Source organism: Bifidobacterium hominis, from assembly GCF_040095915.1.
Lineage (GTDB): Bacteria > Actinomycetota > Actinomycetes > Actinomycetales > Bifidobacteriaceae > Bifidobacterium > Bifidobacterium hominis.
This window is the reverse complement of the sequence record NZ_JBBMFR010000005.1, coordinates 1-163,476: the sequence shown is the minus strand read 5'-3', so window position 1 is coordinate 163,476 and position 163,476 is coordinate 1. Positions and strand designations below refer to the sequence as shown.

Here is a 163,476-nt window from a genome sequence, read left to right as displayed (position 1 = left end):
GCCGTGAAGAGCAGTATGTTATTTCAGCATTTTTCTCCCGTCTGGACTCCCTCATCACCCTTCATCAGCGTAAGTATTGTGGTGTTGCTTCTTGGATGTTAGGGGTTGCGCTCGTAAGATTGGGCTCAGAAAGTGACGGTGCATTCGGGGAGATGAAACATGTTCTACAATAAAGAATCGGATTTCGAAGACGATCTGGTCTCGGTACTGAAGCGCCATGGATGGACCGATGGCGTGTTGGAATATCCAACTGAACAGGACCTTATCAGCAATTGGGCCAACATCCTGTTCGACAATAACAAAGGCATCGATCGATTGAATGGGCAGCGCCTTACCAAAGGTGAGATGGCGCAGATCCTCGAACAGATCGAAACATTGCGTACACCATTGGCGCTGAATTCCTTCATTAACGGTAAAACCGTATCCATTAGACGTGATAATCCCAAGGATGAGGCTCATTACGGTAAGGAAATCAGCCTGAAGATCTACGATCGGCAGGAAATAGCAGCGGGGCAAAGCCGGTACCAAATCGCAAGACAGCCTATTTATCCAGCTAAAAATAAGATGTTGAACGATCGCAGGGGAGACGTTTGCCTGCTTATCAACGGAATGCCGGTCATCCATATCGAACTGAAGAAAAGCGGCATTCCCGTAAGTCAGGCCACCAATCAAATCGCCAAATACGCGCATGAAGGCGTGTTCACCGGACTGTTCAGACTCGTACAGGTCTTCGTGGCGATGAACCCGGACGATGCCGTGTACTTCGCCAATCCCGGTGAAGGCGATTTCAACGACGATTATTTCTTCCATTGGGCTGACTACAACAATGAGCCCATAGCGGCGAACAAGCATGTCGGGCAGGATGAGTGGAAACGGTTCGCGTCGGACCTGTTGTCCATTCCCATGGCTCATCAGCTCATCGGTTTCTACACGGTCGCGGATTCCGCGGACGGATGCCTCAAAGTGCTGCGCAGCTACCAATACCAAGCGGTGAACGCCATTTTCGACCGTGTCCGCACCTGCAAATGGGACGAGCCTGTGCCGAGCGGCACTCCGGGCCGACCGGGCGGTTATGTGTGGCACACTACCGGTTCGGGCAAAACCATGACCAGTTTCAAAGCGGCGCAGCTTGTCGCCGATTCGAAGGATGCCGACAAGGTTGTCTTCCTCATGGACCGTATCGAGCTGGGCACGCAGTCATTGCTCGAATACCGTTCGTTCGCCGATGATGTCGACGATGTGCAAGGTACGGAAAATACGGATGTGCTCAAGGCGAAGCTGGCAAGCATCGACCCGAAGGACACGCTTATCGTCACGTCCATTCAGAAAATGAGTAACATCAAGGCCGGCGAAGGGCATATCACCGAAAAAGAGGTGAAAAAACTCGCAGACAAGCGCATCGTGTTCATCATCGACGAATGCCATCGCTCCACATTCGGCGAGATGCTGCAGGACATTCGCCATTCCTTCCCGAACGCGTTGTATTTCGGTTTCACAGGCACTCCGATCCATGAGGAGAACCGCAAGAAGGGCTCGACCACATCAATGGTATTCGGCGATTGCCTCCACCGGTACAGCATCGCTGATGGTATCCGCGATGGCAATGTACTCGGATTCGACCCGTACATGGTGTTGACCTACCGAGACAAGGATGTTCGCCAGGCTGTCGCGTTGCAGAAGGCGAAAGCGGCGACGGTTGAGGAAGCCCAAGCGGATCCGGCGAAAGCCGAAGTGTTCTACCATTACATGGATCTGAATCAAATGCCGATGGGTCCTATGGAAACGCAGGCCGGAGAACGTATCAAGGGCATTGAGGATTACCTGACTTCGGCGCAGTACGCGCAGGGCACCCCGCATGAGGGCAAGGTTGTGGAGGATATCCTCGACCAATTCCCATTGCTGAGCAGGGGCAACAAATTCCATGCGATGCTGGTCACGAGTTCCATTCCCGAGGCGATCAGCTATTATCGCTTGTTCAAGGAGCGTGCGCCGCAGATGCATGTGACCGCGCTGTTCGACCCCAATGTCGATAACTCCAACGGCGCAATTCTCAAAGGGGACGCGCTTCAGGAGATCATCGGCGATTACAACGAACTATTCGGCAAGGATTTCATCATCCCCACATGGCCGAAGATGAAGAAGGACATCACTGCGCGGCTTTCCCATAAGCGGCCATATCTGACGGTCGATCAGCATCGCGAGGAACGGCTGGATCTGCTGATCGTGGTCGACCAGATGCTGACGGGCTTCGATTCCAAGTGGGTCAACACGCTGTATCTCGACAAGATCATCGACTACGAGAACATTATCCAGGCGTTTAGCCGCACGAACCGACTGTTCGGGTCTGACAAGCCCTTCGGAACGATACGCTACTATCGCAAGCCGCATACCATGAAAGGGTATATCGAAGCGGCGGTGAAACTGTATTCCGGAGATAAGCCGCTTGATCTGTTTGTGCAGAAGCTGCCGGAAAACGTGCGTTTGATGGATGCACGTTTCGAAGAGATCACTTCCGTGTTTCGCGCCGAAGGCGTGGAGGATTTCATGAAGCTGCCGGAGTCCGTGGAAGCATGCCGGAAGTTCGCGAAGCTGTTCTCGGAACTCAATGATTTTCTTGAAGCCGCCAAAGTACAAGGATTTACATGGCAGCAGCGGGAATACTCCGTCACCCATGACGATGGTTCGGTGGAGGTTGTGCGGCCGGAACTCGACGAACGCACATATCTGATTCTCGTTCAGCGATACAAGGAGTTGTTTGCTGGAGATGGCGAAGGCCATAGTGAGGGTCCTGAGGCTCCATACGATCTTGATGGGCATATCACCGAAATCGACACGGGATTGATTGATACGGATTACATGAACGCCAACTTCACTAAATGGCTCAAGGCGCTTGGCGGAGGAGATACAGCCCTGTTGGCATCCGCCGAGGAGGAGCTGCATAAGTCATTCGCTTCGCTCAGTCAGGAGGAGCAACGGTACGCTGAACTGTTCATGCATGATGTGGAGCGTGGCGAGATTGAGTTGGAGGAGGGCAAAACGCTGCGCGACTACATTACGTATTATGCTAACAAAGCCAAGAACAGCCAAGTGGAGAAGATCACCAAGGCGTTTGGCGTGGATGGAGCTTTGCTCAACGAGATGATGCGGCTTGATCTTACCGAAGCGACGCTGAATGAATTTGGTCGGTTCGACCGGTTGAAAGCGTCCATCAACAAGCCTTTGGCAAAGACGTTTTTCAGCAAGCCGGATAGCTTTGTCACCCAATTCACTGCGAATCTTCTCGCCACCAAGTTGCTGAAAAGCTTTATCCTTGAAGGAGGATTCGATCTGGACGATCGTAAATAGCGGACGGTAGTAAAACAGGGGGAGAAGCATGGCGGTTGTTGACGAAGCAAAACTGGGGTATCTGGACTTTCTTTCGCGTGAGGATCGGGTACGCCACCATCGCTACGTTGAGGAAATGAAACAGTATGACATGATGCGCGCCGGCGACGTCAATGCCATTTCGGAAAGCTCGAAATTGTGGGATTCCGGACTATACGGCCATCTGTCGGACGATCCACTCAAAAACGCGAAATACCGTTTCGTTACCACCATTACCTTGGCCACGCGTTTCGCCATCGAAGGTGGCATGGACGAGGAAGACGCCTACAACGCTTCCGATCTGTACATTCAGGATCTTGACAATTGCAAGACTCCGGAAGACGTGCGCCGACTGCACGCCGACATGATGACCTTCTTTACTTGGGCCATGGCCGACATGCAGAAAACCGACACCCATTCCAAAGCCGTCAACGAATGCATGGACTACATCCACTACCATCTGCATGAGAAAATCACTGTCGCAATCCTGGCGCAGCACGTGCATTTGAATCCCACATACCTATCGGAACTATTCGCACGCGAAACGGGAACGTCATTGTCGCAATACATTACCGACAAACGTATGGAAGCCGCCGAAAACATGCTGAAATATTCGGAATACAGCTTCAATGAAATCTCGCAGATCCTCGCATACCGGTCGCAAAGCCATTTCACGAAAGTCTTCAAAAAACATAGCGGCATGACGCCGGGGGAGTATCGCAAGAAATACTCGCAAACCGGCATTTGGCCGGAATAAACTTGCGGACGGTCGCGTTTTTGCATCGTTGCAAGTGGTCCAAGTGAATCGCAAGTAACCTGTACGCGAATTTCCGTGCACAAATCGCATAAATCAGCGTACTTTGATGTGTGAAATCCCTGCAAATCAGCTACGGTGGAAACAATTCGATGACGATACGCGCGGATAACGAGTAGCGAAGCGCGTGAAGTAAGTAGGAAAAGGAAAGAAATACTATGGGAATGCCCCTTGATCTGTATGTGATTCGACACGGCGAATCCGAAGCGAACGTGATTATCAGCGCCGGCGAACAGGGCGACAATTCGTTGTACACGCAAGACAATGTGACCGTGCCGGATCGTTCGTGGAGACTCACCGCGATCGGCCGCAAGCAGGCGGACTGCATTGGACGTTGGCTGGTTTCGCAGCAGCAGCTGTTCGACCGTTATCTGGTTTCGCCGTACGTGCGAACGCGCGAGACTGCCGCCACCATGGCGTTGCCGAAAGCGAAATGGGAGGAAACTCGCGTGCTTCGTGAACGCTCTTGGGGTGAGATCAGTACCGTCACCAAAGACGATTTCAAAAACAATTATGAACGCAATTGGCTGTTCAAAAACACGGATCCGCTGTATTGGCGTCCGCCGGCAGGCGAGTCGATTGCGGATGTTGCGGAAAACCGCGTGCATAATCTGCTCACCTCGCTCAACCGCAAGTCGGATGCGGAATCCGTGGTGATGGTCAGCCATGGCGATCTCATGCTGGCATTGATGCTGACGTTGGAAGACCTTTCCGACGAGGAATTCATGCACCGTGCGGCGTCCGACGAATGGAAGATCACTAATTGTACGTGCTTCCATTATTCGCGTCGCGATCCGGCCACCGGGCGTACGTATAAGCGGTTCCGTTGGGAACAGACCGCCCGTCCGGTGTTCGACGGTGCGGAAGGTCGTTGGGTGGTGAAGGTCGAAGATTGGCGTGAATTCAAGCGTCCAGTGCTGTCGAATGGCGATTTGGTGGACGTTGTTCATGCGGTTGACCGTCACCTGTGATGTGTGTCGGTCTGTTGACTGCATGATCGGATTGGCCGATATCGACGATTGATGCCCCCATCTTGCGTACGAAACGCGCCCGTGTCCACGCCCCACTACAATGGCTATGACACGCGGCGCGTTTTTGCTTGCCGCGCAAGAGAGTTAAGGAGACAATCGCATGTCCAATCTGTTCACGTGGCAGGTCCACGGTGACGGCAAGACGCTGAAGCCGGGCGAAGTCGTTGAGCCTGACGAGCGCCTGACGTGGCCGCGCACCGCCGAAATCGGTGCGCAGCACGTCATCGCCATGTTCGGTGCCACGTTCCTGGTGCCGATTCTGACTGGTTTCGACCCGTCCACCACCCTGTTCTTTACGGCCATGTCGACCGCACTGTTCCTGCTGATCAACAAGAACGTGCTGCCGAGCTACTTGGGTTCGTCCTTCGGCTTCATCGCCCCGATCACCGCCGTCACCACGGCGAACAAGGGCATTGCCGTCGCATCCTTCGGCATTCTCGTCACCGGTTTGCTGCTGGCTCTGATCGGTGTGCTCGTGCACTTCGCGGGCGCCAAGTGGATCGACATCATCATGCCGCCGGTGGTCAACGGTGCAATCGTGGCCATCATCGGTTTCAATCTGGCTCCGAGCGTGTGGAACAACTTCCAGGTCGCTCCCGATACCGCTATCGTGACTTTGGCGGCCGTGCTGCTGGTTGCGGTGCTGTTCAAGGGTCTGCTTGGTCGACTCAACATTCTCATCGGTGTGATCATCGGTTACGCATACGCTTGCATTCGTGGTCAGGTTGACTTCTCCGCCATCGGCGATGCCGCTTGGGTTGGTCTGCCGACTTTCCACCTGCCGCAGGTTGACTTCACGATTCTGCCGATGTTCGTTCCGGTGGTGCTCGTGCTCGTCGCCGAAAACGTCGGCCACGTCAAGTCCGTTTCCCAGATGACCGGCCGCGATTATGACGACCAGATCGGCACCGCCCTGTTCGCCGACGGTCTTGGCACCACCATCGCCGGTTTCGGCGGCGGTTCCGGCACCACCACGTACGGTGAGAACATTGGTGTGATGGCAGCCACCAAGGTGTATTCCACCGCAGCCTACTGGTGCGCGGCTGGTTTCGCACTGCTGCTGAGCCTGTGTCCGAAGTTCGGTGCCATCATCAACACGATTCCGGCTGGCGTGCTCGGTGGCGTGACCACTCTGCTGTACGGCATGATCGGCATGGTTGGTATCCGTATTTGGGTTGAGAACAAGGTCAACTTCGACAAGCCGCTGAACATCATGGTGGCCGCAATCACCATGATCATCGCCATCGGCCAGTTCGCGTTCGCCTTCAATGGCATTTCCTTCAACGGCATCGCCATCGGCACCATCGTGATCCTCGTCTCCTACCACGGCTTGAAGGCCATCGGCAAGGCCACCGGCACGATCGACAAGAACGACCCTGACATCCTGTGATGCAATAATCATTTGCATCGTTCTGAAGGCCCTTCCCAAACGTTCCCTGTTCCGGAAGGGCCTTTTGCGTACGCCTGTGTAGCTTTCGCGTGTGCAAGGCATTAGAGATGCGATGAGGATATGACGATTATTGAGAAGTTTCAAGATGAAAGCATACGTCGGAGTCTTCATCGATAGGGCATCTCTGAAATTTGGTTGTACGGGTCTATGGCTCATGGGGATACGAAATATGTGGACTCGCTGAAAACGGTGTTGAATGTGTTACGTCAATCGTTTGACTTCATGTGGGGTTGAATGGGTATGATGATGCAAAAGGGGTTGTGTCCATTTTTGAATGAAGGAGTTCATCATATGAGTACCGCAGACGGAAAGAAAATCGCCATCGTCACCGGTTCCGCGCTTGGATTGGGATATGAGCTGGCTCGACAGCTGATCGCCAAGGGATGGTTCGTTGCCGGTATTGATTTCAATGGCGTACGTCAGGCGGAGTTGTCGAAGACTTTTGCTGCCGACGAATACAGAGCTTTTGTGGGCGATATTTCCGACGAATCGTTCGTGAAGAACTCCGTTGCCGCAATCTCGAAAATCGGTCATATCGATTTGCTGATCAACAATGCAGGCCAGCCTTCGTTCAAAGTCCCGACCGCATACGAGGCGGCCGACGTGGACAAGTGCCTGAAGGGTCTGAAAGGCATGGTGCTGTGGAGCGTGGAAACCCTGAAGGCGGACGGCGAGCGGGATCTCAAAATCGCCAACGTCATGTCTACCGCGGCGACGCGAGGCAACCCCAACGAATCCGTGTACTGCGCCACCAAGTGGGGCGAGAAGGGCTACACCAAGAGTTTGCAGGCCGCATACAAGGGAACAAGTGTGAAAATCGTGGGTGTCTATCCAGGTGGCATCGACACCTCATTCTACCGTGACAGCCATGACTACGTTTCGGAAGAAAAGCAGCATACCTTCATGCGTGCCGACCAACTGGCCGAAGTGATTCTGTTCAATCTGGTCAACGAAGCGAATTTGACCGTCACCGACATCGAAATCAACCGCAATCCGGCGTGAATATAACGGATATGAAGGATTGAAGGAACGTAAGCAAAAGTATTGGGCATAGGCTACAGTTATCAGGTTTGCGCAACGTGCGTAATATTTGACATGAAAGGCCATTGTGCCCGATACCGTTTTTGATGAAGATACCCTCGCAGCCGCTTCCGAAGCGATGGGCGAGGAAGAGGAACGTCCGTTGACGTTCGCCGAACTCGGCGTTCCTGGTCCGCTGGTCCGCGTGCTTGCGGCCGATGACAAGAAAACCGCTTTCCCGATTCAGGCCGACACGCTTCCCGATTCGTTGGCTGGGCGAGACATTCTTGGCCGTGGTCGCACTGGATCCGGCAAGACGCTGGCATTTTCGATTCCGCTGGTCGCTCGCTTGGGCGAAGTGGATGCCGGCGAGTATGAGAACATGAGCCAGTTCCGCCACGAGGTCAATCGTGTGAAGCAGGCCCATGCCGAGGAACGTCGTGCCGACGATTTCGTGCCGCATCCACGTGGTCTGGTGCTTGCTCCGACCCGTGAGCTCGCCAACCAGATCAACGATGTGCTCATGCCGCTCGCCCAGATCTACGGCATCAACACCACCACCGTGTACGGCGGTGTGCGTTATGCCCGCCAGATCCGTGACCTTCAGGCCGGTGCCGATATTGTGGTGGCCTGCCCGGGTCGTCTTGAGGATTTGATCGAACAGGGCGCGCTCACCTTGGACAAGGTTGAGGTAGCGGTTATTGATGAGGCCGACGAAATGGCCGATATGGGCTTCCTCCCGCCAGTCAAGCGACTGCTCGGCCAGATTTCGTTCGACGCGCAGATCATGCTGTTCTCCGCCACGCTCGACCATGGCGTGGACGAAGTGGTGGAAACCTTCCTGTCTGATCCGAAGGTGCATAGCGTCGATTCCGCGACGGCGACCGTTGACGAGATGACCCACCATGTGTTCAAAACCACGCAGGGCAACCGTCACGAGCTGGTGCGCACCCTCGCTTCCGGCAAGGGCCGTCGCATTCTGTTCACCCGTACCAAATTCCAGACGCAGAAGCTTGCCAAGGATTTAACGCAGAACGGCATTCCTGCGGCCGAATTGCACGGCAATCTGAGCCAGAACCAGCGTGACCGCAATCTGGCCGCCTTCAACTCCGGCGATGTGAACGTTATGGTGGCCACCGATGTGGCCGCGCGAGGCATCGACGTTTCCGGTGTGGAACTCGTGGTGCAGGTCGAACCGCCGGAAGATCCGAAATCCTTCCTGCATCGTTCCGGACGAACCGCGCGAGCCGGCCATTCCGGTGACGTGGTGACCATCATTCTGCCGAACCAGCGCCGCAGGACCCGTCGCATGATGCGTGAGGCCGGACTGACGGTCGAACCGATCGATGTGACCCCTGATTCGCCGGAAGTGTTGGAACTCGTAGGCGAAGTGGCCGAGCCGGTGTTCGGCTGGACGCTTGAGCAGTCGCAGCCGGCAGGAAATCCGCGCCGTAGGAAGAACGGCAAGGGGAGTGCCGACGGCGAACGTTCCGGCAGATCAAACCGTTCCGGCGGGCGTAACAAGGATCGCGGCAAAGACAAGGGCGGTAAGCCGTTTAAGTCCGAACGTAAGGATCGTCGCGATCGCGACCAGCGTGAGGAGCGTAACGACAGCGCGAAGAAGTTCGAGCCGAAGAAGAACCGTGCGGAACGCCGTGCCGCCAAGTTCGAAGGTCGTGACAATCGTGAATTCGAAGCGCGTGAACATCGTTGGGAACATCCTGAAATTCAAGAGGAACGCCGCGAACAGCACGAGGAAAAGCGCAACAGCAAGCGTCGTGAAAAGTATGCGCGCCTGCATGAGCAGCAGCGCAGCGACAACGAGCAGCGCGAAACGACGAACAAGCGTAGGAACGACGGCGATTACGGCAATACCGACAATCGCAGGAAACTGGGAAAGAAGAAGTCCGGACAGCTTGCGAAAAAGCAGGGTGCGCCAAGCAAGAAGCAGCGCAAGTCTGAAGCCCGTGCCGAACGTCAGTATGACGATAATCGTCGGTCCAAAGGCAAGAAGCATGACGAACGTTCCTCGGATGCGAAACGCTATGACCGTCATACGGAAGTCAAGCGTGGCGGCCGTGGCGAACGTCACGACAAGCATGCAGGGCAGTCACGCCATCGCCATGCGAACATCAGGAAAGCGCCATTCCGCACGCGTTGATCGCTGAAAAGCAAAATCAAAGCTCGCGTAGCTGGTAAACAATAGAAAACGGTGTCCGCCATGGTATATGAACACGTGGCGAACGCCGTTTTCTGTTAAATCTGATTGTCTATTAATTGCTTGGCTATATGAAAAGTTGTTCAGCCTGCGATCGGATTGTATTGATCGTCTGCAGTGAAGCACTTACGGTATGCCATCACCATAATGAGACTGTCGGCCAGAAGCGTTAACGCGGCGATGGCCGCAAGAATCAGGAACTGGTATTTCGCCGCGTCGATAGGATTGCCGCCGGCGATGATCTGACCGGCCATCATGCCAGGCACCGTCACAATGCCGCTGGAAGCCAGCGAGGCGGTAGTCGGCAGCAAACCCAAACGAATCGACGAGACGATGGACGGGCGTGCGGCCTCCCAAGCGGTCGCGCCCAACGCCAGCAGCGTATCCACTTCGTCACGGCGTTCCTTCATGCTTTCGAAGAACCGGCTCAACCCAACCGCCAAAGCGGACACGGTATTGCCGAGCAGCATGCCGGTCAACGGTACCACCAATTGCGGTGCATACCATGGTTGCGGGCGAATGATCAATTCGGTGACCAACGAAATCATAATGAGCATGGTGATGACCAAGCTCAAAAACACGGGACCGGCCAGGCCTTTCGGCACACCTTTGGCACGAGACAGGGTGATTTGCACGGCCGCGATCAGCATGAACATCACCAGCAACAGCACCAGCCATGGATTGTTCGACTTGATGACGAACTCCATAATGAAACCCATGGCGCACAATTGCAGCAACGCACGGCACGCCGACCATAGCAGTGTCTTGCCAATGCCCATGCGCATCGCTTCGGAAATGCCTGCGGCCACGGCGACCATAACCAATGCGATAAGCAGACCCCAAATATCAATGGAATAGTAATTGCCGCTCATGCCTGCACTCCTTGCACCGAATCGGACTGTGCCGCGAAATCATTGGAATCATTGGTTGCTGCGGTGTGCGGAGCATTCGCACTCTGCAATACGCCATTGGCCAGTGTGAGAATGCGTGTGGCACGCCCATCCGGCGGGCGATGGCGAATACGAATCACCGCCATGCCCCGCTCTGCGGCCTGAGCCATGATGGATGCCACCTTATCGGCGTTCTCATCATCCAAACCGGCATCAACCTCATCGGCAAGCAGCACTTTCGGCGAAGTAAGCAAGGTGCGCGCCAAACTCACACGGGCGGCCTGGCCTCCAGACAAGTCATGCGGAGCACGCCCCAAATCAATATCCGCGCAGCCAATGGCGTCAAGCGTGGCTCGAATGCGAGCATCCGGCAGTAGATCTGTGGGTTTGAGAGACTTACCGGCCGACCATTTCCTGCCGAATCCTTGCTTGCCTTCGCCCGCACGGATAGCCAATGTGAACGGTAAACGAATCGCCTCGGCCACACTCGAACCGATCAATACCGGCTTCTGCGGCAAATACGCCACCTGACTACGCCACTGCTGCGGTGTGAATTCGCTGGCAGGGCGCCCTTCAAGCTGAAAATTGCCGTTCGCATTCGGATTCAATCGTGCAAAAGCGGTAAGCAGACTACTCTTGCCCGATCCGGAAGGGCCGACCAAATCCATAATCTCACCATGCTTCACATCAACGGATAATCCGCTGAAAATCGTGCGTTTCTCACCGTCGACCGGCACGACACAGGAAACATTCGACGCCGAAAAAACATACTGCATAGTCCAACACCATACCGCTTGACTGCCGGTCGGGAGCATTGGATGTGTTTCTTAGAGTATTCTAAGCTGGAATCATATTATTTGACCAAACCATTGGAACGTGCGTTCGAGGCATGATCGGCAAAGGCAAGAACGCTGCCTAAGAGCATCATCCATTCAGCTTGCTCACAGTATTTTTCGTCGGTATTCCAAGGAAAATCAGCCTCAAGGATGAGGTCGTGCCAACGTTTCATGGACTACAACTGGCACATTGGAAATGAAGAATATGAAAGCAAGAAGTGAGCATGCGTGCATGGTTGATGAACATAAGCTTGGTGGATGGCTGGTTTCCGGCAACGTTGTTTTCGATAACCGCGGTGCTGGCGGCGATACTGTTGGGTATTGCAATATGGGAGACGGTTGGCGGAAGCCGTGGCGGCGGTAAACGTGCAATTGCCGTAGTTGCACGTCCGATGGTGATTGCGGTTATTGCCGGCATTGTCGGATTGGTGATTGCCTGGTTGCTGTCGGACGTGTTTGTGGTGTTCGGTGTTGAGCTGGGTCCGCGTGTGATCGCATGGTCTGGTTGCGGTTGCGCGATCATCGGATTCGCGGTCAGTCATGCGATGCTGCATAGGGGAGCGTTGCGTGCCGTCGCCGTAATATTGGTGGCATGCGCAGTGCTTTCCGCCGCCACCGGCATCGATCAGGCATATGGAGAATATGCCACCATCGGATCACTGTTCGGCCAAGACACCTATCACGAAGCCGACCTGACGGGAATGGCGAAACGCAGCGATTTGATTAGCGTCACGCAATGGAAGCAGGAAAAAGCAGACGGTAGCGTCAGCAATATTCCCGCACATGGCGAAGTCAGTAAAGTAAATATTCCAGCCACGACATCGCATTTCGAAGCGCGAAAGGCGCTGGTATATCTGCCGCCTGCAGCGCTTGCCACAGCCAAACACAAGCCGGCGTTGCCGGTCATACTGATGATGAGCGGCCAGCCGGGCTCTCCGGGACGCGTGTTTGCCGCGGGCGGCATTCAAACCATGATGGACGATTACGCGCAGCATCATGGCGGACTCGCACCCATTGTTATTGCGGCCGACCAGTTGGGAGACGATTCACATAACACCCTATGCGTGGATTCGCCGGTGTACGGCAATGCGTTGACCTACTTGACGAAAGACGTGGTCAACTGGGTGAAAGCCAATCTTCCGGCGGCACAGCAAGCGCAGGATTGGGCAATCGCAGGTTTTTCACAGGGGGCCACATGTTCGCTGCAGATCGGTGCGAACCATCCGAATCTGTTCGGTACCATCATTCCCACCGATAGCGAACTCAAACCGACCAATGGCAGTGAAAGCAGTATGATCAGCCGATTCTTCCAAGGTGATCGTGCCGCGTATGAAAACCAGATTCCCGTCAACGCCATTCGCAACCATGCGCCTTCAACCCAGACGCTTGTTATCGGCGCGGGGGAGCGTGACCGCGAGTCCGTGCGCAATGTCGAACGCATCGTACCGGTTGCTCAACAGGCGGGCATGCATGTTACGGCAGTCGAATCGCTTGGCAATGCGCATGACTGGCATGCCGTGCAAGACACGCTGTGGTACGGACTTGCCGTATTCGGCTACAACACGGGACTGAGCGATGCCAAGCCGAAATTGGTCGACTATCCGAATCTCAAACGCATTTCAATCTGAATCATCGAACGGAAGTACTGTATTATGACGCAATCGCAGGAATCAACAGTGAAACCATTATTTGGCTTTCGTGCGCTTATGGCCGATCTTGCCGCCTGGATTCGTGAGCATCGCATGACCTTGGGGTTTGTGCTGTTCATCACGCTGTTCAATGTCGGCATGCAGCTCGTATGCGGCATCAGACATACGCAATTTCCGCCGCAATTGTCGCGCGTGAGTTTTGACGCGCTCGCGCATGGGCGCTGGTATACCGCGCCGATTTCACTGCTGTCGGTGCCTCAGTTGGGGCGTCTGCTGATCGACATTCCACTGATACTCATCGCATTCGGCTTATGCGAAACGGTGATTGGAAAGGCGAAGACGGCATGGGTGTCGCTGATCACCACGCTTGGCGGCATAGCGCTCGGCATGGGGGTATGTTCGCTGTTCGCAGGCAAAAGTCCGCAATGGCATGCGATTTCGCATGATGGTGCGATTTTGGGGCCGCTGGTTGTAGTGGTGGGCACGCTGATGTGTGCCAGCGCGTTCACCGCCATGCTGTGGCGTCGGCGTATTCGTGTGATCGGCTATAGCGTGGTGCTGATCCTGTTCCTGTACCGTGGCGAAGCCGGCGATTATTGTTTGCTGGCTGCCGCGCTGATCGGTCATGTGCTTGGTTATTTGATGGCGTCCGAGAGTCAAGGTGATGTGTATAGGCATGGTGCCTTGTACGAGATGCGCAGGCTGATTGGTATGGCTGCCGGCGTACAGGCGGTCGGTTCGCTGGTGGCTGTTTCCTCAAGGCAGTCATTCGGTTTGCTGTCCATGTTCGGCCTGTTGACGGGCTCCACGGAATTCGATACGGAACAGGTGTTGGATTGCCTCAACGGTTCCTCACATGCCAACTGTTTCGCGCAATATCGCATGATGCGATTCACCATGCCCGGAAACTGGCTGGTGTCGTTGATGCCGACGCTGATGCTGCTGTTGATCGCATGGGGTCTGTACCGCGGACGCCGCATTGCCGCCGTGTTAAGCGTGCTGTTCAACGCGTGCACGGTGGTATTTGCGATGCTGTTCTATGTGATGCTTCCGCTGCGAAATGTTGGCGATTCGCAGGCTGATGCGTTGCCTGCGTTGGTTCGTCACGGTGCGTTTCACGCAATGTTTTCCACTATGGCATTGCCATTGATTTTTATCGTTATCGTCATTGCGTTCCGTCAGTGTTTTATGATTCGCACCAGAAGTGAGATTATGTTGCGCGCTGCGGCAGGTGCATTGTCGGCTTTTCTGTTGTTGGGATTGATGTATGTCGGGTATGGGCTTGCCTCTCCCGAGGATTTCAACGAAAGTCCGCAATTGATTGCATTGCTTGCCGATTATGTGCAACGATTGTTGCCGATCGGACTGCTGAGTGCGATCGAACCTGAGTTTGTACCCGTCGGGCAAATCTCCGTGCTGGTATATCAGTGCGTCGGTCCGGTGTTTTGGGTTATCGCCCTGCTGTGTGTTTGGGATTGTTTGCGGGATCGTTCCATGGTGAATGACGCTTCGCGCCATCATGTTGACGCGATTATTCCGCTTGGCGGCGAATCCATGTCATTCATGGCAACTTGGGAAGGCAATGATTATTGGTTTTCTGCAACCGGACGTTCCGCAATCGCCTATCGAGTGTCGTATGGCATCGCATTGACGGTGACAGGACCATTCGGAGATCCACACGAATATGCGGAAGATCTCACTGATTTCGCAACATTCTGCGCGCAGCATTCCTGGACGCCCGTATTTTACAGCGTACACGAGTCGCAGCGAGCCGAACTCGCCAAAGCCGGATGGGATTCACTTGACGTCGGCACGGAAATGATCGTCAATCCCAACGAATGGCAGACCCGAGGCAAGAAATGGCAGGACGTGCGCACCGCCATCAACAAAGCCAAACGAGACGGCATCACCGACGTGCTCACCACTTTCAAGGAAGCACCCTTCTCAGTGCAAACGCAAATTCGTGAGATTTCCGCACAGTGGGCCGGCAAAAAGGCTCTGCCGGAAATGGGATTCACCCTGGGCGGCGTCGACGAACTGATCGACTCCCGGGTGCGCCTGCTCTACGCGGTCGACGGCAACGGCAAAGTCCTTGGCGTAACCAGCTGGCTGCCCACCTATCGTGACGGCACAATCATCGGTTGGACGCTTGACTTCATGAGGCACCGTACCGACAGCGTCAACGGCATCATGGAATTCCTGATTGCACGCATGGCTGAACGACTACGTGACGAAGACAACGTGGAATTCATGAGCCTATCGGCGGCGCCACTAGCCGGCATGGGATCCAGCGAAAGCGAACACGAGGAAAGCGAAGTGTTGCGTCATGCACTGCAAATGGTCGCAGACATCATGGAACCAGCATACGGATTCCACTCACTGTTCCGTTTCAAACTGAAATTCCACCCCGACGAAGAGAAAGTGTATATCTGCTATCCCGATGCGGCCAAACTGCCGCAAATATCGCTTGCTGTGGCGCAGGCCTACGTGCCATCACTCACACCTGCCGAAGCTATGCGTTTTGTGCGCACCATCACGCCACATGATTGACGATACGTCAGATTTGGCATGGTATCAGCTTTGACAGGATGTCAGACTTGAGACGGTCCATGGTTCTGGGGTAGCTCGGGTCTACACTAAAGAACGGTTCATAAAGTACTACTTTTCCTGATGGAAGGGGTCAGCATGTCAGCTGAAGCAAACGTCGGCGTAGTCGGTCTTGCCGCAATGGGCGGTAGCCTCGCGCGTAACCTCGCACACCACGGCAACAAAGTGGCCGTGTTCAACCGCTCCTACGGTCGTACCGAAAAGCTCATGAACGAACACGGCAGCGAAGGCGAATTCTTCCCGGCAAAAACCCTCGAAGAGTTCGTGGACAGCCTCGTCAAGCCGCGTACCGCCATCATCATGGTCAAGGCCGGAGAGCCGACCGACGCCATGATCAACGCGCTCGCCGACCTGATGGAACCGGGCGACATCATCGTCGACGCAGGCAACGCCTACTTCCCGGACACCATTCGTCGCGAGAAGGAAATCAGCGCTCGCGGCTTGCATTTCGTCGGATGCGGCGTGTCCGGTGGTGAGGAAGGCGCTCTGCTTGGACCTTCCATGATGCCGGGCGGCTCCGAAGAATCCTGGAAGACGCTGAAGCCGATTTTCGAATCCATCGCAGCAAAGGCCGAAGGTGATCCGTGCGTCACACATATCGGACTTAACGGTGCCGGCCACTTCGTCAAGATGGTGCACAATGGCATCGAATACTCCGATATGCAGCTCATCGCCGAAAGCTACGATCTGATGCGTCGCGGCCTTGGCATGACCCCGGCTGAGATCGGTGACGTGTTCGAAGAGTGGAACAAGACCGAACTTGACTCCTACCTGATCGAAATCACCGCCGAAGTGCTGCATCAGGTCGACAAGAAGACCGGCAAGCCGCTGGTTGATCTGATCGTCGATCATGCTGGCATGAAGGGCACTGGCACGTGGACCGTGCAGACCGCACTGTCTCTGGCCGTTCCGGTCACCGGCATTGCCGAGGCCGTGTTCGCCCGTGGTCTTTCCTCCGAAGCTGATCTGCGTGAGGAAGCCGCCAAGCAGGGCTTCAATGGCCCTGACGGCAAGCTGAACCTCACCGACGATGAGAAGAAGGCCTTCATCGAAGACATCCGTCAGGCACTCTACGCTTCCAAGATTGTCGCCTACGCCCAGGGCTTCAACGAGATCACTACTGCCGCCGAAGAATATGGATGGGATATCGATCTGGCTGCCGTGTCACGCATCTGGCGTGGCGGCTGCATCATCCGTGCGAAGTTCCTCAACCGTATTTCCGAAGCGTTCGAATCCGGTGAGGCTAACGTGTCGCTGCTGTTTGCCCCGTACTTCAAGAACGCCATCGAAACCGCCGAAAACTCGTGGCGCAACGTGGTGGCCGAAGCCGCGCGCAATGGCTTGCCGACTCCGGCTTTCGCATCGTCCCTGTCGTACTTCGACGGCTTGCGTTCCCCGCGCCTGCCTGCCGCTCTGATTCAGGGTCAGCGCGACTATTTCGGCGCTCACACCTACCAGCGTGTGGATCAGCCGGGCGCATTCCACACCCTGTGGGCTGAGCCGGGTCGCGAAGAAATCGAAGCCTGATAGCGATTTCGTAACGAAACCAATACGCTGATGAACGTAACGAGCCGCACGCTTTATGAAAAAGTGTGCGGCTCGTTACATGAAGGCGGGTCTGTCCAGGCGTGAAGGCTCCATTGAGTTGCCTGGCGAATCATCAGCGATGTTGGTTGTGCGGATCGCCCCCGTTCATGACTGCGGCGACCCGTCGAGTCAGGGCGCGGGGGAGCAGCCGTTCCGCGGTCGCTCCGGCTTTGGTGAGATAGCCATGGTAGGCAAGCGTGCGCTCCTGCTTCATCTTTCGATAAGCATAGACGGCAAGCTGGTAGGCGGTGGCCGGTTTGGTCAGTGTAAAGAAATTCATGCCACGCATGTTCGCAGCCTTGGCGAACCCCGTGGATGTTGGCCCCGGGCATACGCAGGTCACACTCACTCCGGTATCGTGCAGCTCATACGCCACCGCTTCGGAAAGAGAGCGCACGAACGCCTTCGACGCGAAATACATCGCCATATACGGGCCTGCCATCATCGAAGCTACAGAGGAAATATTCAAGATTCTGCCGTGTCCGTGTGCCCGCATGTCACGACCATAACGGTACGTAAGCTCAGCCAACGCGGCCATATTGAGCTGCATCATCTCATGCTGACGAAGCCAGTCGGCGTCAAGAAAACCCGTCCAATCCGCAAAACCGGCGTTATTGACGAGATGATCCACCTCAAAATCCTGCGAAACCGTGTAATCGTGCAACTTTTGCGGTGCGTCAGACTCGCTTAAATCAAGTGCGACCGTTTCCACATGCACGCCATAGCGATGTTCCAGCGTGCGTTTCACTTCATCGAGCTTGCTTTGCCTGCGTGCCGTGATGATGAGATCATGCCCGTCGGCCGCAAACAATGCCGCCATTTCGCGTCCAATACCACTCGAAGCCCCCGTTATCAACGCATATGCCATAAGACCACCTTCCTTAAGTATTGATGTTCATGGTAGTCAATGCGCATGCAGTAACGCCATTTGCAACGCAACGGTCCGGAACTTTTCGACTGGGCTGACTGATTGACAGTTTTCATGCACTTCTCGCATAGAAAGCAATACATCATTTACATTGGTTATTTTGGTTTGGTTCGTTCACAATGGGTGCGTCAGCATGAACGCGAAAGAACCGGCATGGAATGTCCGAAAGGCCATGTTTTTGAACTTATGCAACAGGGCGGCCTGACCGACAAAGTCATTAAAATGCATGTTGTGAAACCATGATCATTCACAGCTTACATTTGACTTCGTCCACTTGAAGTCCTTAAGTTTGATGGCATGACTTACGATTTCGACACTCCCATAGACCGCTCCGGAACATATTCGCTCAAGTGGGAAGAGGCGGGGGACGCGCTGCCCATGTGGGTGGCGGATATGGAATTTCAAACCGCTCCACAGATCCGAGTCGCATTGCAACAGCGTCTTGACCACGGTATTTTCGGATATTCGATTGTTCCTCCTGAATGGAATCAGGCATATGTTAACTGGTGGCGCCGTAGGCACAATCTTGATATCGACCCGGAATCGTTGGTATTTTGCACCGGCGTGGTGCCGGCAATCTCCAGTATGGTACGAAAACTCACCACTGCCAACGAGAATGTGCTTATCCAAACTCCGGTCTACAACATTTTCTTCAATTCGATTATCAATAATGGATGCCGAGTGCTTGAATCGCCATTGGAATATGACGGTTCCGGACATTACTCCATCAACTGGGCCGATCTGGAATCCAAGTTGGCTGATCCGCAAACCACGCTGATGATTCTGTGCAATCCGCACAATCCCGTAGGCCGAATCTGGGATCGCGACACCCTCGCACACATAGGCGAGCTCTGCTGGAACAATCATGTGACCGTAATCAGCGACGAAATTCATTGTGATCTTACCGATCCGGGATATGATTACGTGCCCTTTGCCTCGGTGAGTGAGCGGTGCGCAATGAACTCCGTGACCTGCATGGCACCGACCAAAACGTTCAATATCGCCGGTCTTAACACGGCTGCCGTAATGATCCCGAATCCCGTGCTGAGGCATAAAGTATGGCGTGCGCTCAATACCGATGAAGTGGCCGAGCCGAACGCTTTCGCCATGACCGCCACGCTCACCGCCTTCAACGAAAGCGCGCCATGGCTTGAGGAATTGCGCGCATATCTGGCCGACAACAAAGCCGAAGCGCGAGCCATGATCGACGAATACAACGATTCCGCCGCACCGGAACGACGCATCACCTTGATCGAAAGCCATGCCACCTACCTGCTGTGGGTCGATTGTTCGAAACTGACGCACGATACCGCTCTGTTGTGCGAACATCTCAAACGCAATCACCGGGTGATGTTCTCCGAAGGTGCCGAATATGGCGGCAATGGGCGTGATTTCATCCGCATCAATGTGGCTTGCCCGCGAAGCACCATGCGAGAAGGATTCAGCCGTCTGTTCGCCGGATTATGTGATTTTTCTGCGGATTAATATAGCGGCTATCGATTGTGACATTACTCACAGCTGCCAAGGAACGGCTGGTTTTGTGGGTTTTCACAAAATATGGAAAGGACGTTTTTCGGATGGTCACTGCCGTCCGTGACGTGTTGGCGATACTATGAAGCACATGACTGAAACTGTTTCATCCGTACTTGGCACGCCTGAAGAGTGGACGAATCCGCTGCGCGATCCGCGCGATCTTCGACTTCCGCGCATTGCAGGCCCGTGCAGTATTGTGATTTTCGGCGTGACCGGCGATTTGTCACGCAAGAAGCTGCTTCCTGCCATTTATGATCTGGCTAATCGTGGCCTGTTGCCGCCGAGCTTTGGTTTGACGGGTTTTGCACGTCGTGATTGGACCGAGGATCATTTCAAGGATTTCGTGAAGGAAAACGTGCAAGCGCACTGCCGTACTCCATTCAAGGAGGCGACATGGAAACAGCTCGCCGACGGCATTCGTTTCGTGCAAGGCACGTTCGACGATCCGAAGGCGTTCGAACGACTGTCGAACACCGTCGCCGAGCTCGACCGCGATCGTGGCACGCGAGGCAACCATGCGTTCTACATGTCGGTGCCGCCGCGCGCGTTCCCGCAGGTATCGCGCCAGTTGGCGGATTGCGGTTTGGCGAAGTCCGACAAGGGTGCTTGGCGTCGTGTGATCATCGAAAAGCCGTTCGGTCACGATTTGGCAAGCGCGAAAGAGCTTGACCGTGTGGTTTCCGAGGTGTTCGACCCGTCCAGCGTGTTCCGTATCGATCATTATCTCGGTAAGGAGACGGTGCAGAATATTCTGGCGCTTCGTTTCGCGAACGCGATGTATGAGCCGATCTGGAACAACAATTACGTCGACCACGTGCAGATCACGCATGCCGAGGATATCGGCGTGGCGGGTCGTGCCGGCTATTACGACGGTATCGGCGCGGCGCGTGACATCATCCAGAACCATTTGCTGCAGCTTATGGCGTTGACGGCGATGGAGGAGCCTGTTTCGTTCTCCGCTTCCGATCTGACGGCGGAGAAGACGAAGGTGCTGTCCGCAGTGCGCTTGCCGAAGGATCTGGCGGCGCATACGGCGCGTGGCCAGTATGCGGCCGGTTGGCAGGGTTCGCATGAGGTCGTGGGGTATTTGGATGAGAAGGGCATCGATCCGGAGTCGACGACCGAGACGTATGCGGCGATCCGTTTGGATGTCGATACGCGCCGTTGGGCCGGCGTGCCGTTCTATCTGCGTACGGGCAAACGTCTAGGTAAGCGTGTCACGGAGATTGCCGTGGTGTTCAAGCGCGCCCCGCATCTGCCGTTCGAGTCGACCGCAACGAAGGAGCTCGGCAAGAATGCGGTCGTGATCCGCGTGCAGCCCGATGAAGGTGTGACCATGCGGTTCGGCGCGAAGGTGCCGGGTGGCACGTCGATGGAGGTCCGTGACGTGTCGATGGACTTCGGTTACGGCCGTTCGTTCACCGAATCGTCTCCGGAAGCCTATGAACGTCTGATTCTTGACGTATTGCTGGGCGACCCGCCACTGTTCCCAACCACGCGTGAAGTGGAATTGAGCTGGCAGATCCTCGATCCGATCGAAGAGTTCTGGTCTACGCTTGGCCAGCCGCAACCGTACCGTTCCGGAACATGGGGCCCTCAGGAAGCCGTTGAAATGCTGGCCCGCGATGGACACCGTTGGAGGATGCCGTGATCATTACCATGAAGAACACCGAAACCCGTGAGATTTCGGCGAAAATCGATGAATTACACGAGGAACGTGGCGAAGCGGCTTTGGGGCGCGTGCTCACACTGCTGATCTCCACGAATGAGACGTCGCTGGAGCATGATCTCGCCGTGGCGAACAACGCCAGCCGTGAGCATCCCTGCCGTGTGATCGCCATTGCACCGAACTCGCGCAAGGCTGACATGAATGCGGAAGATGGTAAGAAGCGCACCTTCCTCGATGCTGAAGTGCGTTTCGGATCCGATGCCGGTGCGGGCGAAATCATTGTGTTGCGTCCGCTTGGCGGGCTGGTGCACCACCCTGACACGTTGGTGATTCCGCTGTTGGTGCCGGATGCTCCGGTGGTGGCCTGGTGGCCGAATGAGGCTCCGGCGAACCTGTCCACCGACCTGTTGGGATCAATGGCTCGCAGCCGCATCACCGATGCCATGCATTCCTCGAATCCGATGCGCACGATGGATGATTTGCGTCGTAACTGGTCGTCGAAGAACGTGGATATGTCGTGGACCAGGCTCACCGTATGGCGTGCCATGCTGGCTTCGATGCTCGACCAGCCTCCGCATCTGCCGGTAAGCGGTGTACGCGTGACCGGCAAGAAGGATTATCTGCCGATGGATCTGCTGGCCGCATGGCTTCGTCTTCGTTTGAACGTGCCTGTTGTGGTGGAAGACGATCCGAACGCAACTGCGGTGACCGGCGTGTATCTGACCCGTTCCGATGGCGTGCTGAGCCTGGAACGTCCTTCCACCGATGATGGCATTGCAGTGCAGAACGTGCCCGGTCAATCGCCTCAGACCATCAGCGTACCCGCGCGTACGCTTGAGGAATGTCTGAGCGAGGAGCTGGGGCGTCTCTATCCGGACGAGATCTATGCCGAAGTGGTGACTCAAGGCTGGGATCTTATCAATCCGAAGCACTGAATCGATTCCCCCCAAACAATAAAGGAACAATGCAGGAAGAGCATATGGCAGAACGTACCACCATTGTATATCCTAATCCTCAGATTCTGGCTGAAGCCGTGGCCGCACGCACGCTGCTGACCATCACCGATTATCTGTCGGAACCGAATCGCACGCGCGTTGACATTGCCGTGACCGGTGGAACCGACGGCAACCGAGTGTTCGACGCCATGAACGCGAGCCCATTGAACGATGCCGTGGACTGGAGCCGCGTGCACGTATGGTGGGGCGACGAACGATTCGTGGCAGCCGACAGTGACGACCGCAACGCCAAGCAGGCGCGTGAGGCATGGTATGGCAAACTGGTTGACGACGGCCGTATGCCGGCAGGCAACATTCATGCGATGCCGTCCGATGAGCGTAACTTGGAAAGCGTCGCGGCAGCATCGCCCGAACAGACTGATGCGGTACTGGCTGAAGCCGCCGCGCAATACCAGCGTGAACTCATTGAACAGTTGGGTGAGAATCCAGCTTTGGACATCGCCATGTTCGGTATGGGACCGGACGCGCATTTCGCATCCCTGTTCCCCGATCACGGCGAATCGGAGATCGACGATCCGCATGTGCTTGTTGCCGGTGTACGAGATTCACCTAAGCCGCCGCCACTGCGCCTGACGCTGACCGTGCCGATGATCGCACGATCGAAGCACACGTGGGTGTTCACATCTGAAGCGCGCAAGGCGGACGCGGTTGCTGCAGCATTCGCGCAACGCAACAACCCGCATGCGCCAAGCTCCTACGCCGATGGTGAGGAACTGCTCTGGCTCATCGACGAGGGTGCCGCCTCCAGATTGTGATGCAGGAACCGGGACCATGGAATCCCGATAGCCGGGTTCCGTTGGCTCCGTGACGGGCGCGTCACCTAAATCTATGTCTGACATGGATTACTTCCATGGCTAAACATCAAGGCTGAATCGTCTGGATGAGTGAGCGCGCAACGCCATGCGTAGTGGTATGGCGGCAGTCAAACATGCCAGACCCTGCATTATGACTAGGAGAGGAAACGTCATCATGGAACAGCCATCTAAGTTCCAACATCAGCTTCAGCCCGATAAGCCATCGTCTTCCACGATGTCTCCGTCACCTCATCCGGAACAAACTCCGCCATGGGGCGCGCTATGGGTGTTGGCTTTGGGACTGGCCAAGGCGGTCAGTAGCTCGGCTGGCGGTGTAATTGGCTCGTTCCGCAGCGGAGATGGACCGGCGGCCCAATTCGGTGACGAAGCGCCGAAAATCGCCGATGCGATGACTTCCGGGTTCATCGAGGGCAACCGTTGGACACTTTTGGTGGCAGGCTGCATGCTGCTCATCGGTTTGCTGGCTTCGGTCGCTGTGCGACGCGCGGCATCGACGCATAGCACACACTGACAAACATGAGGCAGGGACGATCTGCTGAATGGTTTTGGTGGACCAGCAGCTCAACGGCGAAAAGCTCTACTGAAGCCGGCCGATACCAAGGCGAAACTGATCGCGCGGTAAGGTGGGTTTTATGAAAGTAGTAGTGCAACGAGTGAGCCAAGCCAGTGTTGACGTTGTCAACGAACTTGGCACCATTGACCCCACCTTCGAACCTCAGCAGATCGGACCCGGATTCATGTTGCTCGTAAGCGTAACCGATGAGGATGGTGAGGAGCAGATTTCTTGGCTTACCCACAAAATCCTCAACCTGCGTGTTTTCGAAGACGAGCAAGGCAAAATGAACCGTTCCATCAAAGACATCGGCGGTGAAATCCTGTCCATTTCACAGTTCACGTTGTTTGCCGACGCGAGGAAAGGCAACCGCCCAAGCTTCGTCAAAGCGGGCAAGCCGGAACATGCCAACATTACTTGGATCAAATTCAACGAAGCGCTGCGATCCGGCGGTGTGCCAGTACGCGAAGGCCGCTTCGGAGCGCACATGCGCGTTGGACTGATCAATGATGGTCCGGTCACCATTGTTATTGACACGGACAATCTGTGACCAATAGTAAAGCGACGATTGCTTGGTGACATAAAAAATATTTGAGGAGCTGTAGTATAATTTGCAGCTCCTCAAATATTGTTTTTTGATTGACAATGATGTTTACCTGTTGTCGGTAATTATCGTCACCTTGTTCGGATCGATCTTCGTTGGGTCAAGTGTCAATTCCTTGATGGCATCCGCACGAATCGTGCCAGACGAAGGATTGAACACACTGTCGACGGTGCTGTGAATATCAGCGTCCACATTCGAATATTCAAAAGCAAGCGTCGTATTGATCAAACGACAATTACGCAACACGAGATTGTCCACATAGCACAAGCCCTGCAGACTTTCGATCGTACAATTCTCAAACGTGACATTACGAGAGTTCCAAGCCAAATACTCGCCGGCAATAAACGAATCGCGCACAGTCACATTCTCGCAATTCCAGAAGCAATCCTTGGAAATCAATCGAGAATTCGAAATCTCAATATTGCGTGCGCCATCAAACGGATAATTACCAACCAAACGCAGATTATCAGCCTTGAAATCAGAACAATTCATTGCTAGATAATCACCGCGCGCACTCACATTATTCAGTGAAACATTTGAACAATCCCACAATGTTTCCTCGGCATTGACGAAATCAACGTTCCTCAACGTAACATCATGGCAACGGCGGAAATTCTTCGGCGCTTCAAATGTGCAATCCTCGACGCGAATGTTGTCTGTGTACCACACGCCTGCGCGTGCCATCTCGAACCACGTGCAATTCTTCGCCGAAATATCCGAGCAATACCACAGCGGATACTTCCATTTGAATGAACTCGACTCAAGCTCAATAGCATGCGCATGCTTCAACGGCGACTCGCCATCGTCGAAAATCGTGTCAATATACCGTTTGTCTGATGCTTGAAATTCGGCGCGTTCGCCGGTCAGCAATGCCTGACGGACCTCTTGCATGTCGCTCATTGATAACTCTCCTTGGAAAAACGCTCTGTTGCCAAGATAGAAACCTCGAGTACTCGAAGTCAAACGCATGGCCATGTTTCGCAGGAGGCGGAATAGGTCGAGAGGATTAAGCGCGTTATAAGCAATGCCGATATGCAAGCGGGTGTTTGCGAAACATGAATGTCGGTACCATAAATTGGGCGATTGAACAATTAAGCAATCGCAAGGTATTGCAGTCATATATGAAACTTGCCGTGTAAGGCAGAGAGGAATGCGGATGAGCCAGCAGCGTGGGGGAGTGAGGACGCATGCGCTCAAAGCCGCGTTCCCCAAAGTGCTGCCGATTTGCGTCAGCTTCTTCTTTCTGGCCATGTCGTACGGCGTGCTTATGGGCGCGCGTGGTTTTTCGTTCCTATGGTCGCTGTGCATGAGCGCGTTCATCTATACCGGTTCCATGGAATTCGTTACAGTGAATCTGCTGGTTTCCGCATTCAATCCGTTCGCCACGCTTATGCTGGCGATGATGATGGGAACGAGGCACCTGTTTTACGGTCTGTCCATGTTGGAGCGTTTCAAAAACATGGGGGCGAAAAAACCGTACTTGATCTACGCCATGTGCGACGAGACATTCGCAGTCAACAATAGCGCGCAGATACCGGCAGGCGTCGACCGCGGCTGGTTTTATTTCTTCGTGTCGCTGCTGAATCAGGTTTCATGGGTGGCTGGGGCGACGTTCGGCGGCATTGTCGGCGGGCGATTGACGTTCGACATGACCGGTTTGGACTTTGTGATGACCGCGCTGTTCGTGGTCATTTTCGTAGATCAATGGCTGACTACGAAACTCAAAAGCCATATGGCGGCATTGACGGGCATTATGGTGCCGGTGATCTGCCTGGCACTGTTTGGCGCTGATAATTTCATGATTCCGTCGTTGATCGCCATGCTGGTGATGTTCATTGTGTTGCGTCCGTATTTGGATGATCTGAAACATGATGATGCCGATGGTGAGGTCGGATTTGCTGCGGACCGAAACGAAGTGGGGGAGGCACGTTCATGATCATGACCACATGGCAGGGCATTGTTACCGTACTGATGGCGGTACTTGGCACCATCATCACCCGTTTTCTGCCGTTCATGCTTTTCCCGGAATCAAAGAAGCCGCCGCGTATCGTCGACTATCTCGGCAACGTGCTTCCGTACGCCATGACCGGACTGCTGGTGGTGTATTCGCTTAAAAACGTCAATCCTTTTGCCGGAAGCCATGGCATTCCCGAAGCGATCGCCATCGCCGTAATCGTCATACTGCACATATGGAAACGCAGCATGCTGCTCTCCATCGCCGGCGGCACCGCCATATATATGGCATTGCTTCAGCTTGTTTTTGTTTGATTATCCATTTTGCAGGATTCCTCAAAATTGAAGTGCGTTTTATAGGGATTTTCCACAGTTGTTATTGCTGATATCCCATATCGTGAGAAGAAATGCGTTGATGCGATTGACGAGCCTACTCTTTTTCTTTAGCCGATAAGGAGCTGTGTTGAGCGGCTCTGGCTGTATCGAAGAGTTATATCTAACGAGAGAGAACAATATGACTAGTGCAGCAAGCACTGCCAATGCCGCGGTTCCAGCGCCCGGCAAACTGGAGTTCAAGGATGATTACACGCCTGAGGAGGCGGAACGCGTCATCCGCAATTCGAAGGGGCTCCCTGTCGGTGTGAAGCCGAAGATGGTGTGGACGTGGCCGAAGGCCCTGCTGTGGGCCGCCATCGCCATTGTGTGCGCTATTGGTTGGGCTATTCTGGCGGTTTCCCGTGGCGAGCAGATCAGCGCCATCTGGTTCGTGGTTGTGGCATTGTGCTCCTACGCGATCGCTTACCGTTTCTACGCGTATTATATTCAGATCAAGATCATGCGTACCGACGATGCGAACGCGACGCCGGCCGAGCGCGTGCATGACGGCGCCAACTTCGAACGTGCCGACCGTCGCGTGCTGTTCGGCCAGCATTTCGCCGGCATTTCCGGTGCGGGCCCGCTTGTTGGTCCTATTCTGGCCGCCCAAATGGGTTATCTGCCGTCCGTGATGTGGATCATTCTCGGTGTGATTTTCGCCGGCGCCGTGCAGGATATGCTCATGCTGTGGATCTCCGCCAAGCGTCGCGGCCGTTCCTTCGGCCAGATGGCAACCGACGAAATGGGCAAGTTCGGCGGCACTATCCTATCGATCTTCCTGATCGTGATGACCGCCATCGCCATGGCATTCCTTGCGCTCGTGGCCATCAAGGCCATGGCTTCCTCGCCGTGGGCCGTGTTCTCTATTGGTATGACCATTCCGATCGCCTTGATCATGGGCTGCTTCCAGCGTTTCCTGCATCGTAGCGTTATCGAAACCACGGTGCTCGGCTTCGTGCTGCTCGTGATCGACATCATCGCTGGCGGTTGGATCTCCAGCGTTCCGGCAATCGCCGACGTGTTCACGTTGAACGCCAAGGAACTGGTTATCGCACTGGTGATCTACTCCTTCGCCGCCGCCGCGTTGCCGCACTGGCTGCTCGTCACCCCGCGTGACTACCTGTCCACGCTGATGAAGATCGGCACGCTTGTGCTGCTCGTGCTCGGCATTCTCATCGCCAATCCGTCCGTGCAGATGCCGGCTCTGACTGAATTCGCGTCCACCTCCACGGGACCGACCTTTGCAGGCGACCTGTTCCCGTTCCTGTTCATCACCATCGCGTGCGGCGCTCTTTCCGGCTTCCACGGCGCAGTGAGCTCCGGCCTGACCCCGAAGGCTGTGGAGAAGGAAAACCAGATCCGCATGATCGGCTACGGCTCCATGCTGGTTGAATCCTTCACCGCCGTGATCGCACTGATTGCAGCCATCACCATTTCCCAGGGCGTCTACTTCTCCACGAACATGTCCGCCTCGCAGATCTCCACCGCTTCCGGCGTGACCCTGACCGCCACTTCCACTCCTGACGAGCAGGCTGAGGCCGCGGTCAAGGCCGTGGATTCGATGAAGGTTTCCGACATTGAAGGCAGCCAGATGAAGGTCACTTGGGATTCTGTCGACGAGAACGGCAATGCCAAGACCTATGAAGGTGCCGACGCTTTGAAGCAGGCCGCTTCCGACATTGGCGAGAACACCATCGTTTCCCGCACCGGCGGCGCCACCACGTTCGCTATGGGTATGGCCAACTTCCTCAAGTCCTACCTCGGCGGTCATGACTCCATGGCCTTCTGGTACCACTTCGCCATCATGTTCGAAGCGTTGTTCATCCTCACCACCGTTGACAACGGCACCCGCGTGGCCCGTTATCAGATTGGTGAGTTGCTGGGCAACGTGCGCAAGCTGAAGAAGTTCGCTGATCCGACATGGAAACCGGGCAACATCATCACCACGCTGATCGCAACCGCCCTGTGGGGTGGCCTGCTGTGGGTCGGCGTGTGCGATACGAATGGTGGTATCAACGCCATGATGCCTATTTTCGGTATTTCCAACCAGCTGCTTGCCGCCGCATGCTTCATGCTGGTCACCGTTTGCGTGGCCAAGCTTGGCTATAAGAAGTACCTGTGGATTCCTGTTGTTCCTCTCGTTTGGGATGTGGCCGTGACCTTCACCGCCGACTTCCAGAAGATCGTCGGACCGATCAGTTACTTCGCCACCGCTTCCAAGTACCAGGCGCTGATCGATGGCGGCACTTTGGAAGGCGAAGCGTTGGTCAACGCCAAGGCCGCACTCTCCAATGCGTACCTTGACGGCGTGCTCTCCGTGTTCTTCATGGTCATGATGGGAGTCTTCCTGGTCATCGGTATCTACCAGACCGTGAAGATTCTTGCCAAGGGCAAGTTCGGTGTGGAAACCACGTCCGAGGAGCCGTTCGTGGAATCCGAATGGTTCGCACCGTCCAGCCTGATCGCCACCAAGCTCGAAAAGAAGGTGCAGCGCGAATACGCCGCCAAGAGCTACGAGCTGGCGCAGAAGGAACAGGCCGCAGCCTGATGCAGGGACTCACCACCATGGTCAGACGAATCTGGTCCGCCTTATTGAAAGCCAAGGCCGGATTCGTCTGGTATGTGCGCGAATTCAGTGGAGAAGCGAAATACGACCACTATCTGGAGCATTTCGCAAGCGAACATCCCGGCGAAACCCCGCTGACCGAACGTGAATATTGGCGCATGCGAGAGGAATACGATCGCAAGCATCCCAACACCAGTTGCTGTTGCTGAAATTAACGGCCATACATAAACAATCCCCGTCTTTCATTTCGGAAGACGGGGATTGTTTTTCTTATATTTATGTTGCTTGCTTGCGATTATTCCTATACTGAAGATATTCGATTGCATGTTCCGCAATCAATATTTCGCAATCAAGAAGCGAGTCCCATGCTGTATTTCAATATCATCACACGAATCGCGGACTGCGTTACTTTGTCTGCAAAAGCGGAATCGGCCGCGGCTTTTGCATTCAGCCCATCCAAAATCGGTTGAACATAATCGGAAGCGCCAATGCAGGCAAGATCACCTCCGGCATCGACCAATCGCACCCCCAAATCACTTGGCTGAATGCCGCCCAACGCAGTGGCGGACAAAGAATCCGAAGTGATGACACCTTGGAATCCGACCGTATTGCGCAAATAATCCGTTACCAAAGCGCTGGAGAACACGGCAGGATTATTCGGATCAATGGACTGATAGGTGGCAAGCGACATCATCACCATGGAAGGATTCGCTTCCAGCGTACTATTGAACGCGCCGATTTCCGCACCATCCAAGGTGGTGGTGGTATCAAGAATGCCGTCGGCGGTGAAATCGGTGTTGCCCGTCACCGAACCCAAACCAGGATAGTGTTTGATGGCGCTGCCTACACCCGAATCCGCCATGCCCTGAATGAACGCCTTGGCATGGTCGGCATTGCCGTCCGCATCAAGACCAAAATCACGATACAGTGCGCCGATCGGGTCATTGGAAGCCCTATCTACCGTTACCGTGCCCACCACCGGCGCCAAATCGACATTGATGCCAGCCGACTTAAGCTGGGAACCCCATACGGCCGCCGACTGACGAAGCTGATCGGTCGACATCGTTCCCTGATAAGTGGCGGAAGGAATCTGGTCGAAACCAGAACCCTGAAGATGCTGCACCAAACCACCTTCCTGATCGGTGGTCATCAACAGCTGATTATTGTCCGGCGCATACGATTGCAATGCGGATGTGGCTGCGGCGACACCGGCCGTCCCCGAATTCCAGTTGCCGATGATCAGCACCGAACCGACATGCTGGTTCACGATGAGATCCTGCAATGAGGAAGGATCAGATCCCGCGTAGAGGGGTGCCATGACAAGCTGACCGACGCGCTCTGCAAGACTCATGGCCTTGACTGCAGCTACGGCTTTGCCATGCGGAGAGTCGTCCACCACGCTCGGCACACTGGATTTGTCAAGCGAATCATGCGATGCGTCGGATCGCTGCGAATTCGATTGCTCGGATTGACTGGAACCAACACTCGAATCCGTGTTGGATGAACATCCGGCGAACGATAGCGGCAGTGCTATGGCGCACAGTGCGACAGCAAAACGAGCGAAATGAACGTGGACCCTTTTCATGGTGTCATTATCACATGCCGGTGATGACGAATCCTCTCGCATGGGGAAATGCAGGCGGATTCGTGTTCGTGGATTGCGTAAACGTTAGGCTGGCGGCGTAAAGCCGTTCCGTGCCTATCGATAGGCTATTAGCATGTCTTTCTTTGATATGTTTGGTCCCATGTTTGACCCGGGAAGCGGCCCGAACCGTCCTCAAGGGCAGCGTGCCAATAAATCCGGTAACGATGATCCCATCATTCTCAATGTCGAAACCGATGGCGACAACACCGCCCGGTCTTCGGCGAACATGCCTCCAAGAGGCCCGTCCGGTCCGCGCATCACACGCAAGCCGAACCGCCCACGAAAACCGTCGAATGGCAGCAAAATTCTGATCGGAGTGGTGCTGGCGCTCGCCATTATCGTCGGACTGTTCTTCGGTCTGGCGCAGTTCATCACCGACGTTATGTGGTATGCGCAGCTTGGCTTCCAAAGCGTCATTTGGACGCAGCTGGGCACTAGGGTAGGCCTGTGGGTGGCATATGCGCTGTTGATCGCCGCGGTCGGATTCCTTTCTGCGTCGCTTGCGATCTGGGCCCGCCCTGACGCTGCAGACGGCTCCACCATTCGCATTAACGGCGACACCATCGAAGTAGGCAAAGGCGTAAGTTCGAAGAGCGCACGTCGTGTGGCAGTGGTGATTTCACTGATCGTCGGTCTGATGTTCGGATCGCAGTTCAATGCGAACTGGTCTGAGATCCTGCTGATGTTCAATGCCCAGAGCTTCGGCACCACCGATCCGCAATTCGGCATCGACAACGGTTTCTACGTATTCGTATTGCCTGGCTTGAAGTTGATTATGTCGGCGGTGTCGTTGCTGCTGCTGGCAGGTATCATCTTCTCCATCGTCACGCATGTGATGATGGGCGGCATCCGTATCACCATGCCAGTGCATGGCCGTGGACTGTTCCACATCACCAAGCGCGCCCGTAGGCAGATCGGCATCTGGCTGATGCTCAACATGTTCGCTTGGGCCGCGAATCAGGTGCTCGGCGTGTTCTCCCACCTCACGCAGGAGGGTAGCCGCATTACCGGCGCCACCTACACCACGGTCAACGCCACGATTCCCGTTACCTTCATCATGGCCGCCATCACCGCCATATTGGGTGTGATTCTCGGCGTGTGGATCATGAAATCGCATGCTCTGGAAGGTCAGGCCCCGATTGCGGCACGCGCTTCCGAAGCGTTCAAGGCGTGGAAAGTGCCGACCGTGGCCATCGCATCCGCCATTGTAGTGAGCTTGGTGCTTACCGTGGCATGGCCGATGCTACTGCAGCGTTTCCGAGTGAACCCGAATGCGCAGGAGATGGAATCAACCTATATCCAACGCAATATCGACGCCACGCGTGAAGCTTACGGTTTGAACAATGTGAAGACGGAACAATACCAAGCCACCACCGAAGGCGAGGAAGGCGCGCTGGCCGATTCCGCGGAATCGACCGCGCAGATCCGACTGCTCGATCCGCAGATAGTTTCCCCAACGTTCAAGCAGTTGCAGCAATCCAAGCAGTACTACACGTTTGCCGACACTCTTGCCGTCGACAAATATGAGGTCGATGGCGTGAGCCAAGACACGGTGATCGCGGCACGCGAACTTGACCTTGCCGGTCTTGACAATCGCAACTGGGTCAACGACCATACCGTGTATACGCACGGCTATGGTGTGGTGGCCGCCTACGGCAACAAGGTGACCGCTGACGGCCAGCCGAAGTTCTTTGAGGCGGGCATCCCAACCCAAGGCAAGCTCACCGAATCCGAACAGTATGAGCCACGCATCTACTTCTCGCCGAACGCTTCCGAATATTCGATTGTGGGCGCTCCGGAAGGCACGCAGTCGTGGGAGTTCGATTACCCGACCGGTTCCGAAGGAGCCACGAACACCTTCGACGGCGACGGCGGTCCAAAGATCGGCAATGTCTTCTCCCGACTGCTGTATGCCATCCGTTTCGGCTCCGACCAGATTCTGTTCTCCAACCGTGTGAACTCCGAATCGCAAATCCTCTACGATCGTTCCCCGAAGGAGCGTGTGGCCAAGGTCGCACCATACCTGACGCTTGACGGTCGTGTGTACCCGGCGGTTGTGGATGGCCGCGTCAAGTGGATCGTCGACGGCTACACCACTTCCGACGCCTACCCGTATTCGCAGATGACCGATCTGGGCGAAGCCTCTAAGGATTCCACCACGGAATCTTCTGCCACCGTGAGCGAGTTGGCTTCGAAGAACGCCAACTATATTCGCAACTCCGTGAAAGCCACCGTCGATGCATATGACGGTTCCGTGGACCTGTATGTGTGGGACGAATCCGATCCGGTGATTAAGGCATGGCAGAAGATCTTCCCCGGCCAGTACCACCAGCTGTCGGAGATTTCCGGCGATCTGATGAGCCACCTGCGTTACCCGGAAAGCCTGTTCAAGGTGCAGCGCGAACTGTTGACCAAATATCATGTGTCGAGCGCCAACCAGTTCTTCTCTGGTGAGGATTTCTGGCAGACCCCGGTCGATCCGACCGAATCCCAGCAGGCGCAGGAACGTGACATTTTGCAACCGCCCTACTATTTGACGCTGCAGACCGGCGGCTCCAACGAGCCGGTGTTCTCATTGACGTCGTCGTATATTCCCGCAGGTACGTCAACCCGAGAGATTTTGACGGGATTCCTGTCTGTCGATTCCGATGCGGGCAACGAAAAAGGCAAGATCGGCGCGAACTATGGCACTCTTCGATTGCAGGAGTTGCCGAAGGATTCCAATGTGCCAGGCCCCGGTCAGGCACAGAACAACTTCAATGCGTCGGCCGACGTATCGAAGGAACTTAACCTGCTCGAATCCGGCTCCACCAATGTGCAGCGAGGCAATCTGCTCACACTGCCGCTCGGTGGTGGACTGGTGTACGTGCAGCCGGTGTATGTCAAGTCCTCCGGTTCCACCAGCTTCCCGCTGCTGAAGAAGGTATTGGTGGCCTTCGGCGACCAGGTCGGATTCGCCAACACGCTGGACGAAGCGCTTGATCAGGTGTTCGGCGGCAACTCCGGCGCGTCCGCGGGCGACGCCGAAAACGTCAACGGTTCCACCAGCAGCAAGACCGACACGAGCGATACCAGTGACGGTTCTTCCGGAACGGACGGCACTGACTCGTCATCTGGATCGAATTCCGGCGATGGCGGCAGTTCCGACAGCACTGGCGGTTCCAGCACGATGAGCAACGATCTGAAGAGTGCCCTCAACGACGCTTCCCAGGCTATGAAGGATTCCGACGCGGCCATGAAGAAGGGCGATTGGTCCGCTTATGGCGAAGCGCAGAAGAAACTTCAGGAAGCGTTGAACAAGGCGCTCGAACTCGAACAGTAGTTTTCGTACGATTTCCGAACGAGCGCTGTTTGCATAAGGCGGAAGGACTGTTCCTCATATGGAACCGTCCTTCCGCCTTATGCGCATGCCCGGTATGCTCAAATGCATGACCGAGTATTCCTATCGCGTCGCAACGCAAGACGACATTCAAGCAATCACCGACATTTACAATGCGGCAGTCATACGAGGGGGATCATCAGCCGATACAACCCCACGCACATACGAACAGCGCAAAGCATGGGTTGAATCGCATCATGATCCGTACGCGGTGTTCGTCACGGAAACGGTAGATGATGACGGAAAGAAGCAGATCATTGGATTCAGCGCGCTTTCCGTTTTCTATGATCGCGCGGGATATGACGGCGTTACCGATCTTGCCTACTACATCGACCCGCAATGGCAGGGCAGGGGAGTCGGTACGTATACGCTCACCAAACTGCTCGAAGAATGCTGGAAACGTAATATGCGTAAGGCATGCGGCATTATTTTCGCAGACAATGCCGGTTCGATCGCGCTCATGAAACGGTTCGGTTTTACACAGTTTGGACTCATGCCAACCGCCGCCACCGATTCCACCGGCACCATGCGTGACATGAGTTACTGGTATCTCGACCTGTAAGTACAATCTTTGCGGTTATCAAGACGAGACAACGTGGCGCAATATGAATGCGCGCAATCGTATGTATGAATGAATGGAACGATTTCAATGGCATCTGATTTCTGGCTGATTGCAGGACTCGGCAATCCGGGCTCCAAATATGAAGGCACCCGTCACAATATGGGATTTATGGCAGCTGATCTGCTTGCCGAACGTTGGTCGGTCAACTTTTCCGACCATAAAGGGCTTGCCATGCTCGGCAAGGGTGTGATGAACCTGTCTGGTCGTAACGTCAAATTCTTCCTGGCCAAGCCGCTCACCTACATGAACGAGTCAGGCAATGCATTGGCTTCCATCAGCGCCTACTACCAGATTGAACCGGACCATATCGTGGTGATTCACGATGACATGGATCTTGATTTCGGACGTATCAAAGTCAAGGCAGGCGGCTCCGCAGGCGGCCATAATGGCATCAAGTCGATTGATCGCGCCTTGGGAACTCCGAAGTATGCCCGTGTGCGCATGGGCGTTGGCCACGCGCAGCGAGGTGCCCACGCCCACGACAACACCGTGAACTGGGTGCTGGGCGGATTCGGGCCGGATCAGCGCAAGCAGCTTCCGGAATTCCTCGCCGATGGCGCTGATGCCGCTGAAACCATCATCTTCAGTGGCCTCACCAAGGCTCAGGAGCAGTTCAATGGCCGCTGAACCGGTGCAGTTGCCGACTTCAGGTTCTCTGGCTGGCATTCTTGACGTACTCGAAACCGACGAGGATTTTCGTGCACTGATTTCCGGTGAGATCGAGGTGCCGGAATCCGACATAGACCCCAGCATTACCGTTGGCATTCCCGAAGGATTGCGCCCGGCACTGGCCGCTGGAGCATCGGGAACGCGGCCGGTTGTGCTTGTGGTGGCCTCTGGCCGCGAAGCCGAGGAAACGGTCGAGGCGATTCGTTCGTGGTATTCCGGCGATCCAAACGACGTGGCACAGCTTGAAGCATGGGAAACTTTGCCGCATGAACGCCTTTCGCCACGTGCCGATACCGTGGCAAGCCGCATGGCGGTGTTCCGCAGGCTAAAGCACCCTCAAGAGGGAAGCAAGCTGTTCGGACCCATCCGCATTCTCGTCATGCCGGTGCGATCCCTGATCCAGCCAGTGGTTGCAGGTTTGGCCGACGTGGAGCCTTTGGTGTTCTCTCAAGGCGAGGAATTGGCGCTCGAAGAGGCGTCGAGTCGACTGGTGGAAAACGCCTATACTCGAGTCGACTTGGTGATGGATCGTGGTGAATTCGCGGTGCGAGGCGGCATTATCGACGTGTTTCCGCCGACATTGCCGCATCCGGTGCGTATTGAGTTCTTCGGTGATGAGATCGATATCATCAGGGAGTTCCACGCTTCGGATCAGCGCACATATGGTGAGGACGTTCCTGTGGTTTGGGCCACGCCATGCCGTGAACTGCAATTGACCGACAAGGTGCGCAAGCGTGCGAAATCCCTGATTGGATCCATTCCCAATGCCGAAGACATGCTAGAGTCCATTGCCAACGCCATTCCGGTCGAAGGTATGGAATCGTTGCTTCCCGCATTGGTCGATGACATGGAGCCGGTGCAGGGCATGTTGCCCAAGCATGCGCTGGTCATGCTATCCGATCCGGAAAAATTGCGTCGTTCGGCTGACGATCTCGCAAAAACCGCCAATGAGTTTCTTGCTGCCAGCTGGCATGTCGCAGCATCCGGTCATGGTGCCGGCGCTCCGATTACGTTCGATCAGGCGAATTTCTACGATTTTGAAGAAACGATTTCATCGCTGGTTTTCTCAAGGCACGACGTATGGAAGCTTACGAGTTTCGGTGTGGATCCAAGCAGGGAAGGGCACATTCAGCTCGACGCTTCCAATCCCGGCGAATATCGCGGGGATGAAGCCAAAGCCGCATCCGGTATCGAAGGTCTTCTCGATGCCGGCTATGCCGTCACCGTCACTGCAGGAGCGAAAGGCACTCTTGTCCGACTCAAGCGTGCCATCAACGAAACGGGAATCGCCAACTTCGACTGCATCAGATCGCGTGCCATCGACGGATTCGTTGACAACGCGGCGAAAGTCGCGTTGCTTACCGAGCGCGACCTGACCGGACGCACATCGGCTGCGGGGCAGACAAAAACACCGAAACGCCGCCGTAAGGCCATCGACCTAATGGAGCTCAAGGCCGGCGATTACGTGGTGCACGAGCAGCATGGCATCGGCCGGTTCCTCGAAATGCGCCAGCGCACCATCGGAGCGGGCGCCAACCAGACCACACGCGAATATCTGGTCATCGAATACGCATCCAGCAAACGCGGCGCCCCTGCCGACAAACTGTTCATCCCCACCGATCAGCTTGACCAAGTCAGCAAATACATCGGTGCCGACGCTCCAAAACTCAACAAACTGGGCGGATCCGACTGGGCTGCTACCAAGGCGAAAGCACGTAAGCATGTGCACGAAATCGCCGAAGATCTGGTCAAACTGTATTCGGCACGTCAACGCATGCAGGGGTATGCCTTCAGCAAAGACACCCCTTGGCAGAAAGAATTGGAAGACGCTTTCCCATACCAAGAAACCGCCGATCAGCTGACTACCATCGACGAAGTCAAATCCGATATGGAAAAGTCCGTGCCGATGGATCGCCTGATTTGCGGCGACGTGGGATTCGGCAAAACCGAAATCGCCGTACGTGCCGCATTCAAGGCGGTGCAGGATTCCAAACAGGTGGCTGTGCTGGTGCCGACCACATTGCTGGTGCAACAGCATTTCGAGACGTTCACCGAACGTTTTGAAGGATTCCCGGTGGAAGTAAGGGCGATGAGCCGTTTCCAAACCACCAAGGAGATCAACGACACCATCAAGGGACTTGAAGACGGTTCCGTCGATGTGGTGATCGGTACGCACAAACTGCTTGGGCCGAAGGTCAAATTCAAGGATCTGGGACTGGTCATCATCGATGAGGAGCAGCGTTTCGGTGTCGAACACAAAGAGACGTTGAAGGCGCTGCGTACCAATGTGGATGTGCTGAGTCTGTCGGCAACGCCGATTCCGCGTACGCTGGAGATGGCCGTTACGGGCATTCGTGAAATGTCCACGTTGGCCACGCCTCCGGAAGACCGCTTGCCGGTGCTTACTTACGTTGGCGCGTATGAGGATGCTCAGGTCACTGCTGCGGTCAGGCGTGAGCTGTTGCGCGGTGGCCAGGTGTTCTACGTGCATAACCGAGTGCAAGACATCGCTTCGGTTGCCGCGAAGATTCACGAGCTGGTGCCGGAATCGCATGTCGGCATCGCCCATGGCAAGATGGGGGAGAAGCAGCTCGACGGTGTGATCCGAGACTTCTGGCATCGCGACATTGACGTGCTCGTGTGTACCACCATCATCGAAACCGGTCTTGATATTTCCAATGCGAATACGTTGATCGTCGATCATGCCGACCGTTTCGGCCTAAGCCAGCTGCACCAGCTGCGTGGCCGTGTCGGGCGAGGCCGTGAACGTGCCTACGCGTACTTCCTGTACGATCCGACCAAGCCGATGACCCAGCAATCGCATGACCGACTGGCCACCATCGCGCAGAACACTGCGCTTGGTTCAGGTTTTGACGTGGCGATGAAGGATCTCGAGCTGCGTGGCACCGGCAATCTGCTGGGCGACGAGCAGAGCGGGCATATCGAGGGCGTTGGCTTCGATCTGTATGTGCGCATGGTTTCCGAAGCTGTCGAACAGTACAAGGAGCCGGAACGTACGGAATCGGTTGCTGTCACAATCGATCTGCCGATCGAAGCGTCCATTCCCGTCAGCTACATCGATTCCGACAAGTTGCGATTGGAAGCCTACCGCAAGCTGGCAGGGGCACGTACGGAAGCCGATCTCGACGAGTTGCGCGATGAGCTTACGGATCGTTACGGCAAGCCCCCGGTCGATTTCGAAGCATTGTTCGATGTGGCGAGATTGCGATTCAAAGCAAGAAAGCTTGGCATTACGGAGATCATCGGTCAAGGGCGTAACATTCGCGTGTCCAAATTCCAGCCACGTGAATCCGTGCAGATGCGCATGGCACGAATCTACAAAGGCATCCAGTACAGGCCAGTCACCCAAACGTATGTGATCCCCACCCCGTTTGCGGGTTCGCTTGGATCCGGGCCAATGAGTTCCGATGAGGTCGTTGGATGGACGAACCAGCTTCTCGACGATCTTGACTGGAAGCCGACGCCAGGGAAATAACAGGTGAAGTTCCGGACGCATCCGACACGATTTACGTGAGCGTTCACATAAATCGTGTCGGATAAGTTTGCCATACGTCCACAAAACGCACTATTCTAGGCAATGTCATCACAACCTAACGTTTATAAGGAGTAGTTGTGGCAGTAATTGAAAGCGTTTACGCGCGTCAGATTCTCGATTCCCGCGGCAACCCGACCGTTGAGGTCGTCCTCGACACCGAAGACGGTGCCCAGGGTCTGGGTCTCGTTCCGTCCGGTGCTTCCACCGGCGAAGCTGAGGCTTGGGAGCGTCGCGATGGCGACAAGTCCGTGTACCAGGGCAAGGGTGTTCTCAACGCCGTTAAGGCCGTGAATGAAGAGATCGCTCCGAAGGTCATCGGCATGGACGCTTCCGACCAGCGCGCTCTCGATGAGGTCATGATCGAGCTCGACGGCACCCCGAACAAGGGTCGTCTGGGCGCCAACGCCATCCTCGGCGTGTCCCTGGCTGCTCTGTACGCCTCCGCTGAGTCCGCAGGCCAGCCGCTGTACCGCTACATCGGCGGCACCAACGGCCACATCCTGCCGGTTCCGAACATGAACATCATGAACGGTGGCGCTCACGCTGACTTCGCCACCGACATTCAGGAGTACATGATCTCCCCGTACGGCTTCGACACCTACAGCGAGGCTCTGCGTGCAGGCGTTGAGGTCTACCACACCCTGAAGAACGTCCTGAAGAAGGAAGGCCTGGCCACCGGCCTCGGCGACGAGGGCGGCTTCGCTCCGAAGATGAAGTCCAACAAGGACTCCCTGAACTACATCATGGACGCCATCTCCGCCGCCGGCTACGAGCCGGGCAAGCAGATCGGCATCTCCCTTGACGTGGCTTCCTCCGAGTTCTACAACAAGGAGACCGGCAGGTACCACTTCGAAGGTGATGATCGTGAAGCCGGCTACATGCTCGACTTCTACGAGAACCTCATCAACGAGTACCCGATCGTTTCCATCGAGGATCCGTTCCAGGAAGAAGGCTGGGAAGACTGGGCTGCCATCACCTCCAAGCTCGGCGATCGCCTGCAGTTCGTCGGCGACGACCTGCTGGTCACCAACCCGGCACGTCTGGCTAAGGGCATCGAGCTCGGCGCCGCCAACTCCCTGCTGGTCAAGCTGAACCAGATCGGTACCGTTACCGAGACCCTCGACGCCATCGAGCTGGCCACCAAGAACGGCTTCACCTCCATGGTTTCCCACCGTTCCGGCGAGACCCCGGATACCACCATCTCCGACCTGGCTGTGGCAAAGAACACCGGCCAGATCAAGACCGGTGCTCCGGCTCGTGGCGAGCGTATCGCCAAGTACAACCGCCTGCTCGAGATCGAGGAGGAGCTTGGCTCCACCGCTCAGTATGCTGGCTACAGCGCTTTCAAGGCTTGCAAGAAGTACATCGCCAAGTGAGCGTAAGCGCATTGAATATGCGCTGATATAGAATGCCCGTCGTGTTCCTCGTCGAATGCGACGGGTATTTTCGTTGCTATGAGTTCAAAGTCACGCAAGAAAGCATCCAAAAAAGGCAGCGCTGGTCCCATCGCGTTCTTTGTGGCGTTATTTATCGTGGCTTTAGGGATCATCCAGTTGGCGTCGACCTTCCATGTCTATGCGTTGAATATGGCTGAATTGAATGGCTTGAAGAAGCAGGAAGCCTCATTGATAGCGCAAAAGCAGGAATTGGAAAACGACATCGCGCGTTGGGATGATAAAGCCTACGTCACGGCGCAGGCGAGGGATCGTCTGGGATTCGTATTTCCGGGAGAACAGGCTATTCGTGTGGAACATCCCGAAGCGGTAACCGGCGAAACCACAGAAGATAAGAAGACGACGGACGAATCGCAGAAAACCGTACTGCCTTGGTACAAGGAGATGGCGTATTCGTTCAAACAAGCCGACCAGTCGGATGAAGCGAAGTCGATGGAAACGTCCGGAAGTCCGTCAGCCGGCGAATCGGATGCGAATGGAACAGGCCAGGAATCTGGTGACCAGCAGCAAACTTCACAAGACAATAACCAACAGCAATCAGGAGATCAGCAGGAGTGACACAGGGTATGACAATCAGCGAACGGGCCAAAATCTTGGCGAAGAAGGTTCTCGACCAGCCTGCTACCGAGCATGATATTGCTGTGGTCGAGCGTCAGTTGGGTCGTTACCCGCGTGGCATGGTGGCTGTCGGAGCACGTTGCGTGTGCGGCAGGCCTTTGGCTGTGGTCACGCGTCCGCTGCTGCCGGGAGACGTGCCTTTCCCGACCACTTGCTATTTGACTGGTCCGGAAGCGGTGAAAGCCATCTCCCACATCGAAGCCGAAGGCAAGATGAAGGAGTACAACGATCTTTTGGCTGAAGATGACGATCTGAAAGCCGCCTACGAGCGTGCGCACGAACTGTATTTGGCCTTTCGGCATGAAATCGCCGTTGCCATGGGAGACAGTGAGGAGCATATCGAAGGCACCAGCGCTGGCGGCATGCCTGTGCGCGTCAAGTGTCTGCATGCCCTGTTGGCGCAAACTCTGGTGATGGGCGAGGGCGCTAATCCGATCGGAGACATGGCATTGGAAGCGATTCGTCATGAATTCGACCCCAGTGTATGTCGTTGCACGGTGGAAAACGAAGACTGAACCATATTCAGACAGAAAGAAGAAGCAATGAAATCCGTTACTGTTGCCGGCATTGATTGTGGTACGAACTCGATTCGTCTGAAGGTCTCCCGTGTCAGTGAAGACGGCGTTGAAGATATTGTTCCGCGTATTCTTCGTGTGATTCGTCTTGGTCAGGATGTTGATAAGACGCATCGTTTCGCCGATGAGGCATTGGAACGTGCTTACGCCGCTGCCCGCGAATTCGCCGAGGTGCTGAAAGAGCATCCGGTGGACGGCATTCGTTTCGTTGCCACTTCGGCCACTCGTGATGCTGAGAACCGTGAGGAATTCGAAGACAATATCGAGCAGATCCTCGGCGTGCGTCCGGAAGTCATCCCCGGTACGGAAGAGGCTGATCTAAGCTTCCTTGGTGCCACGAGCGTGGTTCGTCGCGACGTCGAGGCCCCGTATCTGGTGGTTGATCTGGGTGGTGGCTCTACGGAACTGGTGCTTGGCGGCGACGGTGTAAGCCATCCGAACACGCAGGTGCAGGCCGCGTTCTCCATGAACATTGGCTCTGTGCGCATGACCGAACGTCACTTGAAGAACGATCCGCCTACCGAGGCGCAGATCCAAGAGGCTATTGCCGACATCGACGAGCATATCGATGAAGCGTTCAAAACGGTTCCTGCAGGCAAAACCCGCACTATCATCGGCGTGTCCGGCACAGTGACCACCATGACCGCTCTGGCCATGGGATTGACCGAATATGACCATTCCGCGGTAGATGGTGCCAGCTGCTCGCTGGAAGACGCTTATGCGGTCGATAACAAGTTCCTTAAGATGCCGCGCGAAGAGCGCTTGACTTACAAAACCATTCATCCGGGTCGTGTTGACGTGGTTGGCGGCGGTGCCTTGGTGTGGAATCGTGTGCTCGCCAAAGTCAGCGAAGCGGCCTATGCCGACCATGGTCAGCGTATCGACTCCTTCATGGCCAGCGAACACGGTTTGCTTGATGGCATTGTGTTGGATTACGGCACGCGATTGCTTGCCGAACGTTAACGTGGCATAATAACTTGGGTGTCGGCTTGTTCGACGCCTTGCCGCCATGGCGAAACTGGTATACGCAACCGACTTAAAATCGGTCTCTTCGGATTGCGGGTTCGATTCCCGCTGGCGGCACCGAATAACGCTGTGAATGCGTTGCTGGATAGCATGTACGAAACAATCCGTTATTACACTGGCGGCATTGATAACCCCGAGTAGCCGACCGGAACGGAAAAGTATGACGTCGAAAGATATCAAGCCAGTAATCGAACAGCCCGATACGGAAATTCCGCTGATGCTCTCTCAAGCGATTATCGTCGCAGGAGTTTTGGCTGTGGGCGAACTGGCTTGCTCCCCGCTGTATTTCTCGTTGTTGAAGGCGTCTTTGGCATTGATTCCATGGGCTATGGAAGCGGTGTTCATGGCAGTGGCGTTCACGTTCGTTGTGGGCTTTGCGTTGCTGTGGTGCGCCGAATCGTTCACGCTCAAGATGCGTGAGCGGTTCCGCCCGTTCGCGTATGCGATTGTTGGACTTATCGGTTACGGTGTATGGAGCCTGCTGGTGTTCTCCGCCACCATCAATTCCGTGCTTGCCATGGTGGGGGAAAGTGTGCTCACCAATGGCCAGATTAGTGCGATTGCGCTGAATGGCGCAGCTCTTGGCTTCGTCGCCTTCCTGTTCGCCAAGTTGCTTGACGTTAAACTCGGCAATCGTAAAACCACGGCCATCATCATGCTGGTGGTGGAAGTTGCGGCTGCCATCATTGGTTTGATTATTATGATTCTCATGTTCCGTGCATTGTATGCAGCCTGAGCAAGGCACCTGAGAAGCAAGGCGGCGATTGGCGTGTTCAGTATTCTCGAAATGTTCAAGATAGGCGTTGGGCCAAGTTCCTCACATACTGTTGGTCCGATGGTGGCGGCATGCAAATTTGTCGAATCACTTGACCATGCGGGAACGCTTGGCCGTGTGAGCCGCGTGCGTACGGTACTGTATGGCTCTCTTGCGTTGACGGGCTTGGGGCATGGTACCGATCGTGCGACTGTGGCAGGGCTGGAAGGCAACATGCCGCAAGCCGTCGATACAGACCATGTGAACATCATTCGTCATGAATGCGAGGCGAGTGGGGAACTGTTGCTGGCGGGTAAACATCGCATCGATTTCGACTATGCGCATGATGTGGTGATGGACGTGTGGCATCGCATGGCCGCACACCCTAATGGCATGCGTTTCCAAGCATTTGACCAGCAGAACAATCTTGTTGATGAACAGGTCTGGTATTCCATCGGTGGAGGCTTCGTACGGCAAGGCAATGCCGATGATCTGATGATCGGCATTCATGAGCGTCCGCCGGTCGGAATGTCTTTCGCCGATCAGCAGAGTGATTCCTCACTTGATGACGGTTCGGATGTGCCATATCCATTCACGTCATGTGACGAACTCATTGCGCTATGCGAGAAGCACCATATGAGTATTGCCGACATTGTGTGGGCCAACGAAACGTCCATGCAGTCGGCGGTGCAGGTTCGCAGCGAACTGGATAACGTGTGGCGGGTGATGCGTCGTTGCGTACAGCGCGGATGTCATACGTCGCAGACCGTGCTGCCCGGCGGTTTGGATGTGCCCCGCAGGGCACCGAAAATGTATGCAAGGCTTGCCTCCAACAGTGATGTGCTTGCGCGAGACAAGAAACGCGTGGATGCGGTGCTCGAATCGTCGGATGCGGCATGGGTGGATTTGTTCGCTTTGGCGGTGTCGGAGGAAAACGCCGGCGGTGGGCGAATCGTCACCGCGCCGACCAACGGTGCTGCAGGAATCATTCCGGCAGTGCTTCACTATTACTGGCATTTCGTTGACCATGCGAACGAAGAGGGCGTTATTACCTTTCTGCTCACTGCAGGTGCGGTAGGGTACCTGTTTAAACGCAATGCCTCCATTTCCGGTGCGGAAGTCGGATGCCAGGGGGAGGTCGGTACGGCATGTTCGATGGCTGCGGCCGGGTTGTGCGCGGTGATGGGTGGCTCTCCGCAGCAAGTGGAGAACGCTGCGGAAATCAGCATCGAACATAATCTGGGACTGACCTGTGATCCCGTGGGAGGTTTAGTGCAGATTCCTTGCATCGAACGCAACGCCATGGCGGCGAACACTGCCATCAATGCGGTTCGTATGGCCATGCTGGGAGATGGAACGCATATCGTGACCCTCGATCAGGCCATCAAAACCATGAAAGACACGGGCGAAGACATGATGGCCAAGTATAAAGAAACTTCAAAAGGTGGTTTGGCGGTCAATGTCGTTGAATGCTAGCGGTGGTTGGTGCTAGTCTAGGTGGCATTGTGCTTTTCAAGGAGGTTCACCATGGCATCTCAAATGCCCGTTGTCAATGTTGAGTTCGGCGATCGCCCGACCATCGAATTCCCGTCCGAGACCGCTCCGGCAGGTCTGAAGGTTGTGGAACTGTTCGAGGGCAATGGCCCGATGGTTCGCCGCGGCGACACCGTCACCGTTAATTATCACGGTGTGGTCTGGGGCAAAGACACTCCGTTCGATTCCAGCTTCGACCGTCACCAGCCGGCCAGCTTCGGCATCGGTGTTGGCCAGGTCATCAAGGGTTGGGATCAGACCGTTCCAGGTCACAACGTCGGTTCCCGCTTGGTGGTGTCCATTCCGCCGGAGTATGGCTATGGTTCCCGTGGCGTTCCGCAGGCCGGCATCGGCGGCGAAGACACCCTGGTGTTTGTGATCGACATCATCTCCACTCGCTGAAACTAAGCGGTATAGAGTAATTTCCAAGGTCAAGGAGGCAACATGGCCGAAGAAAAAACGCTTCTGCTGACGCAGGAAGCTTATGACAAGATGAAGGAAGAGCTCGCTTGGCGCGAAGGCGAGTATCGCGACGAGATCCTTTCCAAGGTTTCCGCGGCTCGCGCCGAGGGCGATTTGAGCGAAAACGGCGGCTATCAGGCCGCGCGTGAGGCTCAGCGAGTAAATCAGGGCCGCATCGAGGAACTGACCGTCAAGCTGCGCAATGCAAAGATTCTGACCGCGCCCAAGGCCGGCGAAGTCGGCGATGGTTCTTTGGTGACGTTGGATGTCAACGGCCGTGAAATGGTCTATGTGCTTGGCACGCGTGACCTGTCCATCGCCACGGATTACAGCATCATCAGCCCGGAATCTCCGATCGGCGCAGCCATCAACGGCGCTCACGAGGGAGACACGGTGTCGTACACGGCTCCGAACGGACGTGAGATTTCCGTGACCATCAAGGAAGCCAAGCCGCTCGCCTGAGTGATGTTCGTCATAAGCTGAATCTGGTATTCCAGCGACATAAAGCGACATAACAAGGCTGGTTCATCGAATACAACTGATGAACCAGCCTTTTCGTATATTTCGTCAAACTGCAGTCAGATATGACCTGAACTTACGGCCATAGCTGCACGATCACCATGTAGATCGCCACCATATGGCATGCGTAACCAGCGACAGTGCCGCAATGGAAAATCTCATGGAAGCCGAACACCTTCGGCCATGGATCAGGCTTGCGTAGCGCGTATACGATGGCTCCGGCGATGTAGCAGGCGCCGCCTGCGGCCAACAGCACCACAACAGCCGGACCGGCGTACGGTGAAATCCAGAACAATCCCATGAATGCCACGCCAGAAACACCGAAAATAATATACACAATCACGTAAAGCCAGCGTGGGGCGCTGATCCAGATGACGTGAATGATGAGCGCCACGGTAGTGCAGATCCACATGCCTGCGATGATTGAATTGCGCCAGAACGGTTCGAGCGCAAAGGAGACCGGCGTATAAGTTCCTGCGATCAGCAGGAAGATATTCATGTGGTCGATGCGTCGTAGCACATCGGTAACGCGAGGCGACCAATCGCCCAAATGGTAGCAGGCGGAATTGCCGAACAACACCAGCGAACACGTCATGAACACGGCACACGCCCACTTCAAACCGGTACCGTGAGCCAGACAGATCAGTACGATGCCGGCCGCCAATGCTAGGGGGGCGGCCACGGCATGAATCCAGCCGCGCATCGCCGGTTTGGGCCGACCGTGCACGTCAAGGCGAATCTTCCGTTCGATTTCCGTCGGAGTGATGCCTTCTATTTTTGCGGCACGAGCTTCACCCTTGGCAATGGCCATTTTCGCCTTGCCATCGGCCTTCTTGCGAATGTTCTCGGCCTTGTTGCGTGCCTTCACGCGAATTATATCGGCCTTGGCTTGAAGCGCCTGTTCGCGCGCTTCTGCGATGATCGCGCGTTTTTCCTCGATCTGAGCGTCTGTGGGTTTCGCCATCTGCGTGCCTCCACTGTAAGTTACGGAACCGTAACCTACGTTACCGTAACTCATGGATATGTCAATTTCTCTTCCCAATGATATTCGGCTAATATGTGCACGTGTCGTGCAAAACCTCTGGCGTAATGCGTATGATGGACTGCATGGCTGATTTCTCACATATCTTGACGACCCGTCCCGATTTCGATGACGAAGATCGTGAATGGCTGCATCATTTGGTCGCCGACTGGCAGGTGATTGCCGACCTGAGTTTTGCCGACCTACTGCTCATTTTGCAAAATGGCGAGGGCAAATACATCATCGCCGAGCAGTGTCGTCCATCCACGGTGATGAGCCTTATAACCGATGACGTCGTTGGCGACGTTGTTGAGGAGGGGATGCGCGCTGAATTGGATGCTGCGATGGCCTCCGAGTCGGTGTTCCGTTCCACGGTGCTTCGCACGGTGGGTGGGTCCACGGTATGCAACGTATATGCGCCGGTACGCCACAACGGCAAGACTCTGGGTTTGGTGGTACGTGAAACCAACTTGGCCACCCGAGAGTCGAATGGACGTTACGAATCCGAAAGTATCAGCGCGGGCAAGCAGCTGTATGAGATGATTCCGCGCGACCAGTTCCCGTACCGCAACCCGATCATGAACCAGCGTCATAATGCGCGTGTGGCGGACGGCTTCATCGTACTCACCGTCGACGGCATCGTGCGATATGCTTCGCCGAACGCCATCAGCTGCTTCCGACGTTTGGGGTCGGTCAGCACCATACAGGGGGAGTACCTGAGCGAAATCGGCACTAAACTGCTACGTGAGAACGATCCCGTGCTGGAAACCCTCCCTCTGGTGCTCAGTGGCAAGGCTGCCGTCGACTCTGAACTTGACGCCAACAAGTCTGCAGTGTCCATGCGTTCGCTGCCGTTGATGGAGGCCAATGGCCGTGTTGGCGCTGTCGTGCTATGCCGAGATGTGACCGAGCTTCGTCGCCGTGAAAAGGAATTGCAGACTAAGAATGCGACGATTTCCGAAATTCACCATCGCGTCAAGAACAATCTGCAGGCGGTTTCCGCATTGCTGCGACTGCAGGCACGTAAAACCAAGTCCGAAGAAGTCAAGAAAGAGCTGAAAGAGGCGCAGCGCCGTGTGCAGACCATCGCCATGGTTCATGAAGGCTTGAGTCAGACCGCCGATGAGATCGTCGACTACGACAAGGTCATTTCCAGTCTGTTGAAGATGGCTGTGGATTTGGCTACCATGCGCGATCAGCACATCGACATTGATTTCATCGGACGATTCGGCATGATGCCGGCGCAGGATGCCACGCCGCTGTCTCTGGTGCTGACCGAGCTGATCACCAATTCCGTGGAACATGGTTTTGAAGGCCGAAAAGACGGGCACATCACGATTTGCGTGGGTCGTGGCGGCAACAACCTCAATGTCATGGTTGAAGATGATGGCATCGGTTTGGCCAATGAGGAGCATGACGGCATGGCGCGTTCCTCCGGGTCCGGTCTGGGCACGCAGATCATCAGCACGTTCGTCAAGAACGATTTCGGCGGTACGGTCCGTTGGGAACCTCGCCGTGGCGGCGGCACCCGAGTGGTGCTTGACATGAAGCTGCGTGCGGCGCAGGACTGATGAACGCGAAAGCGATTCGGAAGGCATAAAAAAGTCCGGTTGGCTGTTAGGAGTCAACCGGACCTTTTTGTAAGTTGCTATTCGCAGAGCGTATGCGAATGACGGATCTTCGAAAAACCTTTAGATTTGCATCTGCATAGCCTGGGAACGACGGGCGCGCATGGCACGACGCTTAAGCGCGCGACGCTCGTCTTCGCTCAGACCGCCCCAAACACCGTAATCCTGATTGGTGTCGAGAGCGCATTTCAGACACGCGTCAATCACCTTGCAGGTGCGGCAAACGGCCTTGGCCTCTTCGATCTGCTGGTAGGCGGCGCCTGTGTTGCCGACCGGGAAAAACAGCTCCGGATCCTTGTCTCGACATGCGGCCTTGGCGCGCCAGTCAAAAGCACTGCTCATATAATTAATCGCCTTCCTCTTGCCATGTAAGGCATGTAAGTCCGTTACTCAGATAACCACGAATCGTGCGACTTTTCAAGAGTTTCCACGAAAAGAATCCCACGAATCGTCAAAAACCTTGAAATTCTACACACTGAATAGGGCAGGCTTTGGCCTGCTGAATAAGCACGCCACGACCGTGGAGGGTATAGTCATCCGCTGAGAATCCGTCCAGAATCGCGCCGGGAATGCCCAACATCAGATCGTTGGAACGTTCTCCGCTGGGAAAAGCCACACGGGTGGGGCATCGGTCCAACAGTGCGGAAGTGGGTTTTTCCGTAGCTGCGATCACGGTGATATTGGGATTTGCCAATGCCTCCCGCAGTTCGTTCGCTTCAGGCGAAGTGGAAAAAGGATTGAGCGGATCGTCCGCATCATCCACAATCCAGATGCTGCGTTCATACAAAGACGAGGGCCTTCCGTCATCCGTCACCATGCCATGTTCGCTTTTGCGTGTGAAACGAATATTGGCACGACCTGTGTCGTACAGCCAACGTGCGCAATGCAGCAGCAGATTGGTTTTACCGCTGCCATAAGCGCCGATAATGGCGATGTTTTGTTGGCTCACGTCAAGAACGGCGGTATGTACAAGCACGCCATCGTCAGCAAGAGCGAAAGGAATTTCGTGCCATGGCCGGTTCGTTGTGGTCGACAGATCGGATTGCGTCGCATGCCGGGCGAGCGGATCGGAAAACAAGAGATCGGGGTGTTTGCAAGCATGGAATCGTGCGGCTGTGTCGATGTTGCGGATAAGTCGGTTGACATCTCGAACCGCGCTGCACAAGAAGGGCGTGGTGCGCTGTCCGTCATTGCAATAGGCGGCGCCAGGCATATGGGGAGGAATCAACGCCGCGTCTCGTATGCCGATCAATTCGTTCGACTGCATCTGGTCCGTAACCCTTAAGCATATGCTTAGCGACATGTTGGCCTTCATATCGGCATGAACCTGGCCCATGGGATTTTGCGTGCAGACAATCAAATGCATGCCGAGGGAACGGCCGAGCGATGCAAGACGGTTCAACCGTTGCATATAGTCGGGCAGACGGTCGCGAAGTGCGTGGAACTCGTCGATGACCACGACCAGTCTTGCCGGAGGATTGGCCAGCTGGTCGAAACGGGAGACACGTTCGGCGCTCACCAAAGTCTCACGCCGAATCAGTTCCTGTTCGATGGCGTTCAGTGCACGGACCGCATGGGACAGGTCAAGATCGCAAACATTTCCAACCGTGTGCGGAAGCTGTTCCAAGGCATTGAACGTCGATCCGCCCTTGAAATCCAGAAACACGAAATGCAGATCGTCCGGGCTGTGCTGCATGGCGAGCGATAGACACCAACTGATGAGCAGTTCCGATTTTCCCGATCCTGTGGTGCCTGCAACCATCGCGTGCGGGCCTGATCGTTGCAAATCCGTATGGAACAAGCCACGTTGCGTGATTCCTAAGGGGCAGGAGGATGTGGGGGAGAGCCACGTTCGGGCGATGGTACGCCACGGCAGCATGTCGTCATCCAAACCGTAGAGGCGTTCGAAACATACACGGGGCATCGCGGCGAATGGTGATCGGTCAATGGCCCGCTCTAGCGTTTCCGCAACCTTCGACGGCGCCGGGTCCGTAGGTTCGTCATGCTGCTGTTTCTGACGAAACCGCAATGCCATGGATATCAACGACATTGCGCTGCCGACAAGCCCCGGAGCAAGCATAGCCACGTACAGCCATTGTCGTTGCGCGACCATCGCGACAAGCATGGCGAACTGCGCCAGCACAGGCGCGGCCCAGCTGATGAGCATCAGTCGGTTTTCATTGAATCCATCGGTATGCTTGCGTTTGTTCTTGCCATTCATACCCGCCATAGTGGGCAATGCGGATAAGTGGGTGCAAGCTGAAACCAGGGTTGTGGTCGGAGGATGAGTTATCCACATCCTCCGACTGGAATGTCAGCCCTGCTGTTCGGCAAGCGTGCCTACAGTGCCTGCCTCGTGGGTGCCTTTGGCCAGCTCGGAGAACAATTCGAGATTCTTCTGCTCATCCAACAACACGCTGGAGCCAACGCCATCAACGTAATAGTCGGGGTCGGTCCAGTAGACGCTTCCCGAAATGCCTTGGTCTCCGGAAGCGCTTTTGAAGGCCAAGGCCATGTGCAGCAGCGATGAGGTCGAAGCCTTCTCATCCACGGTCACGGAGCTTAACGCCGCTTCCGCTACTTTCTTGACCTTACCGAAGTTCAGAAGCGTATTCTTGGATGCGCCCTTTTTCACTATGGCGTTGATGACCTGGCGCTGACGGGCCGCACGTCCGAAATCACCTTGCGCGTCGGCATAACGCATACGAGAGAACGCAAGCGCGGTGTTGCCGTCGGCAGTATGGCAACCGGCAGTCCAGTGCAGTTGGGAGTACGGGTCATCCACGTCTTGGTCGTAGCACAATTCAACACCGCCAAGGGCGTCGACCACTTTGACAAGGCCGCCGAACTGCACCATGGTAACATGGTCGATTTTCTGCCCTGTGATGTCTTCAACCTCGTTGACCAGCTGTTTTCCGCTATACAGTTGCGCGACCGCATTGATTTTCATATAGTTTTGGTCGATTTCCACCAAGGAATCACGCGGAATGGAAATCAGTGAGGACGAGCCGGATTTCGGCTTGGTGAGTACGAGAATGGTATCCGTTCTGAAACCGGTCACGTCTCCCGCGTCGCCAATGGTGCCTTCGCGCTCGTCAGAACCGAGAATCAGCCAGCTTTCGCCGGCGGTATCGGCTTTGCCGGTCAGCCAGGACTGTTTGTTGAGCTGCCCGTCCACCCAATTCCATGCGGAGAATGTCGACAATCCCAAAGAGAGGATTATGGCAAGGAAGATGATCAGAATGGTTCTTCCCACATGGCGCTTTCCGTGCGGTCGAACGGATTTTTTTGCGACGGATTGCAATGCCGATGCGCCGGAGCCGGCCATGTTTTGTCTTGAGGTGCCTTGGTTGGTCATTCGTGGTGTGCTTGCTGGTCTGGAGGAGGAGCCTCGTACCTGTTGTACCGTACGTTTCGGATTATGCGATGCTGAAACAGGTGCGAATGAGGCGGGAGAGGACGTGGCCGGTTTGCGTGTTCCGCTGGCGGAACGTGCGGCAGGGCGGAAGCTTTGCGGTGTGCCCGACGCAGCTGCGGATGGCGCTGCGGAAGCCGATTGCGTGGATCGTCTGGCCGAATGCGAAGCGCTAGAACGGGCCTGTTGCGAGGCAGGAGAAAAGCTCGGAATCGATTGGGAGCCGGATTTCGGAGGAACCGGGGATTTATGAGGTTGTGGTTCCGTCTTCTTCCGCCCTGCGGACGGGATGAAGCTCGGTGGTACGGACATGGGATCCTTGCCGCCGTTCTCTTCACTCATACAAATATCCTCCAAAAAGAAATCCGTTCCTACACCATTTACACCGTGTAGGAACGGATTCGGTGAAAGCGGTCTAGTTCTTTGCGGGAACGGCACAAACCGTCGCATTGAGGTAACGGTCGGCAAGTCCGATGTACTGTCCGGTAAGAGCGTCATGGATGGAACCATCTTCAGGGTCGACCGTGCCGCCGGTGTTCGGATCGATCAGCGTGCCATCGGCTTGCGTGATCAGACCAGTAACTGGATCGGGCGTGGGTGCTGCTTCCTGGGAACCCGCATTGTCGGTGCTTTCAGCCGAAGTATCGGTGGAATCGCCGGAATTGTCTGCGCTGCCGTCATTAGTGTTCGCCTCGGACTCATCGGAACCATAAATCGGCTTGTCCGCGCGCATCTTTTCCCAAAGCGTCTCCGCCTCATCGGCCCAGACCGAACGGTTCGGATCCGACGGCGCGGACACTACCGGAACGGTCTGCGAATACAGGTTGGACAGATTGAAGTCCTTGAGACTCATGGCGAGACCTGCAAGTGCGGCGGTGTCGGCCATGCCTTGCGAAATATACAGTGATTGCAACGCCGATTTCGCCAGCTGATATAGCTGTGCGGTATCGGTGAGAAGATTCTTGCTGAGTGCCTCGTTCATCAACTGTTTGATGAGGTACTGTTGCCTGGTCGTGCGCGACGTGTCGGAACCATCTCCCAAACCATGGCGGGTTCGCGCGTACTGCGTCGCCTGATATCCATTCAGATGGTGCAGTCCCTTGGTGAGCTGCAGGCTGGTGTAGGGATCGTCGACATCCTGCGGGATGCACAGGTCGACGCCTCCCACGGCGTCGACCATCTTGACCAAACCTGCGAAATCCACGACGATGAAGTTCTGAATGTTCAATCCGGTGAGACTGTTCACTGCATTCAACGTGCAGCTTGCGGCCGAGGCGAGATCGCCGCCGGTCTGATATGCGTTCGCGAAAATTGAATTGAACATCACGTTGTATTGCGCGGGAATCGTGCCATTGGTCGTCTCGCACTGAGGCACATCCACCAAGGAATCGCGCGGAATGGAAACCAGGTTGATTTTGGTGCGGTCCGCGGAAATCTGCGCCACCATCGTGGTGTCAGCCTGATGGTTGCCTACCACATCGTCGAAATCGCCTCCGACGGACTGGTTTTCCTTGCCATCGCGGGAATCCTGCCCGATGAGTACGAATTCGATAGGCTTGCCGGAATTTGGGTCGATGATCGCCGTGTTGGCATCAAGTGAACCTTGACCGATAATTTCCACTGAATGGTTTTTGATGATGCCATTCACATCCAACCATGTCGCGGCTGCCGCGGTTCCCGAGAACACTAGCATCGCCGCGATGACCGAAGCGACTATCGTCCTCGTGCGATGCTGCACTCGATATCCAAGGCTGTGTCGCGGCTGTGCATCTCGCAGTCCATTGACGTTAGGAAGCTTATCGCCGGCTGGTGATGTGGTCACGGTATCGCCTTCCTGTTTATACAAAAGATCACGCCATATCTCAACGCGTTCTAGAACATACCACTACTCTGTTATGGGATTATAGAGATGTTCCCCGATTTTCACTGATTTTGCTTCAGACCCCCATCGTCCCGGTCGTTCCATATACCACATTTTTCTTGAATCAAGGTTATTGACACGGCGGAAAACTTGACAAAAAGAAATTGCATGTGTGTAATTTAACACGACTGAAGTGTGCATATGTATAGATATGGGGAGGACGCATGTGGGGCGTGATCGATGAGTCCTCCGACAATCCGCTTGCGGAGTTGTGGGGTTTGTTCAAGCGCGATGACGATGTTTCTTGGCAGCATAGGGCCTTATGTTCCCAAACCGACCCGGAGGCGTTCTTTCCTGAAAAGGGCGGTTCCACTAGGGATGCCAAACGCGTGTGCGCCCAGTGTGAGGTCCGCGAACAGTGCCTGAAATGGGCCATCGAACACGATGAGCGATTCGGCATTTGGGGTGGTTTGAGCGAACGCGAGCGTCGTCGTTACAAGAAGGAACACAAGGAACAAGCATGACGTACGGCATGCCCCGTGCGTACACTGGAAATTATGAATTCTAATGCCAGCAGCGATATTCAGGGAATCGTGACCGATATGCTTAACAGCAGGCCGTACTCCCACCGGCAGGATGCCGATCCGTCCGTGGCTGCGGTGATTACCGCGCAAAGCGATTTACGCTTTTTCCCTTCCACCTTTGCGGCGGTGCTCGCACAGCGTGTGCTTCCGGGTACCATCATCGTTGCAGATTGCACTAATCAGGTAGAACAGCCCATGCAGATGACGTTTGACGTCATTCCGTCGCCGGCTGGCGTGCTTACGGAAGTTCCTGAAAGCAAAACCGTACGTGTTGTTCTGGTAGGGGTGAAAGGCGCGACGTCATTCACGAACGCCGTGTCTCGCGCGATACGGCAGATCGATCTTGACGCCCAGGTCAGCGCACTGTGGACTTTGCACGACGATTCCAGGCCGGCCGACGAGCTATGCCTCGAAGCATTGCTTGATGCTTGGAGAAACACGCCGACGGCGTCTTTGCTCGGCGCGAAACAGTTGGATTGGCAAGCGAAAAACCTGCATAACGTCGGTCTGTATGCGGGACACCACAATCTTGTGTCTTTGGTGGTGGATGGGGAACCCGATCAGGAACAGTATGATGGCCGGCAGGATGTGCTGGCAGTTTCGCTTTCCGGCGCGTTGGTTCCATTGGCTGCCTTGCGAACGTGGAAGGGCGCTGATTCCTGGTTTGGCACCTTCGCCGAATCCATGGATCTATGCCGGCGCATCTGCCTGGGTGGAGGTCGTGTGGTGGTGGTGCCACAGGCTCGGATTGCCCATAGAAGAGCACGGTTCGACGGCGTACGCTCCAAAAGTGGCCAGCCGGTCGAAGACGAGGATGGCCGCGTCGATCCATATCTTGCGAAGCGTGAGGCGAACACGAAATATGCGTACACGGATGTGCATCGTTCCTGGTGGCCTTTGCTGTGGATCTGGTCGATTATCAAGGCGCTGGGCTTGGCCGTGCTCTGCCTCACCCGTAAGCAGCCGTACCATGCCTGTTGCGAGCTGGCTTTGCCGTGGCGTTCACTGCTCTACCTGCCGGGCGCATGGCGCGCTCGCGCCAGGCTGCGCGAGCAAAGCAAGGTTTCTCTGAAATCACTGTCAGCATTGCAGGCGAGCCGTCAGCAAATCAAACAATGGAACGATCGCAGGCGGGCTTTCCTCGACCAGCATGGCACGGTGATTCTTAGCCCCCTCGCCAAAGCGCATCTGCGCAAAAGGCTGATGCGCAGGTGGGGATTTGCCCTCACTTCTGCGTTGATCGCGTTCGCTTGGATCGTCTTCCTGTATTGGAATGTGTTCCGTAGCGTGTGCTCCGGTGCATCGATGTATTCGCATACATTGCTGCCGACCGACGCAAGCTTTGTCCAGCTGGTCCGCGCCGCCACCACGTCGTGGGCGTATACCGCGGGAACCGGCGTCAGCGCGCCGAGTGCGCCATGGCTGTTGACGCTCATGGTGGTTTCCGTGTTCACTGCGGGGCATGTGGCGACCGCCGTCGCTGTGGTGTTTTTCCTGTCAGCGCCGTTGATGGTGCTGTCGTTCTGGGCTTTGGCTGGAATCTTCACCCGCTCTGACACGGTACGCTGCGTGACCGCATTGGCATGGTTCGCCATATCGTTGTCAATGAGCGTATATAACGATGCCGATGTGGCGATGATGACGGTTATGGTGTTCCTCCCCGGGGCTTTCGCGTTCTCTTTCCGAGCTGTGGGCATGTATCGAACGGAGGATTTGCTCAAGCCTCAGGCTTCCGTGCAGGCCGCCGCTCTTGCCGCGTTATGCTTCATTCCCGTTGTAGCCGCCGAACCGCAATTGTTGCTGCCGTTGATGTTGTCGTTCCTTGTGTTCCTTATGCTTGTGCGCTCCCATAGAACGACCCTGCTGTTGATTCCGCTGCCGGCTGCGTTCGTATGTGCGCCGACGTTGGTCAATGCGGTACGTTACGCGGGAGCTGGCACCTGGCGTCAGATTTTCGGTAGCGTGATGTTGCCGTCGTCGGCGCATGATGGGCGTCCGATGATCGCCAATCTTTCGGATATTGTTTCCCGCGCGTTCGGCGTTACCCTATCAGGCGAGGCATGGCAGTATGCGACTGTGGCGATATTGGCCTTGATTGTGCTTCTCGCCGCGGTGTCGCTGTTCCTGCCGTTTGTACTTCGTGCGTCGCGCATGATGTGGGTTGTGTCGATAGCAGGCTTGGCTACTTCGCTGCTTTCCGCTGCGGTTGTGGTTGCGGTCGACTCCGACGGAGCCGTGGCCGGTTCCGTGCTTCCAGGTGTTTCGTTCACGATGATGGGGTTGCTGTCTTGCGTGTGCATGGTCGCCGGCAGTGCGGTGCAAAGATTCGTCATGCTGTGGCAGCGGCCCGCCGGTAATGTTGAGATTGAAGGGCATGAATCCTCTGAGGGCATTATTGCCGGTCGTACCGTGCGAATCGTACTGGTTGTCTTGATCGCCGCATCTGTTGTGGCGAGTGCCGGTTTCGATTTCATCATGCGAGATCATGACACGGTCGCTGCCAGCGATTCGGGACTGCCTATCGTCGCTTCCGACTACCTTGCGCAGGATGAGGCGAGACGTGTGCTTGCCGTACGTGCGGATAGCACAGGTTCCATCAGCTACAGTGTGATGCGCACCCGTCGAGGTGATTTGATTGACGGTTCTCCGGCGCAGCGCGTCGAAGTGGCTTTCGGACGTTCCGATGATGCGAGCAAGGCGATTGCGAAGGATTGTGCTCAGCTATTGTCGAATGCTGATTCCGATGCCGTTGCCGATTTGAGTGAATTGGGATTCGGCGGCATATATGTGGTGCGTTCCGGTGATGACAAGGCGCAAAAGCAGATATTCGACCAGTTGAATTCTAATATCAGCGCTTCGGATGGTACGCAGAACGTTGTGAGCACCGATGCGGGGACGTACTATCGTCTTACCCTTCAAGACACAGCCAAGCAACATATCGACCGCAAGGGGTATCGCCAGGCGGAGTCGAGCGTTTGGCGCCAGGCATGGCTGTGGTGCATGGGGGTTGTTATTGCTGCGTACTGCTTGGTTGCGCTTCCGCGCATGAGGCGTCAGGGTCAGGAGGAAGCATGAGTAAGCATTCCCGTTCCAAAACGGTTTGGCGTGTGGTGCTGGCGGTTGCGTCGGTGCTGGTCATCGTCGCATTGGTGGCTGTGGCTGCGGTATATCGTCCGACATGGATTCATGCCGATTCGCCGGCGACGCAACGCTCGTCCGTGTCTCGTACGGTCAGCCCCCGCCAGCTGGAAACGTATTGCCCTGCACGAATGACGATTGCCGATACCGGTGCGTATGGTGACAGTGAATATCAGGCGTCCAACGGCAATATCGCATCGTCGGCGCGTTACACGGCATTCGGTGCGGTGTTCCGTTCCTCCGTAGGACTTTTTGGCGCTGATGAGACCACTTCGGCGTTGGTACTGAACAAGGATGATGAGGGATCGGACGATGATGTTTTTATTGCGTCCGGTACCGTCGATGACGGTTCCCAGTTGCAGGACACCCGTTTGTTGTCGGCTTCCGATGGAACGGGAGCGGCTTCCTCGATGATGTCTTGGGCCACTGATGGAGATTTGAAAGGCGTTTCCGCGGCTTCCTGCGTCACACCGGCTTTGAACCAGTCGTTGATGGTGCCGGGCACCAAAACAGGCATGACCCAGCAGCTGGTTGTGGCCAATCCTTCAGCCAAAGCCACGTCGGTGAACATCAAGGTCTGGGGATCCGACAAAGCCGGTGCCTTGGCGTTGTCTACAGGTTCGACGTTGATGGTGGGAGCGGGCAAGGAATCCATATTGAACCTTGCCGCGGCGGCTTCCGAACAGGACGCCCTGTATGTCACCGTGTCCAGTGCGGATACTCCGGTCGCTGCCGTGGTCCGCACGATCGCAATGGACGGTCTGACTTCGAAAGGTTCGGATTATGCGGTCCCCAACAATGCTTCAGCGAAGGCGCTGGCGATTAACGGATTGTCGGAAGGCGACGCCGTCAATCTGTATGTGTATCCGTCCCGGCAGTCCGACGTCACGGTATCTTGGACGGACGGAAAAGGAATGAAGAACACCAATCGGCAGACGCTTGAGGCGAATCGCGTTTCGGTCATCGACTTGGGTTCCGTTCCCAAATCGGCGACCGGTCTCACCATCAGCGCCACTGAGCCGGTAATGGCTGCTGCAAAAGTCACCAATGATGGAGATAGCGATCAGGCTGATTTCGCTTTGGTCAATGCTTCGGTGCCAATGAATGTCTCCGCCATGGCCGTCCCCGACCATGCCACGGCGCAAGTGAGCGTCACCAACACATCGGACGACGATCGCACGGCTACATTGACGTCATATAACGAGGCCGGCGGTATCGTGGATCAGAGTGACATCACCATCCAAGCCGGCGCCTCAACCACGGTCGAATTGGCGGATGTCAATGATGGAGACGTGGCCGCGGTCCGTCTCACCGATCCGAATCAATCCATGGTGTGGAACATCCGCGTAAGCCAGAAGGACGTTTCGGATGCAAAGCTGGCCGGAGTGTCCATTATCGGTGCAACTGATCTGAAGGAAGCCCGCGAACAGGTGTGGTCCAATCAGAACATGACCATCGTGCGCTGATCACATACCCCAATCCGGGTCGATCTCCTCAGGACGGCGCCCATACAGTTCCGCAAGACGCAGCACCACTTCGTCTCGAATCGCGAGCTGAAGATCCATGCGGCTGCGCGCATGCGACTGCAAAGGCATACGGTACAGCACTATGCGCGGCGGTATGCCATGCTCGGCAGGAAACGACTGCGACCCCAAATGTGGGGTGGCCTCCCAAGGCGCCGGGTCGGATGGTGGCACATCCTCGACAGCAAACTGCACCGGCGCCACCAGTTCCGGCCACGCATTGTTGAGCCTGCGAATCTGCGCAACCAGCATATCGTCGAACATGCCGCTTCGTGTGCGGTACCGTGGAAGTCTCGTGCCGAACATCGGCGTTCTCGTTCCACGACCATGACGATTCCTATACACGGTTGATTCCCAAGGCAATTGATACATGACCTCTACCATATCAGGGCTTTGCGTGAATATGCGATACCATATTGTTCATTGCACCGACATAGGAGGAACGATCATGACGGATATTTCCGTGCCCTGTTGGAATGACGTGAATATCGATGATCTGTGCGCTGGGGTACGACTTATCGCCTTCGATCTTGACAATACACTGGCAAGGTCAAAAAAACCGATGAAGGACGATATGGCCGAATGCTTCTCCGCATTGACGTCACTGATCGATGTCGCGGTGATCACCGGAGGCAAGTATGCGTTGCTGAAAAGCCAGGTGGTGGAACGGCTGACAGGGCAGGCAAACCGGGCGAATCTGCATCTTATGCCGACCAGCGGCACGCGATACTATCGTTGGGATGGTGCGAATTGGATGCAGGTCTTCGCTCACGACCTCAGTGAAGAGGATCGTGCGAAAGCCTACGAATCGTTGGAACGTAATGCACGCGAGCAGAACATATGGCTCACCCATGTTTGGGGAGAGCGCATCGAAAACCGCGGCAGTCAGATCACGTTCTCCGCATTGGGGCAGCTTGCACCCATCGAGGCTAAGGAGGCATGGGATCCGACCAATGAGAAGAAAAATCGTTTGGCGCGGGCCGTTGCTGCCGATTTGCCGTATCTTGAGGTGCGTCCGGGTGGAGCCAGCAGTGTTGATATTTCCGCAAAAAACGTCGACAAGTCGTTTGCGGTCCGGGAATTGGCCGATATTCTTGGCATTGAAGTGGACCAGATCGTATTCGTAGGGGATCGTATGGATCCCGATGGCAATGATTACCCTGCGGCGCGGGCCGGTGCCAGGGCGGTGAAGGTCACCTGCCCAAACGATACCGTGAAGCTGTGCGGTGGAATCATCGCCAGTCTGTCACGGTAGAACCGGATGGAAGTCCGCGCATGGACTCAATGACGAGGGCATGTTCGCAGGTTATCGATCTGCTGTTTCCCAGAGGTTGTGCCGGCTGTGATAAGCCGGACGACGTGTTGTGCGAAGACTGCATGGCGTTGTTCTCTCATTCTTCCGCTCAGATCTTCGATGGCGTTGCGATGGGAAGCTGGTTTGCATGCGGATGGTACCGCGGCACCGTCAGAAAAGCGGTTCTCGCATGGAAGGACCATGGGGATGAGGAATGCGACCGGCCGTTTTCTGAAGCCATATGCAGACTTGCTGAAATATCTGGCGTCATTGATTTCATTCGTGGCAGGCAAAACTCCTACCGTGCCGTTTTCGTGGTTCCGGCACCGTCGTCGCGCGCTTCGATGCGGCGTCGAGGACGAAGGCACATGATGCCGATCGTCAAACGGCTGGCAAGTTTTCTTCAACGGCAAACAGATTGCAAGGTGACGGTATGCGACGCCTTGGAAAACAAGGGCATCAAAGGAAAATCAGTGCAGACCAAGGGTGCGGCGCAGCGTTCGCAGCGCTTGAAAGGGCATGTTTCGGTGCGTTCTTCGGTTTCATTGCAGAATACGATGGTGATTTTGGTGGATGATATCGTTACGACCGGCGCGACCATGCGCAGTTGTGTCGAGACGATGCGGAAGAACGGTGCCACGGTTATTACCGTGCTCGCACTGGCGCACACTCCGGCGGGAAAGTGAGTGGACGAGTCAATGCAAGCACAGTATTGATCGCGAAAATATTTATTCGTCATCCGAAGTATGATATTTCGGAAGAATGATTTCGAAATCGGCGCCGCGCGGATCGTCGACGACCATCACCGAGCCGCCATGCAATTGGGCGGCCCAACGTGCGATTGACAGTCCAAGGCCGGTTCCTCCCGATTCGGTGCCCGGTCCTGTTTTTCCCTTGACGAAACGACGGAAGATATCGGAACGGTCCTCTTGCGGAATCTGGGAGCCGAAATTGACGACATTCGTGACGATGGTGCCGAAATCCTTGTTTTCATGCGCTTCGATAAGCACTTTGGTGTTGTCTGCGGAATGTTTGAGCGCGTTTGCGATGATATTGGTGAACAGTTGGCGCAAGCGGTCTTTGTCGCCTTCCATTTCGATATCGTCGGGCACATGCATTTCAATGTCGTGCGCATGCCCTGCGTCGGCGATTTCCAAAGGTTCCACGGTTTCATCGAGAAAATCCGCGAAATTGAACATTTCGATCCGCAGGCTTGCCGCACCGGCTTCCATGCGCGAAAGATCAAGCAGAAACGCGATCAGGTCGGATAGACGATGCGTTTGGTTGAGGATGCTTTCCAGATTCGAGGGAGTGGGCTCGACCACGCCATCCGCCATGTTCTCGACCATGGCCTGCAGTGCCGATACCGGCGTGCGTAATTCGTGGCTTACATTGGCCACCATATCTCGGCGCATCTGATCGGCATGCTGGAGTTCTTCCGCCATTTCGTTGAAGGTGAGGGCAAGCTGCCCGACTTCGTCGCGACTATTGGAATCGACATGCACGCGCACGGTGTAGTCGCCGTCGGCCATCGCTTCGGCCGCGTCGCGCATTTGGCGCAGGGGAGAGGTGAGACCTCTGGAGAAGAAGTAGGTGATGCCCAAAGCTACGGCAAGGGTAATTGGCATGGCAATCCATACGCTCAGGCCGACTTTGAGCAGAAACCACGCCATGATGAATGCGATGGCGGTGGAGATGGTGATAAGAACGCTCAATTCGACTTTGAGCGATGAAAACAAACCAATAGGACGTTCGGTTTCCAATGGATTGACCGAACGCCCTGATTTCGTATCGGTAGCACGCATACTACCGAATCTTAGCGCAATAGTTCCTCAAGCATTAGTCCTGGGGTTCCGGCGGTTCGAATGCGTAGCCGACGCCATGCACGGTGCGAATGGTCTTCGAGCCGAGCTTGTGGCGGAGCGCCTTGACATGCGAGTCGACCGTGCGGGTGCCGGAGGCATCCACCCAATCCCACACCTCTTCGAGTAGTTTCTCGCGGGTGAGCACGGACTTTGGCTTGCGAGCCAGCGTGGCCAGCAGATCGAATTCCGTAGGAGTCAGATGCACCTGCTTGCCGTCGACGGTGACGATGCGTTGCGCCGGATCGATGACCAAGGAACCGAAATCGAGGAGCTTCTCGTTTTCGGAATTCTTGGCGATGACCTTGGCGCGATCCACACGGCGCAGCAGCGCCTTGCAGCGGGCGATGAGCTCGCGCATGGAGAACGGCTTGGTCATGTAATCATCGGCTCCGGCACCGAGGCCGATGACCTTATCGGCCTCGTCGTCTCGTGCCGTCAGGATCAGCACTGGCACAGGACGTTCCGCCACAATGCGTTTCGTGGCCTCAAGCCCGTCCATCACAGGCAACATGATGTCCATGATGACCAGATCAGGACGCAGGGTCGTGGCGGCCTGAACCGCGCTGGCACCGTCAGATGCCACACGTGCCGTCCAGCCTTCCGCTGTGATGCGTTGCGCAATGGCAGTGGCCAGTGTCGGCTCGTCTTCGACCACCAGAACGGTGCGTGGAGTCGCTGTGGGTTGTGCTGATGAGTTGAGCATAGCTTTCCGCCTTTCTCAGAGTTCCGGCTTCAAGAATACTGCGCCCAGTGCCGGAACGGTGATCTTTGCGGACCAATCTCGTGAATGATACTCGCCTTCGACTGCTTCGACCGTGCCATTATGAATGCCGGAGCCGCCGTAGATCTCGTCGTCTGTGGTCAGCACTTCCGTCCACTTTCCGCCCTTGGTGAGCGGCACCTGATAGTCGGACCAGGCTTCGCCGGAGAAGTTCACGATGGCGACCATCTGCTCGCCATCCTTGCCGATACGCACGAAGCTGAGCGTGTTGTGGTCGGCGTCATCGCTGGTGAGCCACTGGAAGCCTGCAGGATCGAAATCCTGGCTCCACAATGCCGGCGATGTCTTGTACAGCTCATTCAAGTCGGCGACAAGCTTCTGCACGCCTTGATGATCGGGCCATTCAAGGGCATCCCAGTCGATGGAGCCGTCGTGGTCCCACTCGCCATACTGGGCGATTTCATTGCCCATGAAGGTGAGGTTCTTGCCCGGATGCGCCCACTGGTAGGCGAACAGCGCACGGACGCCGGCATACTTCTGCCAATCGTTGCCTGGCATCTTGCCAAACACGGAACCCTTGCCGTACACAACCTCATCATGGCTGATCGGCAACACATAGTGTTCCGAATAGGCATACACCATGGAGAAGGTGATCTCGTTGTGGTGCCATTTGCGGTTGATCGGCTCCTCATGCAGGTACTGCAGGGTGTCGTGCATCCAGCCCATGTTCCACTTGAGGCCGAATCCCAAGCCGCCTGCGTCGGTCGGTGCGGTAATGCCCGGGTATGCCGTGGATTCCTCGGCGATCATCATGATGCCCGGATTGTTCTTGTATGCCGTGGCGTTGGCTTCTTTGAGGAAGTCGATGGCCTCGAGATTCTCGCGGCCTCCGTAGATGTTCGGATGCCACTGGCCGGCCTCGCGGCTGTAATCCAAGTACAGCATGGAGGAGACCGCGTCCACGCGGAGAGCGTCGATATGGAATTCATCCAGCCAGAAGCAGGCGTTGGCCACTAGGAAGTTGCGCACCTCGCGGCGCCCGAAATTGAACACGTACGTACCCCAATCCGGGTGCTCTCCACGCGTCGGATCCGGATCCTCGTACAGCGGCGTGCCATCGAAGCGACCCAGTGCGAACGCATCCTTCGGGAAGTGGGCCGGAACCCAGTCCATAATCACACCGATGCCGGCTTCGTGCAGTTTCTCAACGAGATACTTGAAGTCGTCCGGACCTCCCAAACGTGAATCAATCGCGTAGTAGCCGGTCACCTGATAGCCCCAGGAGCCAGAGAACGGATGCTCCGCCAACGGCATGAACTCCACGTGCGTGAAGCCTTCCTTCTGCACGTAGGGGACCAGCTTGTCGGCGAGCTCGCGGTAGTCGTTCACGTCCTTGCGCCAGCTGGAGGCATTTACCTCGTAGATGCTGACGGGGCCGTTATGCGGGTCTTTGGCCGCGCGCTCGGCCAGCCAATCGGCGTCATTCCACTCATGGGTGGACTCGACCACGATGGATCCGGTACGTGGCGGAATCTCATGGGAGCGTTCCATCGGATCGGCCTTCATGGTCCACTCATTGTTGGCGTTGAGGATCTCATACTTATAGATCTCGCCAGCGCTGATGCCCGGGATGAACAGTTCCCAGATACCAGAGGATCCGAGTTCACGCATGGCGTGGGCACGGCCATTCCAGCCGTTGAAGTCGCCGACCACACGCACTGCGTGGGCGTTCGGTGCCCACACGGTGAACGCGGTGCCGACCACCTGCTCGTTCTTTACGCCCTCGGAGGAACCCATCGGGTCATCGTAGCGGAGCACGTGCGCGCCAAGCGCATCCCACAGGCGCTCGTGGCGTCCTTCGCCAAACAGATACATGTCCATCTCGCCGATAGTCGGCAGATAACGATAGGGATCGTCGGAAACAACAACGGAACCGTCTTCATATTCAGTGCGGATGCGGTAATCCGGTACGCCGTAGCCATCATCGGTGGCGACAGCGGGAACGAGTGCCATGAAGACGCCGTTGTATTCATGGATTGCGAGTGTTTGACCTTGTTCAGTGAGGATCGTCACGGATTTTGCCAACGGACGCAAGGCGCGGATCGTGACGACATCCGTGTGCTTGCCGGAGCCGAGGTGCCCACCGAGCACCTCGTGGGGATTGTAGAACGTACCGTTGCTTACTGCATCCAGTGTGCCCTGGGAAACAGGAACAGCAACGACATCTTCATTGATCTTGGATTCTGTAGCCATGGCAAAAGTGTAAGCATGAAATGCAAGAAAAGTGGCCCGTGTCGCGCCTATTTTTTGTTTTTTCAAGCGTTTTTGGTCAAGTCCACCCCTGATGGCACAATAATTTGGGTTTTGTGTAAGCTTTTCACGGAGGATTCATGGGTTACAAGGTCGGCGACATGGTCGTCTATCCGCGTCACGGCGCTGCGAAGGTGGAGGGCATCACCGAACGGACAGTCAAGGGAGTCACCCGCGAATATCTGCAGCTGTCGGTGCTTTCGTCTGACGGTCTGGTCATCAACGTTCCGGTCGACAATGCTAGGAAAGTTGGCGTGCGAGACATCGTTGACGCCAACGAAGTGGCCAAGGTATTCGAGATTCTGCGTACTCCGATCATTGAGAAGGAGATGAACTGGTCTCGTCGCTACAAGCTGAACGTCGAGAAGATCGCCACTGGCGACGTCAATAAGATCGCCGAAGTGGTGCGCGATCTTGCCCAACGTGATGTCGACGAGCATGGTCTGTCCGCAGGTGAGAAGCGCATGCTTACCAAGGCCCGCAACATTCTGACCTCGGAGATTTCCCTGTCTGAAAAGCTTGATGAAGTCGAAGCCCAGCGTCTGCTGGATGTGAATCTCGGATATGAGCCCGCTCAGCCTGGCGATGAGAAGCATCATACCGAGGCTCCTGAGGAAGCTGCTATGGATACGTTGGCTCGAGTTGAAGCCGAAGGCAAGAAGTCCAAGAAGAAGTAAGGCGTTTTCATGCGTATCGGTCAGGGTTTTGACGCGCATCGATTCGCATCCCGTGATGCAGGCAAGCCGTTGTGGCTTGCCTGTTTGCGTTGGGATGGCGATGGCATCGAGGGTGATTCGGATGGCGACGTTGCGGCACATGCGTTGATTGACGCATTGCTTTCCGCAGCACGCCTTGGCGATATCGGCACTTTGTTCGGTGTCGGCTCGCAGTCCGACGGCGCAGGCAAACATGGTGCCGAGATGCTGCGAACCACGGTCGACTATCTGAACGAACATGGCATGAGGCCGTCGAGCGCCAGTGTGGTCGTGATCGCCAATCGGCCGAAAATCGGCAAACGTAGGGAAGAGGCCGAGAGGGCGTTGTCCGAGGCTGTGGGCTGCGACGTGTCGTTAACCGCCACCACTACGGATGGTATGGGATTCACTGGTTCCGGCGAAGGCATCGCCGCGATCGCCAATGCTTTGGTGGAACCGGTCGAGCCGGTAAGGCAGGAAGCCTGATGCCTTTTCCTTACGGCTGTTTCGTTATTTCCTTCTGAAGGATTCAACCGCTTTCGCAATCGCCCAGAACAGCGTTGAAATCGTTACGATAATGAAGCTTGGGGGAGCCGGGAACATGGCGGAAAGCACCAGTCCTCCCCAAATCGAAATCAGGCAGATTACCGTGGCGACGACCATCGCCTTGAATGGCGAGCGGGCAATGATGTTGGCGGTGGCGGCGGGAGTGATCACCAACGCGAAAATCAGCAATGTGCCAACTGCTGGAACTGCAATCGTGATGACGCCGGCCATAATCGCCATAAAACAGATATTCATAAAACCGACGGGCACGCCTTTCGCCTGCGCCACTTGCTCATCAAGCGAACTGAATAACAGTGGACGATAGATAACGGCCAGAACCGCCAACAGCAACACATCGAAAATCGCAAAGCCAATGATCTGACCGTCGGTAATCGTCAGAATCGATCCGAACAAAATCGACTGCATCTGCTGCGAGGCCGAACTTGACATGCGTGCGAAAAACAAGCCAAGGCCGGTGGCGAAGGCGAGCACGGTTCCAGTGGCGATCTCACGCTGCGATGCTTTCTTGCCAAGCGCGCCGATCACCAGCGCTCCGCCGAGGGCGAACACGCCAAGACCTGCGGAGACAGGCAGACCGAGCAATACGGCTCCGGTGGCACCTGGCAGTCCGATATGCGCCAAGGCGTGGGCTGCGAATGTGGAATGTCTGGCGATGGTGAAATAACCCATCATGCCGGCCGCCAATGCGATGCACAGGCCGGCGATAAACGCGTTCGTCATGAATGGGGCGCTGAGCGTGGAAACCCAATCCGGGTCGAAAGCGAATACGGTGCCGTCCATGTTCAGTCCTCCTGCGTGGTGTGGCTGTGATGGTGGAATTGCGCGATTTCTTCTGGAGCATGCATATCGATGTTCGTGTTTTCAGGCTCGTCCTCGCTTGGTGTCACGAACATATCTCCTTGCGGAGTGGTGACCACCTGTACGGTCGTGCCGTACAAATGCGTGAGCAGATGGGAATCCAGCACCTCGTTCATGCCTGCATAGTGCGGATGCCCGTCAAGCAGATAGACGGCTCCGGTAAGGATCGGCAGCAACATGTTGAGATCGTGCGCCACCACCTGAATGGTCATGCCGAGCTCGCGGTTGAGTTTGGCGAGCACGTGCACGGTGGCGCGTTGGCTTGCCAGATCGAGATTGGCGAGGGGCTCGTCGAGCATCAGCAGTTTTGGATCGTCCACGAGCGCCTGCGCGATGGCGACCCTTTGGCGTAGTCCGCCCGAAAGCTCGGACAGGCGGTAGTTTGCTTTGTCTTGCAGGCCGACGAAGTCCATGGCCTTGCGGGCCTTGTCTCGGAGTGCTTTGGTGACGGGATGGATGCCGAATTTGGTTCCCGTCAGGCCAAGGAGCACCGACTGTTCCGCGGTGATATTCGATTCGATGTCGGAAGCGTAGCTCTGCGGCACATAGCCGATGCGGCGGTTTGCGGAACCTGCAGGCTGACCGAGCACCCTGATGCTGCCGTGCGCGGTCGGAATCAGCCCCAGTTCGGCCTTCATCATCGTGGTCTTGCCGGCCCCGTTGGTGCCGACGATTGCGGTTACCGAGCCTTGCGGAATGCTGAACGTGCCATGTTGCCAGATGATGCGACCGCCTCGTTTGACGCAGGCGTCGTCGAATTCGATGCAGGCAGGTGTCTCGTCGTGCATGGCTTCTCCTTGGTTTGAACGCACGTACATACTCGCAAATGGTGTTGACAATCATTCTCAATAAGGGAGACGTGGGCCGGCATTCAAAGTGACTCGTTGAAGGAATCCCAAGACGGCGCCAGAAGCCTTCGTAAGCAAGAAAAAAAGACCGTCTCACGTTCGATCGAACGGTGAAACGGTCTTTGAAGACGATATTGAAAGGAAGACGATATTAAAAGGTTATTTGCTTGGATTCGGCTGCGGGGCGTCGCTTGATTCACCATCCGATTCATTCGCCATTTGTGGATCGTCGGCAGCGGAGGAATCCGCAGGATCCTTCGAATCCGTGTTTTCCGAATCGTCGTTGGAACTGGTGTCGGAGTCGGATTGCTCGTCGAACATGTCGTTCAGTGAGAGGATGAGTGAGCTGATCCATGATGTCAGGCTTTTGCAGTCGGAAGGCATTTGTTCGCTGATGTCAAGTACGGGAACATCCGATTTATAAGCGGTGCCGGTCAGCGTGTTCGTGGCGTCGCTTGTGGATTGCGTATTGTTGATAAGTACGTCGACCTTATGTTTTTCCAGCAATTCCTGGAATTCCCGAAGATCGTCAGGGGCTGGTTCAGAGCCTGTGCTTGCCGATTGCAGGTATCCTTCCGGCGTGTTGTCGGTGAACCCCATGTCGCTGAGTAGATAGTAGGCGACGGGTTCGGTGGCGGCATAGGAGGCGTCCTTATGCGTGTCACTGAACGCCTTCATGTCTTTCTCTATTTTCTTTTCTCGTCTGTTCCACGCGGCGAGCTTGTTATTGAAATACTTCTTTTGCGTGGGCATGATACGGCTGTACGTGTCGGCCAATTCCTTGGCCATGGCGTTGCGGGCGTCGCTGGAGAACCACAGATGCGGATTGTCGCCCTCGATGGCGCCGACCATCTGTGCCGCGGAAACAGAAACGGTGTCTTTGCTGAGATTCTTGGTGGCCCAAGCGTCGTAGCCCGCGCCATTGGCCACCGCGACCTGCGCCTGTTGAAGCTTGCCGATGTCGTCGGTCTTCGGCTCGAAATCATGCGCGTCAACATCGGTCGAAGACAGGATCGACGTGACTTTCACGTGAACGCCGCCTATCTGCTCGGCGAGAGATCCCCACTGGTTGACCGAGGCAACCACCTCGATCGGCGTGATCTGTTCGGTCTGCGCATCGGAATCGACGGAAGCATCATCCTTCTGCGAAGAGGATCTTCCAAAGCATGCTGTCGTGCCGAACGTCATGCAAAGCGCGAGTCCCGCGGCAAAAGCGCGTAACAAAGAACGTCTGTGCAAGCGCATATCGGTTGCCCTCTTCCTGAACCGCCTTAATCGTGTTCATCTCATAAATACGTGTGCGACTTACGACTGAAACCAAGATAGCCTATGATACATGCAAATGCCAATACAACAGCAATCCAATAAAAAGGGGAGTGGCCAGCATGGCAGTGAAAATCGATGGAAAGATGGTGTCCGCACGGATTAAAGCGAATCTCGCCGAACGCGTCGCGTCGTTGAAAGAGCGGGGGGTTGACCCCGGTCTTGGCACCATTCTGGTTGGTTCCGATCCCGGCTCCGTCAAATATGTTGCTGGAAAACATGCCGATTGCGCTGAAATCGGTGTGAACTCCATTAAGAAGGAGTTGCCCGCCGACGCAACGTTCGAACAGATCGCTGAAGCCGTGCAGGAACTTAACGCTGATCCTGCCTGCACGGGCTATATCGTGCAGCTGCCTTTGCCGAAAGGTATTGACGAAAACGCCATCATTGATCTGATCGACCCCAAGAAGGATGCGGATGGCATGCATCCGTACAATCTTGGCGAACTTGTGCTGCACGCGCGAGGAGACATTACCACGCCGCTGCCGTGTACTCCGCGAGGCGTGATCGAACTGCTGAATGCCTATGACATCGATTTGGACGGCAAAGAGGTCTGCGTGCTCGGTCGAGGCATCACCATCGGGCGTACGGTTGGTCTGATGCTGACACGCAAGGCGGTGAACTCCACGGTTACGCTGTGCCACACAGGCACCAAGGATGTGCGCAAGCATATGCTCGAGGCCGACGTCATTATTGCGGCCATGGGTTCCGCTGGCTTTGTTAAGCCGGAAGACATCAAGGAAGGTGCGGTGCTGGTCGATGTCGGCGTTTCCCGTGTGTTTGACGAGGAAGCCGGCCGCTATCGCGTGAAGGGCGATGTTGACAAAGCCTGCTACGAGAAGGTTTCGGCATATACGCCGAACCCGGGTGGTGTCGGACCTATGACCCGTGCCATGTTGTTGGAGAATGTGGTAGAGATGGCCGAGCGTCAGCTGTAATTGCGCTTTATGCACGATGCAAGCTGATTTCGGGCGTGTCGCGTGTTGTAGCACGTCTTTTTTGTGCATGGTCCCATGTAAACTTGCGCCTTGCATGTGTTATATCGCATGCATATAACTGAAGACCGATTTTATCCACCCACTATTTGTAAGAAACCAAATTAATGGCAGAGAACAATAACGAAGTCGCCAAGGTCGCCATCAACGACATCGGCACCGAAGAGGACTTCATCAAGGCAGTCGATTCCACCATCAAGAACTTCGGTGATGGTGATCTGGTCGAAGGTACCGTCGTCAAGGTCGATCACGACGAGGTCCTGCTCGACATCGGCTACAAGACTGAGGGCGTCATTCCCTCCCGTGAGCTTTCCATCAAGAAGGACGTTGATCCGGACGAAGTCGTCGAGGTCGGCGACACCATTGAGGCTCTTGTCGTCACCAAGGAAGACAAGGAAGGCCGTCTGATTCTGTCCAAGAAGCGTGCACAGTACGAGCGCGCTTGGGGCGACATCGAGAAGATCAAAGAAGCCGATGGCGTTGTCGAAGGCACCGTTATCGAAGCTGTCAAGGGTGGTCTCATCGTCGACATCGGTCTGCGTGGCTTCCTGCCGGCATCCCTGGTCGAAATGCGTCGCGTCCGCGACCTGTCCCCGTACATTGGCCAGACCATCAAGGCCAAGATCCTCGAGCTCGACAAGAACCGCAACAATGTGGTGCTCTCCCGTCGCCAGTACCTCGAGGAGACCCAGTCCGAAGTGCGTGAGACCTTCCTGTCCCAGCTTAAGAAGGGCCAGATTCGCGAAGGTGTCGTGTCCTCCATCGTCAACTTCGGTGCATTCGTTGATCTGGGCGGTGTTGACGGCCTGATCCACGTTTCCGAGTTGTCTTGGAAGCACATTGACCATCCGTCCGAGGTCGTCAAGGTCGGCGACAAGGTCACCGTCGAGGTGCTCGACGTTGATCTTGATCGTGAACGCATCTCCCTGTCCCTCAAGGCCACCCAGGAAGATCCGTGGCAGCGCTTCGCTCGCACCCACGTTCCTGGTCAGATTGTCAAGGGCAAGGTCACCAAGATCGTTCAGTTCGGTGTCTTCATCTCCGTCGAAGACGGCATCGAAGGCCTCGTGCACATCTCCGAGCTGGCCAACCGCCACGTGGAGAACCCGGAGACCGTCGTCAAGCCGGGCGAAGAAGTGTTCGTCAAGGTGATTGACGTTGATCTCGATCGTCGCCGCATCTCCCTGTCCCTCAAGCAGGCTAACGACTCCGTCGATCCGGCTTCCGAGGACTTCGATCCGGCTCTGTACGGCATGCCGGCAGAGTACGACGAGCAGGGCAACTACAAGTATCCGGAAGGCTTCGACCCGGCAACCAACGAGTGGATCGCTGGTTACGAGAAGCAGCGTGAGGAGTGGGAGTCCCAGTACGCCGCCGCTCACGATCTGTGGGAGCAGCACAAGGAATTTGTGGCCAAGGAGCTCGAGAACGCTGAAGCTTCCGCCGCTGAAGATGGCCAGGCTCCGAAGGAAGAGAAGGTCGAAGAGGTGTCTTCCAACTACTCCTCCGAGAACACTTCCGCCGGCACCCTCGCCGACTCCGACCAGCTCGCCGCTCTGCGCGACCAGCTGCTCGGCAAGTGATTGTATGCTGAGCTAGAATCCAATCCAGCTCAGGCTAGATCCTAGAAAAGACCCCGTTCCTGATTCAGGTTCGGGGTCTTTTCGTATGTGCATGTCAAGCGTGCATGTGAAGCGCATTAGAATGGCGGTTGTGGTGATTCGAATAGGATTGACCGGCGGCATAGCGGCTGGCAAAAGCACGGTGTCCGCAAGACTGCGTGAGCTTGGTGCGGTACTTGTCGATTATGATCTGCTTGCGCGTCGAGTGGTGGAACCCGGCAGCGTTGGCCTTCAGCGCATAGCGAAATGTTTCGGCTCCGATGCTTTGACCGATCGAGGTGAGCTCAATCGAGCGTGGATGTCGGAGCATGTGTTTTCCGGCTCCGATGCGGAACGGAAGCGCAAGATGCTGGACGGAATCGAGCATCCACTGATTTATGAGCTTGCAGTACAGCTCGAACATGAGGCTGTTGAAGCTGATTGTCAAGCCGTAGTGGTGCATGACATACCGTTACTCGCCGAAGTAATCGACAGCATCCCTTTTGAATTCGACCATATCGTAACTGTTGAAGCGCCCGAACAGGTAAGGGTAAGCAGAATGATGGCAACGCGAGGCATGAGCGAAAGCCAGGCATGGAATCGTGTGAACCATCAATCCAGCGCGGAACAGCGTCTTGCCATTGCCGATGAGATCATCGATTCCACACAGCCATTGGAACAAATGTTCGATCATATTGATATGCTGATGAAACAATGGCGCACGGAAGCGAGGTAGGCATGGGATTCAATATTGAACGCACGAACAAGCCGTTTGTGGTCAAATCGCCGTATAAGCCGAGCGGCGACCAGCCTAAGGCGATTGAAGAGCTTGCGGAACGCATTGAAAACGGTGAAAGCGATGTGGTGCTCATGGGTGCCACTGGAACTGGCAAAACCGCCACCACAGCATGGCTTATTGAACGTCTGCAACGCCCGACGTTGATTATCGAACCGAATAAAACGTTGGCAGCGCAGCTGTGCGCCGAGTTCCGTGAGCTCATGCCAGACAATGCGGTGAGCTATTTCGTTTCGTATTACGACTACTACCAGCCGGAAGCCTATATTCCGCAAACCGATACGTATATCGAAAAGGATTCCAACATCAATGACGATGTGGAACGACTTCGCCATGCGGCCACGGCGAACCTGCTGACGCGTCGTGATTGCGTGGTCGTGGCAACGGTTTCCTGCATTTACGGACTCGGTACGCCGGAAGAATATGCCGGTCGCATGCTTTTCTTGGAAGAAGGGCAGGAGCTTGACCGAGACGAGCTGCTGCGTACTTTCGTTGCAATGCAGTACAAGCGCAACGATATCGCCTTCACCAGAGGTACTTTCCGTGTGCGTGGCGATACTGTCGAAATCATTCCCGTATATGAGGAACTGGCCATCCGCATCGAGTTCTTCGGTGATGAAATCGACCGTATTTCAACCCTGCATCCACTTACCGGAGATGTGATTGGGCATCAATCGCAAGTCCATATTTTCCCTGCATCGCACTATGTGGCAGGGCCGCAACGTATGGAGCGAGCATTGTCTACCATTCAGCAGGAACTTGACCAACGTACCGCCGAACTGCGCAAACAAGGCAAGGAACTTGAGGCGCAGCGTCTTTCCATGCGTACCACATACGATTTGGAGATGCTCTCTCAAGTTGGCGTCTGCTCTGGAGTGGAGAATTATTCGAGGCATTTCGACGGTCGAGAGCCGGGAAGTCCTCCGCACACGCTGCTTGACTTTTTCCCCGACGATTTTCTGCTGGTCATCGATGAATCGCATGTTACCGTGCCTCAGATTGGCGCCATGTATGAGGGTGACGCCAGCCGTAAGCGCACGCTGGTGGAACACGGGTTCCGTTTGCCTTCGGCAATGGACAATCGTCCACTCAAATGGCCGGAATTCCTTGAACGCGTCGGCCAGACGGTTTATCTTTCCGCCACACCGGGCGATTATGAACTTGGTCTGAGTGATGGTGTGGTCGAACAGATCATCCGACCGACGGGATTGGTTGATCCGCAGATCGATGTGCGTCCGGTTGACGGGCAGATCGATGATTTGTTTGCTGAAATCAAGGATCGTGTGGCTCGTAATGAACGTGCGTTGGTGACTACGTTGACCAAGAAGATGGCCGAAGATCTTACCGATTATCTGCTGGAACGTGGCATCAAAGTCGAATACCTGCACTCCGATGTGGACACTTTGCGGCGTGTCGAATTGTTGCGCGAACTGCGAGAAGGCAAGATCGACGTCATTGTCGGCATCAACCTGTTGCGTGAGGGTCTTGATTTGCCGGAAGTGTCGTTGGTCGCGATTCTTGACGCCGATAAGGAAGGTTTCCTGCGTTCCTACCGTTCCCTCATCCAGACGATTGGTCGCGCCGCGAGAAATGTGTCCGGAACCGTCATCATGTATGCCGACGACATCACCGACGCCATGCACAAGGCCATCGACGAGACCAATCGCCGCCGTGACATCCAGATCGCCTACAACAAGGAACATGGCATCGATCCGAAGCCGCTCATCAAGAAGATCTCCGATGTCAACGACATGCTTGCCAAGGAGGACGTTGACACCCAGACATTGCTTGGTACCGGATACCGCAACGCGGACAAAGCCGGCAATTCGCATCTTGGCGTGCCTGCTACCAGCAAGGAGGAATCCGATAGACGGCACGAGGAGATTCTCAAGGCTGGATTGCCCGCGCAGGATCTGGCAGATCTGATTCGCCAGCTTTCCGAGCAGATGCATACCGCTGCCGAACAACTGCAATTCGAGCTTGCGGCTCGTCTGCGTGACGAGATACGTGACCTGAAAAAGGAACTTCGGCAGATGACGGAGGCGAGCAAATAGTTCTCGACCGGTCATACGGCATCCGTACCATAGTGGATTATGGCTGAAACACCACTTGTTTTTGAAATCGCCACGTTCGCGGTTCTTGCCGTCTTTTTCGTGGTCGACTTGTTTATCATCGGACGTAAGCCCCATGTGCCCTCCACCAAGGAATGCGTGCAACATATCGCGTTCTTTGTGGTCATGGCGTTGATCTTCGGCGGACTTATGTGGTTCTTCGCGGGATCGAAGCCGGCCATCGAATTTTATTCGGGCTGGCTTACGGAATATTCGCTGAGTATTGATAATCTATTCGTCTTCGTCATCATCATGTCGAATTTTGCGGTGCCAAAACAGCTGCAGAAATTCGTGCTGTCCATCGGCATCACCATCGCATTGGTGTTGCGCGGCGTGTTCATCCTCATCGGCGCGGCCATTATCGCCCGCTTCACCTGGGTGTTCTTCCTGTTCGGCGCGTTCCTCATCGTCACCGCCATCAAGTTGGTCACCGGGGGAGACGAAGATGAGGAATATCATGAGAATGGCTTGATCCGCACATTGCGCAAGGTCATCAAGATCACCGATGAGTATGACGGAGAAAAGTTGCGTACCGTCAAAAACGGTGCCAAGTATTGGACTCCGATGCTGATCGTCTTTCTGACCATCGGAACCACCGACGTGATGTTTGCTTTTGACTCCATTCCTGCGATTTTCGGTTTGACGAAGGATCCATTCATTGTGTTCACATCCAATGTGTTCGCGTTGCTCGGTTTGCAACAGCTGTACTTCCTGCTTGGCGAGCTGCTCGACAAACTTGTCTACCTGCCGTTGGGTTTGTCCGTGGTGCTCGGCTTTATCGGCGTCAAGCTCATCATGGAGGCATTGCACGGCAATTCGCTGCCGTTCCTCAATGGTGGGCAGCCGATTTCCTGGGTGCCGGAAGTTCCCACATGGCTATCTCTTGCCGTTATCGTCCTTGCGATTGGTGGCGCGGCTTTGGCAAGTGTTCTTAAGATGCGCACCATGAAAGCGAACGAAAAGTGACAGTCCGGCAAACGTTGGGAGAATAGAGCTTTTCTATTCTCCTACGGAATTGTGAGCGCTCACAACACGCCTCGTTTTGAGGTGGAAGTGGGCGCTTTTTGCTAGTAGACTATGCCACTGGAAACAGGGTCGTCAGATCCCAAATCAATATCAACAAGAATAGGCAGGCATTCATGCGTAAAGCCAAGATCGTAGATACCATCGGTCCAGCTACCGAGTCCCTGGAAGGCATCACCAGCCTTGTCGAAGCAGGTATGGACGTCGCTCGTCTGAACCGCTCCCATGGCACTCCGGAAGACCACCTCAAGGTCTACAACAACCTCCGCGCCGCCGCCAAGGCCACCGGCCGCAACGTCGCAGCCCTGGTTGATCTGCAGGGTCCGAAGATCCGTTGCGGTTGGTTCAAGAAGAACGCCGACGGCGAAGACAAGGTCCAGCTGACCGAAGGCCAGGAGTTCGTCATCACCACCGACGATATCGAGGGCGACGAGCATATCACCTCCACCACCTTCAAGGGCCTGCCGGGCGATTGCCATGCTGGCGACCCGATCCTCATCGATGACGGCAAGGTTCGCCTCGAGGTCACCAAGGTCGAAGGCAACAACGTGTACACCAAGGTTGTCGTGGCCGGACCGGTTTCCAGCCACAAGGGCATCAACCTGCCGGGTGTCGCGGTGTCCCTGCCGGCTCTGACCGAGAAGGATGAAGCCGATCTGCGTTGGGCTATCCGCACCGGCGCCGACATCATCGCCATGTCCTTCGTGCGTTTCGCCACCGACATCGACCGCGCCCACGAGATCATGGACGAGGAAGGCCGTCGCATCCCGGTCGTTGCCAAGATCGAGAAGCCGCAGGCTCTTGAGAACCTTGAAGAGATCGTCAAGGCCTTCGACGGCATCATGGTTGCCCGTGGCGACATGGCCGTCGAGTGCCCGCTGGAAGAGGTCCCGCTGGCTACCAAGCGTTGCATCGAGCTGGCTCGTCAGTACGCCAAGCCGGTCATCGTGGCTACCGAAGTCCTCGGCTCCATGGTCAATTCCCCGGTTCCGACCCGTGCAGAGGCATCTGACTGCGCTAACGCCGTCCTCGACGGTGCCGACGCGACCATGACTTCCAACGAGACCGCCGTCGGCAAGTACCCGGCAGTCACCGTGAACACCATGAGCCGCATCTCCTCCTTCGCCACCGAGCACGGTTTCGACCGTATCCCGGAGCTGAAGAACCTGGATATGTCTTCCACCGGCGCCGTGTCTTCCGCAGCTGTGGATCTGGCTGACAAGCTGAACGCCAAGGCCATCGTTGCCTACACCCAGACCGGTTCCACCGTGCACCGCGTGTCCCGCGAACGCCCGGCCACCCCGATCTATGGCATCACCAACAACGAGCACACCTATCACTGGCTGGCTCTGTCTTGGGGCACCGAGTCCTTCCTGCTCGATGAGGATTACCACGACAAGTCCCGCAAGGACCTGATGATCTTCACCGATAAGATCCTGAAGGATGCCGGCAAGGTCACCGATGGTGACAAGATCGTTGTGCTGAGCTCTGCCCAGGGCGAGCATCAGCCGGGTCGCACCGATTCCATCTACGTCCACACCGTTGGTGCTTGCGACTGAAATGCGTTTCGGTCAGTGACTGACTGATTAGCGAATAGGAGGGCTTTCGTCCGTTTGGATGGAAGCCCTCCTATTGTTTTCGGATGATGTTGGTTTGTGGCCGATTTATAGATTGCGATAGGTTGTGATCAAGGTGTCGAGTATGGTGCGAAACGCCGACCACTCAAGGACTTTGCGAAATCTTTTTTTCGTGTTAGAATAATTAAGTTGTGCGAAAGCCCCTGTATCCCAATTGGTAGAGGAGACAGCCTCAAAATCTGTACAGTGTGGGTTCGAGTCCCACCGGGGGCACCGGATTGATGAACAGCCGCGGACGGGTATCACCCGCCGCGGCTTTCTTGTTATCTGACAACATGTGCAGTTACGTGGTAGCTCAGTGCCTTGCCGTTGCTGCCATATTCCCCTTTCGGCAGTGATGATCCTATCGCGCTGGATTCGTGAGAGTGGCGCCTTATCTCGAAACGATGCCCGTTGGACTCGTGTATGGGAGAATATGTGCGCCATATGTAAATGTGCAGATTTTGTGATTGCGGTCACTATTGCGGTCAAGTGGATGTTTTCTTGTCCGCGATTTTGTCCGCAATCATGGGTGGAAAGAGGTCGAATGATGGTTCGTGACATAGATGAGATGCTCGAGCAGGGAGAGGGACTGTCCGTCGAGTTCAAGAGATGCGGTGCCGTGCCGGAGAAAGACACTTTCGAAACCGTGTGCTCATTTGCCAACCGCTAGGGCGGCCACATCCTTATCGACGTCAACGACGACGGCAACATCGAGGGTGTGGGCGAGAAGTCGGTGGTCGGCATCGAACGGAACATCGTGAACGAGACCAGAAACCCCACCCTGTTCAACACCGCGCCGGGTGGAGATCACGCACGTCACCGTCCAAGGCAGGTGCGTTCCAGAAGGTCGCGGTCGGATATGATCTCCTCGGGAGTCGGGTTGTCATCCGGCACATAATCGCCGCGCGTCCCCTCGCCGTCAGGCAGAGGGTCGTCGAGGGAGACCTCGTTGCGCGTGTGGAACTCGCAGTCAACGCAGTCGCCGTCGCACAGCCACCACTTGCCTCGCGGGCAGAAGCAGCGCCCCCAGTACTGCTCGCGCTTGCGCAGATTCGTGCGCCACCTGTCGAATTCCCGGTACTGGTCCTCCGGCACCTCATACCAGGTGCGGGTTGCCTTGTCATAGATGCGTTGACTCTGATTGCCGTTGTTTTTCATGTGCGATACCTCTGTTTGCTTCTCCCGAACCGGAGGCACCGCGCAAAAAAGGAGCGTGGCCAGCCATCCAGAACGGGAAATCTGTTCTGAAAGGCCAGCCACGCTCGTAAGCTGGTTGTTATTGACTTATGTCACCTTCACGGAGGCTCGAGCCGCCCAGTGCGCACTGGGCGAACGACCGTCAAGGCGGGGCGGTTTATCGACATGCCCAGGTCGATGAGAATCAGTCGTCGTTGATCATCAGCTCGAGGTCGCCGAAGACCTCCTCGTAGCATGCAGGGCTGAGATCGTCGAAGCACGTAGCGCCATGGCGGCGGAAGACGGACTCGGCTGTCTCGCTCCCATACATGGAGCACACCATGTCCGTATCGTTCTCGATGTTGATCCGCCACATCTCTTTGTCATCTGTTGTCACTGTTGACCTCCAGTCTTGATGCGGCGTTCCAGCCCATAGGCACGCCTTGTATGGTTTGCACATGCACGCCATCGTGTGGGCCACTGGTGATCGGCCAGTGCACGAGTGACGTGTGATTGGTTGGGAAGTCGAAAGATATTTCGCGTTCGCAAAAATAAATAGACGTTTGCGTGGGCACGTGATAAAATATCCTTGTGTTCCCATTCATGAGAGGAAGGCCGCGGCCGCTTGCCTTTCAATCACTAAGGTGAGTGTAAGAAATCGGACCTTTTGCAACAGATACATGCGCGGACATTTGAGGACATAATTTGTCCACTCAGGAGGGAGGTGGAAGCGCCTTGAGATTTTGTGAGTTCGCCAAATGCATGCATGAGAATTACGAGGCGAATGCGAATGACAGTGAATTCGTATCTATATTGATTGATGCCATCCTCGATGAATCCGCATTGGAGAAGGAGGGAAACCCGAATCCGATTTATGGGCTCAGCGCGAATACGAGACTCGCTTATTACAGCGGCAAGCGCCAGATTTCACAAAGGAAAGCCGCGCAGATTGTTCCAAATCTGTCCGAGGAATCTTTCGACAACTTTGTGAGCCACTATTCAATGGATGCCCTCGATCACATGCGTGACAAACTGGGTGAGTACGGGTTCGACGTCGAACCGTATGAAGTCGGCAAGGCATGCGCGAACATCCTCGCTCAGATCATCAAACGCCGGTCCGAAGGACTATCGGACGATGTGACCAAGCTTGACTACAAGCGACTGGAAAAGGGACAGAGATTAAAAAACATCGCCCCCGCGTCGATTGAACGCAGAGGCAACAAGCTGGAAATCGCAGGAGAGATCATCACCATCAACCAGGCTCTAGTGCCGGACAACATCGCGGAACAGGAACTTGAATACATACACGCCCTGTATGAGGTCTTCGCCGAGAAACTCAATCGGGAGAATTTCACCAAGGATGACATGCCGTTGTTGAACAGGGGCATGCGCGAAAACTTCCGTGAACAACGGGAAGCGTATTACAGTGCCGTGAGCGTCGAACGCTCCGTGCGGGACATGTTCACCGACGGGGAGAACGAATTCCAAATACTGAAGGACGACGCATGGCGCGGTATCGACACTACATACTGGAAGGACTACCCGGACGGCTACGCCCGTCTGAATGCTGTGCTGGAAAAGGTGACGAGCACATCGCTTGACCGCTCCATCCTCAGCCAGATGCGCAACCTGATCGGGAATCTTGAAAAGAAAGGCATCTGCCACATCCTGGTGAATGACGGGACAATCGAATCGTGGGTGCATGTCAATGACTGACAGGATTTTCAACACTCCGTTTGAGATGTCGCTGCACGTCGTACTGCTCCTGGGGGTCATTCATGAAAGAGCGACCCTTGACAGGATCGCGGAATACGATTTCATCACCGTGCGCGCCGGGGAATTCGGACTTGATGACGGATCCCTGAACGGTGACAGCATTTTCGCGTTTGGTGAGCTCGCCGCAAAGCGGGAACTGGTGAGAGAAGCCCTGAAGGGCCTTGTTATGGATGGCGTGGTAGATGTCACTGACGGCAATGAGGGAATCACCTATTCCCTGACCGATTCAGGGCGCGCATTGGACGAAGGGCTCGTGTCTGAATATGCGAGCCGATATCGGACGGTGATGAAAAAGGTGAACAGAAGATACAGGAACAAATCGGATGTCGAATTGGCCGGGATCATAAATCGGCAGTCCACGAAGATTTCAAAGAGGTAGCGCTATGCCTGGGTTCTATATAAAGAAGGTCACTGCGAACAGTGCGAAAAAAGGCGACGCCAGCGTCACCTTCGGAAAAGGTCTGAACATCATCCAAGGGCGATCCGACAGTGGAAAGACCTGTGTGGCGAACTGCATAGATTTCATCTACGGCGGCCAGACCAGTAAGCCGTTCAAGGACTCCGCGCAATACGACGGTGTCACCATGATCGTGGCGGCAAATGATGAGCCGGGAGATGTCACGCTGCGGCGTTCCGTTGGCAAGAACCAGGTGGAGGTTGACAGCACGGTCGCTGGGATTGAAAGCGGTATCTATGATGTCTCGCTGAGGAAGAACGCCAAAAACCCACCGTTGAATGAAGTATGGCTCAGGCTTATAGGTACCGACCCTGATGTAAGGATCGTGACGAACTCCGGATTCGAAACTAAAAGGCTCACATGGAAGAATCTTCTGAGGGTCTTCTACCTTGACGAAGGGCGCGTGGATGACGCGGAATCCATTGTCGAGCCGAGCCATCGCTACATGGAGAACACCCTCTTTCTTTCCGCGCTTCTTTATTTGTTTACAGGACGAACGTTCACGGAAACGGATGCTCAGGAAAAGAGCGAAATCAAAAAGGCCCGTCGCAAGGCTGTGAAGGATTACGTGAACAGGAAGATACAGGACGCCGCAGCCAGGAAGGCGGAGCTAGAAGAGAAGCTGCATCTTTTCGACGGAATCGACATAGACGCCCAGATCGAAGAAGCGACAAACGCGCTTGACGAGACACGACGGAAAATCGACCGGGCACTGGAAGAGAGCCAACGGATACTCTCGTCCATATCATCCGAAGAGCAGCGGATCGCCGAATGCAATGTGCTGCTGAACAGATACAACCGGCTATCCGATCAATACAAGGCAGATATCCAGAGACTATCGCTCATAGCGGAGGGCGAGGAATCATACGAAGGCATAAACCCGCCCCTGCTCTGCCCATACTGCGATAATCCGATCACTCCCCGCAAGAGACAGACATACATGGAGTCCGCTCGCGTCACCATGGAAAGGACAATGGATCAGCTCAACGGACTCGTTGATACCGAAAAGGATGTGGAAGAGCAAAAGAAGGAATCGGAAAACAACCTGGAGAAACTGAAATCCGAACGGGATTCCTTGGAAGCCAAAATCAAGATGGAGCTAAGGCCGCAGGAATCGAAGCAGATAGACATCGTGCGCTCCTACAAAGCTTATCTGCAAGTCACGGCGGAGATTGGCGTCATCGAGTCGTATTCCGCCGACTTCGGCCGGGACCTCGATGATATTGAGAACGAGCAAAAGAACGACAAACCCGCTGAGTACCATCCGAAAGAGTACTTTCCGGATGACTTCGTCCCAGCAATGTCCGGATACGCTCAGGAGATTCTCGAGGAGTGCCATTACTCAGGGTTGCTCAAGGCGAACTTCGATCTTACAAAATTCGATATCGTGGTCAACGGTGAAGACAAGGGAACAAGCCATGGCAAGGGTTATCGGTCCTATCTGAATACCGTTATGATTCTGATGCTAAGGAAGTACCTGGCGAATCACGCGAAGTTCAATCCAGGGTCATTCATAATTGATACCCCTCTTCACGGCTTTGATGACGGCGTGGGCGAAGACATTCCGGACAGCATGCGCGCCGGACTCTATCGGTATTTCATGGCTCACCAAGACGAGGGGCAACTCATAATCATCGAGAACCTAGACCACATCCCGCACCTCGACTATGAGGCCAGTGATGCGACGGTCACCACGTTTGAAAAAACAAACGAACCTGGCAAACGATACGGATTCCTGAACGGTGTTAAATAAGAAACACATGCGAATAAAGGCACGGAGGCCTGCAAATGCACTTCAGTTACAACAAGCTGTTCAAGCTTATGATCGACCGCAACATCAAGAAAAAAGAGCTGAGCAAGATGAGCGATGTCAGCGCCACTTCGATAGCGAAACTGGGCAAAGGCGGAAACGTGAACACGGGCGTTCTGCTTCGCATATGCAACGCCTTGAACTGTGATGTCGGTGACATCATGGAGTTCGTACCCGATAAGAAGCAAGAGTCGGTAGCTGATGACGGGAAGACATCAGCTACCTCCCAATAATGAGAAAGCCATGATATGAATGTGTATATGGAAAGCAAAGGAGGGACGCCTCTCAAGTGGAAAAGCTAATAGATATAGGAAGCGATCCCGTGACATCCCTTCTGGATCTGCTACTCGCCGATAAGTCGACGAAAAGGAACATTATATGGGCGACGGATACCTACGAGGAACTTGGCCACGGTTTCACGGACAAGGAGCAAATCGATGCAAAGCTGCTTCTGCAACACGCCGACATCATCAAGCCGAGAATCCAGAAATCGCAGGAGGAGCAAGTCGCCCGAACCCGCAAGAAAGCCGAGGTCTTCACTCCGGCATGGCTCTGCAATCTCATGAACAATTACTGCGATGAGGATTGGTTCGGCAGGAAAAATGTTTTTAACACAGAAAACGACGATCATACCTGGACGGTGACAGAAGCTCAAATTGAGTTTCCGAAACGAAAGACGTGGAAACATTACGTTTTATTGGTGTTATGTACTTTGCGCCGATATTCATCGAGTCCGGACGATCGACATGACGCCGATTAGCGTAGTCTGGGAAAGATTGTCGATGAATAAACTGCCGGCTCGATGGACATTGGAAACCATGCTTGATGTTCATCGAACCGGCAGTTTCTATTTACTTTCAGTGCTTTACCGACAGTGTTTGCTGCAAGGTATGTGAGTCGTGTGGAGGCACGACGACCGCGCAATCGCGATTGTTGACGGCTTCCACGCAGACGAAGCCGCGCCATTCGCCCTCATCCAAATCGCCGATGGCGTTTCCGGCTTGTTCTCCCGGATTCCACACCACGGTCTGCGCCGCACCCTGTTTGGAAACAACGACGGTGCGTTTCAGCACAGGATCGCGCAGCTCAAGCGTGTTAGCCGAATAGTAGATGCGGTCAACCATGCCTTGGAAGGTCACAGGTTCATCACCTTGGCTGCAACGCGGATCGCCATCCAATACGGTATCGAGATAGTCCGCGCCCTCAAGCCCGCACACCTGCGACTGTTCGGCGTCGCCAACCTGCAGATACGTATGCAGTGCCTCTTCGTAAGACAATGGCTCGTCGCCATCGTTACATACGGTAAGCGACATCGTCAACTCTCGACCGACTTCAATGGTGTAAACGGCATGAAATTGAGGATTCGGGCCAGAAACAAACTGGGAAAGTATGTCTGCGTCGATCTCACTCGAATCCAACGTGTAGCGCAAACGAGCTCCGGTGGACCCTTCCTCGTCATAATGCCAGAAACTGTTGCGGGCAAAACCATGCTTAGGTGTCTTCGAAGCCACATGGCCGCCTTCAAAACCGGAATTGAACCAAGGGAAAATAATGGGAACGCCGCCACGGATGGCAGTGCCTTCCTTAAGGTAAATCGCCTTGGGGCGCCAGACAACAGGCTGTTCGCCGACGGGTGCCCAGGAAAGCACATGCGCACCGTAATCGCTGACTGATGCCGTTGCGTTTTCGTTGACAATATCTCTGATAGTGAAAGTGCTACTCATACGCCCAGTATAAACAAGGTGACATTGAAACATGATTCCCGGAAAGATACTTTGCAAGATTGTGATATTTCCTGAATTTTCCAGCTTGATATGCAAGGCAGAAATGAGGATTGCGACAACACGCGCTTGTAGGCTTCTGCTAGTATCATCCATGAAAGTACAAGGAAGATAGCCGGTTCGTTTCAACTTGCGTTATGGAAGGTGAATTAAGGCTGTGAAAAGCTGAGAATTCCCAGAATCTGAACGATTGCAAGTAACTGCATCGAATCATTCCGGAAGCGAGTTGGGGCGTGCAAGGCCGGCTTTGGGTGTGACAGTGGAAAGAGACCGACATGTCTGCAGAAAAGACCACGGAACCGGACGAAGTGCTCACCGACGATGAACTTCAGGCTGCCGCAGCGCCTGAGCGACCCCTCGAAGAGGAGAAGCCTCGCAAGCGTACCGTCGTCGTGGCCGAAGACGAATCCGTGAACCGTATGGATTTGGTTGCCATGCTGGAAGATAACGGCTACGAGGTTGTAGGCGAAGCCGCTAACGGTGAAGAGGCAGTTGATCTGACTCGCAAGTTCCGTCCGAGTGTAGTGTGCATGGACGTCAAGATGCCTCGTATGGACGGCATCGAAGCGGCCGGCATCATCTGCGACGAGAACATCGCCCCGGTTGTTATGCTTACGGCATTCTCCCAGTCCGATCTGGTGAAGAAGGCCACCGGCGCCGGTGCCATGGCGTATGTTACCAAGCCGTATGAGGAGTCCAAGCTGCTGCCGGCTTTGGAAGTGGCCATGGGCCGTTTCGCCGAGATCAACGATCTGCTCGACAATGTGGAGCGCAGCGAATCCAAACTGCATGAAGCCGAAGAGCGGCTTAAGAAGGCGGAAGAGCAGCTGAAGAAGGCTGAGGAAACCCTCGAGGAGCGTAAGCTCGTCGACCGTGCCAAGGGTCTGCTTATGGACAAGGCCGATTTCTCCGAGCAAGGCGCATTCCGTTGGATTCAGAAGACCTCCATGGACCAGCGTATTCCGAAGAAACGCTTGGCCATGGCCATCATTGCCAAGTATGGTGATCAGAAGTCGGAAGCAGAGGATGAGCGCTAACACAGCAACTGTGGAAGGCACTTCACGCGGGACGCTATTGGTCGTTGACGGCCATTCCTTGGCGTTCCGCGCTTTTTTTGCCTTGCCCGTAGAGAATTTCAGTACATCCGCAGGTCAGGCAACCAATGCCGTCTGGGGTTTCGCTACCATGCTGTCGCAAGTGATCGATGCCGAGCATCCCGATCATCTTGCCGTCGCTTTCGACGTCAAAGGCGGCACGTTCCGCAATACGATGCTGCCGCAGTATAAAGGCACGCGAGATGCGGCTCCGGAAGATCTGCTCACGCAGTTGCCTCTGATTCAACAGATGCTTGATGCGTTGGGCGTCACGTTCATCGAAAAACCCGGATATGAGGGTGATGACGTGATCGGCACGTTGGCGAGCATGGGAGACGAAGCTGGCTATCGCACGCTGGTATTGTCTGGTGACCGTGACGCGTTCCAGCTCATCAACAACAACATCACCGTGCTGTATCCGGGGCATCATTTCAAAGACCTGAAACACATGACTCCCGATGCGGTGGTGGAGAAATACCATGTCACCCCGGAACAGTACCCGGATTTGGCGGCGCTCCGCGGCGAAACCGCTGACAACATTCCAGGCGTTCCAGGCGTGGGCGATGGCTTTGCAGCCAAGTGGATCAACCTGTATGGCGGGCTTGACCAAATCATCGAGCACGCCGACGAGATCGGCGGCAAAAAAGGCGAGGCACTGCGGGCCAACATCGACCAGGTCAAGCTGAACCGTTCCGTGAACGCCCTGGTGCGTGACCTTGACCTTGGCGTGTCCATCGAAGACCTGACCTTCGGTCAGGTGGATGCCAACCAGTTGAACGAACTGTTCACCAAGCTTGAATTCGGAATTCGCACCAAAAACCGTGTGCTAAGAACATTCAATGCAGGCAAGCCTACGAACAATCTCGTGCCTCAAGACGAGTCCAGCAAACTGGAAATACCCGAATACGAAACGATTGATTCGCCGGAAGCGCTGGAATCATGGGCGCAATCCAATCTGCAGGCGACGAACAAGCATCTGCATGATGAGCGAGAAATCGCGCCGAAAACCACTCCTTCCGGTTTCGCCATTGATCATACGAAGAAATGCGCGCAATCCGTGGCCCGTTCATGGGTGTTGCAGGTGGAAGGCGAAAGCAAGCCGGGGAACGCGGACTATTCGTCGCTGATGATCGCATCGCAAGGCAAAGCGATTCGCATCAATCATATTGATCGCGATATGGCGTCACAACTGCAAACGCTACTTGACGAATACCACCAATCCATGGTGGTGCATGGCTATAAGGAACAGTCCCATCTGTTGGGAAGCACCGGCGTGAAACTGCCGGAACCGCTGTTCGATACCAAACTTGCCGGGTATCTGGTCCATCCCGATTTTCATGCAGACACTTTGGAACAGGCGGCGGCTCATTTTTTGGATCTGCATATCGAGGAGCAGTCCGAAAGCGCGACGCAAGGAACGCTTGATTTCGACGAGCCTGAAGAATCCGTGCAGCAGAAAGACGACCAGCTTCCGCGCCATACGGCGATTGTGGGGTTGTTGGCACGAAATCTGGCGAATTCGCTGGATCAGCGTGAACAGTTCGCCTTGTTGGAATCCGTGGAGATTCCAGTATCTCGTGTGCTTTATGGCATGGAGCATGCCGGCGCGCAAGTCGACATGAACAGGCTAATGAACATGCGCGAACAGCTTGCCTCCGATGCGAATCATGCGCAGGAAACGGCATGGCAGTATGCGGGCGAACGTGTGAATCTGCAAAGTCCTAAACAGTTGCAGAAAATTCTGTTTGAAAATATGGGTTTGAAACCCACGAAGAAGACCAAAACCGGTTCGTATACCACGAATGCGGCGGCTTTGCAGGCGTTGCGCGATCGTTCGTATGAGAATGACAGCGCATGCCAGTTCCTTGACGCATTGTTGCTGCATCGCGAGAAGAACAAGCTCAAGCAGATCGTGCAGACGTTGATCGATGCGACCAACGGGTCTGACGGACGCATTCATACGACGTTTGAGCAGACTGTGGCTGCGACCGGTCGATTAAGCTCGGTCGATCCGAATTTGCAGAACATCCCGAATCGTGATCCGGCTGGACGTGAGATTCGTTCGGCTTTTGTGCCCGGTGAGGGTTTTGAATCGTTGCTGAGTTCGGATTATTCTCAGGTCGAGTTACGTATTATGGCCGACCTTTCCGGCGATGAGGCGTTGATTGAGGCATTCCGTTCCGGCAGGGACTTCCATAAGTATGTGGCGAGCTTGGTGTATGGCGTCCCTGTTGACGAGATTACGTCTGGTCAGCGCAGTCATGTTAAGGCGATGAGCTATGGCTTGGCTTATGGATTGAGCACGTATGGGCTTTCGCAGCAGCTTGGCATTAAGCCGGGTGAGGCCGAGTCATTGAAGCAGCAATATTTTGCGACGTTCGGCAAGGTCCATGAGTATTTGGAGTCGTTGGTTTCCACGGCCCGTGAAAAGGGGTATACGGAGACGATTTATGGTCGTCGTAGGTATTTCCCGGGGTTGAAGTCGTCGAATCGTGCGGTACGTGACGCTGCTGAGCGTGCTGCGCTGAATGCGCCTATTCAGGGTTCCGCCGCGGACATTATGAAGATTGCCATGATTCGGGCTGATGATGCGTTGCGTGAGGCTGGTCTTGCCAGCCGGATCATTCTGCAGATTCATGACGAACTTGTGGTGGAGATTGCGCCGGGCGAGGCACAGCAGGCCACCGCGTTGGTGAAGGATTCCATGGAGCATGCGGTTGACATGGCGGTTCCGTTGGATGTTTCCACGGGTATTGGTTCAGATTGGCAGCTTGCCGCGCACTGATACGGTACTGGGTTTCGTGTGTGCTGTGGATGTGCGTGATGCGAGCAATGGCATAAGGAGGAACGATGGCAACGCTGAAGCAAGTTGTGGATGTGCTGGAAACGCTGTATCCGCTTCGCTATGCGGAACAGTGGGATGAGCCTGGTCTCATCGTGGGTGATTTGCGTCGGCCTGTGCGCAGTATCGCTTTTGCGGCTGATCCTTCCATGGCGGTGGTTGATCAGGCGATTGCCGTGGGCATTGATTTGCTGGTTTGCCATCATCCGTTGTTCTTCCGTTCCGTTCATGCGGTATCGGGATTGGGTTTCCGCGGTGAGATCGTGCGCAAGCTCAATCGTGCCGGATGCGCGCTGTGGGTGGGGCATACGAATGCCGATGCGGCATATCGTGGTGTCGGTATGGCTGCGGCTGACATGTTTGGTCTGGTGGACCAGCGTCCGCTCGTACCCATCGACGATCCGAACGCCGAGCATCCGGTCGGCCTAGGACGTGTCGGGCGGCTTGCCGAACCTGTGATGCTGCGTGAATTCGCCCGCCGTGTGGCCGACGTGCTGCCGTATACCGAACTTGGCGTGCAGGTTTGCGGTGATCTGGACGCTCCCATCAATACGGTGGCGATATTGCCGGGATCCGGTGATTCGCTGTTCGATGAGGTGCGTGCGACCGGAGCTGACGTATATGTGACCAGCGATCTGAGGCATCATCCCGTAACGGACGCCATTGAACAGGCCCGCTATGAGGCTACCATGCGCGCTTCCGGCATCGCCCTGGGTCATGGCGATGAACATGTGCGTCCTGCGTTCATCAACACTCCGCATAGCGCCATCGAATCCATGTGGTTCCAGTATGCGATGAAAGACGTTCCTCGGGCGGTTGCGTCCGTGACCGACGACACCCCCGACGTGCGTTGGATTTCCATGAACACCGATCCATGGAACATGGTGATTCCCTCAAGCGGACAGGAACGATGACACGTCATGAATAACGAAGCGGCAGACGAAACCCAAGTTGATGCATTGCTGGACGAGTCCAGCGACGGAGTGGACATGTCCGGCACGGTAACGGTGCTTGACAGCAAGCACGTGTACCAAGGCGCTATCTTCGGTGTCGACGACATGCGGATCGCATTGCCGATGCGTGGTGGCGGGCGAACGGTGATTCGTCGGCAGGTGATGCGCCACGCGCCTTGCGTGGTCATGCTGGTGCATGATTGCGCGAACGACCGGTACCTGATCGAACGCGAATATCGTATCGGTTGCGACGCTTTCGCCTACGGTCTGCCGGCCGGACTCATCGACGGGGGAGAGGACGTTGAAGAGGCCGCGCTGCGCGAACTTCGCGAGGAGACCGGTGTGGAACCCACCGGGCATGACGGCATTGAATTCGACCATGTGGGGCAGTTCTACTCGTCCGAAGGCATGACCGATGAGCTCGCCAACATCATGGTGCTTCACCTGCGCGCGTGGCATCCCGTCGAACGTCACTTCGACGGCGATGAGCATGTCGAATCGGCGTGGATTTCCTGGCAGCGGCTACGCGACACTCGCATCACCGCATCCAATTCCATGATCGCCATTCTTCACGAGCAAATTCGGAGAAACCGGCAAAATACAGCCAAAAGTTCTTTCGAATCGTAAAAATAATCGCCGAACAACACGAAATTACGATTTGGGGGCTAAAACGTGAGATACTTGAATCATGCAAATCAGACCCGGATCGATGTATCCGCTCGGCGCAAGCTATGACGGCGCCGGCGTGAATTTTGCCCTCTTTTCCCAAGTGGCACAAAAGGTCGAGCTTTGTCTTTTCGATGAGGAAGACAACGAAACTCGAATCGAAATGACCGAGCAGAACTCGTATGTCTGGCACAACTATCTGCCCGGAATCCAACCGGGGCAGCGTTACGGCTACCGTGTGTACGGCCCGTACGACCCGATGCAGGGCTTGCGCTGCAACCCGAACAAGCTGCTGCTTGACCCCTACGCGAAAGCCATCGAAGGCAACATCGACGGCGATGAAAGCCTCTACTCGTATTGGTTCAAAAGCCCTGACGATGTTACCAGCATGAACACGCTCGACTCGGCCCCACACACCATGAAAGCAGCCGTGGTGAACCCCTATTTCGACTGGGGCAACGACCAGCATCCGAACATCTCATACCACGATTCGGTAATTTACGAAGCCCACGTACGCGGCATGACCAACCTCAACATGGACGTGCCGCCGGACATTCGCGGAACCTACGCGGGACTGGCCTACCCCTCCGTAATCGAATACCTGAAGAAACTGGGCGTCACGGCCATCGAACTCATGCCTATTCACCAGTTCGTCAACGACAGCTTCCTGCAGGAAAAAGGCTTAAGCAACTACTGGGGATACAACACTATCGGCTTCTTCGCCCCGCACAACGCCTACTCCAGCTCCGGGCAGCGCGGCGAACAGGTCAACGAGTTCAAATCCATGGTCAAGGCATACCATCGTGCCGGCATGGAAGTCATCCTCGACGTGGTATACAACCATACTGCCGAAGGCAACAACCTCGGACCGACCCTCAGCTTCAGAGGCATCGACAACGGCGCCTACTACCGTCTGGTAGACAACGACCGCAGGCACTATTTCGACACCACAGGCACCGGAAACTCGCTGCTCATGCGCTCGCCGCACGCGTTGCAGCTCATTACCGACAGCCTGCGCTATTGGGTCACTGAAATGCACATCGACGGATTCCGATTCGATCTTGCGGCCACATTGGCGCGTCAGTTCCAGGAAGTCGACAAACTGTCGGCATTCTTCGATATCGTCGAGCAGGATCCGGTCATCTCTCGCGTCAAGCTGATCGCCGAGCCATGGGATTTGGGTTCCGGCGGATACCAGGTGGGCGGCTTCCCATCCAGCTGGTCCGAATGGAATGGCCGCTATCGTGATTGTGTGCGCGACTTCTGGCGTTCGCAGCCGTCTACCTTGCCGGAATTCGCCAGCCGACTTATGGGCAGTTCCGACTTGTATCAGGTCAACGGCCGCCGACCGGTCGCATCCGTGAACTTCATCACTGCGCATGACGGCTTCACCATGAACGATCTGGTGAGCTACAACGAGAAGCATAATGAGGCCAACGGCGAAGGCAATCGCGATGGCGAAAGCAACAACCGTTCTTGGAACTGCGGTGTCGAAGGTCCTACGACCATCAAGGATGTTAACGAGCTTCGTCAACAGCAGATGCGCAACATGTTCGCCACACTGCTGCTTAGTCAAGGCATTCCGATGATTTGCGGCGGCGACGAAGTGGCGCGCACCCAGCAGGGCAATAACAACGCCTACTGCCAGGACAATGCGATCTCCTGGACGAACTGGGATTTGGACGAGGATCAGAAGGACCTGCTCGAATTCGTATCGAAGCTGATTCATTTGAGGCTTGAGCATCCTGTGCTGCATCGCCGCCGCTTCTTCTCCGGTCGCGAGCAGGGAGACGACAGCACTGCGATTCCGCAGGTCGAATGGATGGATCACACCGGCTCCATTATGGATATGGACGACTGGTCGAACACACACGCTTTCACCGTGATGATCTATCTGAACGGTTCCGATATTCCGGAAACCGACTGGTACGGCAATCAGATGGTCGACAATGATTTCATTCTGATTTTCAACGCGCATTACGAGCCGATCATGTTCACCCTGCCCGATGAGCAATATGGCAAGAAATGGCGTCTAATTGTCGACACGCATAATCCAAAGGGGCCAGAACTCAATTATGAGGCCGGTTTTGCGATTACTGCGCAATCAAGAAGCTTCCTGCTGTTGATGAGCGACAAGAAGCCGTCCAACGGACATTACAATTTCTGATTGTTTTTCCGACACTGTTTTCCAGCTACGTTTTTTAGACTTCCGAAGCAAGCCGGGAAACAGTGTCGGGAACAGTTTCGCTGACTTCCGCAAGATCCTCGACGGAGTGGGGTCTCTCGGATTGCGCCAGTATCAGCTGCGTCTGCACGCGATCCGCTTCGATGGCGGCAATCTGACGCGAGAAAATGATGAACCAGCCAAGGAACATCATGCCGGCCAACGCCTCCACGTTCGTCAGCGTGTTATGCCCGCTCAGCCATTGGAATCCGGCATAAGCGCCAATCACAATCGCAAGATCGGAAACCACGTATACGATCTTTGAAAGTTGCGGGGCAAGCCAAGGCAGGGCAATCATCAGCATGCTCATCAAACATGGCAGGCCGCGGGCGAACACGTTGTGCAAAATCGGATGCGGCGTGTAACGGAACATGCCGATGCCTATGAAGGCGATGCCGGCCAACGCCAACATGATCGACAGCAGCAGAATCCTCGTACGGAAATGCTTCGGCGTTTCATTGGTGGAGTTGGAATCCAGATACTGCAATTGCAGACGATACGTGGTGATGAGCTCGGAAACGGCGAAATAGCTGATGATCACAATGCAGATGCCCGCGAGCATCAGCGTCGAATTGAACATACGTGCGGCGAACGTCGTACGGTCACCCAGTTGGGAGAAATTATTGTTGTACCAGTATGGATCGTCGGACGTCAATCCTGCGATGCTCACGCCAGACACCACGAAAAACGGCAGTAGGGAAGCGATCGTTTTGGCGTTCATAAGTTCCGCCTGTACGAAAGTTATATAGCCTACAACGCCTGCGATGGCCGCGCATAGGATTGGCAGATAGCCTTTCAGCGTGCGGATACCCATCATGTTGTTGATGATGGACAACATCATGAACGACATGACGAAAATGGTCGAGGCATACACCACGGAAAGCGCGAGAATCTCGAAAATACGACGGACAGGAATAGCCCAACCATGTTTGAGCGTCAGCGATCGTGATTTTCGTGCATAACCCAGACTGAATGATATAACGCCGCATCCTGCCACGATTCCCGAGCAGACGGTGAACAGTCGTTGCGTGACACGCCAGATGGCGGGAGCGAACTGCGTGTAAGCGTTCATAACAAACCAAGCGATGATGGCGCATATTACAAAGGAGATAATGCCCGATGATTCAGCCTGCTGATGACGTCCCATGCCACTCTCCCTTCCGAAACGCTATTGTAAGCCTGTCGTTGTCCAACCATACGCTATAATAGAAACTCGTGTTCACATGATGCGATTCCGCGACGCGGGTTCGCTGAAAGCGAGCAGGAACGGGCTGTAGCGCAGTTTGGTAGCGCGTCTGCTTTGGGAGCAGAATGTCGCAGGTTCAAATCCTGTCAGCCCGACGAAAATCGTTGGAAACAAAGGCGTTTCAGACGGTTTGAAAAACCTTTTCCAGTTTCGGTACAAAACGGTATAAACATGGCAACGCAGAAAAACCTCGTGACCTTTTGCGATGTTCACATGGTTTCGTCCGTCTGGGTTTTCAAACGGAAATGGTATGGACGGAGTCCAATTGCCGAGATCGAGCAAGATACGCACGCTACATGGCGAGATTGAAGCGTTGTTTGCCACGGGTTTTGGATACGATAAACCCTATGAACGCATCTCAAGAGAATCTTTGGCCGGCGCCGTTTGCCAGCAAGTCGCTTGACGCCACCGTTGTGGTGCCGGGCAGCAAATCCCTGTCGAACCGTTATCTCATTCTTGCGGCTCTCGGGCATCGTCCTGTGCGATTGGTCGGGCTGTTGCGCTCGCGTGATACCGAGCTGATGATGGACGCGCTGCGTTCGTTGGGAGTGCGCTGCGAAATCGATGAGCAGGTTGACACCACGGTGACGGTGGTGCCGCCGTCCGACGGCCGGTTCCACGGTGGTACGAAGGTGCTCTGCGGTCTTGCGGGAACGGTGATGCGCTTCGTGCCCGGTCTTGCCATGTTCGCGGACGGTCCTGTGGATTTCGACGGTGACGAGCAGGCGTACGCACGTCCGATGAAGCCCGTGTTGGACGGTCTTGAACAGTTGGGGGCATGTATCGAATACCACGGCGAGGAAGGTCGCCTGCCATTTACAATCACTCCACCTCAAACGGTGAGCCAGTGCGTCAAGCCGAGTGTGGTCAGCATTGATTCTTCGGGATCATCGCAGTTCATTTCAGGACTATTGCTCATCGGCTCTCGAGTGCCAGGCGGTTTGGAACTGCATCACACGGGGGAGAAGACGCCGAGTTTGCCTCATATTCGCATGACCGTGGCCGATCTGCATGGTTCCGGTGTGCGTGCCAACGCAGACGAACACGCCCGCGTGTGGACCGTGCAGCCGGGAGCCGTGCAGTTGCCCGAAACCGTGACGGTCGAGCCTGACCTGTCGAATGCCGCCCCGTTCCTCGGCGCCGCACTGATCGCCGGCGGAACCGTTCGCGTGCCTCACTGGCCGGAATCCACCACCCAGCCGGGCGGCCTGCTTCCCGGATACTTGGAACATATGGGCGCTGAAATCAGCTTCCCCGTGATCGACGGCGTCCGGTACTGCGAAGTGACCGGCAGCAGCCATATCAACGGCTTGGGTGATTTCGACCTGACTGCGGCCGGCGAGATTGCGCCATCGCTGGCCGCAATCCTGGTCTTCGCCGACAAGCCTACGCGCATGCTGGGCATCGGCCACTTGCGCGGCCACGAGACGAACCGTCTGGAAGCATTGGTCAACGAAATCACCAGAGTCGGGGGAGATGCCCGTGAGCTTCCCGACGGGCTGGAGATCGCGCCAGTGCCGGCAATGAATCTCAAGCCGGCTGAAATGGAAACCTATGCGGACCATCGCATGGCGACGTTCGCTGCGATGCTGGGGCTGAAAATCAACGGCATCCTAATCAAGAACATCGCCACCACTGCAAAAACGCTTCCCGATTTCGTAAACATGTGGACCAACATGCTGGCCTAGCAAGGATTGTCAGAGATAATCCGCAAATAATCCACGATATTGAAAACGGTATGAAAATGTCCTTCCTCCGCAAAAACGGAGGAAGGACATTTTACATTTGCACAGGGTCGTAATCATTCTGCGGATGCCGCTATGTCAAGCCACGATGGTTCTTAGCTTTCTTCCTGACACGGCCTGGGCCTTGTCAGGCCCCAACACGGCAAAGGTAGTGGCGCTCGCAAACGTCATAATGCCTACGAAAAACACGGAACCAATGGAAACCTGACACCGTACGTAAAGAGGTAAGCGGCGACGAGGCGTCCGACACCTTGAGAGGTGTTATCTGGCTCGAGCCTAGAAGGCGGAAAGCATGATGAAGCCCCCGGAAGTTTCGCACTTTCGGGGGCCTCATCATATTGATTGTGATTTTGCGTTCAGCAACGAATCAGCTTGGAATCACTCCCACTCGATGGTTGCCGGCGGCTTGGAAGTGCAGTCGAGCACCACACGGTTGATCTGACGGCATTCGTTGGTGATACGCGTCGAAATCGTGGCAAGCACATCGTACGGAATGCGAGACCAGTCCGCGGTCATGGCATCTTCGGAGGAAACCGGACGCAACACGATCGGCGAACCATACGTGCGCTCATCGCCCTGTACGCCCACGGAATGCACGTCGGCCAGCAGCACCACCGGGCACTGCCAGATATCGCGGTCAAGACCAGCCTTGGAAAGCTCCTCGCGAGCGATGGCATCGGCCTCACGAAGCAGATCCAGACGTTCCTTGGTGATCTCGCCGATGATGCGAATGCCGAGGCCCGGGCCAGGGAACGGCTGACGCCATACGATTTCGTCCGGCAATCCAAGCTCGGTACCGATGGCACGAACCTCATCCTTGAACAGGGTGCGCAGTGGCTCGACGAGCTGGAACTTGATGTCGTCAGGCAGACCGCCCACATTGTGGTGCGACTTGATGTTGGCCGCGCCGTCGCCGCCGCCGGATTCCACGACATCCGGGTAGAGGGTGCCCTGAACGAGGAACTTGACTTCCTTGCCGGAAGCGCCCGCCTCTTCGATGACCTGACGCTGGGCCTTCTCGAACGTGCGAATGAACTTTTCGCCGATGATCTTGCGCTTCTTCTCCGGTTCGCTCACACCCTTCAGAGCGGTGAGGAAGTCTTCGGAGGCGTCCACGGCGATGAGCTTGATGCCGGTCGCCTCAACGAAATCATGCTTGACCTGCTCGGCCTCGCCCTTGCGCAGCAGACCGTGGTCCACGAACACGCAGGTGAGCTGGTCGCCGATGGCCTTGTGCACGAGAGCTGCCGCTACTGCGGAATCAACGCCGCCGGACAGGCCGCAGATCACCTGTGCGTCACCGACCTTCTCGCGGATCTTCGCAACCTGATCCTCGATGATGCTGGAGGCATCCCAGTTGTTGCCAAGACCTGCACACTTGTGCAGGAACGTCTCGATAAGCTGCTGGCCCATCGGGGTGTGCTTGACTTCAGGATGCCACTGCACGCCATACAGCTTGCGGGATTCATCCTGCATGGCGGCAACGGGGGCGCCCTCGGTGTGTGCCAGCACTTCGAAGCCTTCCGGCGCGGTCTTAACGGCCACGCCATGGCTCATCCACGTGTTCTGATCGGCGGGGGAGCCTTCGAGCAGACCCTTCGACTCGTCGATGAAGGTCTCGGTCTTGCCGTACTCGCCAAGAGCGGCCTTGTCGACATCCGCACCCAAGGCATAGGCCATGGCCTGGAAGCCGTAGCAGATGCCCAACACGGGAACTCCGGCCTCGAACAGTTTCTTATCCACGCGCGGCGCGCCCGGTTCAAACACCGAAGCCGGACCACCGGAAAGGATGATGGCCTGCGGATCCTTGGCCAGCATCTCGTCGACCGGCATGGAATGCGGCACAAGCTCCGAATAAACATTGGCTTCACGCACGCGACGTGCGATCAGCTGGGCGTACTGGGCTCCGAAATCAACAACGAGCACAGGACCTGCGGCCATAACACTCTCCCTTTTGATATGAGGTATGAAGAAGCAACAATATTAACTGTTCTATTGTGGCGACGCTAGCAGACATTGGAAACGCTGTGAACAGGAAGTGAACAAACCTCACAATTGCTTACTACGCATGGTTCAACACGCCGCATGCAAGTATTGCAAAACGAACGTGAAAAAGGTGCGAGGATGGCTTGAAATCGTTGATATTGAGCCGTTTATCAATCTTTTTGATAGCATGTGAAGTATTCACAAATCTCCCGATAAAAGCTCTCATTTTCTAACAGAAACGACACACTTACGCACACAGTCGCAAAAAAACAGCAAAAAGTCGCACCTCGCTCGTAATATGCTCAAGTGATTGGGAATGAATCGTTCCGCGGAACCGCAAGGTTTTGCAAGATTCAGGACCGAATGAAAATAAACAATCGCACAACACAGTGCAGGAGTACAGGAGTACACATGACGAGTCCTGTTATTGGCACCCCTTGGAAGAAGCTGAACGCTCCGGTTTCCGAGGAAGCTATCGAAGGCGTGGATAAGTACTGGCGTGCAGCCAACTACCTCTCCATCGGCCAGATCTATCTGCGTAGCAACCCGCTGATGAAGGAGCCTTTCACCCGCGAAGACGTCAAGCACCGTCTGGTCGGTCACTGGGGCACCACCCCGGGCCTGAACTTCCTCATCGGCCACATCAACCGTCTCATCGCTGATCACAAGCAGAACACTGTGATCATCATGGGCCCGGGCCACGGCGGCCCGGCTGGTACCGCTCAGTCCTACTTGGACGGCACCTACACTGAGACCTTCCCGAAGATCACCAAGGACGAAGCTGGTCTGCAGAAGTTCTTCCGCCAGTTCTCCTACCCGGGCGGCATCCCGTCTCACTACGCTCCGGAGACTCCGGGCTCCATCCACGAAGGTGGTGAGCTGGGTTACGCCCTGTCCCACGCCTACGGCGCTGTGATGAACAACCCGAGCCTGTTCGTTCCGGCCATCGTCGGCGACGGCGAAGCTGAGACCGGCCCGCTGGCTACCGGCTGGCAGTCCAACAAGCTCATCAACCCGCGCACCGACGGTATCGTGCTGCCGATCCTGCACCTCAACGGCTACAAGATCGCCAACCCGACCATCCTGTCCCGCATCTCCGACGAAGAGCTCCACGAGTTCTTCCACGGCATGGGCTATGAGCCGTACGAGTTCGTCGCTGGCTTCGACAACGAGGATCACCTGTCGATCCATCGTCGTTTCGCCGAGCTGTTCGAGACCGTCTTCGACGAGATCTGCGACATCAAGGCCGCAGCTCAGACCGACGACATGACTCGTCCGTTCTACCCGATGATCATCTTCCGCACCCCGAAGGGCTGGACCTGCCCGAAGTTCATCGACGGCAAGAAGACCGAAGGCTCCTGGCGTTCTCACCAGGTCCCGCTGGCTTCCGCCCGCGATACCGAGGCTCACTTCGAAGTCCTCAAGAACTGGCTCGAGTCCTACAACCCGGAAGAGCTGTTCGACGAGAACGGTGCTGTGAAGCCGGAAGTCACCGCCTTCATGCCGACTGGCGAACTGCGCATCGGTGCTAACCCGAACGCTAACGGTGGTGTGATCCGCGAAGAGCTGAACCTGCCGGCCCTCGAAGACTACGAGGTCAAGGAAGTCGCCGAGTACGGCCACGGCTGGGGCCAGCTCGAGGCAACCCGTCGTCTGGGCGTCTACACCCGCGACATCATCAAGAACAACCCGGACTCCTTCCGCATCTTCGGACCGGACGAGACCGCTTCCAACCGTCTGCAGGCCGCTTACGACGTCACCAACAAGCAGTGGGATGCCGGCTACCTGTCCTCCCAGGTTGACGAGCACATGGCTGTCACCGGCCAGGTCACCGAGCAGCTCTCCGAGCACCAGATGGAAGGCTTCCTCGAGGCCTACCTGCTCACCGGCCGTCACGGCATCTGGAGCTCCTACGAGTCCTTCGTGCACGTGATCGACTCCATGCTGAACCAGCACGCCAAGTGGCTCGAGGCTACCGTCCGCGAGATCCCGTGGCGCAAGCCGATCTCCTCCATGAACCTGCTCGTCTCCTCCCACGTGTGGCGTCAGGATCACAACGGCTTCTCCCACCAGGATCCGGGTGTCACCTCCGTCCTGCTGAACAAGTGCTTCAACAACGATCACGTGATCGGCATCTACTTCCCGGTGGATTCCAACATGCTGCTCGCTGTGGCTGAGAAGTGCTACAAGTCCACCAACATGATCAACGCGATCATCGCTGGTAAGCAGCCGGCCGCTACCTGGCTGACTCTGGACGAAGCTCGCGCTGAGCTCGAGAAGGGTGCTGCTGAGTGGGAGTGGGCTTCCACCGCCAAGTCCAACGACGAAGCCCAGATCGTTCTCGCCTCCGCTGGCGACGTTCCGGCTCAGGAGATCATGGCTGCTGCCGACAAGCTCAACGAGCTCGGCATCAAGTTCAAGGTCGTCAACGTTGTGGATCTGGTCAAGCTGCAGTCCACCAAGGAGAACGATCAGGCTATCTCCGACGCTGACTTCGCTGACCTGTTCACCGAAGACAAGCCGGTCCTGTTCGCTTACCACTCCTACGCCCGCGACGTGCGTGGTCTGATCTACGATCGCCCGAACCACGACAACTTCAACGTCCACGGCTACGAGGAGCAGGGCTCCACCACCACCCCGTACGACATGGTTCGCGTGAACAACATCGACCGCTACGAGCTCGTTGCCGAAGCTCTGCGCATGATCGATGCTGACAAGTACGCCGACAAGATCAACGAGCTCGAAGCCTTCCGTCAGGAAGCCTTCCAGTTCGCAGTCGACAACGGCTACGATCACCCGGATTACACCGACTGGGTCTACTCCGGCGTCAACACCACCAAGCAGGGTGCTGTCTCCGCTACCGCCGCAACCGCTGGCGATAACGAGTGAGTCTAGCCTTTATAGGCTGATTGCTTGAAGAAAACCCCAGAGGATTCGTCCTCTGGGGTTTTTCTGTCTTCTCTTCACCGTCTGTCCGCAACACCGTTTCTGAAATGCGTGTCTGTTACTGCTTACGCATTAGAATTGCACGTGGTGCGAAACAACGCAGTCACACACCTGAACAACGAATAGGAGCAGACATCGTGAGTCTAACCAGCGTCACCATCATCAGCCCTGAAGCCGCAAACGGCCGCAACGTCGTGGCCCTTGGCGTCACCAAGGCATTCTCGGCTGCCAAGAAAACGGCCGTGTTCCGCCCGGCGGTTTGCCGAAAGGAAACCTTCACCGACGTTCTTCTTGAAGCAAGCAACGCGGGGCTGGGGCGTGAACAATCCGTAGGTGTTTGCCCGAAGCGCGCACGCACCGACAAGGAAGGTGCCCGGGCCGATATCGTGGCCGCCTACACAGAAGCCATCGAAACCGCCCAGCCCGAAGCCGTGGTTATTGTCGGAACGGACAAATCCGCCATCAACGACCCGTCCATCTTTGCGTTCAACGCTGACGTAGCTGCAGATCTTAAGTCCGTCGTGCTTCTTGCCGTATGCACCATCAACCGCACTCCGGAACAGGTCCTGGGCACCGTCGAGGCGTCGAAGGCCATCATTGAGAATGCAGGAAGCACGGTCGCCGGTGTGTTCGTCACCGGATGCAAAGATGAGCAGGTGGAACCCCTCAAGGAGGAGTTCGCAAGTTACGAGGTGCCGGTGTGGACACTACCCGCCGTTGATTTCGACGAGGAAGACGCCGTGGCCAAGGCCACGAAAGCATTCGAGGCGAATGTCAACGCAGAAGAGCTTATTTCCGCTGTCGAGGCTCCGTTCGCGGCTCCGACCACGCCATACGCATTCCAGTACAGCCTGCTGGGCAAGGCCAAGGCAGACAAGAGAACCATCGTGCTTCCGGAAGGAACCGAAGACCGCATCATCAAGGCAGCCGACTATCTGCTCGAGCGTGATATCGTCGATCTGATCATCGTCGGAGACAAGGAAAGCATTCTCGCCCGCGGTGAGGAGCTTGGACTCAAATCCCTTGAAAAGGCGCAGTTCCAGGCCAAGGATGACGAGGAAGTACTCGCTCCGATGGTCGCCAAACTGTGCGAGCTGCGTGCCAAGAAGGGCATGACCGAGGAACAGGCACGCAAGCAGCTCACCGATGACAGCTACTTTGGCACCATGCTCGTGGTGCTCGGTAAAGCAGACGGTCTCGTTTCCGGATCCATCAACTCCACGGCCAACACCGTACGTCCGGCATTGCAGGTCATCAAGACCAAGCCGGGATCTTCCCTCGTGTCCGGCGCGTTCCTCATGTGCTTCAAGGATCATGTCGCCGTATTCTCGGATTGCGCCATCAATCTGAACCCGTCCGCGGAACAGCTGGCGGAAATCGCCATCCAGTCCGCCGAAACGGCGAAGGCGTTCGGCCTCGATCCGAAGGTCGGCATGTTGTCGTATTCCACGCTGGGATCCGGCAAGGGACCGGATGTCGACCTCGTGGAAGCAGCAACCGCACTCGTGAAGGAGAAGGCTCCGGATCTCGCGGTTGTCGGCTCCATCCAGTTCGACGCGGCTTGGTCGCCGACCGTCGCAGCCACCAAGGCCAAGGGCAACGATGTGGCGGGCCACGTCAACGTGTTCGTGTTCCCGGATCTGTGCGCGGGCAACATCGGGTACAAGGCCGTCCAGCGTTCCTCCGGCGCAGTGGCCGTCGGTCCGGTACTGCAGGGCCTGAACCGACCGGTCAACGACCTGAGCCGAGGCGCGACCGTGCAAGACATCATCAACACTGTTGCCCTGACCGCCATCGAAGCCCAGTAAAACGCTATTTTGTAGCAAGCAAAGAGTAATCTAAAGTTTGGAAAGTCGCGCAAGCGGCACATCGATTAACACATGGAGGATGCACACAATGGCGAAAACCGTCCTTGTCATCAATTCCGGTTCTAGCTCTATCAAGTATCAGCTGGTTGATCTTGAAACCGGTGAAGGTATTGCTTCCGGCCTGGTCGAGAAGATCGGCGAGCCGGTTGACGGCCACTACAAGCATGAGTTCAACGGCGAAAAGCATGAGCTTGAAGAGCCGATTCACGACCACGAGCAGGGTCTGAAGCGCGTGCTCGGCTTCTTCAACGAGTTCGGCCCGAAGCTGGACGAAGCCGGCATCGTGGCAGTCGGCCACCGCGTGGTGCAGGGCGGTTCCATCTTCCCGAACCCGGCTCTGGTTACCGACAAGACCATCAACCAGGTCAAGGATCTCGCCGTGCTCGCTCCGCTGCACAACGGCCCGGAAGCCAAGGGCGCCGAAGTCATGCGTGCGCTCCTGTCGGATGTTCCGCAGATCTTCGTGTTCGATTCCTCCTTCTTCTTCCAGCTGCCGAAGGCCGCCAGCACCTACGCGCTGAACAAGGAAATCGCCGACCAGTACCACATCCGCCGTTACGGCGCCCACGGCACCTCCCACGAGTTCATCTCCTCCGTGGTGCCGAGCGTCATCGGCAAGCCGGCCGAAGGTCTCAAGCAGATCGTGCTGCACATCGGTAACGGCGCTTCCGCTTCCGCCGAGGTTTCCGGCAAGCCGGTCGAGACCTCCATGGGTCTGACCCCGCTCGAAGGCCTCATGATGGGTGGTCGTACCGGCGATATCGATCCGGCAGTCGTCTTCCACCTGATTCGCAACGCCCACATGAACGTGGACGAGCTCGACGCTCTGTTCAACAAGCGTTCCGGCATGATGGGCATGACCGGCTTCGGCGATCTCCGTGAGGTTCACCGTCTGGTCGCCGAAGGCAACGAGGACGCCAAGCTGGCTCTCGACGTCTACGTGCACCGTATCGTCGGCTACATCGGCAACTACACCGCTCAGATGGGTGGCGTAGACGTGATTACCTTCACCGCAGGTGTTGGCGAGAACGATGACGTGGTCCGCAAGATGGTTTGCGACAAGCTCGCACCGTTCGGCGTCAAGCTGGATGAAGAGAAGAACGCGACCCGTTCCAAGGAACCGCGCATCATCTCCACTCCGGACTCGAAGATCACCATCTGCGTCATTCCGACCAACGAGGAGCTGGCAATCGCCCGCAAGTCCGCGGCAATCGCAGAAGCAGGCGAAGACACCTACGGCAACGTCTTCTCCAAGTGATGCTGAGGTCTCGCAGTCATGCTGACTGACGGGACAGCGTAAAAGGGACCGCATGTCCATTGGTATCGGCATTGATACCGATGGACATGCGGTCTTTTCCGTCTGAATATTTCTTTCGCCGTTTCCGAGGTTTCGTCGTCCATCAAACGGATTCCACCCATTCCAGACAACAGCGTTCCATGCCTGTTCATAATCCGCATAATGGGGGAGGGGCTGGTAGTACGATACGAGACGTTGTGACTATTACGCGCATACGTCGCATGTTAAGAGAAGCGGTTGGTTGTTGTGGTAAGACGTCGTTTTGTCGGTCTGAACGGTCTCAAAGGCATTGCCTTGATCGCAATAGTGTTGTATCACTGCGACCAGGGCGCATTGCGGGGCGGATTCCTAGGTGTTGACATATTCTTCACCATTTCCGGTTTCCTGATTTTCTCGTCGTTGCTGAACCATATTGATTCCGGTAAGGGAATAGGTTTCAAGGAATACTGCCTCAAGCGTCTGCGCAGAATATATCCGGCGTTGATTCTGATGGTTCCCGTCACCGTATCGTTGGCATGGTTTATCAACCAAGACATGTTGGTGGGCATTAAAAACCAGATAGTGACGGCCATGTTGGGCTGTTACAACTGGTATGCCATCGGCAGCGGCGACAGCTATTTCTCGCAGATGAATCCAGACATGTTCCGTCATCTGTGGTTCATGTCAGTGCTGATGCAGTTCTATCTGCTGGCTCCTCTGCTGATCTACCTGCTTCGGAAAATTCTGGTACGTTGGGTGCCGGTGGCGGTACTTGCTGGACTTGCCTTGTGCAGTGCGCTTTCCATGGGATTGCAGTATCACCCGGGAACAGATCCAACCAGAGTGTATTTCGGTTCGGATACGCATGCCATGGGACTTTGGCTAGGTGCCATGCTGGCATGGCTGCTGATGATCATACGGCGTAGCAACGGTCGTTCGGAAGAAACTGCGATCATGGAATGCGTTCGTCTGGTCTGGAGAAAGATTGGCCCTACGGCGGCTTTTGTGGCATTGCTGATTCTGTTATGGATGATGCATCACGTTGAGCAGGGGCCTGTTGCCTTCCGTGGAGGGATTTTCGCGGCTTCGCTGCTTTCAGTGGTTCTGGTCGCCGGTTCCATTCCTTTCGGATCTTGGATGCAGGATCTGCTGGTGTTCAAACCATTTGATGTGGTCGGCCGGCATTCATACGGCATTTATCTGTGGCATTGGCCTTTGTGGTTGTTCACCAAGGCGATGTTTCCACAGTGGGGTGCGCGGCATTTGGGATGGATGCTGCTAATCACATTCGCTCTTACCGCATGTTGTACCGCCATGTCGTGGAAGTTGGTGGAACAGCCTGTTGCGCGAGGCGGATTCATCGCCATGATTCGTCCTCTTCCGGAAAACGGCATGTGGGATGCTGCCAGATGCTGGATAACGATCGTAGTGGTGCTGAGCACATGCATGATGTCTGGGTACGCTGTGACTCATGCCCCGCAGCAGACCAGTGTGGAACGCGTATTGTCTGAAAACGCCCGAATACTGAAAGAACAGCAGAAACAGCAAGTGCGGCAGGAGAGCCATGCCGATATCAGCAGAAACGAGGCACCCAAGCCCAGAAAGCCAATTCATACCATGCCTGATGGCGGGCAGATGGTCGCGTTCGGTGATTCGGTGATGTTGGCTTCCAGCCAAGGTCTACAGTCGGTGTTTCCCGGAATCACCGTCGATGCGGAGACCTCACGTTCGATGGTCAAGGCTTTGGGCTTGGTGAATCAGGCCAAAACCCAGCGGGGTGGATTGCGCCAGTGGGTGCTGGTCGGTCTTGCCACAAACTCCACGGTGACCGATGAACAGCTGAATGATTTGCTGAACAGTGTGGGACCGAATCATGTGCTGGTGCTGGTTAACGCGCATGCACCGGTATCGTGGGTTCCGGGAACGAACGACGCGTTGCAAAGGTTTGCGGACGCTCATGCCGACAATGTGGTGCTGGTAGATTGGGATACGGTGATTTCCGCACATCCTGACGAACTTGCAGGTGACGGTATTCATCCGGGAATGACGAATACCCTATATGCACAGGCCGTCAAAGACGCTATTGCCAATTGGATCAAGCGGGGGCACTGAAAGAAAAAACAGTCCTTTCCGCAAGACATCGATTATGAAAAATCCCCCTGACTCGTTTGAGCAGGGGGATTTCATGTCACTTTAAGACTGAATAGTCTCAGTTTTCCTGATGCTGCGGAGCCGACAGGAAATGCTCTTCACTCGGCAGCAACGCATTCAACAGCACAGCCACAACGAACGACACAGCGATGCAGTTGGATGCGAAGATGGACTGGAACAGCGACGGGAAGTTGACGAAAATGTCACCGACCTGCGTGAAACCGATGCCGATGGTGAGGCTCAACGCTGCAATGGTGATGTTGCGCTGCGTGTAGCCGGCCTCGGAAATCATCTGGAAGCCAGACAGGATGATGTTACCGAACATCATGATGGTGCAACCGCCAAGCACGGCCTGCGGCAGGGAATTGAACACTTCCGCCACGGCAGGAACGAAGCTTGCGATCACCAGAATCAGACCACCGGAAAGAATCACCTTACGGTTGACGACCTTGGTCATGGCGACCAAGCCGATATTCTGTGCGAACGACGTCAACGGAAGGCAGCCGAACAGACCGGAGACGGAGGAGATGAGACCGTCGCCTGCGATGGCGCCCGCAGTCTCCTTATCGGTAGGCTGACGGTCGAGACCAACCTTGGTGAGCGCCGCGGTATCGCCGAGCACCTCTACGGAAGACACGACGTACAGCAAGGCGAAGGAGATAATCGCACCCGGATCGAATTCAAGCTGGAAAGGCATGAAATGCGGCACGGACACGACCTGCAGATTCGAGAATCCAGAGAAATCAACCTTGCCCATGAAAATCGCGACAATATAGCCGACAACCAAGCCGAACAGCACGGAAAGCTGCTTGGCGGTACCCTTCATCAGCAGCTGGAAAGCCAGGCAGGCGACCAGCGAAATCAGACCGAGCGTGAGATTCTGCCAGCTTCCGAAATCCTTAGCACCGGAACCGCCGCCGAAACTGGTGGCACCAACGGAAAGCAGTGAAAAGCCAATCGACGTAACCACGATCGCGGATACGATCGGCGGCACGAAGCGACGCCAATACTTGGCGGTCAAACCAAGCACTACCTCCAACAGACCGCCAAGCACGACCGCGCCGGCAACCGCGCCATAGCCTTGATTCTGGGAGATCGACATGGCGGCGGCCACATATGTGAAGGAAATGCCCGTGACCATTGGCAGTCGGGAGCCGATCAGCCACACGCCGTACAGCTGCAGGCAGGTGCCCAGACCTGCCACCAGCAGACCGGCCTGAATGATCGTGGCAGACTGTTCGGCACTCATGTTGGCGGCGGAAGCCACTAGGAAAATCGGAGCCAGATTGGCCACGAACATCGCCATGACATGCTGCAGACCGAACGGGATGCCCTTCCAGAACGAAACAGGTGCGTCCAAGCTGCTTAGCGCTTCAAAGGAAACGCCCTTCTTTTCGTTCGTATTGTCTTTCTTCTCTTCGCTCACAATGAATCCTCTCTTATTCATACTGTGATGAGCAACAGGTTGTAATGGTTTCTGATGCGCGTCCGTGAGATGCGACAATCAGGAGCGGAACTCGATGGTACCGGTTTCCGGATCCATCGACTCCACGATTGCCAGGGAATCAACGTCGTAGCCCGCTGCACGCAGCTCATCGCCGCCGCCCTGGAAACCCTTTTCCACCGCGATGCCGATGCCTTCGACCGTTGCTCCGGCATCATGGCACAGATCGATCAGGCCCTTCAGAGCCTTGCCGTTGGCCAGGAAGTCATCAAGCAGCAGCACATGGTCGCCTTCGTTGAGATACCTCTTGGACACGATGACGGGGAATTCTTTCTGCTTGGTGAAGGAGTAGACGGTGGTGGTGTACTGGTCGCCATCGAGATTGATGGACTGCGCCTTCTTGGCGAACACCACAGGTGCATTGCCGAAATGACGCGCGGCAACACAGGCAATACCAATGCCGGAAGCTTCAATGGTCAGGATCTTATTGATGGTCTTACCGGCAAAATGCTCCGCCCAAGCGGCACCCATGTGGTCGAACAATTCGACATCGCACTGATGGTTAAGGAAAGCGTCCACTTTCAGCACATTACCCGGCTTGACGGTACCCTGCAGGCGAATGCGCTCTTCGAGCTCCTTCATGAATCCCCTTAGATTGTTGGCCGCATAAGGCGGCGTTGATGTTGACATACGGCGAACCGCATATAAACGTTCAGCATACGCGCGTCAATTGACCATGCGAGTGTTGCGCTGACCTGCATGTGTGATAGACATGAACTTCGCAATAATCGACTTCGAATCTTCATGGAAAGAGGAACCGTTGGAGCAGAATATGGAGCCAGGCCTGTGCGATCCGCAAAATCTGATCAAGGACCTCAATCCGCAACAGATGGAAGCGGTGAAGTACTACGGCCAGGCCCTGCTCATCGGCGCCGGCGCCGGATCCGGCAAGACCCGCGTACTCACCAGACGCATCGCATGGCTGCTGGCACACGGTTTTTGGGCGAGCAGCATTCTCGCCATCACCTTCACCAACAAGGCCGCGGCGGAAATGCGTGAACGCCTTACAGCCCTCGTAGGGCCCGAAGCCGAACATATGTGGATCTCCACCTTCCATTCCGCATGCGTGCGCATCCTCCGACGCGACGGCAAGGAAATCGGTCTTACCTCAGGATTCTCCATTTACGACACGGCTGATTGCGAACGTTTGATCAAGCTCATCAGCGGCGATCTGAACATCGATACGAAGCGGTATACGCCGCGCATGCTGCTCGGCAAAATCTCCGACTGCAAGAACTCATTGACTTCATGGCAGGATCAGTTGAAAAGCGTGAACTGCGACTACAAGCCAGGCCAGCGCGGATATCAGGTCTCGGCCGGCGACGTCGACGAGCTGGTCGCCGTGGTATATGCGGAATACCAGCATCGTCTGGCCATGGCGAATGCCGTGGATTTTGACGATCTGATCATGCGCACCGTCGAATTGTTCCAGAGTTGCCCACAGGTAAGCGAATACTATCGGCATAAGTTCCGTTATATTTTCGTGGACGAGTATCAGGACACCAACCATGCGCAATATGTGCTCGTACGCGAGCTTTCCGGCATTGACTCGGGAGAAGAGCCCGATCAACATATGCGTGGCGCGGGCCGTGTCGGACCATCTTGGATTACGGTGGTAGGCGATTCCGACCAGTCGATTTACGCGTTCCGAGGTGCGGACATTCGCAATATTCAGGATTTCGAGCAAGATTTCCCTAACGCGAAAACCATCATGCTCGAACAGAATTATCGTTCGACGCAGACCATTCTCGACGCCGCCAATGCGGTGATTGCAAGAAATGAAAATCGCAAGCCGAAAAAACTGTGGACGGCACTTGGCGAAGGCGACAAGATCGTCGGATACGCGGCCGACAACGCACAACAGGAAGCAGGATGGATCGCCAACGAAATCGCGCAAATCCACGAAGAGGAAGGTGTTGCATACCGCGACATCGCCATCATGTACCGTGCCAACGCGCAATCACGTTCGCTTGAAGAGGCCATGATCAACGCCAATCTTCCATATCAGCTGGTCGGTGGCACCAAATTCTACGAGCGTAGGGAAATCAAGGATGCGCTCGCATATCTGCAGGCCATTGTGAATCCCGCGGACAATGTGAACGTCCGCCGTATTCTCAACGTGCCGAAGCGTGGATTGGGCGTTCGTGCCGAAGGCCTCATTGCCTCGTATGCGGATGCTCACGACACTACGTTCTTTGGTGCGATTGAGCATATGGAGCAGATTGAAGGTATGTCCGCGCGTACGTCGAAGCCGTTGGGTGTGTTCCGCGACATGATGCATGGGCTTGCGGATTTCGCGAAGGAACATGATACGAAACCATCCGAAGTGGTTGCCGAAGTGCTTTCCAAGAGTGGGATTTTGGAGGAGTTGCAGCGTTCCGAGGACCCGCAGGACGCTTCCCGCGTCGACAATCTTTCCCAGCTGCAGTCGGTGGCTGCGGAATTCGAGCAGAACACGCCTGATGCCACGTTGGCGGGATTCTTGGAAACCACGGCTTTGGTGGCCGATTCCGACCAGTTGCCGGGGGAGAACGAGGACTCCGGCAAAGTGACGATGATGACCCTGCATACGGCTAAGGGTCTGGAATATCCGTACGTGTTCCTGACCGGCATGGAGCAGGGAACATTCCCGCACCAGCGGGCCATGGAGGACACCAGCGAGCTTGCAGAGGAGCGTCGCCTTGCCTATGTGGGCATCACCCGCGCGAAGCGTCGCCTGTATGTGACGCGTGCGGCCGTGCGCGCGCAATGGGGGCAAGCCAACGATATGATGCCCAGCCAGTTCCTTGACGAGATTCCCGACGAGCTGATCGATTGGAAAAGACGTGAGGCCGGAGTCGAACGCATGCGTGCCAGCTGGCGGAATGATGACGACGAGTTCGGCGGCTGGGACGATGACGACGATTTCGGATCAGTGACGTTCGGTGGTTCCTCATATGGAAAGACGAGTTACGGTGGTTCCCCATATGGTTCCAGCACGTATGGATCGCGGTCCTCGTACGGGTCGTCCTCGTACGGGTCGTCCTCGTACGGGTCGTCCTCGTACGGGTCGTCTTCGTATGGGTCGGGGCGTGCGCAATACGGTGGCTCGTCCACGCGCGGCGCATCATCCTCACACGGCTCCAGCTCGCGGCGTTCGTATGCAGGATCGGGATCGAGCTCCTCATACGGTTCTTCATACAGCTCATACGGCTCCGGCAAGTCCAGCGGAAAATCCGGCAAGGTCACTACTAGGCGTGTCAAGCCGAAAACCAAACCCGTGGACCTGACTAAATCCTCACAGGCAAGCCAAACCGACAATCGGAGCGGCCTGAGCATCTCGGACGTGCATGTCGGAGACAGGATCACGCATGACCATTTCGGCATGGGCACGGTCATCGAAACACAGGACAAAGGCGCTAATTCGGTCATTACCGTTGATTTCGGCAACGGTGAGGTCAAACGTCTGCTGCTGCGTATTGCACCCATCGAAATGCTGTGATGAAGCCGGAAAGCGGACGAAGCCTTTCCTCATAGCACGAAGTTGAAGAAAAAACAAGGCTTTCTTTTTCAAAAGGACCCTGCGATAATCGGCGATGTTGTCTTTTTTGAGAGGAAGATCATGAATAAGAAACTGTATGCCGGTATTTCGCAGATTCTGCTTGGTGCTTTGGTGGCCGTCGCGCCACAGACCTTCGCCCACGTGTGCGCGGTCAAAGAAATGCCGATGGCATGCCATTACACGGCTCAGGCTGCGCTCGGCATCGGCATTGTGATTGCGGTGCTTGGCGTCGCAGGGCTGTTCGTTTCCGATCAGACCCGTGCCGGCCTTGACATTGCCAATGCCGTGCTTGGCGTGCTGACCATCACTGTGCCGACCGTGCTTATCGGCGTGTGCAAGGGTGCCATGATGCACTGCCATATGGTCACCTTGCCGACGCTGATAGTGCTTGGCGTGCTGTTGGCCGTGCTCGCGGCAATCGCTGCGTATCTTGATCTCAAGCCGGCAAAGCGCGCCTGATCCTACGATGCCGAATCACATCACCCTCGCCGGTTTGCCGCTGGTCAACCTCAAGCGCAAACCGTTCCGCACGGCAGCGCTTGCCATCGTCGTCACCATGCTTACCGTGGCCTTTTATGGAGGTTCGCTGCTGTCCATGAACCTCGAAGCTGGTTTGAACAGCATGCAGGAACGTATGGGCGCCGATCTTATGGTCACGCCGCAAAATACCAAAAACGAGGCCGAGGCGTTGCTGACCAATGGATCAGCAAGCACGTTCTACTTCACCAAAGACATCACCGATGAAGTGGCGAAAGCCGACGGCATCGACGAAATCACGGAACAAACCTATATCTCATCGCTGGCCGCCGCATGCTGCGACGAAAAAGTGCAGATCATCGGATTCAATCCCGATACCGACTTCGTGATCACCCCTTGGATCGCATCGCAGTTCGACGGCACGCTCCAGCGCGGTCAGATCGTTGCCGGATCCAGCATCAGCGTGTCGGGCAATAACACGGTCAAACTGTACGGGCACGAATTCCCAGTGGCGGCGCAACTTGCCAACACGGGTACGTCACTCGACAATTCCGTATTCGTGAACATGCAGACCGTTCCCGACGTGGTCGGCTATTCCGCCAAGGTGGGTCATGCCGCCATTCCGGAAGAATACGCCGACAAAGCCGTTTCCGCAGTGCTCATCAAGGTCAAAGACGGTTATTCCGCTCAGCAGGTCGCTTCGAGCATTACCAAAACGACCGGAATCAAAAGCCTCGGATACGTGTATCCGGGCGGTATTACGGCTACCACGAAATCCAATCTGAACGTGATTATTCGCTACGTGACCCTTTTCGTCGCGGTGTTCTGGATCATGGGTCTGATTGTGCTGCTTGCGGTGTTCTCGTCCGCCATGAACGAACGTAAGCGTGAATTCGCCGCGTATCGCATTCTTGGCGCCAATCGTTCCACTTTGGTCGGCATCATTGTGAAGGAATCGGCCATGATTGGAGCTTTGGGCGGAGTCGTTGGCATTGCGGTCGCATCGCTTGCGATTTTCCCGTTCAGCACGCTTATCGGACAGCAGTTGCAGTTGCCGTATCTGCAAACCAACATATGGAATGTGTTGGCATTGATCGCAGTGAGTTTCGTGTTCGCAGTGCTTACCGGACTACTCGCCTCCGCGGCGACGGCGGTGAAACTCTCCGCTCCCGAAACCTATCTGACTTTGAGAGAAGGTGAATGATGACGGAAAACACGGTTCTCGAAGTAAAAGAGCTCACTCGCGAGTTCACACGTCGCGGCAAACCGTTCGCGGCTGTGGATCATGTCGATTTCACCTTAAGTCAAGGCGAATTCGTAGCGATCGTCGGACGTTCCGGCAATGGTAAAAGCACATTGCTGAATCTTATAACCGGCCTGCTCAAACCCACGTCCGGATCCATCGATTTGGACGGTAACGACGTGACGCGGCTGAATGACAGGCAAATGTCGATCGTGCGCAATCGCACCATCGGTTTCGTCACGCAAAGCCAGACGCTGCTGCAGAATCTTACGGCACTTGACAATGTGATTCTTCCTTCCGTACTGCAGAACGGCAAAACAGAGCAGTGCGATACCCGGATGCTTGCAGATCCTCACTATTTACAAGTGACGGAAGAGAACGCTTCTGATTCGTCTTCCGAACAGACGGTCGATGACGGACTCCCGGATGTCATTGCGGCAGTTCCGGCGGCAAAAGCGCAAAACAATCTCGTTCAGGATCATGCCGTGGAACGTGCGCACGCGTTGTTGCGCCGGCTACAGGTCGATGACTTGGCGGAATGCTATCCGAAAGAACTTTCCGGTGGCGAAATGAGACGTGTCAGCATAGCACGAGCTTTGATGAACGGTCCGAAACTATTGATTGCCGATGAGCCCACCGGCGATTTGGACGCCGAAAGCACCGCCATCGTTATGAGGCTACTGCAGAAAGTTGCCAAAGACGGTACGGCCGTACTCATGGTCACCCATGATCCGGACGCACTCGCATACGTGGATCGAACTTACCGCATGGACAGGGGCGTACTGGTCGAAGCATAGCGTCGCAATGGCGGCGTGACATGCCGAAGAGGGCGGAACGGCAAGCTCGTCCCGCCCTCATGTGTATTATTAACGATTGGTGTGCGCCCACAAGGGAACATGCCGTCTGGAGTCTTAGCCCATCAGTGGGTCGGCGGCCGATACGAGCTGTACTACGGCACGTGTTCAAGCCGTTCGTGTTCTGCACGAAGAAGCACTGGAGAGGCTGGCTCAGCGCATATCGGGAAACCGGTTTGCGTTCCGTTCAGACAACGACAGAACAAACAAAGGATTAAACCAATGACGAACGTTCAGCGTTCTCGCCGCCAGGTGCGTCTTTCCCGCGCCCTCGGCATCGCACTGACCCCTAAGGCTCAGCGCATTTTCGAAAAGCGTCCGTATGCTCCGGGTGAGCACGGTCGCACCCGCCGTCGCACTGAGTCCGATTACGCAGTGCGTCTGCGCGAAAAGCAGCGTCTTCGCGCTCAGTATGGCATCTCCGAGAAGCAGCTTCGCGCCGCTTACGAGAAGGGCACCCACACCGCCGGCCAGACCGGTAACGCCATGCTGACCGACCTCGAGACCCGTCTTGACGCTCTGGTTCTGCGTGCAGGCTTCGCCCGCACCACCGCCCAGGCTCGTCAGTTCGTGGTCCACCGCCACATCCTCGTTGACGGCAACATCGTCGACCGCCCGTCCTACCGCGTCAAGCCTGGCCAGACCATTCAGGTCAAGGCCAAGAGCCAGACCATGGTTCCGTTCCAGACCGCTGCCGAAGGCGTGCACCGCGATGTGCTGCCGGCGGTTCCGGGCTACCTGGACGTCAACCTGCCTTCTCTGAAGGCCACCCTGACTCGCAAGCCTGAAGCCGAGGAGATCCCGGTGCAGGTCAACATCCAGTACGTGGTCGAATTCTACGCCCGCTGATCTGGATCTACATACTGTAAGAACATACAGTATAAGGACATACAGCAAGAGCCTCGCAATCCTGACGATTGCGAGGCTCTTCGCTATCTAGTGAACGTAACTGTCAACACCTAGTCGCCGATGATGCCGCCTACAATGCCACTGACAATCGTCATGACAAGAGAGCCGAGTACAGACCATACGAATCCGTCAATAGTGACGCCCACAGAGAAGAACGACAGCGCCAACCATGATGCGAGCTGCATGAACAGCCAGTTGATCACCAATGCGACCAATCCGAACGAAACGATCGACAACGGCAATGCGATGATATGGATGATCGGCTTGATGGAAGCGTTGATCAGCGCCATGAACAAAGCGAACGCAGCAATGCCAAGCACAGGAGGCTCTCCGATGGCATGCATGCCGGGGAGAACCGCGACCATAATGCCTGCCGCGACGGTAAGAATTAGCCAACGAGAAATAAAACGACCCATAACAACATCGTATAGCACGAATTTGCTCAAACCGTGAGGGTAACATGGAGCCTATGTTGCTTCATCTTCATCTCGTCCGACATGGGCAGACGTTTTTCAACCGATATAACAGGCTGCAGGGTTGGTCGAATTCTCCATTGACGAAATCCGGCATCGCCGACGCAGACAAAGCCGCAAACAAATTGAAGGATTTCGATTTTGCCGCGGCATATTGCTCCGACACCACGCGTGCGCAGATGACTGCCCAGCGTATTCTCGATGTGAACGAAGCGTCCGGCCACGTTCGCCCTCAATTGATGAGCGACATGCATTTCCGTGAACAGTTCTACGGCTATTTCGAAGGGCAGGATATGGGCGTGGCGTGGACCGCCGCTGGAGGCCCTCACGGTGCGAAGAACTACAATGACATCGTTGAAAAGTACGGCCTTGGTGCGACGCGTGACTTCCTCAAAGAGGCTGATCCGTTCCACGACGCCGAATCCGATGCCGAGTATTGGGCGAGGGTCGAAGACGGTTTTGCTTTGATCGCCTCCAATCCCATGCTGAAGGACGGCGATGATGTGCTGCAGATCTCCCACGGCAATACGCTGCTGAGCCTTATGCACCGTTTTGCTCCGGAAGGATACGATTTGAGTGAACGTCCGGCCAATGGATCGGTGACCGTTCTTGACTTCGACACGACGAAACCCATCGAAGAAGCGGTAAGCGTCGTTTCATACAACCAGTGAACATAACTTGCCTTAGGTCGGGGCTTTTTACTACTGTTATGCGGGTATTGTGTTCGCGGGCAACCGTGGGACTGAAAAGAGGTTCAAGATGGGTGTTGGAGAAATAGCCGGTCTGATTGCGGCAATCGCTTTTGCGATTCTTGCCGGTTTCATGATCTACCCGTTGATTCGTCTCGGTAAGCTGTTCGACCAGATCGCCAAGACCGTCAAAGATACGGGGGATCATGCGATTCCTGCGCTTGACGAAAGTGTGACCACCGTCCAACAAGTCAACAAATCGTTGGAAGACGTCAACAAAATCTCCGCCGCGGCTTCCACGACGGCCAATAATGTCGGTGCGCTGACCGATCTGTATGGATCGTTCCTCGGCAAGCCGGTCATCAAGATCGCTTCTGCGGTATATGCCCTGAAAACCACTGCGCAGTCCTTCGTGAACAAGAAGAACATCAACAGTGCAGCAAGCAACAAGGGGGAGTGATGTTCAAGCGTCTCTTCTGGATTTCCATCGGTGTGGGCATTGGTGCTGTGGCCGTGACCAAGGCGCAGGCATATGTTAAGGCCAACACTCCTGACGCGGCCAGGCAGTTCCTGTTTGGGCCAGACCAAGATCATGTGGCCGTACGTACCCTTGAAGCCTTGTTCAATGAGTTCGACGAAGCACGCCGAGCCCGCGAAGCTGAACTTAACACCAAATATGCGAGCAAGATCAGCTGATTCTTCAGCGTGATACAAGTTCAGACAACAATCACGAATTCTTTGGAAGGCATTAGGCCTTCCAGCAAAAAAGGAGCTCAATCTCAAATGCGCACTTCTGAAATCGCGAAGCGCTATCTTGATTATTTCGAAAAGCACGGTCATCTTATCGTGCCTTCGGCGTCGCTGATCTCTCCGAACCCGACCACCCTGTTCACCATTGCAGGCATGGTCCCGTTCATTCCTTACCTCATGGGCGAGCAGACTCCGCCGAAGAGCCGCATGGCTTCCAATCAGAAGTGCGTGCGTACTTTGGATATCGACGAGGTCGGCAAAACCACCCGCCACGGTACCTTCTTCCAGATGCTGGGCAATTTCTCCTTTGGCGATTACTTCAAGGAAGAAGCCATCCACTATGCGTATGAGTTGCTGACCACCCCGCAAGACAAGGGCGGCTACGGTTTCGATCCGGAGAAACTGTGGATGACCACCTTCACCGACGATGAGGAAGCCCGCTCGATGTGGAAGAACGAGGGTGTTGACCCCGAACACATCCAGATCATGGGCATGGAAGACAACTTCTGGACGACCGGTGGCCCTGGCCCCGGCGGCCCGTGCTCCGAAATCTACGTGGACCGTGGGCCGGAATACGGTGTGGAAGGCGGCCCGATCGCCGACGAGAACCGCTACATTGAAATTTGGGATCTCGTGTTCGAAAACTACGAGGTCGATAATGTCAAATCCAAAACCGACCTGCATATCGTGGGCGAACTTGAGAACAAGAATATCGATACCGGCGCTGGTCTGGAACGTCTTGCCTATCTGATGCAGGGCAAGCAGAACATTTATGAGACCGACGAGGTCTTCCCGGTCATTGAAGCAGCCCAGAAGCTGTCTGGCCGTACGTATGGCGATGACGAAGCCATGGACGTGCGCTTCCGCATCGTGGCCGACCACGTGCGCTCCGCCTTGATGATCATGTCTGACGGCGTGCGCCCATCCAACAACGGTCGTGGCTATGTGCTGCGCCGACTGCTGCGCCGTACCGTCAAGGCCATGCGCGAACTCGGTGTGACCGGTCCGGTCATGCCGACCCTGTTGCCGACTTCCAAGGCGGCTATGGAGCCGAGCTATCCGGAACTTAATAACACTTTCCACGATGTGTCCGAGGCGGCTTACGGCGAGGAGGATGCTTTCCGCCGCACGTTGGAATCCGGTACCGAAATCTTTGATCTCGCTGTGGCAAAGGCCAAGGAATCCGGATCCGACGCCGTTTCCGGCGAAGATGCGTTCAAGCTGCACGACACCTATGGCTTCCCGATCGAGATCACCCTCGAAATGGCCGCAGATCAGGGCGTCAAGGTCGATGAGGCCAAGTTCCGCGAGCTTATGGCCGAGCAGAAGAGCCGCGCACGTGCCGATGCTCTTAAGAAGCGCCACAACGTGGATCTTTCCGTCTACGACGATTTCAAGAAGACGCTGGTTCAGCCCATCGACTTCCTCGGTTACACCGACATGTCCGCGCGCGCCAAGGTGCTGGGCATCATGCAGGAAGGCAAGGGCTCCGTTCCCGCAGTCACCGGTCCGGCCAATGTCGAAGTCATTCTCGACCGTACCCCGTTCTACGCGCAGGCCGGTGGCCAGCTCGCCGATCAGGGTGAGATTCTCTCCGATGATGGCGCTGTGCTCGAGGTCGACGACGTGCAGAAGCCGATCAAGGATCTCATCGTGCACCAGTGCCGTCTGACCGAAGGCACGCTGGTTGTCGGTGCCGAGGTCAACGCCAACATCGATCTTGATCGCCGTGGTGCCATCGCCCGCTCGCATACCGCCACCCACATGGTGCACAAGGCGCTGCGTGAAGAGCTTGGCCCTCAGGCCACCCAGCGCGGTTCCGAAGATGCGCCGAACCGTCTGCGCTTCGACTTCCAGTGGTCCAGCGCTCCGAGCAAGGATGCGATGAACTCCGTGGAAGCTCGTGTCAACGAGAAGCTGCGCGAAAACCTCGCCGTCACCACTCAGGAAATGAAGTTCGATGATGCCATCGCCCTGGGTGCCATGCACCTGTTCGGAGAGAAGTATGGCGACGTCGTGCGTGTGGTTTCCATTGGCGAAGATGGCTGGAGCCGTGAGCTCTGCGGCGGTACCCACGTTGATCATGTAGGTAAGATCGGCGCGGTCAACATCATGTCCGAAGCTTCCATCGGTTCCGGAGTGCGCCGTGTCGATGCGGTCGTAGGCGAAAGCGCTTACGAGTTCAACGCTCGCGAGCATGCGTTGGTGTCACAGCTTTCCGACATGGTTAACGCCCGTCCGGATGAGCTGGCAGACCGCGTGAACGCGTTGCTTGCCAAGCTTAAGGAATCCGATCGTCGTCTTGCAGCTATGTATGAATCCCAGCTTTCGGCTTCCGTTCCGGCTCTGGTTGCTGAGGCCAAGGCTTCTCAGACTCCGGTCAAGGTGGCCGCGAAGAACGTCGAGCATTTCGGTTCCTTCGATGCGCTGCGCAAGACCGTGCTTGACGTCCGTGGCCAGCTCGGTGAGGAAACCCCGGTCGTGGTGGCCCTCGCCGGCGTGAATGAGGAAGGCAAGCCTATGGTTGCCGTGGCCACCAATGAGGCCGCACGCAAGCAGGGTATCAAGGCGGGAGATCTCGTTCGAGGCGCATCCAAGATTCTCGGCGGCGGTGGCGGCGGCAAGCCGGACTTCGCTCAGGGTGGCGGCGCGGACGCCACCAAGATTGACGAGGCTCTCGAAGCTTTGGCCCACCAGGCCATGAAGGGCTGAGCCACCAAGCATGGTTTGGCTTGGCATTGATTTGGGTGATGCTAGGGTCGGACTCGCATTGTCTGACCCCGGCATCACCCTCGCACACCCTGCAGGCAACATTCAAGTCTACGGGGATTCATTTCGCGCATTGGATGAGGTCGTTGACGTCATCGAAGACGAATCAGTCGACCATGTGGTAGTCGGGTTGCCGTTGCTGCTAAGCGGAGAAGAAGGCAGAAGCGCGAAGAAGGCACGTCGGTGGACTGTTAACCTTGAGAGAAGACTGCGCGCCGCGGTGGAGGATGATGAATACTCGTTGACGCAAGTTCCAACTATCGAATTGGTTGACGAGCGACTGACCACGGTGACTGCGCATCATCAGCTGTTCGATGCGCAAATCGGTGGACGTGGGCATCGTCCGATGGTCGATCAACAGTCAGCGGTGGTGATACTGCAGACAGCAATCGATAGAAGAGAGAGGCAAGAGGAGAGAGACCTGTGACCGATAATCTCGATGATTTTTTCTCCGATAACGCGCAATGGGTGGATTCGTCGGATAGCACATCCTTCAACTCGGCAATGCCTCCGCAGCCGCCGAAATCGCGTAGGGACATGCGTCGTCGCAGAAAACAAAAGCGTCGTCGTCTGTACCTCACGATTATTGCCTCACTTGTGGTAGTTGTTCTGATCGGTGTCGGCGTATTCTTCGGAGTACGTGCGTTGAAACATTGGAAGGCCGCGAACGAAGCGAATTCGCAGAGCCAAATCGAGGATTACACGGGATCAGGCGATAAGGAAGTGACCTTTACCGTAGAATCCGGCCAAGGCCCCGCTGAAATCGCTGAGAACCTTGTCAAAGCGAAGATCGTCAAGTCCGCTGCCGCGTTTACTTCTGCGGTAAGCGGGGCCTCGGCCACGTTGTATCCGGGATCGTACGCTTTGAAGACACATATGAAGGCATCCGACGTGGTCAAGATTTTGTCTGACCAAAGCAAGGCCGGAGGCTTCGCCGAAGTCAAGGCCGGTGAGCGCGTGTCTGATGTCATCGCGAATGCGGCACAGGCATCGGGCATAGATGTTTCGGAATTCCAAGCCATCATAGATGGTGGGGGATCGGGAATCCTTCCTGAAGAAGCCGGTGGCAAATTCGAAGGCTGGCTTGAGCCTGGCGCCTACAATGCGCAGAACAAGTCCGCTAAGGATATTATCAAGAGCATGGTCGATGCGCGCATCGCCAAGTTGGATGATTTGGGTGTGCCAACCGGCAGCGAACGTGAAAGCATTTTGATCATCGCGTCCATTGCTGAATCTGAAGTGGGCAGTGACAGATACTACGGGCAGGTCGCAAGGGTTATTCTCAACCGTATCGACAGTGACATGGCACTCGGTATGGACACGACTGTCGCCTATGGTCTAGGCATTTCCGCGAGCCGTCTTACCGATGACCAGCTGAACGATGACAGCAATCCGTACAATACCCGCATTCACAAGGGGCTGACGCCTACGCCAATCAGCAATCCGGGAGACGACGCCATCAAGGCATCCATCAATCCTCCGGAAGGCAAGTGGATGTATTTCGTCACCACCAATCTGCAAACCGGCGAAACAAAATTCGTCGAAACGGAAGACGAGTTCTGGAAGATTCGCGACGAGTATAAGAACAACAACGAAAACGCGAACTGATCAGAACATAACGCCAACTGCAATGCCTATCGCCCCGGTCGCCACAATCGCCGGGGCGAATGGCGTTCTACCGGCGTAAGAAGTATGCTTTTGCGGATCAAAACGTGTCCATAGGGCAATCCAGCACAAGCCGACCACGCCGACGGCAAGCCACCAAGACACTACGGCGAACAGACCGAACATGCCGACGGCCAAACCCATAAGCAACGTGGTCGTGACGTCGCCAAATCCCAACGAGCCGGGTTTCACTAAAGCAAGAGCGCATTGCAGCGCCGCCGACAGCGCGGCGAAGAGCAGTGCCTGCAGCGCCAAGAATAGTGCGTTGGCATAGAGCGCGTATATGAGGTTTACGATAATCTGCACTACGCATCCTGCGGCGACCCATGTGCGCGGGATGCGACGTGAACGGATGTCTTCAACGCTGACGGCTAGTCCACAGAGCAGACTCGGCAGGCAAATCATGTACCACATACCGTTAAGATAGTCCACTAGTTGCATTCGGAAGAAAAGGAGTTGGCATGTTGCGCTGGCAGACAGCAGGTGAATCGCACGGCGAGGCGCTTGTCGCCATGATCGAGGGGCTGCCTGCGGGCGTCCACGTCACTACGGAGGATATTGTCGGCGCGTTGGCGCGTCGTCGTCTTGGATATGGCCGTGGCGCACGTATGAAGTTCGAGCAGGACAAGGTTCGTATGCTTACCGGCGTGCGTTTCGGTGAGACCATCGGCTCTCCGGTGGCCATTGAGATCGCCAACACCGAGTGGCCGAAGTGGACCGAAGTGATGAGCGCCGATCCGCTTGATCATGAGATTGCTCGTGAGGGGCGCAATGCCCCGCTGTCCCGCCCGCGCCCGGGGCATGCTGACCTGACTGGCATGCGCAAATACGGTTTTGATGACGCTCGTCCGGTGCTGGAACGTTCTTCCGCACGCGAGACGGCTTCTCGTGTGGCGCTGGGCGAGGTTGCCAAGCAGTTCCTGGAGCAGACATTCGGCATCCGCACCGTTTCACATGTGCTCTCCATCGGCGGCGCGGGCATTACCGATCCGCAGCAGGTCACGCTTCCTAAGCCGGAGGACCTTGAAGCATTGGATGCCTCTCCGGTACGTACGCTTGACAAGGAAGCGGAAAAGCAGATGATCGCCCGCATCGATGAGGCGAAAGAGAACGCCGACACGTTGGGCGGTGTGATTGAGGTCGTGGTGTACGGCGTTCCTGCGGGCGTCGGTACCTATGTCGAGTCGGATCGCCGTCTTGATGCGGCTTTGGCAAGCGCCGTGATGGGCATTCAGGCCATCAAGGGTGTGGAAATCGGTGACGGTTTCCTTGAAGCCATGCGTCCTGGTTCTCAGGCCCATGATGAGATGGTGGTGGGCGAGGACGGTCGTATCTCCCGTCTGAGTAACCGTGCCGGTGGTATCGAGGGTGGCATGTCGAATGGCCAGCCGATCGTGGTGCGTGCGGCCATGAAGCCAATTCCGTCCATTCCGAAGGCGTTGCGAACCGTTGATGTGACTACAGGCGAACCGGCGCAGGCCATCAACCAGCGTTCCGACAACACCGCGGTTCCGGCGGCCGCGGTTGTGGCCGAGGCAATGGTGCGTCTGACCATCGCGCAGTATGTGCTTGAGAAGTTCGGCGGCGACTGCGTTGCCGAGACCAAGCGCAATGCCGAACAGTACATTGCCTCCTGGCCTGAGCATATGAGGTGATTCGTTTCATGGCTGGTATGCGCAGGCCTGTCGCCGTGATCATCGGCATGATGGGCGCGGGCAAAACACGTGTCGGCAAGGAAGTGGCGCGGATGATGAATCTGCCGTTTGCCGATGCCGATAATGAGATCGAACATGATGCGGGAATGCGAATCCCCGAATATTTCGAAAAGTACGGCGAGCCGGAATTTCGTGAGCTGGAAAGCGATGTTGTGCTTGACATGCTTGAGGATTTCGATGGCATCTTTTCCTTGGGCGGGGGCGCGCCGATGACACCTTCCATCCAGGAGGGATTGGCGAGATACGTTGCGTCTGGTGGCAAGGTCGTGTATTTGATGGCTGATCCGGAAGAGGCCATGGAGCGCGCGAATCGTGGTGGAGGTCGTCCGATGCTCAACGGCGATGCCAATATGCGTTGGAAGAAACTTTATAAGGAACGTGATCCGGTGTTCAGGCGCGTGGCGAACGTGCATGTGGGCACACGCGGCCAGTCTCCGCAGGCGGCTGCGAGAAAGCTGATGGAAATGATTGATCAACGTATAGTACATGTCACCGGTTCCACCATCGAACCGTACGATGTTCGTATCGGCGAGGGTGTGATGGGACAGCTTGCACAGGTTTTGGGCAGCAAGCCCGTCAAGGTGGCGCTTATCCACACACAGCCGGTGCAGCGTCATTCGGATCGTGCGCGCACGCTGCTTCGGCAGGCGGGCTATGATGCGTACGACATTATCATTCCCGATGCGGAGGCTGGAAAGACCATCGAGGTAGCCAACGGTATTTGGCAGCGTTTGGGCGATGAGGGTTTCACCCGTTCCGATGCGATCGTCGGCCTTGGCGGTGGAGCGGCAACCGATTTGGCTGGTTTTGTGGCAGCCACATGGATGCGTGGCATTCGCTATGTGAACTGCCCGACATCGCTGCTTGCCATGGTTGACGCTTCGACCGGTGGCAAAACTGGCATCAATACGCCGCAGGGAAAGAATCTGGTCGGTTCGTTCTACACTCCGGCCGGAGTGCTCGCCGACCTGAAGTCGCTCACATCGTTGCCGAACGACATTTTCATCGAGGGTTTGGGTGAGGTCGTCAAGTCCGGTTTCATCATGGATCCGGAAATTCTGCAGATTCTCGAGGATTATGCCGATGAACTGCGTGCCTTCGACGGGTCGACGTTCCTGGATTCCGATTTGAAGGATGTGGTCGCGGAGCTGATCGAACATACCGTGAGCGTGAAGGCCTACCATGTGTCCGCCGATCTTAAGGAGGCGGGACTGCGAGAATTCCTGAACTATGGGCATACTCTCGGCCATGCCATCGAAAAGCTTGAGCATTTCCGTTGGCGTCATGGCAACGCGGTGGCGGTCGGATGCGTGTATGCGGCCGAACTGTCGCATCTTCTGGGATACATCGATCAGGATCTTGTGGACTACCATCGTTCGCTGCTGGGCTCGCTGGGCTTGCCCACGTCTTGGAACAACGGTACGTGGGACGATGTGCTCGCTTTAATGCATCGAGACAAGAAGGCCCGCGGCAACAAACTTCGTTTTGTGGTGCTTGACAGGATTGGGCATCCGATTCATCTTGAGGATCCACCCGCGGATGCCGTCGAAGAGGCGTTCCGCCGCATTCAGCAGTAATAACAGGGGAGTTTGAACATGACTAAAGTAGTAGTCGTCAATGGACCGAATCTCGGTCGTCTTGGCGTGCGACAGCCCGACGTGTACGGCAAGCAGGATCTTGAGACCCTGCGCGAGTTGTGCACGCAGTGGGGTTCGGAACTCGGGCTTGACGTGGAGGTCCGCCAGAGCGATGACGAGGCCGAGATGATCGGCTGGATGCATCAGGCCGCCGACGAGAAGACGCCCATCGTGATGAACCCCGCCGCATTCACCCATTACTCCTACGGTCTTGCGGACGCCGCCCACATGGTGATTGACGAGGGTCTGCCGCTGATGGAGGTGCATATATCCAATCCGTCCGCGCGCGACGAGTTTCGCAAACGCTCCGTGATTTCACCGGTCGCCACCGGCACTATCACTGGCATGGGCTTCTACGGATACAAGCTCGCTTTGGACGCCGTCGCGCACCTGCTGGAAGCTAAGTAACGTTTTTCGAGTTCTGATTGGGACTGCCCAAGCAACGCAATACATGCCGGATGCTTTCCGGTAGGCATCCGGCATCCACCGGGGCCACCGATCCGTCCGATCCTGATGCGAACCAGAAAGATGACGAGACACTACCGGATGATAGAAGCGTCACCATCTACTGCAAGCCTGCCGACTCCAGCTGGAAGAGCCCGAAGACAGGTCCGCCATCACGGGTTTCGTATTGGCCACGGTGACTTTTGACATAGCATTCGCATTCGCGGCTTCCCACAGAAAGAAGAACTGAATCTGATTGACTGACTGTATTTCCTACTTTTGCTAGGCGGGATCATCGAAGAGACGATGGTCCCGCATTTTCGCATTGAAGAAACACGCCGCGTCTTATGCCGCTGATAGACTGAAGTTCCATGGTTAGAAGAACACATGGCAATTCTCAAGAGCACGTTACCAAGCATATTTTTGTCACCGGTGGCGTTGTTTCCTCTCTCGGCAAAGGCCTGACCGCATCCTCCCTTGGTCGCCTACTTCGTAGCCGTGGCATCAAGGTTTTGCAGCAGAAGCTCGATCCGTACATCAACGTTGATCCGGGCACTATGAATCCGTTCCAGCATGGTGAAGTCTATGTCACCGAGGACGGCGCCGAAACCGATCTCGACATCGGCCACTATGAGCGTTTCCTTGACGTGTATCTGAGCCAAAAGGCGAACGTCACCACCGGCCAGATCTACCAGGAAGTGCTGCGCAAGGAACGCGCCGGCGAATACCTTGGACAGTGCGTGCAGGTCATCCCGCACATCACCAACGAAATCAAGTCCCGCATGCGTGCGCAGGCGTCCGATGACGTCGACGTGATCATCACCGAAATCGGTGGCACCGTCGGCGACATCGAATCCCAGCCGTTCCTGGAGGCCGCGCGTGAGGTCCGCCGCGATCTGGGCGCCGAAAACTGCATGTTCGTGCACGTCTCCTTGGTGCCGTACATTGCTGCTGCCCATGAGCTCAAGACCAAGCCGACCCAGCACTCCGTCATGATGCTGCGTCAGCTCGGCATCTCCCCGGATGCCCTGGTGTTGCGTTCCGACCGTCCGCTGAACCAGTCCATCAAGGACAAGATCTCCCTGATGTGCGACGTGGATTCCGAAGGCGTGGTCAACTGTGTGGACGCCCCGAGCATCTACGACGTGCCGAAGACCCTGTTCGACGAAGGCCTCGATGCCTATGTCGTGCGCGAACTCGGCCTGCCGTTCCACGATGTCGATTGGGACGAGTGGGAGGACCTGCTGGAGCGTGTGCACCACCCGAAGCATGAGGTGAACATCGCCATCGTCGGCAAGTACATCGATCTGCCGGATGCCTACCTGTCTGTTACCGAAGCCATCAAGGCCGGTGGTTTCGCCAACTATGCCAAGGTGAACGTCAAGTGGGTCGCCGCCGATAAGTGCGAGACCGAGGAGGGTGCGGCCGCCGCGCTCGACCAAGTCGACGGCATTGTCGTTCCCGGAGGCTTCGGCATCCGCGGCATCGACGGCAAGATCGGCGCCCTGAAGTTCGCCCGTGAGAACAAGCTGCCGGCTCTCGGCCTGTGCCTCGGCCTGCAGTCCATGGTCATCGAATACGCCCGCCACGTCCTCGGCTTGGAGGACGCGAACTCCACCGAGTTCGAGCCCGATTGTGCGACCCCGGTCATCGCAACCATGGAGGAGCAGAAAGACATCGTCGCTGGCAATGGTGACATGGGACACACCATGCGTCTTGGCTCCTATCCTGCTGAGCTTGAAGAAGGTTCCATCGTTGCGGAACTGTACGGCACCACGCATGTCACTGAGCGCCATCGTCACCGTTACGAAGTGAACGTGGCATATAAGGACCGTCTGCGTGAAGCGGGTCTGCGCATTTCCGGCCAGAGCCCGGACGGCGAACTCACCGAGTTCGTCGAACTTCCTCGCGAAGTGCACCCGTTCTATGTGGCCACTCAGGCTCATCCTGAGTTCAAGTCCCGCCCGACCAAGCCGCACCCGCTGTTCGCAGGTCTAGTCAAGGCTGCTCTGGACCACCAGCAGGAGCGCTAAATCGACGAATTGTGATTAACGTCGGATAACCCGATATGCAACATGGTCATGAGTCCAAAGGAGTTCATGACCATGTTGCATAATAGGGGCCTGGCCTTGAATTACCAACAAGACGTATTCGTAATGAAAAACCTTTACGAGGGAGCATGAGCTTGAACGATATGGATTCTCCGGAAAGCGGCAACGGTAAGTTCGCCTTCCCAAACATGGGCGATGACCCAAAAGTCATCTCGCAGGTGAGCTTGGATTCGTTTGCCGAAACGGCCGATCCCATTGATGATGGCGCAGCGTTGACTGTGAATGCCAGCAAGAAGCGCCACCTGTTGTGGCTGTGGATTGTTCTCGCGGTGATGCTTCTTCTCGGTGTCGTGTCCGGCGGCGGATACTGGTTCTTCCAGTCACATGCGTTGCCAGGTGTCACGCTCTGGGGCAAGTCCATGACAGGACAATCCCGAGATCATATCATCCAAGAGATTTCCGATACGGCGGAATCATTGACGGTTCCCGTTTCCTATGAGGGAACGAGTAAGAAAGTCACGTTGAAGGATCTTGGCGTCGCCATTGACGCGGAGTCCATCGCCGAAAATGTGATGAACGCGAAACGTAACGATTCCTTTTTCCAGAAGTATGCATTCTGGACCCGTGAGGATGTCGACGTCGAGTCTTTCGACGATTCTCGAGTCAGTGCCCAGACGGTAGGTGACATGTTGGGAGTGCAGTCCGTGTCCGCCACCAACCCGTCGCTACAGCTCAACGCGGATGGTACCGCCTTCGATGTGACGCCAGGCCAACAGGGGACTGGTATCGATGTGACGGATATCGTCAAAGAAGCCAAGAACGTGCTTGAGTCCTTCGGCAAGCAGACCGCTCAAATGGTGACTCTTAAAAATAAGGTTACTGATCCCGTCATCACGGATGACCAAGCCAACGAGGCCAAGGCTTCTGCTGACGCGTGGATAGCGAAGCCGGTGGCTATCAAAATCGGCGACCATAAAGTGGCGGAATTCGGCGCGCAGTCCATCGCATCGGCCATCACGCTTGGACCGGATAGTGAGAAGCTCGGCAATAATCAAACCCGAAATGGCTCTTTGATCATCGACGGGGACAAATTGCAGCAATACTATAATGATTCCATCAAATCGAACTTCCATGCGGATCGAGTTGACGGTGATGTCATCGTTAATAGTGTCGGTGATGTGCTGCAAACCAATGTAGCTGGGCATGATGGCATAACTGTTTCTGATGGTGGTGACACCAATGTTGGCCGTGATGCCGCTGAGGCGTTTGCCAAAGGCTCTGATTCAGTAAATATCCAAGGCACTTGCGACCCACAGAATGAGAAAAAAACCACACGTACCGTGGTGGTCAGCTTGTCTTCGCATACCGTTACAGCCATTGAAAATGGGCAGACCGTCCGTGTCATGCATATGTCTGCCGGTCAGGGCAACGATTATCAGACGGGCCAGTGCCAGCCGAGCGGCGACTTGTGTACGCCAACCTACTGCGATCCGAACTCCTACGACAACTGTACGCCTGACGGCGACTTCAAAGTGTGGCTCAAATACCAATCTCAGAACATGAGTGGCTCGCTTACCCTATCGAACGGAAGCACCGAGAAGTGGGATGTCAAGGATGTTGGATTCGTCAACTACTTCTCAAAGACCGGATGTGCGATTCACCGCATCGCCACCCAGAGCGCGTTCAACGACAGCAGCATTCAAGCTATGGGGAAGAACACATCCCATGGTTGCGTCGGCGTCGGCTGGGATCAGGCCGAATGGTTCTACAATTGGTGCCTAATGGGAACGACGGTTCACGTTCAGGCCTGATTCGCGGGCTATCGACAGAAAGACGCAAAGGCGGAAGACTGATGTTCGGCTTCCGCCTTTGCGCTATGTAAGATAAATCACGACAAATCATTGCCGAATAGCGAAAGGGGTGCTAGTGTTTCACCCCACGTTCTGTTAGGTTGTCATAAGTACAAACGAGTGATTGGAGGCAGCGTACGGTGGCAGAGAACCAAGCGCCCAATGCCGCAGCTGACGTGGAGATGAGCCAATATGTGGCTGATCGCACGCGAGTGAACGAAGATAAAATCAAGCAGGATGACGAAATCATCCAGCAGTTCGGCGACTATACGTACGGATGGCATGACACGGATTTCGCCGGAGAAGCGGCAAAAAAAGGCATTGACGAGAACGTCGTGCGCGCCATTTCCGCAGATAAGAACGAGCCGGAATGGATGCTGGAAAAGCGATTGGAAGGCTATCGCGATTTCATCAACCGTCCGATGCCTCAATGGGGTGTCGATCTGAAGGATTTTGACGCCGACGATTTCAAGTATTACGTCAAGCCGATCGACAAGCAGGCCACGACCTGGGAGGAATTGCCTGATGAGATCCGCACGACGTATGACAAGCTTGGCATTCCGGAAGCGGAAAAAAGCCGTCTTGTCTCCGGCGTCGCGGCACAGTATGAATCCGAAGTCATCTACAACTCGATCCAGAAGGATCTCGAAGACCAAGGCGTGATTTTCGTCGACACCGACACTGCGGTGCAGAAATATCCGGAAATCGTCAAGAAGTATTTCGGCAAGTGCATTCCAAGCAACGACAACAAATTCTCGGCATTGAACACCGCCGCATGGTCCGGTGGATCGTTCGTCTACGTGCCGAAAGGTGTGCATGTCGATATTCCGCTGCAGGCATACTTCCGTATCAACACGCCGAACATGGGTCAGTTCGAACGCACGTTGATTATTGCCGATGAGGGATCGTACGTGCATTATGTGGAAGGCTGCACCGCGCCGATCTACTCGACCGATTCGCTGCATTCCGGCGTAGTGGAGATTTTCGTTGAGCCACATGCCCGCGTGCGCTACACCACCGTGCAGAACTGGTCGAACAACGTCTACAATCTGGTGACGCAGCGTGCCTACGTGCGTGAAGGCGGCACTATGGAATGGGTCGATGGCAACATTGGTTCTAAGGCAACCATGAAGTATCCGGCCTGCATTCTTGCCGAGCCGTATGCGAAGGCCAGCACCATGTCGCTTGGCTTCGCAGGTAAGGGCCAGTATCAGGATACCGGTGCGAAGATGATCCACCTTGCACCGCACACCAGCTCCACCATTGTGGCGAAGTCGATTTCCCGCGGCGGTGGACGTTCCGCGTATCGTGGTCTCGTCAAAATCGTCAAGGGTGCCGAAGGATCGTCCAACTCGACGGTATGCGATGCACTGCTTGTCGATGAGTTCAGTCGCTCCGACACCTACCCGCATGTGGACGTGCGCGAAGACGATGTTTCCATGGCACATGAGGCTACGGTTTCCAAGGTTTCCGAAGACCAGCTGTTCTACCTGATGAGCCGCGGTCTTTCCGAAGACGAGGCCATGGGCATGATCGTGCGAGGCTTCGTGGAGCCTATCAGCCGTGAGCTGCCGATGGAATACGCGCTTGAACTGAACCGACTGGTTGAACTGCAGATGGAAGGATCGGTGGGCTGATTACCATGGCACAAACTCAGGAAATCAACATTCCCGTCGCGGATCCGAACGATCCGTATGCGAATCCGGCAGCCATGCCATCTTCGGCGGATCGCTCGCCGCGTTCATTCGATGTGGACGCATTCGAAGTGCCCGACCGCAAGCAGGATGATTGGCGTTATACCCCTGTGGAACGCGTCGAAGAGTTCTTTGAACCGTTTACGCCGTCGAACGAAACCCAGATTGCCGTCACTATGATCGACGGCACGGCTCTCACTGAAGGCGTGACCTATAGCGAAGGCAAGCCGGGAGACGCCGATACAGGCATTGTTTCCAAGCCTTGCGATCGCGTGTCCGCGGTGCAATGGAATTCCACATCCCGTGCTGGAATTCTGCGCATTGAGGGTGAAATCGAGCAACCAGTACTTGTCAAGGTGCATGGTGCCGGAACCGACTTGGATGCTTTCCATTTGGTGATCATCGCAGCTGACCGCGCCCACGCTGATGTTGTTGTGGAGCATGACGGCGATGCACGTATCGCCGAAGGCGTGGAGATCCTCACAGGTAAGGACTCCCATGTGTCCACCACATTCATTCAGGAGTGGAACAAGGGATCCAAGCATGTGGGCAACCAGCGCATCCACATGGGAGAGGGCGCGTCCCTGCGTCATTCCGTGGTCACGCTCGGCGGCGACGTTGTTCGAATCCGTATGGATCAGGATTTCGGCGGCGGCCAAGGCGATCTCAATATGCTGGGTATCTACTTCGTGGATCCGGGCGAGCATATCGAACATCGCACCATGGTTGTGCACAACTATCCCGAATGTAAGAGTCGTGTGGTATATAAAGGCGCTCTTGACGGCAAGGACGCGCACTCCACATGGGTCGGCAACGCGCTGATCGCTCCGACCGCGCCGGGTACTGACTCGTATGAGCTCAACCGCAATCTGGTACTTACTCCGGGCGCGATCGCCGATTCCGAACCGAATCTAGAAATCGAAAACGGCAACATCATCGGAGCTGGACATGCCTCTTCCGTCGGTCGTTTCGACGATGAGGAGCTGTTCTATCTGCAGTCCCGTGGCATTCCGGAAACCGAAGCCCGCAAACTTGTGGTGCGAGGCTTCTTCGGCGAACTCGTCGAGGAAATCGGCATTCCCGCAATCAGCGAACATCTCATGAACGTTATCGATATGCGCCTGGCACGCGGCGAGAATGACGCAATCGCCCAGGTGTTGGAAGAGAAGTAGAACGTAGGAGCGAAAACCATGTCAACTCTTGAAATCAAAGATCTGTACGCCCACGTCGAAACCAAGGACGGCATCAAGCCGATCCTCAAAGGCGTGAACCTGACCGTCAACTCCGGCGAAACCCATGCCATCATGGGACCGAACGGATCCGGCAAATCCACGCTGGCATACACGCTGGCGGGCCATCCCAAGTACGTGGTCGATTCCGGACAGGTGCTGCTCGACGGCGAAGACATCCTCAAGATGACTCCGGACGAGCGAGCCAAGGCGGGTATCTTTCTGGCCATGCAGTATCCGGTCGAAGTGCCGGGTGTGTCGATGACCAACTTCCTGCGCACCGCAAAAACCGAAGTCGACGGCAAGGCTCCAGCCATCCGTACCTGGACCAAGGAACTGTCTGAAGCGATGAAACGCCTGAAGATGGATCCGAAGTTCGCCACCCGTTCCGTGAACGAGGGTTTCTCCGGCGGTGAGAAGAAGCGTGCCGAAGTGCTGCAGCTCGAGCTTCTCAAGCCGAAGTTCGCCATCCTTGACGAAACCGACTCCGGTCTGGATGTCGACGCGTTGCGTATCGTCTCCGAGGGTGTGAACCGCGCCAAGGAAGCCAGCCAGTTCGGCATCCTCATGGTCACGCATTACACCCGAATCCTCAAGTACATCAAGCCGGATATCGTGCATGTGTTTGCGGCCGGCCACTTCGTCAAGACTGGTGGTCCTGAACTGGCCGACGAGCTTGAGGAATCCGGCTATGACGCATACCTGCCGGAAGGTGCCGATTCCGAAAGCGCGCTGGCATGACCGGTTTCGCGGCGATCCGTAGGGAATTTCCGATTCTCAATCAGAAGATTCACGGCCATCAGCTCGTTTATTTGGATTCCGCGGCGACTTCTCAGAAGCCGCAATGCGTGATCGACGCCGAAAGCGATTTCTATCGCACCATCAACGCCGGTGTGCATCGTGGAGCGCATGAACTTGCCGCACGCAGCACCATGGCGTTCGAGGAGGCGCGTGCCAAGGTGGCGCGTCTTGTCGGTGCCAATGCGGTTGAAGGCGAGGAGGAAATCGTCGTCACTTCCGGCGCCACGGCAGGATTGAATCTGTTGGCGACCGCCTTCGGTAACGCATCCCAGGGGCGTGGGGGAGAAGCGGCACGACGTTTCGCTGTGAAGCCGGGAGACGAGATCGTCGTATCCAAAGCTGAACATCATTCTGTGTTGCTGCCATTCCAGGAACTTGCCGCACGTACCGGAGCGACATTGAAATGGTTTGATCTGGACGATGAGGGACGAATCCTTGCCAACACCGCAGATGAGGTAATCACCGAGCGCACGAAGATCGTGGCCGTCACCCATGTAGGCAACACCACTGGTGCCATCACCGATATTGCGCCGATTGTGAAGCGTGCGCACGAGGTGGGCGCAGTGGTTGTGCTTGACGCATGTCAGTCCGTGCCGCACCTGAAGATCGATTTGCACGCATTGGACGTGGATTTCGCCGCATGGAGCGCGCATAAGATGTACGGTCCAACGGGCGTCGGCTTCCTATATGGCAAGCGTGAGATGCTCGAAGCGTTGCCTCCGGCGAATTTCGGCGGATCCATGGTGGAACTTGCCTGGATGGATCAGGAAGCGCAATACATGGCACCCCCGGCACGTTTCGAGGCGGGCACACAGCCAGTTGCCCAAGTCGTCGCAGCAGGCGTTGCAGCCGAGTGGCTAATGAACATTGGCATGGAAAACCTTGAAGCCCACGAACGCGTTATCGCAGGAGAACTGCTCAAGATGGGGCAGATCGAGGGTGTACGCATTCTTGGACCGCATGCCAACGAGCAACGTATCGGTACGGTTGCTTTCGAAATCGAAGGCGTTCACCCGCATGACGTCGGCCAGTTCATCGATGCGCAAGGCATCGCCATCCGTGTCGGTCACCATTGTGCGCAGCCGGTGCACCGCCATTTCGGTGTATATGCGTCCAACCGTGCATCCAGTGGCATCTACAACTGCGTCGAAGACGCACAGGCGTTGGTTGAGGCGTTGAAGAAGGTCCGTCCGTTCTTTGGAGTTAAGTAGCACATATGAGTGATTTTGCATTGTCTGGCGACGATCTCGAGCAGATGTATCAGGAGGTCATTCTCGAAGCCTCAAAGAATCCGCATGGCAGGGAGCATTTCGCTCCGGATCTGGCTTCTGAACATGCTTCCCAATCGGGAAACGCTACGGTTCAGGCGGTTCACGAGTATTGCACTCCTGGCGAGTCCCATCAGTTCAATCCGACCTGTGGAGACGAGGCCACCGTGCACGTGGAGGTTTCCGACCAGGAGCCGCATGTTATCGAACGATTGGTGTGGGACGGTCATGGTTGTTCCATTTCACAAGCCAGCCTTTCGGTGATGGTCGACCTTGTGGAAGGCAAAACCGTGGATGAGGCCATGAACTTGGCTAATACCTTCCATAAGCTCATGGAATCGCGTGGCAAGGGACTGGATGATGAATCCGCGGAAGAATCCCTTGAGGACGGCATCGTTTTCCAAGGAGTTTCCAAGTATCCGATGCGTATCAAATGCGCATTGCTTGGTTGGGAAGGCATGAAGGATTCCGTGGCTAAGGCGTTGTCTGCGAAGGCGTGACAAGCATCTTTCCGCAAGTGGATCGGTGTTTCGTGCATTGTGCCTACAGTGAACGAAACACCGTCGACAAACTCCAGCCAACACGATAGGCTACTCAACAGGATATACTCAAATCAAATATGGAGCGACAATGAGCGATACCTTGGTCCCAGAACCGCAGGCCTCGATTTTCGATTCCGTTGCCAAGGCATTGGGCAATGATGAAGCCGCTGCGCGTCGCGTCATGCTTAACCCTAATCTCGCCAAAGGATTCAAGGACGGCAAACCAGTGGAAATCGAACACGAGAACATCAAGCAGGATGCTTGTGGCTGTGGCAATCAGGCCGGAGCATGCGGCTGTTCCGAGGAGCAGGATGACGGCATCGCATTGAAGGCCGTCGATGATATCGGACGTGCGACCGCCGCTGATGTGAAGGAAGCACTACATCAGGTCATTGATCCGGAACTCGGCATTGACGTGATTGATTTGGGCTTAGTATACGGCATTGAAATCGATGAGCTTGGCCGTGTCATCATTACGATGACGCTGACCACTCCGGCATGCCCGCTGACCGATTTGATTGAAGACGAGTGCGCAAGCACCCTTGCAGGCCTCGTTGAGGAATTCCGTATCGATTGGACATGGCAGCCGCGTTGGAGCATGGAAAAGATTACTCCGGAAGGACGCGAACAGTTGGCTGCGCTTGGCTTCAACTTCGATAATCTTCCGAAATACTGACAGTATAGCGACATAAAAACGACATAAAAAAGCGTGCTCCCGACGCTGGGAAGCACGCTTTTGTTCTGTGTGCGGCAGAACGTCAGTCGTCGACCACAGTACCCTTCGGCACCACAGTGATGCCTTCCGGCGTGACGGTGAAGCCACGAGCCAGATCATGTTCGGTATCGATACCGACGGTCGAATTCTCGGTAAGCACAACATTCTTGTCGAGAATCGCCTTGTAGACGCGTGCTCGACGATTGATGGTCACGCCGTCGAACAGAATCGAATCGACGACCTGCGACCACGAGTGGATACGTACGTTCGGTGAAAGCACGGAATGGTGCACTTCGCCGCCCGACACGATGACGCCGGGGGAGACGATCGAATCGGTGGCGTGTCCAAGACGGTCACGCCCGGCATGCACGAACTTTGCAGGCGGCAGATTGCCGGACAGTGTGTAGATCGGCCATTCGGTGTTATACAGGTTGAACTCCGGCACATAGGAGATCAGATCCATATGTGCATCGTAGAACTGCTTCAGAGTACCCACGTCGCGCCAGTAGGCATGATCGGTCGGCGTCGCTCCCGGAATCTCGTTGGAATTGAAGTCGTAGACGCCGGCCTCATTGCGAGCCGCGAAGTACGGAGCGATGTCGCCACCCATATCATGCTTGGTGTCTTCGGCCTTTTCGTCGAGCGCCAGAGCCTCGAACAGGGCGTCCGTGTTGGCAACGTAATTACCCATGGAAGCGAGGATGGAGTTCGGATCATCCGGCAGACCAGTCGTGGTCTGCGGCTTCTCCTGGAAGCTTTTGATCATGCTCGGGTGTTCCGGATCAACCTCGATCACGCCAAACTGGTTGGACTGGCTGATCGGCTGGCGAATACCCGCCACCGTGAACTCCGCGCCGGATGCGATGTGCTGCTGCACCATCTGCTGGAAGTCCATACGGTAAACGTGGTCGGCGCCGACGATCACCACAATATCCGGCTGCACGTCTTCGATGATGTTGATGGTCTGATAGACGGCGTCGGCGGAACCGAGATACCAGTGCTTGCCGAGACGCTGCTGGGCGGGAACAGGGGAGACATAGTTGCCGAGCAACGGCGAGAAACGCCACACTGTGGAAATATGGCGATCAAGCGAATGGGACTTGTACTGGGTGAGCACCACGGTCTGCATGTAGCCGGAATTGACCAGATTGCTCAACGGGAAGTCAATCAGTCGGAACACGCCGCCGAATGGAACAGCCGGCTTTGCTCGGTCCCTAGTCAAAGGCATCAGACGGGTGCCTTCACCACCTGCAAGCACGATGGAAAGAATTTTCGGATTCTTCGCCATGAGAACTCCTCTCCTAGAGCGTCGTTATGACACCGCACACATTGGTGGTCTGCATCATCGCAAACCGCTTACGCACTCAATAATTGCATATTTTTTGCAACATGCAAGGAGTTTGCACCGCGAGTCTTGAAAATTTGCGGATTGTTTTAGCGAACAGCAGTTGAATAGAAGGCTACGGCGCTCGAAGCGGCAACGTTAAGACTGTCCACTCCGTGGCTCATGGGAATCTTCACCGTCAGGTCGGCACGGGAGATGGTGTGATGCGACAGGCCATCGCCTTCAGTGCCGAAAATCAGCGCCAACTTATCGATATGGTCTTTTTCGTCGTCGGCATTGTTCAAGCGGCGAACGAGTTCTTCCAACGAAATGGAGTCGTCCTCAAGAGCCATCGCAACGGTCGTGAATCCAAGATCGTGCAATTCCTGCATGCCGGCGAACGGCCAGTAATGCTTATCATCTCCGCCGATGCGTGTCCACGGAATCTGAAACACCGTGCCCATCGACACGCGGGCGGCGCGCCGATACAGCGGATCGCCGCAAGAAGGCGTTACCAACACGGCATCGACATCCAACGCGGCCGCGGAGCGCATAAGCGCGCCGACATTGGTGTGGTCAACGATATTCTCCATGACCGCGACGCGGCGTGCCCCTTGGCAAACTTCTTCGACGCTGGGCAAAGGCCAACGTTTCATCGCAGCCAACGCGCCTCGGTGCAGACGATAGCCGGTCAGCTGCTTGAGCTGTTCGGGGGAGGCCACGTACACGGGAATGTCGGTGCCCCATCGGTTGTCGATGAGCGCGAAGGTTCCGGCCATGCCTTCAATCCACGGTTCTTCGACCAGCAGCGATATCGGCTCTCGGTTGGCGGCAAGCGCCCTGTCAATGACTTTCGGCGATTCCGCGATGAACAGGCCTTTGCTGGGTTCAAGCTTGTTGCGAAGCTGGATTTCCGTGAGATTTGTGTATGCCGCCACGCGCTCGTCGTCAATGGAATCAAGATGGATGAACTGCATGTGACCGATCTTTCACCGAATAGCTTTTCAGATACAAGAAAACCCCTTGTCTCCAAGGGGTTTTGCTGGTGTCCGGAGCGGGACTTGAACCCGCACGCCTGTATAAATAGGCACTAGCACCTCAAGCTAGCGCGTCTACCATTCCGCCACCCGGACAGGTGCGTTGCTCAACGGCAACGAAAGAAAACTATAGCAGATGCTTGGCGTGATGCAAGTCTCGGCGTGTCGCGCGGAATTCCGCCATTGGTATCCGAGGTGCTGGTAGTCTCTGAAACTATGACTGATGCCCTTTTTCTGCTTGATACGGAACATGATGATGTGCCTGTGAACAGCGATGAGCTGAACGCCGGATGGAAATTGACGTTGCCTCAATCGGTGCGTCGCCACGCCATTCAGGCCATGCGCCTGAAAGACGGTGATGAGCTGCAACTTTCCGATGGTAGGGGATTGCGCATCCATGCAGTGCTGTGCGACGCGCAGCAGGGAATCGCGCAAGTGTCGAGCTTCGGCAAGGAACCGCAACCCATCACCAAACTCGCTTTGATTCAGGCGTTGGCCAAAACAGGGCATGATGAACAGGCCATCGACACGGCAACGCAGATCGGTGTGGACGAGGTAATTCCATGGCAGGCCGATCGTTCCATCGCCAAATGGAAGGTGGGGCGTACCGACAAGAAGTGGAGGCAAGTGCTTGAGGCGGCCACCGAACAATCGCGACGTTCCTGGACGCCTGAATTGGGTGAGTGCGTGACCAGCAAGCAGCTGGTCGCCATATGCAAACGTGCCTGCGTGCACGGCGATATGGTAATCGTGCTGCACCAGGATGCCACCAAGACCTGGAGCCAGTTGGAGGAGTCGATCGCGGCGCTTTCCGACAAGTGTCTGCAAGACGGGCGCCAGCGTACCGTGTACGTGGTGGTCGGGCCGGAAGGCGGTATCGGCGATGCGGGAATTGAGTCTTTCACCAACGCCGGAGCCGAAGTATGCGTGCTCGGAAGCAACATTCTGCGGGCGTCCACGGCCGGTCCGGTCGCATTATCGTTGCTCGCACGGGCGTTGGGACGTTTCGTTTGATGCCACACGTCGGCGATTTGCCGTGGATTATCCCGGTTGCGCAATAGCATGGTCATGGAGGTTTCCCAGCATTAAGGAGCATTATGAGCGACAAGGATTGCCTGTTCTGCAAGATCATCACAGGAGAGATTCCAAGCGAAAAGGTGTATGAGGACGATACCACCTACGCGTTCAAGGACATCAATCCGAAGGCCAAAGTCCACGTGCTTGTGGTGCCTCGCGAGCATTATGCGAACGTGGCCGAGCTTGCGGCGGCCGATCCGCAGCAGCTTGCCCACATGGCTCAAGTTGCGCAGAACATCGCCGATAAGGAATTCCATGGCGCCTTCCGGCTGATCTTCAACACCGGGATTGATGCGGGGCAAACCGTATTCCATGTGCATGCTCATGTGCTGACCGGTGAAAAACTCGACGAGTAACTTTCTTTTCCCCATATATCAACGTTAGAAGAGGTTTTGTGGCCACCACTACACGTACCATCGCGATTCCCCAACAGCTTGATCCGGTAACCGTGCTTGGTCCGGTCGACGAGGTTCTCCGGGAAGTGGAACGAGCGTTCCCTGACCTGACCATCATCGTCAGAGGCAACCGTATCGCGATCATGTCACATTCCAACAAATCCGAATCCCAAGCCGCGCAGGCCGAACATGTGATTGAAAACATCATTCAAGCCGCATATACGGCTCCGATGGATGCCGACACGGTGCGACGCATGCTCGACCAGAATGTGTTGAAAAACCCCGTTCGCGCCGCGCGCCCGGGGCATGGGCGTGTAGTGGAGGGACTACGTTTGGCTGATAGGCAGCAGGGGCGTGCCGCACAACGTGAGCATGCCGCAGACCGCCGCAAGCCGCATGTGCCGGGAGTGATCACCTTTGCGCTTGGCAAGCCGGTCCGCGCGAAAACCGCTGGTCAGGTCGCCTATGTCAATGCCATCGAGTCACATACCATCACGTTTGCCATCGGCCCCGCCGGTACAGGCAAGACGTATCTTGCAGTAGCCAAGGCGGTTCGCGCCTTCCAAGATCGGCAGGTGCGCCGCATCATTCTGACCAGACCTGCAGTGGAGGCCGGAGAGAACCTCGGTTTCCTGCCGGGCACACTGAACGAAAAAGTCGATCCGTATCTTCGCCCGCTGTACGATGCGCTTTCCGACATGCTCGGAGCGGACCAGCTCAAACGTTACATGGACGACGGCACCATTGAAGTCGCGCCGCTTGCGTACATGCGTGGACGCACGCTCAACGACGCGTTCGTGATTCTCGACGAAGCGCAGAATACCACCGAACAGCAGATGAAGATGTTCCTGACGCGACTGGGTTTCAACACGAAAATGATCATCACGGGTGACGTGACGCAGGTCGATCTGACAGTGCCGAAATCCGGCCTTGCCACCATCGAACGCATCCTTGACGGCATCGACGACATAGCATTCGCCCACCTCAAGCCGGAAGACGTGGTGCGACACGCGCTGGTCGGCAAAATCGTCGCGGCCTATGATCGACACGCGGCCATCGCCGGCGACCATAGCCGTCGCGTCGCAAGCAGAATCACATCTAGGAAAACGGACGAGCAAATCGAAAGGAACGCTGAATGAGCGTCGAGGTAACCAACGAAACCGTCTGGCAGATCGACGGCAAGGTGTTCTCCGATCTCGGCATATGGGTGATGGACCAGATGCGCGTCAGCACGCAATCCGACCTGACCATCATGTTTGTCGACCCCGATCCGATCGCCCAATTGCACATGCGTTGGATGAATCTTGAAGGACCGACTGACGTAATGAGCTTCCCCATGGACGAGTTACGCCCAGGAGACGGCAGAACCGTGATGGAAGGCGTGCTTGGGGACATCGTGATCTGCCCATGGGTGGCCGCCCAGCAGGCGCTTGCGGCCGGACACAGCACCATGGAGGAAATGATGCTTCTGACAATCCACGGCATTCTCCACCTGCTTGGATACGATCATGCGACACCGGAACAGGAGCGCCAGATGTTCGGTCTGCAGCGTCAACTGCTGCTCACTTTCTTTGCTCTCCGCCAAGGATCGGGAGCGCAGGCGATTCTTCCGTCAGGAGCGCCGGATGCGCTTGCCGAATGGGATCGGGAGCATGGTACCGGGCGACAGATCGCCAAATAGTGATTACGTTGCCGGCAACATATCGTCCGGCATGATGGGGGCTGAATTATGGTGCAGGAGACAATGATTGCGGTGGTCGCGGTACTTGCCGTGGTAGCGTTGCTGCTGGTCTGGCTGTCTCTTTCGATGGCTGCCACCGAAGGCGCTGTGGGACGTGTGACCCGGGCGAGCCTGAACAACCTGATTCTTGAAGTTCAGACGGATGCGGAACTTTCGCAGTTCATTCGCGACAAGAAGATCAAGCGTATCCATAAGGTCCAGCGGCTGGTGGCCGACCGGTATGCCACCGCAGGATCGTGCGCGTTCTTCCGTATTTGCTGCAATGTGCTTGACGGTGTGCTTGTAACTGTGATCGCAGGCATGCTGGACGCTCCACTATGGGCCGAATTGCTTGCCGGATTTGTTTTTGCCATCGTCGTGGCGGTGATTTCGCTGCTGGTGCGTCCGCGTAGTGCTGGAGCATCCAAGCCCGTCGACATCATGCTGCAGCATGCGGATACCGTCTCCATTGCGGTGCTGTTGACCCCATTCGCGAAAATCGGCGGACAAAAGGGCACGAAGCGTCGTGGCAACGATCTTTCCGACGACGAGGAACTCGAGAAGATCCAGATCGAGCAGGGGCGCGCGACCATCGACCGTTTGGTTGAGGCCAACGATTTCGACCCCGAAGTTTCCGAAATGCTACGAAATGTACTCACGCTTTCCGAAACACTGACCCGTGAGATCATGGTGCCGCGCACCGACATGATCTGCATCGAGCGAGGCGAGACGTTGGAAAACATGTTGAAGCTTTGCTCCCGTTCCGGATTCTCGCGCGTGCCGGTCATTGGCGACGATGTGGACGATCTGGTCGGCGTGGCCTATCTGAAGGACGCCGTGCGCGCGACGGCTTTCAACCATGCGGCGATGACGCGCGAAGTCGAATCGATAGTCCGTGATCCGATGCTGGTACCCGAATCCAAACCGGTTGACGACCTGTTCCATCAAATGCAACGCACACGCCAACATGTCGCCATCGTCGTGGACGAATACGGCGGCATCGCAGGCATGGTCACCATTGAAGACGCCATAGAACAAATCGTGGGCGAGCTGGAAGACGAACATGATCGCACGCAACATGCCGATCCAGAACAAATCGGCGACAAAAAATGGAGCATGCCAGCCCGCACGCCGATCGCCGATTTGGAAGAGATTTTCGAAATCGACATTGACGAGGATGACGTCGACACCGTTTACGGATTGTTGACCAAATTGTTGGGACGCGTGCCAATCGTCGGTTCTTCCGCAGTCACCCGAGGATTGCGTATGACCGCAGTCGATTCCGCGGGACGACGCAAGAAGGTGTCGACCATTGTGGTGGAACCGGTCCACGTCGAGGGCGTGGACGAAACTGAAACACGTAACGAAGAACATGCGGATGATACCGAAGAGGCATCCGACAACGATAAGGATTCCAAAGACGAGCATGACTGACGCAGCAATGACTGAGACGCCCTCCAACCATTCCGATTCCACCACGCCCGTTCCATATCGTTCCGGTTTCGTTGCCGTGGTAGGACGTCCGAACGTAGGTAAGTCGACGTTGATCAACGCGTTGATCGGCACGCAGATCGCCATCGCATCATCTCGACCGGAAACCACACGTAAGGCCATTCGTGGCATTCTTACCACAGATAATGCGCAGATCGTTTTGGTTGACACGCCCGGTATCCATCGCCCGCGCACATTGTTGGGGCAGCGCCTGAATGATGTTGTGGATGAGTCTCTTGCCGACGTGGACGCCATTGCTTTCCTGCTGCCCGGTGATCAGGAGATCGGTCCAGGCGACAAGCGCATTTTGAGTCGTCTGCGTTCCGATTTTGCAGTGAAGCGCGATGACGGCACGTTCAAATGGAAAGTGCCGCTGATTGCCATCGTCACTAAAATCGACGAATTGAGCCGTGAAGGACTGATCAGCAAGCTTATCGAAATCAACGAGTTCGCCGATTTCACCGATATCGTGCCAGTCAGCGCACTCAAGCACGACAATCTTGCCGAGGTCAAGAACGTGCTTATCGAAAACATGCCTGAAGGTCCGCAAATGTATCCGGCCGAACAGATCACCGAAGAACGTCCGGAAGAAACCATTGCGGAACTGGTACGCGGTGCCTTCCTGGAAGAGTTGGATGATGAGCTGCCGCACTCGCTGGCCGTGGTCGTGGACTCCATTGAATATCCAGAAGACAACGATAGCGGAGAATCATACGATGGCAAAGCTCAAGTGATTGTATCGATTTATGTGGAGCGAGATTCCCAAAAGCCGATCATCATCGGCAGGGGAGCGGAACATCTTGTGCGCGTCAAAAAGAAGCTGCGCACGCCGGTCAACCGCATCGTCGGTCAGAAAGCGAAACTCGATTTGCATGTCAAGGTTGCCAAGGGATGGCAGTCGGATCCTAAACAGCTCGAGAAGCTAGGCTTCTGATCTGCTTAGGATCCGCTTCGCAGCGAAGCTGCTCACTTCACCTAAGGACAGTCCACTGGACTGTCCTTTTGACGGTTCAGCCAAACAGCTCGAGAAGCTAGGCTTCTGATCTGCTTAGGATCCGCTTCGCAGCGGGTTTATTACAATGAAATGAGGTCTGACTCCTGTGGGAGTCAGACCTCATTTCATTGCTGTTCGAAGGTTACTTCTTCTTGGTGTACATCTGCGTGTTCAGCAAAGTGGCATAACGCTGAATGACCTTCGGACGAATCACCTTCATGGAGGAGGTCATTAAACCATTCTCCTGGGTGAACTCCTCCGGCAGAATGATGAACTTGCGTACGGATTCCGCACGGGAAACGCCTTCGTTGGCCTGATCGACCCACTTCTGCACTTCGGCGCGGACCGCTGCATTATTGGCGGCATCCTCCATTGGCATATCGCGGTCAAGTCCCTTGCTTTCCAACCACGGACGCAAGGATTCCTCATCAAGCGTGACCAGAGCGGAAATGAATGGTCGCTTGTCGCCGAGCACCAGCGCCTGGGAAACGAATTCGCAGCGTTTGATAACCTCTTCAATCGGGCCGGGAGAAACGTTCTTGCCGCCCGCGGTGATGATCAGATCCTTCTTACGTCCGATAATGTACAGGAAGCCATCATCATCGATACGTCCCAAATCGCCGGTACGATACCAGCCATCCTCGGTGAACGAATCTTCAGTAGCCTCTTCGTTCTTGTGATACTTCGGGAACACCGCCGTACCCTTGACCTGAATCTCCTCGTCCTCGGCAATACGAAGCTCGAAACCGGGGAAGGCGACACCAACGGAACCTTGATGATATGGCACACCAAGCGGGTTGAACGCGCACGGAGCGGTGGTTTCGGTCAAACCATAGCCCTCATACACGGGCACGCCGGCGCCACGGAAGAACGCCATCAGTTCCGGATCGAGAGGAGCGCCGCCCGCCACAATCCACTGGGCACGTCCGCCGAGTACCTCACGCAGCGAAGCGTAGACCATCGGATCGAACGCCATACGGCGAGCCTTGGCCAGAGCGCTAGCCTTGCCCTTTGCACTGATTTCCTTCATATAATTCTGAGCTGCCACAACCGCCGCGGCGAAAGCCACGCCTTTGGCGCCATGTCCGGCTTTTTGCGAAGCCGCGTTGTATACCTTCTCGAGCACACGCGGAACAACGATCATAACGGACGGTTTGGCGACCTGCAGATCGGCGATCAGCGTCTTGATGCCCTGCGCGATGTAAATATGCAGCTCGCTGGCCACGCAGATGTAGTTGATGGCGCGCGCGAAGGAGTGAGCCTGAGGAAGGAACAACAGCACGCTGTTCTTCTTCTCGTGCAGCAGCTGCGGCATGTATGCCGGAAGATTCAACGCGGTGGTGCAGTAATGCTCATGAGTCATCTCCACGCCCTTCGGTGCGGCGGTGGAACCGGACGTGTATACGATGGAGCACGGGTCGGTTTTCTTGATGGAATCAATGCGTGCGTCGAGCTCTTCGTCGCTCACGCCCGAACCATAGGCCATGATTTCGTCAAGACCGCCGTTTTCGAAGCAAATGATATGTTCAAGCGTCGGGCATTCCTTTTCGGCGCCGTCGGCCTTGGTGCGCATATCGGTGGTTTCGACCACCAGCAGACGCGAATCGGAATTATTGACGATGTTGCGAATCTGTTCCGCGGAATCCGTGTCATAGATCGTGGCAAGCACGCCGCCGCACGCCATAACGGCCGCGTCGAACACATCCCACGCGTAAGAGGTGCGGCACATGAACGCCACGCCATCGCCCTTCTTCAGGCCGTAATGCATCAGGCCCTTGGCGATCTGGCGAATATCGGCAAGCACCTCATTGCCGGTTTTGGTTACCCATTCGCTATCCGATTTATAGGTGTAGAGCGGTTCGTCACCCATACGTTCGGCACGATTGGCGTAGATGTCGTAAATTGTGGTGCCCTCGTCCAGCGGCGGCTGTCCCTCGGTTTTGGTGGTCAGTAAACCGGTTTCCGGGTCAAGGAACGTGGTGGATGGGAATCCTTCGCCCCACTCGACGGTGTGCGGAAGATCGATATGACCGTCGGGGGAGATGATGTTGTTCGGATCGTTGTAGTCCGGATTGTTACCGGAATCGTCGCTGACGGGGTGAACGAAGTCACCGCCCAGACGCAGTGCCTTCTGCGCGAGATTTGCAGCTCGCTTGTTCAAAGAGGTGATGACGGACACGTGACTCTCCTACACATCTAAATCCAATATCTGTAGGAATGATAGACCCTTGAACGCGACACGTCACCTTACGGTAGCGTAGGGAAAGCGTATGCGCTAACAAAGCGCTGCATGAAGAAATCGTCATGGAATGCCATTCAATAGGATTCAATAGGTGAACTTTTCTTCATGCGAAGGTGTGACCTACGTTACACTGGTGCGCTGTACCTGTTCATTTTGATTTCTTTAACGAGGAAGAAAGGGCACCTATGGCTGAAAAAGCTGAAGCCACTGTGGTCTTCGGAGTTCTCAATGAGACTTCCGAACACGAGTCTCGCGTTGCTCTGACACCGGATATCGTAGCGAGGTTGCGTAAATCGGGTGTTAATTGCCTGATTGAAACCGGTGCGGGAGTCGCGTCGCATTATGTTGATGAGGATTATACTAAAGCCGGAGCGCAGGTCGTCTCCGCTGATGAAGTGATTGCGCGTGCTGATGCGCTTGGTTTTGTCGATCGTCCGAGCGATGCGTTGATCGCTCGCATCAAGCAGGGTACTTGGATTATCGGTATGCTTGGCTCGTTCACCGATGCCGGTTATATCGCTGCGATTGAGAAGGCCGGCTTGGTCGGTGTCGCCATGGAGAAGCTGCCGCGTCAGTTGAGCTCTGCTCAGTCCATGGATGAAATGACCTCCCAGAACTCCGTGATGGGTTACAAGGCCGCCATTGTGGCAGCCAACGCTTATGGTTCGTTCCTGCCGATGATGACCACTGCCGCTGGCACGATCCGCCCGGCCAAAGTGCTCATTCTTGGCGCCGGTATCGCCGGCCTGCAGGCCATCGGCACTGCCAAGCGTCTTGGTGCGGTCGTCACCGCATACGACGTGCGCCCGGCCTCCAAGGGTGAAGTCGAATCCTTGGGTGCCAAGTTCCTGGATCTGGGTCTTGATTTCTCCAAGGGGCAGGGTGAGGGCGGCTATGCCCGCGCGCTGAGCGCCGAAGAGCAGGCCCAGCAGCAGGCTGCCGTCGACCAGAAGGCTGCCGGTTTCGACATCGTCATCACCACCGCCAAGGTTCCCGGCCGCAAGCCTCCGGTTCTGCTGACCAAGGCTGGCGTGGCCGGACTGCACCGTGGCGCTGTGATCGTCGACTGCGCGGCAAGCGACCTCGGCGGCAACGTCGAAGGTTCCACCGTCGGTACTCAGGTTACCGAGAACGGTGTGACCATCATTGGCGCTCCGTACCTGTCAAGCGGCGTTTCCACTACCGCATCCAACCTGCTGAGCCGCAATGTGGCTGACGTGTTCGCGCATTTCGTGCGTGACGGCAAGCTGGCCATCGATCTGAACGAAGAGCTTGACAACGCCATGGTCGTGGCCGGCCGCGGCGAGGAAGCCAAGAAGGAAGGGGAGTAAGCAATGGATATCGTTGTTGCGATCACTCTGTTCGTCCTCGCGCTGCTCATCGGCGTTGAGGTTATCGGTAAGGTGCCGGCCACCTTGCACACTCCGTTGATGTCGGGCGCGAACTCGATCCACGGCATCGTCATCGCCGGTGTCGTCATCGTCGCCGCGCATGCCACCAGCCCGCTCGCCTGGGTGTTCATCTTCCTGGCCGCAGTGCTGGGCACGATGAACGTGGTCGGCGGTTACGTCGTCACCGACCGCATGCTGGAAATGTTCAAGTCCGACAAGGGCAAGAAGAAGGAAGAGGAGGCCAAGTAAATGGGTACCATGGCTGAAATGCTGAGCACGCCGCTCGGCGTCATCGAATGGTTCGTCTATCTGCTGGCCGCCGTGATGTTCGTTATCGGCCTGCACTTGATGAACTCTCCGAAGACCGCCCGCAAGGGCAATATGGTCTCCGCTGTCGGCATGATTCTCGCCGTGGTCATGGCGTTCATCGTGCTGTTCGCAGGTGAGATCTCCAACGGATTCCAGCATGGCGTTGCCGTTGTGCTGCTGATCGCCGGCATCATCATCGGTGCCATCGCCGGTGTGGTTTCCGCCAAGAAGGTCAAGATGACCGACATGCCGCAGCTTGTTTCCGTATTCAACACCGTGGGTGGTGGCGCCGCCGCGCTTGTGGCTTTGAACGACATTCTGACCTCCGAAGGCACTCCGTCCATCGTGGTGCTGATCACCGCTGGTTTGGGCATCATGATCGGTTCCGTCACGTTCTCCGGCTCTCTGATCGCAGCCGGCAAGCTGCAGGGCATCAAGTGGGTGAAGAAGCTGAACTTGCCGGGCAAGGGCTTCTGGAACATTCTGTTCGCCGTACTGACCGTCGCATCCTTTATCATGCTGTGCGTGCAGCCGGGCCAGCGTCTGCTGTGGTCCGTACTCACCACCGTGTTCGCGCTGTGCTACGGTCTCGTGTTCGTCATCCCGATCGGCGGCGCCGATATGCCGGTAGTCATTTCCGTACTCAACGCCTGCACTGGCACTGCAGTGGCCATGTCTGGCTTGGCCATCAACAACATCGCTCTGATCGTGGCCGGCGCACTGGTTGGTGCAGCCGGTGTGACCCTGTCCATCGCCATGTCCAAGGCCATGAACCGTCCGCTGCTGTCCGTGCTCGCAGGCGGTTTCGGTGGTGCCAATGCCGCCGCTGGCGCCGGTGAAGGTCCGGAAGGCACAATGAAGGAAACTTCCGCAGACGATTTGGCCGTGCAGCTCGTGTATGCCGAGAAGGTCATCTTTGTACCGGGCTTCGGCTTGGCCCAGGCCCAGGCCCAGCGCGAGCTCGCCGATCTTGGTGTGCTTCTTAAGGACCATGGCGTCGAAGTCTCCTACGCCATCCACCCGGTGGCAGGCCGTATGCCTGGCCACATGAACGTGCTGCTCGCCGAAGCCAACGTGCCGTACGAGGAGCTCGTCGACCTGGACGACATCAACCCGCAGTTCCCGCAGGCCAACGTGGCTCTTGTAGTCGGCGCCAACGACGTGACCAACCCGGCCGCACGCAAGCCGGGCACCCCGGTCTCCGGCATGCCGATCCTCGACGTCGACAAGGCCCAGAACGTGGTGGTCATGAAGCGCGGTCGCGGTACCGGTTATGCCGGTATCCAGAACGAACTGTACTTCGAAGACAACACGCAGATGCTTTTCGGCGACGCCAAGGCAAGCCTGCAGGCCGTTATTGCGGCAGTCAAGGAGCTCATCAACTAACAGCTGAAACGTTGCGTTGATGTGTTCTGAAAGGTCCCTTCCAGTGATGGAAGGGACCTTTTTGCATATGGTGATTTTCGTAAGATCAGGTCTGTTGCATGCGAATTGTGAGTTATCCACAGTCGTTATTCGCCTGTGGATATGGGCGGAGTTTTCCACATATCCACAGATTTTCAAGGTCCGGTGGCGCAAGATGATTTGAATATGAGACAGTAGGTGCACCCTACAACAAAGGAGTTGCACATGGCGGAAATAATCACTGGCCCGTTCCATATGGATGAACAGGGATTTTTGGCAACGATCGAAGAACTTATCGAGCGGTTTGATGGATACAGTTCTGGCAAATATCTTGCGGAATTGGGAAAAATCCACGATGAATACGGTGAGATCGGATCTCTTTCGCTTTTTGACGAAAAAGTCTGTGAACTGGGAAAGGAATTATTCTGCAGCACATCATGGGTGGCGAATCTGGCGTGGGCCATGATTTCGTTCGATTATGATCTGGTTGAGCATGATGCGAATTTTCTTGATGGATGCCGTAACATCGTGCGTAAGTACGGTATGAGCGTTTGGCTCTATGAAATGATCAATGACGCTTCGATAGCGGTGGCTTTGCAAAGGCCCAGCAGCAGAATGCCATTCCAGATTGGATTGACTTACACCAAGGATGTGTTTCGGAGAAGCAAGAAAAAGGGTGGAAAATACGCTACCGGCAAAAAGAAGAGACTGGCCTGCATGGCTGAATATTTGCAGGAAGTATATTGGCTGGCCGCGTACAGTCTGCTGCGTTGGGGCGAGGAAGAGCCGCGTGCGGCCGATGTTGCGTTGATGGTGCTTGGATATGGCGGTATCGGCATGTGCATGCTGAGGGACGATCCGAAAGTGGTGGATTCCGGATGCGATGAAGACTTCTCCTATCGCAATCTGTGCGACCATCTGCGCGATCTTAGAATTCAAGCCGATCTGGACTATGCCTGCAATGCCGACCTGGCCGAATCCATGTTGCTTGAATATCCCGCGTGTATGGATGCGCGATATCTGTACGATGCCGAGAAAATCGTGGAAGCGTATCGTGCTTTGTGGAACAAGCAGACTGAGTCAGCTTCGCAAATCATGGAACGCGTTTACCAGAAGGGCGCATATCAGGTGGCGAGCATTTGGGAGGATCCGCTGTACCTGCATGATCTTGCCCTGTCGTTATTGGGGGCGGTGGGCTCGCGGCCACTTACTGAAGGGTTCCGGACCCGAGACGACAAGATGTTCCAGCAGGGAGTGGAAAGTCTGAAACGAACGACTGAATCCGTTAAAGGGATGGGGTTGGTGATGACATTGGGAGGGTATATCTGCTTCCCGGAGCCGGAAAGTAGGGATGATGCGCTTTTCGCACCGCGAAAGGAGAAGAAACAATTAATGGACACTTGTAACGGGCTTAGGGATCTGTCGACAATGGTTGCGCTGTACCGTTTTCCAAGAGATATCGAATCCCTACGTGCCACGCGTGCGCTTCTCGCTCATGACGCGAAGGAATATATCGATCTGATGGGTCCATACATGGGAAGCGTGGATGAGACGGGAGGCAACGAGGGGAGGCCGGTTTCAGTCGGCGACTGATCGACCTCTTAGATCGCGAACGTCTAAGCGTGTGTATCGTGGTTGTGCCGAGATTGAATGGCGGAACGTTCAGATGAACTCTGTCTCTTCGATCTCGGTGCATGCTATGCCGCGTTGCTCCAACAATTCGCGAAATGCTTTTACGTATCTATCTGTGGTGAACTTCTGCGTGAATGTCAGACAGAAGTTCTCGTTTACGCAATTCACTTCCACCAGCGTGGACGTCCAATCCGCATAGGCGCAACAATTTTGGACATGCCGTGCCAAAGAACCCCGATCGAACATTCCTATATAACTGATGTCAGCCGTTGAACGTCACATGCTGATAACTTGTCTGCACATCTGTTTCTGGGCTTCCAGATTCGGCAGGCTCTCAAGATAGTGATTCAGCCAAGTGGTTCCGGCTAGCTTGGGAATCAGTGTTTCAATATCGCACTCGTCTACCTGTTCATGGGGTATCTTCAGCTTGGTCCGGCAGATGCGGCTCTTGGCGCAATCCCTGCACAGGCCATCAGTGTGATCGTCGCGCTGGTGATGATTCGTTGTAAGCGGAAAGACATTCGTTTAAGAAAAGCTGATTTCAAGCCGAATCGCAATATGTTGGGCGACATTCTCAGCATACGGACATTCGTATATTGGCTTCATTCCCCTGCCTTACTTGGAAATCGTATCGTCAAGGTGCATAAACAGTGGGCGAGCCAGCCATGCCAAGGGCAGTGATGCCAGTGCTGAAATCAGCAGAATAAGCCAAACCGTGCAATGTGCGTGCAGCCATCCGTAAAGCATTTGCCCGAGTGGCTGGGCGCATATCGTCAACGATGAAATAATGGCCATGACCTTGCCTGTAATCGCGGTTGGCGTCCTCATCTGAATAGATGGCACGAGAATGAGGTTCAAGAAATCAACGGCGATTATGACTACCGCAGTGCAGAGCACCAGCATGATGAGCTTGGTTTGCGTTGAACATGGAAGCAGGAAGGCGATGGTCGGCGGAAGCAGCATAAGACTTTCCACAAACAACAACGAAGGGGCGTTTCGTGATTTCAAACAGTTGGCGAAACACCCAGCGATGAATGTTCCCGCTATGCCGGCAATGCCGATAATGCCATCGCATAGACCATATGTCGCCGCATCGTAGCCTAACGTAGTTCGAATAATGTAAGGAAAGCTTACTGAACTGAATCCAGTCAGTATCAGATTAATCCATGTGCAAACACCGGCTAATCGTGCTACGGTCGGCTCCTTGCGAAGCAGGAAAGCGGTCGCCGAATGCATATCGCCGATAATGACGCCGAGTAGGCAGATGCCGGCATCATCTTGATTCGATAGGGGCTTCGCGAGTCTGATGAAGCATTCAACCATGGCTGCCGACATAAGACATGCTGCGGTGATGAGCATCATCAGTCGAATGCCAATCAGCCCGTACATCACGCCACCTAGGAAACTCGGGAGTAATTGGCTGAGCTGCTGCACTTGGTTGATGATGGCCGTGCCTCGGCGAAGGTCAGTGGAGGACTCTCTTCCGATGATTTGTGGCAGTGCGGATTGTACGACGGGAGTTTCCATGGCATCGAGTACTGCCAATACTACCTGCATGATGGCGATGGCGAGAATGTTGAATCCGGATAGTGTGAAAAACACAGTCGCGAGCAGCGTGACGATTCCTGAGATGATATCGAGCGCCACCATCATGGCACGTTTGCTTACTCGGTCGGCCATAACACCTCCGAATGGGCTGATAAGTATGGTCGGAATGACGGATATGGCCAGCACAGTGGCGAAGGTCGTGGATGATGCGGTTTCGTCCAGTACCCACATGGACATGGCAAATCGGAGCATGGTATTGCCGAACAAGGAAATGCCTTGACCGAGTACAAGCAGGATGAAGTTTGCGGAGCGCAAGCTGGATTGGAGCGTCGTTTCTGACGAGTTTTTCATGATTATTCCTTTCGATACCGACTGACGGTATGTAAAAAAGTGCAAATAAAGATAGATTGATATTGCCGAGCTTTTATTGCGGATTGCTGGCGAGTAGGAAGAAGCCTTCCGCAAGCCGATCTTCCATATCACTGTCGTGATCGATAAGTGGAACTCCGAGCGAGTCCATAATCAATCCAAGACAGTGGATGCGATGCTTGAATTCACTAGGGGTAGTGATGGGGTAGAAGTTTGGGGCTAGCCAGTAATTGAATAGCAGTGAAAAAAGTTCCGCGGCTTCTTGAGGGTATTCGGTTGTGATCGAACCGTCCTTTAACCCCTCCTGGATGAAGTCGTATGCGATTTTGGTGCTGTCGGTTCGCCAGATGCGAAGATTTTCGGCGAGGATTTTCGGGTCGTTCAGCAGGGGAAATGCATCGCGCATGAGGGTCATATGTTCGGCGTCGGTAATCTGCATCATGAGCGAATTGCGTAGTTTTTGCAATCCGTTTCGCGAGCCATCCTCTTGATTTGCTTGGGGAAGAAGTCGTTCGTTGTCGGAATCTACCAGCGCATGCAGCATCGCTTCTTTGTTTTTGAAATGATGGTAGATAGCGCCTTTGCTGAGGTCTTCGAGCTCGTCGAGAATATCTTGAATCGTGGTGTGCTCATACCCCTTTTGCGCGAACAGCTTTTTCGCGGCGTCAAGGATTCGCTGTCGCGTCACCTCAGGGTGTGCATTGCGCGCCATATGCCTCTCCTTCAAAGGTGGAGTCGAATACACCAACATTATACATACCGTTGGTCGGTATGGTATGTCGGATGCCTCCCAGCTCGGTCGAAAAGTGTACCGAAAGAATCTCTGCAGATTTCTGCAAAGAAACCTGAATCCGCGTTGCCGGGGGTGCGGGATGTCTGTCTTTTCTGCGGTTAGTGCATGATTGGGCGTCCAAGGTCAACTTGAGTGAGTGACGGCTGGGTTCCCGAAAGGAAATAAGACCTTGGTTCCTATATGCCTTTTATGGCATGGGACTTTCGGTGAAGAACGATTGCATCCGATGTGAAAAATCCCACAAATCCGGTCCACGTCCTGCTTGAGGACTCCGAAACTGTTGCCAATGCTGGAAACACGCCGTATATAGTGTTTGAGAAGACAGCGAGACACTGTATGTTGTGGTCTTGATTTTTATTTTCGTTCGGATAATGTGTGCCACGTACCAACGACGTACGGTCGTGAAAGGACGTGGAACATGAACATTACGTTATACACCAAAGCAAACTGCCCACAATGCACGGCGACAAAACGCCAATTGGACAAACGGGGCCTTCCGTATAGGGCTGTCGACATTACGGCCGACGCACGTATCTCCGACAGATTGCGGAACGAAGGCTGGCGGCAGATGCCGGTCATCATCGCAGACGGCGAATCCTGGTCTGGGTATCGTCCCGACAAAATCCACGAGCTGGAGGCTCGCTGCAGGTGAGCGCGCTGGTGTACTTCTCGTCGGCATCGGGCAATACGACACGCTTCGTGGAGGGATGCCGATTGGATGAATTCGGCATCCATGCAATGCGCATCCCGCTGCGGCCGGACGAGCCGGAGCTGCATGTGGATGAGCCCTATGTCTTGCTGACACCTACATACGGCGGAGGAACAATCGGCAAAGCAGTGCCCGTGCAAGTCAAACGATTCCTCAATGATGAACGCAACCGCAGCGGCATCATCGGAGTCATCGCATCGGGTAACACCAACTTCGGCGAAGCCTACGGCATCGCAGGCGACATCATCGCGGCCAAATGCCGCGTACCGCTACTCTACCGGTTCGAACTGATGGGCACTCCAGAAGACACCGAGACCGTGCGCGAAGGACTGCGCAGATTTTTCGACGAATACACACAACAGGAACAACGATAACCATGCCAGAAGATTCAACGACACCACACGCAGCAACCGACGTTACAGCCTCCTACGATTGCGCCCATGACTGGCACTCGCTCAACGCGATGCTGAACCTCTACGACAAGCAGGGGCGCATCCAATTTGATAAAGACCTCCAAGCCGTACGCGAGTACGTCGAAAAGCACGTGCTGCCGAACACCGTCCACTTCAACTCCACGCAAGACAGACTCAGCCGGCTCATAGAAGACGGCTACTACGATGAATCCGTATTCGCCCAATACGATGCCGAATTCCTTGACAGGTTCTACCGCAACGTGGACGACTGCGGATTCGAATTCGATACATTCCTCGGAGCCTTTAAGTTCTACCGCTCATACGCATTGAAAACCTTCGACGGCAAACAATACCTGGAGAACTTCCCGCAACGCGCGGCCGCCGTCGCGCTCGCGCTTGCCGCCGGTGACCAGGCAGCCGCCGAATCGTATTTCGAAGAACTCGTATCAGGGCGTTTCCAACCGGCGACTCCCACTTTTCTCAACCTCGGTAAAGCGCAGCGCGGAGAAGCGGTCAGCTGTTTTCTCGTACGTATCGAAGACAACATGGAGTCCATATCGCGTGGCATCAACGCCGCACTGCAGCTGAGCAAGCGAGGCGGAGGCGTCGCGCTGTTGCTTAGCAATCTGCGCGAGGCCGGCGCGCCCATCAAGCGCATCAAACACCAGTCCAGCGGTGTTGTGCCTGTGATGAAACTGCTTGAGGACTCTTTCAGCTACGCCAACCAGTTGGGCGCTAGACAGGGTGCCGGTGCGGTGTACCTCAGCGCTCATCATCCGGACATCATGCGTTTTCTCGACACCAAGCGCGAGAATGCGGATGAGAAGATTCGCATCAAATCTTTGGCTCTTGGAGTAGTGATTCCCGACATTACATTCGAACTGGCGAAGAGACACGAACGTATGGCCCTGTTCAGCCCATATGACGTCGAACGCGTCATAGGCAGACCCTTCGCCGATGTTTCCATCAGTGAAAACTACCGGAATATGGTGGACGATGAACGCATCGGAAAAACCTACATTGACGCACGAGAGTTCTTCATGACTTTGGCCGAATTGCAATTCGAATCCGGATACCCGTATATGGTATTCGAAGATACTGTGAACCGAGCCAACCCGATCGACGGGCGAATCGCCATGAGCAACCTGTGCTCGGAAATCCTCCAAGTGCAGGAGCCAAGCACCTATCATGAGGATCTGTCCTACGATCACGTGGGACGTGACGTGTCCTGCAATCTTGGATCGCTCAACATCGCCAAAGCGATGGACGGTGATTTGGGACGAACTGTGGAACGTGCGATTCGCGCACTGACCTCAGTGTCGGAACATACGGACATAGCGTGTGTGCCATCCATCCGACGCGCCAACGACGAAGGCCATGCCATCGGATTGGGACAGATGAACCTCCATGGATTCCTTGCCAGAGAATCGATCATGTACGGTTCGCCGGAAGCCCTCGACTTCACCGACATGTACTTCATGACCGTTGCCTACCATGCCTACCGTGCCTCGCATGATCTCGCAGTCGAACGCGGGACACGGTTTAGAGGCTTCGAACGGTCTGCCTATGCGAAGCCTGCCGGCGCAGGCAACTATTTCGACAAATACACGGACGGCGAGCGATCGCTGGTGCCGAAGACCGGAAAAGTCGCGTCGCTGTTCGCACAACGTGGCATCCATATCCCCGACGAGGATGATTGGCGGCGTCTGCGTGACGACATCATGCGTGACGGTATCTTCAACCAATATCTACAGGCCGTGCCGCCCACGGGGTCAATTTCGTACATCAATCATTCCACGAGTTCCATCCATCCTATCGCCTCGAAGATTGAGATTCGCAAGGAAGGCAAGATTGGACGGATCTACTATCCGGCTCCCTATATGACCAACGACAATCTCCAGTATTTCGCGGATGCGTACGAAATCGGATGGAAGGCCATTGTCGATACGTATGCCGAGGCAACACGGCATGTCGATCAGGGTCTGTCGTTGACCTTGTTCTTTCCCGATACGGCGACTACCCGAGATTTGAACAAGGCGCAGATTTATGCGTGGCGCAAAGGCATCAAAACGCTGTATTACATCCGCATTCGTCAGCAGGCGTTGTCTGGCACCGAAGTGCAAGGCTGCGTCAGCTGCATGTTGTGAAACTCTTGGCTTGAAAGGAAAAGGCATGTCTCGTTTGGTTTACCGCGCGATGCTTCGTCTGACGGCTCCGGACGAATACAGGCGGCTATACGGCCGCGACAATAAGACGACGATCAGAAAGGACGACCATCATGGCACCGATATCCGTACCTCGGCAGAGAATTAAGCTCATTGACCGCGTGAGCGCCATCAACTGGAACAAACTCGAGGATGAAAAGGACCTTGAAGTATGGGACAGGCTGACCGGCAATTTTTGGCTGCCGGAAAAAGTGCCAGTCTCCAATGATCTGCCCGTTTGGCGCGGAATGAGCGAGGCCGAACATACGTTGACCATGCGCGTATTCACCGGCCTCACCTTGCTTGACACTATCCAGGGAACCGTTGGCGCGGTCAGCCTCATACCTGATGCGCTTACCCCGCATGAGGAAGCCGTTTATACGAACATCGCGTTCATGGAATCAGTGCACGCCAAAAGCTATTCCTCGATTTTTTCCACCTTGTGCTCCACCCGACAGATCGACGAAGCGTTCTCTTGGAGCGAAGAGAACGAGTATCTGCAAAGAAAAGCGCGCATCGTGCTCGACTATTACGAGGGGGACAGTCCACTCAAACGCAAAGTGGCCTCCACGCTGCTGGAATCGTTCCTGTTCTACTCAGGCTTCTATCTACCGATGTATTTCTCCGCGCACGCCAAACTCACCAACACCGCCGACGTGATCCGTTTGATCATCCGCGATGAAGCCGTGCATGGTTATTACATCGGATACAAATATCAAAAAGGGCTCGAGCGGGTCGGCGAGGACAAACGCAGTGAACTGCGCGACTACACCTACGACCTGCTCAACGAGTTGTATGACAACGAGGTGGAGTACACGCGCAGCCTCTACGAGCCTGTCGGATTGACGCAGGATGTCGAAAAGTTCCTGCGATACAACGGCAACAAGGCGTTAATGAACCTCGGATATCCAGCGCTTTTTCCACAAGAGATCTGCGACGTGAACCCGTCGATCCTTGCTGCGTTAAGTCCGAATGCCGACGAGAACCATGACTTCTTCTCCGGTTCGGGAAGCTCGTACGTGATGGGCAAATCAGTCGAGACCGACGACGATGACTGGGATTTCTGACTGTATCCCAGACAACCCCGAGGAAAGCAGCTATTGGAAACCGTCACGGGCGAGTTCGCGTCGGATCATCCACGCAGATATCTGCCCGTGACGCTGTCAGGACAGGCACGGATCGTTTCCGGTGTTCCCTCGCATACGATGCGACCGCCGGACATGCCTCCGCCCGGACCCATGTCGATGAGATAATCCGCATTCGCGATTACATCAAGATCATGTTCGATTACTACAACTGTCGCCCCAGAAGCCACCAACGAGTCGAACACGCGTAGTAATACCAGCACATCCAACGGGTGTAGCCCGATCGTAGGCTCGTCGAACACGAATACCGAACCGGACTGTCCGCGTCCCATTTCGCTGGCCAGCTTCAGCCGTTGCGCTTCGCCGCCTGATAACGCAGGAGTCGGCTCGCCAAGTGTCAGATACCCCAGGCCAAGCTCATGCAGTGTGGCCAGTTTCGATCGAACGGGACGTAGGAAATCCAATAGAGGCATCATCTCGTCGACGCTTAGCAACATCAATTCCGGCAGTGAACGGGCGACGCTGTCCGCGCAAACCAATCGAATGTCATCGGCGGTCTGTGCATACCGCGTCCCATGGCAATCGGGACACGTGACGTCAACATCGGGCAGGAACTGCACGTCCAACGAAATGGTACCGGTTCCATCGCAAGTGGAGCAGCGCAACTTGCCCGTGTTGTATGAGAATGCGCCAGGTTTGAGATTCTTCTTATGGGCATCGGAAGTCTTCGCAAACGCACGACGCAGATCATCGTGAACACCACAATACGTCGCCACGGTCGAACGGATGTTTGCTCCAATGGGCGTGGCATCGATCAGTTCCACTTTCGAAATGCCATCCGCGTCAATCAGACGAATCGAGCTTGGGAAAACGGTACCATCAACGGCCGAGCGCAACGCAGGGACCAGTGTCTCCAACACCATCGTCGTCTTACCGGAACCCGACACGCCAGACACCACAGTGAGACGCCCTCGCGGAATGTCCACCAATAACGGATGCACCGTATGCACGGTATTCGTCTCCAAATGAATCCGACCCTTGGCGAACATCGCATCTAAGTCAATCTGCGGCCGCACCCGCTCGTGTATTTTGCCACCATCACGCAGAAAAGGCGCTATCTGAGAACCAGGTGCCGTCACAACATCCACCACCGAACCCTGAGCGATCACATGACCGCCTTCGGCACCAGCCGTCGGACCCATCTCCACCAAATGATCCATCGCGGCAAGCACACGGGTATCATGATCGACCACAACCACCGAATTGCCGTCAGCCACCAAATCGCGCATCACGCCCAACAGTCCATCCACATTCGCCGGATGCAATCCGATAGACGGTTCATCCAGCACATACAGCACGCCTGTAGTGCGGTTACGCACCGAACGGGCCAACTGCACACGTTGGCGCTCGCCGGTGGACAGTGTCGCACCTGCGCGGTCAAGCGACAAATAGCATAATCCGAGTTCCACGAGCCGCTCGGCCGTATCCTCGAACGATTCGCAGATGGCTGTGGCCATCGCACGCATCTCCTGCGGCAATGACTTAGGTACTGAATGCACCCAACGTATCGTTTCGTCAAGTGTCATCGCCGTGGCTTGTGCCAGATCAATACCGAGAATCTGCGGTTGACGAGCCTGCTGTGAAAGCCTCGTACCGAAACAATCCGGACATGGTTTCTCGCTGAGGAATCTCGACACGCGTTTGATACCCTTCTCATCCTTGGCTTTGGCGAGCGCGTTCTCCACGGTATACACGGCGTTGAAGTACGTGAAGTCAAGTTCGGCGAAATCATTGCCTTTCTTCGGTTTGTATAGAATATGTTTCTTGACGGCCGGGCCGTTGAACACGATGTCCCGCTCGGCGTCGGTCAGCTGGTTGAATGGAATGTTCGTGCGCACTCCCATCGCGCCGCACACCTGCTTCATCAGATCCCACATCAACGATCCCCATGGTAATACTGCGCCGTCGTCGATGCTTTTGGTCTCGTCTGGCACCAGGGAAGCACGGTCGACGATTCGCACGATACCTGTTCCGGAGCAGGTCGGGCATGCGCCGGCGGAATTGAACGACAGCTGTTCGGCGGATGGTGGATGCATGAGTTGGTTGCAGGATGCGCATCGTATAGGCAACTCGGCCGCCACGTTCATTGTGGGACGGTTGCGTACGCCACAATGCTCGCAGACATGTGAGGCGCAACGGGAGAACAACAGACGCAGACTGTTGAGCAACTCCGTCATCGTGCCGAACGTGGATCGCACGCCGGGCACTGAAGGTCTTTGATGGAGGGCGAGAGCCGCAGGCACATGACGTATGTCGACTACCTGCGCTCGACTCGCTTGGGTGAGACGTCGCCTGGTATACGTCGACAAAGCCTCCAGATAGCGTCGGGATCCTTCAGCGTATAGCACACCTAAAGCGAGAGAGCTCTTTCCGGACCCGGAGATACCGGCGATACCGACTAATTCGTTCAACGGAATGTCGACGTCGACGCTCTTGAGATTATGTACGCAGGCACCGCGCACTTCGATGTGGGACGGTGGGAAAGCTCTAGATGATTGTTCCATACCTGCTACAGTACCTGTGTGACGGAAAAACACGTGGGCAGGGGAGCCTTATCCGTCATGGTATTGCGGCATGTGGTATTTGATCCATATATTCGACCGCAACGGAGGGGATGTCATTGTTTTCATGGCTGTCGTCAGTGTGCGTGAATCAGAAGGTGATGCGGTGGAATACGGAGAAATGGATTGGGAAAGGAAGAAATCATGTACATCGTATATACCAATGGAAAGAAGTTCGCCGAGGAACAGGACCGGAGTCTGTTCCTCGGCGTGGAGCGGGTTGCGGGCGAATGCCCAGAACATCCGCGTAAGGCGTTGATAGGCTTGTCCGCCGTGTCAGCGTGATGACAAGGCGTTGGCGCTCTTGCCTTTCGTGGCGAGCGTCACGGCGATGATAGACACGAGAGCGACAGCGTACAGTACGGTGATGATCGGAATCAGCGCGCTGTATCGGTGGGCCGCATCCGTCGTATGAGAGACGACGAAGGACGCCAGCTGGTTGCCGGACAATCCGGCGAACGCCCACGCGCTCAAAGCCAGGCCGTGCACGGTGGACACTGACTTCATACCAAAGTGCTGCTCAAGCAGCACCGGCAGCGTGGAGAAGCCGCCGCCATAGCCGGCGTTGATGAGGAACAGCATCGTCACAATCAGCCATAGGGTGCCGTTGTCAATCGAATGCGTGAAGATCTGCAACGCGCACACCGCGATGGACATGATGAAAATCACCAGATATGCGGTTTCACGGCGCTTGCAGTGGTCGGACAGTGCGGAGAACCCGATACGTCCGGCAGCATTGAACACGGCATCGACGGCCAGGATGACGCTGATGCTTCCCGCAATGGCCGTGGCCAGCTGTGTCGCGTTCAGCGACGCGTACTTTGGAAGGATGGACAGCGCATCATGCAGGATGTCCTTCTCTTGGGAGATCAATGCCAGACCGCAGGTGATGTTGAGGTAGAAGGCCAGCCAAATCGCCCAGAACACCGGTTTTCTCATGATGTCGCGACGGCGGATGCGGGCCTGTTCGGAATACACGTATCCGGCTGGACGCTTGATTAGTGCGAAGCCGATCAGCATCATTACCGCGTATACGACGGCAAGAACATAGAACATGGGCGCCAGACCAATCGTGGAGACCAGCCACTGCATGACCGGGCTTGCAATGGCCTTGGCCAGACCGAATCCCGCGACGGCGATGCCGGTGGCGAGACCCTTGTTGTCAGCGAACCACAGCATCAGGTTCTTCACCGGCGTCAGATAGCCGACGCCCAACCCGATACCCATGATCACGCCATAGAAGATGAACACGCCGGGGAGCCATCCCGCCGCAATACTGGCTCCGGTACCGGCGAACCCACAGACGAAGCAGACCGTCGAGATCAAAGCCGATTTCTTGATGTCCTTTTCGACGAAGGGTCCAAGGAAGGCGGCCGACATGCCAAGAAAGAAGATGGCAAGCGAGAATCCCCATTCCACAATGCCCGGGGCCACATGCATCTGATCGGCGATCAGCTGTTTGAACACGCTCCAGCAGTATACGGTGCCGATTGAGATATGAATGAGCAACGCCGGAATAACAGCGCTCACCCAACGGTTTCCCCCATGTTGTTGATTGACCATGTAATATTCGTTCCTCTCTGTTGTTTGTTCGCTCTGCGACGAACAAACAACAAGATAATGGTGGAGTATTCCATGGCCTTGAGCGTGCCGGGAGGTGACAGGAGTGGGTAAGCCGTTGATTTCATTGGTTTTCCAACAAATGAACATTGCGTATGTTCACTTTGGGGATAAACATGAGGAAAATCTCATGTGAGTCTTGACACAGTTTTCATGGCTCACAATTCGAATGCGCGTTTGATGAAGGCGTTGACGGTGTTCCAATACAGTTCGGGATCCACGACGGATGCTTCCATATGGCGTGCGTCGGGAACCATGAGCTTTTCCCGATCGATGCTCGAGCACGCTTCGTAATTGATCTTGAGGAAACGTGAGCTCACGATGTCGTCCTGTTCGCCATGAATGAACAGCATCGGAATGACGGTATGTCTGAGCGACTGCAGACAGGTGGCTTCCGAAAAATCGTACCCTGCATAATGTTTGCAGAACAATCCCGTGGCATCCACGCATGCCGCGGCAAGCGGTTTCAGCAGATGCGACGAATGCCGAAGGTTGTCGATGAACACCATGCGTGCAGACGTGTAGCCGCTATCGACGATCGCGGACACCACATTGCGCGGCAGACGCGGGTCTCCCGTCGTCATCATCACCGTTGCCGCGCCCATCGAACCGCCATACAGCAGGATACGGGCGTCGGCGTCACTCGACACGATAAGGTCGATCCAATTCAGTAGATCATTGCGTTCAAGCCAGCCCATGCCGACGTACCGTCCCTCGCTCAGGTCTTGGGCGCGCTGCGACGGAACCAATACGGTGAATCCCATGCGGGCGTAACGATGTGCCCATTTTGCGGTTTCCTCCGGCACGCCGGTATAGCCATGCATGCAGATCGCGTACAGGTGTGGTTTCGGCGCAGTGCAATCCGGATCGAACAGCCATCCATGCAGTCGAAGTCCATCATCGCTGGTAATCGTCACCGGCTGTTTGGCTTGCGAGAACCATTCTCCTGCTTCCTTTGCCTCACCCTGCTGAAGTTTCTCGATACGTTCCGGAGCAATCAGCGATTGATGGAAAACGGAACGTTTCCATTGCGTATCGATGCAGAAATGGAACAGGTATTTCGCAGTCGCAGCCAACGATGCGATACAGGCAGCCGCCACGGCTCCCGTGGCGATGCAAATATCACGAACGATTGTGCCATTGTCATGCTTCATTGCTGTCTCGATTCCTTGCGATTGACGGATTGTTCACAATTACTATCGATTGTACGTGCATACGGCGTTTTCGTGTGCTTTGACGGATTTTTCCATTTTTGATTTGTGACGTTTTCCGATGATGTCCGTCCCTGCCGTATACTGGTTGAATGTTGTCTTGGCGAGGGAAGCGTATGGCTTCCGTTATCGACTCGGCGTGTGATTCACAACTCCTTGCAGGAGCTCTTTCCACGGCTCGTTGATGCGCCGAAACAGAATGAACGAATACAACAAGGAGAAATAGCCCATGGCTACCACCATTACCCTCGAAGGTGCTGCCCGTACCGAGTTCGGCAAGGGCGCTGCCCGCCGCATGCGCGTTGCTAACCTCATTCCGGCCACTGTGTACGCAGGCGGCGAAGAGCCGGTCTTCGTGCAGCTGCCGATGAAGGAGACCACCCTGTCCCTGCGCCACACCAACGCTCTGTTCACCATCAAGTACGGTGAAGAGACCAAGATGGCCGTCGTCAAGGACGTTCAGCGCAACCCGGTGAAGCGCATCGTCGAGCACGTTGACTTCTATGAGGTCAAGGCCGGCGAGAAGATCGACGTCGAGGTGCCGGTGTTCGTTGAGGGCACCCCGAAGGGCGCTGCCGTCGCATTCGTCGACATTCAGGAGCTCAAGGTTCGCGCTGATGTCGCCAACCTGCCGGAGAAGATCGTGGTCAACGTTGACGGCCTGACCGACGGTTCCAAGGTCTTCGCCAAGGACGTCGTGCTGCCGGAAGGCGTTGTGCTCGACGTTGAGGATCCGGAAGAGTCCGTCGTCACCGTCGAGGTGCCGGAAGACGCTGCCGGTGAGGCTGCTCCGGTCGAAGCCGCTCCGGCTGCCGACGCTGAGTGAGCTCAGCTAGCTTAAGAAAGCAAACTTCCATCTTACGGTTTTGAAAAACCGTAAAAGATGATGAAAAGCCCATGTGCTCAGATGAACCGCACCCCGATTGTTGGACTGAAGAAATTCAGATTCGATGATCGGAGGTGCGGTTCTTTCGTATGCGTGAGG

136 protein-coding genes and 4 tRNA genes are annotated in these 163,476 nt (G+C 55.6%); 105 read left to right on the top strand and 35 right to left on the bottom strand.

All coding sequences use genetic code 11. The features are described 5' to 3' along the window. Nucleotides 1–159 precede the first annotated feature (159 nt). From WMO36_RS05380 to WMO36_RS05355, 6 genes are all read left to right on the top strand, one after another. Nucleotides 160–3,345 (top strand): type I restriction endonuclease subunit R, EcoR124 family, encoded by a 3,186-nt coding sequence (locus WMO36_RS05380; RefSeq protein ID WP_349077061.1) that lies wholly within the window; start codon nt 160–162, stop codon nt 3,343–3,345. A 28-nt stretch (nt 3,346–3,373) separates the two neighbouring features. Further along, nucleotides 3,374–4,120, top strand: a complete 747-nt coding sequence (locus WMO36_RS05375; RefSeq protein WP_349077059.1) for a helix-turn-helix domain-containing protein — start codon at nt 3,374–3,376, stop codon at nt 4,118–4,120. A gap of 215 nt (nt 4,121–4,335) precedes the next feature. Then, on the top strand, nt 4,336–5,148 hold the full coding sequence (locus tag WMO36_RS05370) for a histidine phosphatase family protein (RefSeq protein WP_349077057.1): 813 nt from the start codon (nt 4,336–4,338) through the stop codon (nt 5,146–5,148). A 160-nt stretch (nt 5,149–5,308) separates the two neighbouring features. Continuing rightward, complete coding sequence (locus WMO36_RS05365) at nt 5,309–6,598, top strand: uracil-xanthine permease family protein (protein WP_271745538.1); 1,290 nt, start codon at nt 5,309–5,311, stop codon at nt 6,596–6,598. Nucleotides 6,599–6,949: 351 nt separating this feature from the next. After that, on the top strand, nt 6,950–7,660 hold the full coding sequence (locus WMO36_RS05360; protein ID WP_349077055.1) for an SDR family NAD(P)-dependent oxidoreductase: 711 nt from the start codon (nt 6,950–6,952) through the stop codon (nt 7,658–7,660). Between the two features lie 106 nt (nt 7,661–7,766). Then, complete coding sequence (locus WMO36_RS05355; protein WP_022245517.1) at nt 7,767–9,839, top strand: DEAD/DEAH box helicase; 2,073 nt, start codon at nt 7,767–7,769, stop codon at nt 9,837–9,839. A gap of 140 nt (nt 9,840–9,979) precedes the next feature. Here the strand turns inward: WMO36_RS05355 and WMO36_RS05350 are convergent, their stop codons facing one another. Both WMO36_RS05350 and WMO36_RS05345 read right to left on the bottom strand, forming a co-directional pair. Next, the gene (locus WMO36_RS05350) at nt 9,980–10,768 is read right to left on the bottom strand and encodes an ABC transporter permease (RefSeq protein ID WP_022245518.1); all 789 of its coding nucleotides are present in this window, start codon (nt 10,766–10,768) and stop codon (nt 9,980–9,982) included. Beyond that, nucleotides 10,765–11,562, bottom strand: a complete 798-nt coding sequence (locus WMO36_RS05345) for an ABC transporter ATP-binding protein (RefSeq protein WP_349077052.1) — start codon at nt 11,560–11,562, stop codon at nt 10,765–10,767. Before WMO36_RS05345 ends, WMO36_RS05350 begins: the two co-directional genes overlap by 4 nt. A 284-nt stretch (nt 11,563–11,846) precedes the next feature. Between WMO36_RS05345 and WMO36_RS05340 the strand changes: the two genes are divergently transcribed. The 3 genes from WMO36_RS05340 to gnd all read left to right on the top strand — a co-directional run bounded on the left by WMO36_RS05340 (nt 11,847) and on the right by gnd (nt 17,405). Further along, a complete protein-coding gene (locus tag WMO36_RS05340; RefSeq protein WP_349077051.1) occupies nt 11,847–13,250 on the top strand; it encodes an alpha/beta hydrolase in 1,404 nt (467 codons plus the stop codon). 24 nt (nt 13,251–13,274) lie between these two features. Beyond that, the gene (locus WMO36_RS05335; RefSeq protein WP_144171305.1) at nt 13,275–15,821 is read left to right on the top strand and encodes a bifunctional lysylphosphatidylglycerol flippase/synthetase MprF; all 2,547 of its coding nucleotides are present in this window, start codon (nt 13,275–13,277) and stop codon (nt 15,819–15,821) included. A 135-nt stretch (nt 15,822–15,956) separates the two neighbouring features. Further along, nucleotides 15,957–17,405, top strand: coding sequence for an NADP-dependent phosphogluconate dehydrogenase (gnd, locus tag WMO36_RS05330; RefSeq protein WP_099570721.1), 1,449 nt, complete (start codon nt 15,957–15,959; stop codon nt 17,403–17,405). Between the two features lie 133 nt (nt 17,406–17,538). Here gnd and WMO36_RS05325 read toward each other — a convergent pair whose 3' ends face one another. Beyond that, entirely contained in the window at nt 17,539–18,333 is a 795-nt protein-coding gene (locus tag WMO36_RS05325) for an SDR family NAD(P)-dependent oxidoreductase (protein ID WP_144164599.1), read from the bottom strand. Between the two features lie 102 nt (nt 18,334–18,435). On the opposite strand from WMO36_RS05325, the gene WMO36_RS05320 reads away from it, so the two are divergent. The 7 genes from WMO36_RS05320 (at nt 18,436) to dtd (ending at nt 24,529) form a co-directional block, all read left to right on the top strand. Next, entirely contained in the window at nt 18,436–18,636 is a 201-nt protein-coding gene (locus tag WMO36_RS05320) for a hypothetical protein (protein ID WP_144164601.1), read from the top strand. A 54-nt stretch (nt 18,637–18,690) separates the two neighbouring features. Beyond that, nucleotides 18,691–19,878, top strand: coding sequence for a MalY/PatB family protein (locus WMO36_RS05315; RefSeq protein ID WP_349077048.1), 1,188 nt, complete (start codon nt 18,691–18,693; stop codon nt 19,876–19,878). 127 nt (nt 19,879–20,005) lie between these two features. Then, nucleotides 20,006–21,577, top strand: coding sequence for a glucose-6-phosphate dehydrogenase (zwf, locus tag WMO36_RS05310; RefSeq protein ID WP_374110572.1), 1,572 nt, complete (start codon nt 20,006–20,008; stop codon nt 21,575–21,577). Next, nucleotides 21,574–22,530, top strand: a complete 957-nt coding sequence (locus WMO36_RS05305; protein WP_099571153.1) for a glucose-6-phosphate dehydrogenase assembly protein OpcA — start codon at nt 21,574–21,576, stop codon at nt 22,528–22,530. Before zwf ends, WMO36_RS05305 begins: the two co-directional genes overlap by 4 nt. A 44-nt stretch (nt 22,531–22,574) precedes the next feature. Further along, complete coding sequence (gene pgl / locus WMO36_RS05300) at nt 22,575–23,366, top strand: 6-phosphogluconolactonase (RefSeq protein ID WP_271724612.1); 792 nt, start codon at nt 22,575–22,577, stop codon at nt 23,364–23,366. 214 nt (nt 23,367–23,580) lie between these two features. Next, on the top strand, nt 23,581–23,937 hold the full coding sequence (locus WMO36_RS05295) for a hypothetical protein (protein ID WP_260805269.1): 357 nt from the start codon (nt 23,581–23,583) through the stop codon (nt 23,935–23,937). Between the two features lie 121 nt (nt 23,938–24,058). After that, nucleotides 24,059–24,529, top strand: a complete 471-nt coding sequence (dtd, locus tag WMO36_RS05290; RefSeq protein WP_349077045.1) for a D-aminoacyl-tRNA deacylase — start codon at nt 24,059–24,061, stop codon at nt 24,527–24,529. Between the two features lie 102 nt (nt 24,530–24,631). Here dtd and WMO36_RS05285 read toward each other — a convergent pair whose 3' ends face one another. Then, nucleotides 24,632–25,474 (bottom strand): DUF3737 family protein, encoded by an 843-nt coding sequence (locus WMO36_RS05285; protein WP_349077068.1) that lies wholly within the window; start codon nt 25,472–25,474, stop codon nt 24,632–24,634. Between the two features lie 259 nt (nt 25,475–25,733). Here WMO36_RS05285 and WMO36_RS05280 point away from each other — a divergent pair, with 259 nt between their 5' ends. The 4 genes from WMO36_RS05280 (at nt 25,734) to WMO36_RS05265 (ending at nt 29,686) form a co-directional block, all read left to right on the top strand. Beyond that, nucleotides 25,734–26,519, top strand: a complete 786-nt coding sequence (locus WMO36_RS05280; protein WP_349077043.1) for an AzlC family ABC transporter permease — start codon at nt 25,734–25,736, stop codon at nt 26,517–26,519. Beyond that, nucleotides 26,516–26,851 carry a branched-chain amino acid transporter permease gene (locus tag WMO36_RS05275; protein WP_099570713.1) on the top strand — a complete coding sequence of 112 codons (336 nt, stop codon included), beginning with the start codon at nt 26,516–26,518 and terminating at the stop codon, nt 26,849–26,851. The genes WMO36_RS05280 and WMO36_RS05275 overlap by 4 nt, the downstream gene beginning before the upstream one ends. A 199-nt stretch (nt 26,852–27,050) precedes the next feature. Beyond that, a complete protein-coding gene (locus tag WMO36_RS05270) occupies nt 27,051–29,459 on the top strand; it encodes a carbon starvation CstA family protein (protein WP_099570712.1) in 2,409 nt (802 codons plus the stop codon). Nucleotides 29,460–29,476: 17 nt separating this feature from the next. Next, complete coding sequence (locus tag WMO36_RS05265) at nt 29,477–29,686, top strand: YbdD/YjiX family protein (RefSeq protein WP_099571151.1); 210 nt, start codon at nt 29,477–29,479, stop codon at nt 29,684–29,686. A 140-nt stretch (nt 29,687–29,826) separates the two neighbouring features. Here the strand turns inward: WMO36_RS05265 and WMO36_RS05260 are convergent, their stop codons facing one another. Beyond that, on the bottom strand, nt 29,827–31,062 hold the full coding sequence (locus WMO36_RS05260) for a glycoside hydrolase family 3 N-terminal domain-containing protein (protein ID WP_349077040.1): 1,236 nt from the start codon (nt 31,060–31,062) through the stop codon (nt 29,827–29,829). Between the two features lie 133 nt (nt 31,063–31,195). Between WMO36_RS05260 and WMO36_RS05255 the strand changes: the two genes are divergently transcribed. The 13 genes from WMO36_RS05255 to WMO36_RS05195 all read left to right on the top strand — a co-directional run bounded on the left by WMO36_RS05255 (nt 31,196) and on the right by WMO36_RS05195 (nt 46,232). Next, nucleotides 31,196–34,444, top strand: coding sequence for a UPF0182 family membrane protein (locus tag WMO36_RS05255; RefSeq protein ID WP_099570711.1), 3,249 nt, complete (start codon nt 31,196–31,198; stop codon nt 34,442–34,444). 106 nt (nt 34,445–34,550) lie between these two features. Then, the gene (locus tag WMO36_RS05250) at nt 34,551–35,063 is read left to right on the top strand and encodes a GNAT family N-acetyltransferase (protein WP_349077038.1); all 513 of its coding nucleotides are present in this window, start codon (nt 34,551–34,553) and stop codon (nt 35,061–35,063) included. 87 nt (nt 35,064–35,150) lie between these two features. Further along, nucleotides 35,151–35,750: an aminoacyl-tRNA hydrolase gene (gene pth, locus WMO36_RS05245; protein ID WP_099570710.1), complete on the top strand. Its 600-nt coding sequence runs from the start codon at nt 35,151–35,153 to the stop codon at nt 35,748–35,750. Next, a complete protein-coding gene (gene mfd, locus WMO36_RS05240) occupies nt 35,740–39,288 on the top strand; it encodes a transcription-repair coupling factor (RefSeq protein WP_349077035.1) in 3,549 nt (1,182 codons plus the stop codon). The genes pth and mfd overlap by 11 nt, the downstream gene beginning before the upstream one ends. 137 nt (nt 39,289–39,425) lie before the next feature. Next, complete coding sequence (gene eno, locus WMO36_RS05235) at nt 39,426–40,724, top strand: phosphopyruvate hydratase (RefSeq protein ID WP_349077033.1); 1,299 nt, start codon at nt 39,426–39,428, stop codon at nt 40,722–40,724. A gap of 78 nt (nt 40,725–40,802) precedes the next feature. Next, entirely contained in the window at nt 40,803–41,360 is a 558-nt protein-coding gene (locus WMO36_RS05230; protein ID WP_099595378.1) for an FtsB family cell division protein, read from the top strand. 8 nt (nt 41,361–41,368) lie between these two features. Further along, on the top strand, nt 41,369–41,935 hold the full coding sequence (locus tag WMO36_RS05225) for a DUF501 domain-containing protein (protein ID WP_099570706.1): 567 nt from the start codon (nt 41,369–41,371) through the stop codon (nt 41,933–41,935). Nucleotides 41,936–41,962: 27 nt separating this feature from the next. Beyond that, nucleotides 41,963–42,958, top strand: a complete 996-nt coding sequence (locus WMO36_RS05220) for a Ppx/GppA phosphatase family protein (RefSeq protein ID WP_065447412.1) — start codon at nt 41,963–41,965, stop codon at nt 42,956–42,958. A gap of 40 nt (nt 42,959–42,998) precedes the next feature. Then, nucleotides 42,999–43,078: transfer RNA gene (locus tag WMO36_RS05215), tRNA-Leu, on the top strand. 103 nt (nt 43,079–43,181) lie between these two features. Then, nucleotides 43,182–43,757 carry a cadmium transporter gene (locus tag WMO36_RS05210; protein WP_349077031.1) on the top strand — a complete coding sequence of 192 codons (576 nt, stop codon included), beginning with the start codon at nt 43,182–43,184 and terminating at the stop codon, nt 43,755–43,757. A 33-nt stretch (nt 43,758–43,790) separates the two neighbouring features. Next, entirely contained in the window at nt 43,791–45,251 is a 1,461-nt protein-coding gene (locus WMO36_RS05205) for an L-serine ammonia-lyase (RefSeq protein ID WP_250778739.1), read from the top strand. 51 nt (nt 45,252–45,302) lie between these two features. Next, complete coding sequence (locus WMO36_RS05200; protein ID WP_065440040.1) at nt 45,303–45,710, top strand: FKBP-type peptidyl-prolyl cis-trans isomerase; 408 nt, start codon at nt 45,303–45,305, stop codon at nt 45,708–45,710. Nucleotides 45,711–45,752: 42 nt separating this feature from the next. After that, a complete protein-coding gene (locus WMO36_RS05195; protein ID WP_003835271.1) occupies nt 45,753–46,232 on the top strand; it encodes a GreA/GreB family elongation factor in 480 nt (159 codons plus the stop codon). Nucleotides 46,233–46,365: 133 nt separating this feature from the next. Here WMO36_RS05195 and trhA read toward each other — a convergent pair whose 3' ends face one another. Further along, nucleotides 46,366–47,253 (bottom strand): PAQR family membrane homeostasis protein TrhA, encoded by an 888-nt coding sequence (gene trhA, locus WMO36_RS05190; RefSeq protein WP_099570703.1) that lies wholly within the window; start codon nt 47,251–47,253, stop codon nt 46,366–46,368. A gap of 143 nt (nt 47,254–47,396) precedes the next feature. Here trhA and WMO36_RS05185 point away from each other — a divergent pair, with 143 nt between their 5' ends. After that, complete coding sequence (locus tag WMO36_RS05185; RefSeq protein ID WP_180753414.1) at nt 47,397–48,881, top strand: sensor histidine kinase; 1,485 nt, start codon at nt 47,397–47,399, stop codon at nt 48,879–48,881. Between the two features lie 120 nt (nt 48,882–49,001). Here WMO36_RS05185 and WMO36_RS05180 read toward each other — a convergent pair whose 3' ends face one another. The 4 genes from WMO36_RS05180 to WMO36_RS05165 form a co-directional block, all read right to left on the bottom strand. Then, nucleotides 49,002–49,280, bottom strand: coding sequence for a WhiB family transcriptional regulator (locus tag WMO36_RS05180; RefSeq protein WP_003835265.1), 279 nt, complete (start codon nt 49,278–49,280; stop codon nt 49,002–49,004). A gap of 109 nt (nt 49,281–49,389) precedes the next feature. Continuing rightward, nucleotides 49,390–51,168 carry an FtsK/SpoIIIE domain-containing protein gene (locus tag WMO36_RS05175; protein ID WP_144171295.1) on the bottom strand — a complete coding sequence of 593 codons (1,779 nt, stop codon included), beginning with the start codon at nt 51,166–51,168 and terminating at the stop codon, nt 49,390–49,392. Nucleotides 51,169–51,252: 84 nt separating this feature from the next. Next, nucleotides 51,253–52,695 (bottom strand): LCP family protein, encoded by a 1,443-nt coding sequence (locus tag WMO36_RS05170; RefSeq protein WP_180753413.1) that lies wholly within the window; start codon nt 52,693–52,695, stop codon nt 51,253–51,255. 73 nt (nt 52,696–52,768) lie between these two features. Further along, nucleotides 52,769–54,175, bottom strand: a complete 1,407-nt coding sequence (locus WMO36_RS05165) for an LCP family protein (RefSeq protein WP_435374615.1) — start codon at nt 54,173–54,175, stop codon at nt 52,769–52,771. Between the two features lie 263 nt (nt 54,176–54,438). On the opposite strand from WMO36_RS05165, the gene WMO36_RS05160 reads away from it, so the two are divergent. The 3 genes from WMO36_RS05160 to WMO36_RS05150 are packed head-to-tail and all read left to right on the top strand — an operon-like array spanning nt 54,439 to nt 59,402. Beyond that, nucleotides 54,439–54,738: a WhiB family transcriptional regulator gene (locus tag WMO36_RS05160; RefSeq protein ID WP_099570697.1), complete on the top strand. Its 300-nt coding sequence runs from the start codon at nt 54,439–54,441 to the stop codon at nt 54,736–54,738. 33 nt (nt 54,739–54,771) lie between these two features. After that, nucleotides 54,772–57,873, top strand: coding sequence for a glycosyltransferase family 2 protein (locus WMO36_RS05155; RefSeq protein WP_099571148.1), 3,102 nt, complete (start codon nt 54,772–54,774; stop codon nt 57,871–57,873). After that, the gene (locus tag WMO36_RS05150) at nt 57,870–59,402 is read left to right on the top strand and encodes a DUF5719 family protein (protein ID WP_099570696.1); all 1,533 of its coding nucleotides are present in this window, start codon (nt 57,870–57,872) and stop codon (nt 59,400–59,402) included. Before WMO36_RS05155 ends, WMO36_RS05150 begins: the two co-directional genes overlap by 4 nt. Here the strand turns inward: WMO36_RS05150 and WMO36_RS05145 are convergent, their stop codons facing one another. Further along, complete coding sequence (locus WMO36_RS05145; RefSeq protein WP_099570695.1) at nt 59,403–59,831, bottom strand: metallopeptidase family protein; 429 nt, start codon at nt 59,829–59,831, stop codon at nt 59,403–59,405. A gap of 76 nt (nt 59,832–59,907) precedes the next feature. Here WMO36_RS05145 and WMO36_RS05140 point away from each other — a divergent pair, with 76 nt between their 5' ends. Both WMO36_RS05140 and WMO36_RS05135 read left to right on the top strand, forming a co-directional pair. Then, a complete protein-coding gene (locus tag WMO36_RS05140) occupies nt 59,908–60,714 on the top strand; it encodes an HAD-IIB family hydrolase (protein ID WP_271724620.1) in 807 nt (268 codons plus the stop codon). Between the two features lie 20 nt (nt 60,715–60,734). Further along, the gene (locus WMO36_RS05135) at nt 60,735–61,439 is read left to right on the top strand and encodes a ComF family protein (protein WP_250778727.1); all 705 of its coding nucleotides are present in this window, start codon (nt 60,735–60,737) and stop codon (nt 61,437–61,439) included. 42 nt (nt 61,440–61,481) lie between these two features. Here WMO36_RS05135 and WMO36_RS05130 read toward each other — a convergent pair whose 3' ends face one another. From WMO36_RS05130 to glgB, 3 genes are read right to left on the bottom strand one after another with little or no spacing between them, the layout of a single operon-like run. Then, nucleotides 61,482–62,558, bottom strand: coding sequence for a sensor histidine kinase (locus tag WMO36_RS05130; protein ID WP_099570692.1), 1,077 nt, complete (start codon nt 62,556–62,558; stop codon nt 61,482–61,484). A 34-nt stretch (nt 62,559–62,592) separates the two neighbouring features. After that, nucleotides 62,593–63,321 (bottom strand): response regulator transcription factor, encoded by a 729-nt coding sequence (locus tag WMO36_RS05125; protein ID WP_099570691.1) that lies wholly within the window; start codon nt 63,319–63,321, stop codon nt 62,593–62,595. 15 nt (nt 63,322–63,336) lie between these two features. Further along, complete coding sequence (gene glgB / locus WMO36_RS05120) at nt 63,337–65,592, bottom strand: 1,4-alpha-glucan branching protein GlgB (RefSeq protein WP_250778725.1); 2,256 nt, start codon at nt 65,590–65,592, stop codon at nt 63,337–63,339. Nucleotides 65,593–65,729: 137 nt separating this feature from the next. On the opposite strand from glgB, the gene WMO36_RS05115 reads away from it, so the two are divergent. Further along, complete coding sequence (locus WMO36_RS05115) at nt 65,730–66,326, top strand: CarD family transcriptional regulator (protein WP_349077025.1); 597 nt, start codon at nt 65,730–65,732, stop codon at nt 66,324–66,326. Nucleotides 66,327–66,335: 9 nt separating this feature from the next. Next, nucleotides 66,336–66,830 carry a 2-C-methyl-D-erythritol 2,4-cyclodiphosphate synthase gene (ispF, locus tag WMO36_RS05110; RefSeq protein ID WP_144164643.1) on the top strand — a complete coding sequence of 165 codons (495 nt, stop codon included), beginning with the start codon at nt 66,336–66,338 and terminating at the stop codon, nt 66,828–66,830. A gap of 24 nt (nt 66,831–66,854) precedes the next feature. Here ispF and WMO36_RS05105 read toward each other — a convergent pair whose 3' ends face one another. The 3 genes from WMO36_RS05105 to WMO36_RS05095 form a co-directional block, all read right to left on the bottom strand. Next, the gene (locus WMO36_RS05105) at nt 66,855–67,691 is read right to left on the bottom strand and encodes a metal ABC transporter permease (RefSeq protein ID WP_099570687.1); all 837 of its coding nucleotides are present in this window, start codon (nt 67,689–67,691) and stop codon (nt 66,855–66,857) included. Between the two features lie 2 nt (nt 67,692–67,693). Next, nucleotides 67,694–68,587 carry an ABC transporter ATP-binding protein gene (locus tag WMO36_RS05100; protein WP_374110562.1) on the bottom strand — a complete coding sequence of 298 codons (894 nt, stop codon included), beginning with the start codon at nt 68,585–68,587 and terminating at the stop codon, nt 67,694–67,696. A 189-nt stretch (nt 68,588–68,776) separates the two neighbouring features. Further along, nucleotides 68,777–69,862 carry a metal ABC transporter solute-binding protein, Zn/Mn family gene (locus tag WMO36_RS05095; RefSeq protein WP_099570685.1) on the bottom strand — a complete coding sequence of 362 codons (1,086 nt, stop codon included), beginning with the start codon at nt 69,860–69,862 and terminating at the stop codon, nt 68,777–68,779. 140 nt (nt 69,863–70,002) lie between these two features. Between WMO36_RS05095 and WMO36_RS05090 the strand changes: the two genes are divergently transcribed. The 8 genes from WMO36_RS05090 to WMO36_RS05055 all read left to right on the top strand — a co-directional run bounded on the left by WMO36_RS05090 (nt 70,003) and on the right by WMO36_RS05055 (nt 78,755). After that, a complete protein-coding gene (locus WMO36_RS05090) occupies nt 70,003–70,878 on the top strand; it encodes a bifunctional methylenetetrahydrofolate dehydrogenase/methenyltetrahydrofolate cyclohydrolase (RefSeq protein WP_099570684.1) in 876 nt (291 codons plus the stop codon). A gap of 164 nt (nt 70,879–71,042) precedes the next feature. Continuing rightward, nucleotides 71,043–72,518, top strand: a complete 1,476-nt coding sequence (rpsA, locus tag WMO36_RS05085; RefSeq protein ID WP_003835223.1) for a 30S ribosomal protein S1 — start codon at nt 71,043–71,045, stop codon at nt 72,516–72,518. 121 nt (nt 72,519–72,639) lie between these two features. Further along, complete coding sequence (gene coaE / locus WMO36_RS05080; protein ID WP_240832979.1) at nt 72,640–73,272, top strand: dephospho-CoA kinase; 633 nt, start codon at nt 72,640–72,642, stop codon at nt 73,270–73,272. Nucleotides 73,273–73,274: 2 nt separating this feature from the next. After that, the gene (gene uvrB, locus WMO36_RS05075; protein WP_349077023.1) at nt 73,275–75,386 is read left to right on the top strand and encodes an excinuclease ABC subunit UvrB; all 2,112 of its coding nucleotides are present in this window, start codon (nt 73,275–73,277) and stop codon (nt 75,384–75,386) included. 39 nt (nt 75,387–75,425) lie between these two features. Then, entirely contained in the window at nt 75,426–76,409 is a 984-nt protein-coding gene (locus tag WMO36_RS05070; RefSeq protein ID WP_099570682.1) for a TerC family protein, read from the top strand. Between the two features lie 173 nt (nt 76,410–76,582). Beyond that, nucleotides 76,583–78,025 (top strand): pyruvate kinase, encoded by a 1,443-nt coding sequence (gene pyk / locus WMO36_RS05065; protein ID WP_099570681.1) that lies wholly within the window; start codon nt 76,583–76,585, stop codon nt 78,023–78,025. Between the two features lie 217 nt (nt 78,026–78,242). Continuing rightward, a tRNA-Leu gene (locus WMO36_RS05060) sits at nt 78,243–78,316 on the top strand. A 313-nt stretch (nt 78,317–78,629) separates the two neighbouring features. After that, nucleotides 78,630–78,755: an AlbA family DNA-binding domain-containing protein gene (locus WMO36_RS05055; RefSeq protein WP_259295469.1), complete on the top strand. Its 126-nt coding sequence runs from the start codon at nt 78,630–78,632 to the stop codon at nt 78,753–78,755. Nucleotides 78,756–78,901: 146 nt separating this feature from the next. Here the strand turns inward: WMO36_RS05055 and WMO36_RS05050 are convergent, their stop codons facing one another. Both WMO36_RS05050 and WMO36_RS05045 read right to left on the bottom strand, forming a co-directional pair. Further along, entirely contained in the window at nt 78,902–79,243 is a 342-nt protein-coding gene (locus WMO36_RS05050) for a hypothetical protein (RefSeq protein WP_180753642.1), read from the bottom strand. 223 nt (nt 79,244–79,466) lie between these two features. Then, on the bottom strand, nt 79,467–79,658 hold the full coding sequence (locus WMO36_RS05045; RefSeq protein WP_117789656.1) for a hypothetical protein: 192 nt from the start codon (nt 79,656–79,658) through the stop codon (nt 79,467–79,469). Between the two features lie 623 nt (nt 79,659–80,281). Between WMO36_RS05045 and WMO36_RS05040 the strand changes: the two genes are divergently transcribed. The 5 genes from WMO36_RS05040 to WMO36_RS05020 all read left to right on the top strand — a co-directional run bounded on the left by WMO36_RS05040 (nt 80,282) and on the right by WMO36_RS05020 (nt 84,064). Continuing rightward, a complete protein-coding gene (locus WMO36_RS05040; protein ID WP_349077022.1) occupies nt 80,282–80,977 on the top strand; it encodes an ABC-three component system protein in 696 nt (231 codons plus the stop codon). After that, nucleotides 80,937–81,416, top strand: a complete 480-nt coding sequence (locus WMO36_RS05035; protein ID WP_333939256.1) for an ABC-three component system middle component 2 — start codon at nt 80,937–80,939, stop codon at nt 81,414–81,416. The genes WMO36_RS05040 and WMO36_RS05035 overlap by 41 nt, the downstream gene beginning before the upstream one ends. 4 nt (nt 81,417–81,420) lie before the next feature. Continuing rightward, the gene (locus WMO36_RS05030; RefSeq protein ID WP_099570678.1) at nt 81,421–83,247 is read left to right on the top strand and encodes a coiled-coil domain-containing protein; all 1,827 of its coding nucleotides are present in this window, start codon (nt 81,421–81,423) and stop codon (nt 83,245–83,247) included. Between the two features lie 35 nt (nt 83,248–83,282). Beyond that, nucleotides 83,283–83,537, top strand: coding sequence for a helix-turn-helix domain-containing protein (locus tag WMO36_RS05025; RefSeq protein WP_337509913.1), 255 nt, complete (start codon nt 83,283–83,285; stop codon nt 83,535–83,537). An 89-nt stretch (nt 83,538–83,626) separates the two neighbouring features. Beyond that, on the top strand, nt 83,627–84,064 hold the full coding sequence (locus WMO36_RS05020; RefSeq protein ID WP_201797046.1) for a hypothetical protein: 438 nt from the start codon (nt 83,627–83,629) through the stop codon (nt 84,062–84,064). A 97-nt stretch (nt 84,065–84,161) separates the two neighbouring features. Here WMO36_RS05020 and WMO36_RS05015 read toward each other — a convergent pair whose 3' ends face one another. Beyond that, entirely contained in the window at nt 84,162–85,028 is an 867-nt protein-coding gene (locus tag WMO36_RS05015; protein ID WP_349077020.1) for a D-hexose-6-phosphate mutarotase, read from the bottom strand. 332 nt (nt 85,029–85,360) lie between these two features. Between WMO36_RS05015 and WMO36_RS05010 the strand changes: the two genes are divergently transcribed. The 5 genes from WMO36_RS05010 to glgX all read left to right on the top strand — a co-directional run bounded on the left by WMO36_RS05010 (nt 85,361) and on the right by glgX (nt 92,807). Then, nucleotides 85,361–86,122 (top strand): ANTAR domain-containing response regulator, encoded by a 762-nt coding sequence (locus WMO36_RS05010; RefSeq protein ID WP_099570675.1) that lies wholly within the window; start codon nt 85,361–85,363, stop codon nt 86,120–86,122. Then, complete coding sequence (gene polA, locus WMO36_RS05005; RefSeq protein ID WP_349077018.1) at nt 86,112–88,964, top strand: DNA polymerase I; 2,853 nt, start codon at nt 86,112–86,114, stop codon at nt 88,962–88,964. The genes WMO36_RS05010 and polA overlap by 11 nt, the downstream gene beginning before the upstream one ends. A gap of 65 nt (nt 88,965–89,029) precedes the next feature. After that, nucleotides 89,030–89,935, top strand: coding sequence for a Nif3-like dinuclear metal center hexameric protein (locus WMO36_RS05000; protein ID WP_144171289.1), 906 nt, complete (start codon nt 89,030–89,032; stop codon nt 89,933–89,935). A 6-nt stretch (nt 89,936–89,941) separates the two neighbouring features. Continuing rightward, nucleotides 89,942–90,601 carry an NUDIX hydrolase gene (locus tag WMO36_RS04995; RefSeq protein ID WP_065441697.1) on the top strand — a complete coding sequence of 220 codons (660 nt, stop codon included), beginning with the start codon at nt 89,942–89,944 and terminating at the stop codon, nt 90,599–90,601. Nucleotides 90,602–90,662: 61 nt separating this feature from the next. After that, a complete protein-coding gene (glgX, locus tag WMO36_RS04990) occupies nt 90,663–92,807 on the top strand; it encodes a glycogen debranching protein GlgX (protein ID WP_144171287.1) in 2,145 nt (714 codons plus the stop codon). 34 nt (nt 92,808–92,841) lie between these two features. Here glgX and WMO36_RS04985 read toward each other — a convergent pair whose 3' ends face one another. Further along, nucleotides 92,842–94,011, bottom strand: coding sequence for an ABC transporter permease (locus WMO36_RS04985; RefSeq protein WP_099570670.1), 1,170 nt, complete (start codon nt 94,009–94,011; stop codon nt 92,842–92,844). A gap of 120 nt (nt 94,012–94,131) precedes the next feature. Here WMO36_RS04985 and WMO36_RS04980 point away from each other — a divergent pair. After that, a tRNA-Pro gene (locus tag WMO36_RS04980) sits at nt 94,132–94,205 on the top strand. A 252-nt stretch (nt 94,206–94,457) separates the two neighbouring features. Next, a complete protein-coding gene (gene aroA, locus WMO36_RS04975; RefSeq protein WP_349077014.1) occupies nt 94,458–95,798 on the top strand; it encodes a 3-phosphoshikimate 1-carboxyvinyltransferase in 1,341 nt (446 codons plus the stop codon). A 435-nt stretch (nt 95,799–96,233) separates the two neighbouring features. On the opposite strand, the gene guaA is transcribed toward aroA, so the two are convergent. Continuing rightward, nucleotides 96,234–97,796, bottom strand: a complete 1,563-nt coding sequence (gene guaA, locus WMO36_RS04970; protein ID WP_033501228.1) for a glutamine-hydrolyzing GMP synthase — start codon at nt 97,794–97,796, stop codon at nt 96,234–96,236. 456 nt (nt 97,797–98,252) lie between these two features. Here guaA and WMO36_RS04965 point away from each other — a divergent pair, with 456 nt between their 5' ends. The 4 genes from WMO36_RS04965 (at nt 98,253) to WMO36_RS04950 (ending at nt 106,043) form a co-directional block, all read left to right on the top strand. After that, nucleotides 98,253–100,730, top strand: coding sequence for a phosphoketolase (locus WMO36_RS04965; RefSeq protein ID WP_099570668.1), 2,478 nt, complete (start codon nt 98,253–98,255; stop codon nt 100,728–100,730). A 194-nt stretch (nt 100,731–100,924) separates the two neighbouring features. Next, nucleotides 100,925–102,595 carry a phosphate acetyltransferase gene (gene pta / locus WMO36_RS04960; protein WP_349077012.1) on the top strand — a complete coding sequence of 557 codons (1,671 nt, stop codon included), beginning with the start codon at nt 100,925–100,927 and terminating at the stop codon, nt 102,593–102,595. Nucleotides 102,596–102,683: 88 nt separating this feature from the next. Next, nucleotides 102,684–103,913, top strand: coding sequence for an acetate/propionate family kinase (locus tag WMO36_RS04955; protein WP_099570666.1), 1,230 nt, complete (start codon nt 102,684–102,686; stop codon nt 103,911–103,913). A gap of 276 nt (nt 103,914–104,189) precedes the next feature. Then, a complete protein-coding gene (locus tag WMO36_RS04950; RefSeq protein ID WP_099570665.1) occupies nt 104,190–106,043 on the top strand; it encodes an acyltransferase family protein in 1,854 nt (617 codons plus the stop codon). Nucleotides 106,044–106,140: 97 nt separating this feature from the next. On the opposite strand, the gene WMO36_RS04945 is transcribed toward WMO36_RS04950, so the two are convergent. Further along, nucleotides 106,141–107,529 carry a nucleobase:cation symporter-2 family protein gene (locus WMO36_RS04945; RefSeq protein WP_236824509.1) on the bottom strand — a complete coding sequence of 463 codons (1,389 nt, stop codon included), beginning with the start codon at nt 107,527–107,529 and terminating at the stop codon, nt 106,141–106,143. Nucleotides 107,530–107,586: 57 nt separating this feature from the next. Continuing rightward, the gene (locus WMO36_RS04940; protein ID WP_099570664.1) at nt 107,587–108,168 is read right to left on the bottom strand and encodes a xanthine phosphoribosyltransferase; all 582 of its coding nucleotides are present in this window, start codon (nt 108,166–108,168) and stop codon (nt 107,587–107,589) included. A 190-nt stretch (nt 108,169–108,358) separates the two neighbouring features. Here WMO36_RS04940 and WMO36_RS04935 point away from each other — a divergent pair, with 190 nt between their 5' ends. From WMO36_RS04935 to rpsD, 5 genes are all read left to right on the top strand, one after another. Next, nucleotides 108,359–111,067, top strand: a complete 2,709-nt coding sequence (locus WMO36_RS04935) for an ATP-dependent helicase (protein WP_307976329.1) — start codon at nt 108,359–108,361, stop codon at nt 111,065–111,067. Between the two features lie 120 nt (nt 111,068–111,187). Further along, a complete protein-coding gene (locus WMO36_RS04930; protein WP_099570662.1) occupies nt 111,188–111,586 on the top strand; it encodes a DUF4418 family protein in 399 nt (132 codons plus the stop codon). Nucleotides 111,587–111,593: 7 nt separating this feature from the next. Continuing rightward, a complete protein-coding gene (locus tag WMO36_RS04925) occupies nt 111,594–112,808 on the top strand; it encodes an ABC transporter permease (RefSeq protein ID WP_294446367.1) in 1,215 nt (404 codons plus the stop codon). Further along, nucleotides 112,805–113,644, top strand: coding sequence for an ABC transporter ATP-binding protein (locus tag WMO36_RS04920; RefSeq protein WP_374110546.1), 840 nt, complete (start codon nt 112,805–112,807; stop codon nt 113,642–113,644). The genes WMO36_RS04925 and WMO36_RS04920 overlap by 4 nt, the downstream gene beginning before the upstream one ends. Before the next feature lie 279 nt (nt 113,645–113,923). Further along, nucleotides 113,924–114,550, top strand: coding sequence for a 30S ribosomal protein S4 (rpsD, locus tag WMO36_RS04915; protein ID WP_099570659.1), 627 nt, complete (start codon nt 113,924–113,926; stop codon nt 114,548–114,550). Between the two features lie 110 nt (nt 114,551–114,660). On the opposite strand, the gene WMO36_RS04910 is transcribed toward rpsD, so the two are convergent. After that, on the bottom strand, nt 114,661–115,026 hold the full coding sequence (locus tag WMO36_RS04910; protein WP_144171283.1) for a phage holin family protein: 366 nt from the start codon (nt 115,024–115,026) through the stop codon (nt 114,661–114,663). Between the two features lie 53 nt (nt 115,027–115,079). Between WMO36_RS04910 and WMO36_RS04905 the strand changes: the two genes are divergently transcribed. The 6 genes from WMO36_RS04905 to mltG all read left to right on the top strand — a co-directional run bounded on the left by WMO36_RS04905 (nt 115,080) and on the right by mltG (nt 120,899). Continuing rightward, nucleotides 115,080–115,754, top strand: coding sequence for a histidine phosphatase family protein (locus WMO36_RS04905; RefSeq protein ID WP_099570658.1), 675 nt, complete (start codon nt 115,080–115,082; stop codon nt 115,752–115,754). A gap of 88 nt (nt 115,755–115,842) precedes the next feature. Further along, nucleotides 115,843–116,232 (top strand): DUF948 domain-containing protein, encoded by a 390-nt coding sequence (locus WMO36_RS04900; RefSeq protein WP_294448038.1) that lies wholly within the window; start codon nt 115,843–115,845, stop codon nt 116,230–116,232. Beyond that, nucleotides 116,232–116,468: a hypothetical protein gene (locus WMO36_RS04895; protein WP_099570656.1), complete on the top strand. Its 237-nt coding sequence runs from the start codon at nt 116,232–116,234 to the stop codon at nt 116,466–116,468. The genes WMO36_RS04900 and WMO36_RS04895 overlap by 1 nt, the downstream gene beginning before the upstream one ends. 87 nt (nt 116,469–116,555) lie before the next feature. Continuing rightward, entirely contained in the window at nt 116,556–119,234 is a 2,679-nt protein-coding gene (alaS, locus tag WMO36_RS04890; protein WP_144171281.1) for an alanine--tRNA ligase, read from the top strand. 10 nt (nt 119,235–119,244) lie between these two features. Beyond that, nucleotides 119,245–119,718 carry a Holliday junction resolvase RuvX gene (gene ruvX / locus WMO36_RS04885; protein ID WP_099570654.1) on the top strand — a complete coding sequence of 158 codons (474 nt, stop codon included), beginning with the start codon at nt 119,245–119,247 and terminating at the stop codon, nt 119,716–119,718. After that, complete coding sequence (mltG, locus tag WMO36_RS04880; protein WP_099570653.1) at nt 119,715–120,899, top strand: endolytic transglycosylase MltG; 1,185 nt, start codon at nt 119,715–119,717, stop codon at nt 120,897–120,899. The genes ruvX and mltG overlap by 4 nt, the downstream gene beginning before the upstream one ends. Here mltG and WMO36_RS04875 read toward each other — a convergent pair whose 3' ends face one another. Next, nucleotides 120,900–121,370 carry a prepilin peptidase gene (locus WMO36_RS04875; RefSeq protein ID WP_180753453.1) on the bottom strand — a complete coding sequence of 157 codons (471 nt, stop codon included), beginning with the start codon at nt 121,368–121,370 and terminating at the stop codon, nt 120,900–120,902. A gap of 47 nt (nt 121,371–121,417) precedes the next feature. On the opposite strand from WMO36_RS04875, the gene aroC reads away from it, so the two are divergent. The 11 genes from aroC to WMO36_RS04820 all read left to right on the top strand — a co-directional run bounded on the left by aroC (nt 121,418) and on the right by WMO36_RS04820 (nt 134,863). Then, entirely contained in the window at nt 121,418–122,611 is a 1,194-nt protein-coding gene (aroC, locus tag WMO36_RS04870) for a chorismate synthase (RefSeq protein WP_349077006.1), read from the top strand. Nucleotides 122,612–122,628: 17 nt separating this feature from the next. Beyond that, on the top strand, nt 122,629–124,248 hold the full coding sequence (locus tag WMO36_RS04865) for a bifunctional shikimate kinase/3-dehydroquinate synthase (protein WP_250778866.1): 1,620 nt from the start codon (nt 122,629–122,631) through the stop codon (nt 124,246–124,248). Nucleotides 124,249–124,266: 18 nt separating this feature from the next. After that, a complete protein-coding gene (locus tag WMO36_RS04860) occupies nt 124,267–124,716 on the top strand; it encodes a type II 3-dehydroquinate dehydratase (protein ID WP_294448041.1) in 450 nt (149 codons plus the stop codon). Nucleotides 124,717–125,123: 407 nt separating this feature from the next. Further along, entirely contained in the window at nt 125,124–126,785 is a 1,662-nt protein-coding gene (gene pyrG, locus WMO36_RS04855; protein ID WP_099570649.1) for a CTP synthase, read from the top strand. Between the two features lie 146 nt (nt 126,786–126,931). After that, entirely contained in the window at nt 126,932–128,614 is a 1,683-nt protein-coding gene (locus tag WMO36_RS04850; RefSeq protein WP_099595781.1) for a L,D-transpeptidase family protein, read from the top strand. A 221-nt stretch (nt 128,615–128,835) separates the two neighbouring features. Next, nucleotides 128,836–130,290, top strand: coding sequence for a Fe-S cluster assembly protein SufB (sufB, locus tag WMO36_RS04845; RefSeq protein WP_099571143.1), 1,455 nt, complete (start codon nt 128,836–128,838; stop codon nt 130,288–130,290). A 5-nt stretch (nt 130,291–130,295) separates the two neighbouring features. Next, entirely contained in the window at nt 130,296–131,519 is a 1,224-nt protein-coding gene (gene sufD / locus WMO36_RS04840; RefSeq protein ID WP_099570647.1) for a Fe-S cluster assembly protein SufD, read from the top strand. Nucleotides 131,520–131,537: 18 nt separating this feature from the next. Continuing rightward, nucleotides 131,538–132,317 carry a Fe-S cluster assembly ATPase SufC gene (sufC, locus tag WMO36_RS04835; protein ID WP_099595780.1) on the top strand — a complete coding sequence of 260 codons (780 nt, stop codon included), beginning with the start codon at nt 131,538–131,540 and terminating at the stop codon, nt 132,315–132,317. Beyond that, on the top strand, nt 132,314–133,588 hold the full coding sequence (locus WMO36_RS04830) for a SufS family cysteine desulfurase (protein WP_291802187.1): 1,275 nt from the start codon (nt 132,314–132,316) through the stop codon (nt 133,586–133,588). Before sufC ends, WMO36_RS04830 begins: the two co-directional genes overlap by 4 nt. Nucleotides 133,589–133,593: 5 nt before the next feature. Then, nucleotides 133,594–134,145, top strand: coding sequence for a Fe-S cluster assembly sulfur transfer protein SufU (sufU, locus tag WMO36_RS04825; protein ID WP_099570644.1), 552 nt, complete (start codon nt 133,594–133,596; stop codon nt 134,143–134,145). A gap of 130 nt (nt 134,146–134,275) precedes the next feature. Further along, nucleotides 134,276–134,863 carry a metal-sulfur cluster assembly factor gene (locus WMO36_RS04820; protein ID WP_349077003.1) on the top strand — a complete coding sequence of 196 codons (588 nt, stop codon included), beginning with the start codon at nt 134,276–134,278 and terminating at the stop codon, nt 134,861–134,863. Between the two features lie 82 nt (nt 134,864–134,945). Here the strand turns inward: WMO36_RS04820 and glgC are convergent, their stop codons facing one another. The 3 genes from glgC to WMO36_RS04805 form a co-directional block, all read right to left on the bottom strand. Beyond that, nucleotides 134,946–136,190: a glucose-1-phosphate adenylyltransferase gene (gene glgC / locus WMO36_RS04815; RefSeq protein WP_349077001.1), complete on the bottom strand. Its 1,245-nt coding sequence runs from the start codon at nt 136,188–136,190 to the stop codon at nt 134,946–134,948. A 146-nt stretch (nt 136,191–136,336) separates the two neighbouring features. Next, entirely contained in the window at nt 136,337–137,203 is an 867-nt protein-coding gene (locus WMO36_RS04810; protein ID WP_234737721.1) for a TrmH family RNA methyltransferase, read from the bottom strand. Nucleotides 137,204–137,269: 66 nt separating this feature from the next. Beyond that, nucleotides 137,270–137,359, bottom strand: a tRNA-Leu gene (locus WMO36_RS04805). 120 nt (nt 137,360–137,479) lie between these two features. Here WMO36_RS04805 and WMO36_RS04800 point away from each other — a divergent pair. From WMO36_RS04800 to era, 6 genes are all read left to right on the top strand, one after another. After that, nucleotides 137,480–138,277 (top strand): 16S rRNA (uracil(1498)-N(3))-methyltransferase, encoded by a 798-nt coding sequence (locus WMO36_RS04800; RefSeq protein ID WP_349076999.1) that lies wholly within the window; start codon nt 137,480–137,482, stop codon nt 138,275–138,277. An 83-nt stretch (nt 138,278–138,360) separates the two neighbouring features. Further along, a complete protein-coding gene (locus tag WMO36_RS04795; RefSeq protein ID WP_099595775.1) occupies nt 138,361–138,696 on the top strand; it encodes a histidine triad nucleotide-binding protein in 336 nt (111 codons plus the stop codon). A 38-nt stretch (nt 138,697–138,734) separates the two neighbouring features. After that, nucleotides 138,735–139,874: a PhoH family protein gene (locus tag WMO36_RS04790; protein WP_099570639.1), complete on the top strand. Its 1,140-nt coding sequence runs from the start codon at nt 138,735–138,737 to the stop codon at nt 139,872–139,874. Beyond that, nucleotides 139,871–140,416, top strand: coding sequence for an rRNA maturation RNase YbeY (gene ybeY / locus WMO36_RS04785; RefSeq protein WP_003835085.1), 546 nt, complete (start codon nt 139,871–139,873; stop codon nt 140,414–140,416). The genes WMO36_RS04790 and ybeY overlap by 4 nt, the downstream gene beginning before the upstream one ends. A 48-nt stretch (nt 140,417–140,464) precedes the next feature. Further along, nucleotides 140,465–141,889 (top strand): hemolysin family protein, encoded by a 1,425-nt coding sequence (locus WMO36_RS04780; protein ID WP_099570638.1) that lies wholly within the window; start codon nt 140,465–140,467, stop codon nt 141,887–141,889. Continuing rightward, on the top strand, nt 141,882–142,880 hold the full coding sequence (era, locus tag WMO36_RS04775; RefSeq protein WP_099570637.1) for a GTPase Era: 999 nt from the start codon (nt 141,882–141,884) through the stop codon (nt 142,878–142,880). The genes WMO36_RS04780 and era overlap by 8 nt, the downstream gene beginning before the upstream one ends. A gap of 202 nt (nt 142,881–143,082) precedes the next feature. On the opposite strand, the gene WMO36_RS04770 is transcribed toward era, so the two are convergent. Beyond that, complete coding sequence (locus tag WMO36_RS04770; RefSeq protein WP_271724664.1) at nt 143,083–145,119, bottom strand: AMP-dependent synthetase/ligase; 2,037 nt, start codon at nt 145,117–145,119, stop codon at nt 143,083–143,085. Nucleotides 145,120–145,367: 248 nt separating this feature from the next. Between WMO36_RS04770 and WMO36_RS04765 the strand changes: the two genes are divergently transcribed. From WMO36_RS04765 to WMO36_RS04750, 4 genes are all read left to right on the top strand, one after another. Next, complete coding sequence (locus WMO36_RS04765; protein WP_099570635.1) at nt 145,368–146,513, top strand: NAD(P) transhydrogenase subunit alpha; 1,146 nt, start codon at nt 145,368–145,370, stop codon at nt 146,511–146,513. 3 nt (nt 146,514–146,516) lie between these two features. Then, a complete protein-coding gene (locus tag WMO36_RS04760; protein ID WP_003809446.1) occupies nt 146,517–146,822 on the top strand; it encodes an NAD(P) transhydrogenase subunit alpha part 2 in 306 nt (101 codons plus the stop codon). Continuing rightward, entirely contained in the window at nt 146,823–148,268 is a 1,446-nt protein-coding gene (locus WMO36_RS04755) for an NAD(P)(+) transhydrogenase (Re/Si-specific) subunit beta (RefSeq protein WP_099570634.1), read from the top strand. 243 nt (nt 148,269–148,511) lie between these two features. Further along, on the top strand, nt 148,512–149,879 hold the full coding sequence (locus WMO36_RS04750) for a riboflavin deaminase (RefSeq protein WP_099570632.1): 1,368 nt from the start codon (nt 148,512–148,514) through the stop codon (nt 149,877–149,879). A 654-nt stretch (nt 149,880–150,533) separates the two neighbouring features. Here WMO36_RS04750 and WMO36_RS04745 read toward each other — a convergent pair. Together WMO36_RS04745 and WMO36_RS04740 are read right to left on the bottom strand one after the other, a co-directional pair. After that, a complete protein-coding gene (locus WMO36_RS04745) occupies nt 150,534–151,817 on the bottom strand; it encodes an MFS transporter (RefSeq protein WP_294448192.1) in 1,284 nt (427 codons plus the stop codon). 73 nt (nt 151,818–151,890) lie between these two features. Beyond that, entirely contained in the window at nt 151,891–152,547 is a 657-nt protein-coding gene (locus tag WMO36_RS04740) for a TetR/AcrR family transcriptional regulator (RefSeq protein WP_099570630.1), read from the bottom strand. A 499-nt stretch (nt 152,548–153,046) separates the two neighbouring features. Between WMO36_RS04740 and nrdH the strand changes: the two genes are divergently transcribed. From nrdH to nrdF, 5 genes are read left to right on the top strand one after another with little or no spacing between them, the layout of a single operon-like run. After that, on the top strand, nt 153,047–153,280 hold the full coding sequence (nrdH, locus tag WMO36_RS04735; protein WP_039197963.1) for a glutaredoxin-like protein NrdH: 234 nt from the start codon (nt 153,047–153,049) through the stop codon (nt 153,278–153,280). Further along, a complete protein-coding gene (gene nrdI / locus WMO36_RS04730) occupies nt 153,226–153,711 on the top strand; it encodes a class Ib ribonucleoside-diphosphate reductase assembly flavoprotein NrdI (protein WP_430797537.1) in 486 nt (161 codons plus the stop codon). The genes nrdH and nrdI overlap by 55 nt, the downstream gene beginning before the upstream one ends. A gap of 2 nt (nt 153,712–153,713) precedes the next feature. Then, nucleotides 153,714–155,897, top strand: coding sequence for a class 1b ribonucleoside-diphosphate reductase subunit alpha (gene nrdE / locus WMO36_RS04725; RefSeq protein WP_271725032.1), 2,184 nt, complete (start codon nt 153,714–153,716; stop codon nt 155,895–155,897). Nucleotides 155,898–155,922: 25 nt separating this feature from the next. After that, entirely contained in the window at nt 155,923–156,063 is a 141-nt protein-coding gene (locus WMO36_RS04720; RefSeq protein ID WP_158332981.1) for a hypothetical protein, read from the top strand. Next, on the top strand, nt 156,029–157,021 hold the full coding sequence (nrdF, locus tag WMO36_RS04715) for a class 1b ribonucleoside-diphosphate reductase subunit beta (RefSeq protein WP_099570627.1): 993 nt from the start codon (nt 156,029–156,031) through the stop codon (nt 157,019–157,021). Before WMO36_RS04720 ends, nrdF begins: the two co-directional genes overlap by 35 nt. A gap of 65 nt (nt 157,022–157,086) precedes the next feature. Here the strand turns inward: nrdF and WMO36_RS04710 are convergent, their stop codons facing one another. Next, nucleotides 157,087–159,135 carry an excinuclease ABC subunit UvrA gene (locus tag WMO36_RS04710; protein ID WP_236824269.1) on the bottom strand — a complete coding sequence of 683 codons (2,049 nt, stop codon included), beginning with the start codon at nt 159,133–159,135 and terminating at the stop codon, nt 157,087–157,089. Here WMO36_RS04710 and WMO36_RS04705 point away from each other — a divergent pair. Both WMO36_RS04705 and WMO36_RS04700 read left to right on the top strand, forming a co-directional pair. Continuing rightward, complete coding sequence (locus WMO36_RS04705; protein ID WP_229027363.1) at nt 159,134–159,319, top strand: hypothetical protein; 186 nt, start codon at nt 159,134–159,136, stop codon at nt 159,317–159,319. The two genes, WMO36_RS04710 and WMO36_RS04705, sit on opposite strands and share 2 nt — an antisense overlap. Before the next feature lie 485 nt (nt 159,320–159,804). Next, nucleotides 159,805–159,945, top strand: coding sequence for a hypothetical protein (locus WMO36_RS04700; RefSeq protein WP_180753641.1), 141 nt, complete (start codon nt 159,805–159,807; stop codon nt 159,943–159,945). Here WMO36_RS04700 and WMO36_RS04695 read toward each other — a convergent pair. Together WMO36_RS04695 and WMO36_RS04690 are read right to left on the bottom strand one after the other, a co-directional pair. Further along, nucleotides 159,937–161,223, bottom strand: coding sequence for an OFA family MFS transporter (locus WMO36_RS04695; RefSeq protein ID WP_144171275.1), 1,287 nt, complete (start codon nt 161,221–161,223; stop codon nt 159,937–159,939). The genes WMO36_RS04700 and WMO36_RS04695 overlap by 9 nt on opposite strands. A gap of 215 nt (nt 161,224–161,438) precedes the next feature. After that, nucleotides 161,439–162,434 carry an alpha/beta hydrolase gene (locus WMO36_RS04690; RefSeq protein WP_144166070.1) on the bottom strand — a complete coding sequence of 332 codons (996 nt, stop codon included), beginning with the start codon at nt 162,432–162,434 and terminating at the stop codon, nt 161,439–161,441. Between the two features lie 286 nt (nt 162,435–162,720). Here WMO36_RS04690 and WMO36_RS04685 point away from each other — a divergent pair, with 286 nt between their 5' ends. Then, a complete protein-coding gene (locus tag WMO36_RS04685) occupies nt 162,721–163,317 on the top strand; it encodes a 50S ribosomal protein L25/general stress protein Ctc (protein WP_099570623.1) in 597 nt (198 codons plus the stop codon). The last annotated feature ends 159 nt before the right edge of the window (nt 163,318–163,476 follow it).

Bases quoted from the DNA above. Each gene is read 5' to 3' on its own strand.
- WMO36_RS04935 (WP_307976329.1), top strand. From the start codon at position 108,359: ATGGAGCCAGGCCTGTGCGATCCGCAAAATCTGATCAAGGACCTCAAT.
- WMO36_RS05275 (WP_099570713.1), top strand. From the start codon at position 26,516: ATGATCATGACCACATGGCAGGGCATTGTTACCGTACTGATGGCGGTA.
- pth (WP_099570710.1), top strand. From the start codon at position 35,151: ATGGCATCTGATTTCTGGCTGATTGCAGGACTCGGCAATCCGGGCTCC.
- WMO36_RS05380 (WP_349077061.1), top strand. From the start codon at position 160: ATGTTCTACAATAAAGAATCGGATTTCGAAGACGATCTGGTCTCGGTA.
- WMO36_RS05340 (WP_349077051.1), top strand. From the start codon at position 11,847: ATGCGTGCATGGTTGATGAACATAAGCTTGGTGGATGGCTGGTTTCCG.
- WMO36_RS04860 (WP_294448041.1), top strand. From the start codon at position 124,267: ATGACTAAAGTAGTAGTCGTCAATGGACCGAATCTCGGTCGTCTTGGC.
- WMO36_RS05025 (WP_337509913.1), top strand. From the start codon at position 83,283: ATGCACTTCAGTTACAACAAGCTGTTCAAGCTTATGATCGACCGCAAC.
- WMO36_RS04945 (WP_236824509.1), bottom strand. From the start codon at position 107,529: ATGAATAAGAGAGGATTCATTGTGAGCGAAGAGAAGAAAGACAATACG.
- WMO36_RS05055 (WP_259295469.1), top strand. From the start codon at position 78,630: ATGATGGTTCGTGACATAGATGAGATGCTCGAGCAGGGAGAGGGACTG.
- WMO36_RS05090 (WP_099570684.1), top strand. From the start codon at position 70,003: ATGGCAGTGAAAATCGATGGAAAGATGGTGTCCGCACGGATTAAAGCG.
- nrdF (WP_099570627.1), top strand. From the start codon at position 156,029: ATGGCACCGATATCCGTACCTCGGCAGAGAATTAAGCTCATTGACCGC.
- WMO36_RS04850 (WP_099595781.1), top strand. From the start codon at position 126,932: ATGAGCTTGAACGATATGGATTCTCCGGAAAGCGGCAACGGTAAGTTC.
- WMO36_RS05000 (WP_144171289.1), top strand. From the start codon at position 89,030: ATGGCAACGCTGAAGCAAGTTGTGGATGTGCTGGAAACGCTGTATCCG.
- WMO36_RS04700 (WP_180753641.1), top strand. From the start codon at position 159,805: ATGTACATCGTATATACCAATGGAAAGAAGTTCGCCGAGGAACAGGAC.
- WMO36_RS04875 (WP_180753453.1), bottom strand. From the start codon at position 121,370: ATGTGGTACATGATTTGCCTGCCGAGTCTGCTCTGTGGACTAGCCGTC.
- WMO36_RS05360 (WP_349077055.1), top strand. From the start codon at position 6,950: ATGAGTACCGCAGACGGAAAGAAAATCGCCATCGTCACCGGTTCCGCG.
- WMO36_RS04795 (WP_099595775.1), top strand. From the start codon at position 138,361: ATGAGCGACAAGGATTGCCTGTTCTGCAAGATCATCACAGGAGAGATT.
- WMO36_RS05195 (WP_003835271.1), top strand. From the start codon at position 45,753: ATGGCCGAAGAAAAAACGCTTCTGCTGACGCAGGAAGCTTATGACAAG.
- WMO36_RS04705 (WP_229027363.1), top strand. From the start codon at position 159,134: ATGAGTTGGTTGCAGGATGCGCATCGTATAGGCAACTCGGCCGCCACG.
- aroA (WP_349077014.1), top strand. From the start codon at position 94,458: ATGAACGCATCTCAAGAGAATCTTTGGCCGGCGCCGTTTGCCAGCAAG.
- guaA (WP_033501228.1), bottom strand. From the start codon at position 97,796: ATGGCCGCAGGTCCTGTGCTCGTTGTTGATTTCGGAGCCCAGTACGCC.
- nrdH (WP_039197963.1), top strand. From the start codon at position 153,047: ATGAACATTACGTTATACACCAAAGCAAACTGCCCACAATGCACGGCG.
- WMO36_RS05040 (WP_349077022.1), top strand. From the start codon at position 80,282: ATGCGTGACAAACTGGGTGAGTACGGGTTCGACGTCGAACCGTATGAA.
- WMO36_RS05335 (WP_144171305.1), top strand. From the start codon at position 13,275: ATGACGCAATCGCAGGAATCAACAGTGAAACCATTATTTGGCTTTCGT.
- pyk (WP_099570681.1), top strand. From the start codon at position 76,583: ATGCGTAAAGCCAAGATCGTAGATACCATCGGTCCAGCTACCGAGTCC.
- WMO36_RS05070 (WP_099570682.1), top strand. From the start codon at position 75,426: ATGGCTGAAACACCACTTGTTTTTGAAATCGCCACGTTCGCGGTTCTT.
- WMO36_RS04865 (WP_250778866.1), top strand. From the start codon at position 122,629: ATGCGCAGGCCTGTCGCCGTGATCATCGGCATGATGGGCGCGGGCAAA.
- WMO36_RS04900 (WP_294448038.1), top strand. From the start codon at position 115,843: ATGGGTGTTGGAGAAATAGCCGGTCTGATTGCGGCAATCGCTTTTGCG.
- rpsD (WP_099570659.1), top strand. From the start codon at position 113,924: ATGACGAACGTTCAGCGTTCTCGCCGCCAGGTGCGTCTTTCCCGCGCC.
- WMO36_RS04810 (WP_234737721.1), bottom strand. From the start codon at position 137,203: ATGCAGTTCATCCATCTTGATTCCATTGACGACGAGCGCGTGGCGGCA.
- WMO36_RS04930 (WP_099570662.1), top strand. From the start codon at position 111,188: ATGAATAAGAAACTGTATGCCGGTATTTCGCAGATTCTGCTTGGTGCT.
- WMO36_RS04755 (WP_099570634.1), top strand. From the start codon at position 146,823: ATGGGTACCATGGCTGAAATGCTGAGCACGCCGCTCGGCGTCATCGAA.
- WMO36_RS04910 (WP_144171283.1), bottom strand. From the start codon at position 115,026: ATGGGTCGTTTTATTTCTCGTTGGCTAATTCTTACCGTCGCGGCAGGC.
- rpsA (WP_003835223.1), top strand. From the start codon at position 71,043: ATGGCAGAGAACAATAACGAAGTCGCCAAGGTCGCCATCAACGACATC.
- WMO36_RS04745 (WP_294448192.1), bottom strand. From the start codon at position 151,817: ATGAAAAACTCGTCAGAAACGACGCTCCAATCCAGCTTGCGCTCCGCA.
- WMO36_RS05260 (WP_349077040.1), bottom strand. From the start codon at position 31,062: ATGAAAAGGGTCCACGTTCATTTCGCTCGTTTTGCTGTCGCACTGTGC.
- era (WP_099570637.1), top strand. From the start codon at position 141,882: ATGACTGACGCAGCAATGACTGAGACGCCCTCCAACCATTCCGATTCC.
- WMO36_RS05370 (WP_349077057.1), top strand. From the start codon at position 4,336: ATGGGAATGCCCCTTGATCTGTATGTGATTCGACACGGCGAATCCGAA.
- WMO36_RS04740 (WP_099570630.1), bottom strand. From the start codon at position 152,547: ATGGCGCGCAATGCACACCCTGAGGTGACGCGACAGCGAATCCTTGAC.
- ybeY (WP_003835085.1), top strand. From the start codon at position 139,871: ATGAGCGTCGAGGTAACCAACGAAACCGTCTGGCAGATCGACGGCAAG.
- WMO36_RS05130 (WP_099570692.1), bottom strand. From the start codon at position 62,558: ATGCGTGCTACCGATACGAAATCAGGGCGTTCGGTCAATCCATTGGAA.
- sufC (WP_099595780.1), top strand. From the start codon at position 131,538: ATGTCAACTCTTGAAATCAAAGATCTGTACGCCCACGTCGAAACCAAG.
- WMO36_RS05230 (WP_099595378.1), top strand. From the start codon at position 40,803: ATGAGTTCAAAGTCACGCAAGAAAGCATCCAAAAAAGGCAGCGCTGGT.
- WMO36_RS05125 (WP_099570691.1), bottom strand. From the start codon at position 63,321: ATGCTCAACTCATCAGCACAACCCACAGCGACTCCACGCACCGTTCTG.
- WMO36_RS04820 (WP_349077003.1), top strand. From the start codon at position 134,276: ATGAGCGATACCTTGGTCCCAGAACCGCAGGCCTCGATTTTCGATTCC.
- WMO36_RS05175 (WP_144171295.1), bottom strand. From the start codon at position 51,168: ATGGCGGGTATGAATGGCAAGAACAAACGCAAGCATACCGATGGATTC.
- WMO36_RS05365 (WP_271745538.1), top strand. From the start codon at position 5,309: ATGTCCAATCTGTTCACGTGGCAGGTCCACGGTGACGGCAAGACGCTG.
- WMO36_RS04925 (WP_294446367.1), top strand. From the start codon at position 111,594: ATGCCGAATCACATCACCCTCGCCGGTTTGCCGCTGGTCAACCTCAAG.
- WMO36_RS04685 (WP_099570623.1), top strand. From the start codon at position 162,721: ATGGCTACCACCATTACCCTCGAAGGTGCTGCCCGTACCGAGTTCGGC.
- WMO36_RS05105 (WP_099570687.1), bottom strand. From the start codon at position 67,691: ATGGACGGCACCGTATTCGCTTTCGACCCGGATTGGGTTTCCACGCTC.
- WMO36_RS04800 (WP_349076999.1), top strand. From the start codon at position 137,480: ATGACTGATGCCCTTTTTCTGCTTGATACGGAACATGATGATGTGCCT.
- trhA (WP_099570703.1), bottom strand. From the start codon at position 47,253: ATGGCGAAACCCACAGACGCTCAGATCGAGGAAAAACGCGCGATCATC.
- WMO36_RS04920 (WP_374110546.1), top strand. From the start codon at position 112,805: ATGATGACGGAAAACACGGTTCTCGAAGTAAAAGAGCTCACTCGCGAG.
- aroC (WP_349077006.1), top strand. From the start codon at position 121,418: ATGTTGCGCTGGCAGACAGCAGGTGAATCGCACGGCGAGGCGCTTGTC.
- glgX (WP_144171287.1), top strand. From the start codon at position 90,663: ATGCAAATCAGACCCGGATCGATGTATCCGCTCGGCGCAAGCTATGAC.
- WMO36_RS05200 (WP_065440040.1), top strand. From the start codon at position 45,303: ATGGCATCTCAAATGCCCGTTGTCAATGTTGAGTTCGGCGATCGCCCG.
- WMO36_RS05010 (WP_099570675.1), top strand. From the start codon at position 85,361: ATGTCTGCAGAAAAGACCACGGAACCGGACGAAGTGCTCACCGACGAT.
- WMO36_RS04995 (WP_065441697.1), top strand. From the start codon at position 89,942: ATGAATAACGAAGCGGCAGACGAAACCCAAGTTGATGCATTGCTGGAC.
- WMO36_RS04760 (WP_003809446.1), top strand. From the start codon at position 146,517: ATGGATATCGTTGTTGCGATCACTCTGTTCGTCCTCGCGCTGCTCATC.
- WMO36_RS04895 (WP_099570656.1), top strand. From the start codon at position 116,232: ATGTTCAAGCGTCTCTTCTGGATTTCCATCGGTGTGGGCATTGGTGCT.
- WMO36_RS05170 (WP_180753413.1), bottom strand. From the start codon at position 52,695: ATGAGTGAAGAGAACGGCGGCAAGGATCCCATGTCCGTACCACCGAGC.
- sufB (WP_099571143.1), top strand. From the start codon at position 128,836: ATGAGCCAATATGTGGCTGATCGCACGCGAGTGAACGAAGATAAAATC.
- WMO36_RS05250 (WP_349077038.1), top strand. From the start codon at position 34,551: ATGACCGAGTATTCCTATCGCGTCGCAACGCAAGACGACATTCAAGCA.
- WMO36_RS05180 (WP_003835265.1), bottom strand. From the start codon at position 49,280: ATGAGCAGTGCTTTTGACTGGCGCGCCAAGGCCGCATGTCGAGACAAG.
- WMO36_RS05315 (WP_349077048.1), top strand. From the start codon at position 18,691: ATGACTTACGATTTCGACACTCCCATAGACCGCTCCGGAACATATTCG.
- WMO36_RS05225 (WP_099570706.1), top strand. From the start codon at position 41,369: ATGACAATCAGCGAACGGGCCAAAATCTTGGCGAAGAAGGTTCTCGAC.
- WMO36_RS05160 (WP_099570697.1), top strand. From the start codon at position 54,439: ATGTGGGGCGTGATCGATGAGTCCTCCGACAATCCGCTTGCGGAGTTG.
- nrdE (WP_271725032.1), top strand. From the start codon at position 153,714: ATGCCAGAAGATTCAACGACACCACACGCAGCAACCGACGTTACAGCC.
- gnd (WP_099570721.1), top strand. From the start codon at position 15,957: ATGTCAGCTGAAGCAAACGTCGGCGTAGTCGGTCTTGCCGCAATGGGC.
- WMO36_RS05285 (WP_349077068.1), bottom strand. From the start codon at position 25,474: ATGCAAGAGGTCCGTCAGGCATTGCTGACCGGCGAACGCGCCGAATTT.
- WMO36_RS05050 (WP_180753642.1), bottom strand. From the start codon at position 79,243: ATGAAAAACAACGGCAATCAGAGTCAACGCATCTATGACAAGGCAACC.
- uvrB (WP_349077023.1), top strand. From the start codon at position 73,275: ATGGGATTCAATATTGAACGCACGAACAAGCCGTTTGTGGTCAAATCG.
- WMO36_RS05325 (WP_144164599.1), bottom strand. From the start codon at position 18,333: ATGGCATATGCGTTGATAACGGGGGCTTCGAGTGGTATTGGACGCGAA.
- WMO36_RS05220 (WP_065447412.1), top strand. From the start codon at position 41,963: ATGAAATCCGTTACTGTTGCCGGCATTGATTGTGGTACGAACTCGATT.
- WMO36_RS04940 (WP_099570664.1), bottom strand. From the start codon at position 108,168: ATGAAGGAGCTCGAAGAGCGCATTCGCCTGCAGGGTACCGTCAAGCCG.
- ispF (WP_144164643.1), top strand. From the start codon at position 66,336: ATGCGTATCGGTCAGGGTTTTGACGCGCATCGATTCGCATCCCGTGAT.
- mfd (WP_349077035.1), top strand. From the start codon at position 35,740: ATGGCCGCTGAACCGGTGCAGTTGCCGACTTCAGGTTCTCTGGCTGGC.
- WMO36_RS04765 (WP_099570635.1), top strand. From the start codon at position 145,368: ATGGCTGAAAAAGCTGAAGCCACTGTGGTCTTCGGAGTTCTCAATGAG.
- WMO36_RS05280 (WP_349077043.1), top strand. From the start codon at position 25,734: ATGCGGATGAGCCAGCAGCGTGGGGGAGTGAGGACGCATGCGCTCAAA.
- WMO36_RS05295 (WP_260805269.1), top strand. From the start codon at position 23,581: ATGGAACAGCCATCTAAGTTCCAACATCAGCTTCAGCCCGATAAGCCA.
- glgC (WP_349077001.1), bottom strand. From the start codon at position 136,190: ATGGCGAAGAATCCGAAAATTCTTTCCATCGTGCTTGCAGGTGGTGAA.
- WMO36_RS05015 (WP_349077020.1), bottom strand. From the start codon at position 85,028: ATGAGTAGCACTTTCACTATCAGAGATATTGTCAACGAAAACGCAACG.
- WMO36_RS05255 (WP_099570711.1), top strand. From the start codon at position 31,196: ATGTCTTTCTTTGATATGTTTGGTCCCATGTTTGACCCGGGAAGCGGC.
- WMO36_RS05140 (WP_271724620.1), top strand. From the start codon at position 59,908: ATGACGGATATTTCCGTGCCCTGTTGGAATGACGTGAATATCGATGAT.
- dtd (WP_349077045.1), top strand. From the start codon at position 24,059: ATGAAAGTAGTAGTGCAACGAGTGAGCCAAGCCAGTGTTGACGTTGTC.
- WMO36_RS05095 (WP_099570685.1), bottom strand. From the start codon at position 69,862: ATGCGCTTGCACAGACGTTCTTTGTTACGCGCTTTTGCCGCGGGACTC.
- WMO36_RS05030 (WP_099570678.1), top strand. From the start codon at position 81,421: ATGCCTGGGTTCTATATAAAGAAGGTCACTGCGAACAGTGCGAAAAAA.
- WMO36_RS04965 (WP_099570668.1), top strand. From the start codon at position 98,253: ATGACGAGTCCTGTTATTGGCACCCCTTGGAAGAAGCTGAACGCTCCG.
- WMO36_RS05350 (WP_022245518.1), bottom strand. From the start codon at position 10,768: ATGAGCGGCAATTACTATTCCATTGATATTTGGGGTCTGCTTATCGCA.
- WMO36_RS05115 (WP_349077025.1), top strand. From the start codon at position 65,730: ATGGGTTACAAGGTCGGCGACATGGTCGTCTATCCGCGTCACGGCGCT.
- WMO36_RS04720 (WP_158332981.1), top strand. From the start codon at position 155,923: ATGTCTCGTTTGGTTTACCGCGCGATGCTTCGTCTGACGGCTCCGGAC.
- WMO36_RS05210 (WP_349077031.1), top strand. From the start codon at position 43,182: ATGACGTCGAAAGATATCAAGCCAGTAATCGAACAGCCCGATACGGAA.
- WMO36_RS05155 (WP_099571148.1), top strand. From the start codon at position 54,772: ATGAATTCTAATGCCAGCAGCGATATTCAGGGAATCGTGACCGATATG.
- WMO36_RS05345 (WP_349077052.1), bottom strand. From the start codon at position 11,562: ATGCAGTATGTTTTTTCGGCGTCGAATGTTTCCTGTGTCGTGCCGGTC.
- ruvX (WP_099570654.1), top strand. From the start codon at position 119,245: ATGGTTTGGCTTGGCATTGATTTGGGTGATGCTAGGGTCGGACTCGCA.
- WMO36_RS05375 (WP_349077059.1), top strand. From the start codon at position 3,374: ATGGCGGTTGTTGACGAAGCAAAACTGGGGTATCTGGACTTTCTTTCG.
- WMO36_RS04710 (WP_236824269.1), bottom strand. From the start codon at position 159,135: ATGCATCCACCATCCGCCGAACAGCTGTCGTTCAATTCCGCCGGCGCA.
- WMO36_RS04905 (WP_099570658.1), top strand. From the start codon at position 115,080: ATGTTGCTTCATCTTCATCTCGTCCGACATGGGCAGACGTTTTTCAAC.
- WMO36_RS04985 (WP_099570670.1), bottom strand. From the start codon at position 94,011: ATGGGACGTCATCAGCAGGCTGAATCATCGGGCATTATCTCCTTTGTA.
- WMO36_RS05270 (WP_099570712.1), top strand. From the start codon at position 27,051: ATGACTAGTGCAGCAAGCACTGCCAATGCCGCGGTTCCAGCGCCCGGC.
- alaS (WP_144171281.1), top strand. From the start codon at position 116,556: ATGCGCACTTCTGAAATCGCGAAGCGCTATCTTGATTATTTCGAAAAG.
- WMO36_RS04690 (WP_144166070.1), bottom strand. From the start codon at position 162,434: ATGAAGCATGACAATGGCACAATCGTTCGTGATATTTGCATCGCCACG.
- WMO36_RS04830 (WP_291802187.1), top strand. From the start codon at position 132,314: ATGACCGGTTTCGCGGCGATCCGTAGGGAATTTCCGATTCTCAATCAG.
- WMO36_RS04750 (WP_099570632.1), top strand. From the start codon at position 148,512: ATGGCGGAAATAATCACTGGCCCGTTCCATATGGATGAACAGGGATTT.
- sufU (WP_099570644.1), top strand. From the start codon at position 133,594: ATGAGTGATTTTGCATTGTCTGGCGACGATCTCGAGCAGATGTATCAG.
- WMO36_RS04780 (WP_099570638.1), top strand. From the start codon at position 140,465: ATGGTGCAGGAGACAATGATTGCGGTGGTCGCGGTACTTGCCGTGGTA.
- sufD (WP_099570647.1), top strand. From the start codon at position 130,296: ATGGCACAAACTCAGGAAATCAACATTCCCGTCGCGGATCCGAACGAT.
- pyrG (WP_099570649.1), top strand. From the start codon at position 125,124: ATGGTTAGAAGAACACATGGCAATTCTCAAGAGCACGTTACCAAGCAT.
- WMO36_RS05185 (WP_180753414.1), top strand. From the start codon at position 47,397: ATGGCTGATTTCTCACATATCTTGACGACCCGTCCCGATTTCGATGAC.
- WMO36_RS05150 (WP_099570696.1), top strand. From the start codon at position 57,870: ATGAGTAAGCATTCCCGTTCCAAAACGGTTTGGCGTGTGGTGCTGGCG.
- pgl (WP_271724612.1), top strand. From the start codon at position 22,575: ATGGCAGAACGTACCACCATTGTATATCCTAATCCTCAGATTCTGGCT.
- coaE (WP_240832979.1), top strand. From the start codon at position 72,640: ATGGCGGTTGTGGTGATTCGAATAGGATTGACCGGCGGCATAGCGGCT.
- WMO36_RS05100 (WP_374110562.1), bottom strand. From the start codon at position 68,587: ATGTACGTGCGTTCAAACCAAGGAGAAGCCATGCACGACGAGACACCT.
- WMO36_RS05265 (WP_099571151.1), top strand. From the start codon at position 29,477: ATGGTCAGACGAATCTGGTCCGCCTTATTGAAAGCCAAGGCCGGATTC.
- zwf (WP_374110572.1), top strand. From the start codon at position 20,006: ATGAAGCACATGACTGAAACTGTTTCATCCGTACTTGGCACGCCTGAA.
- WMO36_RS05035 (WP_333939256.1), top strand. From the start codon at position 80,937: ATGACGGGACAATCGAATCGTGGGTGCATGTCAATGACTGACAGGATT.
- WMO36_RS05135 (WP_250778727.1), top strand. From the start codon at position 60,735: ATGGACTCAATGACGAGGGCATGTTCGCAGGTTATCGATCTGCTGTTT.
- WMO36_RS04695 (WP_144171275.1), bottom strand. From the start codon at position 161,223: ATGGTCAATCAACAACATGGGGGAAACCGTTGGGTGAGCGCTGTTATT.
- glgB (WP_250778725.1), bottom strand. From the start codon at position 65,592: ATGGCTACAGAATCCAAGATCAATGAAGATGTCGTTGCTGTTCCTGTT.
- WMO36_RS04955 (WP_099570666.1), top strand. From the start codon at position 102,684: ATGGCGAAAACCGTCCTTGTCATCAATTCCGGTTCTAGCTCTATCAAG.
- polA (WP_349077018.1), top strand. From the start codon at position 86,112: ATGAGCGCTAACACAGCAACTGTGGAAGGCACTTCACGCGGGACGCTA.
- WMO36_RS05145 (WP_099570695.1), bottom strand. From the start codon at position 59,831: ATGTATCAATTGCCTTGGGAATCAACCGTGTATAGGAATCGTCATGGT.